The organism is Pseudoalteromonas luteoviolacea, from assembly GCF_000814765.1.
In the GTDB taxonomy this organism is placed as follows: Bacteria; Pseudomonadota; Gammaproteobacteria; order Enterobacterales; family Alteromonadaceae; genus Pseudoalteromonas; species Pseudoalteromonas luteoviolacea_H.
In genome coordinates this window covers 7,501-238,186 of the sequence record NZ_JWIC01000003.1, presented here as the reverse complement: position 1 = coordinate 238,186, position 230,686 = coordinate 7,501, and the positions used below count along the sequence as shown (strand labels likewise).

Sequence of the window (230,686 nt, the reverse complement as noted above, 5' to 3'; positions counted from 1 at the left end):
TATGTCGTCAAACATTATGGCAGTGACAACATGCAATCTTTGCAGCGTCAATACACCGAGAAAGATGTTGTCTGGCTATCTATTATCTCTTCCGCAGAGGGTAAACAGGGTCATGTGAATGCTCAAAAAGCCAATGAACTGACCCAAAGCCGCAGCGCAGCCCCGTCACACGTATTGTTTGATGAGGATGGACAAGTCGGGCGACTATATAAAGCAAAAACCACCCCACATATGTACATCATAAACCCTCAAGGCAAATTAAGTTACGCAGGTGCTATAGACAGTATAAAATCAGCCAACCCTGCTGATATTGCAAAAGCAACCAATTATGTCACAGCAGGCTTGAACAACTTGCTGGCTGGCAAGCCTGTTACACAAAAACTAACAAAACCTTATGGCTGCTCGATAAAATACAAAAGCTAACTCAATGTAGAATGTCGAGTTGAGTGCCCAACGTATGCGCTAGCTCATTCGAAGCAATCACTCGACTTCTATCTCACCCAAGTTACAAATATACTCATCGCCCCACTCCATAACTTGATGCTCATCTGACTCCAATACGCCTTGGTTTTGCAACGCAATGACTTTAGAGGCAACCAGTTCAAGTTCGTTCACATCGCAGGGCGCAAACAATTCAGGGTGTGCCTCGGCTATTTTTTTCGCATTTTTTGGACAAACCGTATGTAATGGATGCTCAAATGGCACATAAGGGCCAAGCAACACTTCGACCACCATAGGCTCGTCTTCAGCACCCCAAAAGCAATGTGGCGTAGCATGGGGGAATAAAATCACATCTCCTGGCCCCACTTCTTTTTTCGCCATTTTTCCTTTCTGTGTTTTCACAATAGCGGTACCAAAACCTTCCAAAACAGATATCAGCCGACTACTTAAAGGATGTACATGCACATCCCCTTTTGCGGCAGATTTTGGCGGAAACATATCAAACCCGAATGACAAACCATCCGCTTTTTGTTTCACGATTTTTGTCAACATACAATCTATTTTTTCCCATGCGACTGACTCAAATTCCTTGTGGTCAGGCAAAACATGTGTGGGCACACGCAAAAAATGATTCCCCAGCTCCCACTGCGATAAAACAAACTGATCAAACACTGATCTCGTTAGGCTATCTCTTTCAGTGAGTAGGTTCATAACACTGGCTGACATACTCATTATTCCTTTTAGAAAAGTTGAACACTTCTGTGATCCACACACTGCATTAAGAACTGCAGCTCACACTCTATTCTTGGACTAGATCTAAACACGAATTTAAAACGCGGACCAAAATCAAAGGAGACATCTGACAGTAACAATGTACTTGCTGTGCACTGCTCGCCCCCAAATTATACCTACCGCCCAACAAAAAGTTAAATAAATGTAACCCACATGAGCTAAATGTTCAAAAAACGCCCATGAAATATTTTTTAACCTCCATAATCACAGTCATTTTATCAGGCAGGTATATCAATTTTCCTCTGACAAAATTTAAACTCAAAGCACTGATATTAATAAGTTAAAAGCAATAATTTATAACCAGTCAGTAGACTTAGGTTAAGATAAAGTGCGTCCTATTCAGACTTTGCAATGCCCTATAACTTGCATCGATACTTGCATGAAATACAACATAGGCACTATACTGTATATATAAACAGTATAGGTAAAGTATGAAAGTTATTCCCATTAAAGCCCAAGCTGGTATCACTGGATTTGAATCACCAGCGGCTGAATATAAAGAGCTAGGGCTGTCATTGGATCAGTTGTTAGTCAACCACCCCAATGCTACATTTATCGGACTCGCTTCTGGCGATTCAATGCAAGGGGTTGGTATTTTTGATGGCGATTTACTGCTGGTTGATCGCGCAGTTTCCCCCCAACAGAACGATGTGATTGTTGCAAATTTTAATAACGAGTTTGTCTGTAAGCTACTTGATTTGCATAATCGAGTATTGCGCTCTGCATCGACGCTTTATCCACCAGTTAAGATCAGTGAGTGTGATCAGTTTCAGCTTGAAGGAGTCGTCACGGGCTCTGTGCGTATGCATCGCGCCAATACAGGTTTAACTAGATGTATGCGCTAGTAGATGCCACTTCATTTTATGCATCAGCTGAAAAAGTCTTTGATCCGAGTATACGTAACAAACCTGTCGTGGTGCTTTCAAATAACGATGGCTGTATCGTAGCGGCATCGCCAGAAGCAAAACGCTTAAACATTCCTAAGTTTCAACCCTACTTTAAACTGAAGTCGATTTTGGCTGAGCATAATGTCATTATTCGCTCCTCCAACTATGAGCTATATGCAGATCTGTCGGATAAGATGATGAAAGTCATCAATCAGTTTAGTGATAATCACCATATCTACTCAATTGATGAGTCTTTCTTGAAGTTTGATGGCTTCTGCAATGTTGTTACTTCCTGGGAACAATACGGACATATGATTAGGCGCAGTGTTTGGCGTTCCACAAAACTGCCTGTTGGTGTTGGTTTTGGCCCAACGCCTACCTTAGCTAAAGCGGCGAACCACGCCGCAAAAAAATTTAGCGGTGCAACAGGGGTATCTGTTATAGATAGTGAATCAAGCCGTAAACATGTGCTCAGAAACTTAGACGTTAGCCATGTTTGGGGCGTGGGCAAACGCCTGACTAAAAAACTTAATCAAAGTGGAATTTATACGGCTTTAGATTTAGCCAATCAAAACCCAAGATTGATGCGCCAACAATTTAGCGTCGTATTGGAGCGCACAATATCAGAACTCAATGGAAAAACCTGTTTGTCTTGGCACGATATAACGCAAAGGAAAAAAGAGATCTATAGTACGCGCAGTTTTGGCGAACGTGTTACCGATGCCAGTTCATTAAAAGCAGCACTCGCAACCCACTGTGCAATTGTCAGTAAAAAGCTTAGAAAGCAAAACTCACTGGCCAAAAACATCGTGATATTTGCCCATAGCTCCCCCTTTGAAGCACACTACTACAAAAGATCCTTCATTCAAAAACTCGCGGTTCCCTCTAGTGATGTCAGAGTATTTAATAACGCAGTCTCTGATATTTTTCATCAACTATTCAAACCTGGTGTGAGATACTACAAAGCTGGTATCGGTGCCATTGAGCTAGAAGACGATACATTTTTGCAAGCTGATTTATTTAATCACTCTTTAGACAATCCTGCTTTAATGCAGTGCCTAGATGAAATCAATACCCGATATGGCCAGCACACAACCCGCACAGCAGCCGAGCTGAAATCTAGTGCATGGCGTATGCGTCGAGATTTTTTATCACCTTATTACACCACCCGCTGGTCTGATATTCCCTTGATAAAATGTCAATGATACCCAATTTCGTCTAATTACCTACTAAGGTCACCTTACCTTATGAAGCACACTCTGTTAAGAAAACACATCGCACCAATACAGCATTTTCTATCCACAGATTTTGTTAATAGGCTGTGGTTAACTTTTTTTAACTCTAAAATCTAAGCAAATAAGTATTGATAAATGACAAATGATAAAACGCTATATCATAAAGATGAACGCATCCACTCATACCACAACCATAAAAACCTAAGGCAATGAAATAATTAGTTTTATTATAAAAACCCTACATATTTTTCTGTGAGTTCACAGGACACATGCCACCTTATCAACACTAATACGCTTAAAACCCAACCACTACCATTGCATTAACAACCATATTTATGAACTAAAACTGCATAGATATTAACTGAGCATTTTTTAACCCAACACTAAGGTAAACCCTATCGTTCAATGTTATAAAACAATTAAGATGCTAATGTTAGCAACAGTATTAGGGCGTTAGTGCCGCTAAGATTAACAGCCTTAAATTGATGAGTGATGACTTATTTAGTTTGCCATCTGACTGACTGAGCAACTTAAAATAGGCTGTCTACCGTTTATTTATCTACTATAGAAACATAGGTTTAGATCATCGGCCAACGTGGTATGCCATCATAATGGACGCGTTTTATACCCAAAGACAACAAAGCACACTTTAAACCTTAATTTAGGGCTAAGATAACTTAAGGGAGTTGGCTACTCTATAGACAAGTCATGAATATAACTAATGATAATTTTTAAAGAAAAGTAAATAAATTAGACATTATTATAACCACAGCAAATACAACCAACCTCGAAATTGCAAAATATTTAAATTTAATTTTTATTATTTAACTTCAAGATAATAAATAATAAAAATATGCATAAGAAATAATGCTTTAATAAAACTTGTCTATCAACCAATAAGTCATATCTAAGGAAATATATGAAATTACTCGCTCTCACAATTAGCGCAGTTTTATTAAGTCAAAGTGCCATCGCACAACAAACTTTAGAGGGTACCTATGTACTCACGACAGATGAGTTTAACAATGGCCAAGTAGAGTCCGGTAAATCACAAGAAATTACGATTACAGGTGATAAAGCACACTTTATGGCACAAACAACTGCACAGTTTTTATCTGGTAGTACAGAGCAAAATGGCAATATAATTCACTTTAAACTCTCAGATAAATCTCCCTCAAATACGCAATACTTTTCTGGAAATGTAGACATCAATGGTACTTACAGCGGTACTTGGTTTGCCGCCAACGGGACTAAAGGTGACTGGGGTTTAACAGCGCTTCAGCCAAATACAGCAACCAGCTGTAAAGACATTTTAGATGCTGGACTCAGCCAAGGTGATGGTGTTTATGAAATTAGCGCCTTATCAGGTGAATCGATCAGTGTTTACTGTGATATGACCCGAGACGGCGGCGGCTGGACACTTGTTGGCAGTTATCCAAAATCACAGCCTGGTGGTATACATCGTATCGAAGAATACGGAGACATCCCAGAAACAGACCCCAATAACGTCACTAGGCTTTGGTTATACAAGGGTGACTTAAGTGTATTTACTGATGCAAAAGAGCAAGTTAGCTGCTCAACCGTCGGTTGCGGAGATGGCTATACGGTTTACGGCCAAAACTTTACTCCAAGAGAGCTTGAACTGGTTCGATATAATTGGGGTGCGTCAGATCGCTTAGAGCTGATGCCTAGGAACTCTGATAAACCAAGCTGCACCACCTCTTTAGCGCCCGATGCGTATGTTTATGAAGGATGCGTAGGCACTGCTTACTTGGGTGGTAATGTTTCCAACTCGACTGTTGGCTGGCAAGGCGACATAACTGCTCCATATTGCTGGGTAGCTAGAGGTACATACAAACCTTACTCATCTGGCTCTGCGGTCTGTAGCCAAGGAAATGAGCCAAATGGCTCTCAGTGGGCACTACTTTGGATGAGATAACACAACATTCATAGCGTGAAAGGCACAGCGAACACTTGCTGCGCCTTTCAAATTTCACATCGCAACTAACTCTACTTTTCGCCAATCTGTTTCACCTCATTGCTATCAAATTACCCGTTCATTAAAGCTAACAGTCCAACTGCCTCATAAAAAATAAATAAAGCAAAAACAAAACAAAATAGGAATAAAATATTCACAAGATGACGATTTGATGATAAGTTTCAATCTCAGCAAATTGGCTGACATTCATAAAGGAGTTATATGATGAAAAACATGAAATTGAAAAAAAAACCACTGAAATCACTATCACTTAAAGACAAAACACTTCCATACAAAAATACCCCAGCCGTGGGCGGTGGTGCATCGGGCACTATGTGCATTACGCTTTCAGTAGATGACTGCTGTACGATTCCCCCAACACAAGATTTTTGTTAATAAGTCAGTGAAAATAAAAGAAGTGACAGAGATGTCACTTCTATTGAACAACATTAAATATAAGTAATACACTTATTCGTTCAACAGCCGCTCCGTTGTAACTTACTTCTTACCTCATTGAGCTTCGCTTGAGTAAATTCATAAGCTTGTTGTGCTATTTGATAGGCATCTGGATATTGATTAGGCGTATCAACTTCAGGCACCCAAAACTTACGTCGGGTCAAACGAAGACCCTGATCAAATGCACCCACTGCATTAAAAATCTCTACTGCAATGGGACCATCAAATCGCGACAAAATAGGCGTAAATATGCCTTCCCACGGCAACCAGCAATGCACTAAATCACCTCTATCTGGTGGCGACGCCTGTGCATAATGTAATCGACCTTGATCAGCAAGATAATTAATTTGCTGTGCAAACACCTCTGGTCCATCACCATCTAACGTCTCTTGCGCACTGTCGAGTACCACTCCCACTGTTGGGTCTGCTATGCCGTCTAAAAAAGCGATCAATTGGGCCAGTTTATTCGGCCCTGGTGTCTCCCAATGGCTAATTGGCTCAATGGCTAATTTAACGCCTTTGGAAGAGGCGTAAGCACCAAGTTCAACAAAACTAGGCTGTGCCGTTTGATAACGTAGCGCAAGCTCATCTTGTAACTTATCACTCCATACGGCTTGACCATTTGGCGCATCAAATACAAAACCACCATAGGGGATCACCAAGGGTCCCATCATGATTTCACCACCTAAAGCAGCGGTAATATCAATACGAGATTTTAAATAAGCAATCCCTGCATCGCGAACAGATTTAATCGCAGAGCTTGGGTCACACGAAGTCGTTGCACCAACATTGGTCGCGACTTTGATATGTCCGAAACCCTCATCATCCATACGCTGACGAAATGCCTTATAGGCATTGAGTTCATCCTCGTAAGTGGCAAATGCATAGGCTGTGGTGTCCTCTCTACCCGGATGAAACTCAAAACCGGTGTAACCCATTTCAGCCAAACGTCGAATGTGAGTCATCGCTTGATCTAAAAATGTGTCATCTTCTATTGAGAAATTAGACCCAAACATAAAAAAGCTAAAATACATCTCCGTATTATGCTGCATTTGATAACTCCTTTATCACTTAAAGGCCAGTAACTTCTTGAAGATACTTGCGCGCCATTTGTGCATACAGTAGTGGGGTTGCATTGGCAGGATTTTGTTCAGCCTCTACAATCAACCACCCGGCAAAATTTTTATCTGCCAGCGCCTGTAATATCTCTTTGAAATCTAAGCAGCCAGCAGGATCTCCGGGCACAGTAAACACCCCTTTTAAAATAGCCTCTTTAAATGACAAGTCATTGGCCAAACTGTAATCCATAATGTCTTTACGGATATTTTTCAAATGAACATGTCTGATCCGTTCGCCATACAGCCGAATAAACTCTAAATTGTCGCCACCGGCAAAAAAGAGGTGCCCGGTATCCAAACAAAAGTGCACGCAATCAGGATCGGTTAACTCCGCAAATCGCGCAATTTCATCCATCGTCATCACCCCTGTGCCCATATGATGGTGATAACACATTTTCACCCCGTGGCAATTGGCTTTATGGCCAAGCTCATTTAAGCCATCAGCCAGTCTACGAAACTGTTCATCTGTAAACTTAGGGGCATTAGGCACTAAGGCAATGGGTTGCTGATGAGATGAACCGCCAAGTTCAGCCAGTACTAAGTCCCCACTTTGCATCTCTTTCAAAAACTGGATTTCTTGCTCAAAACTTTGAAATGTTTGCTCTTTCATGTCGTTAATGGTGAAGTAAGTGCTAACCCACGGCTCTGAAATCACGAGCCCTCGCATGTCTAATTCACGTTTTAATACCGCTGGATCAGATGGGTATTTATGGCCACGACTACACCCTTCAAAGCCAGCTAACGCCATCTCACTGACAATTTGCTCAAATGGGATCCCGATATCAATATCTAAAAAGTCATCATTGACCCACCCTGTTGGGGTAATACCAAATTTTACAGCGCCTTGTGGAAACATTGTTTGTCTGCTCATGATAAACGTCCTGTTGGTGACATAAATGAAAGTGATTACTTACATTTATTTTGATTGAACACTGTGCTGCTTTACAAACTGCCAGCTATTGTCGAAATGAATTCTGGGGGGCTCGCTCCAAGATCCATAACCTGGGCCTTTTGCACCTGATGGGTTAGCATCAATCGCTTGCCAAAGTAAGCCCTCTGTATATGAAGCAGAGCTTACAAAAAACGTTTTATCCTGCTCGCTCTTGCCATAAGCCTCTCGCCAAGTACGTGGTAATTGATACCAAGTGCCCGTGTACCAAAGCTTGATGATATTTCTGGCGACGGGCCCCAGCTTCACATCCCCCATGATCTGTTGCCGTATCCCAGTTAAAAACATTTGCTCGTCAGAGGCACATTCATACACGGTTTGAAACACGCAAAGTAACTGTTCAACCGTGTCACGGCCAACAATGTCACTGAGTGTTTTATAATAATGTTCAACTTGGCCTGTACCATGTAGTGCAAATGCGTTGAAATCCGTAAGTGCTCCTGATAGCTCAATAAATTGCTGCTGTTGATTTTGCTGAGTATTCATTACGCCCGCTCCTTATGTAAACAAGTCTGCCCTACTGTATCGTTCAATGAACCACTTCTACTGGCTTCAATCTCGAATGTGGGGCCTGCGTGCGTATTAGACTCAATCGAAATAGGGTTACGGATCAGTTGACTGGCGTACTCTTTCAGCCTGAACATGTCGCATACTGCACCCAACAGAAGGTTTTGATGACCACTGAACGCGGCATTGATGATGCCTAAAAACTCATAGTAACTATGGTTAAAATCTTTCGCGGCTTTTAATAAAGTTGGGTTTTCTGCAAAATCCGACAGCTTGGGGTTTGTCTTGATCGGATATACCTTACTAAAATCGACTTCGAACTTTGCGCCAGTAGGGTTACTTGGCCTATCACCTTTTTGATAATAACGGCCAAACTGTAACTGCTTGAATCGATAATAATGGGATAGCTCTCCCTCACTATCAAACTCTTGGTTCTCTGTCTCTTCGCCCAGTTCAGCCTTCCCTTCACCTTGCTCTTTGATCAAATTCAACGCGGCAATGGCCGACTTTTCATCCGTGACTTCTATGACTTCGCCACCGCCGGAGTAATAGTATTTATTGGAAACCTGATATTTAGAGTCGCCGATAAAAATAGTTTCTCCGCACTCTCTAGCCTGCGTCTCTAAAAATTTAATGCCCTCTATAATGGCATCGTAAAAATCACCAATGCTATAAAAGCTATAAGTTGGCGATTTTAGCGGTTTTATCGCATCCAGATGAAAGCGCGCATGATTTGCACGCGTGATACAGCCATTAGGACGAGTACTTGAAGTGTTTTTTTGAGGCTTTGAAGGCCGCTCAATGTTCAAAAAAGTCTCAAGGGTCTCTGGTGTAAAAGCGGCAATCGAGACTTGGAAATCGTGCTCACCATCCGGCAAGTAGGTTGGAAATGAAGGCATAAAGCCTTCACTCAATACATTGGGATGTCGACCCAATGCATTGAGCACATTCGCAGACAACGTCATATGGAGCATCTCTTCAACCAAAACCGCTCTAATAACCGCCGTGGCTTCTAAATTGGTTTCAGGGTGAATACTATATAATGCCGTTAAATACGGCGGAATTGTCGCATGCTCCAGCTGAATAGCGGCATCTAACATCTGGTATAGATCATCAATGGTATTGATAATACGTTCGTTCATGAGCGCGCTCCTTTAGCCAGTTTAAAGGCATCATCAGCTACAACATTCACGGGAAAACTGCTCAAATGTGCCAAAATATGTTCCGTGGTTTTAAAGCAAAGGGCTGCAAGTGTCAGGGTGGTATTAGATGTACCAATGCTTGGCATACTGCCAGAGCCAATCAGGTATAAGTTACTGTGATCCCATGATTGCTGATATTCATTCACCACAGAGTTTTGGGCAGTAGTGCCCATGACATGCGTACCAGAAAAGTGGTTGCCACCACGGAAGTAATAGCTTTCACCTTGGTAATTGAACGAGCCATAATCAAGTAATGAATAACTTGAAAAGTCCTGTGCACCAAGGCGCTGGAAGAATATCTTTGACGTTTCACGTGCGTAGGCAATGCCCGCTTTGGAGTAATCAGACAAGTTATAATTGACGATTGGGCGCATGTTACCAAGCGCATCAGTATACTCTGGGTCGACTGTAATGCGGTTGCTCTCATCTGCTGGCTGCTCGACCATATAAGCAAACAACAATTGATTTGATATCCTTTCAACGGTACTTTGGCGAAGTCCCTTACCAAATTTATTTTCAGTGTCGACTAACTCTTCGATATCAGAAAAAGGCGAGCCCGTTGCCCAGCCCCAACCATCATTATGAATGTCTACACCAAACGGCGCTTGCTTGGCTCTGCTTTGTCCATATCTAAAGTCCGCAATGCCAGAGGTGCATTTTGTCCCTCTCATTGTCCCCGCCGCTTCTGGCAATAAACCCCAAGCGAGCAAATAAGTATGGTCCATTAAATTTTTGCCCATTAACCCGCTCGAACTGGGTAAATCAGACGCGAGCATGAGTCGGGCGTTTTCTACCGCGTTGGTCGCCAAAATAAAGGTTTTTGCAGTGATATTACTTGTCGTATGCTCAGGCGAAGAGGTCTTGGTATAGTGCTTGAATTCAATATGACTGACTTGATCAGTACATCCATCGACAAAGACTTTGCTGGCAACCGCTTGTGGTAAAAAGTCAAGGTTACCTGTTTGCGCTGCGCTGTATAACGTTTTACGTGCATCATATTTGGCTTGCACAGGACATATCGGCACACAGTTGTTATTACCTTGGCAGCGCCCGCCTTGCTCGCTCTGCACTGCGCCCACAGCTCCGACAGGATTAAACCCCGCACCGTTTTGATAATCCGCATTAGGAATGCCATTTCGACCTTGTGGAAACGGGCGCACTTTTACCGTGTGTACTTCGCCTGCAAGTTCAAACTCTGCCCCGTCAATGCCTTTGCCCACCACTTGATCAAGATAAGAGGCCGGCAACCCATGCATTGGGTATACGTAACCAGGTTCGTACTTAAGCCCGTAAAACCCCTGCTCCTCAACATTAGCAGATACGCCAATTTCACGTTCAGCCATGCGGTAATAGGGCATCAAGTCATCATAGCTGATGGGCCAATCTAACCCAACGCCATAGTTGGTTTTTATTTTAAAATCATCTGGTAACATGCGCAGAATTTTGGCTTCCCAGTGCATGGTTGTGCCACCCGTAACCCGCGTGTAGGTGCTATCTAGTGCCAAAGGACCATTTTGCACCATGTACCCTTGGGTATCCATTTGACCCAAGCATAGCTTGCGAACATCAGTCGACCTAGGCATGGGTGCATTAGGGTTATCAGGATATGGCGCGTTATTATCTTTTGACGCGTTGACATAATAATTAGATACATACTCCTTGAAGCCGTCATAACTTAAGCTTTTTGCGGGTGCAGCTTCAAGCACAAGTACTTGATACCCTCTAGAAGTGAGTTCTTTCGCGGCAATCGCACCGCTAATCCCTGAGCCAACGATCACTGCATCATATTTACCGTCATTCGAATTTTGAATTGCTTGCTCAGGTGTTACTTGCTCTATTGTTGAATTTGATTCACTCATTCAAGTGTCCCCATCTTATTCCATTAACAACAGCATTAACATTCAAGCTAAAAATCAGTGTAGCAGATATTACAAAATGGCAATTATAAAATAAGTACCCGAAAAAATCCGGCATGGATATAACAGAAGTAGGTTCCTAAAATAGATGTTTATGTAGACAAAATAAGCAAATAAGTATAAAAACTCAAAACCAACCATCTTGAAACTCGTCTTTCATGGCTACGTTTTAGTTTCCCCAACCAAATTAATAACTTGTTAAATAAATCGAAATATTTAAGCGAGTGGCTGTTTTTTGTGTATATACTTTCTGATGCACTCAGTGCGACTACAACGGATTGCTAATGTGAGACAGTTAGTGAATGAACTTGGTTGTATGTTTGATTTCTCACACCGACATTCCGAGACAATTAACACCTTTACTCTTGGAACACTTATGACAACTCAAACGAACACGGTACTCAAATCAGAGCAAGAATACCCAGCGGCTATTGATGCACAACCACTTGAAAAGTGGGCAAAAGTGGCAAGACAACATGTGCTAGATAGAGTGATTGCAAATATTTCACCCGACGATGGAGAGCGTGGAGCAGTACTCGCCTCTCCCTCTCGCACCAACCCAAACTACTATTACCACTGGGTAAGAGATGCGGCACGAACAATGAGCGAAATCGCCAAGCTCAATGGCCTTGATCATAGAAATTTTAAAGATAACTACTACGACATGATGATTGACTATGTCGAGTTCACCAAAATAAACCAAACCACACCGACTGTCAGTAATAGCTTGGGCGAGCCCAAGTTTTACGTCACAGGGCAAGCGTTCAACGGACCCTGGGGCAGACCACAAAATGATGGCCCAGCGCAACGCGCGCTCACCATCACTCGCTGGGCAAATACCCTGTTAGCAAATGGTGAAAAAGATTATGTCACTGGCACTTTATACGACTCAAAAGAGCCTTCATTTAGTATTATCAAAGCGGATTTAGATTTTGTTGCGAACCACTGGCAGGACCCTTGTTTTGATCTGTGGGAAGAAGTCGATGGCACCCATTTTTATACTCGACTGCTACAACGCACAGCGCTGCGCGAAGGCGCTGATTTAGCAAATAAGCTTAATGACCCAGGTGCCGCTGATTACTATAACCAGCAGGCGGCTTTAATTGAAAGTTCAATAGATGATTTTTGGAGTGAGGAACAGGGCTATTTCCTGACCACGCTTAACCGTGTTGGCGGACTAGATTACAAGTCGTCAAACCTTGATGTTGCAACCACTTTAGGGATCTGCCAAGCACTGTCAGACACCCACCCTTTCCTAAACCCGCACGAAGATAAAGTGCTGGCAACCGCCTATGCACTCCACCAAGCTTTTGACCCACTTTATCTGATCAATGCCATAGAGCACACAACATCTGGTGACCCTGTTGCACCGGGAATTGGACGCTATCCAGAGGATAAATACGCAGGCAGTGCGCCACTTGGACAAGGTAACCCTTGGTTTTTGTGTACCGCCTCTTTGAGCAGTATTTGCTACAAAGCCGCAGCCCTATTTGCTGAGCAAAAAAATATTGAAATCAACAAATATAACCTCGGCCAATTGAATCTGGCTGTGAAACTGGTCGACCCCAAATGCCAGCTTGAGGTGGGCGAATGTTTCAGTAGCAGAACCAAAACATTTAAGTCCATCATCTCTGGTTTAAAAGCACTTGGAGACGCGTATCTTCGCCGTATCCAGATCCACGCAGGGGAGCATACGTCATTGTCGGAGCAATTTAGTCGATACGACGGCTACATGACCAGTGCTGAGCACCTAACTTGGAGCTATGTATCCGTCGCCATCGCCATTGATTTACGCAATGCGTTAAAAGTTTGAAATCACCGACGACCGCAAGCACTGAAACTGCGGTCGTTATTAGAGTTTATTAAACCGTACTTGGCCAAAAGCAAATAATCATGCTTTTAGGAAGTGGCACACAGTAACAGCGGATGTTGATATGGTAAAAGCACAACAACTTTACCCACACTATGCGCAGCGCAAGTTGCGCATCGTATCTGTGCTTACTGCCACATCACCTTGTAAACCGGCCACTTTTAATCGTCATACCCGCTACCTTTGGCCAGTCCTTCTACCGTCTCATTATCTATTTAGCTGTTACAAAGCACGCCGTGCATGTGCTTTGTCTCCTTTATCTATCACAGCGAGTAAATGCTATGAATATACCTATTACCAACCCAATCAAAATTGTTGTTAAACACACAGGCAATGTGAAAATTCACACCTTCATCTCTTCATACGAGGGCGATAATATTGCCAATGCAACACACATTATTGAAAGTGAAAATGTCCTAGTACTGATTGATGGCCAGTTTTTAAGTCCCTACGCGAAAAAGTTTCGTGAATACGCCGACAGTTTAAAAAAGCCCATCGAGCGTTTGTATTTATCACATCGCCATCCTGATCATTGGTTTGGCCTCGGAGATGCATTTGCAGATATTGAAATATATACCTTGCCTGAAACCATCGATTTTTTAAAAGCACATGGTGAAGAGTCTCGTGAAGATCATATGGGTAAATTAGGCGACCTCGCGCCAGAAAAAGTCGTTATCCCACAACATGCGGTCAGCCCCGGTATTGAGGTCATTGACGGAGTAAAGTACGTCATCGAGCGTATTGTCGATACTGAAATTGACTATGGGATCACCTTAAAACTTCCTGACCTTGGCATATTTATCGCCCAAGACTTGCTTTACAGCGGCACGCATCTTTATCTCACTAAATATCTCGATCATTGGATGGAGCAACATGAAGATATGCTGACATCCGACTATGACTTGTTTCTACCCGGGCACGGCGCGCCTGCAGATAAAAATGAGGTATTGGAAAACCTTAAGTATCTGATTGCCGCTAAGCAAGCCATTGCTGATGGCCTGAAAAATCAGGAATTTAAAGCGTTTATGCTCAACAAATTTCCAACTAGGCAATGTCCAGCCATTTTCGACATTTACCTACCCCGACTCTTTGACGGCGCTAGCGAATATTAATCAACACTAACCAAATTGATAGGTGGATCAGCATGGATACACAATATACAGTAGGACAGTACCTCACTCAAAGACTTGAAGAGCTTGGCCTAGGTCACTTATTTTCAATCGCAGGGGACTACACCATTGAATGGATCAACAAACATATTGAGCCAAGCAGTATTGAGCTTATTGAAGAGGTCAACGAACTTAACGCAGGTTATGCGGCCGATGGCTATGCCAGATTAAAAGGCATTGGCGCTATGTGCTTTACATATTCTGCCGGTACCCTCAGCGCGGTAAACGCGGTTGCGGCATCCTATGCAGAACGCATCCCTGTGGTTGTGGTCAACGGTGCACCGAGCATACAAAAGCGTCTCACCGCCCAGCAAACTGGTTTTACGTACCACCATATGATTGATGGCGAAACCGACTTAAATATCTATAAAAATATCACCGCTGCGGCGATAAAAATAGATAACCCTGAACTTGCGCCAAGATTGATAGACTATGCACTGACTGAGTGTATCTCACAAAAACGCCCCGCTTACATAGAACTACTGGAAGATATGGTAGAACAGCCTTGTGCAGCGCCACAAGGCAAGCTTACACCGCTTACGCCTATCCCGCTGCAAGACAATGTAGACCAAGCCATTGATAAAATTCAGCAAGCTTTAACACAAGCTGAGCGCCCTATTGTTTGGTTAGGTGCCGAAGTGGACCGCATGGGTCTTCATGAGGAAGCCAATGCTTTAATCAGAAAGCTGAACCTGCCTTATGTGACTGAACTCATCAGCAAAGCGGTATTTTCCGAAAACGACCCACTCTTTGCGGGTGTTTTTGATGGTCAAGCCTCCTCTGAGATCACACAAAAACTAGTCAATGAGTCTGACTTTATTTTAGGTCTAGGTGTTTGGTTGTCAGATATAAACTCACTGGGCCAGGCGGTTGATTATGATAAAACCGCGCTTATTTCATGGGATACCGTGAAACTGGGCACCTACTTTGTGCCACAGGTGCCACTGGCAAACTTTATCGATGAACTGAATCAAAAGCCACTCTCAAACTTGACTGCGTGTGCCATTCCAAGCGAAGCACCAGACAACAGCGGGCAATTTAGCGGAGATATCAGCTACCAAGGCTTTTATGACTTTATCCAGAGCAAAGAATACATTAACGACAACGTGCTTATTGGCAGTGACGCCAGCTTAAACTTTTTTGGCAGCCTACTGCTCAAAGTCGGCACGCCAAGAGGATTTGTCGCGCAGCCGACTTACTCGTCTATTGGCTATATTGGCCCAGCAGCAACAGGCATGAGCCTTGCTAAACAAGACCACCAGCGTGTATTTGTATTCTCGGGGGATGGTGGATTTCAAATGACACCCCAGTGTTTGTCCACACAAACCAGATTTAAGCTTAACCCAATTATTTTTGTCATGGACAATGGCGTATATGGTGTAGAGCAGTGGCTATATGATGCAGAAATATTCTCAAGCGATCAGCCCTTCTTTGAGTCATGTATTTTGCACCAGTGGGATTACTGTAAACTTGCCGATGTATTCGGCTGTAAAGGCTGGAAAGCCAATACGTACGAAGAGCTCAACGAAGCAATTTTAGACGCGCTTGAAAACTTGGATAGCCCTTCATTAATACAAGTTCGCGTGCCACCTAAATCACTTCCCGACAATGCTAAGTGGAAAAAGAAATAAATAACCTCGTTCAGAATGGCGTCGATTAAGGTATATGATCGCCACCTATAAAGAAAAAACCAGCTTAATGCGGGTTTTTTCTTTTAATGATCAATGAATAACGGATATATTATGACTTTGAATATACTGTAACAACTCTGAACTCAAAGTCGTATTCGTCAAATCAAAGGTTGAACCCACTGTCGATAAATACTCAACACCCGTTATATTATCTAACTGATTCTCAGTGAAATTTAAAGATTGCAATCTCGAACCATCAGGTATGTGTAGCACTCGAATACCCGTATTTGATAAGTCTAACTGGTACAAATTCACCATATGCTGCTCAAATATAAACTCTGTTAAAGGGTTTGCAGCTAAATTCACTGAGTATAACCTCGGTAGAGTACTCCAAATTACCTCCGAAAGCTGAGCATGACCTGCTTCAAGAAAAAATAACTGCTGGTTATTCGTTAAATCTAAACTTGTCAAGAAAGTGGACGTGAGCTCCAAAGTAGACAGCTGCTCAAAATACCTCAATTCTAGTTTCTTGAGATTAGTATTGTTCAGTGCCAAATAAGACAAAGTATACTGGCCGGGCTCTACATTTATGCGCGCTAATTGTGAGTCGGATGCTTTAAGTGTATGCAGCAGTGGATTTCCACCGAGCTCTAAGTGTGAAATTGCAGAGTTTGTTAAGTTAACCGAATGAACATCATCAAAACTGCGTAAATCCAACGCGACAAGGGCTGAGTTCGCCGCATATAACTCCTGAATTTTGTGCTCCGTAGTAACGCCCGAAATCCTTTCGACTTGGCTGCCTCTAATATTCAGAACCTCCAGTTCAACATTATTGGTTAAATCCAAATGAGTAAATGCGGATCCTTCAACCGATAAAGATCGTAACTTAACTTGATTAGATAAGTCTATTTCACTGACCGACGTATCTTCTATACGTAACCCATGCAATAAACTCTGAACTGGTAATGTAATTCCCGTAATACCCCGAGCCTGATAAATCGATAAACCTCTCAATTGACTTAACTTACTCAGGTTTAACACTGGGTAGTCAACATCATAAAAATAAAGGGATTCCAATTGCGTCATGTTCTCAAGGTCAGTTCGTGCTTGTGCAGATAGGTTTGTGCTGCTCAATGAAATAGACCTCAAGTTTTTAAAGTTCTCTATACCAGTAAAGTTATCAATTACATTCCCATAACAATAAAGATTAGCTGCAAACTGAGGATAACTTAGGTTTTCCATACAAGCTTTAAGACCGGGATCTGTAATACCTCGCGACTCGATTATTGATTGCCCAGAATCTTGCTCAAAAGATACTTTTAAGGTGCAATCAGAAGAGAGTGGAGGTATTCGGAGCCCTACCTTTGAAATTCCAGCTTCCCATTCAAATTGCGCATTACAGCCTTCAAAGTCGGAAATACGATAACCTTCATCTGCGACGAGGTCTACACCGATAAAAGTATCGAAAGATACCTGATCAATTGGTAAGTTAGCTGTTGCAACACCACCATTTCCCACTTCAAGTGTCACCTTAAAAGTTGGCGCTTGGTATAACCATGTTTGCTGAGTACCCTGCTCACAGCTTTGCCCATCTTCATATATACATACTTGCATTCCATTAGATAAATGCATAACAGGCGCAACCCAATAAGTACCTTGTGAAGTTTGATAATAGAACTTGCCATCAATCAACTTAACTATCTCTTCGGTACCAGAAAATGGTACAGAAGTAGCCCAAATATACTCATCAACTTCATAATTGTATCGAATAAACTGAGCAGTAGCGTAGTGCTCACCGGTTAAGAAATAGTATGAAAAATCGTCCATTAAACCTGCAATGAAATGGTCAACGCGTAAATCTTTGCTATGTTGCGCAACGTGAAATTCACCGCTAAGTGTCGCAAGTAATACCGTCCCATTTTTCTTTGATAGTACTTTAAAACTATTTGTATCACTCAAGTAACAGTTAATATTCTCATCGCTGCAAGCAGTGACATAAGTTTCCTTTTCAGCATCATAGAAATAATTGGCTGTGAATATGTTTTCCTCTACCGTCACAGTACCACGTGCAGCATATCTGTTGATCGATGCATCTTCGTTTATAACAAAACTATGATAACTATTTGCTCCCTCACTCCATTTAAAGTGCCACTGGCCAGCCAATTCCTCTGAAGTTAGTGAATTTTCTAATGCGCTGGCCATTAAGCCAATGCCTGTTTGGAAGTAACTTTTATCATCAAACCATACTGCATCTTGTGTCTCGATTTGTACAAATCCACCTTTCTGCTTGGTTGGCTTAAAAGTCACATATTGATTTTCATCAAATTGCGAAATCAGCTTCAATTGACCTGACGCATCAACTTCCCACTTGACCTCAACAAGTCCATCATCTCTATTTAACTGGGATACAGCTCGCAAAGTAGCATGACCGCCCGCATTGATGTTGACTTCATAATAGGTCTCTGAATTTTGATATACTAAGACCCATTTTCCTTCCCAATCAGCAATATAACTAATTTCAGTTGTTGCCATATCAGACAATGCAATTGGCCCTATAACCCCATTAGGATCTGGAGAGAATGATTTGTCCTCTAGCTGCCATGTTAAAGTCATTTCATCTGCATAATCAAACTCCATCGTATGGCTCAGAACGTCGTAATCATTAAAAGCGAATCTATCGTTATAATAGTTCTTTAAATACGTAGACACAGGATAGTCAAATTTCAACAGAGACTTATTTTCAGACACATGTTGCCAAGTAAATCTCCTCTGCGAAGCGCCAATATGCTTTAGAGTTTGTTTATAAAAACCTGTACCGTCAGCTGAAATCGTTACCTCATGGAGCGAAGGGATATATAAAGACTGGTCATACAGTTTATGTGTGCCATAAGCTGGTGACTTTTCCTCAAATGTCACTTTAATTTCGCAAGCCTCATAAACCGAAATTGACCAAAACAGCTCAGAAGGTGCCGCTTCAGACGGTAAAATATCTTCAATACCACATATGCTTAACGATGAAATATAATGTCCGTCATCGGCTAATATGCGCGCATCAACCGTGTAGCCGAATTTTACATTTTGTGCTCGCAAATCGACACGCCCATTACCTGTTATGATTGTAGATACAGGTATAGTAGGTGCTATCAGGCCATACTCTTGCGTATTTGACGCATTACATTGAGCCGATATATCAGACTTCATACAAATTGAATATCGCTTTTGACCAACTTCTTTGAATTCAAGAAACAATACACTGCCTGTAAATAACGAAGTGAGCCTTATATGGTCTCCTAGCTTATCAATTTTGTAATTATCGTGACCAGACTGACTCTCACTCACCAACGTATGAAAGCAAGGTGTTTGTTCGGGACAAACTAAGTAGGCTCTTATCGCATTGCCATCTTCACCGTAGAGGTTGACCGCATTTCTTATAACCTGATCATAAAAATTTACAGAGGTATCAAACTCCTCTACTACATCGTAAAAGTCCAAAACCTGAGATTGTCGGCCACTGTTTAAGTATGTGACAGTGTGTTCAACAGCTATTTTATCTTCAAAAGCAGCAAGTAATTTAAATGAAAACTTAACAAAGGGGTCACACAACTCACTATTATCACATGTTTCATACCTTCCCTGACCATTGAAACTATAGTGATAGGAAACCAGCTCACCCAGCTCTAACGAATACTGTTTGCCTGCTCTAAGTGCAGCTTGAAAAAATCCTTGCTCAGTGACCTCAAACACGTCACTGCGCAAGCTTTGCTGTCGTACCCAAGTTCGTTGATAGTCAAACCTATCAAAGTTCGCATCTTGCTGCTTAACCATATAAGCATTATAAGCTTCTGTGATCACCCCATTTTCTAGAGTATGGCCGATAAAATGTAAACCAAACTCAGTATGTGCGATAAGCTGCAACACTTGAGTGTGCTCGCCATCGTGAATGCGCATTTCATTTCCAGAAATCAACCAGTCGAGTTGCTTTTGGCTTTCCAATACTGTCAATTTATTTGTTTCATCGAAGTGATATTCTTGATATGTTTTTTCAACAAGCTCAGTAACAGTAAAAACAGACCAATTTCCGTCGAGCGTTTGTTTTGATAACTCTGCAAAACTGCTTTGCGTATACACTTGCGAATGGAATGATGCTGTACGAGAACTGTGCAGGCCAATATCTGTATCATATCCAATTAAAGTTACATTGGATGAGTGATATTGCTCACTTTGTGTATAAAAGTCTAAAGTCAGTGATTGCAATGAAAAACGGCTGTACCTGTCGATATGATTGACATTAGTTAATATCAAAGGTTCATCAAAATACACCGTAAGGCGACTATCATCATACTCCCAAGATACCTGATGCCTGCCATTTGCAATAAAGTAACCTGTGGAGTCTTCTTTGAGGTCTAAGCCGAAATAGAAGCCATCCATATAATCAGGCTCTGTGATCCACACTACTTCATCGAAAGAAATTGTAGAAGGTTGTAAAAGATCAGCGTCTGACTTCAACGCATCAACAGTGCTTTGAACAAGGCCTGGTTGTTCTTCTTTTAATTTAGAGAGATACTGATTTGATGCCTCTTTGTCTTTTGCCAAATCAAGTGTAGTGACGTGGCTCTCGGGCAAATCCACCGAATCGTTATCAACAATCGCCTTTAATACAGTTGCAATGTCTAACTTTTGTTTGGCACTGATACCAAGCCTGCGATTTTCAAGCTGTTCAGCGGAGTCGAATGCGTCATCAAACTCAGATAATAATGCGTATTCAGCAGTTGTTACATTAGTGACATTTACGTCAAATAATTCTTCTGCATTGAGCACTGTATCACTGCCTGCGGCCAAATTTAGTTGAGACAAGGCACCTAACTGCGAGACAAATTCGACAAAGTCTAGTTGGCCTTGCCCTGTTGCGGTTAGTTTAACCAATTCATTGATGTAGGCTTCTTCACTTTGCTCTAAATTAATCGCAAGTGCATATTCACCTAAACTATTCGCAATCGTCGTAAAGACCTTATCACCTATTTGCGCTCGAACATGAGCATGCCCAATAGGCTGGTCGGTTACCTTACCCATGATTGTCAGTTGGTGTGCAAATGACTTAATAAGCACAGATTTAGATACCGTTGTTTGGCCCCCAGTTTCATCGATGACTGTCAGGTCAAAAGTGAGCAGTACATCTTCTGTTAAGTCTCCCGTTTTAATAACGAGTGTGTCGGTGTCATCACCGCTCACATCGATGCCATCTGGGATATTACCAGACCATTGATATGATTTAATGGCCTTACTGCTGTTTGCAGAGGCATATAATGAAAAGGTCGATTGCTCAATCGTCTTATCTTTAACGTCAACTGATACCACAGGTGCGTCGATAACGGTGACAACATGCTTTGCAACGGCGGTCGCACCTTGCGCATCTGAGACAGTCACAGAAAGCAGGATCGGTGTATCCTGAGTTAAATCAGTACTGCGAATAGTAACATTGGCTTCATTTTCACCGTCAAGGGTGATCTGTCCGTTACCGTTGTGAGACCATGTATAGCTCAGTGATTGGCTTTCTTTGTCGTGTGCTTTGGCAACCAAATTCAGTGATTGCATTTCTTGCACCAGCACTTGACCCTCAATAGAGACTACTGGCGCACTATTTGTTATCACTGGAGGCTTTATTTCTTCATTGGTGTTTTCTGAAGCACCGCCTCCGCACCCCGCAACCAAGCCCATAACGCCTGCGAGACAAACTCGAATTACCGACCTATACAATTGTCTTAACCTCACTAATCTGAACAAAAAGCGCGCAGATTACACGTAAGTTCAATGATATTCAAGGTTGATTTTTAGACAGTTTAAGGCTTTTTTTTAAGCTTCTGATTTTGCGGCATAAAGCCATTGAATTTTTCACTAAGTCAAACAGGCAAGCCACATCATGGTGATTCTAAGTACTAGGCAACAGCGAGGCCTCGCTGTTGCCTATTTGGCACGTATTATTGATAGGTTAAAAACAGTTCATTATCGGCATTACATACTTCATGCTCAGAGTAATGGCATACTTTTACCCCATCATGGCTGGCGTCAACCACTTGCAAATAATAGTTATCCCCCTGATTGTCATACACAATTCTGCCCTGTTCATCGAGAATTGCTGAAAACTGACCATTTGGTGTAGTGATAGTTACCGCATTATTACTACTGTCCACTTCGGTGCGCCATGCTAATTGTGTATCCCCAACCTGCTGACTCAATTTTAAGTTTGCAAGCATATAATGCTCAAACTTTTCCAACCCAGTGGGGTTGTACTCTACCACTCTCAGCACCGATGATGGAAAAGCATTTGGCACAAACACGGATGTTTCTAAAACATACAATTTGTTGTCGCCTGTTGCGACCAGCTCAAATGTTAAGGATGAGTGCAATGAGCATTCAATTTTATCAATTGAGCAATTTGGGTCGATGAGATTTTGATTACTGTCCCAGAGGTTTTCCAGATATATAACATTACCGTCTACTGAAACATGATGATAATTAAAATCTGCACCCAGTCTGGTCACGCCATTATCGTAGACTTCCAACCCGCTCAGTACATCAAAATGGTCGCCTTCCTTAAAACGCCATATACCCACTTTACTTACAATATCAGGGGCTGAAACTTGATGTTTCACCATGGCACCTGTTCCTCTATTCAAAGGCGTCAGATAACTCCCAGTAACCAACTGGGTGTTAAATTGAAAACTGCCATCTAATGCATTCCACACAAAGATGCGAATAACATGATTTTGACCATTAAGTTGTTGAAGCTCAAGATAGTCATCGCCAAGCACCCAATTGATTGGGGTCCGACCTAGTGCATCTATGATTTCTCCATCACCATGCTCATTTAAGATAAGCTTATATGTCGACAAATAACGTAAAGAAGCTCTGTTCTTACTTTGAGAAAAATAATCAAACTCGTTGCTTCCATACCCTAGTGACCAAGTACCTACCATTTCGGCATGAGTTAATGTGATCTTTTCAAAATCACGTATGTCGTCTAACACCTCTCTCATGCTATCTGAACTTTGAACGATCCCATCTATACTCAATTGACGATGCCATGTTACTTCAACACCTTCAGGGTGGCGCACTAATTCAAAACCAGTAATTTCAATATCATATGAAATACTAGGATCTGAAGTGGAGAACTCTTGACCCGCAAATGTTGGTTGTTCTAATTGCGCGGTTAGTCCACCATTAGCCATAGTTTGCCAAGTAAAGGGGGAATAAAAGCCAGGCCGAAAGATAGTGCCATCGCCAGAAGCAAAGACATTAAAGTCAAAGGAAGAAGGCGCATAAAAGCCTTTTCTCACCAAGCGATTTTCACCAACAAACTCATTATACTTTATGAACTTAGCTGTGATATGGCATGACTTCGCTGGTGCGTGAACATTGAACGTCATACTCTGTTCTGTAAAGTAGCCATTACAACCCGATATTTTACTGACCATATAGCCCGCACTCGGAATGACAGTCAATGACAATGTCTCTCCAAGCCTTGGCTTATCAGTATGCGCGAGCATGCTTCCTTCACCTTCAATCGTAATATTGAAATCTAATTCAGGACCTAGGGTAGTGAATATTGAAGTATTTGACGTATCGCATTGACCATTAGTCGAGCGAATGCACACTTCTTGCTCCGTTGCTGATAACACTTTCACTGACAATACCAATTGCTCACCGGTTTCGTCATTAGACAGCAACATCACTGAACCTTGCTCTTCAATTCGATAAGTCTGCCCTTGATACTCAACCACGGAATAACATGGCCCACTAGGGCAATGCATGTCGAATGTCAGTGTTTCTTCAGCACCATACAGTACTTGTTCCGAACCGAAAGGCGACACTTTTTTCAACCGATGTCCATGATGTTGATCACGGGTAAAAAACCTCAACAATGACTGAGATTGATCCTCTACCACACCCGTTGTTTGAAGTTTATTGTGATTAACGACCACATCATTGCCATAAACCCCAACCAGTTCAAACTCATCGGTGACGTTATAAATGCAAGATGCTTGACTCACATCACATTGTTCTACGTGTGTGCCATTCCATAAATACTCACCCAGTTCAAGTTTACCTTGCTCCAGTGCCCATGCACTAGATCGCCCAAGCTCTGAAAAATAACGATTGTCGTCAAAAAAGAAATACTGCTGTTCATCATATTGTGAACGTGAAATAGACCAACTTCCGGTGACATTTAAAGCATCAAACTCTACATTTTGATGCTTTACAAATACAGCGCCATTACGTGTATTCAGGCTTTCTGAAACATGACCTTTCACTATGGTATGTAATTGCCCATTTGCGTACTCTAGAACCTGGTAAGTTAATGTCTTATCGGTACTTTCTAACGTTAACGTATTGCCATTAAGCTGCCACTGCCAAGCAGTATTAGTTGATATTTGATTAGCCGTTCCATCTTCTAATAGTTCTAATTTTACAGCCTCGCCTAAGCTATGCCCCAACAGGTGGTGTTGGAGATGCCAAATTCCAATAAGTTCATCGCGATTAATTGAAAGGTCAGGTACTGTTTTATAAAGGTGTGCAAAAGCCTCTGTAACATCGGTAATTGGTTCTGATAAAAACTCTAAAACCAACCCATGTTGATACGAAACACGTGCAGCAATGAGGCCGCTGCGTTCCTCTAAAACATCAAAAGTTAGTGTATTTAGCACTGTTTTGGCACTTGGACCATAATCAGATTTAATACCCGCAGGTAAGATGGTCACAGGTTCAGCAAAAGATAACGTAACCGTTTGACCTATTTTTTCCCAATCAAAGCTGCTCACTTCCTCAGCAACAATTTGACCAGTGCCATCGTCTTTAAATGACAAGTTGACGAGCAAACCATGCATTGTATTTGGGATTGCTAACGTATAGTCACCCAGCAACTCAGATGTTAAACCAGGCAATAGCGTCGTATCTTTGAGTAAAGCGTCCTCGGCTTTTTTGAGCAGTTCAGGATGTGCCACCTCTAGTTCTGAGTAGAGTTGCGCTGCCCCTGCGGTATCCTCAGCCAGTGCAAGTGTTGAGCTGAACTTTACTGGCATCAGGTCAATATTGTCATCAACTAAAGCTTTAATTAAGGTTGCTAATTTGATCTTATCCGCTATATCAACCAGCAGCATTGCATCTTGCAACTGAGCTAGCGAGTCAAAAGCCCCCTCATGCTCGGACAATTGTACATATTCAGCCGTTGTTACATTGGTCACATTGACACCGAATATCTCTGAAGCGTCCAAGACATTATCTTCACCAACCTTGCTGCGTATCAGACCGACACTTGGCAATTGTGAAATAAACGCTACACGAGACTGTGCGCCAACGCCCTGCGCATGCAATTGAACAAGCGTTGGCTGACTCGCTTCATCAGCAGCAATATCGAGTGTGTATTCTCCTGATACATTCGCTGTTGTGCTAAACGTCTCTTTGCCAACTGTCGCAGTCACTATTGCATTAGGGATTGGCTTATCAGTCACCAGACCTCTTAATTGGAACGTGATTTCATTTCGTGCGAAGTGCACTGTATGTGAAGCACTCTCTGATGCACCTTGGTTATCTGTTACTGTGACAGTGAAGGTCACTGTTACATCTTCTTGAATATCGGGCGTGCTAAGCGTTAACCGTTCAGTTGCGCTTCCAGAGAGGTTCAGCAATAAATCCGAGTCATGTTGCCATTGATAATTGACAATAGATCCGTCCGCATCTGAAGACTTGGCCTGTAAAACTATCGATTGTTGCTCTTGTCCTGTGGATGTGCCCTCTATACCCACAATTGGCGCTTCATTCTTTGGTTCTGGTTCAGGTGTCGGTTGAGGCTCTGGGTTAGGGTTAGGGTTAGGGTTAGGGTTAGGGTTAGGGTCAGGCTCTGGATTAGGCGTGATCACAGGTGTTTCCGTCAATGGAGTTTCAGGCTGCTGCTTGTCACCGCCACCGCCGCAACCGAGGATCAATAAAGTAAACACAAATAAACATGCTTTTGAGATTGTGGATGCCACTCGCTTGTTCCCAATTTATGATAAAAAATTGCGCGCAGAGTACATGCAACACCTTGCATGTTCAATAAAGATTGTTGTGTCGATGAGAATAAATTAAATTGTTAATAATTGTCCCAACACCACTTTACAGTGATCGTACACGTCATATTTTTAACCCAGCACCTGCAATAAAAAAGGGCTTACAAAAGCCCCCTTTTTTTCATTTACTTTTTTCTGCGCCTCGTGCGCTGGCCTAGAACGCGCTTTTTATCTCTTTGCTTTCTCGACTTCGCAGAGTTTTTACGATTGTCTTTGGGCTCTTTGGTTAAATCAGGCTCATATCCTGCCAACCACTGAGGTGTAAGTCGAGCATCAAGTAATACTTCTATTTCTTCCAATAACCACTGCTCATCAATGCTCACTAAAGAAATCGATTGGCCGCTGTTTCCAGCACGGCCTGTACGCCCAATACGGTGAATATAATCTTCTGCGACATAAGGCAGCTCTGCATTAATGACATAGTTCAATGCTTTAATATCAATACCCCGTGCTGCAACGTCCGTTGCCACAAGTACCCGTGTTTTACCGGATTTGAATTGCTCTAACGCGCGTTCTCGTGCACCTTGAGACTTATCACCATGGATAGAAAGCGTCGCCAATCCATCTTTATTCAGCTCACTTGCATACTCATCCGCACTCTTTTTAGTCCGTGTAAATACCAGCACCTGCTGCCAGTTATTTTTACCAATCAGGTGCGAGATCAGTTCACGTTTACGGTCTTCATCTACCGCATAAAAAGTTTGCTCTACCTTGTCCGCCGTGCTGTTTTGCTGCTCTACGCCAACGCGCTCTGGCGTATTCAGCCACATTTTTATCTGCGTAAGCACACTTTCATCCATTGTTGCCGAGAATAACATTGTTTGACGGTTTTCAGGCATTTTGCGCATTATGCGTTTAATTTCACCGATAAAGCCCATGTCCAACATGCGATCAGCTTCATCAAACACCAAATGAGAAATGGCATTGAGAGACAAAGTCCCTTTGATCATGTGATCTAATAAACGACCGGGCGTGGCAATGACGATGTCGACTCCTTCTTTTAAGATCTTTTCTTGAGGACCAATGTTGGCGCCGCCATACAAACAGGCAACCTTTAAGTGACTGAATTTGGCCAAGCGTTTAGTGTCTTTCGCAACTTGTTGCGCCAGCTCTCGAGTGGGCGCAAGTACCAAAGCACGTACTGCAGGTGTATCAAGTTCACTTTGCAACAGTGTATTTAAGATTGGCAGCATAAACGCCGCAGTTTTACCTGTGCCTGTCTGGGCTGTGGCCAGTAAGTCTTTGCCCTCCAGAATGAGTGGAATACTCAGCGCTTGAATTTGTGTTGGCTCAGTAAACTCTAACTGTGCTAGCGCTTGATTGAGTTCATCTGCAAGATTTAAAGATTGGAAAGACATAGGTGCCCATTAATACTGCCAAAGATTCGCCCAGTATAACAAACCCAGAACACACTTGTGTACAGTGCAATAAAGTTAACCCTCCATAATTGTGCTGCAATTTCCCAGTACACTTTATACTTACTTAGTAAAATGGAGCCCTTATGTCAGCGCATGAATTCGATTTAAAACCTGTACCCACAGTGGCAAGGCGAGCATCCATTGCCATGGCCATGTTAATGCTGGGCCTGACTTTTTTCTCAGCGAGTATGTGGACAGGTGGCAAACTCGGCGTTGGCTTATCACAAGCTGACTTCATAACAGCGGTTGTTGCTGGCAACCTAATTCTCGCTGTATACACTGCATTTTTAGCCTATATCGGTGCAAAAACAGGGCTTTCGACCCATTTACTTGCGCGCTTTTCTTTTGGCTTAAAAGGCTCGTGGCTGCCATCCGCACTCCTTGCTGGCACACAGGTTGGCTGGTTTGGCGTTGGTATCGCCATGTTTGCGCTGCCTGTGAGCAAAATTACCGGATTTGATATTAGCTGGCTCATTCTCATTGCGGGCACATTAATGACCGCAACGGCGTATATTGGGATCTCCGCCCTTATGGTCCTCTCAATGATAGCGGTACCAGCCATCGCCCTACTCGGCGGGTTTTCTGTGTGGTTAGCGATTGACGGAGCAGGCGGACTGTCAGGTTTGGCGGCTCAGCCAATCACTTCGCCACTGAGTCAAACTCAAGCGATCACCTTGGTAGTTGGCTCGTTCATCTCTGCGGGCACACTCACCGCGGATTTTATGCGCTTTGGCAAAAATGCTAAAAAAGCAGTGCTGATCACAGTTATCGCATTTTTAATCGGTAACAGCTTAATGTTCGTATTTGGTGGTGCAGGTGCCGCAGCAACGGGGAAGTCTGATATTTCTGAGGTATTGATGCTCCAAGGGTTATTGCTACCCGCAGTGATTGTGCTGGGTTTAAATATTTGGACCACCAATGATAATGCACTCTATGCGTCCGGACTTGGGTTTGCCAATATCACGGGGCTTTCAAGCAAATACCTTAGCGTCGTCAATGGTCTCATCGGCACTCTTTGCGCATTGTGGCTCTACAATCATTTTGTTAGCTGGTTAACCTTTCTATCCGCAGCAATTCCCCCTATTGGTGGTGTGCTGATCACGCACTACTTAACCCATAAAACGCACTATCAAAATATGCAAAATGCACAGTGCCAGACAATAAATTGGAATGCCATCATCAGCGTTTTTATCGGTATCGCTGCGGGCCATTGGCTACCAGGGATCACCCCTGTTAATGCCGTGATAGCCAGTGCTATCAGCTTTTTCTTGCTAAGTAAAACGGCATTTGGTCGCTTAAAGCATCAATAACTTAGCTCCTGGAGCGCGTGTTCCAATCGCGCTTCAACTTCACTTTTACATTATCAACACCACAACACCCTTGTTACTTATTTTTAATAAGTGATTGTAAAGCTTTTAGAAAATGCCTCTACTGCGACAATTTGTCACATCTCAAACGCGTACAACTTCATTATACTCGCCGCAGTTTTTTTAAGAGTTTTCATTATGTTTTCGTATTCAAAATTATCTCTTGCGCTGCTCGGCCTTGGCCTCTCTCATTTTGTTTCTGCGCAACAAACAACACACATTGAACGTGTTGAAGTAACGGGTTCTAAAATTCAAGATATCGATTTAGAGTCAGCTAGCCCAGTAACCACATTAACCGCTGAAGATCTTGCAATAACCGGTATGTCTAACTTAGAAGAGGTATTGCAAAGCTTAAGTGCATCAGCAGGTCCGGCAGGAAATGCCACTAATGCCTACTGGACTAGCAATGGCTACGCCACCGCGCAAGTCAATCTGCGCGGCATGGGCATTAAACGCACTCTGGTTTTACTTAATGGCAAGCGCCTCGTAGCAGGAGGCACAGGTGCTAATGACAGCCCAGATCTTAATATGATCCCAATGGGACTCGTTGAGCGCATTGATATTTTAAAAGATGGCGCTTCAGCGATATATGGTGCCGATGCTGTCGCGGGTGTGGTCAATATCATCACCAAGTCTAATTTTGAAGGCACAACACTTGTTGCAAAAGTAGGTCAAAGCAGCAAAAAAGATGCTGAAAATGCAGAGCTAAACCTATCTTACGGCAATTCATTTGATAAAGGCCATGTCACCGTTAATATCAACTATGTCGACAACGGTAACGCCTTACAATCAACCCGTAACCCCTGCCCATTAAGTGAAGTAGATGGCAAACTTGTGTGTATTTCATCTGGTTCAACCATTGGCGGGCGCGCACTGTTGGCAGATGGGCAAGAAGTACAATTTAACCAAGTCGCAGGTCAAAATGGTGACCACTTTGAAACCTATGACAATGACAAGCACGGCTACAATTGGTTTGAAGCACTCAATGCATACAACCCAATGCAGCGCCTCAATTTAGCGACTTTTGTCTCTTATGAGCTGTCTGACTCTATTGTGCTTGATACATCTGTGCTTTACGCTAATCGACAGTCAGACCAAGTCGTCACACCGAGAGGGTTTAACTCTGTCGACGTATCTAAATTGTTTGCTTACAACCCAACTGGACAAGACCTCACGTTAAAGCGTCGCCGAAATATTGAAGTACCCAACCCTGAGTTCTATCAAGAAACCAACACCACACAAACCACATTCGCGCTCTCTGGCACATTAGTAAATAACTGGTTATGGCAAGCAAGCTATAACTGGGGCAGAAATACCGGAACCGATGGCTGGAGCTATGATTTTGATGACACCAAAGTTGCGCACACACTCGATGCGAATGTATGTAGCACAGCAAGTAATGCCGCCATTCCCTGTGGAGATTATTTTGGTATCGGTGAATTGAGCCCTGAGGTCATCGACTATGTGACTTACCAACGCGAAGGAACGGGTGGCAACCAGCTTCAGTCTCTTAGTTTTGATTTGACAGGCGATATCACTGAACTTAAAGCAGGCAGCTTAGCCTTTGCAACGGGTGTCACCGTACGTAAAGAAAAAGGCTGGCGTGACCCAGATCCAATTGCGATGCAAAACGGCGAGGAAGATGCAATTTCTGGTGACTCAGAAGTCAAAGAAGCATTTTTGGAGCTGTCCATTCCACTTTTAAGTGACATACCATACGCACAATCCGTTAAAACAGATGTGGCGCTGCGCTACTCTGATTATCAGCATTTTGATGCCGAAACCACCTATAAACTTGGCTTAACTTGGCGTGTTAACGACCAATGGCTGTTACGAGGCGTCCGCTCTAGTGCATTTAGGACGCCAACCATTACCGAGCAATTTGGCGGCACCAACATCGAAAACCTCATCACTATGGACCCATGCGATGGCGCTACAGGCACAATTTTAAATAACTGTCTCGCAGCTGGCATACCAAATGGTTTTGTACAAGATGGCTCAACAATTCGAACAGGTGTGGGCGGCAACACCGCAGTCGGCCCAGAAACTGCGAATACCTTTACACTGGGCGTGGTATTCCAAAACGCATTATTTTCAGCCACGCTAGACTATTTTGATATTGACGTTGATAACGCCATCAATAGTGTGTCAGGCTCGAATATGCTACGCCTTTGCTACAGCGATCCACTCGCCTACAAAGCCTATTGCGATAGCATTACCAGAGACACTATTACACACCAAGTCACCTTGCTTGAAAAGCGCCCGATGAATGCCGCCAGTAAGCAAGTCTCAGGAATAGATTTAAACATCCAATTTGCGTCTAGTTATGAGCATGTCGACTACAAACTCACTTGGGATACAACGCGCTTACTCAAGCATCAAAATACCGCCTTTGACGGTGCAGAAACCGAAGTGTTACTTGGCAAAATCACCTCAGACAGAGGCAGCTTTGCGAAATGGAAGTCTAATCTAACGGCCAATGTCGCTGCTGCACAATGGCGAGGTAGCTATAGTATTCAGTATATCGGCAAAGCCCAAGACGAAAACGAAGGTGGACCAATTGGCAGCCAAGTACCCAGTATTCTTTATCATGATGTGCAATTGGGTTATGCGGTATCTGACTCACTTATTGTGTCCTTGGGCATAGACAACTTATTTGATAAGCGACCGCCATTTTTGACCTCTTGGAATGATGCCAATACAGATGTATTTACTTACGACACGGTTGGCAGACGCGGCTATCTCAAAGCCACTTATCAGTTCTAAACCCCGTGATGGCAAGCATGCGCTTGTCATCACCTCACTGCGTCATATAACCTTCACATCCTACCTGTTCATTTCGGTATGACGACATGTTAAATAACTTGTTAATATAAATATAATTTGGCCTAACAAGGATAACGACATGCCACCCGCTTTAATTGAAATAGGCTTACCCGTCGCGCTCATTTTTATCATGGCAGGCGTTGGGTTAAGCTTAAAACTTGCAGACTTTCAACGCGTATACTTGCAACCAAAAAGCTTTTTCATCGGTGCTTTTTGTCAGCTACTCTTACTACCTGTACTCGCTATTGCCGTGATTGCCTTAACAGGGCTTACAGGAGAGCTTGCCATTGGCTTATTTATCTTAGCTCTGTGCCCGGGCGGTACAACCTCAAACTTATACAGCTATTTAGCCAAAGGCGATGTCGGGCTCTCTGTGTCTTTGACTGCCGTTGTGGGCTTTATTACCCCATTTACCCTGCCCTTTTTAGCGGCATGGGCAATCGGTTATTACGGCCAAAGTGACACCTTGATTGAGTTTCCAATTTTAAAAGCTTGGTTACAGCTCATTGTTGTCGGTGTTGTGCCGGTCTTAATTGGTATGGCCATTAATGCCAAGTGGCCCGAATTTGCAAAAAAAGCGAGCCCGTATATTAGTTGGTTTTCTGTTGCAGTATTGCTTTTAGTGATCGTCAGTATTTGCTTTAAACTAGGTGATAAACTAATTAACTATCTTGTCATGGCAGGCCCCGCCGTCATCGCACTAAATTTACTCTCTATGGTGGCAGGTTTGTTAGTTGCCCACTTTTTACTGCATAACGCCACGCAAACACGCACCATTACTTTAGAAGTGGGATTACAAAACGGAACGTTAGCACTTCTGGTGACAACCGGCTTATTAAGTAGTGAAGTCATGTCAATCGCGCCAAGTATTTACGGCCTATTTATGTTCATCAGTGCGGGGCTTTATACCGCTTGGGCAATTAAAAAAGCATAAGACTCGCAGTGTAATCAGAGGAAATAGTGTCATTTGTTATCTGATACTATTCTCCTCCCGCATCAAGATAAAATGTTCCTCTTTACACTCTCTAAAATTTGCATTTTGCATTATTAAATTGCAAAAATCCCATTACTACACACAGCTTAAAAAACCATTTAAATCTAATAAACACCTGAAATATATAAAGTATCTTAAAACCTCCCATCGTGGCATGAGTTTCGCTCATCTCTATACACGCTAGATATATCGCCACAGACGCATCAGGGTGCATCACAATGAAATTAGATAAAAGAGAGTTGTCTTTACAAACAATGTATTTAAAGCATGGACTGCTCCCTTTTCAAAACATGTATCCACAGCAAATAATTGATAAATGGAACGGGTTATTAGATCCCATTTTTCATGACCGTCAATCGCCCGAAACTCGTTATGTGTACTCAAATGAGCTTGTTGAGCTCGGCATTCTCGATGAAGTGTTAAACAACAAACTGCTCAGCGCCATTACCGTGCTGGACCCTTGCCCGATACTTTTTCAATGCCACTGCTTTGAGATAGATTGGAGTCGAGCTGTTAACCAAACTCATTGTGACCTGTTAGAGGGATGGCACAAAGACCATCGTGACCCAAATATCAAATCTGTTTATGGCTGTCGACCATTCTCAATCTATATCTATCTGAATGATGTCAAACAAACCAATGAGGGTGCTTTTGAAATTATACCTGGATATGCAACTGGATCACTTGAAAGCAATCTAAACTACTGTAATTTGAAGGGACGAAAAGGCACCTGCTTTTTATGGAATCGAGATTTATACCACCGCCTCCATGAAAAGAACGGTTCAACAAAGCAACGTATTTTAAAACTATCTGTGCAGACCAATGGCTGGGCACACTCAAAAGCACGGCTAGATGAGTTTCACCAAACTCGCGCTTTATTAAACAATGCAAATCCGGCTCTCTCATATTTATTTGGCAGTCACTGCAATAACAATCTCGCAATTCAAACGATTCCTTTTGCGCGAAAAGGTCAGCTACCTCAAATAAGGCCTATAGATTACTCAAGAAAAACACACATGCCTTCCAGGGCGTCAGTGATGTTTCGTCGCTTCAAAAGCAAAGTTGACCAAGCATTAGGATTTTAGCCTCGAAAAAGGGGCTGATATTCAATATGTCATCAACATGATGAAATTATAAACCTCACAATCACACAGCTAAAAGTAAATTCAGGGTTGAGTGAGAAAATAGCGACTATCATTGCTAGTGATAGCAGGATGTAACCGATCGATATGAAAAGACAGTCGATGGATCATGAGAGTATTTAGCTAAGCCATTTTTACACATGCAGCTTTTTACTTGATCTTAGGCTAAGGAGACTCAATGACAGTGCATAAATCCCAGCAACGCCACACTCACGTCAAACAACTGCTTGGCAAGATGGACCCCGAAGTTGCCGCCAGCTTTACCTATAAACAGCGAAAAGCGCTGGATAAAGTCATCAATACGCGAGGTTGGAATAATCACCAGATTGACTTTAGGCCGACGCTCGCCTTTCCATTTTTACCATGGAGTTTTTATATCGTCTTTCTTGGCGGTGTGAATAAGCGCAGCTTAAACTCAACGGAGCGCTTTACTGCTGCCATGGTGTTTGTAACTGCATTAACCATTGTTGGAATGATGGTCCTCGGGCTTGTTTTCGTTATCTTATATTTACTTAAATCTTGGCTGGGCATTGATCTTTTCCCTAATGAATCTTTGGGCGTGTGGGACCAATTTAAAGATTTATTTAAATAGCACCGGCCAAGTTTTAATCTAAATACTTTATTCTCTCGTATAGCAGGTTGAGCTAATAATGGAGCCCTAGCCATGAATATTAAATTACTCTCTTTTGGTTGCTGTTGTTTAGTACTCTCTCCAATCTGCAGCGCAAAACATGATTGGTTTGTCAGGCCTTACATTGGACTGAGTCAGATGTCAGATATGACGCTCGTCGCACAAAATGTAGAAAGTCAGACGGGCAATAGCGATATACAACTTGATGGCGGGTTTGTATCAGGGCTTGGTGTCGGTTATGTGGTACATAACAATTTAGCGATAGAATTGGCATGGGAGTATCGAAGCAATGAATCAACAACCTCATTACCGTCAATTAATTCCCCCTATGAAGGCAACATCGCTTCAAATCTATTTTTTCTAAATACTTACTATGTATTCAATACACCTAGCTCATGGCAGCCTTATATTGGCGCTGGGGTAAGCTGGGCACAAGAAGTAGATATTGATTTAGAAGAGCAAGGGGCTGAGCGCTCCTATTCCAGTGATGGCGACACCGGATACCAAGTATTTGCTGGTATGTTGTTCAAAGTGGACGATACTTGGTCTTGGCAAGGCGAAGTGCGATATGGGCAAATGAAGGACATAACGCTCAATGCAGAAAGCGGCACAGGTGAATTCAATAACCTAGATTACGATACGCTAACGCTGCAACTGTCGGCTGTTTACCATTTTTGATTAGACGAAGCGCCTAAATAACTCAGTGAGCAACAATTTATTCGTCGCTCACTGACAATAAATACAACTAGTCTCGCTCAAATACCAAAGGCATTGCGTTGTCTTTTACTTCAATGACTGCGCCATCTTTGTAAACACATTGGCCGTTGACAAACGTATAGCGGATCTGATGAGAGAACTGATGCCCCACAAACGGTGACCACTGGCAATGATACAAAGTATTGTCATGACGTACCGTGTCTCCCGCTTTCGCACTCACCACCGCTAAGTCGGCAAAGTACCCTTCTCTGACAAAACCTCGCTGCTGCACTTTGTAACGTTTAGCCGGGTTATGCGCAGTTTTTTCAACGACTTGAGTCAAGCTCATGGTGCCACGTTTCACTTGGTCAAATAAAGTCAGCAACGCATGTTGTACTAAAGGAAGACCCGCAGGGGCTTGTGCGAAGGCTTGCTGTTTTTCATCCCAAGTATGTGGTGCATGATCTGTCGCGATGATATCTAAACGGCCATCGTTTAAAGCGTTTATCAAAGCAAGTCTGTCTGATTCCGCTTTAATCGCAGGATTACACTTGATTAAATTCCCCAACTTGCCGTAATCATCCTGATTAAACCACAAGTGATGCACACAGGCTTCTGCGGTAATTTGCTTGTTATCTATAGGCCCTGGGGCAAATAAATCCAGCTCTTTGGCAGTCGTCAAATGAAGTACATGCAGTTGAGTGCCATATTTTTTAGCAAGACTCACCGCATAAGAAGACGACTCGTAACATGCATTGGCATCACGAATAACAGGATGGTCTTCGATGGTCAACTCTCTGCCACCCAGCTTTGCCAGATTGTCGCTGATCACATCCCCCTTTTCACAGTGCGTCGCAATCAGTACTGGGCATTCTCTAAAAATCGCTTCAAGGGCACTTGGGTGCTCAACCAGCAGGTCACCTGTGGATGCCCCCATGAATACTTTTACACCACATATAAAACTGGGATCACAGGCTTTGATTTCATCTAAATTATCTGGTGTCGCACCCAGATAAAACGAATAATTTGCAGCTGATGTTTCTGCTGCAATATGATGCTTTTGAACCACAGCCAGTTTATCCGTCGTTGCCGGGCTCACATTGGGCATTTCCATAAAGCTTGTAATGCCACCAGCAACGGCAGCGCGAGATTCAGTGCCAATGGTGCCCTTCCAAGCAAGGCCGGGCTCCCTAAAGTGCACTTGATCATCAATCATGCCCGGAATTAAAAAGTCTCCTTGCAAGTCGATAACTTGGTCCATATCCGTGGGTGTAATACTGCTGGCAATTTTATCAATCCTTTGCCCGATAATTCGTACATCACAGTGCTCAACTTGACCTTCATTAATCAGCTGAGCATTTTTTAATAGAATATTCGACATTTCTATTTCACCTTAAGACACGCGTTAACAATAAAATTTTCTGTGGCACTTATAAAAAAACAATTTAGGCGTTAGATACCGCCTCTGCTTCCAGTGCCTGACAATCTGTGCAAATACCTTGAAACTCAAATTGAGGTGAGTTTAATTGATAGCCATGCGATTGAATTTGTGTAGATAACTGCGCCATTAGCTCAGCAGGCATATGCACTTCTTCTACTTTTTGGCACAGGGAGCAAATCAAAAACTGAGTGTGTGGGTGGGGTTTATGGCAATCGATATGTGTACAGCAGATGTATTTGTTTACGGTATCCAGCTTATGGACCAAATCAGCTGCAACTAACAAGTCTAAGATGCGATAAATGGAGACAGCTGGCAAGGTAAGTCCAAGGTTTTGCTTACAATACTGAACCAATTCATAGGGTGATAGCGCTTTACCCGCCATCTTTAAGCCCTTGAAAATAGCTATTCTTTTTTCAGTAGGCTTAATACCTGCGTAATTAAAAATTTCGACAAACTCACTTTCTTGGTTATTTTTATTATTTTTTTGACTCATAAGACCCTATTTACTTGCCACTTCACACTTAATGTTACAGTATAACATATCACAAAATACCTAAATGAATCACTTATTTTCGCGCAATCCACCGTTATGCCACGAAAAAAGCGTAAAACATGAGTAAGATAATTACGTAAACGACTTTGGGAGTAGTAAGCATGGTCACACGTAGACAATTCACTAAAGGGGCAGTTGCACTTGCATTTGTCGGGTTAAACAGCAGTACGTTGGGTTGCGCGCAAAAGCGCTCTATCACGCCCACAATCACAGGTTATGGTCCCCTCATCAAAGATCCCAAAGGTCTGTTGGACTTACCAGATGGGTTTAGTTACCAAATTATCTCTACATTGCATGACAAAATGGATGATGGGCTCAGTGTGCCAGACAATGCCGATGGCATGGGATGTATCGAACTCGATGAAAAACGCGTCGCGTTAATCAGAAACCACGAACTGAGCCCAAAACATTTAAAAAATGCGGCACCAGATATTGCCACGCATCGCACCGATAACGCTTATGACCGATTAAATAAAGACATTGCACTGCCCGGGGGCACCACAACCATGGTGTATAACCTTGAGACTCAGCGTATTGAACAGCAATATTATAGTCTTGTTGGCACTATTAGAAACTGTGCAGGCGGAACCACCCCTTGGGGAACTTGGTTAACCTGCGAAGAAACGGTACAACTGGCTGGAGATGCACTGGAAAAAGATCATGGTTACATATTTGAAGTGCCAGCAAATCAACAAGGATTAACTCAACCAGTCCCGCTTGTGGACATGGGCCGATTTAACCATGAAGCTGCCGCTGTAGACCCACGAACGGGGATTGTTTATTTAACCGAAGACCGAGGAAATGGCCTCTTCTATCGCTTTATTCCTAAACAAAAAGGCCAATTGGCGTTAGGCGGTACTTTGCAAGCACTCGTGGTTAAACACACACCGCAGTTTGACACCCGTAACTGGACACAAGCTGACATGCCTTTATCAACTTGGTTCGAGACCGAGTGGATCACCTTAGATAACCCGCAAAGTCCTGAAGATGACCTGCGGCTGCGCGGTTATGATATAGGTGCAGCTGTATTTGCACGGGGCGAAGGCATTCATTTTGGCGACAATGAGCTTTATTTTTGTTGTACCAATGGCGGAGAAAAACAACTAGGTCAAATCATGCGTTATCAGCCATCAGCTTATGAAGGCATGGCGCAAGAAGCCAAGCATCCGGGTCAAATTCAATTGTTTTTAGAAAGCAGCGATAAATCACTGTATGACTTTGGCGATAATCTTACGGTCACACCGCAAGGACACCTACTGGTGTGCGAGGACCAATATACTTTATTGCCAGACAATCACCTACGTGGTGTATCGCCCAAAGGAGAAGTATATCCATTTGCCAAGCTGCGCGCTAAAACTGAGCTTGCAGGCGCTTGCTTTTCCACTGATGGGTCAACCTTATTCGTCAATATCTATTCGCCCACCAAGACCTTGGCAATTCGAGGAGATTGGTCAAGTTACCTAGCATAATTGAAATGAGTCTGCAGCCAGATCACATTGCTGGAGTTACTGGCTGCAAGCACCGATTATACATTCAAACAGATTATTGAAGTAACAATCACGAGGCGTCGTGCTGTCGTTTTCGACGCTTTTTAAGATAAGGGAAAAAGAACAAAATCATACCTGTGATGGAAATCACTAGAGTCACAAAAGAAACAGGTAGCATCAGCCACAAATTGGCGTTTTTCTCAAAGAAGGTACCATCATGCAAGCTTTCTATCAGTTCAGAGTTACGTTTAGCAATGTGTAAAATTTCGCCCGTCTGATTGTCAATCTGAATCTCAATTTTATTATTACTACGAATTTTTGTGATCCCTTTTGCAGGGCGAACATCTAATCGATTCACATCATCCCAGCTATTAATTTGAGCAGACTCCACAGACTTTGCAATGTCTAAAATTTGCGTAAACGTCACTTCAGGCACCGTACCAACACCTTTTGCAGAAGGCGGCTGGATAAAGCTGAACTCTTTTCTCACTAGCAATAAAATACCAGTGACAATAATCACAAGTAGCGGGACAGAAATAATAATACTTGCCCACTTATGAATACTTCTATTATTTTTATTAAAACTCATTGCTTCCTTTAAAATTGTATACTTGTTGATAATCTAACGCTGCGCTCAGGCTGCAAGGTCGCGTCTTCGTCTAAACTGCCATAGTAGGTCTCGTCTGTGAGATTATTAATCGCAACGGTCACAGTTTGTCTATCCGTTAATTGATGCTCAACTGACACATCCCACACAGTAAAAGCGTCTCGCTCCAGCTCAGTTCCACCCACTTCATCAGCATCTAAAGTATGTCGGTAAGCGTTTGACAGCGACCAATTGTCGAAATGCACTAACATGGTCCAGCTCAGTTTACGAGGATGCAAATCATCTAGCCTTTGTTGATGATTATCCTCACCAGACTGCTGTTGGTAACTCAGTATGTGCTCAAAATGTTCACTGGCGTACCACCTGACCTCCGCTTCAAAGCCACTGATTTGAGCATGACTCAAGTTTTGATAAGTCAAATAACCTGACGCTGTCTCATAGCGATCAATGTAATTATCTAAGTCATAATGATAAACAGCACCATACACGCTCACCTCGTCAGATGCGTGCCAGTTCAAAGATAACTGACTGCCGACACTGGTTTCAGGGTCCAATGCTTGATTCCCCACAATCAGCCCTCTTGGCGTTTGACCATAAAACAAGCGCTCAGACAGCGTTGGGTATCGAAAACCAGTGCCAATATCGAGCCCAAGATCGACAGTATCAGAAAGTGGTAACATGGCTGCAAAAGAAGCATTTAAACGACCGTCAGTCGCATCTTCGGATTGCTCACTTTGCTGCTTAAGCCAGTCATATCTCAGCCCAAAGTCAAAATTGACCTTGCCCCATTGCCAATGCGTTTTACCATACACTGCAAAATTGTCTTCTTCAGCATTCATTTCATTACCCAACGGATTGAGTGCAGACTCATCCACTACTAAATAATCACTGGTAATTTTCACCCCTTTACGTGAAAGCCAGTCTACCCCCCAATGGCTTTCTAAACCTTGCAAATTAACTTGCTGTAACCATTGTCCGCCCAACGTATGGCCCTGATATTGACTCAAGCCATCGTAGCGCTCAAATCGTGTTGTCCTACTATCCCAGTTTTGGTAATGATGATAAAGTTTCGCTATCCAATTTTCTTCGCCGGTTAACTGAACCTGCGCAAGAGAATGTATCTCTTCAGGGTAATCGCTCACCTGCTCAATAGGATATTTTGTATTACTCTTACCGATATTCTTACCATAGCTAGGTAACCAAGAGTAAGTGACCGTATAGCCTTGATGTTGCGTTTTAAATCTCACAAGCCCTGACGCACGCTCAAACTGAGTGTTTAGCACATCACCATTAGGGGTATTGTCACTGTTGGCATGCTGGTAAGCAAAGGCAGAGGTAAAGTCATTCTTTTGATGTTTGAATGAAAAATTAACACCTTGATTATTGCTTTGCACTGAACCTGCAACTTGCGTCTTGTCTGACATCTCGGAGCTTAAGCTAACCACCCCCCCCATAGCCTGCGAGCCATAAAGTGATGAGCTAGGCCCTTTAATAACATGCCCCAAGTTGAGCAATGTCGGCGCAATAAATGACGCAGAATTTCCTGCTCGCCTATCTGTAATAATGGGAATGCCATCAATTTCAGTCCGTATTCTGCCACGGCTAAAACCCCGTATGGCATAACTTTGAAACTGCCCTCCTTGACCGTTTAAACTCACACCAGATAAGGCTATAAGTTGATCTGCAATGGTTCTATTGGGTGAAAAAGTAAAGCGCTCATCTAAATAGGCTGAGGTATGATTCGCAGAAGCAATTGTCAGTGATTCTTTTGGCGCTAAAACCTCAATCACTTCAAGTTGTTCCCCATATGCGCTGACCATAATCGGCGTACTAGCAAAAAGAAAAGAAAGTATCGTTTTCATCGTTAATAAACTGCTCAATTAACTTGTTATAAGGTGTGTTATCGTTATCTCATCAGGACATCTTCATAATTCATTTTTAAAAGCTAATCGTTTTCGTCCTGGAATTTCACGCCTAACCTGCACTAGACGTAAAGCTTAGCATTGGTATTAAAAAGGCGCCGCTAACCGCACGACGCCATCATTTCGAATGAACTTACTTTGTCACAACAGCTGCGCCGCTCGTCCAAGGTCCACCGGCATCAATCACTGACTGTTGAAGATTAGGAATTGTTTTTTCCTGCAGCGTTGAAACACGTCTCATCACATCCTCAAGGCCTTGTTGCGCAAAACCGAACTGCTGACGATGCTGCTTGGTAGGGCCATAAGAAGACCAAAGCGCAGACATCGCATAGCCAAGACGGCTAGAGATATTTGCAGGCTTTGCGCCTTTACGATCACGTGATTTCAGCCCTGTCAGTGCCAAGTTGATAGCATTGATTTCAGCCTGAACTTCAGCGTATGTTGACTCAAGGGTACTGATATTACCTGGCGTTTGGTCTATCGCTTTACGGACTGTCTGTAGTGTTTTTGTCGCTTCATTTAGCACAGCCGTTGTTGACGTGTAACGTCTTTGCACACTCTTTAGCTGCTCGCTAAATTCGGCGATAGACTCCGCAGTAGGACCTGATACAGCACCTTCAGTAATTGCTTGCAATTCAAACTCAACAGGTGTTGCCAACTGAGATACTTCACCTTTAACACGCTTGTAAAGTGTCGCTGTATAAGTGCCAGGCATAACCATACGGCCTATCGCAAACGGGTCCCACATAGACGCTTTTTCGCCGGTGATAGCCTGATTAGCCGCATACTCCATATCCCAAGTTACACGGTGTATGCCTTTGGTTGTTTTACCAGCAACACGGTCTACAAAGTTGCCTTCAGCATCACGAATTTCTAGATATACAGCTGGCTTTGGTTCTTGGTTTTCTTTCTCAATCGCTTCCCAAGTCGGGTATTTTGGATACTTCTCTTTCTTAACCAGTTCCTTTTCAGCTTGCTGACGCAGCGCTTTGGCTGTCAGTAGGCTATCTTTTAGGAAATATGTTAAGGTCGCACCATGTTCTGGGTTATCCGCAACAAAACGATCATCCCCGTCTGTACGACTGTGGTTTGTATCTTCTTGATACCACTTAACTGGGCGACCAGGGCCCATCAAGATAGCGTCTTGCTCCATGGCTTTTTCAGTCAATGTGCGCAATGGCGTATAGTCATCGAGAATATAAATACCGCGACCAAAAGTACCCGCAACTAAGTCATTCTCACGACGCTGTATTTTAACGTCACGTGTAGAAATCGTCGGAATACCACCGTTGAGCTCAATCCATTTTTTACCCCCATCAACGGTAAAGAAGATACCAAACTCAGTACCAATGAACATAAGGTCTTTGTTTACATGGTCTTGCACAATACGCCAAACTAAGTGATTCTCAGGTAAGTCTTTAGCAAGTGATTTCCAAGTTTTACCTAGATTTGTTGACTTGATCAGGTATGGCTTAAAGTCACCATATTTGTGATTATCTAGTGCGACATACACGGTATTCGGATCGAATAAGTCCGCGCGAATATCATTCACATACGCGGTAGCTGGCACGCCTTTAACACGCTTGAGGTCAATTTTTTTCCAATTCTTACCGCCATCGCTGGTGACTTGAATTAACCCATCGTCAGTACCTGCCCATAAAATATTCTCATTGACCGGACTTTCAGAGAAGTTCGCAATCGTATGGTACTCAGACATTGCGTAAAGATCCCAGCCTGCTTCGACAGACCAAGTGCGGCCCATCATCGGAGTATGCATACGGTTACCGTTTTTAGTCAAATCGCCTGAAATAGGTGTCCAACTATCACCACGGTCATCAGAACGCCACACACGCTGTGATGCAAAATAAACACGTTTTGGATCATGAGTAGATACATTTACCGGGGCATCCCAATTGAAGCGCTCAGCAGGATCGCCCGGCAAAGGTTGCGGTTTAATATATACATTCTCACGCGTTTTAAAGTCATGACGAGCTAAGTTACCCTGCTGCCATTGAGAGTACATAATATCTGGGTTACCCGGCTCAACTGCTGGCTGATGCCCGTCTCCACCTAACGTCAAGAACCAATCTTTATTTTTGATCCCCTCTGTACGCATAGTTCGAGATGGACCGCCTTGCGTCGAATTATCCTGTGTCCCGCCGTAAACTTTATAAAATGGTTTAGAATCATCAGGCGCGACTTTATAGAATTGAGTTAATGGTAGGTTCGCCATGAAGCGCCAGTTTGCCATACGGTCATGTGACATATAGATACCACCATCAGAACCAATCAATACAAAGTCAGGATCGGTTGGATGGAAGGCCATCGCATGGTCATCTACGTGCTTGCGCTTAGTATTGATTGGCGTCCAAGTTTTACCGCCATCGTCAGAGACTTTACTGTAGTTACTCGCAATATAAATACGGTCAAATTGATGCTTATCAGCAAAAATTTCTTGGTAATAGTGCGGACCGGTACCGCCACCTACTTCATCAGACATCTTAGTCCAGCTCTGACCTTGATTGGCTGAGCGATATAATCCACCTTTACGGTTATCAATTTCAACAGCAGCATATACAACGTCAGGATTAATAGGAGAAATGGCTAAACCTATTTTACCCATATTGCCTTTTGGCAACCCAGTTTTAAGCTCTGTCCAAGTCTCGCCGCCATCATCAGAGGTATGAATACCCGAACCAGGACCTGTGCCAACATAAGCCTCTATTTTTCTTTGTCGAGACCAAGTTGCTGCATATAATTTATTTGGATTTCTTGGGTCAATCAGCAGCGATGTTACACCTGTCCACTCATCTTCTGGCTTTAATACCAATTTCCAAGTTTCACCGCCATCAGTGGTTTTATATAGACCGCGCTCGCCGCCATCTGTCCAAAGCGGACCCTGTGCTGAAACCCACACAGTGTTTGAATCTGTTGGATGAATGATGATGTCAGAAATACGTTCAGACTTTTTCAAGCCCATGTTTTTCCATGTTTTACCGCCATCCATTGACTTATAAACACCGTCACCAAAGCTGATATGGCGCCCACCATTGTTTTCGCCAGTGCCCACCCAAATGATATTGGAATTGCTCGGATCAATGGTCACATCCCCAGTCGAATAAACAGCCTGTTTATCAAAAATAGGTGTCCAAGTTGTTCCCGCATTAACCGTTTTCCAGATACCACCGGAACCCACTGCGGTATACCATGTGGACGGATTGTTTTGATCCACTTCAATATCAGCGATACGCCCTGACATGTATGCTGGGCCAATATTTCGAAGTTTCATTGCCTCAAAAGTTTTACTGCTAAAGAGGGCTTTTTCTTCGTCTGATTTAGCAGCCAGCGTATTTGAACTGGCACAAGCTAAAGATACAGCAACTGCTGCTTTTAGTAGTACATTCATTTTCCCACCGATGTTGGTTTTTGTTTTTTTCAAATCAACATTAACTTAAAAAATGATATACGTATGTAAATATTCGCTGAGATTACAGAAAATAGAGTCTAAAGTTATATTGTAACATTTTGTGTAAAACCTAACCCTTTTTACACCGACATGCCAAGTTAAAAATATCACAACGTAAGGATAGGCAAAGCATAAAAACGTATATAAGTATAATTTTATGTCGATTTTTCAGAGTATAAGAGGCTTTTTACAACGCGTATAAGTGAAGGCTGTGTGAGAGGAATTGAAATAGGACTATATAGAAAAGAATAATATATATCGTCAGCCTGTTACTCAATTAAAATGTTTAACAGGCCGAAACCAAGCTTTACAAGACTACAACTTATTAGATTGAATACGAGAAAGCAGTTTAACACCTAGCTTTTCCGCAACGACACTCAACCCTAAACCAAAGCGCTCTGCCAACGCTTTCTTAGTTTTATATTTCACCTTATAAAGTTGGTGTGATTCATTTAAATCTAGTAGCAGATCATCACTGGTTTTTATCTCATCAACTAGATCAAACTCTTTTGCATGCGTTGCAAACCAATGCTCACCGGTTGCCACTTTATCGATGTCCATCTGCGGTCGATGTTCAGCAACAAACTGCTTAAATAAAGTATGTGTGTGCTCAACTTCACTCTTAAATTTGTCACGGCCCTGTTCGGTATTTTCACCAAACATGGTTAATGTGCGCTTATATTCACCCGCGGTGATCTGTTCAAACTCAACGTCATTTTTCTTCAAAATTTTATTGAAGTTAGGTATTTGAGCAAGTACACCAATAGAGCCGACGATGGCAAAAGGCGCAGCCACAATCTTATCAGCCACACACGCCATCATATAGCCGCCACTTGCCGCAACTTTATCAACACTAATTGTAAGCGGTAAGCCTGCTTGCTTGAGCCTGATCAGTTGAGACGCCGCTAAACCATAACCATGAACAACACCACCACCACTTTCAACATTGACCAATACCTGATCTTTCTCTTTATCAGCAATCGTCAGAATCGCCGTAATTTCCTCGCGCAAACTGGTCACTTCATTCGCATCAATGCTGCCCGAAAAGTCGATAACAAATGCCTTCTTCTGTGGCTTTTCATCTGATTTCTTTTTACTCTCTTTCAGATGTGCTTTTAACGCTTTTTTATCCAAAGTCTGATGTAGAAACTCTTCTTTTGCTTCCGCCAATTGAGACGATAAGTCTTTAACCTCTATCTCACCAGCTTTACTTTTTGGTTTTTGGCTTGCACCCACCACTAATATAATAATGGCACCCACAGCAATCACAATTGTTACTGCTTTAGCCAAAAATAACCCATATTCAAACAAAAAAGCCAACGCTATCTCCTAAACCCTTATTTATCAGTCTATGTAATCAAAAACGATCAGCATTAATCTTGTCCTAAATAACACTACATTGCAATAAAACCATGATAACAACTCTCATTTAGATCAAATGATAAGCATAAAAAAAGCCGCTCGTTAGCGGCTTTTTCTTAGCAACGGTGTTACTTGGCAATCACACTTTCATCAGTAATTGGTAACAACAAGCCTTTAGATGCAAGATAAGTAGCAACTTGCTTTTGCATTTCCGCTGTTGCCTGAGCATGGCCTTGTGCTGTACCGCCCGTGCGCTCATCAAATGATGGTGTTAACAACGAACTGTGATGTCCTTGAGAGAAGTTCACAACATAACGACCAGCAGTGCCATCAGTTGATTGCTTCGACTCAGTGGCTGTCTCTAGCCCCATCAGCGCAGCCAATGGCGTGCTACCACCCAATGGGTTACGTGGCAACGTAGTCGCAGGGATAACTTGGTCGCCCTTGTTTTCACCCTCACCACCAACAACAACACTCATGTACATTGGTGTATTGACCGCACGTACCAGCGGTGCATAATTCAGAGGATCTGCCGTATCTAACACGGTTTGTGACGCATAGGCAAACTGATCAACGGTACCATTAATGGCCGCAATTGACGCAAGGTCACCTTCAGCTTCTAGGTTTGCTACAAATGTATTGTATGCACATGCAGCAAACGCACTCGCGCTGCCAGCAAACGCACCACAATCAGCAACCGCACCTTCTTCAAGGTAACTAACAAACTTCTTCGAAACCGCTAAGTCAGAGGCGCCCTGAACCACAGCCGTTTTTACAACTGGCCCAAATGAGGCTGACTCCACTAAGAAGTTAGCAATGCCTGCACCACCGCTAGACAGCGCTGCAGGGCCCATTTTAAACAACGGCTCTGCTGCTTTAAGCGCTTCATTGTCAAACGGTAAGTTTGCATGTGCTATGAAACTTGGTGCCACAACTGAACCCAAAGACTGGCCGACAAAGCTCACGTCATTCGTATTAAAGTTAAGTGGTACTTGAGAAAATGCATTAATTGCATTTAAACCAAATCGTAATGCCAATAAGTCCGCAGTTGATTGGCGCAGGTTATCACGGGCAACAAGCAATGATTGCAAGTTCATGTAGTGTAAAACGCTCTTAGTGGTGGCATTAAACTCATCAACACCGTCACCATCTACGTCAATACCACGCTCACCGTGCATTGGGTGGTCTATCGCCACAGTTGCAAAGCCAGCCTGAGACAATGCTAACGTCAAGCTAAGCATGTCTTCTTTTTTACTGGTGATGCCATGTTGCATAATCACAACAGGGAAGCCAGTCTCAGGCGCTTCTGACAGTGGGAATGTGATTTGCACTGGTGCATTAGCAACCCATTGCTCTCTAGGAATAACATTGTATTTCGACACAAATTTTTGTGCATCAAGACCTAAGTCTCGCAATTGGCCACCAGAAAGCGCATCACACTGCGCATCGACTGTGCCAGCTTCCGGCTCAGGTAACTGACCACCAGCAGCTTCTGCAGCGCCTTTGGCAGCCGCAACAGCAACGCCGTTGTCACATAATGCTTGCCAATACGTATCAGCTAGCGCCGCATCTTCGCCATTTTTTGGCTTAGATAAATATTGAGGTAATTGAATGTTACCTTTTAGGTAGCGGATCCCACCAGCTGCTTGCAGCAACTCAGGCGGCAGTGCCGCAGCCAAACCTAGCTCAGTAAATTTATCAGCAACTGACATAAAGTCTTGATCAGGGACGGCTACAACTGGCTGTTTAGCTGTCCCAAATGTTGATGCTAGCAACTGCTTGATAGTGCCAACAACAGGGCCTGTTGCTTGTGTTGTCATTGCCGCTGTGTAAACGATCTCATCCGCACCAATAGATTCGCTAGAAACCAGCGCTTGCTCGTAGCTGCGAATAACCGCTTGCAAAGATTTCTGTGAATCAGTTACTAACGGCGCTTCTTGACGAAGCAATGTATACGTCGACGAAGGCGTTAGGCTTCTGCCCCCATCTACCGTGTCTTTAATGTTGGTAGTCAACACCGTGATATAAGTCGTATTAGACTTAAACGGTTTAACAGGAATAACATTGATGTTTTGGCCATCTTCACTTAGTTGAGAGACAAAGTCACCAGTTGGACCAAATGTTAATTCACTCACTACTCGACAAGCGAAAGCTGGACTAAAGTTTTGACACGCTTCTGTTTGCGTATCATCGCCCATCACCACTTCAAATATACGCACAGCACCTGGTGCTGCAACGGTTGCGGCATCGATTGTCACACCTGTCGGTGTATTCAAGCCAATTTGATATGGCATTTGTGTAGACCAACCGTCTAAACCACCCAGTGCTAGAGACGGATCAGCATACCCTGCGCGGGATAGCAGAGGCTTAGAATCGCCATCTAGCTCACCTGGGATATTGAGTGTACCATCTTGTGTACCACTAAAGAGAATATCATTCGGTACGGAAATAACACCATTGGAGGGATCAAATTTAACCGATGCAACTGGCGTTACAGGTTTGGTGTCTTGCTTTACATCTTCTAGCGTTTCACCGCCACCACAGCCTGCTAATGCAGCTGAAACAGCGAGTGGTAGTAACAGTTTCTTCATTGTATTGGCTCCGACATAATTTTATTATTCTTGTTCCCTCGGCCAGCGCCTACCCTTGCCTCTAAGATGTAAGCATAAATAAGCCGCCGAGAATAATTCGTTAAAACTATGTAATTTTGCTTTTAATAAGACATTAGACCAGTTTAACTTAACGCAAAGTGTAGCCTTTCGCCACTCATATTTGCAATAAATTCGATAACTTGCGTCGTGACTATGATAAAATATAGCAAATGTATTTGTTCGAGGTCCAATATGCAAACATATAATGCAGCTAGTAATGCACTAGAAAATAAAGTGATTTTGGTCACAGGTGCGGGTGACGGTATCGGTCGTATTGCCGCAATCCACTATGCCAAGCATGGTGCCACCGTGATTTTGTTAGGGAAAACCACCAGCAAACTAGAAGCGGTTTATGATGAAATCATCAATGCAGGTTATCCTCAACCAGCCATCGTGCCATTGGACCTTAAAGGCGCAACCAAACAACATTATCGAGATCTAGCTTCAACCATTGAGCAACAATTTGGTAAATTAGACGGCCTACTGAATAATGCCGCTATTTTGGGCACTATGGGCCCGTTAGAACATTTCTGTGTATCTACATTTGAAAATGTCATGAAAGTAAATGTTACCGCACAGGCGATGATCACACGTTTTTTATTCCCAATAATGCGCAAAGCACCGAGCGCTTCGGTCATTTTCACATCATCAGGTGTTGGGCGACAAGGCCGTGAATTTTGGGGGGCCTATGCCATCTCTAAATTTGCCACTGAAGGCATGATGCAAACATGGGCATGTGAAGTGGGTAAAACCAATATTCGAGTAAACTGCATCAACCCTGGCGCAACCCGTACTAGCATGCGAGAAGCAGCCTTCCCTGGTGAAGACAGAGACAAGCTAAAAACAGCGGAAGATTTGATGCCAACTTATTTATATTTGATGTCAGATGACTCATTAGAAGTGAACGGCCAATCAATTGATGCACAGCCTAAATAAGTATTTATATTTGCGCTAAAACTAAAAAAGGGCCAATCGGCCCTTTTTTACTGCACTCGCGATTATCGACGCTTAGTTTGCTTCAAACGTTGATTGTGTTTGTGTACAGCTTTTCGAATACGATTTACTTTAGCGCGCTTATCTTTGCGCTTTTCAGGCATCACAGATAACTTAGTCTGTGTCTCAGGTCTCAGGCTCACTGATTTTCTAAGGTAGTTCACGTCTTCTAGCGCCAATTCTTCCCAGCCGCCTTGTGGTAGACGTTTATTCAGCTCAAGCTTACCGTAACGCACACGGATCAAGCGTGACACTTCAACCTCTTGTGACTGCCATAAACGACGCACTTCGCGGTTACGACCTTCTGTTAGCGTTACATTAAACCACTTGTTGATGCCTTCGCCACCACGCGGTTTAATTGATAAAAACTTAGCAGGACCGTCTTCTAATTCAACACCTTGTGAAAGTGTTTTCAAGGTTTGATTCGTGACCTCACCAAATACGCGTACAGAGTATTCACGCTCTACTTCGTATTTAGGGTGCATTAGACGGTTAGCCAACTCACCATCGTTGGTAAAGAGTAATAAACCGGATGTATTGATATCTAATCGGCCAATGGCAATCCAACGATCGCCTTCTAAACGCGGTAATCTATCAAATACTGTACGGCGGCCTTCAGGATCTTTACGCGTACACAGCTCACCTTCAGGCTTGTGGTACATTAAAACTCGGCAAATGCGCTCTTCTTTTTGCTCAATCTTAACCACATGGCCATCAACACGGATCACCGCATTTTCTTCGACTCGGTCGCCTAACTTAGCAACTTTACCATCAACACTGACACGATTTGAATCAATGTACTTTTCCATTTCACGACGCGAGCCAACGCCCGCACGCGCTAATACTTTTTGTAGCTTTTCACTCATTCTGATGGTTCTCTCACAGAAGGATCATTTAACATCTGATCTAGCTTCTCGGTTTGCAGCTCTGGCAGTTTTGGTAGCCCATCCAGCCCTGATAACGAGAAGTAATCTAAAAATAATTTGGTCGTCGCATATAGTGCCGGTTTACCCGGCACTTCTTTATGACCAACCACCTTTATCCATTGTCGCTCTAGTAAACTTTTCATAATATTAGAGCTGACGGTTACACCACGAACTTGTTCAATTTCACCACGCGTAATTGGTTGACGGTAGGCAATCAATGCCAGCGTTTCCAATGTTGCCCGCGAATATTTAGGTGCTTTTTCTTGCCAAAGCATATTGAGCCACGGACTCAAACTTGGGCATGCTTGAAAGCGGTACCCTGTTCCTACTTCAACAAGTCGTACACCGCGTGTTTGGTAGTGTTCGAAAATTGTCTCTATCGCCTGCCCTATTCGTTGATCAGATACATGAATATCTTGCAGCACTGTCTCTTTCATGTGCTTTTTCGATAAAGGCTTATCTGCCACAAAAATTGCGGCCTCAACCAATTCGACAAGTTGTTCATCACTGACTCGGCGTTTCATGTCTCATTTACTTCATAAGGCTAGTAGAAGGCGCGGTATTATGACAGAGCTGAGACTACTCTTGTAGCTTTAATGACAAATAAATTGCACTGTCTAAAGAGATTTGAACGATCGAAATTAACTGCTCTTTTAGCAACTCTAGCATCGCAATGAATGTGACTACCACACCGCTGCGGCCTTCTTGCACACTAAATAACCGAGCAAACTCTACCGACTCTGATTGCGCGCTTAAATATTGCAGTATCATCGACATCCGCTCACGCGTAGACAAAGCCTCTGCGCTGACTTGGTGATGCTCGAATTGCTTAGCTCTGGCCATCACTTCACTCATCGCCAGCAGCAACTCTTTTAAGTCCACATCGGGTAATGACGTCTCATTGTGCTCTGTATCTTCAATCAATGCACGAGCAACAAAAATGTCTCGCTCTTCACGGGGAATGTTGTCGAGATTTTCAGCGGCAACTTTAAACTGTTCGTACTCTTGCAAACGCCGAACAAGCTCCGCACGCGGATCTTCCTCTTCCTCAAGTTCTTCATGGGTAGGTAGTAATAGTCGGGACTTAATTTGCGCCAATAAAGCTGCCATTACCAAGTACTCACCGGCCAATTCCAGTTGTAGCTCTTGCATCATCTCAACATATTGCACGTACTGCTGGGTAATGCTAAGGATCGGTAACTCTAATATATCCAGTTTATGACGCTTTATAAGATACAATAACAAATCTAATGGACCCTCAAAGCTTTCGAGGATCACCTGTAAGGCGTCTGGTGGAATATAAAGATCTTCTGGCTTTTCTAATACGGCTTCCCCGTTCAAAAAAGCCAGAGGGGATGTTTTACTAGAAACTTCTGTCATGAATTATTCAAATGGCGTGGTATCACCACATCCATGACGTAAAATTTCGACATTGTCTTCAGACATATCAACCACTGTCGTTGCTTGCTCGATTAAGTAGCCGCCATGCACAATCAAATCAACGTGCTTTTCAAGTTGCATGCGGATATCGTCAGGGTCAGACTCAGTAAAGTGCTCGCCAGGTAAAATAAGTGAGCAAGACATCAAAGGCTCGTTAAGCTCTTCTAAAATCGCGCAGGTTATTGGATGCTCAGTGACGCGAATACCTATGGTTTTTTTCTTGTCGTTTATCAATCTTTTAGGGACCTCTTTGGTGCCCTTTAAAATGAAGGTATACGGTCCCGGCGTATTATTTTTTATCAAACGAAACATTTGATTATCAACACGCGCATAAGTCGACAATTCAGATAGATCGCGACACATTAGTGTGAAGTTGTGATGTTTTTCGATCCCACGGATACGCTCAATGCGTTCTTTTGCCTGCTTGTTTCCCAAACTACACCCGATCGCATACCCCGAGTCAGTTGGATACACAACCACTCCGCCTTTTTGGATGATTTCGACCGCTTGACGGATCAATCTGGCTTGCGGATTATCTGGGTGAATATGAAAAAATTGACTCATGCTAACATTCCTCTGTGGCTCCCCAAAACTGCCATACACCTTGGCAATCTTTTGGTAAGTATAGATTTCTTCCTAAATCTAACCAGCTCATAGGGTAATGAAAATCAGAACCTTGGCTGGCTAATAAATTATATTCTTGCGATAGCTGACCAAGAAACTGTCTTTCACTTGGCGCTTGTTGCGGCTGTGCCACCTCCATCGCTTTACCACCCGCACCGGTGAATTCATCCAGTAATTTTCGCAGCCATTTATTGGACATCTGATAACGCCCAGGGTGAGCCAATACCGCAACGCCGCCCGCCCCTTGTATGGCTTCTATGGCTTCTTGCATAGAGCACCAAACACTGGGCACATAGCCGGTCTTATTGCGCGCTAAAAACTTTTTAAATACACCCTGAATATTTTTTGCCACACCACGCTCCACCAGCGCCTTCGCAAAATGAGCACGGGTTATCTCTGCACCTTGTGCCAACTCTAAGGCTTGCGCATAAATACCTTCGTAGCCGCGCTTTTCGAGCCGAGCTCCAATCTCTTTAGCGCGTTCACGGCGTTTTTGCTGCTGCTGTGTCAATAATACCTGCAGATTCGCATCATTGATGTCAATATTTAAACCAACGATATGAATTTCAAAACTTTCCCACTTGGTAGAAATCTCAACGCCTGAAATCAATTTTAATGCTAAGTTTTTCTCTGCAATATAGTCACGTGCAACAGGTACGCCTGCCACCGTATCGTGGTCAGTCAACGCCAGTACATCAACGCCTTTTTCTGTTGCCCGCTCAATAAGCTCAGGTACTGCTAAACGCCCATCAGAAAAAGTGCTATGACTGTGTAAGTCATATTTAATCAAAATTTTCCCCTTAAAAACCAATCGAGCGCAGTATACCATGCCAATAAAGCCGAGTGCGCTTTTATTTAATTAGACCCAAAAGCAAGTAACTGTACAGGCTAGTTTACTAGGTCAAAAATCGTATTATTTTGGTAGATAACAGACGATTGTTTATTTTTTGATTTTAGTGCTTGACAGTTTGCACCCGAGTAGGGTTTACTGTAGGTACTTAAATTGACATAACGAAAACTTTACAAATGAATCTAACACAAAAAACAAAAATCGTTTGGTGGTGGCGCTCGTAACTGCGGGTGTGATTCGTTGTGTCTAACAACTTTTAAACCCGCGCTGAGTACGCGGGTTTTTTTATGGAATTTTTTTAGTGATTAACAATTTTTGCAACAATTCATCTACAAAATCTTGGTGGTGGTGCCTGAAATAGCGGGAAGGCATTGTTGTAACTAAATACACACCCCCCGCAAGTGAAAATACTTCGGGGGGTTTTTTGTACTAAAGAGGAATGAGGTTTGATTTTTAGTCATATAACTACAACACCGGGTGAGGTGACGAGTATAAGGCAGCGGCGCGATTATATCGAAAGCCCTCTGTCATTATATGCCGCCCTCAACAAGCCCAATACACTGTTGCTAGAGTCCGCAGAAATAGACTCTAAAGACAATGTAAAGAGTATTATCTTGGCAGACGCAGCGCTTCGTATTGAGTGCAACGGACTTGAAGTGAAAGTACGTGCATTATCAAATAATGGTGAGCAATTGCTAAATTATTTGGCAGATCAAGTAAGCAACTGCACTGTTGTAAAAGAGTATGCAGTACTTACTCTGACATATAATGCTCAAGATTTAACATTAGATGAGTACAGTAAGCTAAAAGCAGACAACGCATTTAGCGCATTACGTACTTGTATCAACTCGATTAAACGTAACTCAGATACGCCATTCTCTGTCTTCTTAGGCGGAGTATTTGCCTATGATATGGTGGCCAACTTTGAAACCTTGCCAGCGGTGCCTGATGGCAAGAATGACTGCCCAGATTATGTATTTTATCTGGCAGAAACAATCGTCATGATTGACCATCAAGCTAAAACCACTGAGCTAATAGGCAATGTGTTTAACGGCCCAGATGTTCATGCGAACTGTTTTGAAGTAGGCAAACAACTAGAAGAACTCAATCGCCAATGTGATGAATACGAGACCTATAAAGAAGCACCTGAAAACACTTCAAATGAGGTCAATGTTGATATCAGTGATGAGTTATTCAAAGATCAGGTGATCCAATTAAAGAAAAATATTGTCGATGGTGATATTTTTCAAGTGGTTCCCTCTCGTACCTTCTCACTGCCTTGTGCCAAACCACTCGCAGCTTATAAGCATTTGAAGAAGCAAAACCCAAGTCCATATATGTTTTATATGCGAGATGAAAAGTTTGTGCTATTCGGAGCCTCTCCTGAGTCGGCTTTGAAATACTGCCAAGACAGTAATCAAGTCGAAGTTTACCCAATTGCTGGCACACGCCCTCGCGGCAAATTTGCAGATGGCTCCATTAACCCTGACTTGGACAGCCGTATTGAACTAGAACTGCGTGACGACAAAAAAGAGCGTGCAGAGCACTTAATGCTGGTTGATTTGGCGCGAAATGACGTTGCTCGAATTAGTGTGCCAGGTACCCGCCATGCTAAAGAGTTGCTCAAAGTAGACCGCTATTCACAGGTCATGCACTTAGTGTCTCGTGTTGTTGGCCAATTAAAACCCGACCTTGATGCACTGCACGCCTATCAAGCCTGCATGAACATGGGAACCCTAGTCGGCGCGCCCAAAGTAAAAGCAGCACAACTGGTTCGCGATACAGAGAAACAACGACGCGGTAGTTATGGTGGTGCCGTTGGCTATTTAACTGGTGATGGTGCGATGGATACGTGTATCGTCATTCGATCTGCATTTGTAAAAAATAACATCGCCCATGTGCAAGCTGGTGCTGGGGTTGTTTATGACTCAGACCCACAAGCCGAAGCCGATGAAACCAAAGCCAAAGCGCGCGCAGTGATCAAAGCGATTCAGTCAAGTTATCAAGGAGTGGGTCATGACGCCTAAAGTATACTTTTTAGATAATTTCGACTCATTCAGTTATAACCTTGTTGATGAGTTATCCCAACTTGGTAGCGAGTTAGTTGTATATCGTAATCATATCGACGCACGAACCATCTACGACAAAATGTGTAATGAAACCGTGCCTGTTGTATTGGTACTATCACCAGGTCCAGGGAAACCGAGTGAAGCGGGCTGTTTACTTGAACTGATTGAATTGTGCAAAGGTAAGTTCCCAATGCTAGGTATTTGTCTTGGCCAACAAGCACTCACACAAAGTTATGGCGGTACTATTGGCCATGCGGGTGAAACGGTGCATGGGAAATCATCACAAATTGATGTCGAAGAACACCCTGTTTTTGCAGGTCTGGGTAGGAAGTTTCCTGTCGCGAGATATCACTCCCTGATGGCGACAAGTGTACCTGAGTCTTTAAAGATTATTGCTCGATACCAAGATATTCCGATGGCGGTATACCATTCAACTGACAAAGTAATTGGTTACCAATTCCATCCTGAATCAATTTTAACGCCAGATGGTGCGAAGCTGCTTAAGCAAAGCATCGATTACTTGACCTGTTAGGAGGCAACATGGACAGTTTAAATCAGCTGATTGATCAGCAATCACTTAGCTTTGAACAAGCAACAGAGTTATTTGGGCAAGTTATGCAAGGCGCGCTATCCGAAGTTGAATTAACCGCCGCCCTCATCGCACTAAAAATAAAAGGTGAGACAGCCGCAGAAATAGCTGGCGCTGCTAAAGCAATGCGAGATCACGCTGTGGCTTTTGATAATCGCGGTCTATATTGCGCAGATAGCTGTGGTACAGGTGGCGACGGTACCAATACCATCAACGTCAGCACAACCGCAGCCATTGTTGCTGCTGCTTGCGGTATCCCCATGGTCAAACACGGTAATCGCAGTGTTTCAAGTAAATCAGGATCCGCTGATTTACTACGTACGCTGGGTATTAACCTAGAAATGACCCCTGAGCAAGGGGCAAACTGCCTAGAGAAAACCAATTTTGCATTTTTATTTGCGCCGCTTTATCACAGTGGGGTTAAGCACGCGATGCCTGTACGTACCAAACTCAAAACACGTACATTGTTTAACATTTTAGGTCCGCTCGCAAATCCTGCAAAGCCACAACTTCAATTACTTGGCGTGTATGATCCTGCCCTATGCCGTCCAATGGCTGAAACGCTTAAAATGCTCGGAACAGAACGGGCGATGGTGGTACATGGTGCTGGATGTGATGAAATCGCACTGCACGGAACAACGCAAGTCACTGAGCTTAAAGACGGTGAAATCACTGAATACACGCTAACACCCGCTGATTTCGGATTAGATAACTACTCACTTGAAGAGATTGCCGGCGATACTCCTGAATATAACGCACAAGCGACACGCGATATTTTAGCAGGCAACGGAAAGGCAGCCCACAATGCAGCGATTGCCGCCAATGTCAGCGCGTTATTGGTAATGTCTGGCAAAGCCAACAACCTTAAAGAAGGCACGAAGCAAGTTTTAGACGTATTAGCATCAGGTCATTGTGTTCAAACACTGCAAACAATTGCGGAGGTCAGTCATGGCTAACGTCTTAGAAAAGATCGTAGAAGACAAAAAAGTGGAGCTCATTGAGCGTAAAAAGACACTGCCATTAAGTGAGTTTCAATCATTGGTTAAACCAAGTGAACGTGACTTTTATGGCGAAATGGCAAAATCTGGCATTCAGTTCATTTTAGAGTGTAAAAAAGCATCTCCTTCAAAGGGGTTGATCAGAGAGAACTTTGACTTAGATGAAATTACGTCAGTTTATGCCAAATATGCAACCTGTATCAGTGTGTTGACTGATGAAAAATACTTCCAAGGTAGTTTCGATTACTTAAGTTATGTCCGCAGTAAAGTTGAGCAGCCACTTATCTGCAAAGACTTCTTCATCGACGAATACCAAGTATATCTCGCTCGCCTGAAAGGCGGCGATGCCATCTTATTAATGCTGTCTGTATTAGATGATGAAACGTATGAAAAACTGGCCGCACTTGCCCACTCTCTGAACATGGCTGTACTCACAGAAGTGAGCAACGAAGAAGAAGTGCACAGAGCACTGAATCTGGATGCGCAGCTTATCGGTATAAATAACCGTAATTTGAGAGATCTAAGTACTGACTTGGCAACTACTGAGCAGCTGAGAAAGCTTATCCCAAGTGACAAGACCGTTATCTCTGAATCAGGTATTTACACACATAATGATGTTAAGCGACTCACAACACACTGCAATGGCTTCTTAGTCGGTAGCTCTTTAATGGCTGAAACCGATCTGGAAGGTGCCTGTCGCAAACTGATTTTGGGTGAAAATAAAGTCTGTGGTTTAACCCGAGTTGATGATGCCCTTGCGGCATATCAAGCTGGCGCAGTGTACGGTGGTTTGATTTTTTATCCAAAGTCTCCACGCTTTGTCGACTATGACTGCGCGCGCGCCGTAGTGGATAGTGCCCCACTCAAATATGTTGGCGTGTTTGTTGATGCGCCGCTTGAGCAGGTTGTGGAATATGCGCAAAGTCTTAGGTTGAGTGTGGTGCAACTACATGGTCATGAAACGCAAGAGTTCATCAGTGCACTACGTAAGCAATTGCCAGTCAATTGCCAAATTTGGAAGGCTCAGGGCATTGTTGACGAATTTCCTGTGCCTTTTGATGAAGTAGACAAACACCTATATGACACAAAAACGGCATCGGCTTTTGGCGGAACTGGAAAAGTTTTCAACTGGCAACTACTTAAAAGTGCAAAAAAACCATTTATGCTTGCAGGCGGTCTTAATGCAGACAATGTTAAAGACGCTTCCTATTTAGGTGCAGCAGGCTTTGATCTTAATTCAGGGGTGGAGACGAGCCCCGGTAAAAAGTGTCCTGCAAAATTACGCGACGCTTTTAACAATATTCGAAAATACTGAGGTGGATAGAATGAATACAGGATATTTTGGTGATTTTGGCGGCATGTATGTCCCAGAGTTACTCGTACCAGCACTAAAACAGCTTGAACAGGAATTTGAAAAAGCACAGCAGGATGAAAGCTTCAAATCTGAGTTCTATGCACTACTAAACGAATACGCGGGCCGTCCAACACCGTTGACGCTTTCTCGCAACCTAGTTAAAAACCCAAAAGTTAAACTGTACTTAAAGCGCGAAGACTTACTGCACGGCGGTGCACATAAAACCAACCAAGTATTAGGTCAAGCACTACTTACTAAACGCATGGGTAAAAAAGAAGTCATCGCTGAAACAGGTGCGGGACAACATGGCGTCGCAACCGCGCTAGCCTGTGCACTACTGGGCTTAAAATGTCGAGTTTATATGGGTGCAAAAGATGTTGAACGTCAGCAGCCTAATGTGTTCAGAATGCGCTTAATGGGTGCTGAAGTCATCCCTGTCACAGCAGGCTCTGGCACGTTAAAAGACGCGGTAAATGAAGCTATGCGTGATTGGTCTGCAAACTACAAAACAGCACACTACTTATTAGGCACGGCTGCTGGCCCTCACCCATTCCCAACAATCGTACGTGATTTCCAACGTATGATCGGCGAGGAAGCAAAACAACAAGTCATTGAAGCCGAAGGTCGCTTACCTGATGTCGTAATGGCGTGTGTTGGCGGTGGCTCCAATGCAATCGGTATGTTTGCAGATTTTATTGATGAAAAAGACGTTAAGCTTGTAGGCATCGAGCCTGCTGGTAAAGGCCTAGATACAGACGAGCACGGTGCAGCCCTGTGTAAAGGCAGTACAGGTATCTTACACGGCGCGTATACTTATATTATGCAAGACAGTGATGGACAAATTGAAGAGTCCTACTCAGTGTCTGCCGGCCTGGACTACCCAGCTGTGGGTCCTCAGCACGCCTACTTACACAAAACAGGCCGTGCACAATATGTAGGGATCACAGATACAGAGGCACTTGATGCTTTCCAAGCGCTAGCAAAACATGAAGGAATTATCCCTGCCCTTGAATCAAGCCATGCAATTGCGTATGCATTAAAGTACGCAGAGCAGCAAACTGAAGAAACCGTGATTGTCGTAAACCTAAGTGGCCGTGGTGACAAAGATCTTGCCCATGTACACAATGTATTGAATGAGCGAGGTGCACTATGAGCCGTTACAGCAACTTATTTACACGCCTAAACGACGCCCGAGAAGGTGCATTTGTGCCATTTGTAACACTCGGCGATCCAACTAAAGAAATCAGTATTGATATCGTAAAAAGTTTGATCGATGGCGGCGCTGATGCACTTGAACTTGGGATCCCATTCTCAGATCCAATTGCAGATGGCCCAGTTATCCAAGCGGCAAATATCCGCGCACTTGAAAGTAAAATTAACACACAAGATTGCTTTGATATCATTCGTCAGATCAGAGAGTACAATGCAGACATTCCAATTGGTTTACTGCTGTATTCCAACTTAATCTTTGCACAAGGTTTGGAAAACTTTTATCAGCAGGCAAAAGATGCTGGGGTTGATTCTATCTTAGTGGCTGACGTGCCTCTGCATGAATCAAAAATGTTCAGACAAGCTGCGCAGCAAGCTGAAATTGAACCAATCTTCATCGCAACACCAAACGCCAGCGATGATACGCTTCGTCAATGTGCAAGCTATGGCCGCGGATATACTTACCTGCTATCACGTTCAGGTGTGACTGGCACAGAAACTAAAGCAGAAATGCCAGCAGATACCATGATCAATAAACTGCATGAATATAATGCAGCGCCTACACTATTAGGCTTTGGGATCTCTGCACCGGAGCACGTACAAGCAGCCATTAAATCAGGGGCAGCGGGTGCAATCTCAGGATCAGCGGTCGTGAAAATTATTGAAGATAATTTGAATGAGCCGGCACTGATGTGCGAGCGTTTACGTGAGTTTGTTGCAACCATGAAGGCTGCAACAGCGAAGTAAGCTTACTTAATCAGCTAGGGCATCTTTAAATGCCTTAGCTGGTTTAAATAGCACTTTATTTTGACCTTCTATGATAATTTCTTCCCCAGTTTTTGGGTTTCTTCCCGGCTTTGCTGGATGATAACTTAGCGTCAACGAGCCAAAACCAGATAAAGCAACAGGATCGCCTTCTGACAATCGTTTTGTAATGGCGTTTAAAATGCTGTCTAACGCGGCTTTTGAATCCTTTTTAGTCAGTTCGTTGCGCTCAGACATCGCTGAAACTAATTCACTCTTATTCATTGAGTTCTCAAATTATTTTTAAGGTGTGCGGAGGCTAGAAGTTTAGCAGCTAAAAGTCAATCTTGAACTTATAGTCATAACTTGATACAACGCAATAGAGGTATGGTAGCGCGAGGTTTTAAATGGCATTTATTGTTGAGTATTTACCCCTAATCCTATTTTTTCTCGTCTATAAATTTATGGATATATTTTGGGCTACGGGGGTTTTAATTGTCGCATCTTTAATACAAATGGCATGGCAATATTTTAAAGACGGCGCAATCTCACAAAGGCATTGGATCTTCTTTGCCATCGCTTTATTACTCGGCGGACTAACCATACTATTCCAAGACGAACAATTCATTATGTGGAAAGCCACTATCATATACGCTGCGCTAGGTATCACACTACTGGTGTCACACCATGTTTTGGGTAACAACCTCACAAAAAAAGCCTTGCTTGGTATCCTTAACAGCGCAATGAAGCAAATGCATCAAACTGATAAAGACGACAAAAAACATTCCAACCAGCAAAAAGCCGAAGACCTCCCGATCCCTGACTCTCTCTTTGTGCAGCTTAACGTCGCTTGGTCAGTGCTCTTTTTCATCATTGCAATATTAAATTTAATCGTAGCTTATACTTTCTCGCTCGACTTTTGGGTCAACTTTAAGGTCTTTGGCTTAATGGCAATCACCTTTATCGCCGTCATGTTAACCATCGCCAAGGTATCTAAATATCTTCCAGAAGATGAATAAGGAAAACGCTGTAATTCACCCTATGTCTATACAGTTACACGCTATATGAAAGTGAAAATAACTCGGGAAAAGATCCAGCCAAAATGACACCCCTTGCTATATTTTAAGCAAGGCATATTTTCATTAAGGTGGCCCTTTGAACGCACATCAATATCGATGGTTTGAATTATTCTCTGTTTTTATTTTTCTTCCTTGTATCGCTTATTTCTTTCGCGCAGAGCTTGCCAACTGGCTCTTCCCTGCGCTGATAACCTTAATGGTGGTATGTACCTACCTGCTGCTCACCGATCCGCACTTTAAACGGTTCAGGCTCACTAGCCTCGGGCAATTTTCCGCCATTAAAAAACGACTGTTTTCAATGTTTTTTATCGGAGCGCTCTTCTCTGGCATGCTGTATGGGTTAATCAGCCAAGAAAGCTGGTTTTCATTACCCATCAATTCAACATTAGACTGGTTAGTGCTATTAATCGCCTACCCTGTTTTGTCTGTTTTGCCGCAAGAGCTCATTTTTAGAAGCTACTTTTTTCATCGCTACAAGCACATATTACCCAGTAAAACTGTGAGAGTCATTCTCAGTGCCAGTGTGTTTGCATTGGCTCACTGCGTTTATGATAACTGGATGGCCATCATTCTGTCGTTTTTAGGCGGGCTGCTGTTTTCATATACCTATGCACACAGTCGGTCGTTAGCTGTATGCGTTTTAGAGCATAGTTTATGGGGGCTTTGGATATTTACAATTGGAGCTGGAAAATATTTAGATGCTGGCGTCACGTTTACATAAAACGTGGGGCAAAGGCCCCACGTTTTTAAATGTTAAAAACCAAATAAACTGACGGCGAAGTACTTAGTGGCCACTGTGTTTACAAATATGACCAGTAAGATGACTGGAATAAAAGTCGACAGTGAGAAATTGACATACTTCTCCATAAAGCTGCCTTTGTAACTTTCACAGCCCTGTGACAGTTCATCTGAAAGATTTGCTTTTCTCCAGCGGTATGTCACGAACAAACAAAGTAGTAAGCCATTAAATGGTAAAATTGTGTCGTAGAATACATCGGAAACAATATCAAAGAAGCTCTTATCTACGCCACCGTACTGAGTAAACTTCGTTAACCACTCGACCATACCAAATGACATTGTACACATCACGGTTAACACACCTGTCGAAACAGCCAACACTGTCAATGACTTCTTACGACTGTAACCTTTAGCTTCCATTAAGCTCGCTGTCGGAACTTCAACAATCGACACCAATGAGGTAATCGCAGCAAAAAACACCAATAAGAAGAAGATGCCTGCAACAATCGATGCACCGGTATACCCAATATCTGCCTGCATCGTTAAGAATAACTGCGGTAAATAAACAAAAATCATAGATACAGACGAGTCTGATAATTCGTCAAGTTTAACGTCAGGGTTAAAACTGAAAATAGCTGGAAGTACCATCAAACCTGCGATGAATGCCACCAAAGAATCTGTGACTGCCACCATTTTAGAACTACCTACAATGTCCTCTTTCTTTGAGATGTAAGATGCGTAGGTGATCAAAATACCCATGCCAAGAGACAATGAGAAAAACGCTTGTGACAATGCACCATTGAGGACACTGGCATCCATTTTCGAAAAGTCAGGGACAATGTAATAACGTACACCCGCCATGGCATTATCGAGCGTCAATACATAAGCCACTAAGCCGATTAACAGGACAAATAAAGCAGGCATCATCAGCTTTGCGGCCTTTTCAATCCCTTCTTTTACGCCACCGACTAAAATAAGATTCACTAAGATAGCGACGCCAGCCATGTAGCCGAAAACACTATACTCGTTAATGAATACGCCAAAGTTATTCGGGTTTGCCAGCTGGTCCAGGTTCCCCATGAAAGTTTGTACCAGATAACCAAAAATCCACACAGTGATAACCATGTAAAAGACCGCAATCATAAACGGGGTTAATACGGCTAATGCCCCCGCAAACGACCACTTTTTATCACCCCCAGTTAAAGAGTGATAAGCACCATACGGATCTTTTTGTGCTTTGCGGCCAAGGGCCATTTCAGCAATCATAACGGGTAGACAAATAAATATAACAAACAGCGCATAAACAATTAAAAATGCACCGCCGCCATTTTTTGCAGCAGAAACTGGGAATCCAACTAGATTTCCGATCCCCACAGCGGACCCTGCCGCTGCCAAAATGAAACCCAGTCGAGAGCTAAATTGCTCGCGATTTGCACTCATTAAAACAACCTTATTATTATTTTTTCATGATAGTCGAAGGACTGTAACAGCCATGCCCTGAGGATTTCAAGTATAAATAGGGATTCTCCTCAGATAACGTCATTTCATTTACATTTAGGGACAATCCGGTCTATGATACGAAACACAAAATTAATTACGCATTATTTCTGATTATTATGCTTTACATGATTTACTCAACGGATGTGGAAAACTCTCTAGAAAAACGTATGAAAGCAAGACCAGCTCATTTAGCGCGCCTAAACGCGTTAAAAGAGGAAGGTAGGCTGTTTGCAGCAGGTCCTCTGCCCGCGATTGATGATGAAAACCCAGGAGATGCTGGATTTACCGGGTCATTGGTCATTGCCGAGTTTGCTTCTTTACAAGACGCCGAAACATGGGTTGCTGCCGACCCTTATATCGAAGCTGGCGTATACGCAAATAGCGTAGTCAAACCATATAAAAGAGTACTACCTTAACAAAGTTCAGCACGGGTTAAGACAAGTGAGCTTAACCTGCTTTACAAGATGTTAAGCAACCCAAACGTGGAGCTTAGAATGCAGTTGCCTTTCTGTTTTGCTATTTTAGCGCTTGTTTCTGTCCTGACTATAAATCAGGCACATGCGACTGGGCAAAACACCATAAGTAAAAAAGAAGCCGTACAATTAGCAACCACCAAACAACCAGGGAAAACACTCAAAATCTCCCTTGAAGGTGATTACTTTGTTGTGCGTATTTTACAAAGCGACGGCAGGATAGTTGATGTAAAAGTCCACAAAATAACGGGTGAAGTGAAGAAGGACTGACAATGCGAATTTTAGTAATTGAAGATGACGTACAACTGGCTGAAAACCTAAGAAATGTGCTAGAAAAAGAAAAGTACAGCGTTGACCTGTGTCATGATGGTGAAAACGGCCTTTTTCATTTGACAGAGTACCCGCTTGATTTAGCGGTTGTCGACTTAGGCCTTCCTAAGCTAGATGGTGTAGAATTAATTAAACGTGCCCGTGCGCAAGATATCAAGATCCCAATTTTGATACTCACAGCCCGTGATCGCTGGCAAGAAAAAGTAGAAGGCTTAGATGCGGGTGCCGATGACTATCTCACTAAACCTTTCCATGTTGAAGAGTTAATCGCACGTTGTAATGCGCTGATCAGAAGAAGTGCAGGACAAGCTAACCCTGAGATTAGTATTGGCCCTATCACATTACATACCCGCTCTCAGCAAGTGTTCGTGAATGAAAGAGAGCTGTCATTGACCGCTTATGAATATAAAGTGCTCGAATACTTAATGGTCAACCCTCATAAAGTGATTTCTAAATCTGAGCTAACAGAGCATATCTATGATCAAGACTTTGATTTAGACTCCAATGTCATTGAAGTATTTGTTTTGCGATTACGTAAAAAGCTCGATCCCGATGGTTCATTAAACCCAGTGGAAACCTTACGCGGTAGAGGTTATAGGTTCAAAACTCAGTGGTAAGTAGCGCACAGATCTCTCTAAAAATAAGGCAAGGTTTCATCCTTGTCTTTGTTTTAATCGTTGCGCTACCTGCTTTGTTTTTCTCTATCGGTCGCGCTTATTATGCCACCTTAGTCGATGCCACTGAAAAAACCCTTGAAGCGCATCTTTATTCATTAATCTCAGAGGTTGAGTTTTTATCTGATGGTATATCAATGCCAAGGACAATCCTCGCCCCAGAACTAAACCGCTTAAATTCAGATACTTATGCTTTAGTGTATCAAGAAAACACCCTCGTCTGGTATTCAGAATCTGCGGTCAACCTCACCGTCACACCGGATGTATCTCAGACACAAGCTGGCGCATCTGAATTCAAAAAAGTCCGTTATAACGGAGAGGACTATCGACAGCTGAGCTTGACCGTTATTTTAGGTAATGCAGAGCAATCTCAGCAGGCAAAATTCATCCTATTAAAGAAAAACTCAGCGCTGCTAGCACTGATGTCAGAATTTAGAAATACCTTGGTCAACTGGATGCTGATAATGGGCGTTGTTATTGCCGCATTGATGGCCATCGGATTTGTATGGAATGCACGCCCTCTGCAACGCTTAGACAAAGAGATAACAGAGGTCGAAGCAGGCGAGAGAGATAAGATATCAGGTTTATATCCTGTAGAGCTGACCACGATAAAAGCCGATCTTAACTTATTGCTAGATTCACAAAGGCGACAAAAAGAGCGCTACCGTGCCTCTTTAAGTGACTTGGCACATGCTTTGAAAACACCATTGGCAGTGCTTAAATCTAGCCCACTTGCAGCCGATTCGGAAGCACAAGAGCAATTAGATCGTATTAATGCAATGATTGAACACCAGCTCAAACGGGCAGCGACAGGTGGTTCTGATACCTGGAAAAAGCAAACCACTGTCAAACCTGTTTTAGACTCTATCCTCAATGCCATGGGAAAAGTCTACCTGGATAAGGGAATAGACTTCACAGCTGACTGTGATCAGAGCGCTGCATTTCTTGGTGATAAAACTGATTTAATGGAAATTTTAGGTAATATCATCGATAATGCATGTAAAGCATGTGTGCATAAAGTTGATATCACTGTTAAAACGGACACCGAAAAAGGGATTGTATTCATAATTAGTGATGATGGCCCAGGTATTCCTGAAAACAAACGAGAGGAACTTTTACAACGTGGCTCTAGGCTAGACACCTATGAAGCGGGACACGGTGTGGGGATGGCAATTGTTTCTGATCTGGTTGCTTCCTATCATGGCAAAATCATTATTGACTATAGTGAGCTTGGCGGTGCCCAATTTACAATAGAGTTTAGCGATGACCAAAACCATTAAATTTGTTCTATTTCTTGTTATTACATTCAGTTTTGAGGCGCTGGCTCGCACTGAGACACTCAAAGACTGTAGCCATCTAGAGTCAGATCATCCTCAAAAAGCCAAAAAATATTTGATGTGCTTAGATAGCAACATTGAGCTGCTTGAACGTAATCGTCAGACTTGGATCACGAAATTAATCATGGACACCGAAGAACTTGAGAAAAATACCGGTAATACACAATTAATGCCCATAATACAACGCGGCATTCTCAATCAAAGTCGATATATGGATGATGCCTGTAAGTGGAGGTATTTGAAAGAGTTGCCAAATTCGACGCGAGCAGCCAAAGTGTTCAAGCGCTGTAAAATTTCCTTTTTACAGCTGCATATCAAAGAATTACAAACTAACTTTTAGACTCTTCATAGCTACCTAGCATGGTCGCCAACCAGCGGCCATCTTCACTATTCTCTAGGCCGATTTTGACCACCATCGTCAATGGTACCGATAACAACATGCCTACGGTGCCCAATAGCCAACCCCAAAATATTAATGATACAAAAACCACTAACGTCGACAGTCCAACACCTTTACCCATATACTTTGGCTCAATAATATTACCCATGATGGTGTTGATAGATAAATAACCCGCGGCGACCAAACCACTGACAACTGGGCCATGTGTGACTAAAGCTAACAAAACAGGTGGCACAGCCGCGATAATAGAGCCGATATTTGGGATATAATTAAGTAAAAAAGCCAATACGCCCCACAGTACAAAGTAATCAACATCAAGCAGCCATAATAAAAAACTCGCTAAAACGCCTGTGGCTAACGACACCAATGTTTTAATCGCCAAATAACTATTGATTGAATTTAAAAAACGGTCAATCTGCTGCATTTTCATCTGTGGATCATCTAGTGCAATATGTACTTTTTTACTGAGCATAGGTGCTTCAAACAACATAAAAACTACCGTGAGTAAAATTAAGAAGATATTTGCCATTACACCACCAAAGCCCGCAAGCATATTGGTAGCGACATCAATCATTTTACCTGGATCAAACAAGGCAATAAGCTGCTGCTTATCAATCAATATATTATAATTTGCTGCGGTATCAACCAGCCAAATAAATTTGCCTTGAAGCGCTTCTCTATAACTTGGTAACTGCTGGGAAAAGTCATTTAGAGACTGCCCTACCAAGCCAGCTAAACTCATCCCTAATAGCCCTACTAACGCGATAATAATGACAATTGCAGCCCCTTTTGGAATACGATAACTGGCGAAAAACTTAAGTAAGGGATTACAAATAATCGCAATAAATGCAGCTAAAATAAACGGCACTAAAATGTCATTTGCAAGTTTTACACCTGCCAATACAATGAATAATGATGCCAATACAACTAAGCTCTTGTTTATGCCGGTCAATGATGACACTGTTGATCCTTATGCGAGGTCGCAACGTTGAAGGTAAAGTTAACACTTAACTTTTATATGTATCTGCTACTATTGTAATTGAATTTAAATTCAAAGCACTAGGGCTAATTAAAAAACATACATAAACCAAATCATAATTGAGCGTGGAATGAATATATTGATCACGGGTGGAACCGGACTAATTGGGCAGGAACTTTGTAAGTTTTTAATCAACAAATACAACTTGGTCGTGTTGACTAGGAATGAGTTAAAGGCAAGACAGCTGATAGGACAAAACTCACGCTTTGTCACTTGTCTTTCAGAAGTGGACTTTAATGACATTGACATCATCATTAACCTTGCAGGAGAACCCATAGCTGACAAAAGATGGAGCGACAAACAAAAACAAGCGATCATCGAAAGTCGAGTGGGTATTACGCAACAAATCACTGACTATGTAAATGCAGCTGAGACGCCACCCCATACATTCATCTCCGGCAGCGCCATTGGATTTTATGGCAGACAAAACGCAGATATCGCAGTCGATGAAACATTCGACAAACCTTATGACGAATTTAGCCACCAGCTGTGTCGTGACTGGGAACAAGCAGCATTAAAGAGTCAAAGTGAGCAAACAAGAGTCTGCTTGCTGCGTACCGGTGTCGTGTTGTCTCGTCGCGGCGGAGCTCTCAAAAAAATGTTGCCTGCATTTTCTTGGGGCATGGGTGGACCGATGGGTTCAGGGAAGCAAATGATGTCTTGGATACATATCGATGACATGATCCAGCTTATTTTGTTCCTTATTCGCCATACTGAGCTTCATGGGGCATTCAATGCGACCGCGCCTCAACCTGTTTCAAATAAAGAATTCTCAGACTGTCTTGCCACTGTCCTAAACCGCCCTGCTTTTTTCTGGCTACCTGAAAGCTTCTTAAAATGGGCATTTGGAGAAATGTCAGATATTCTAATTTATGGCCAAAAAGTAATCCCCAAAAAAGCACTCGATGCTAACTACAGATTCCGCTATCAATCATTAGAAGAGGCATTGAAACAAATAATGCACTAATTCATAAGTACCCACAGAAAGGGCCAACAATCTGAGCGCCCTTTTTATCTCCTTTTATAAAGTAATCGTTTACATTCACTCACATGAATATGCAGATTTCTAGAGTATGATTATACTTAAACATACCATCTATAAAGAGCCGTATGATTGCCTTACTCTCGATTCAATAAATCCATTCAAACCATATTACACAGCAAGTACTTACTTTCGCTGCGCGAAGCATTTATTGCTCTTTTGCCTTATTTTGTCAGTAGCGCGCTTGCACTGCTTATCATTAACAGCGCACTGTTCTTCAATTTAATTAATAAAAATAATGGATTATATGCGGTATTATTTAATGGTGCGGCACTAATTTTAAGTCTATTTCCGCTCATCGTTGCCACTTCAATCGGCTTCTTTATTTGTAAAAATTATGGGCAGAGCGGGATCATTGGCGCTATGCTTGCCTTACTCAGCTTTTCACTGCATGGACAATATATCATTTTCGTGCAAACTAGCTTTGAGCTTAATCCCACAGGTGCAACGCCGTTTGCCATTATTATCCCCAGTATCAGCAGTTTGTTGTTAGTCCTATGTATGCGGCTTCAGCCAAGCTTTGATAGCTATTTATATCGCGTCAGTCACTTCTTGAGTGAAAAGCTACGCACAATTCTCCCCTTCTCTTTGGTCTTCTTCAGTTTCTACCTGTTTATGCCGCTCCTCTTTGCCATCGGTGACATCATTGCCTTGTGGATCACCCCAGATACCACCAACACCTCTGTTGCTTGGTTAACCTATCAAAGGATGATCATTACACATGGTTTATGGTTTCTGGGAATCCATGGCGACAATACATTTGATATGTTACTTAGCCCTCAGTTTTTATCTGAGCCAATCATACCAGGGATCACAGCAAAAACATTTTACGACACCTTTGTGCTTATCAGTGGGACAGGCTGTTTCGCGGGTCTAATTTTAGCAGCGTTATGTCTTCAGCGTAGCGGCCATGAACGCAACATCGCCAAGCTTTCTATTCCTTTCACCGTATTTAACTTTTGCGAGATCATTGTGTTCGCCCTACCTATATTCTTAAACCCAATCATGCTCGTCCCATTTATCTTAGTTCCGAGCATTAATTTTATATTGGCCTACTTTGTATTAAGTCATGGCTGGGTTGAAGTCTCAAATATTGAGCTCAGCTGGATGACTCCTGCGCTGATCAGCGGCTATAAAGTATCAGGCGGCCTATCTGGTGCCATTTTGCAAGGCGCTTTAATTCTCATCAGTGCTGTCATCTATTACCCTTTCCTCTACTGGCACAACCGCCAAGTTAACTTTGAAAAGGCGATTAACAAACTGACCGATAAATTAAAAATTTCTGAGCAGTTAAGAAGTACCGGGGAATCTGTTTTTATCGCCCACCAGCGAGATATTGACTATGCCAGTAAAGAGCTTAATCAAGTGCTTAATGATATAAGTGAAGGCAAGCTCAAGTTATACTACCAACCACAAATTTGTCAGATCTCAGCAACCGTCAATGGGTTTGAAGCACTCTTAAGACTGCAAAAGCCAAATGGCAATCTAGTTGGCCCTTACTTTCTTGATACATTAATCAAGCATGACCAAACAGATATCATTGACAAGTGGGTTATAGAGCAAGCCCAACGCGACCTTGCATATTTTAGAAAAAAAGACTTTTTCCCGATCATTAGTATCAATGTAAACCCTAAAGTGATGACCAACCATGTGCTCATTAATTACCTATGCGAAACATTCCATCAGTTTCCAAATCAGCTCAAAATAGAAGTTGTCGAGTCCGGTTACTTAAGCGATAAGAACAAAGTCATCAAAAATATCCTTAAACTACGTTCCTCAAAAATAGAAACCGTCATTGACGATTTTGGCACTGGGTACTCCAGCTTATCGATGCTAGCAGATCTGCCTATCGACATTGTTAAGTTAGACAAATCATTATTAGACAATGCCAAAGAGGAATCAGGTGCAGACTTTTACACCTATGTGGTTGAGTTACTTCATAAAATGGATAAACATTTAGTCGCCGAAGGGGTCGAGTCTCAACATCAACTAGAATTTGTACGCGGTCTGCAAATTGAAACCGTGCAGGGATGGTATTACCAAAAAGCTTTACCCAAGCAAGAAATTAGATCTTATCTAACAAATTTCTCCTCCCATAACAGCTAAGAATGTACTTAGAGCGCACCAACGCGCAGTACTGACTGCGACAGTTTATAGCCTAGCACATAGGGCGCTTTATAGAGCCTTACTGGTACACATCAAGCCTTGCACAGTGATCGTAAAAATGAATTGCGCTATGCTGACACACATTCCATTTTACAGCTTTGGCCACTTTTAGGAGAAATATGGTACTCGCTTTATTCGATTTTGATGGCACCATCACAACACAAGACTGTTATACCCAATTTTTATTCTTTGCTACACCCAAGACTCGACTGTATTTGGGTTACTGTATTGTGCTCCCAATCATCCTTTTATATAAACTGGGTATGTTACCTGCAAGTAGAACCCGTCCAATTCTTTCTAAAGTTGCATTTTGGCGTCGCTCTGAAAGCGATGTGATGGACAAAGCATACTCTTATGTCGAGCAGGTTTTGCCACCGTTAATAAGACAGAATATGCTTGAAAAAATACAATGGCACCAATCTGAGGGGCATGAAGTGTTTGTCGTCTCTGCATCACTTAATCCTTATTTGTCGTTGTGGTGTAAACAACATAGCATTCACTTGATATGCAGTGAGCTTGAATGTGTCGATGGGAAGTATACCGGTAACTACACTCATGGAGATTGTAGTGAAGCGAGAAAAGTTGACCTGCTCAAAAAGCAAATCAACCTGTCAGATTATGAACATATCTATGCGTATGGTGATACCAAAGAGGACAATGCCATGTTAAGTATTGCCGACACCCGCTTTTATCAGGGTAAGCAAATCAATTAAATCGTTTACAGGCATAGTCCAATTCAAGTAGAAAAAACCACCACAAACAATATAGGGTTGTTTTAATGCGATACACTCAATCCTATTTAATTTTCATCAAAAAAATAGCCACACAGCATAAACCGAATACGGTCATCTCCGGTATCTTGATAGTAGAAACCTGTCGTATAGGTATCTTTACCATGCACTTTTCCGCAAACAACAGGACCATTTATGTCTGCATTTTGGAAGTCAAACAATGGATAAGTGGTTTTACCCAATACCTTAGTACACTCAAAACGTTCAACACTTCTATCGCCCTGATCATAAAAATACATGCCTGTGACAACAAAGCCTCTAGCACATTCGTACCAACCGTTACCATTGCCATTCATAAACACAGTATATCTTTGCGTTGAGGAAAGTGGCATTCCATCTATGTCTTTGGCCTGAAATCCATACAAACTGCGGTCTTCTCGGGCATTTAAAGCACTGAGTATGTGCACAGCCAAGCGTCTATTCGCATAGTGAGCGATATGCCAATTATTACCTTTACCTAGCATGGTATAAAACTTAAATGCTTGTGTATCAACTTTGCTAGATACCTCCGCTTCTTGACTGTGCTTTAGCTCATACGCATCTAACTCACAAAACCAAAACCCAATCACTAAAAATAAAACAGATTTTAAATACATGACTTTCCCTAATTTCATATTGTTCAGTAAATTGAAGACTAGCCTCTCGCGAAAGAATAACTATTACACTTAATAACAGCACCCAGATATGTGTACAAAAACCCCCGTATGATTCGCCACCTGCTTCCCCTGACAAAACAACAAAAAACTAAACATACACCCTCATACAGTCAGCGACAGTTTGATACAGACGCAGAAAGCTATGCTCATATATTTTATAAATACAACATTAATAAACCTGAGGTTAGACTCAATGATTCAATCACATACGAATAAATATGTGCGCTTAGCGCTTCTCACATTCACCTTAACCAATTTGGCCGCATGTGGCTCAAATAATGAAAACACCGCGCCCAATATTCAAATAAGCACACCTAAGTTCTCTGTCATTCAAAATAGTCAGGGCATTTTGTCTGCTACAGTGAGCGACAATGAAAACAACCTCGATATGCTACAGTGGCAACAAATTGGTGGGCAGGCACAAGCCGTCATTGAAAACCCCAATAAAGCCTCTACTCGGTTTTTAGCGCCGAAGCTACCAGGACATTATCAATTTCGTCTAACAGCTGTGGATAAACAAGGCAGCCAATCTCAGGCAACCATCAATATCGAAGTTAAACCTGTCCACGAATTCGCCGAACCAGCACTCACCAAATTAATGGACAGCCTATATAAAATGCACCAGCCACTGATTGCCAATATGGCACTATCTGTGACTTTTAATGACTTAGACTATACATGGCAAGGCGCCACCGGTTTTGCCAATGTGAAAGAACAACTAAAAATGACGCCCTCACACCCATTTAGAGTTGCGAGTATTACAAAAACAGTAACGGCTGCTGTCACGCTGAAAATGATAGAGATGGGCAAGTTTGACTTAGATACTCAACTGTCAGAGTTACTGACGGACTCAGATATGCCAACAGGCTACCAAGTGGCCGATCTACACGAGCACAATGGTGTGAAACGAGGTGGAGAAATTACCATTCGCCAATTACTCGATCAAAGTACCGGCATTAAAGATTATATATCTTATCTCAATGATCCTATGTCACCGGACTATTTGGCGTTAGACAGTGCACTGAAAGGCACGCATCAAGATACGCAAATGTGGAACCCAAAAGACATACTAAAAGACATGCTCGATCGAAAACTAACTCATAATCTACAATCCACTCTAGGAGAACATCACGTATATTCTGACAGTAACGCTGTGTTGCTGGGTATTGTATTAGAAAAAATAGGTAAAGCTCCCTTACACAAATTAATGGATCAACTGGTTTTTGCCCCATTGGCAATGGACAATACTTTTATGGACTTTTATGAGGACCATAAAGGCCTCGCACCTGTCGACCATTACTATATTCTTAGCAAAGAAAACCATGACAGAGACTATCCAGAGTACTTTTATGGTAATCATAATATACCTGCAATTCAGATGAATACCTCCTTTGCTTGGGCAGGTGGCGGCGTTGTCTCAACGTTGGGGGATTTAAATAAATTCTACCGCGCGATACATGATGGCACTCTTATTCAAGACCCACAATTACACGCACAGTGGCTGTCTTGGAAAATACCGACTAATGAACAAGGGTCTGAGTTTTATGGCCTAGGATTACAGTCCGCTCTTGGCGAGCTTGATGGCTATGACACGCAAATTAAAATGATTGGTCACGCAGGCTCTTGGGGCGCCTTAGCCTTCGATTTTCAGCCCTATAACATCAGAATTATCGCTTGGGATAGTCAGTTTGGCACTGAGGCACATTGGATGTTTGTTGAAGCGGTTTTAGTGGCACTTGAAGAGATGGGTTATAATAAGCACTTTTAAGATGAGGGTGGTCGAACACAACCTGTTCGATCACCTAAAATCATCATTTTATTTCAGGTCTCACTCATCCCCCGCTCGCACACTGCTAAAATAGCAGCTATGCATTTTGCTCAGCACGTGTGAACCAAGCGATGACCTGCTTTAAGTAGGCATCTCCATACTTAGCCGAAAACTCTTGCGTATGAAGGTCTGTTGGATCGCTCAAAGCATTAATACGAGTCCTTGCATATTCAGCGGTCAAATGAATTTTGCATCGCACAGTGATTGCATGGCGCCACTGCTCATAACTTTGAAAATAAAAACTGCTGTGATCATTCATAATACCCAGACTCCTTTATATTAGCGCGTAATGAAAAGTACTGAACTGCACCTTTGGAACAGTAGAACATACAACTTATGTTACTATATAACGATTGTGCAGAAGTAAAGTTTAGACTTACAACGTAAAAATACCCATCATATTCGACTTTAGATTAATGTATCGCCCTTTTCTTTTCATGATGAACCGAGACGAGCAACAGCTGTATTTCTTAAAAAAACAACAAACATATAAAGCTATAAATGCTGAATGACGTTACATACGTGATGGGCAGTAATAGGAGTCGCATCCTGATACCAAACAAATGAGGATGAATTGAAGCTTGTGCTGGCATCCTTAAAATTCAGCCATAAAAAAAGCGCGTTTGAAACGCGCTTTTTATAAGTCAATCTGTATAGATTAAACGACTTTAACTGGTACTGCTTGCTCAGAACCAAACTTAGTTGTTAGTTCTTCTTCAAGCGGAGTAAATGCTGTTAGGTCGATACCTTCAACCGCAGCTTTGTACTCGTCCATCGTTGGGAAACGACCTAATACAGTTGAAAGTACTACTAATGGTGTTGAACCAAGTAGTGACTCACCTTTCTTCTCTGATGTATCAGCTACAACACGGCCTTGGAATAGACGTGTAGACGTTGCGATTACTGTATCACCAGGTTCAGCTTTTTCTTGGTTACCCATACAAAGGTTACACCCAGGGCGCTCTAGGTAAAGGATGTTTTCATACTTAGTACGTGCTGCTGTTTTTGGCTTTTCATCATCAAATTCAAAACCAGCGTACTTAGCAAGCACTTCCCAGTCACCTTCCGCTTTAAGCTCGTCAACAATGTTATATGTTGGCGGCGCAACAACTAGAGGCGCTTTAAACTCAATCGAACCATTTTGCTTCTCAAGGTTACGTAGCATCTGTGCGATGATTTGCATGTCGCCTTTGTGAACCATACAAGAACCAACGAAACCAAGATCGACTGGCTTATCGTTGTAGAATGAAACTGGACGAATTACATCGTGCGTATAACGCTTAGATACGTCTTCGTTGTTTACATCAGGGTCAGCAATCATTGGCTCAACGATTTCGTCAAGATCAACCACAACTTCTGCGTAGTACTTCGCGTTGTCATCTGGTGCAAGCGCTGGTTGCTCACCAGACTTGATACCTGCAATGCGCTCGTCAGCAAGATCGATAAGACCTTGTAGTGTCTTCGCTTCGTTTTCCATACCCTTGTTGATCATGATCTGGATACGGCTCTTAGCCAATTCAATTGACTTGATAAGCGTTTCGTCGTTTGAAATACAGATTGACGCTTTCGCCTTCATTTCTGCAGTCCAGTCAGTGAAGGTGAACGCTTGGTCAGCCATGAGTGTGCCAATGTGTACTTCGATGATACGACCTTGGAACACGTTCTCGCCGCCAAATTGCTTAAGCATTTGCGCTTGAGTTGCGTGTACAACGTCACGGAAGTCCATGTGCTCTGCCATTTTACCTTTGAAGGTAACTTTTACAGAATCAGGAATTGGCATTGCAGACTCACCCGTTGCCAATGCAAGTGCAACAGTACCAGAGTCAGCACCGAAGGCTACACCCTTAGACATACGCGTATGCGAGTCACCACCAATGATAATAGCACGGTCGTCCACTGTAATGTCATTCAGTACTTTGTGGATAACGTCAGTCATTGAGTGGTAGATACCTTTCGGATCACGCGCTGTGATAAGACCGAACTTGTTCATGAATGCCATTAGCTTTGGAATGTTCGCTTGCGCTTTTTTATCCCATACAGACGCTGTATGACAACCAGACTGGTATGCACCGTCAACAAGTGGAGAAATCGTTGAAGCAGCCATTGCTTCAAGCTCCTGTGACGTCATAGGGCCCGTTGTATCCTGTGAACCTACGATGTTCACTTTAACACGAACGTTAGAACCAGCGTGTAGTGGTGCATCTGAAGCAACGCCTACCGCATTACGGTTAAAGATTTTCTCAACAGCTGTTAGGCCTTGACCTTCGTGTGAAATTTCTTTTGAAGGTGCATACACAGTCGGCGCATCAACACCTAGCGTTTCTGCCGCTAGTGTTTGAAGCTTCTTACCAAATACCACTGCGTAAGAACCACCCGCTTTCATGAATTCAACTTTTTGTGGTGTGAACGCAGATGAGATATCTGCTAGTTCTTCTTCACCGTTGAAAAGCTTTTTAGCTTTAGTATCGATAGTAAGCACAGTCCCAGTTGCTACTGAGTACGCTTCTTCTAATACTGGGTCGCCATTTTCGTCAGTCACTGTGTTGCCATCAGCATCTACTTTCTTAACCCAGTTTTTAAGGTCAAGACCAATACCGCCGGTTACATCAACCGTAGTTAGGAAGATAGGTGCAATGCCGTTAGTACCAGCAACCACTGGCGCGATGTTGATGAATGGAACATATGGACTTGCTTGAGTACCTGCCCAAAGTGCTACGTTGTTCACACCAGACATACGTGAAGAACCAACACCCATTGTGCCTTTTTCTGCGATAAGCATCACTTTCGCGTTAGGGTGCTTTTCTTTAAGCGCAACGATTTCTTGTTGTGCTTCAGGTGTGATCATACATTGGCCGTGAAGTTCACGGTCTGCACGTGAGTGCGCTTGGTGACCTGGAGAAAGTAAGTCAGTAGAAATATCACCTTCACCCGCGATGAAAGTAACAACTTCAATTTTTTCAGCAACATCAGGAAGCTTAGTGAAGAACTCCGCTTTCGCGTAGCTTTCTAAAATATCTTTAGCAACGGCATTACCTGCTTTGAAAGCCTCTTGTAGGCGAGCAGTATCCGCATCGTATAGGAATACTTGTGTTTTAAGTACATCAGCAGCTTGCTTTGCAACTGCTTCATCATTGCCAAGCGCAAGGTCAAGAAGCACAGCAATTGAAGGACCACCTTTCATATGTGAAAGTAGTTCAAAAGCAAACTCAGCTGAGATTTCAGCGACAGTTTCTTCACCTAGAATGATTTCTTTTAGGAATTGTGCTTTTACACCAGCTGCGCTAGTTGTGCCAGGAAGTGTGTTGTAGATGAAGAATTTAAGAGAATCTTCGCGATGCTCGTTCTCTGTATCTTTAATTTGGGCGATAATTTCTGATAGCAGATCAGCGCTATCAATTGGTTTTGGGTTAAGTCCAAGTTCCGTTTTACGGGTTTGGATTTCTTCCAAGTACTCAGTATACAAACTCATATGAACCTCGTCAGGCAGTAATACGCATATATAAATCAGGGTTATTTTACCCTAAATTTAAAGCGCTAGTAATCATTTAACTAAAAAGCACTTTTTAGTATTAGTTTGCGCCGCAAAATACACTAAATTCACTAGGTTACGCTAATTTATAAAGTTAATGGGCGGTATAAATACCAATTATGTGATAATGATTATTATTTCCGAGATAAATATTTGTCACGTTCCTCGCTAAAAGTAGATGACAGAGCGCCCAATTTCAAACCCATTAATGACAATAACTGCACAATTGAATACATAAGCTTCATCACAAACAACTTTACATATACTCTAGAAATATAAATAGATGAAATTGAATCAATAAATTCAAAAGGGTAAGGTGAACTTGCTGTTCAAAACAATACCAAAAATTAAAACCACTGCAATTGATTAAAAAGGCGAGAAACTTTTAATTGATAAAAATAAAACAAAGTAAAGCTGTGAGCAATGCATGAAGAAAAAATGTGATTTTATACTCGACGTCAACGACACGAGATAGAAAAGAAAAAGGCCCTAAACAGGGCCCTTTAACATTATGCGTTTAATACACTTAAGATTCTGCTTGAGTCAAACTCAATACCTTCAATCTTAGCTTGCGCAAAATAGCTGACCAAGTAAAAATCAAGTTTGTGAGACTCACCTTGAAGCTTCTCATCTAATAATGCAACCTGCTCAGCCATTCTCGCCTGCTGGTCATCTGCTGGAGACTCTATATTTGTGAGGATCTCTAACCTTAATAGCAACTGCGCAGCACTTATCCCAGATACATTTTTACCTTGCCAGCATGCTGGAATTTCTTGATTGTTTTCAACAGCACTGACTAACTCAGAGAACTTTTCACGATTCAATGTCGAAAACAGTTCGTTCAGCTTAACGTCAACTTGCTCAAGTAAAGACTTCTTAATTTTATTTAGACCACCCAGCACATCCAGACCGCTGATCTGCTCTTGTAGCTGAGTAAGCTCTGACTGCGTTTTAGCTTCAATCACTAAATTATCAAAATTCGCTAACTCTTGGCGCTGCTGTGTTTCTAACGCGGCATTTTCACGCTTTTGCTGCGCAGCCATTTCTTCACGTTTCGCAAAAACGGCATCGTTATGCTTTCTAAATGACTGCCATAAAACATGCTCGCTCTTACTGCCCGCAAAGCCAATACCTTGCCACTGTTTTTGCAGTGTTTTAAGCACTTCACACGCTTCAGCTACATTCTCGTTTTCAACTTGAGCCAAAGCTTCATCAACAAGCGCTTGTTTTTGTTCAGCATTGTTTTGATGATGCGCTTTAAGTCGTCCATTCACCTGTGCATATGCATCACGATATTGTCCGTTCAAAGCTTGGTAAGTCTGTGAATCTAGACTACCCGCACCGCGCCACAGCTTGTTTATACGATTAAATTGGCTTTCCAGCTTACGCCAGCCGCCCTCTTCTTCCACTGAGAACTGCTCTAGCTCTTTCATTTGATTGATCAGCTTTTCACGCTCAACAATCACTTGTTTACGCGCTTCTTCTTGTTCAGCAAAATACGCTCGACATGGTGCAAACAGCAATTCAATTTTTTCATCGAATACTTGAGCTTGCTGCTTCTCTTCTTCACTTTCTATGCGTCCAAGTTCATTCCATCGAATACGTAACATCTTAACATCAGCAGCACGCACTTTAGGATCAATGTCAGTTTCTGCCAACTTTTCTTCTAGGTGCGCCAATAGTTCTGTGCGCTTCGGCGCTGAAGCATATTTTTGCCAATCTTTAAATTCAGCCAATTGTGCTTGCAAGCTTTCGTACTGTTTACTTACTTGCTCTTTGTGTGATTCAGTTAACAACTCATAGTTTTCAGACAAACCATTAAAGACACCAAAGGCGATGTTGAAACGACCTTGCTCAATTAGCCTTTGCACATCACGCGCTTTCTTGCGTGCTTCTTTTAGTAACTTTTGTTGCTGATCAACCAAAGGTTTCATTGCATCTAAAAATACTTTGGACGCTTCAGCAAGCTCGCTTTTCGCATTTTGCTTTAACTCGCTAGGCAAAGACTTTAATACGGCATTACATGCCTGATATGCAGACTTTTGCGTCGCTAGTAATGCGTCTAATTGTGCTAAATCATCACTCGCTTCGATTTGTTTCAGTTGCTCAAGCGTAACTTGAAACTCTTTCGTCGCTGCGATCATCTCAGGCAGTGTATTTAGTAATGTTTCTAACTTGGTCAAGCGCTGTAATAAACTTGTGACCTCTGTTTTGTATTCAGACTCACTTAGCATACTTTGAAGTTGTTCAAATTGACTCTGAAGAGCCGCCTGTGATTCAACATCTAGCTTACTGACAGCCTCATTTAAAACGGCTTCAAACGCATCTACCTTTTTCGTGTAGTCAGCGAGTGCTTGCTGCTTTTCTTCTTGTGCTTTTTTCGCAGCCAAATCTGCATCAAATTGCGCTTTGAGCTTTTCAATGTGAGCCGTCAACTTTTCGGTTAATACTTGATACTTACTTGACTGCACATTGAGTGTTTCTTCATCAAGCCACTTTAATTCAAGACTCTGCCACTGCTGTCCCAATTCATTAAATTGAGTATTAACCACTTGGTAGTCTAGCTTCTCTCTCAGAGCATTAAATTTCGCAAGTATCAATTTAACCTGCTCAGCAACTTGTTTTGGCATAACTTTCGCCAATCGCGCCTGCTCCAGATGTGAGTCTAACTGGCCTTTCGCATCACCTTTCGCGCTTTTCAGCACGGCTTTGGTTAAGTCATATTGATACACGAGCTCCAGCAGTGCAACTTGCAGTGCTTCTTCACCCTCTTTAAACGCTTTTTCAATTAGGCGTGCGTTTGCAATACGCTTCAACAATTTTACGCGCTGTGGCTGTGCAATATCAGAAAATGCTAACTTTTCTAGCGTTTTTTGCGGTGCATACCTATCGATGTACTCTTCACGAATATCATTACTCAGCATATTCGAGCCTGATAAGACTGCTTGGCTAATATGTTGTTCGGCAATGTCTTTAAGCTCTTGATCTTGCTTGTAGACTTTCCACCACAAGCCTAAATCATCAATCTTATTAAGGACTTTTTTTCTTATTTGAATTGAGTCGTCCTCTAGGGCTAGCGTTGTTAGTGCTTCGACATCCTTGGTTGTGTCTAATTTATCCACCGCCGCTAAGCGCACTTGCGCCTTAGGGTGCTTCCATTTAGGTGTAAATAAGTGTTTAAAGATCATTTTCAGTGAACCTAGCTATTTCGTTTTCTGCTTTAAATTCTTTTTGCAATTCGCGTTTAGACTTTTGAACCATCTCGCCATTTTCATTAATCGTAAATTGCTCGTTCGATTTAGCGACTTTTGCCTGGTACAACATGACGAGTTGAACAGTTTGCTCTTTTTGTGCTTCTGTCAGTTCAGTACCGTCAGGCCAACGACCTGTAGAGGCACCATACTGTAAGCGTTCGAATACTTCTGGGGTAATGTTACTTACCAAATTATCTACATTCATCGTCACTTTTTCTTTTTCAAAATAACCAATATCACACGATTGATAAGGTACCAAACCATACCAACGCCAATCGCGGATTTTGCAGCATACATTTCAATACTGCCTTCAACTGGGTGCTGCCAATATAGGTATAAAAAACCACCCAAAAATAAAATCAAAGCCAGAAACGAGTAATTCATAATACTCTGCTGTTTCTTTATACGGTTTTTGACCGCAATTCGACGAAGTTCGTCATCACTTATTTTTCCAATCTCAACGTCACAATGCGGACAAACCGTGTGCTTTGATGAAATAGGTTTATTACAACTCGGGCATTGGGCTATTGCCATACTTTCGTTACTCCGAATAAAAAATAAGGCGCCATATGGCGCCCTATTCTACTTGTTTTGAGCTACTTTGTCTTACTGGAAATCGCGAGATTTCTCTATTTTATCGTCATCTGACGCTTGACCTTTTCCATTTTCAAACTTTTCCCAGTAGTCATCAACGGTTTCTTTCATCTCTTTTCTTAAAACCATAATACCGAATAGGTTTGGTAACGTCATTACTACGATCCCCACCGCTGCTAACTTCCATACTAAGGTTGTGTCTGCAAACGATGCCCAAAAGAAACCTGCAACATAAAATACACGATATGGCATCACCGAACGCGGGCCTAAAAGGTAAGTCATCGCTCTGTCACCATAATATGACCAGGCGATGGCTGTAGAGAATGCAAATAACAATAGGCCAATAGATACGATATATTTACCACTGTCGCCAAAGTACCCTCGAGTAAATGCTTTGGTCGTCAGCTCGGCCGAATGAACGAGTGATTTACCCTGAACAGATATACTCGGATCCGCTGGGAGCCCCCCTTCAATTTCGACTGTGCCGGTGTACTGGTGTTTATCCGTTATCCCAAAACGAATATCTTCACCGATAGAGCGAGAATGGATAACTGTGAAATCCTTATTGACTGCGATACCTTGCACAACCTGAATAGCACCATTGTACTCCTCAACCTTATGGTCTGCGTATCCGTTTAGGTATTTATACAGCTCTGCTCTATCCGCTTCATTGGCCTCATCATAATTTCCTTTAATGAAAGTCATCGAAGAGCGTTCAAATTCGGTTTCAAACTTCTCAGTCCAAACCCCAGAAGACAAAATAACCAAACCAGTTAAAGTACAAATGATAATGGTGTCAATGAAAGGCTCCAAAATAGAGACCATCCCTTCAGATACCGGCTCATCTGCTTTTGCTGATGCGTGCGCTATTGGCGCAGAACCTTGACCTGCCTCATTAGAGAATAAGCCACGGTTTACACCACGGTTAAAAGCGTATGCAAACGATGCGCCTAAGAAGCCACCGGCAGCCGCTGAACCAGAAAATGCATTAGTAAAAACAGACGCGAAAGATGGGCCAATATTTTCAATATTGTAAAAAATAACGGCAAAAGCACCTAAAATATAGACAGCCGCCATAATAGGTACTACTTTTGACGTGATCGCTGCAATGCGCTTGATACCCCCTAAAATAACCAGGGCGAGTAAAATAGATAACACCGCACCTGTAGCCATCCTTTCAAACCCAAAAGTGGCTTCCATACCCTGAGCGATATTATTTATCTGTGGCAAACTGCCTGTACCGAAAGAGCTAATAACCGTTGCAATCGCGAATAGCACGGCCAGCCATTTCATGTTTAATCGTCTATCCATGTAATACATTGGACCACCAGCCATGGTGCCATCCTCTGTTTTAACACGGTATTTATGTGACAAGGTCACTTCCACAAACTTGGTTGTCATGCCGAAGAATGCAGTCATCCACATCCAAAATAAAGCAGCAGGACCACCGATAGATATCGCCAGTGCCACTCCACCAATATTACCCGTACCGACCGTACCGGATAATGCAGTTGATAATGCCTGGAAGTGTGTCGTATCACCTTCATGAGACTGTTTATCATACTTACCAGAGACCACTCGGCAAGCGTGTTTAAAATAGCGAATTTGCGGGAACTTTAAATATACTGTGAAAAAGAACCCCACCCCCAGTAATACATAGGGAAACCACCACGAGCCCCCTAGCATGGCATCTAAGCTATCAAGAAAACTTCCTAATACGTCCACAACTTATCCTCTTTTAATTGTTGTTATATTAAAAAAGGCAACCTTACAGGCTGCCTTAATTTTTGATTATCTTAGGTTATCAACTACTTTCACTATTGCTGATAACGTATCTTGTCCAAATTGGTAAGAGCGTCTATCAGACCAACCATAATGAGGATCTGGTAAGTCTGCATTGTCTTTAAATGGCATTTCAATTGTATAAGACAGTGCTTTAAACTCTTCGCCTACTGCGCAAGAAGCAACGGTTAAATTCGCTTGACCTGGTTCATCTTTCGGATAGCCATACACATCTTGGAAATCTGGGGTAATCGCCAGTAACGCGTCTTTAAACTGGTTTTCAAGGCTCTCAAGACGGGTATCATAGCTTGGGATCCCTTCGCTACCAGCCACAAAGTTGTATGGCAATGCTTCATCACCGTGAATGTCTAAATACATATCTAGACCAACCGCGCGCATCTTCTCAAGTACGTAATAAACCTCTGGCGAGTTTTCAACACTCGGCGTCTCCCACTCACGATTTAGGTTAACACCATTTGCGTTTGTTCTTAAATGACCGCGAACACTGCCATCTGGGTTCATATTTGGAACAATATAAAATACCGACTTTGACAACAATGCTGCTGCATGTGGGTCTTCATCGTCTAATAGCTTGTGCAGTAAGCCCTCAACAAACCATTCAGCCATCGTTTCACCTGGATGTTGCCTTGCCGTGATCCATATCTTTTTCTTAGTTTCACTTGGCTCACCCACGACGAGTAAACTGATATCTCTGCCATCAATTGTTTCACCAAGTGTTTCAATCTGACATGCATCGTGGCTTTGAGCCCAATACAATAAGTCCAGATGACGCTCATAGCTGTATGGAGCAAAATAAGCGAAAAACGTATGACTGTACTCTGGTTCAAAATCAATAACGAGCTGGCCATCTTGATACGAAGTAGGCACTCTGAACCAGTTTTGTCTGTCATATGACGCAACCGCTTGGTAGTCATCCCACCCTTCAGGGTATGCTGATGCTTTTAAATTGTTGATATGTAATTTATGTTCTACAAAAGGGGTTGACTCAAGACGGAAGTGGAACCACTGAAAGAAGTCTGAGTTGTTGTCTTTGTTGATTTCAAGTTGAATATCGTGAGGCTGCTGTGCCGAAATTACCTTGATATTACCACTGTCAAAATTACTAGAAATTCTCATATATACCCTAAAATTTATGGCAAGATTCTTGCCGTAACATTGCGCTTTCTTCGCTAAACAATGAGTTGTTATTCATGTTAGCCAAATGTAGCTAAAAACATTGAAAAGCCTATCATACATAACGCAGATCAAAAACTAAAAAAGCCAGCAAATGCTGGCTTTTTTCATCGTCAAAGCGAAATTATGGCAGGCTTGGGAAAGCAACTTCCGCCATGTCACGCATTACACGAACTACCTGGCAGCTGTAACCAAACTCGTTATCATACCAAACATATAGTACAACACGATCGCCATCTACGATTGTTGCTTGAGAGTCAACAACACCTGCATAGCGGCTACCCACTAAATCTGTTGATACGATTTCAGTAGATGCAGTGTAGTCAATCTGATCGCGAAGATCTGAATATAATGACGTTTCACGTAAGAACTCATTTAACTCTTCTGCAGTCGTTTCTGCATTTAAGTTTAAGTTCAAAATTGCCATTGAAACATTTGGAGTTGGAACACGAATTGCGTTACCAGTTAATTTACCAGCAAGCTCTGGAAGTGCTTTAGCAACCGCTTTTGCAGCACCCGTTGACGTGATAACCATGTTCAATGCAGCACTACGACCACGACGCTCAGCCTTGTGGTAGTTATCAATTAAATTCTGGTCATTTGTGTACGAATGAACAGTTTCAACGTGACCATTCTTTATACCAAACTTATCATTTAATGCTTTAAGCACTGGCGTGATAGCATTTGTAGTACAGCTTGCTGCTGATACAATTTTATCTTCGTTAAGAATATCAAGGTTGTTTACGCCGTAAACGATGTTCTTGATGTCGCCCTTAGCAGGTGCAGTAAGTAGCACTTTTGACGCGCCTTTAGATGCTAAGTGCTTGCCTAGACCATCTTCGTCTTTCCATACACCCGTATTATCAACAACCAGTGCGTTTTCGATACCATACTTTGTGTAATCAACTTCTTCTGGTGAGTTTGCGTAAATCACCTGAATGTAATTACCATTTGCTTTAATTGCGCCTTTCTCATGGTCAACGGTAATTGAACCGTCAAAAGGACCATGAATAGAATCACGGCGCAATAAACTTGCACGCTTTTCAAGGTCGCCATCACGGCCACCACGTACAACAATTGCACGTAAACGTAAATCAGCGTGAGAGCCGCCGCGCTCGATAAGCAGGCGCGCTAATAAACGTCCAATACGACCAAAACCATACAATACAACATCGCGAGGTTCTGGACCTGTGCCTTTATTTAATAAGTCAGCAAGCTCGCCATTTAAATACTCTTCGATAGAGCGGCCTTCACCTGCATTTTTGTAGATATATGCATAAGCTAACTTACCTAAATCGATACGACCAGGTGCAAGCTCCATTTTGCTGATAGCTTCTAGGAAAGGGAAGCTTTCACGAAGACGCAATTTAGTCTCTTCAAAACGTGCTACTGTTTTATGCGCTTTAATTACGTCAATTGTGCTTGTGTTAACAAGTGGACGGCCATAAACCGCAATTTCAACACCCAAGTTACGGTATAAGCGACCAATGATAGGTTGCATATTTTCAGCGTAGTCTTGGCGTTCTTGCCAGCTATTTTGATATTCTTGCTCGTGAGATAAGGTCATTTTTTCTGCCTAATAAACAATTTTTTGAACGGATAGCCCTATTGGGCACCGCCATTCTAATTTAATCTGCAATTATTCTCCACTCTTAGCCGTACATTTCCTTTTGTTTTCGTAAAGGGAACACTTAAAAGCAAGAAAAATGTCTTATTTTTTCCGAACATTGGAGAAAATATACTTATATCTTATTCGTGATATCGGACTAAACTAGGTAATTAGTAGTAAAGTAGCCAGCCCACACACCAAAGTTAGTGATGTTCAACGCGTTTGGGCTGTTTCGAAAGGAGCAAAAGTGGTATGTTGTGCGCGATTAAATATTACGTAGGATAAACAATGGCTAATAAGTGGATGCTAGCCATCATTGGCGCTTCTTTATTGACACAGCTGAGTGGGTGTGAAGAACCGTTGACATTGGCAAAGGTGTGTGAGGAAACCCCCGGTTTTTGCAATGATTTAAATAAAGACAGTCATTGTAAAGAGGAAAGAGCATCTGTGATCATCGGTCGTTATGTTGAGTACAAAGACCCAACTGACGATAATAAATACCAGCTCCTAAAACAGTTCGAAGCATATAATGAATGTGTGTCACTGGCGGCAAAAATTGAGCACATTAAGTTAAAAGAGAAGACCACTTCTCGCGTTGAAGGCCACCTCACCAGTTTGAAAGAAATGAATCGAATCTACCAAGATACGAAACAAACTTCACACCCGGGTTTGCTTTACTATCATTGGTCACGCAATAACAGTCAATTTGCAATGAACAAATTGCTGCGCCAAGAAGATGAGCCTTATGTACGTCAAAGCCAAGAAATACAAATGTTTTTGGCGACCTACTATGCGAAGTTTGACGATGACAAAACCATCGACTTCCTGTATCGCGTGCTAGAGCTTAATCAAGCGGGTCAAACGCCTGATTTAGAGGTATATAAAGCTCTGGTAAGTATTTTTTACAAACAGAAAAAATATAAACATGCGTATACCTTTGCAAGAATTGCTCAACTTTCAGGTTTTAAAGAAATTGACATCATCGATATAGAGCATGAACTGACCTCACGCGGCAGAAGTATCGGTGTATTAAATCAGCTAGCACTTAAGACCCGCGAGGAGATAGAAACGGGTAAGTTTTTATCTCCTCGTGGTTAAAAGTAGATTAGGCTTTTTTATTAAGCTCTTCAGTAACCTGCGCAAGGCCTACTTGAGAAATGCGCGAAACAATCTCTTTTTGTTTCGCGCTAAGTAAGGATATCCCCTCAGCGACAAGGTCATAGACTTTCCAACTACCGTCTTTTCCTTTGCGAAACTTAAAATGCAGGTCAATATCAGGGCCTGAAGTTTCTTTAATCACAGCCTTGACCGTAGCGTATTTACTGTCTACCGGCGCTGGCGCTTTCTCAAACACCACTTCTTGCCCTTTATACTGCATTAATGCACTTGCATAAGTTACTTCTAGATAGTGAGTTACTGCATCAATAAACTTAATCGCTTCTTGGCGTTTGAGTCCTTTAATGTGTTTTCCAAGTAACTTTCTTGATACAAAACGCGTATCAATATGTGGCATTAATCGCGCTTTAACAATACTTCGCATTTCCTTTGATGTTGCTTTGCCTCCTGCATTGACTTTTTTTATGTCCGCAAAGAGTCCTTCACCCACCTGGTTGATGAGTTGATATGGAGTCTCATTGGCCATAGCCATCGTTGAGCAAACAAGTAAAAATAAAAAGCTGATGACTTTTTTCAATTTTAATTCCTCAAAAAATATTTACGCCTCGCACGGCTCAAATGCAAAGGCGGATTTAACGATAACAAAACAGTTTTATAGACCTGAGTAAACTAAGCCATATATTACGGTTTAATGATCGCAAAAGTTGTCAAAAATTGTATGGGATTTTACAGAATGATACATTCTCCCAAACAGAATGGACCGCACCACTGGTAAATCACATTCATAGCTGTGGTAATAAATACCAAAAACTCAATGTTGTTACGCAGTAGTGAATTGATTTAGTTCACAAAATAAATTTAAACCGCGATTAATAAAACACATAAATAGCTTGTCTTTTAGCGGCAACTCAAAGTGAAAAAGCCGAGCAGTATAGAAGGTGAAACCTTAATACTTCCTTAACGCGGTGTGCACTAAGCCATTACTTGATATCCAGCGCTTTATTTCACCAAGTGCCAGCGGTTCACTGATATTATAACCCTGAATATATTTACAGCCCTGCTGTGCTAAGTAGTGTGTGGTCTCGTCATTTTCAACCCCTTCAGCAACGACCGAACAGCCAAGTCGTTTGGCAAGAAACAAGGTCGTTTCTATAATTGCACGGTCTTTGTCTTCCAAAAGGCATTGAGTGACAAAAGATTTGTCTATTTTAATTTGTGATATAGGGAGTTCTTTAAGTATAGAAAAAGACGAAAAGCCAGTACCAAAATCATCTATGCTAACAGAAAAGCCCATTTCGATTAGTTGCTCTATTAACGTTTTTGTTTGTTCGACGTCCGTCATAACCATACTCTCAGTGAGCTCAAATATGATACGACTTGGATCCACTTTTTTGCTGCTAATTTGGCTATTTAATACGTTAATAAGGTTTTTACCTAACAAATCTTGGCAAGATAAGTTGATGTGCACCGTCAAGTTGCTATTGAGTTTCAATAGCATATCTAAATCACTGAAAACAGTATTGATAACGTACGCACTTAAGTACTTTATCATGTTGTTTTTTTCTGCAATGGGAATGAAGCGTTCAGGCATGATATAACTACCATCGTCTGACGGCCATCTAACCAGCGCCTCTACCCCGTGGATCATAGAACTCTGCGCATCCACTATCGGCTGATAAAACACCATTAAATCGCCCCGAGCCAAAGCGCCTTTAAAGTCATTCAGCATGTGAAACTCAGATACAACACCTTGATGCAAGGTTTTATCAAAAAGCACTAAACTCTGTTTACTTCTTTTGGCTGCATACATTGCAATATCGGCACGCTTAAGCAACTCAGATGCAGAAATATCTTCACTGGGTTTGCTGAGGATAGCGCCGGAGCTGTATATGACATCAACCGCAGTTTGCTCTACCACCAAGCCATTGTGTAGCGCACTCAAAATGGCATTATTTTGCGCAAATAATGCCGATTCATTACGGGCTTCACTGACCACAGCAAACTCATCTCCTCCAATCCGAAACAGTTCACTGCCTGGCAGCAAACTATTGGATATCGCCCCCGAAAAAGCAACCAAAAGCTGATCACCAAAAAAATGCCCCATGGCATCGTTGATTTGTTTTAAGTTATTGAGGTCAAATATAACAACAGCAAAGTCTGCTTTCTGCTGTTTTCTCTGCTCAATGGAAGCAAAACACTGTGGACGATTTTGTAATTTAGTTAGATGATCATGCTGCGCATTATATTTCTCCAGATCCAAAGCTGCCTGCAATCTAACCAAGCTGGTTTTCCCCAAGTCCACAACAACGATGACAAATAAACCGCCCAAAGCTAGGATAAGAGAAAAAGCCATAACGACTTGTGAGCTATCAACACTTAAATAAACATATGCAGCAAAACTTGCGTATCCAAAGGTAAATATGCATATCAACGACAGGAGCAACCACCACCCTTTCGATTGCGCTATGCCACATATCTCTACAGCAGGCTTAATTGATAGCAGTAAAAAAATTAGCCCCATCAAAATTAAGCAAAGACTCAAAGTTTCCAAAAGCGCTGCCTGTTAACGAAACTTGCCTTTATTATAGTTTATTATTTTCACTCTGCTTGGCTGGCCAAGCCAATTTAAATACATATTCATGTCCCATGCTTCAAACGCATATACAGTCGATCTTTGAGCGTAAAACATCGGCTCTTTAGCTCTTTTAATTTCGCTTCACACATTGGCCCGTTGCTTTTTTTGCATGCCACTATCTGTTGCTCAAGTGCGTGATAATCCTCTGACAGCCTAGCAAACTCCTCATCTGTCAATATCAACTCATCTATTTTGGACTTAAACTCGGGTAGCTCTTTCACTAAACTACAACGCTCTATACACATAATCGACCCTTTTGCCTAAACGTAAAAGAGAAAGCTACTGGCAACCCCTCTCCATTGAATTTGGAATCACGCGCCATTTTGGCCTAACCACACCTTAGCCAGATGAACCATTCGCTGATTATCACCCTATGCCACATCACAAATACTAAGCTCAAATGCGGCTTCAGCCTTGATCTACCGCAAGTTAAATATCACTTAATGCCTTGAAACATAATCGCTAAGTATTATTTTTTGTTTTCCCTAAACCTCAGTTTCAAACAAGGTTGCCCTGAGCGTTTATTTCAACTAGCCGCTTGGGCGCAATTGTTGTAAAATACGCGCGTTTCTAAGCAAATCTATACTGTTATTTTGAGGAAAACCTGTGAGCGAACAAAAACAGTCTCTGAGCTACAAAGACGCAGGCGTTGATATTGATGCGGGTAACGCATTAGTAGAGCGCATTAAAGGCGTAGTGAAAAAAACACGTCGTCCAGAAGTAATGGGCGGTATCGGTGGTTTTGGCGCACTATGTGAACTTCCAACAGGTTACAAAGAGCCTGTCTTGGTTGCTGGTACTGACGGTGTGGGCACTAAACTTCGTTTAGCCATTGACCTGAAAAAACACGACACGGTAGGTATCGATCTTGTCGCTATGTGTGTAAACGACCTAATCGTACAAGGCGCAGAGCCGCTTTTCTTCCTAGACTATTATGCAACAGGCAAACTAGACGTTGATACAGCAGCTGATGTAGTAAGCGGTATTGGTAAAGGCTGTGAACTTTCTGGCTGTGCACTCATCGGCGGTGAGACAGCTGAAATGCCAGGCATGTACGAAGGTGATGACTACGACATGGCAGGCTTTTGTACTGGTGTTGTTGAAAAGTCAAAAATTATCGACGGTACTAAGGTAAAAGCAGGCGATCAGCTAATCGCGCTTGCTTCAAGTGGACCTCATTCAAACGGCTACTCATTAATTCGCAAAGTGTTAGAAGTCTCTGGCGCGGATACTAATGAAGAATATGCGGGTAAACCCCTAGGCGAACATTTACTTGAGCCTACTCGCATTTACGTTAAGCCTATTCTTGAATTACTAAAAGATGTTGATGTACATGCACTATCACATATCACTGGTGGTGGTTTCTGGGAAAACATTCCTCGCGTACTGCCTGAATCAGCAAAAGCGGTTGTCAAAGGCGATAGCTGGGAGTGGCCTGCAATTTTCAACTGGCTTCAAGAAAACGGCAACATCAGCACGCATGAAATGTACCGTACATTCAACTGTGGTGTAGGTATGATCTTAGTTGTTCCTGCTGATAAGCTAACACAGAGCTTAGAAATTCTAACCGCTCAAGGCGAAAACGCTTGGCATATTGGTGAAATCCAAGATGCAGTGGAAGGTGAAGAGCAGGTTGAAATCGTAGGCGGTGCCCAGTAATGGCACCCTCTCGGATCGTTGTTTTGATCTCTGGCAGTGGCTCTAATTTACAAGCGATTATTGATCATTGCCAATCTGGCAATATCAATGGCGAAATCGTCACTGTCATCAGCAATAAAGCGGACGCTTATGGCCTTACTCGGGCAGAGCAAGCAGGGATCAAAACAAACGTTTTAAGTCACAAAGACTATGACAGTCGTGAGGCTTATGACGAACAACTGGCAAAATTAATTGACTCTTGTAAACCAGATTTAGTTGTATTGGCTGGATTTATGCGTATTCTAACCCCTAACTTAGTGCAAAAATTTAAAGGGAAAATGTTGAACATTCACCCATCTTTGTTGCCTAAGTACCAAGGGCTGAACACCCACCAAAGAGCAATTGACGCAAATGATGCGTACCACGGCGCTAGTGTTCACTTCGTAACAGAAGAATTAGACGGCGGTCCTGTAATTGTCCAAGCAAAAGTAGCCATTTTGCCAGAAGACAGTGCAGAGACTTTAGCGAAGCGGGTACATGAACAAGAACATGTCATTTATCCTTTGGTGGTCAAGTGGTTCAGTGAACACAGACTAACAATGGAAGCAGACTATGCAGTTTTTGATAAACACCCCCTTCCAGCGCAAGGCGTCGATTACAGCTAAAATCAAAATTCACAGCGCTTTGCTATTTGGCTTAAGCGCTGTTTTCTCTTCTTCCCTTCATGCCTCTACGCTCACTGAATACACAGCCGAGTATAATGTACTAAGAAAAGGAAAAATTCATGGCACTGCAACAAGAGAGTTTCTTCAAGTTGCCGATAATACTTACGCGCTGAGCTATGAGACTGACGTGAAGTGGATGATCTTCACAGAAAAACGTACTGAGCAAAGCCTATTCAAATTCGAAGATGGGCAAACAAAACCTCTGCACTACAGTTTAAACCGTGAAGGCACACGGCCGGATAAAAGCTTTAAAATTAAGTTCGACCGCGATAACAAACAGTTATTCTCTAAAGAAAAGAGCTATCCTTTAAAAGTAGAGTGGGATGAGTCTCGACAAGATGTACTTTCTTACCAAAACCAACTTAGAACAGAGCTTAAACAAGGTAAAACCCAGTTTAGTTATCCGATCATCGACAAAAATGGAAATGTACGCATGTACAATTTTAAAGTCGTTGGTGAAGAGACCATAACATTGCCAATTGGCAATGTAAAAACCGTCAAGGTTAAGCGGCTCTACGATAATAACAAGCGCCATGCACTGGCTTGGTTTGCACCAGAATATGACTATATGCTGGTGCAAATGCTGAAAGGCAAAGATGGTGTCGAGCAATTTCAAATTCAGATGACCGCTCAAACAATGAAACAATAAAAATAACAGGTGCTTAAGCACCTGTTATTACATCTTTTCCCCGAGCTTAAATAGCACCGATTCACCAGGTTCCATCTTAGTCCATTGTTCATCATTGGTCAGTGGACGAGTTGCTATCACAGAAACAATGTCATTGGGGGTCGTTTCTTTTTGAAAATCGACCACCATATCTGCATCAATCAAAGTCGCTTTACCGAAAGGCGCTCTACGCGTTATCCAATGCAAATTATTACTACAATACGCCAGCACATACACGCCATCGGTCAACAGCATGTTAAACACACCTTTGCCTCTAAGCTGATCGGCTAATTTTGCCGCATAGCGAAACACCGTTGCCATATTTGATGGCTTTTTAGGGTACTTTTCTCGGATCTTATCTAGGATCCAACAAAAAGCCAGTTCACTGTCTGTATTGCCCACCGGTTTGTAGTATTCAGGCTTTAAATCTTTATAATTCGACAACTGCCCATTATGCGCATAAGAGATTTCTCTGCCCCATAATTCCCGCGTAAAAGGGTGTGTATTTTCCAAACATGTTCTACCCCGGTTGCCCTGCCTTATATGACTTATCACTGACACACTTTTAATGGGGTAGGCTTTAACGAGTTTGGCAATTTCTGACTGGCAACTCGGCTCTGGATCTTTAAATGTCCTGCACCCTTTACCTTCATAGAAGGTGATCCCCCAACCATCTTTATGAGGGCCTGTATTCCCCCCGCGCTCTAATAGCCCAGAAAAACTAAAACAAATATCAGTCGGCACGTTCGCAGACATGCCTAAAAGTTCACACATGTTATATATATTCCATAAATTTCAGCAACTTGAATATCGACCCAGTTTAAATAAATGCACACTGGTCGCACATTGGGTCACTGTTTTAATTTTTATTATGTAAGCAACAGCTTATCTGAAAAAACTTGATACAAACTTACGATTGGCTCTAAAAATGATACGAGGTCATAACACGTACCCTAGCGGCAAAATCAACGATAAGATTGCTCACAAATATAAAATCAAATTGAGGTGATTATGGCTAATTTTTTACTTTGAAACAATCTGAAGTAGCGCTTAATTAACAACACTGTAGTTAGAGAAGAGCTGGCCTCCTGCACTAAATTAGAATAGTACGGCCAATGCTGAAATACCGCCTATTAGCATCAGCAAAGAAAGAAGGACACTAAATAATACTATTGTTTAGGCATCTAGCTCAGCTATATGCCTAAATTAAATGGTTCAAAGCATGTGGATGCGTAATGCGATAAACTATATTACCCACCACACTTATTAAATTCTTCAGACGCTTTGTCATACACAGTACAAAAGTCTTCACTGCCATTACTCGCTTTAATTTGCTGTCCATCAAATAACGCTGTAATAACTTTTGACTCGGTAATGGTTAAGCGTTTATTGCGGCACGACTTGACTGCCATTTCTCCACATTCTGCTGCTGTTGCAGCTTCTTTAAACTTAGAGCAGCGCTGCTTACCCTTACACTTTTTATAACTGATCTTCTCTTTACCAGGACATGCGGTTCTGAGGTACTTGATTTCACATGTTCCGGCCTTAACCTCTACTGGCATAGCACTTAAAACCAGTGATACGGCCCCTATTGCTAAAAGTAATTTCATTTTCATCTCCTAAGTTTTAAATTGGCTCATCATCAGCCTGAGTGTTTCTGCCATTTGTGCCAGTTGCTGACTCGCCTGCTTATTTTCTTGTGCATGATTTGAGCTGAGATTAGTGATGTCATGCATATGCTGAACATTTTCGAATTGGCTCACCGCAGCTAAGCTCTGCTGTTCAGACGCTGCGGCTATCTGTTGGCTCATATCTTTGATTGTCTCAACACTGGTGACTATCGAGCCCAACGTGCCTTGTACAGCCTCAATCCCGCTTACGCATGTATGCGTTTCACGTTGTGAGTTGGACATGGTATCCACGGCCCCCTTAGCGCCATCTTGCAAACCAGCAATGGCTTTCTCAATTTCTTCAGTCGCATCCTGTGAGCGGCTCGCCAATGTTCTTACTTCATCTGCTACAACGGCAAAACCACGTCCCTGCTCTCCCGCCCTCGCAGCTTCTATGGCTGCATTCAGTGCCAATAAATTAGTCTGTTCAGCAATACTTCGGATCACGGCAAGGACAGTATTAATGTTTTCAAGCTCATTACTGAGTTGATTAATAGCATTAGCTGAAGTCTCAATGGATGACTCAAGTCCTTTAATGTTCTGTACATTGGTCACTAACAAACTTTCTCCAGAAGCTGCTTCAGAGCTTGCTTGCTGCACTTGCTCCAAAGTGCGATGTATACTGTCGGTGACTGAGCTCACTGTCTCTTTCATTTCAGAGATAGAGCTGCTCATTGCGCTCATTTGCTCACTCTGTTGCGTTGCACTACTGCAACTTTGCTCTGCAATGATGTTGGTTTGTTCAGCAGTCGACGCCAGCAACTGGGTGTTGCTGGTGACATCTCTGAGGGTTGATGCTAGTGTGGTGATCAGCTTTTGTATATTAGCAGCCAGTTGACCAAACTCGTCTTCTTTAAAGCCTGTCAGTTGCACTGTTAAATCGCCTTGTGCAGCTGTGTTAATAGTCTCAATAATCGAGTGCAGAGGCTTACGCACACTGTTAATCACAAAGTACGCGATTGTCACAGACAATAAAATCATAACCACTGTCAGTACTGTGGTGACTTGTTGGCTTTCTGCAATCGCATTTTCAGCCGCTTGTTGCGCCTCCTCTGTTGACCTAACAATACGTGCATTGAGCTCCTTCAGCTGCGTTTGTAACTTATTCGCCGTGATTGAAGCTTCTTCTATTAAGATTTTTAAGCGCTTTTTCTCATTTAATGTCTCTATCCTTAATTTAAGTGCATTATCTGACCCCACGATTGCTTCTCTGAACTGGGTAAAGTTGCTCTCCATATCAGTCAATGACTGGCTATTGGCCACATCAGGCGATTGCTTCAGCTTGTCTAACTGCCCTTCCATTTCCGCGATCGACTCTTTAGCGACGCTGGTCACATTCATGATTTCAAACGTGATACTCGAGGCCAACCCGGCGTTCACTTCGTCAACAAGCACTTCAACATTCTCAATGAGCGCATTTACCGTGTCTGATACGCTTTGATCATCAGATATGCCATCCAGGTCGTAAGCTAGGCTGAGCGTTTCATCACCCATATCTGCAAACTCACTTGCCAATTCAGATGTTTTCTCTTTCAACTTAATTGCACTAATCGCGTTATCAAATGCTTGATCTGCTCGTTGAAAAAAAATCGAATTCAATTTTCTAGAATTATCAAAAGGCGTACTCAGCTCAAGTTCAGACTGGGTCAATTCGGACAACCGACTCAACGCACTTTCATTGATCGTTCTTTGCTCATCGTACTCAGTCCGAATTGCATTTATCGCACCAATCGACGCTGCTTGGTCGAGTTGTGTAAGCGACAATCTGGACAGTAAAACCGATTGCAACATATTATTGCCAGAGATCAGCGTGGGTACGCTTTGCTTGGAAACCTTCTGAACAGATCCACCGATAGTTATGTTCCCTGTCAGCGCTACTAAATAAATAATGCAAGCTAAAACTACAACTGCCGTAAACCCACTCATTACACGAGCCGAAACGGTTAATTGCATATTGTGATGATCATTTTATGTCTACGTAATTAAACTTATAGTCAACAATCTGCATATTGGCGAGTTTGACACTAAAATTGAACGAATCTGAACAATGCCATAGTTTTCACCGCATCGAATTGCCTAAATCACACATTTATATGGTTCAGCACTTGCAGTTGTAGCCTTCAGCGGGTAACGTGGCGCCGATTTAAACTTTTTAAGGTATGAGATTTTGATTTCTACAGCGAATATCACACAACAATTTGGCTCTAAGCCGCTTTTTGAAAATATCTCCGTCAAATTTGGCGAAGGTAATCGCTACGGCCTGATCGGTGCAAATGGCTGTGGTAAATCAACCTTCATGAAAATTCTTAGCGGCGAGTTAGAGCCAACTGGCGGTAATGTCAGTTATGATCCACAAGAGCGTGTAGCCAAGCTTAATCAGGACCAATTTGCTTATGAAGAATATACAGTGATCGACACTGTTATCATGGGTTATAAAGAGCTTTGGGAAGTAAAACAAGAGCGTGACAGAATTTACTCTCTCCCTGAAATGAGTGAAGAAGAAGGGATGATTGTTGCCGATCTTGAAGTGAAATTCGCTGAAATGGACGGCTATATGGCAGAGTCTAAAGCTGGCGAACTTCTCCTAGCTGTGGGTATTCCAACTGAACAGCACTTTGGTTTAATGAGCGAAGTCGCTCCAGGTTGGAAACTGCGAGTGCTTCTTGCACAAGTCCTATTTGCTGACCCGCATATTATGTTGCTAGACGAACCAACCAACAACTTGGACATCGACACGATCCGCTGGCTTGAGCATACCTTAAACGAGCGTAACTGCACCATGATCATCATCTCGCACGACAGACACTTCTTAAACAGTGTCTGTACACATATGGCTGACCTAGACTACGGTGAACTGCGTCTTTACCCAGGTAATTACGACGAATATATGACCGCAGCCTCACAAGCCAGAGAGCGCTTATTGGCAGATAACGCGAAGAAGAAAGCACAAATTGCTGAATTACAAACTTTCGTTGCACGATTCTCTGCAAATGCCTCAAAAGCAAAACAAGCAACATCTCGTGCTAAGCAAATTGATAAGATCCAGCTAGAGCAAGTAAAAGCATCAAGCCGTCAAAACCCATTTATTCGTTTTGAACAATCTAAAGAACTATTTAGAAATGCACTTGAGATTGAAAACCTTTCTCAAGGCTTTGAAGAAGATTTATTCAATGGCTTTAGTGGTATTTTTGAAGTGGGTGAAAGAATCGCCATCATTGGTGAAAACGGCGTTGGTAAAACAACATTACTAAATACATTGGCAGGTCAATTGCAGCCTCGCGATGGTGCCTTTAAGTGGTCTGAAAATAGCAATATTGGTTATTATGCGCAAGATCATGCTGAAGACTTTGAAAAAGACATGGATCTGATGGAGTGGATGGGCCAATGGCGTCAAGAAGGCGATGATGAGCAAGTACTACGCAGTTTCTTAGGCCGAATGTTGTTCTCTCAAGACAGCATCAAGAAATCTGTCAAAGTTTTATCAGGTGGTGAGCAAGGCCGAATGTTGCTTGGTAAGCTTATGATGCATAAACCAAATATTCTTTTGATGGATGAGCCAACTAACCACATGGACATGGAATCAATTGAATCATTGAACACCGCACTAGAGCAGTATAAAGGTACGCTGTTCTTCGTCTCTCATGACCGTGTATTCGTTGACTCTTTGGCAACACGTATCCTTGAAATCAAAGACAACAAGGTCACTGACTTTAAGGGCACATATACTGAGTTCTTAAAATTCCGAGGTATCGAAGACTGATCCTTTTTGCGCGGCATTTTTGTCGCGCTGACCTCACCGCATTACTCTACAACAGTAATCGTTTATTTTATAAACGAGCTGTACAGACAAAAAAAGAGGCTAGCGCCTCTTTTTTCACTACTTAATAGCTACATGGCTTGGCGCTTTTCCACCCACCGAACAATGTCTTGCTCAACCAAAGCTAAAGGACGTGCACCTTTGAGCAAAATTTCATCATGAAAAGAGGTCATATCAAATTTATCACCTAACGCTTGCTGTGCCTCTTTTCTCAAAGCTTCAAATTTCAACATACCAAGCTTATACCCTAAAGCCTGACCTGGCCACGCAATATAGCGATCAATGGCAGGCACCACATCACTCATTGCAGAACCTGTTGCCTCGGCAAAGTACTCTATGGCCTGTTGGCGCGGCCACTTCTTAAAATGCAAACCCGTATCAACAACAAGCCGCGCTGCACGATACGCTTCCGCCTGTAACCTGCCTAAATCACCGAATGGGTCTTCATCATACATGCCCATTTCATAAGCAAGTAGCTCAGAGTAAAGAGCCCACCCCTCTATATAACCGTTAAATGAGGCGTTTTGCCTCATTAAACCAATATCTGTTTGCAGCATATTTAATGCGATTTGAAAATGATGGCCCGGTACAGCCTCATGATACGTCAGTGTCTTCAAGCCAAAACTTGGTACCGCTTTCATATCTTTCAAATTAATCGCAAACACGCCAGGGCGGCTTCCATCAAGCGAAGGTGCATAATAGTACCCTCCTGGTGCACCAGCTTCCACTTCAACAGGGATACGTTTCACTTCTACTTTCTGTGGTGGTAAAGTCGAAAAGTATTGAGGCGCCTTATCATTGATGGTTTTTATTTCACCTTCAAGAAAGTCTAATAAAGCTTGTCGTCCTTCATCACTGTCTGCAAATAAAAACCTCGGTTCTTCATTGAGCTGTTTCATTCTGTCACTCACAGATCCTTTTGTATAGCCATTTGCTTTGAGGATCTCGTCCATTCTCTTGGTGATACGTGTCACCTCTGCTTGGCCGATATCATGTATCTGCTGTGCTGTCATATCCGAATCAGCTAAGTAGGTAATAGCATGTTGATAAAAGCCTTCGCCATTCGGCTGTGACCAAATACCGACATTATCGGATGCTTGCTGTTCTAACCCCCGCATCGTCACCGTAACACGCTCAAATGCGGGGTATACTTGCTGCTCAATGACCTTTGCTGCAGCTCGAACCAACTCTTTACGAGTAGCAACATCAATGCTCCGTACATCATTCAGCTTTTGTATAAATGAAGTAACCAATACATGCTCATCTGCTGCCGGTTTTGTGTATCCCGTTAAATAAGATAATGTATTTGGAAATAGCGGTTTCGGTAAAATAACACCTTGCTTTGCATCACTGAGTACTTTTTCATTAACTTGGTCCACCATAGTTGCAAACGCGGCCAAACGCGATATGTACGCTTTTGCCTGTGATTCATTGCTCACCTCATGTTGGTTTTGTAGTATGCCCGGCACATCCATCAAAGGGCCGGAGATCTGGTTCACAATATAGGGTAAATGCCCACCCCAAGTATCGATATAGCCAGCAGAAAAAACACTATCTCCAGCATAATAGCGCGCAACCACCTCATTAACTTGAACATGCAAAAGGTCTTTATTATTCAACCCTGCCCCCTGCAATTGTTTAAGTTGCTCAGCAGCATGGGCCATATCTATCTGCATTGCCTGCATACCGTCAACGGAGTAATCAGGTAAGCGAGTTGAATACTCACCATATTCTGTGCTATCAAGTTTCAAAGAGGTTGCCATCGCTGGTTGGTGATTAATAAATGCTTTTGTGTACTGCTCTACAACAACGTCAACATCTGCTCGGCTCACAGCCTCTTGAGTTTCAGCAACAGAATGACTCTTCTTATATTGCGCACTGTCTTTTGCACATCCCGTGATCGCTAACAGCACACACGCAGCCAGCATACTTACCTTTCTCATTTTAACTCCCCAGAGTGTTGTCATTTTATTCTTTAACGCAAAAGAAAACTTTCTCAAAATATTCTGCAGCGTAATCTACATAAGTTGAAGCTACGTGTCACCCACTCAAATCATCACGAACGTTAATCAACGTACCTATCAGTTCATCCACATTAAACGAGTAGCTTTTTAGTTGTCCTGAATCAATAAAATTACACATATTCAAAGCACAGATAAATCATTGCGCATTCCTCATTTTGAGCTGTAAACCCGCATTTTCGAATATTTAAAAATAATGAACAATTAGATGATAATGAAAAGCTTATTCAGCATAAAAACTAAAACGCAATATAAATCTAAATCAATGTTTTAAATGCTTTTTTAAATTTAAAAAGGCCTTTTGAGATAGCGCAAGGTCATGTGCATTGAGGAGACAACACCCACTGTTATTAGCGCCATTTTATGTACAATGAGTGCATCCCAATATGCAAACTTTAAGTAAGGAACTACCATGAAGTTTAAAATGTCAGCGCTATCAATCGGCGTATTTATCAGCTTGTCAGCAGTCGCTCAAACTCATACTTCCGAAACAAGCTTGACACCTACCAGTCAGTACGACTATTCAGATAATCAACCATGGAGCCAAATGCCACCGGCTGATTTGAGACCAGTACAAGTCCCCCTATTTGTTTCAATTGGATTTGACGATAATGGCTCAAAAGAAGGGATGGACTGGATCAATAACTATACTCGTCACCTTCACAATGATTTGGGTGCTAATAACCCCGCTACATTTGATGGTGCCCCTGTAAGATTTACGTTCTTTCATACTCCATCATACATAGTCAAAGAGGCAGGCGATGAAGTTGGGATTAAGCATGCTTGGCGTGATGCTTATGTAGACGGTCATGAAGTAGGTAATCATACTTTTAGCCACAGAGATGGAGGACCGGATACAGGTAACTTTAGCGAACAAGAGTGGACACAAGAACTCAGTATCACCCAAACATGGCTTAGCAAACCTTATGATCCAACTGAAGTGACCAATGGCGCCAATAACGCAGCTGGTCCTGGTGTGCCATCCAGTGAAATCATTGGCTTTAGAACGCCTTACCTGAATCATAACAACGCATTATTTTCAGCTCTGGTCAAAGGCAACTTTGTTTACGACACCAGTATTGAAGAAGGTTGGGACAGCCAATTTAACGGTACCAATAATGCGTGGCCTTATACTTTAAATAATGGGACGCCAACCAAGCGCGTTGGTAAACCTGATGTAGGCAGCTACCCTGGACTGTGGCAACTTCCTTCTAATGTATTTGAAAAGCCAGAAGGCGGCAAAATGGTTGGCTTTGATACCAATATGTGGGTAAGCACTAATATGAGCAAAAATGCTGTACTTGAGATGCTTAAACACAACTTACATTTAAGGCTTGAAGGAAACCGTTCACCACTGCTGTATGGCGCGCATGCACACATCTATGCACCAGCGTACGATCAAGGTGGCCGTGCAACAACTTATTTGGAACGCCAACAAGCCATTGAAGAGTTTATCCAATATGCGCTAAGCATTAAAGTGAATGGCCAGCCTGTTGTCCGTATTGTGCCATTTAAAGACATCATTGAGTGGATGCGTAACCCTACTCCGCTTACTGATGGCAAAGTTGTTACGGTAAGAAGCATTGGTGCAAGCCCTATTTATATTCAAGGAAATATCTATCAAAGAGGCGATCAAGTTTACCACGACGGTAAATATTACGAGGCCAAGTGGTACGCGGATTCCATGCCTGGTTCACAGAGCCCTGATTATGACCCGTGGAAATTAATCACCAGAGATCAAGCAACAAAAGTAAGCCACCTAGGCTCTGTAACGCCGGTCGGTGACATTTATGGAGACACCTTGATCGCAGCAGATAAAGCACAAACGTTCTTCTTCAATGCGGCTCCCGGTGCACAAGTCAAAAGTGTAACGCTCAATGGTGTCAATTTAGGCTCAGTCGAGCAGTATACATTTAGTAACTTAACAGCCAACCAAACATTGACTGTCGAGTTTAGCGCAAAATAAATATTTAAATGTAAGAGACTGATTTTTACAGTCTTTTACATTAAAGCAAAAAAAGCTGCTCTCATTATTTACACACTAGAAAACTTAAAGTAACCTTTGTGTTTTCACAAATTAGGGACAAACTTTCATGAAGACACTTTTTTCTATTGTTGCGCTATTTGCGGCTTTTTCTTCTCAAGCATCGGGCACTTGGATTCAAAATACCAAAGTAACAGATGTAAGATGGTATGACCATAATGGAGGCCATGGATATATTACCACTGAAAACAACTCAAACCCTGAATGTCCAAATGCTAAAACAGGCACACACAGATATTTTTCAAACACAGGTAACAACACCCAGTCTATTATATCGCTTGGTTTATCAGCAATGCTGTCAGATAAAACAGTAAATATACTCGTAGAAGGTTGCCATGATAGCCTTCATTCAAAAGTTAAAGGTATAGTCATCAATCGCTAAACTGATACGCCGTATGTGAGCACTAAATTGTTAGTGCTCACGTGTTGATTAGCGCTTTAAAATATACTTTCTAACCGCGCGATTGTGTTCCTTCAATGATTTGGAAAAATGATGCTCTCCATTTCCTCTCGAGACAAAATAAAAATAATCCGTTTGCGCTGGTTGTACTGCTGCTATTAGCGCATCATATGATGGCATGGCTATAGGTGTGGGAGGGAACCTATCAATTCGATAAGTATTATAAGGTGTATACTCCCTCAAATGTGCACGAGTAATATCTCCTTTAAAACGCTCACCTAGTCCATAAATAACGGTTGGATCAGTTTGCAATCGCATGCCCTTCTTTAAGCGATTATGAAATACCGACGAGATGATATCTCGCTCAGCCGCTTCACCTGACTCCTTTTCAATGATCGACGCTAATATAAGCGCTTCATATTCGTTTTTCAAAGCCACATTGTCGCCACGCTTGGCCCATGTTTCTGCGAGGACTTGCTTCATTTTTTGATGTGATCGAGCAACCAGTGCTGATGCCCGCGTGCCGCCTTCATAATGATACGTATCAGGATACAACCACCCTTCTGGATGATTATTATCATACAGTGTAAAGTTGGAGCCATCTCCATCGGTAATATCAAATACTAAAAAAGCGCTGCTTCTGAGGTTTTCAAGCACTGTGTTATATGTATCACCTTCAATGATCGTAAAAGTAAAATCCGCTATATCGCCGTTATTTAACTTTTCAATAGCGGATAGCACAGATAGCCCTTTCACGTTATACACACCCGCTTTTAACGTAAACTTTTGGGGGTATAATTTACTGTATAATTTGTAAGGCAAACAACTTGTCAATGCCTGCTGTGACTGCCATTTTGCGCATAAACGCGTAAACGTTTCCCCCTGTGGGATCTCTATATATTCTTGGGGTAACTGAAGCGTTTCGTTTCGTACAGGCTCAAAAAAGAGATACGCACCATAGCATGTAGCCACAAAAATAATGACAACGCCCCATAATAACACTCTAATCATAAAGAATTTTCTATTCTAGCCTTTAACTCAAGTGCAGTTTGCAGGTTAAATGTTTTTTTGTCTATTGATTTAACTGGTACTAGTCCCATCAAACTATTACACATAAATACCGCATCCGCGTCCTGCAAATCTGCCAAAGAGAGCACCTGCTCTTTAATATTATGATGATCTGACAACAGGCTCAAGTACACACCTTTAACCCCACAAAGCACTAAACTTGGCGTCACTAGCTGCTGGTCTTTAACGGCGATAATATTACTGGCTGAGCACTCTATGACATTGTCATTCAAATCAAGTACCAGAACATCATCACCACTGCGGCGACTAGCGTCCTCTTTAATTAACACTTGTTCCAAGCGATTAAGTGTTTTTAAACCGGCAAACAAAGGTTGATGGCCCAATTTCACGCCACTGACAGACAAAGAGACACCCTGCGATTGCCAATGCTGATAATGCAGGGGGAACTCACTCATAGTAATGATGATAGAAGGCTCTGGCTGATCAGGTAAACCATAACCTCTGCCACCTTCACCTCTGGTAATCACAAGCTTCAACACTCCTAACTGACAGCCTTGTGCAGCTTTTTGACACGCGTCAAATAATCCAGCCTCTTCAAGTGGCGGAAAACGCAATGCCTGCTGACATTGTCTCAACCGTTCAAGATGATACTGCCACAGTTGCAGCTGGGCATGTTTAACTTGGATAGTGGTAAAAAAACCATCTCCATAATTTAAACCGCGATCGCGATGACTGATTTCCATATAACCCCTCAAACAAAAAAAGCCTGGCTATGCCAGGCTTAATCAATCTTTAAATAGACTTAAATCTTTTTAAATAGCAGTGAGCCGTTGGTCCCACCAAAGCCGAATGAATTACACAATGCATAGTCTAACTTCGCATCTCTAGCAGTGTGTGGCACATAATCTAAATCACAGCCTTCATCAGGGTTATCTAAGTTAATCGTTGGTGACACTTTCTGGTCTACCAATGACAAAATACTAATAATTGATTCAACTGACCCTGCCGCACCCAGTAAGTGACCCATCATTGACTTAGATGAGCTTACCATAACGTCTTTTGCTGCATTGCCGAAAATAGACTTAACAGCAGACGTTTCGGCAATATCACCAGCCGGTGTCGACGTACCATGCGCATTGATATAGCCAATTTGCTCAGCATTCACACCAGCGTCGTTCAGTGCGTTTTCCATAGCAAGTGCAGCACCTGAACCATCCTCTGGTGGCGAGGTCATGTGATAAGCATCGCCGCTCATACCAAAACCAACGAGTTCAGCATAGATTTTAGCGCCACGGGCTTTTGCATGTTCATACTCTTCAAGCACGATCACACCAGCACCATCTGCTAATACGAAACCATCACGATCTTTATCCCAAGGGCGAGATGCAGCCGCTGGGTCGTCGTTACGCGTTGATAAAGCACGCGCTGCACTGAAACCGCCCATACCAATCGGTGTAGATGCTTTTTCTGCACCACCAGCTACCATCGCATCCGCATCACCATACGCGATCATACGAGCAGCATGGCCAATGTTATGAAGACCTGTCGTACATGCTGTTACGATTGAAATGTTTGGACCTCTCAAGCCATGCATAATAGACAAATGCCCTGAAATCATATTGATGATTGTAGAAGGCACATAGAAAGGCGATAGCTTACGAGGACCGCTGGCGATCAATTTGTGGTGATTCTCTTCAATAAGAGTTAATCCACCAATCCCTGAACCGACCGCAACACCAACTCGTGCAGCGTTCTGATCAGTGATTTCTAAACCTGAATCCTTTAATGCTTGGACACCAGCTGCGATGCCATACTGAATAAACAAGTCCATTTTTTTTGTGTCTTTTTTGGACATGTATTCTGTCGCATCAAAGTCGTTAACTAAGCCAGCAAACTTAGTTCCAAAACTCGATGTATCAAAATGCGTAATGTTTGAAATGCCACTACGACCTTCTAACAGGCCTTGCCAGGTTGACTGAACATCATTACCTAGCGGCGTCAACATACCTAAGCCAGTTACTACGACTCGACGTTTAGCCACGGTTTCCTCCAAAAAGGGATTTGAAATTTTGCGGGGGTAGAATGAATGAGGGCAGCGAGTGCTGCCCTTCAGATCCGTTAATTACTCAGCGTGAGCAGTAACGTAGTCGATCGCTGCCTGAACAGTAGTGATTTTCTCAGCTTCTTCATCAGGGATCTCAGTGTCGAACTCTTCTTCAAGAGCCATTACAAGCTCTACAGTGTCAAGAGAGTCTGCACCTAGGTCGTCTACGAAAGAAGCTTCAGATTTTACTTCTTCCTCTTTAACACCTAGTTGCTCAACGATGATTTTTTTTACGCGTTCTTGGATGTCGCTCATTCTTCTTTCCTTTATTAAAACGCTTTTGCGTTAATTTCAGATTGCGGCGTAGTTTACGGCGCATCATGTATTGATTCAAGGATTGACTATGACTTTTTTGTCTGGTCAAACCTGTTACTAAATTTTTTCACTCTTTATCGCCTATTTTCAGGGCAATTTCAAGCTAGTTTGCGGCAAGATCACAAAAATTTAAATTATTTTGTAATCTTTATACCATATACATCGCACCGTTTACGTGTAATGTCTCACCAGAAATATATGCCGCAGCATCAGAAGCAAGGTAAGCAACTGCAGCTGCAATTTCTTCAGGCTGACCTAAACGACCTGCTGGTACGTTTGCTAATGTTGCCGCTTTTTGATCTTCTGTTAACTCGTCCGTCATATCTGTTTTAATAAAACCTGGTGCAATGACGTTTACCGTAATACCACGAGAAGCCACTTCACGGGCAAGTGACTTAGAAAAACCAATAACGCCCGCTTTCGCAGCAGCATAGTTTGCTTGACCAGCATTACCCATAGTACCAACCACAGAGCCGATATTAATAATACGACCTGATTTTTTCTTCATCATAGGACGAAGCACTGCTTTAGATAAACGATAAATGGCACTTAAGTTTGTGTCAATAATATCAGTCCACTCGTCATCTTTCATACGCATAAGAAGATTGTCACGTGTAATACCAGCGTTATTGACCAATACATCAATATCACCAAAATCTGCTTTAATCTGCTTTAGTACAGCGTCGATAGACTCCACATCAGTGACATTTAGCTTGTAACCTTTGCCATTTTCGCCTAAGTACTCACTGATTCTTTCAGCACCTGACTCACTTGTTGCTGTACCAAGTACAGTTGCACCCTGTGCTACCAAAGTCTGCGCTACAGACTTACCAATACCACGGCTTGCACCGGTTACTAATACAATTTTATCTTTAAGATCAAATATATTTGACATTTTTCTTCTCTATTATTCTGCACTTTCAACTGATGCTAAATCGTTAGCAGCAGCACATTTAACTGATTTGTCTATTCTCTTTGCTAGACCTGTCAACACTTTGCCTGGACCAAATTCATAGGCTTGAGTGATTTCTTGCGCTGCTAATTTTTGAACTGTCTCTGTCCAGCGTACAGGGCTGAATAGCTGTCTCACTAACGCATCTTTTATTTCAGCAGCACTATTTGCTACCTCAACATCGACGTTATTAATAACTTGATATTTAGGCTCTGCAAAAGTTAATGCTTCAAGATCAGCGGCTAGACGCTCTGCTGCTGGCTTCATTAATTCACAGTGAGAAGGCACACTCACCGATAACGGTAGCGCACGCTTGGCACCGGCTTCTTTGCATGCTTCACTTGCACGCTCAACAGCCTCTTTGTGACCTGCGATAACAACTTGACCAGGCGAGTTATAGTTAACTGGAGAAACAACTTGCCCTTGTGCAGCGTCTTCACACACCTTAGCAATGACATCATCACCTAATCCGATAATTGCTGCCATTGAACCTGTGCCTGCTGGCACTGCTTCTTGCATGTATAAACCGCGCTTTTCAACTAGCGTGACTGCCGCTGCTAATTCCAATACGCCAGCACAAACTAATGCTGAGTATTCACCTAAACTGTGACCGGCTAGAACGAGTTCAGCATCAACATTTTTTGCTTGCCAATGGCGGAAAATGGCAACGCTTGCAGTCAACAATGCAGGTTGCGTTTTATGCGTTTTATTTAACTCTTCTTCTGGGCCATTTAGCACCAAAGCTTGAAGATCATAGCCAAGTGCTTCTGATGCCTCAGCAAAGGTATTTTTAACAATATCAGAAGACTCTAATAGCTCTGATAACATACCAACACTCTGCGAGCCTTGGCCTGGGAAAAGTAAAGCAATTTTTTGTGACATAAGATGCTCTTTTACTCGTCTTTAAATTTGATCACTCACAACCAGCGTGACAGACTGATCTAGAACGCCAATTGTCGAAGTATGACTAAATTTGGTTATTTAAAAACAACTTTATTAAAACAACCGCTAATTTCGCTGAAAATGTGGCTTTCGTGCTAACTAATAGACGTTTCTTCCACATCAGTCATTTTTTCAAAAGCTGTTTGTATTTTTTCGGGAATGCGTCGATTAACCTCTCTAACAGCTTCATCGATCGCTGCTAAAAATGCCTTATTCGAAGCATTTCCATGACTTTTTACGACAATACCACGCAATCCTACCAGACTTGCACCGTTATACTGGTCGGGGTTCACCTTTTTATAGAGTTTTTTTATCACTGGGCGTAGTAAAAATGCAAGAGCCTTATAAAAAAAGTGTTTTTTCAGGGCTTTCGTGAATTTTAGCATGATCAACTTCGCAATTCCCTCGCAAGTTTTTAATGCTATGTTCCCCACAAATCCCTCGCAAACAATCACATCTGACTTACCTGAAAAGATATCACTGCCTTCGCAGTAACCTTGGTAATTCAAATGCTCACACTCCGACATTAACTTGGCAGCTTGTTTAATGCCTTCATGCCCTTTAATGTCTTCTGCACCAATATTAAGCAAGCTCACTTTTGGATGTTCTTTATCTAAAGACTCGCCAGCAACGATTGACCCCATAATGGCAAACTGAAATAACGTTTCAGGGTCGCATAAAACATTCGCCCCTAAATCGAGCAGATATACGGGTTGCTTTTGTTCTGTGGGCATAGAGGTAATGAGCGCAGGTCTCTTTATACCTGGTAGCATTTTTAACACGTAATGTGCCATAGATAACAAGGCGCCGGTGTTACCGGAGCTCACGCATGCCTGAGCCTGTCCTGACTTCACAAGGTCAAGCGCAATGCGCATGGAAGAATTGCGTTTATTTCTGAGCGCGTGTGCAGGTTCACAATTATTTGTAACGACTTGCTCGCAGTGCTTTATTACCAGTCTTGGGTGATTTAATTGATTTTCTTTACTAAGCGCCTGTCGTAATACAGCTTCATTACCGCATAACAACAAAGTTAGATTTGGGTATTTATCAACTGCAAGAATAGCAGCTGGAATAGATGAACGGGGGCCGTAATCGCCCCCCATCATATCTAACGCAATGGTTAGATTAGTCAGCATAAAGCAATCTCTTACTTAGAAATTACTTTAACGCCTTTGTAGTAACCATCTGCAGTTACGTGGTGACGACGATGAGTCTCACCTGAAACTTGGTCTACAGTTAAAGCTGGTCCGCTGATAGCATCGTGTGAACGACGCATGCCACGACGTGAACGAGTCACTTTGCTTTTTTGTACCGCCATTAGCCTTCTCCTAAGAATCTTTCTTAAGTTGTTTTAAAATTTCAAATGGATTTGGTTTACTTTCTTCTGTTTCGATTTCGCCAAAGCTCACTGGCTTATTTGAAAACGAACATGAAGCTTCATCATGCATAGGAACTATCGGAATCGCTAAAATCAATTCATCTTCGATTAGTTCTCGAAGATTGATTTCACCTTCTTCATTTAATTCCACAACATCGTAGCTTTCTGGAAGATCATCCGACTCTGCACCTAATCCGACTGGCGAATACGCAAAGTCTTGAGCCAAATCCAACCCTAATTCATCATTACAACGTTGACACACCAAAGTCACTTGCGTTCGAGCTGAGCCTCGAATTACAACCAAACCTTGCTGATCAATATCGCAATGAATAGTTACCGCTATTTCACCTACCTGATCCTGCACAACTTGCTGCAGACGAGAAAGTTCTTCAAGCGACACAATGCCGTCATATGTAGCTCGACGTTGCGCTGCCCTGCCGGGATCAAGAGTGATGGGAATTTTCACCTTTTGCATAGGGGCTGCATCATATAGATTGTTAGTGGTTTAGTCAAAGTAAAAATAAACTTTCCTATTGTTTTTCGCCGACTAACGCTTATCCTTGTCTCAATTACTCAGTTCAGATAAAAATAGATACATGAAAACTCCTATTATATTAGCCTCTAGCTCACCATTTAGGCAGCAAATTTTAAAAAAAATTGGCCTTGCTTTTTCTACATTTTCTCCCGACATTGATGAATCAGCTTTAGCGCATGAGTCACCACAATCCTTGGTAAGGCGCTTAAGTGAACACAAAGCAAAAGTAGCACAGCAGCACTTCGCCCAAGGACTGTCTATTGGTTCAGATCAAGTCGCTGTATTTAATGATGAAATTTTAGGAAAACCACATAATAAAGAAAATGCCATCAAGCAACTTACTCTGTTTAGTGGGCAATGTGTCACCTTTTATACTGGGTTGAGTGTGTACAATATTGAAACACAAAGATGTATTTCTAAAGTTGTGCCATTTAACGTTTACTTTAGAGACCTAACTCAAGCTCAGATTTCTAACTATCTAGACATCGAGCAGCCATATAATTGTGCCGGTAGTTTTAAAAGTGAAGGCTTAGGTATTTGTTTGTTTGAGAAATTAGAAGGGGAAGACCCAAACACATTAATTGGCCTTCCTCTGATTGAGTTGACTAAATCACTCGCAGAATTTGATGTCGATGTGTTAGAGCAAGCAAGTCAATAACTGCTCGAACTCATCAATGATATGAACTGGTGAAAAAGCCTGTAGCTCAGTGGCATTTGCAACACCAAATGTCACACCAATAGCAGCCACACCAGCTTGCGACGCCATATCCATATCAATTGTCGTGTCTCCTATCATCACAGTCTCTTGTGGCGCGACATCAAGTTCTGCCAAAATCTGCTGTATCATATCAGGGTTTGGCTTCGACTGGGCTTCATCGGCAGTCCGCGAGCAAACAAAGTACTGTGCAAGGCCCGACTCATTAAGTAATCTATCTAGTCCTTGACGACTTTTCCCCGTTGCGATGGCCAGTTTAATATTATTCTCAGATAACTGTTTTATAACCTGTTCAACGCCATTAAAGAGCTCAGTAGGCGTACGATCTACATCTCTATAAATCGTTTTATAGGCAGTAGCCAATTCTGTACTTCTATTTGCTTGAGCGGGAAACAGAGTTGCTAAAGCATGCTCAAGTGACAGTCCAATAATACTTTTGGTTTTTTCTTCGCTTTCTCTTGAAAAGCCATACTGATCTGCGACCAGATTAATGGTATTCACAATTTTAGGCACGGTGTCCATAACCGTGCCATCCCAATCGAATATAACTAACTTATAATCCATTCTCAGCTCTTAACGTTTTTATACAATCCGACAGTGCATCATCTAAAGGGGCTTCAACGTGAACGGTTGTTTCTGTTTTAGGATGTAAGAAACGAAGTTCTCGTGCATGTAAAAATAGACGCCCTAGACCTTTCCCACGCATTTGCGCATCAAATGCTTGATCTCCATACTTATCATCACATGCAATAGGGTGGCCTTTACACTGAGTGTGTACACGAATTTGGTGCGTACGACCAGTTACAGGAGATGCCTGAACTAGCGTCGCACCATTAAACCTTTCTAATACACGAAAACGCGTATGTGATGCTTTGCCTTCTTCATGATCAACACGTACAACTCGCTCGCCTGACTTTAACGTGTTTTTCCTCAAAGGCTCTGTCACATTTTTATGTTTAGAAGACCATTCTCCAGCCACGAGTGCCCAATAGTTCTTTTCCATGGTTTTCTCTCGTAGCTGCTCATGCAACCCTTTCAATACGGCTCGTCGTTTCGAAATCAAAAGGCAACCTGATGTATCTCGGTCTAGGCGATGAACCAGTTCTAGCGACTTTTCTTGCGGCCTTAATGCACGGATTGCCTCAATTAAACCGTAGCTAAGACCGCTCCCGCCGTGTACCGCCATTCCTGAAGGCTTATTTATAACAATCAGATATTTATCTTCATATATTATGCAATCCTCAAGACCTGCAACCCTATCTAAATTTTTGGGAACAAACTCTGTTTTCTCGGCGGTTTTTACCGGAGGGATCCGAACTACGTCATCAATTTGCAGTTTATATACCGGCTTGACACGCTTTTTGTTAACGCGTACTTCGCCCTTTCTCAAAATTTTATAGACAGCACTCTTTGGCACACCTTTTAAGTGGGTAACTAAAAAGTTATCAATACGCTGACCTAACTGATCTTCGGTGATAGTTACAAAGGTAACTTGTAAACCATTCTTTTCTGACATTGCCTAATCACTGATTTGAGTAATAATTTAGTTGCTATCACACAGTTATTAGTGGGATAATCGACTCGCAAATTTTGCGAGCATTGCTTTTTATCGCAAATAAACTGTCGTGATGCACATCTTGGGTGGAGGATCATACAGATCAGAGCTAAGATTTCCAAAGCTTTTATCTCCGACCCAAGACAATTATTACGTGTAATTGGCATAAGGTGAAGCGTGTAACAGTTCATCCTTGTATCGCCAGACGCGACGTACGAGTAAATAAAAGCAAAACTATCGTGTCTTGTGTAAATTTGTGGGTGTGTTTAACCCGAGCGAGTTCTGTAGCAAAAGTAAAAGCTATTTTTTAACCCGTCGACAATATGATTCAGGCATAAGTGTTAAAACAGACTAAGTTCCCTTCTCCCCAGTCGTGAGACTGCATCAGTAACAGGAACATTTAAACTGCCTGCAATGGCGCACAAGAATAGTATAAGTAGAATTTTATCGCCCCGACGCAATGTAAGTATGGGAAGATAAATAAAGTAAATAGAGTATAAGAAAATATGAAACGCATGCTAATCAATGCAACGCAGCAAGAAGAAATGCGTGTTGCACTGGTTGATGGCCAGCGTCTATACGATTTAGATATAGAGAGCCCAGGTCACGAACAAAAGAAAGCCAATATTTATAAAGGCAAAATAACCCGTATTGAACCCTCACTTGAAGCTGCTTTTGTCGATTATGGCGCAGAGCGTCACGGCTTCCTTCCCCTCAAAGAAATCGCTAAAACTTACTTCCCTGATGGCTACACGTTTAATGGTCGCCCAAATATCAAAGATGTGATCAAAGAAGGTCAGGAAGTTATTGTTCAAGTCGACAAAGAAGAGCGCGGACAAAAAGGCGCAGCATTAACGACCTTTATCAGCGTTGCTGGTAGTTATTTGGTGCTCATGCCAAACAACCCGAGAGCCGGTGGTATTTCTCGCCGTATTGAAGGCGATGAACGCATCGAGCTTAAAGAAGCGTTAAGCCGCCTCAAGCTTCCTAAAGGCATGGGGCTTATCGTTCGCACCGCGGGGGTTGGCAAGTCATTTGAGGAACTTGAATACGATTTAAAAGCACTCCTAGTACATTGGCAAGCCATTCAAGAAGCTGCTGACAGCCGTAAAGCACCTTTTTTAATCCACCAAGAAAGTAATGTTATTTTCAGAGCTATTCGCGATTACCTACGTCGTGACATTGGTGAGATCTTAATTGATAAGCAAAAAGTGTTCGATGAAGCCAGAGCGCACATCGAACGTTTCAGACCAGACTTTATAAACCGTGTGAAACTGTACAAAAACGATGTGCCATTATTCACACACTATCAAATTGAAAGCCAAATTGAGTCTGCATTCCAACGCGAAGTACGCTTACCTTCTGGTGGCTCGATTGTCATCGACCCTACAGAAGCACTTACTTCTATCGATATCAACTCGTCTAAAGCAACAAAAGGCGGAGATATCGAAGAAACAGCGCTTAATACAAACTTAGAAGCTGCAGATGAAATAGCCAGACAATTAAGACTCCGAGATCTTGGTGGTCTTATTGTCATCGATTTCATAGATATGACACCGCCACGTCACCAGCGCGAAGTTGAAAATCGTTTAAAAGAAGCAGTTAGAGCTGACAGAGCTCGTGTCCAAATCGGTAAGATTTCACGATTCGGTCTTCTAGAGATGTCACGCCAACGCTTGCGTCCATCTCTTGGCGAAGCGAGCCAACATACATGTCCACGTTGTAGTGGCCAAGGCACAATCCGCTCCAACGAGTCTATCGCATTGTCAATTCTGAGATTGATCGAAGAAGAGGCAATTAAAGAAAATACTGCTCAGGTCAATGCGCAAGTGCCTGTCAAAGTCGGTTCGTTCTTACTCAACGAAAAGCGTCGTGCAGTGCAGCGTATTGAGAAACGACACAACTGTCACGTTGTCATTATTCCAAATCAACATTTGGAAACGCCACACTATGAGGTTATTCGCCTTCGTAAGGATGATGTGCCTGAACTTGCTAGTTATGAGCAAGTCGCAGAGCCAGAAGCTGATATTGTAGAAGTGCAAATGACGCAGGCAACTCCTAAAGAGGAGCCTGTATTAAAAGGCGTGGTAATGCCTTCATCGCCAGCCCCGGCTTCTCAGCCAGAGGTGAAGAAAGCACCTCAGACATTAACGTCTAAAAAGTCTGAGCAAACTCCTAGTTTTTTTACGCGCGTAACGAATTGGTTAAAAGGCCTACTCTCTTCTGAAGAGGAGCAACCTAAAGAAGAAGAGAAGAAGCAGCAACCAAAGCGCCGTGGAAAGCAAGACAACCGTCGTCGCAATCAAAGACGTAAAGGTCGTGGACGTGGTGATGCACAGAAAGAGACAACAACAAACGAGAATCTAGGCAAAGGCGAAGATAAAGATCGTTCAGAGAACCAAGAACGCTCTGAAAATCGTAACAAGCGACGCCGTCAAAACAACCGTAAACGTGTAGATTCTGATAAGCCAAAGACTGTTAGCAATGAGAATCAAAAACAAGATACTCAGCAGGAGCAAAAAGAGAAGCCTGTTAAGCAACGTCGTCAACGTCGCAATTTACGTAAGAAAGTACGTGTTGAAAACCCAGTTGAAACGACTCAAGAAACCGTTGCAACGGAGGCACCTCAAACATCTATAGAGACCGTACGCGCTGAGCAACCGGTTAAACCTGTTGAAGAAGCACCAGTAGTTGCAGAGGTGAAGCACACTGATTCGGAAACGTTGGAAAAAGCTGAAGCTGCTGTTCAATCAAATAGCATTGAAGAACATGAGCAAGCAGAGACTGTCGCAGCCGTGGCTGAACATACTGAAGAAGCAGACACGGATAAGCGTGAAGCAAAAACTCGCTCGAGACGTTCTCCTCGTCATCTAAGAGCAGCAGGACAAAGACGTAAACGTGGTGAATCAGCAAATCGTCAGTCTGCACCTGCTTTTGTGCCTGTTGCTGATCAGGCTGCGGCTGAATTTGAAGCACAACAACGCTCTGGTGAGACTCAAACGATTGAGCAAGCCCCCCTAGCTGGACAAGTACCTGTGATTGAGTCAACTCCTTTGACTGAACAGGCACCTATTGCAGAAACTGCACCTGTAGCAGAAACTACGCCTGTAGCAGAAACTACGCCTGTAGCAGAAGCTGCGCCTGTAGCAGAACCTGTAGCAGAAACTGCGCCTGTAGCAGAAACTGCGCCTGTAGCAGAAGCTGCACCTGCAGCAGAAACTGCACCTGTAGCAGAAACTGCACCTGTAGCAGAAGCTGCACCTGCAGCAGAAACTGCACCTGGAGCAGAACCTGCACCTGTAACAGACCCTGCGCCTGTAGCAGAACCTGCACCTGTAGCAGAACCTGCACCTGAAGCAGAAGCGGCACCTGTAGCAGAAGCGGCACCTGTAGCAGAAGCGGCACCTGTAGCAGAACCTGCACCTGTAGCAGAACCTGCACCTGTAGCAGAACCTGCACCTGTAGCAGAGCCTGCACCTGTAGCAGACCCTGCGCCTGTAGCAGACCCTGCGCCTGTAGCAGAAACGGCACCTGTAGCAGAAGCTGCGCCTGTAGCAGAAACGGCACCTGTAGCAGAAGCTGCGCCTGTAGCAGAAGCTGCGCCTGTAGCAGAAGCTGCGCCTGTAGCAGAAGCTGCGCTTGCAACATGCAGTCGTACACGTTACAGCTGCACATCAGCATCGCCTATGACGAAAGCAAGCTCTGTAGACACGTTAGTAGACATTACAGTGCCTAAGGCTATGCCAAACGAACTAAGAGCGGCTATTAAGCCTAGTGGCTTAGGAGTAGGCTCTAAATCACCTACTGCCCGAGCAAGTGCTCAAATGGCATCTCCGCAAGCGGTCGAATAAACGCCCGAGACATGTTCGTAAATAAAAAAACCAGTCATTATTGACTGGTTTTTTTTTACGCACTTCTAAGCTAATCATTAAAAATTACGTTGGTTTAAGGTCAAACCAAATCAGGTCAGGTCAGGTCAGGTCAGGTCAGGTCAGGTCAGGTCAGGTCAGGTCAGGTCAGGTCAGGTCAGGTCAGGTCAGGTCAGGTCAGGTCAGGTCAGGTCAGGTCAGGTCAGGTCAGGTCAGGTCAGGTCAGGATGGCAACATGCCAATCAAAGTAGCAAGTAAACTTGCTACTCATGCTTGCTTAAATATAAAGTTTTTCAGCAGTTAATACTTTTTTGAGGTAATGCTTGGTCTCATCGTAAGGCAACCCTGCTTGCAATGCCTCTAAAACACGCTCTGGTGGCATTGAATTAATAATCTTCGCCGCAGCGCGAATATTGCGAGAATCATTGGTATTGAATACTCTCGCCACGTTACCAGCACCTGTATTATAAGCGGCAATCATGCAGTATTTTCTGCTTAAAGGGTCCTTTATGTGACTCAGATACCTGTCATTGAGCAAATGCAAGTACGCCGTCCCCGCTTCAATATTATTGTTTACCACATATAAGTAAGGCGCACTCATAGGTGCATCAATTTTAAATAAGAAACGATTCACGTCGACACCCGCGCTAGTAGGTACGACCTGCATTAAGCCGTATGCTGGTATGTGAGACTTAGCAAGGGGATTAAAGTGGCTCTCTGTATGCATTACCGCCAATACTAAACTTGGCTCAATTTCAAATCGCTCACTATGTTTGGCAATATTCTCAGTGTAATTTGAAGCACGCTTTTTAGCTAAGCTCCCCTGCGGCAACTTAATCGTCACTTTTGTGACTTTTTCATCATTTTGTCCCGCTATTTGCCTTACCGATTGCGCAAGATTTTGTATGCGCTTTACTTCCAATTGGTCAAGTTTAGCCTTATCTTTGACCAGTTTGCTCACTACTTCCGCTTCACTCGTTTCAGGTGAAACCAACAGTTCGTCCGCTTTTTTCTCCAACAACTGCTTTTGTTCTACGGTTTGCTGCTTTATCTTTGCCTTGGCATCGATGATGGCATTAACTTTTAAGTTTCTGTCAATTTCATAGTCTTGGATGGCCGCTTTATCCAGTGAGGCTGGATCACCATTAAAAAAACTTTGTATTAAGGCGCTTTCAGCCTGCCTAAAACGTTCAAACTCTCTGTGTATCTCTGACTTTGATGGCGCGCCTTCATCTTCGTGACGAATACTCAAGACAACTTCATTGCGTTCAAAATCAACTTCAAGTCGAGCGCGGTTATCTTCAGAGTATGTGACATACTCACTTTGTGATGCGATCTTTGCTTCGCCCCACTCTTTAATTAATTCATCTCTAAACGCGTCGTACTCTGCCAAATGCTGTTCAACAAACTGCTCATATTCACCTAAGTGCTGAGCTTTGAATTTTTCAAATTCAGTTTGTTCTGAACTGGAATTAGGGCTAGATTGCTTCTTGCTATCATACCCTTGCATCTCTTGTGACAACTCATCAAAAAGTGTTGCAGTACTGGCATACACAGTACTTGCCATAAATTGATAAGCGATTGTTAGTGCTAGTACTTTCTTCACTTTAAAATCCTTACAAGCAAAAAACGCGCCTGAGAGCGCGCTTTATTAATTCGTTAATCTAGCAATTTCTTTTTCTAAATCTTTTTCAGCTTTATACGCTTTGAATTCTTGGTATAAGAACTTTTCATCTTGAGGGTTGATTTCTTTTTTGCTCTCTTTGATCACATCTTTAAAGAGCGATTGCGTTAGCTGAGGAGATAATACAACGAGCGAACAATAATAGTCTTTACCGCCTATCTCAACTACATCAGCTCTATTTACACGAGAGCCGTTAAGTGTTTGCTTAGTAAGCTGCTTTGATACCGAACTGAACGTAGAACCAACCGTCGTGTCATCATTGGCATCTGTACGATTTGCAAATGTTTTGTCCAAGCCTTCAATACGCGTCTCAATTTGCTGTGCCAATGCTAAACGAGCGTTAGCCACTGAGCTTTTTTGGTCAATTGAGATATTACCAGAGAATTTAACACAATCTGCAGCAGCGATACCGTTCTCAATTGTTGGATTTAAAACCCAATCTGGAATATTTACTTTCGATTGAGAAGCAGACTTATCTTGTGTAGAGCTACAACCTGCCAAGATCCCTGTAACAAGCACAGTTGTAAGTAGCGATTTAAGTTTCATGGTATTTTCCTTCGTAAGATTGATTGCCTAAAGCGATGATTTAAATTTAACAAAAGGTCAGGCTAATTACAGTAATAAATTGTAAGAACGATTTTTTACAACTTTATTCTTTAAAAAGATTAAAAAAATCTTAAACTTGCTGACAATATAACTGAATTAATTGGTATAGTCACTGTCATGTTTTTTACAAGTCATGGATGTCAATGTGCTAAATAACATAGTATACAAATCGCACTTTGCTTTCTTAACAATAGTTTATGCATTTTTGTTAATTGGGTGTCAAAGTACACCTGCTAATAAAAGTGCCATTTTATTAGCGCAGCAGGGGCAGTTTGAAACAGCTAAACAAACGATTCGCTCGGACTACTCCGCCACGGGTAAAAGTAAACTGCTGCATTATTTAGAGCTGGGCATGCTCAATCACCTGCAAGGTAATTATCAACTCAGCAATCAACTTTTAGACCAAGCACAACAAATCATAGAAGAACAATATACAATTAGTATTTCTGAAAGTGCACTTGCCCTGCTCAGTGGACCCTCTTATACCACTTACGCAGGTAAAATATACCATCGTCCTCTGATAAACTTTTATAAAGCGCTCAACTACAATGCCTTGGCCAATCAGGCTAGTACAGGACGTCAAGCTCTACTTGACTCTGCATTGGTAGAAATGCGTCAATTGGATACTTATTTGATCGGTATTAAAGACAAGTCTGGTGGTTACGATAACGAGCAAGAACCATCTGGTCTGGATAACTTAACTCGACAAATCAATAATTTGACTAGACCTTTATTTGCCCCTAATGATTTGCTCAAAGATATAGAGTACAAAGATGATGCATTTGCCCACTATATCAGCGGCATTCTGTTTGAGCGAAGTGGAGAGTTAGACGCTGCAAGGCTTCAATATCAAAGGTCATTACAAGCCTTCGAAAACGGATTTGCTAAACAATACAATATTAATGGCTCCATCATTACTCAAGTAAAAACTGACTTACTGCGTGTCATGCAAGCCGCTGGCGGTTACGCTAATGAAGTTGCGAAACTAAAGAAAGCGCTAAAGAGTGACAGTACGAAGTCCGCTCAGCCCATTCTCAATATTTTGCAAAACATTGGGATTGGCCCGCAAAGAAAACAATTTAATCTACTGTTAAATATCGACGAAGAAGCAAAAGCACTGGTTATGACACCTATCCTTTGGGGCACGCGACAAGAGCAGCAGGCCCAAATGCGCTGGTTTCAAATGCTCTATGCCGATACCAGTCTCTTTGACCTGATCCAAAACTATGCTTCGGGCGATATTGGCGATGTTGCCATGGGTGCCCTTACTAAACGCATTCCTTTGGGCCCTCTTTGGGAAGATGCCGTGGATCTAGGTCTTGTCAGTGCCCTTGAATATGGTAGTCGTATTTCAGTCACCTACCTTGAGCCAGTACAAAAGCAAATAAATCATTCCGAAGTGTGGGTAGGGAACCAAAAAGTCGCTACTTTAAACAAGATATATTCTGTCAGCTTACTCACACTCCAAGATGCTCTAAATAACGCGAATTCTGAAATTCAAATTGCATTGGCGAGGGAAATAGTAAAAGCGATGACGGCACAAAAAGCGATTTCTGCAACTGGATTAGACGCCTCATTTTCTGGATTTGCAAAACTAGCCACTTCGGTTGTCAATGCCGTGACTGCCTCTGCTGATTTAAGGCAATGGCAATCTTTACCTGCACAAATTAACTATGTTCAACTCCCAATAACCAAGGGAAAACACGTAATCACTCTTAAAACACATTTATCATCAGGACAAGTGATCGAACAAACTGAAACGATACAAATAGTCGATGATATTACGCTTTGGCATACACGTACTTTCTTAAATAAAGTACGTGCCCAAACCACAGATTCAACTTTTTTTAATGGAAAATTGTTATGAAATGTAATAAGACCTTACTAAAACTTACTCCGCTATTTGTAGCTTGTACGCTTGCTCTTTCTGGCTGTTCATCAACCAAAGTGCAACGAGTTGATGCAAATCAAGAGGTTGCATTATCTGACAAATGGAATGCAAAGGACTCTCAACTCGTTGCAGAAGCCATGATCAACGACATGTTAAGCTTTCCATGGGTGAACGATCACTTACAAAGAGAAGGGTCTAAACCTGCTATCATCATCCAATCGGTACGTAACAAATCACATCAACATATCGCTGTAGATACATTTTTGAATGACTTAAAACGTTCAATTTTACGTAGCGGCCAAGCGGATTTCGTCGCCAATAAAGATGTACGTCGCGAAATACGTGAAGAGAGAAAAGATCAAGAGTTAAACTCTAGTCTAGAAACTCAAAATGAAATGGGGCAAGAATACGGCGCTGATTACGCACTGTCAGGCACTATCAACTCTTTCGTTGATGAGCAAGGTGGTGATCGCGCCACTTTTTATCAAGTTGACTTGCGTTTAATAGACATGACTACAAACCGTGAGGTATGGAATGGACAGAAGAAAATACAAAAACTGCAGGAGCGTTCACGTTTTGGCTTCTAAACCGCTTTTAGCGATAATAATAGCCGCCACTTTACTAACAGGCTGCCAGAGTAACTCAGCGAGCCAGGTAAAACAAAGTGCTACGCCACAATGGGTTTCTGTCACCCCCGCTTCTAGCTATATGGTGTATGGTGTTGGGAGCGCTCAAAATACAGGCGACTTACAGCAAGCTAAACTCGCGGCGCAAGAGTCCGCTCGCTTAGCATTAGCAAAACAGCTAAATGTCACGATCTCTGCTAATACGACAATCAGTCAACAAGCGGATAACAAATCAATGACGTTTCATATTGACGAGTATATTCAATCACAAGTGCCCAATATCCAATTGCAAGGGGTAAAGATAGAAGATGAATATATCAGTGCTGACAATAAGACTCTGTACGCATTGGCCGCATTTAATCGTACTGAAGCTGTGATGCAAACTGAGTTATCAATTAATGCCATCGATGACGAAATCAGTCACTTTCAGTTATCACCAACTCAAAGTAAAAGTTTGGCAATGAAAAGTGCGGTTGCATTAAAAGAATTGGGTGTGAAGCGAGACAAGTACAACAACTATTTGCAAATGCTTCAAGCTGCGCATGTCAGTATGCCAAACCCAGTTCGTACCAAACTGGAGTTAGCAGATGCACTACTAAATGATATTAGCTTTAGTATTAATGCAGACAGTAACAAACACTTAAAAGTCAGGGATATGCTTGCGAAAGCGCTCACTACCCAAGGTATCAAGGTCACACATCACAACGCTGATTTCGACTTGAGTTTCCGTGTTGATTGGCAAGACATGGAAAAATCAGGTACGTACTATAGCCTTGCTGAAAGCTACCTTGTAGTTAAAGAACAAGGTGAAGAAAAAGCCCATTTCAATGCGAAGGTGAAAGCGGCTTCAAGCTTTAAAGACACAGCAAAAAGCAATGCCATGGGCAAACTTGCCGATAAGTTAGGTCAGCAATTAGCGCAGTTTGTTGTGACAGGAAAATCTTAGTTAGCACTTGAGTGCTTTTATAATGAAAGGCCTGAGTCAGATGCAATATCTAAATCAGGCCTTTTTGACCGCTTAGAAATGACGCCAAACAAAATAGAGTCACTTCATTCTGGCCTTATTAATTTTCTTGAGAGTACTTCTCTAGCTGATCTTTTAAATTAGGTGGAACACCTTTGATTGTTAAAGTGTCGCTAACTGGATCATAAATCACTCGCTCGCCTAAGTGCTTTCGCTCAAAACCAACACTGACACCCCCTCCCATACCTGAAAACTTGACCATCGCAGTCACTGTCTTCTTATCAAGTGGAAATGACTCTTCAAGCTCGTAGCCCTGCTCTTTATAAAAGTCTTCAAATTGGACGTCTGACGATTTTGATAATGTGTCAGATAAGCCTTCGATGTCAGCATCTTCACCACTGTTAATACAGTCGTTGCAATAATCAAACACTTCTTTTCTGATCACATCTTTTTCAGCTTTTTCAAACTGTTGTTCAGCCAAGTAGTCCTCTACCGCATGCAGCATAGTCTGAGACTGCTGCTTGGGATCAACGCCTTCAGCACATCCCAAAAAATCTAAGAAAAAGTCGGCAACTTTTCGACCCGCTCGCCCTTTAATAAAAGAGATATAACGATTTTCGTCAGCCTGAGTATCCCATGCGGTTAGATCAATGCGTGCGGCTAACTGCATTCGAGAAATATCCAAATGTCTTGAACTGGCTAAATCTAACTCCGATGTAATGGAATAGTGCTCTTTAATGCTAATTTGGGCAATTAACATATAATCACAGCCGACATATTGATAATGGCAAAAAACTAAATAACCAGTTTCATGAAACGCATATTTATTGAGCTCTTCTTTTAACACTTCAGTAGCCTGTTGTGTTAAGTGCCAAAAACCGAGCTCATTATTACGGTAACTTTGCATTGCTGATGCTACCGTACTGTTTTTATCACCATCAAACGCACAAAACCCTTTTCCCGGTTTTCCATTATACGCATGGTGCAATTGCTCAATAAAAACATTGACCCGATCATTAATGATCATTTCATCTTCACGTAAATGGATTTGCGTTTCTTCGTCTTGCTTGTCTACATAATGTACAACAAGCTTTTTCACCTCAATGCTCATCTTTGTTTTTAACGCCTCTGGTGTTAGAATATGAAGAATTGTAACTATATTAATTTGAACCAACCGATGCCAATTCAGTCTAAATATTCCAATGAACAAGTAGAACAAATTGTTGATAGTTTAATCAATGTACTTCAAGAGCACAAAGCACCTGTCGACTTAAGTTTAATGTGTTTAGGAAATTCTATCACGCACATCTTAAAAGAACATGTGCCAGAGAGTAAAAGACAAGAAGTCACAGATAATTTTGCGAAGGCGCTTACTCAATCGGTAAAGTAACGGAATGAATTTAACACCACACAGTCCTTTTTCTTCTAAAGCAAGTCAACTGCTAAGTTGGGGACACTGGTTTACCTTTGCTAACATAGGGCTAGTGCTTATTATTGCACTAGCTTACTTAGCGGCAGATGCAGCACCGAGTAGTGTGCTTGGCTGGGTATACATGCTTGTCACCTGGATAAGCCATACTAGCTTTATCACGTTTTGTGCGTTTGTGTTAACCGTGTTTCCACTGAGTTTGGTCTTCCCATATCCACGGCATATTCGTGGTATGGCTGCGCTCATTGCGACATTTGGCATTTCAATTCTCTGCCTAGATGCGTTTGTGTACTATCAGCATGGTTACCATTTAAGTTTTCAAACATTACCCGAAATAATTACCTTGTTACTCGGCATGCTTAATGGCATGTCAGTTTTTACTGGTATACTGATAATTCTTGGATTTTCAGCTATTTTTTGTTTTGAGTTAATTGTTGGCAATCACGCGTGGCACCATTTAGAAAAACTAAAGTCGTATCGATTTCCGAAATATGCTACCGCCTTTTTAGTGACATGTTTTGCAACGAGTCACTTAATGCATGTGTGGGCAGATGCCAACAATTATTTTGACGTAACAAAACAAGATAATGTATTGCCATTATCTTACCCTACAACAGCTAAAACCTTACTTGCTAGACATGAGTTACTTGATTTAAATGAGTATGAGCAAGCAAGGACCGTTCGGTTAGAAAATGCGACCTCTCATTTTCAACCGCCAAAAAATGTTCAGTCTTGTGAATTTAATGCGCCTGCAATAGATATTTTTGTACTTGATACCGCGTTGAAAAACACCCCAGCACTTCAGAGCAAAGCGGTGTTCATTCATCCACAAGTATTGGTGCCTACTGACAAAAAAGATCATGCTTTTAATTTAGTTTATGGCTTGCCGGCCTATTATCGAGACACCATTACTGAACAAGGTTTACCTCCAGTATGGAACATCAATAATGTATTATCCGTTGCAGGTAAAGGTGAATTTGATTATCTCAAACGCCAATCTGACGATAGCAAAATTAGATTTCATTTTACCCCTGAGTTTCCAGAATTAAAAAACGATACTTTATTTATTGTGATTGAGCCTGCATTGGGCAGTGACATTGTTTCACAAACTACATTACACACGAACTTGCCCTACTTTTCAGAGCATAACGGGCTTATGCAGGGAACAGATATAATGGTGACCTTGCTAGACAAACATTTTGAGTGTGGAGCCCTCGCCTCCCAAACAATGATAGGTAACGTCGTAGGTGCAAGCGAATTGAACCAAGGCGTAAATTACTCACAAGGGGTCTTAATCACTTACAAAAAAGACCGTATTATCTTGGTCAATCATGATGGTAGACATAAGCAAATATCTGCCAAAGAAGGATTTCCGATTGAGCAAAAAATGGATATTCCTTTCCTTGTTCAAAGTATAAAATCTCTCAAAAAGTTTACCGTAAAAGCACCTAACCCTTAATTAGGTGCTTTTTTCTTTATACTGTTCTTTTTTATCCCTATATATTGTTTATTTTCGTCTATAGTTATGTAATGCGCGACTACAGGGAAACGTCTGCTATGAGATTTGCTTTATATTTAATGTTATTAGTGTTTGCAGGTATGTGTGATGCCGAAACCACCGTGTCATACTATAAATGCGTAACCGATAAGAGCACTATTTTTAGCCAACACCCTTGTTCTAATAGCGCACAACAGTACACATTAACTCACTCAGATCCGCAAGCACACATCCCCTCTGAACAGCACTTTAAAACACTCAATGAGTTAGAACGAAAACAAATTATACACAATCTTAAACATGCTTTACGCGCAAAAAAACAGCATGCCGCCATTCTTGGCAGAAAACGAGATGAAGCAGCCAGAAAACAACAAAGGCGAGTCACGCGTTTAATGAATGATGACAAACGCAAAGCCACTGTCAAAGACGTTAAGAAACAGCTCAAGTCCATTAATAAAGATTATTTACAAAGAGTTAAGGTACTCAACAAAGAGATTGCTAAAATTGAAAAGAAGCTCAAAAGACTTCAATAAAGACCCATATATTTATCATGTCATCAGCGTCATGGTCATCTTCGTGGCAACTTTTCTCAAAACATCGTGAAGTTGTCATGACACAGGCCAACAACATTTGCTAATCCCGTACAGTTCAAGCTAGAGTATGACTATCACAAAAAACACACATTAAGCATTAAATTCAAAAACCTTAGATATAAAAATTAAAAAATAAACTAAAAATAGGTTTTTTAATGCGACAATAGGAATCTTTATGGATCATCAAGAGATTGCTTTTTTCATTATTTCAGGATTTAAGAAACACTACTCGCTGTTTCAGGAGATGACCGCAAAAGTCCCTAGCGCCTTTTTAACACAGCAGTGGGCAACCATAGAGCGGATCAATAAATTACGCATTAGTCATTATGACCAGCGCGTACAAGACACTGTTAATATTTTACAGCTTCATTTTCCTTCCAATCAAATCAATGACCATTTATGGTGTGAAGTGAAGCAGGTTTACATTGAATTACTTGTATTTCACCCACAGGCAGAGCTTGCTGAAACATTTTATAACTCTGTTTTTTGCCGCCTTTTCCATCATAGTTATTTTAAGAACGACTATATATTTGTAAATAGTTCACAATCCTCCAAATCACAGTTGCCGGTAGAAGCCGAATATCGAAGCTATTTTCCTGTTGTAGAAGGCCTGCAAAAAACAATTGAAAAGATTATTTCCGATACAGGGCTATTGAATGAGTTCTACGACGTTAAACAAGATATCCGGCTCCTGCAAAAAGCATTTTTAAAACAAGCACCAGACACCCACCACCAGCACTTCAAAATGCGTTTTGACATACTTAAATCACCGTTTTACCGAAATAAAAGTGCCTATTTAGTGGGACGAGTTGTATCTTGCTCTGGTGTACAGCCTTTTATTATCGCACTGCTACATCACAACAAAGAGAAACTCAAAATAGACGCTTTGATCACGAATGCTTCACAGATGAGTTTAATCTTTGGCTTTGCTCGAGCCTATTTCTTAGTTGAAACTCATGCACCGTCTGCATTGGTTGGCTTTTTAAATCAACTTATGCCGAGCAAAACAACCGCCGAATTATATAACTCTATTGGGTTTCACAAACATGGTAAAACAGAGTTTTATCGCGCATTCTTACAGCACCAACACACCAATAATGAGCGTTTTTCAGTCGCACCTGGAACGCCTGGGATGGTGATGTTGGTGTTTACATTGCCCTCGTTTCCTTATGTATTTAAAGTCATCAAAGATCAATTTGCCCCAAGTAAACCATTTGGCAGAGAAACTGTTTTGGCCAGATATCAATTGGTCAAAAACCATGACCGAGTTGGACGGATGGCTGACACCCTTGAGTACTCTAATGTTGTGATCCCAAAAAACCGTATTGACCCAAAGCTTTTGCAATTGATTAAAGAAAAAATAGCGCAAAGTATCATTGAAGATGACCAGTTCATTACCATCAAACATCTGTACATTGAAAGGCGGATCACACCGTTAAACCTCTACATACAAGACGCAACAGATGAGCAAATTGAGGATGTGATAAAAGATTATGGGCATGCCATCAAAGAAATGCTGCACGTCAATATTTTCCCAGGTGATATGCTACTAAAAAACTTTGGTGTCAGCCGCCATAATCGTGTGATCTTTTACGATTATGATGAAGTGCAATATCTCACTGAGATGTGCTTTAAAGCGTTGCCTCAAACATCTCTTGATGACTTGTATTCTGGACAGAGCACACTGTCTTGTGCACCCAACGATGTATTTCCCGAGCAGATGTGTACATTTGTACTGACAAACCCTAAACTCAAGGCAGCTTTTAAACGTTTCCATCCTGAACTTTTGACACCTACATACTGGCAAAATGTTCAACAGGATATAAGACAACATATCACGAAACACGTTTATCCATACCCTCAGCAACAGCGGTTTGGAAATCACAATAACAAGAAAGGAACATTGTGAATATTAGTAAAATCGACCTTAACTTGCTTGTATACTTAGATACGCTTCTTCGAGAGTGTAATGTAACACGTGCAGCTAACCAGCTAAGTATTACACAGCCAGCAATGAGTAACGGCCTAAAACGACTGCGTAATTTATTTAATGACCCCATTTTAGTTCGCACCAGCGAGGGCATGGTGCCGACCGAGCGAGCACTAGAGTTGCAACCTGTGATACGCGGTATTCTGATGACATTAGAAGAAACGTTAGCGCCAAATAGGGAGTTTGAAGCAAGTCAAAGTAAACGTGTATTTAGAATTATGGCCAGTGATTATGCTGCCAGTACACTCGCACCGAAATTACTGGCCAAATTACACAACGAAGCACCGGATACAACGCTCGATATCCTCACCCCCAGTGATGTTACCTTTCACGATGTTGAGAATGGTAAAGTTGATATGGCAATCAACCGTTTTGAAAATCTGCCACAATCTTTCCACTACAAACAAATATGGAAAGATAGCTTTAGCTGCCTCGTAAAATCCGACAACCCAATCAAAGAAGACTTCACGCTAGATGCATATTTGAACGCACGTCATATATGGGTCAGCAAAACTGGATTTGGTGTCGGTGTAGGTATGAATCCCGAAGATGTACAAAAACTCGGTTGGGTAGATGAAGCACTTGCGAACTTCGGGAAACACCGTAATATCGCCACTTTTACTCGAAATTACCATGTTGCTATTCACCTAGCCAAAGAGCAAAACTTAATTGCCACACTGCCCTCTAAAGCTGCGAACATATATAGAGACGATGCTTCACTGGCCATTTTAGAACCGCCTTTTCCTATCCCGCCATTTGAACTTGATATGATTTGGAGTCCGTTACTGCATAGAGATGCAAGCCACGTTTGGCTGAGACAAAAAATTGCCGAAGTTGCGGAGGAAATCAAGTAATGGCAAGTACAAGTTATCAGAAGCTAGTCGAGCATTATCAATCAATTAATAACTTTGAACACCTCCATGCTATTTGTGGATGGGATCAGGCAACCATGATGCCCTCTGGAGGCTCTGATAGCCGAGCGGAAGCGATGGCTGAACTAGCCGTTCACCTTCATGCACTTCATACCGCCCCTCACTTAGCAGAACTTTTCGATAATGTGAAACAAGAAGAGTTGATACCATCACAACAAGTCTGCATACGTGAAATGTTCAGAGTATGGCAGATGAAAACAGTGTTACCTTCTGAGCTGGTTAAAGCAAAAAGTCTAGCCGGTGCAAAATGTGAACATCAATGGCGTACTCAAAGAAATGAAAATGACTGGCACGGTTTTATCAAAAACTTTGCTCCCGTTGTGGCACTGAGCCAAGAAGAAGCCCAAATACGTGCAACTGCTTCAGAACTAACACCTTACGATGCAATGTTAGATATTTATGAGCCGGGGATGAGAAGTGCTCAAGTAGACCAGTTATTTGATGATATGACTTCTTGGCTGCCACAGTTTATTCAAGAAGCCAGTCAAAACAATAACCCACAAATAGAAGCTACATACTCAATACCAAAGCAAGCGCAGCTTGCTCATGAGCTAATGACATTACTCGGGTTTAATTTCGACCATGGCCGCTTAGATACAAGCGTGCACCCATTTTGTGGTGGGACCAGCCAAGATACCCGTATAACAACACGTTATGATGAAGCAGATTTTGTCAATGCCATGATGGGCGTGATCCATGAAACAGGACATGCTTGTTACGAACAAAATCTACCAAAGGCAATCAATAAACTGCCTGTTGGCAAAGCCCGTTCTATGGGTATTCATGAATCCCAATCGCTATTTTATGAAATGCAAATTGCGAGAAGCGCTGAATTTATCGCCCTACTGAGTCAACGTGCTGCGCACTATTTTCCCGAGTATACATCTGTGAATACGACCGAAAACCTGCAAACTCAACTTCAACGCGTGCAGCCTAGCTTGATCCGTGTTGATGCAGACGAAGTGACTTACCCTGCACACATCATCTTACGGTACGACATTGAAAGAGACATCATTAACGGCAAGATAAACGCAACTGACATTCCAGAGCTATGGGATCTAAAAATGTCTCAGCTACTGGGCATTTCCACAAAAGGCAACTACAAAGATGGCTGCATGCAAGATATTCACTGGACAGATGGCAGTTTTGGCTATTTTCCAAGCTATACACTAGGCGCAATGTATGCCGCTCAGTTCAAACATGCAATGGCCAAAGTTATTGATATTTCAGCACATATCAGTAGCGGTAATTTCACACCTATTTATGATTGGTTGAATATACATATCTGGCAAAAAGCAAGCACCTTGACCACAGAAGAATTACTTATCCAAGCAACAGGTAGTGCGCTTGACCCACATATATTTCAGTCTCATTTGCGACAGCGCTATAGATAAATATCAGCAAGCTAATATAAACGCATAGCTATATGTTAGCTTCAGCTTTCTGCTTGCTTACAGTATTTATTTTATTTATCAAAAATTGGGCTGTATCTTTGAGCGGTGCGTCTTCGATTTGTTGCATCCGGTGATCTATAAAACTTTGCATCCTGTTGCTTTTTAACGCGACTAAACACTTAGTGAGAGACTCTTCAACGTACTCATTCAACGAAATCGATGCGCTCCACTGCAATGAATTAGCCCATTGTAAAATATGGCTTAACTCGCTGGGTTTAATTTCACCACAGACACACTGAGACATGAGCGCAATATCAAGTAGCGACTCTTTTTGCAACTGCTCAACACACACGCCGCTGTCTAGATGTGATAATAGTTGTTCAAACTTCATTATTGACTCCTTCAATTGACGGTATGCCTTGTATGGCACTTTATTGAACATATAAAACTACAACGATATTGTCACTTAAAAAATATACAAGTTGTCATCCATACACTAGCCTTAAAGTTGGGCAATTAAAATGGTCAAAAATGTCCAAGAAACTCGTTATACTCTCATTGTTACTCTACACCTCTTGCAGCTTCGCTCTGACAAGTTACGTCCTGTCTGTTCCAGTGAACAGAGATATTTATGGTTATGCACAAACGATTCTCAACAATCGTGACGTTAAAGACATATCTCCAGATATATTCGATCATCCCTTATGTCAAAGGGACGTTGTCGATTTAATTATTATTCAGCGGGCACTGATTGAAGGAAAGGCAAACGTATCATTACAATTTTTTATGATTGACCATGAAGAGCGAGAAGAGATCCTACTTCAATCAGGTATGTCCATCATCAGTGTCGATACATTGTGGCTTTCACAAGCACAGGCGTTGAACGATAGTGTCTTTATCTCAGCACCTATCATCAGAAAAGGGGAATACTATGCTGGTGTTTACACTGCAGAAGAGCGTTCTGAAACATTAGGTCAGATGATCCAGCAGGACTTTTCGCAAGTTACTGTTATTAGTAACAAAGCATGGACGGTTGATTGGTCAACAATCATGCAATTAAAACCGAAACAACTGTATAATGAATCAGACTGGACAATTATGGCCCGCTTAGTAAGCAATAAGTGGGTTGACATTATGCTTATACCATTCAACAATCAAACCCCTTTCAGGTACACTGGAAAAGGCTATAAAGTGAAAGCTATTCAAGGTATTAAAGTTGCACTTCAGGATAGTCGTCACTTTGTTGTAAGCAAAAAGTACCAACACAGTCAAGCGATTTTCGATGCTCTAGAATTGGGCATAAAACAGCTTAGAAATACAAAGTTCATTGAAGAATCTTATAGAAAATGTGGTTTTCTAAACGTTTTGGTTGATAAATGGCGTAAAATCCCATAGAAAAATCGTGTTTTTAACAAATCGTGCTCAGATTCATATTTACTCCATTTTGTTCCAATATCTTTCCCAAACTTAAAAAAAACACAGATAGACAATAGGAATTAAAAATGAAAGAGCTAAGGCTTCAGGTTAATATATTATTCTACATAATCATTTTACTAGTCTCGTTAGTACTACTGAGCGCTGCAAAATTATTTCTTGAAATGCAATTATCTCAACTAGCTGCTTTACAATTTATTATCGCGATTTCAGCACTGTTTATAGCGCTTGTGCATTTTATGTTGACCGTCTCAGGACAAAAAAAGGTGACAATCTGTAATCAAGGGTTTTCCTACTTAAACCTGTTTGCAAAAAGACAATTTATTCCATCAGAAGAGATCCAAAAACTCACCACGAGAAATGTACTTGGGCTCAAAGTAATTCAAATTCATACTTATGAAAAAACAATCACATTACTGGCATTTAAAATCTCTAAAGCACAAAAAAGATCACTCGCTCAGCTTGGTTACCTAGCTTAAAAGTTTGCCATTAGTGAGCAATCAACTTAGGATCGCAAAAAAATCCAATGAGAGTTAAATCATGTCGCAGCAATATCAAATAGGCACACCAGGAATACCTTGGGGAGAAGCAGAGAAAAATCTTTGGTTAAGTTCCCAATTAAAAAAGCGCTGTTATAAAGCACTGGTTATCAGTGAGATTGAAGCACTCAATGCCCTATGTGATATAGAAGAGTACGGTTCATTAAATTATCAAGATGATAATTATCCGTTGTTCGCGCTAAAAAATAAAAACATCAATACCGAGCAACCGACTATTCTGATCACAGGTGGTGTGCACGGATACGAAACCAGTGGTGTCATGGGCGCTTTAGCATTTGCAAAGCACCATATGTCTCGCTATACAGATAGATTTAACTTTATAATTTTGCCGTGCATTAGCCCCTGGGGTTTCGAAACCATCAATAGGTGGAACCCTAATGCGATTGACCCTAACCGATCTTTTTATAGTAATAGCCCGGCTCTAGAGTCATATTATGCAATGCAATATGTAAATCGTGACTCAGCGAACATCATCGCACATATTGATTTGCATGAAACAACGGACACAGACAATAGTGAATTTCGCCCTGCGCTAGCCGCCCGAGACGGAAAAATAAATCACAATTGGAATATACCAGATGGGTTTTACTTGGTTGGTCATACGCAAAAGCCAGAACCCACATTTCAAAAGTGCATTATTGAGCAAGTCCAAAAAGTGACACATATTGCCGATGCCGATGAAAACGCACAACTGATTGGCGTCGATATTGAGCAATTTGGTGTGATCAACTACGATGCAACTGCCCTAGGGCTTTGTATGGGCTTCACGCAAGCTCGTTTTGTAACAACAACCGAAGTATATCCTGATAGTAAAAATACTTCTGAGCAAGAGTGTACAGATGGACAGGTCGCAGCAATCGTTGGTGTGATCAAACACCTCAATACCCTCTAAACTGATGCTTGTATGTAACGGCTGGTGTCAAGCCGTTACTTCTGCATGTTCGTAGATAATTTCAAAAATCTCTTTAAATGAATGCGCCTTTTGCAAAATATTGACTGGAATATGGAGCGCTCGCGCGATGTCAGAAGCTGAAATCATACCGCGTAACCCTTGATTGCCATCCATTAGTAACACATGCTGATGGCCAAGTTCTTTCAACGTCTCTAAAATATCACCGATCCGCGCATCTTTAACGCAGTCATAATACATCGCGTGCAATTCACTTTTCTTTGTCATCACATCTTCAACCGTGAGATCGGAACGAACTACATTACGCTTCTGCGCTGTCGTCAAAACTTTTCTGCCGGTTAGATCCTTAGAATTGACAACCCCCACAAACGTATCGTCATGATCAATGACCAACTTACATCTAACATGACCATTTACCATCATAAATAATGCATGATCAATATCCACATCCTTCAAAATCATTTGTGGTTGTCGCCGAGTAAAGTCTGTAACCACTTGTTCAGCTGAACTAAAAACAGATAACGGATTCCCTTCATAATGCTCACAAAACTGATAAATCCCTTCCAGCTTAGTTGTATTTAACAATTTAAACTCACTCATATACCACCTCTTGTGGACTCTAAATCCGGTTTTATATCAAAAAGCATGGTTCATTGTTCGAGGGATCGCAAGGCTGATTAAAGGTACGATGACATCATAGCAAAGTGCTGTAATCTGCTGTAATAGATTAAATAAGTTATTCTCAGTACAATAGTTTTTATAGGTTAAAGAACTAACACGAAGACAAACAAAGGCTATACATAACAGCCACACTTGCAGATTTCCCTTTAATGGTGCTCACTCAGGTGAGCCCACTTTTTATGATGCTACTTTGGGGTAACTTGACGAAAAAGCGCGCTTTACCACTACAAGTACAGTATACGTTCTTGCTCTACTTGAATTAATCAAGGCTCGTAGTACATTTTTCTAGCTAGGTGCGCCTCATATCAGGTAAAATTTCTGCAAATAATACGTGCTGCTAGCCTCTAGCAACTATACGGAAATCTAGGAAAATTTATGGCTTACTTGATCGATGAGCTTAAGCTCGAAAAAATTTATCTAAAAAGTTACCACACTTTTGGACGTTACAAATTTAATGTTGATACATTTTTAGATAAACCGGGTATATCGAGACATCACGCTATCATCGAATACACGAATGACAATTGGCTCATTCGTGACGTAAGTACCAATGGCATCTGGATAAACGACAGGAAAATAGACAAAAACTTACCCTATCAGTTATCTGAGAATGATAAAATTGATTTTGCAGCTCCTGGTCAAAATTCGTTTGTTGTCGGCAGCCTCAATGCCAACTGCCAGTATTTTGTTTCACAAAATAATCGTAAAAATGTCATTGAAATCGAAAACCAAATGCTCCTTCCCAACGAAGAAGAGCCCAGCCACATTGTCTATTATGATGCGTTGCTCAACTACTGGTTTTTAGAAGATTTGAACACGTCAGATCGTCAAGCACTCATCGACGGAGGGATCACAAGTCTGTTTGGTGAGCAGTGGCTGTTTTTTTGTGCAGGGATCTCTACCATGACAAAACATTTAGAGCAACAGCCAGCTGTAAAGCCCTTAGCGCTCAGTTTTGCAGTGAGCCTTGACGAAGAAAAAACAGAACTTTCTTTACATGTTGAAGGGCTTGAATTTAATTTGGGTAGCCGTAGCCATCACTATTTACTACTGCTGCTCGCAAGAACGAGAATCGAAGATAAACAAGCTGGACTTGACCCTGAGTCTCAAGGTTGGGTTTACAGAGAAGATCTGGCAAAACAACTTGGTGTCCAAATGAATCATATGAATATCATGGTTCACCGTGCACGCAAACAGCTTAGCGAAGCATGCCCAGATAAAGCACCAGAAGCTGGATATATCATAGAAACAAATAACGGCCAATTACGATTAAACTGCCAAGACGTAACCATTCTAAAAGGTGCTCAGCTTGAAACCCGCATGAGCCTTTAATTACGCTTTCAGGGCGCCTATCGATTAATTTCGGTAGGGCCCAGCTTGTGCAACAATGCTTTGCTCCAACCCCTTCATAAATCCAAATTTAAACAATACCTCTACTAGCACAAATAAAGGGCCAATCAATAGGCCAATTAGATCATCTACAAAAGCTGGCTTTTTACCCTCATAGTAATGACCAATGAACTGAATAACCCAGCCTAATAGAAACACACCAAGACCGCTAAAGTAAAATATACTCATCGGGGTATTTGTGTGAATAAATTGCATATAAAGCTGCATAGCGAGTAAATTGCCTAGGACCAGCATACATAGCATGACCACACCTAATCTAGGAGACAAGTAAACATAATACAGAGAGGCTGCGGTAATTAATAAATCAGACAGCATTACTTGAATGCCACTTAATACGAAAAGCGGTATAAATGTCAGGAAAATCACTGACAATACAATAAGAGGAACACCTATTAGATGTGTACGGATATTGCGATTATCCCGATGGTATAGGGCGTATTGAACCAAATGACTTTCTAAACTTTTCATTACAACACTCATAAGAGTAAATACTTTAACTTTATCTAGCGCTATAAATAAGCAAAAGTCAACAAGGTAAGGGGATTCTATTGGCGAATAACGGTCATAAGTGCACCGCAATAAAAAAGGCCGCCTACGACTTTGGCGGCACATTCACTGGGCAATAAAAAGCAGGCTTTTCATCTCTTTCTGCTTTAGTCATAACCATAGACCAAAATCATAACGAAACAAATAAAAAACAAAAAATTAATCTTTTAGCAACCTAAACCGTAACCCTGAGCTCCTACCGACCGTTTTGTTCATCGCTAATCTAAGTACCTGAGGTTGGCAGATCAACTCAAAATGATTTTTAGCTCGTGTGATCCCGGTATATACCAGTTGCCGATTAATCCCCTGCCTTGCTCTTTGTATTGGAGGCAAAATCATCGCCGTATAATTAAACTCAGAACCTTGAGACTTGTGAATTGTCATCACATACACCAAATCATGACTCGGCAAACGGGCTGGGTTAATTGAGCGTAAATTTCCTTGTTCATCCATGAAAGTTGCAAACAACTGTCCACTGCTATCTGGCAAAATGATACCTATATCACCATTAAACAGCTTTAGTTGATAGTCATTCTGCGTGATCATTAATGGCATGCCAGAATAATAGCGACTATATGGCCTAATGAGCTTATGCTGTGCGAGCTTATGTTCGATCCGCTTATTCAACTCATTTACACCATACGGCCCCTCACGTACAGCAGCCAATAGCTGATAATTAGCAAACAACTTGTGAATTTGTTCCGCGCTGCCACCAGCATGAATGGCTTTAAGATAATGACTATAAGCGTTAGCCGCACGCTCTATCATCTGCAAATACGTTTCGTTTGAAAGGCCGTATAGACTTAACTCAGAAAAACCTTGGCGAATAACCCAATCCAAATGATTGTGATCATTATTGTTTACAGCTCCGGCCAACTGGCCAATACCACTATCGCTTTTAAAACGATGGCTCTGTTGCAAAAATGCCATCACATCTTGCAACTGGAACTTACCGCTGCTACCAGATAACTTCTGTTCGCCACCAAAGCACACTTGATTAAGAAAAGCAGCTCTACTGGGTGAATATGTCGGATTGTGACCAAGCTTTAAATCTGCACATAAATCGTTAAGAATACAACCCGTATCAACAGAGGCCAATTGATCTTTATCGCCCAATAAATACAATCTAGCCCCCTCAGGAAGCGCCGCAACTAACTTACACATGAGTGATAAATCAACCATGGACGCTTCATCCACTATCAGCAAATCTAAATGCAATGGGTTCTTGTCATGGTGCTTATATTTATTGCTATTGGGGATCACCCCCAACAAACGATGGATTGTCTGTGCGTGTTCAGGTATTAAGTTTGCTAACTCAGGGGCCAAGTTTAAACGCCCTTTCGCGCCAATAATGGACTCGCTGAGCCTTGCCGCTGCTTTTCCTGTTGGTGCCACCAATTTAATGTTAAGTGGCGCTTTGGCATACAGTGACTGCAATACTGCCAACAACTTTGTGACAGTGGTTGTTTTCCCCGTACCAGGACCTCCCGTAATGACGCAAAATGCACTCGAAGCAGCAATGGCACACGCTACTTTTTGCCAATCTATCGCATCGTCAGCATGTGCTGGAAAGTACATATCAAGTAATTTTGTTAACTGAGTAAAGTCGAGATCAATGTCACGATGAGCTAAAGCAGTAAAACGCTCAGCTAAAAATGCCTCATAACCAGCTAAACGCGCTAAATATAATTGCTCATTAAAGACCGTTATCGGCTTATTTTCTCCAACTGCGGGGTGAGAAGTCAGTGAATCTAATGCCTTTGCTTTGTCTTTAAACGGTGTTAATTCAATATGTTGTTCAATTTGCTCGACATTTAACTCAAACGGATTAAACCAGTCTATTTGCCCTAATATCAAACAACTATTTTGACTTTGCTCGGCTTTCAATAGCAATAGGATCAGGTAAAAAACATCATTAAATTGTCCGTCACATAACAGCTTTGCCAGAGCAATATCGACACTTCTCACCTTGCGCTGCTCAAGCAACACCTCTAAAAAGGCAGTGTCATCAAAGTTGTGTGGCATAAAATCGAGTGAGATTTGAGACATTACCTTGCCTCCGGCTCAAAAAGTGCATCAAGGGTTAGTAGTTCTTTTTCAGTCAGAGACTTGAAAAAAACGCCACCGCCTTGTGGCAGTGCTCTCAAAAACAAGTAATAAACACCGCCCATATGCGCCTCAATAGAATAATTCGCAATGCGATATTTAAGTAAACGATGCAAAGCAACACTGTAAATTAAGTACTGCAAATGATATTGGTGAGATGACATAGCCGACATTAAGTTATCATCATTGTAATCACTCAGGTCATCTCCCAAATAATTCGACTTGTAATCCAACACGTAGTATTTGCCTTTCCAGCGAAAAATAAGATCAATAAAGCCTTTTAACATGCCCTGTACTTCATCAAATTGTAAATAACTCGGCTGACCTGTGATGTCCGTTAAAACTTTATTTAATTGATTCGCTTTGAGTGCTGTGAGTGGCAAATGGAACTCCATTTCAACCAAGCAATCGGCGGGGGACAAGCGGCTTAATGAGAGCCCGCCTTCTTGAGTCAACGGACAATCAAGGCTTGCTTGCACCCATAAAGCGACGCATTCTTGCCACTGCGTATCAATTTGATACTTTTCTAAACACGCCTCAACAACATCATTCAGCGGTAATTTTTCAGGTGCTATCGGATTGTGTGGCGACGTAAAATCAATTTGCTCATAAATTTCATGAAGGCAACTACCCGCTTTAGCACCTTTCACGAAGCTGTATGGTGTCTTAATCGGTGTTTGTGCGAGTCTAGGCAAATCGAGTTCATGGTGTTCATCGAGTGCGCCTGCGGGTCTATCATCGTGGTGAGCATGATAACTTAACTGACTAAAGCTGGTTGTGCGCCAATTTGTCTCTATTGCCGCATTCTGTATTTTAATAGCAAGGTTTTCAGGTAATATGGCTTGTTTCTCACCAAAATAGGCCGTTTGCGGCTCCGTAAAAACTTCCATAGACATTCCAACGTGCTGTTGGCATGTTTGCTCTAACGCTTGATGCCATTGCTGCGCGTCTTTAAAGTCAGCGTCGCCAAATAAAGCATAACCAAGCGCCGTTTGTCCAATGCCGAGCTTTTTGCTGCGACCCAAGGGAATATTAAACAGTCCCAACTCGCAATAATGTACAGCACGTGTCAGAGCTACATAGAGTAATCGAATATCTTCAGCGAGACGCTCTTTAGATGCTGCTTGTATCGCGCCATCATCAGCATCTAAGTCAATGACTAATTTATTATCCTTATGGTAGATAATTTCGCTTGGGTCACGGTACCCAAGTGCAAATGGCATGAATACGATGGGATACTCAAGGCCTTTCGATGCATGCATAGTGACAATTTTCACCAAGTTGGCGTCACTTTCCAAACGCAATTGAGCACCATCTAAGGTAGCTTCAGCGCACTGAATACTCAGCCACCTTAGAACACGTTGCGTGCCTTCCAATTCAATTTGTTTATGTTGTAGCAACTCAGCGAGATGTCGGTAATCTGTCAACCAACGCTCTACCTCATAACCATTGCTGCGCCAGATATTTGCCAGTTGGTTACGTACCATAAGCCTTTCTAACATGGCCATCGCGCCACTTTGGTACCAAATTCGTTTTAGCTCTGCGAAAAAATCTAAATAGCTTTGCCACTGTGCCTCATTCTGTGAAAGTGCATATACCTGTTCATAATTCAATGAAAACAAAGGGCTTACTAATACACCTCGCAAAGCTGCTTCATCGTAAGCACCATGTAGTACGTGTAAAAGCTGATTGAGTGCACCAGCAACCGGCTGTGAGAATACACTGTCCCTTGCCAAATAAACGGCGCTTACGCCACATGCTTGTAACGCCTGCTTCATGACTGAAGCTTCATTCCTGTCTCGCACTAGCACACAGATATCCGCCGCTTTGACGGAGTTATCACCTATTTTCACTCCTCCTTGCTCAGAGCGAGAAAGCAAAGTGGCAACTTTTGCCGCAAAGGTTTGTGCAAGCACTTGATGCGCATGTGCTTTACTCGTCACCTCCCCAGCACTATCAAAAACACAAAAATTTAAAACATGATCGGAATAGCCTTGGAAAGCGTGTTCTTTTGACTTACCTTGGGCATCAACGGCATAAAATGGAATATCATCATTGAATATGAAGCTTTGCTCGTGCTGAGAAAAAATAGCATTAATGCTATCCACCACAGATTTCGCCGAACGATAATTTTTAGCTAACGTAAAGTGTCGACTCTCATCCACAGCTTGCTTCGCCGTTATATAGGTAAATATATCCGCACCACGAAATCCATAAATCGCCTGCTTAGGATCGCCTATCATAGTCAACCCAGCACCGTCAGTCTCCTCGTATATGGTGCTAAAAATGCCGTATTGGATAGGATCGGTGTCTTGAAACTCATCGATCAGTGCGACGGGAAATTGCTGAGCAATTTTTGTGGCTAAAACCTGCCCAGACTCCCCCTGCAAAGCACGATATAAATTACTTAATAAATCATCTGGTGATATCGTACTCTGTGTTTGTTTATGTTGCACTAAAAGCTGTTTGACCTGAGCCAATGCATCTTGCAATAACGCTATCGGTAAGAGGTTTTTCACTTGATGGTGCAAGCCCGCCATCTCATCAAATAGCGCAATCATGTCATGAGAGATGAGCTCCGCATTTTTTTTATAATTTTTCGCATCACCTAACTGCGCACTCCCCCACAAATTAAATGAATGCTTACTCGTGCCAAATTCGAAATACCACGCATCCGAGGCAATATAATCACCTAGTGCGTTGATGTTTGCTGCTCGCCCTGGCGCTTTATTTTTGGCAAGACCTGAACCCGTTAAACACGCGATAAACTCACTTTCACGTATTGCGCGTTTAAACTCCGCCGCTTTCAGTTGATATTGCGATCTTGCAGCCAAAATATCTTCAAGATTGACTCTGGGTGAAAGTGTTGCACCGGCTTTACTCAGCAGCGGTAGTAACTTTTTCATCAAACTTTGTGGATGCGAGAAATGGTCTAAAACAAGCGCAGTCTGCTCTTTATCCAAAGTATATAAAAATTTTCGCCAGTGATCTTCCACAGCAGTTTTTAACAGCTCAGTTTCATCAAGAATAAACTCTAAATTAAAACTTAAATTTGACTCAAAGGCATGCTGCTTTAACATCCTCTGACAAAATCCATGGATTGTAAAAATAGCGGCTTCGTCCATCGATTTTGCTGCCGCATCTAACAGTTTAAATGCGGCCTTTTTATCTTCGACTTGCTCCAACAGCACCGGGATCAGTGGATCTTTGCACTCATCACCTAAAAGCGTGTCACGGGCATCAATGATCCTCGCACGCACTCGGTCTTTAATTTCCTGAGTTGCTGCATCAGTAAACGTCACAACCAGTATTTGTTCGACGCTTAAGCAAGTAGCATGCTGCGCGTCTACAAGGCCAAGTAAATACCTTAGATACAGCGCGGTGATGGTATAAGTTTTGCCCGTTCCTGCGCTGGCTTCTATCAGGTTATGACCATAAAGAGGCATAGTTACCGGGTTAAGCATCTCCATGTTGCAGCTCCTTTTCTAGCGCAATAATTGGCCCTAATAAAGACTTACTGAGTGACATGAATTCTTCCATACACGCTTCTAATTCTCTGAAATTCAACGCAACATAGGGATCTTCCGATTCTCCTATACCAATATATTGACCACCAGCAAATTTTAATTGCGCTTTACCAATATCATCAGTACTTGCAAATGCATAACTAGAGGCAGGAAAAAATGGCACTGGCTGAACAGTCAGTTGTTGATAAAAATCAATCCACATTTCTAATAACTGCATTGCACTCGATTTATCTAACGGTTCAAAAGTGACTTGCTCATCTAGGCCAATCACGGTCGTACTCATGGTCGACACCGTGACATTAGCGAGCAGATGATAGATAAAAGCTCTTATTTTATCTTTCGCTTTAATACTCGCGGGTCGGTAAAAAACCTGCTCATTTGCAAATATTTTGTCGAGCCAACCTACTATTTTGATGCCTTGGATCTCTATGCTCACCTCTTTAGGCACTTGTGGGTCAGACAATTTGGACTTCAGCACCCCCACCATGGGTATAACACGCTGTGCGAGTAACTCTAATTGTATCTCACCCACATAAGCTTGAGGTAAATGGCCTCTCTGTAGCAGTTGCTCTGAGCTAAGCGATACATTGTTTATCTGAGCATCTACAATCTCTTGTAAGTATTGATAGCGTGTAAGAGGATCTAAAGAAAATGGTTCAGTGTCATCGTGATACTCACGTGCTGGATTAATTTTTACGCCTAAGCAATTTTGATAAAAATAGCTTTGTGGTGCGGTACATGCTCGCAAAAACTGAGTTAGCTCTAATTCACTCGGCAGCGCAATAGTCAAAGGTGATGCTTTTTCCACTGCTTGTTCAGCAGATTCAAACAGCCAGCTTGGATTAAAACTTTGTAATGAACCCGGTAGATAATGCAGTGAATTAAAGGGTTGAAGTGGTGCTTGATGTTTCAGCTGTTTACTGAGCGACATATCGCTGTCGATAAATTGAAAGCTACGATCGATGTACTCAAATAGCTCACTCACGAGTACTGAAGGAACTTGCACTTCATTATTGAAACAAGAGCGACCAATATAACTGACGTAAAAATGCTGCCTCGCGCTCAGCAAAGCCTCTAAAAAGAGATATCTGTCATCTAATTTACGTGAACGGTCACCTTTTCGACGAGAGGATGCTGGCACCAAGTCAAAACCAATAGGCTGAACTTGGCGAGGATAATCCGCATCATTCATCCCAAGTAAGCAAACTACTTTAAATGGTACCGCACGCATCGGCATTAGCGTACAAAAATTAACTGCACCAGATAGAAAGCGCTGCCCCACCCCTTTCTCTTGGATCCCTTGTTTAACTAAATAAGCCAGTACCCTAGGCTCCACAGGCAAGCGCATATCGCCACTTTCATAGTGTTTTTCGATTCCCTCAATCACCTTATTTAGCTGCATTAAATCCCAGCTTTGCTCCGCTTCTTGGTGATAGAAAGTTGTCAAGAGCGTCCTTAACATCTCAGCCTGTTGTGCTAAGGTTCCTGATTTATTAAGCTGTCGCTTAACACGATTCAATGCATCGAGAAATGCCACCAGCTTACTCAAGATATTAATGGCCATGCCTTCAACTAAATCAGCAGGATAAACACCGCCAAAATCCGTTTCTTCTTGACCTGTTGCCACACCTAGCAGCAATCTATTTAAGCCGTGAAGCCACGTGTTTAGCGGTATTTCTGGTAACCCATGTTCAGCTTTATTTTCACCATCTAACCCCCACTTAATCACTACTTGTTCTAACCAATATTTGATCTGTTCGAATTCGGCAGTTTCAAGTTCAAACCGACTCGAAATCGCCTCTACCGCCAACAAATCTAAAATATCTGAGACACCAAAACGACTAAACGGTAAATTGACCAATGTCACAAATGACGACAATACGGGCTTTTCTTGTTCGATAGCCATATCAGCTAAAGCATATGGAATATATCGGCTCCCCTGAGCACTGCCAAATACCGCTTCAATATACGGACTATAAGCGCCAACATCTGGCATCATGATAATCACGTCTTTCGGTGTCAGACCCTCATATTGATTGAATAAGTTCAACAAATGGTCATGTAGACACTCTACTTCTCTCAGCGGTGTATGGCAGTCTTGTAAATAAATGCTGTTATCACTTTGGTGTATGTCTAGTTTACCTTCGTCACTGACAAACCAATTAGGGTCCGCTTGCAAAGACTCACCCTTAAAGGCCAATTGATAGATCTCATTTTGGATCTGAGACAATAATGAGTCGTTAAAATCTTCCACAAACCCATCTAGCCAACGCGCATCTAGCTGCAATAACTGTTCAAGATAATCTCTACCCAGCTTGCCCCAGGACGACAACAATGGATTACCTACGTTATAGTAATCTTGCTCCTCATCTAAATTGGCATCAATTTCTGGTCGTTTGACATATTTCGCATGGATTTTTGCCTGTGTTTTCTCATCCACCAAATCACCCCAGTAATGCTCACTGGGGTTAAAGAAAAATAGTAGCACTTCAGTTTTACTGGCTAGAGCCTGAAAAACCTCAAGTTGACTGGTCGGCATTGCCGATAAACCAAAAATTGAAATACGCTCAGGTAATTGAGCACTATCAGCATTCGACAGCGCTGTGAGCAACTGTTGGTGCATATTGGCTCGATTATACGGGCTTTGACCTAATTGATGCGTATACTCAACTAAACTCCGCCACAAATCCGGCTGCCAAGGTGCAATTGTGACATCGACATCTAATAATTCATCAGTACCAGACTCCCAAGAAGCCAACCAATCGGGGCGATACATTAAATATTGGTCATAAACATCGGCAATTTTTTCACATAACGTAAATAGCTTTAAGCCATCTAAAGTTTCTTGATCAACGGCGGTCGCAGGTTTCTCAACGGCTAAATAGTTTGCCAACGGTACGTACAATGGTTGTTCCAGCTTCGTTGGCAGTAAATTGTATAACTTCCACGCCATATTGCTTTTATTGTATGGAGACTCTGCAGGTACATCAGGTAAAAACTGCTGATATAGACGCCAAATAAAGCTCAATGGCAGGGGAAAGTCCACTTGTGCTGCTACACCGATATGATCACTCAATCCATTTTTTAACCACTGTGACATACCAGGAGATTGAACCAACACAGTTTCACAGACAAATGGATCGCGCAAAGGCGCAGTTTGCATCACAGTATTAAACTGAGTTTGCAACGCTTCCATACGATTAGATTGAATTATATGCAACATATTAGATTTAGCTGAAAATCAATTAGAATGAACAGTTTAAGAGAAATACACAGGGTATAACAGAAAAAAGTGTACAGCGTAGTAACACTCAGGTCACTATATAGACAAAGTGACCTGAGTCTAGTTAGAATAAATCAATATCGCTGCTTTCAATATGGTCTTTTATTTGCTTGCGAGATATCAAGTCTTCATAAAATCCTACCTGATCACGTCCATGTTCTTTTGCAAAATACAATGCTTTGTCCGCGTTTTCTAAAACATTGATCGGGAAATCATAAGGGCTGATCCGCGCAAGGCCAGCACTGATAGTTAACTTTTTAATAAATGGAAATGAAGTCTGTCGTACAAGCTCTAAAAAATCATTCATTTTTTGCTTTATTGACGCATAGTCTGCAGGTTCAAATACAATGACAAATTCTTCCCCACCAAATCGAAACAACAAATCTGTGCTTCGGAAAAAATCCTGCATACGCTGCGCTAATATCAGTAAAACCTCATCGCCACAGACATGACCATAGGTGTCGTTAACACTTTTAAAGTGATCAATATCCAACATGGCCAGCCACGATGTTGCGCCTTGATGCAGAGTCCGCAAATCAGACCCATCTCTAATGGCACGGTTTTGTTCTAACATTTGCTTTTCAAGAAGCTGCTTAAGCTTTTTATCAAAGGTTTGACGATTTAAAAGCCCTGTTAGCTTATCTCGCTCATTCTCACGCAATATTGTGAGATAATTTTCGTATATACGGATGAATGCATTCAACATCACCTGTTGTGCACTGTCTAACCCCTGACACTGCACTTCTATTGCACCAACAGGCTTATCATGAATGACGATGGGTAACCAACGCCGCTCAGCACCCGCAGCGTCTTGCATGGTAATACTACACGCCGACTGCAAGCAAGAGCTGAGTTCTGCATGGGGGTTATCCAAAATCACTCTGTCCAGCCACTCATACTCGCCGACATCATGTACCATGAGCGCAAGGCTACGCTCCACGGTACATGGCCCATGCCCTTGAATAGTTTTGAACACTGAAATACGCTGACAATTTATAAACTCTTGTATTGTCGACAATAAGCTATATTCCAATGAATCAATGTCACGTGTTTTCGTTATTTTTATAACCGAATTTAATAGTTCTTCTTGCATCGCTTGCCTGTTCTATCTGTTCAGTTATATACCTTCATAGTTTTTAAAGTGAAGGTGTGTTAAACCATCAAGACTAAGTATTGGTCAGAAAGTAAGGAACAGCAATGTCACCAAGCAAATTACTCGATATTACTCATCGAAGAAATATCAGCTACACCTTGTCATCCAAATACAGAGTGATTTGAAGGGGCAATTCAAATAAATGACTTGTATGATAACTAAGACAATCGCCTCGCTGTAATGGCATGTAATAGAGTATTCTTCTATGCTCGTATTTGCCCTAGGGGCAAGTGAATACTTGCATATGGCTCTACGTAAATAAATATAAAGGACATTACAAATGAACGATGTGATAAACGAACTCAACATAGAGTTGCAAAATAGCGATGAAATTCAGCATTCAGGCTCTATCTTTGACTTCAACGCGCAATTCAATCCACAGAAAAGCTCAGATCAAGCAGTGATCACGTTCGACCCTTCAACATCACAAAAAGAAGACATTAACTACGCCAATACCCCGTTTAAAGTAGAACTAAGTGAAGATCAGTATCAATATGGAATTGCCGTCAACTTTTTATATAAATTAGATGATGATACAGCAAAAAATTATCTCATTAGTGCAGCCAATATTAAACAGCTAGATAACGTAGAAAGCTTCAGTACAAGTATTCTCAACAACAGCACAAGTGGATACAGCAAAAGTGTACTTAAGCTCGCCGTGATAGTACCAACAGACCTCCCATTTGATATCAAAACAGAGCTAAAATTTGATATTGTGTTAGCTGATAGAGTATCAAAAACACCGCTTGATTCTAATTTAGACACAGACACCGCTAACTTAATTATTGACCCGATACTGATCATTGGCCGCCCAATTCCGCCCAGGTAAGCACAGTGCCTTATGGGATGATTTAAATTGCGGGTACTTACATAGTGGCTTAAACCAAGGTAAGTTAAACCAATTAGATGAATAGCCGCCTTTAATTGTCTCGTTATAGTGGAGCAGCGCGGAGTGATGATCACCGGTGAGAGTAAAAATCACAGTTGCTCCATAAGCATATTCTATTTTGTCTGTGGTTAATTTTATTACTTTATATAAATAGTGCAGTGCATCGCTGTAGCGCTCTAGATGCGCCATAGCCTGTCCCGCAGCAATTAATTCATTGACAGACATATCTTCGCGCGCACGATTAACGACCTGATTGTATTGTTCAATAGCCAGTTCTTTATACTCTCCCAGTAATAACAAATCGGCATAGTTAAGCCTCATCGCAAGATTTTCAGGACTTAGAAGAGTCGCTTTCTTTGCAGCAGACAATGCCAATTCAATTTCCTGAGAATACAAATAGGCAAGAGAGAGGTTATTATAATCTTCAGAGCTTTTACTATTTTCTAAAACAGCAAGGTAACCTGCGGCAGCTGCCTGCCAGTGCCCATCAAACATATTAATATTTGCAATCAGCCGATGCGCCCTCGTAAAGTCAGGGAATGTCTGAACAACATCATGTAGCAATGCTTTTGACTCTATAATTTGTCCATTATTGAGATACATCACAGCCAAATTGTATTTATTATTTAAATCTGGTTTGAGTAACACAGACTTTAGATACATCTCTATTGCTTTATCTATTTGATACTGCTTGTAAAAATAATAGCCTTTAAGCTGATAACTCGATGCCGTCTCACCATAAATAGACAAACGACGAAACAAATCGTCAGCAAGCTCTTGCTGCTGACCTTCAATTGCCAGCACAATCCTATCAACCAAATAAGGCTTAGATGATTTGTAACGCTCTGGTGCAGTGTCGAGTAACACCGTTAATCTATCGATGAACTGTTGCTCTCTATCAATATGATAGCGCTCCAACAACAAATCCCTTGCCAAATTATATAGCGGCAAATAATTAGGGTCCTGTTCAATCAACGCCAATGCGCGAGACAAATTTGAATGAGACAGATCACCTTTAATATTGACGTCATGATAAACACTTAGGTATTCCTCAAAAAAAGCAGTCTCTGTTGACATGGCACCATATGTTTCATCCAACGAAGGCTGACCTAATAATTTAGTAGTAAACCGCTCATAGATTGAGTGAATAACAAAATAATTATCTTTACTCGTTTGCGTATTCAGTTCTCCCAAAACTATTTGGCTATCTCCACTGAGCAATGAAAGGCGAACATTACACTGCGTATATTCACATTTAACTTCAGGAAGAAAAACCGCTGTCGCACCGGTTGCTTTTGCTAAATTGGCGACATCTTTAATATCACTATACTCTCTATGATTGATCAGCTCCGCATTAGTCGCAGTTATAATGACTTGTCGGATTGCGCTATCAATTGTGGCGTGCAACAAATTAGCGCTAGCCCTTTCACTATGGTCGCTTATCGTGATTTGTGGCTCAAGCACCAGGGCATAATGAAGGTCGTCTTTTGGCTTTAAAAAATACCAGCCAATATAAACAATTAAGCACAACACACTCAACACAAAGCCACTATAGACATAGTGTGTTCGTATTGGCGTTTTAGGCTCATGTCTGGGCTCTTGTGTAACTGGCAATAACGCTGTGTCGTCCGTGCCTGTTGCCTCAAGTAACGCCAACATTCTACAAAGCACCGAGCGCACTTCTCTCGATGATGGGCGTGATTCAGGCGATTTAGACAACATATTGCGTAGTAATTGAATAAACTCAACGGGGATATCTGGCGATAAACTGCTAGGCTCAATAAAAGCGTCGTGTTTTATGCGTTCAACCAAGTCAGAACCTGTTGCTGTGCCAAAAGGGTGGCACCCAAAGAGCAGCTCAAAACAAAGCACACCAAAAGAAAATACATCCGTCGACTGCTCAACTGGATTTCCCTCAAATTGCTCCGGTGACATTGTACTTATACTGCCGTAACTCGCACCTAAGGGCTGCTCTGACTTATTGCTCTGTATCGAGTTTGCAATGCCAAAATCAGATAGTTTCACCTCAGAGGTATTGGAAATGAGGATATTGCTCGCTTTAATATCACAGTGAATAAGCCCTTGCTGATGAATATAGCAAAGGCCATGTGCTACCTTTTCCAGCAGTGCGAACTTGTCAGCTACAGTGAGTAGCTTTTGCTTCATATACTTAGTTAATGTTTGACCAGGTACATATTCCAGCACTAGCAATAAATCTGAGCCAACCTCAATAATATCGTATAGTTGAACAACATTTGGGTGATTAGCTTTGGCCATTAAGCGCGCTTCGTAAAGCGCTCGCTCTCTAATTTTGAGGTCGTCTGATTGCTGACTTAACTTAATTCTTTTTACTGCAACCTGTCTATTTAGGCGAGTGTCATTAGCAAGAAATACATCACCCATCCCACCCGATGCAATATGTTTTATTGGCGCTAAGTATGTATCAGAAAAGCATTCTTCACTGCGCATATTCTACCTACCCTGGCTCAAAACTATATAAGAACGGCTGATATTCTATCCTAACAATGAATTTAATAGTAACCATTGTAGACAAAAGGTCAGTTTTTCGACCTAGATGTACAGTTGCATGAAATCACAAAACAAACAATGCATACTTGTAAAGTCTATTTATAAAAAAGTTTAAACGATACATATCAAAACGATTTTTTAACTTTGAAAAATGTATAAAAATCAGTTCTATAAAAATATATTGAATGTCAAAAAAGAGATGATTTTGTAGATTAGCGCTATGAAAAATACAGGAAAAGAATTTTATTTTTTACTTTGAAGAGAAAGAAATGGCGGAGAGGGAGGGATTCGAACCCTCGATAGGGGTTAACCTATACACGAGTTCCAGTCGTGCGCCTTCAGCCACTCAGCCACCTCTCCGCACTGAAAGCGGGCGTAATACTATGAAAACCCCCGCCTTTTAGCAAGTATTTTTTTTGTAATCTGTGTTAACTGCACAGATTACAAACAAACTTGTTATTAACGCTTTAAACTCGCTGAGAAATCGAGCATACGATTCAGTGAGCGTAATGCACCTTCACGCAACTCCATATCAACAAATACCTCTTTGCCTTCAGGGTTGATAAGTGCTTCTTCAATGGCCTGTAAGCCATTCATAGCCATCCATGGGCAATGTGCACAACTACGACACGTTGCGCCTTCACCGGCTGTTGGCGCTTCGAAGAACTCTTTCTCAGGGCAAAGCTGCTGCATCTTGTAAAAGATACCGCGATCGGTCGCCACGATAAACTTCTGGTTATCCATATCCTGCGCAGCTTTGATAAGCTGACTAGTCGAACCCACAGCATCTGCTAAGTCAACGATTTCAGCTGGCGACTCAGGGTGAACAAGTACTGCCGCATCTGGGTGGAGCGCTTTCATGTCTTTCAAAGCTTGCGTCTTGAATTCATCATGAACGATACAAGCACCATTCCACATGATCATATCCGCACCCGTTTTCTTCTGAATATAAGAACCCAAGTGCTTATCAGGGCCCCAAATAATGGTTTCCCCTTCAGAATCCAAATGCTCAACAATTTCAAGAGCACATGAAGAGGTGACAATCCAATCTGCACGCGCTTTTACCGCGGTAGACGTGTTCGCATATACAACAACCTTTCTTTCAGGGTGCTGATCACAGAACTTAGAAAACTCATCTATTGGACAACCCACATCCAATGAGCAAGTTGCTGCCAATGTTGGCATCACAACCGTTTTTTCAGGTGTTAAGATTTTCGCCGTTTCACCCATGAAACGAACACCGGCGACGATAATTATATCTGCATCTTCTTGTTTAGCACCAAAACGTGCCATTTCTAATGAATCTGCAACACAGCCACCCGTTTCCTCAGCAAGTGCTTGGATCACAGGATCTGTGTAGTAATGGGCAACCAATACCGCATTTTTCTCTTTTAACAATGACTTGATACGCGCTTTATACTGCGCTTTCTCTTCGTCATTTAACGGTGCTGGCTTTGGAGGAAATATATAATCCTCAGGCATGATTTGTTCTGCTAGACTCATTCTCTCGACCACATAGTCCACATTGCATAATTGCCGCGAATTATACGAAAAATACGGAGATAATCCTAGTAATAGACGAGATTCACAAAGAATATTTAAGAATAAAAGGATCGAAAAGATAATGGTGGGTCATGATGGACTCGAACCATCGACCAATGGATTAAAAGTCCACTGCTCTACCAACTGAGCTAATGACCCGCTCGAGGAGATTTTAAACTTGAATGGTGGGTCATGATGGACTCGAACCATCGACCAATGGATTAAAAGTCCACTGCTCTACCAACTGAGCTAATGACCCGCTCGGGAAGTTTTAGACTTGAATGGTGGGTCATGATGGACTCGAACCATCGACCAATGGATTAAAAGTCCACTGCTCTACCAACTGAGCTAATGACCCGCTCAAGAATTTTTTAGCTTAATAATGGTGGGTCATGATGGACTCGAACCATCGACCAATGGATTAAAAGTCCACTGCTCTACCAACTGAGCTAATGACCCGCTCGGGAAATTGTTTAAGCTTAAATGGTGGGTCATGATGGACTCGAACCATCGACCAATGGATTAAAAGTCCACTGCTCTACCAACTGAGCTAATGACCCGCTCGGGAAATTTTAAGCTTAATGGTGGGTCATGATGGACTCGAACCATCGACCAATGGATTAAAAGTCCACTGCTCTACCAACTGAGCTAATGACCCGCTCTGATATCCAGGGTTAAGCTAATGGTGGGTCATGATGGACTCGAACCATCGACCAATGGATTAAAAGTCCACTGCTCTACCAACTGAGCTAATGACCCGCTCTGGATATGGATGTGCTTAAATGGTGGGTCATGATGGACTCGAACCATCGACCAATGGATTAAAAGTCCACTGCTCTACCAACTGAGCTAATGACCCGCTCGGGGATATGAATAACACTTAAAATGGTGGGTCATGATGGACTCGAACCATCGACCAATGGATTAAAAGTCCACTGCTCTACCAACTGAGCTAATGACCCGCTCTGGATATTTTAAGCTTAATGGTGGGTCATGATGGACTCGAACCATCGACCAATGGATTAAAAGTCCACTGCTCTACCAACTGAGCTAATGACCCGCTCATATCAAAATTAAGCAAAAGTGGTGGGTCATGATGGACTCGAACCATCGACCAATGGATTAAAAGTCCACTGCTCTACCAACTGAGCTAATGACCCACTCATTGCAGCAAGATGTTTATAACGTATCGCCTGCTGCGGGCGCTTATAATACTTATTTAAAATTCTAGTGCAACTGAATTACGCTGTTTTTTTTAAATTTTATGCCTAAGCGCCTATTTTTACACCACAGTGTTCACAAAGCAGCTTATTACAGCTTAGATAAACGCTCTGTTGCTAATTTTGCAGCAGTGGTGCTTGGGTATTCTTTTATCAACGCATTGAACAATTCTGTCGCTTTTGCCTTGTCTCCGGCATTTGCAGCCAATGTGCCAAGCTTCAACATCGCATCAGGACGCTTGTTTGAGTCAGGGAACTGCTCGACAACAATGGTAAAGTGCTTAATCGCTTCAGCAGGCTTGCTTTTTATAGATTGTAGCTGGCCTAACCAATAATGCGCATTAGGAATATATACTGACTCTGGGAATTGTTGCAAAAAGCTTTGAAACTCTGGGATCGCCGCATCATAGCGCTTATCCTTCATGATCAGAGCAACAGCACGGTCATAAGCTTCATTTTCAGATAAGTTAGAACTCACCGCTTGCTCACCGACTGTAGGAATGGCCGTCGCAGCAATATCAGACTTGGTTTGCTCATAAACCTGACTAACACGGTTTTCAATTTCTTGATACAGCTCACGTTGGCGCTGCAACACTTTTTCCAGTTTGTAGCTTTGCTCATCAGTAAAGCCACGAACTTGGCTAACTTCATCTTGCAATTGCTGCAACTGTAACTGAAGATCGGCTTGTACTCGATTTCGATTTGTCATCATATTTTCGAGTTCGGCAACGCGCTGTTCAAGCGACTTTTGAGTATTTGCAGCATCATAAACAGTAGCGGGAGCTGCCCAAACCTGGGAGCTCCCGCTAAGAAAGATGATGGCTGCCAAAATAGTTTTCGGCTTCATAACATCTCTTGTCTAAATTAGTATACCAATACCGCGCGACGGTTCTTAGCAAAAGCTTCTTCTGTGCGCGACTTAACCATTGGTTTTTCTTCACCATAGCTCACTACAGAGATTTGGCTTTCAGAAACACCTAGGCTCTCAAGGTATTTAGCAACTGACTTACCACGGCTTTCACCTAGTGCGATGTTGTACTCAGGTGTACCACGCTCATCTGCGTGACCTTCAACAAGTACTTTTACACTTGGGTTTTTCACTAGGAAGTCTGCGTGTGCTTGTAGTAACTCAACATATTCGCTACGTACTGTAGAGCGGTCAAAGTCGAAGTATACGATTTGCTCTTGACGCAACGTTTCGTACTTCTCTTGTTGGATCTCTGCAGCTGTTTTTGGACGGTCGATTGTGTTTACATCAACCTTGTCATTGCTGTTAGAAGAAGCATTTGTCTGCTGGCTATCACCACCGTCAACATCACCAGATGATGAGCTACATGCAGCTAAAGTCATTACAGGCAACGCTACCAATAAAGCCTTTAAAGTTTTGTTAAGTTGCATCGAGTATATTCCTATATCTTTATAAGTCTAACCAGTAAATATTACTGTAAAAACGGCGACCAGGCCGGTGCCTTCACTTGCCCGTCAAGTACTGGCAATCTCGCTTTAAAGCGACCGTCCATCGACACCAGGGCCAAAACCTGCTTATTATTATGCAGGGTACTGTAAATAATCATAGAGCCGTTCGGCGCAATACTCGGTGATTCATCGAGTCTCGTACGAGTTAACACCTGAAACAGCCCTGAATCAAATTCTTTCTTTGCTATATGGTACTGACCTAGCGTGCGATTTACCATTACTAATTGTTTACCATCTGGCGTAATTGAACCCGCTAAGTTCATGTCGCCGTCAAAGGTCACACGTCTAGATCTACCAGTATCTAAATTTAACTTATAAATCTGGGCATTACCACCCCTTTCAGACGTATACACAATTTCTCGACCATTTGGGTGCCAACTTGGCTCAGTATCTATACTTCTATGCTTAGTTAGGCGCTTTTCGACACGCGTTTCTAAATCAATCAAGTACACCTCTGTTGCACCGCCTTTATCTTTAGACAAAACAACCAGCATTTGTGTGCCATCTGGCGAAAACTGTGGTGCACCATTGATACCAGGGTAACTGGTCAGTTTTTCACGCTTGCCAGTGTATATATCTTGAACATAGACCTGAGATTGACGATTTTCAAAGGTCACATACGCTAATTTATTACCATCTGGAGACCATGCAGGTGACATGAGCGGCTCTTTTGAACGCAGTAACACTTGCTCATTAAAGCCGTCATAATCTGCAACCACGAGCTGGTAAGGCTTATCTTGCTCTTCTCGCACAATCACATAAGCAATTTTCGTTCTAAACGCGCCGCGCTCGCCAGTTAAAGCCTCATAGACCACATCACTTATCTGGTGTGAATAGTATCTGAATGAATCACTGTCAATCACACTTTGACGGCTTTCCAAAATATGGTCTTGGCTTTTCATTAATTTGCCGTTGCTCATCATGCGCGTTTCACCACCTGTGATCTGCGCCCGTAAAACATCGATCAACTCATACTTTACCAAAAAGCGATTCGCTGGCTGTTGAGTAATGGTGCCCACAATAATCGCTTCAACACCTAAATTAACCCAAGCGTCATAATCGACCTCTTCATCTGTGGTCGGTAACTGCGGCATCTGATCTTCCGATACCGCTTTAAATTTACCACTGCGCATCAAATCTGCCGCAACAACTGAACTAATCTCTGAAGGAGCTTCACCGTTACCGATGTATTTAAATGGCACAACACCTAAAGGTCGTGCACTGTCGACGCCTTCAGTGATGACAATTTCTAACGCCGCATGGGCGAGTGTTGTCATACTAAAAGCAAAAACCAGAACTATGTTTTTTAAATGCTTTAACATGGTTTTCCTTTAAAGATTGGGTTTAATCGTTAAATTAATATTCTTAAGTTGTTCAAACACATCTTTGTCTTTCGAAACAGGCAATGTATCTGCCATACGAACCGCACGAAGTGCCGCTTCACACACTAATTTGTCTCCACCTAACGAATTAGCTTGAGTAACCAAGCCGTTAAAGCCCAAGCGAATGTTCAAACGACATTGCTTACCCTTCATTTTTTCGTCAATTAACAAGTTAGACTGAATACGCTGCATGATCAGCGCTTTGTATTTATCTACTTCGCCAAGGACTTGTTGTTGCCGTACTTTAGCGCGCGCCGCTTGCTCTTGTGCTAATTGCTCCTGCAATAGTTGCTCTTGCAAGGCTTTTTGACGCGCTTGTTCTGCCGCCTCGGCTTTGCGTTTCGCCTCTTCTTCTTGGCGTTTTCGCTGAGCTTCAGCTTGTCTTAAACGCTCCTCTTCGGATTTACGTTTTGCAGCCGCCGCTTTTGCTGCTTGCTCTGCTTGTAATTTTTCTTTTCTCGCTTTTTCTGCATCTGCACGCTGCTTTTGCTCAACCTCACGGGCCTTTTTCGCTTGCGCTTCAGCTTTGCGCTTTTCAGCTAACTTTGCTTGACGTTGCTGTTCAAGCTTTTTGATGCGCCTTGCTTCCGCTTCACGATCTTTACGTGCTTGTACCGCGCGACGTTCTAGGTCTCGAATACGCTTTTCTTCAGCGCGTTTTTTGGCATCTTCAGCTTGCTTAAGCTCTGCAATTTTCCGCTTCACAGCACGTTGATCGACAGAAATAGCTGAAACCGCTTTTTCTTGCTCTTCTTGCATAACTGGATTTAATTGCACGTGCATTACCGTGGGTTTAGACATTTGCAAATTAGCTGAGGCAAACAGCATACCCGCTAACGCGATGTGAAGCAGAAACGACTTAATAATTCCGCTTGTTAACGCATCCATTAATTATCCTCAAACGATTTGGTCATCAGGCCGACAGAAGGCACTCCCGCATTTTTCAAAAAGTCCATAAGTAATAAAACTTCTTGATATGAAACACGACCAGAGCCTTTAATCATCACAGGTGTATCAGGGTTTTGCTGCAGTTTTAATTTGATAACCGCTGCAACTTCAACTGCATCCATCGGCGCTTCCGGATCGGTACCGACAGATACGTAATAACGGCCCTCTGCATCAATACTGGCAATAATCGGCGGTGCATCTTTAGTTTCAACTAAATCTGACTCCTGCATTTGTGGTAAATCCACTTTTACACCATGGGTGATTAGCGGTGCCGTTGCCATAAAGATAATCAACAGCACCAACATGACATCAATGTAGGGCACTACATTGATCTCAGCCACAGGTCTTCTTTTCTTAGGCTGATACATTGGCTTTTGTCTCCACTAAAGTGGCTGCTTGACGATGCAATATATTAGCAAACTCTTCCATAAAGTTGGCGTAGTTTACTTCAAGCTTTTCAACGTGTTTTGCGAATCGGTTATAAGCCATTACCGCAGGGATAGCTGCAAATAGACCCATCGCGGTTGCAATCAGAGCCTCGGCAATACCCGGCGCAACCATTTGTAGTGTTGCTTGCTGCACATTACCCAAAGCAATAAATGCAGTCATAATACCCCAAACCGTACCGAATAGACCGATGTAAGGACTGATAGAGCCAACAGTCGCTAAAAACGACAAACTGGTTTCTAGTTTTTCTACTTCGCGAGAGAGTGCAACACGCATGGAGCGATGTGTACCATCTAAAATCATATTCGCTGAGCCCGTATTGTTCTTTTTGTGTCTCGCAAATTCTTTGAACCCCGCCACAAATAGCGCCTCTAACCCTTTAGAGCTGCCTGAACGTGCCGTAATTTCATTGTATAACTTGCCTAAGTCCATGCCTGACCAAAACTGTTGTTCAAACTTTCGAGCTTCGCTTTGTGCTTCTGCTATGACCGAACGGCGTTGGAATATAATCGCCCACGACGCGATGGACATGCCAACTAGTGTCAACATAACAAGTTGAACCAGCACACTGGCTTCTAAGATTAGATCGATGAAATTTAAACCCGATTCCACGTTTTAACACTCCTAATAATAATGTGTACCTGGCATGGCGCCTTTAAACAGATAGACTTCAAGCACGACAAAAGGTTCAGGTAGTTTAACCACACAAATAAGGCCTTACAACGACAAAGCTATAAAATTAGCTTAAATGTCGATAAATAGCACAATGTCTAAGTTAGCAAGACTTTTATAGCCCCATATGTTTGTTTCGGTATTTAAATCATTTTATTTTCCGATTTCACTGATTAATTAACATTTTTATTCCTCCCCATCAGAACAAGCGTAATTATTTACTCAGAATGCATAAAGTAAGGGATTTATTCACTTTGCACGAATAAATGCTCAAAACATCATTGGTAATACCAATTAACAACAAATTATCTAATATTTACAATTTGAGCATAAATAGTACAAAACCAATTAAATCATACAGATACAGCCATTCATATCAGCATATTTTAGCAATGTAAAAAATGGTAAATAGCATTCGCATTAGTTATTTTTATCTGAAAGATATAATTTTTCTAGTTTGATAATAACCCATAAGATCTCTAATATACACCCTGTACTGAGCGCACTGCTTAACGCAATGCAAAGCCAGTTACCGAGTGATAGAGTTCTGATTTACTCTGTTGCTTTTGATGAGAACCTTTTGGATAAAACCTTAACAGACTCATCAGTTCCCTGGATTACTTCCTTCAACTTGTTGTTTTCGCCCGCACATATGTGCGGGCTTTTTTTTGTCTGAAATTTGAGTTCAGATTGAAAGGTTGGCAAATTCAAATGAATACCATTAAAAAAGCCATCATAAATACGATGGCTTAATTGCGGTTATTCTTTGGCAAGGTCAAAGTGCAGATATGCCCTATCAGATACGATTCGCCCTCTTGGCGTACGCTGGATAAAGCCTTGTTGAATAAGGTAAGGCTCTATCACGTCTTCTATTGTCTCTTTCTCCTCACCAATTGCCGCAGCGAGGTTATCAAGACCCACAGGTCCGCCAGTAAACTTCTCTATAATGGCCAGCAAATACTTTCTGTCCATATAGTCAAAACCACATTTATCCACATCAACCATATCTAATGCTTGGTTAGCAATGGTTTTATCAACGCTTCCATCTCCTTTCACATCAGCAAAGTCACGAACACGACGTAGCAGACGGTTTGCGATCCTCGGCGTTCCGCGTGCTCTTTTAGCAACTTCGCGAGCGCCTTCTTCGGTTGTTTCCAAATTTAAGAAGTGTGCTGAACGGCTGACAATTTGTGACAAGTCATCCACCGAGTAAAACTCAAGCCTTTGCACAATACCAAATCGGTCTCTGAGCGGTGAAGTCAACGAGCCCGCTCTAGTCGTCGCACCGACCAATGTAAATGGCGGTAAGTCCAACTTGATAGAGCGTGCAGCAGGCCCTTCACCTATCATAATATCCAGTTGATAGTCTTCCATTGCCGGATATAAGATTTCTTCCACTTGCGGACTAAGACGATGGATCTCATCAATGAATAACACATCACCTTCTTCAAGGTTGGTCAACATAGCAGCCAAATCACCCGCTTTCTCAAGTACAGGGCCTGATGTCGTTTTAATATTCACACCCAACTCATTGGCAACGATATTTGCAAGGGTTGTTTTACCTAACCCTGGCGGGCCAAATATCAATAAATGATCCAGCGCTTCTTCACGTGAACGTGCAGCTTCAATGAAAATTTCCATTTGCTGTTTCACATGGGGCTGACCGGTATAGTCACTCAGTAGCTTTGGTCGAATAGCTCTATCTATTTGCTCTTCATTGCCCTGAACTTCGGGTTCAATTAGTCTGTCTGCTTCTATCATAATTACATCATAGACCTAAGCGCTTCTTTAATGATGGTTTCGGTATCTAAACCATCGCCTTTTACTGCTTTCACCGCTTTTTGTGCCTGCGCAGCTTTATAGCCCAATGCGACCAACGCAGCAATGGCGTCATCAGCCGGTAAATTACCCACCGTAGGATCGTCCTGTGGCGGGATAACGGCATTGTCACTAAATGGCGTAAACAAGTCGTGACCAAAGTCTTTTAACTTGTCTTTCATTTCTAAGACTAGACGCTCTGCGGTCTTTTTACCTACACCTGGAATTTTAACTAGGGTAGATGCATCACCATGATTTACACACTGCACAAACTGCTCAGCTGACATCCCTGACAAAATAGCAAGCGCGAGCTTGGGGCCAACACCATTTGCTTTAATCAGCTCTCTAAATAGAGCACGCTCTGTTTTATTATTAAAGCCAAACAGCAATTGTGCATCCTCTCGAACCACAAAGTGTGTGAAAATCGCTGCTGGCTGACCCGTACTTGGCAGCTCGTAGAAACAAGTCATCGGCATTTGTACTTCATAGCCTACCCCATTTACATCAATGAGAATTTCTGGCGGCTGCTTTTCTAATAAAGTACCACTGAGTTTACCTATCATAATTATCTTAACCTTCCACGAACTGTTTTTTTAGCATTGCCTGCTAAGCGAATTAAGTTTTGTTCAGAGTGTGCATGACAAATTGCAATTGCCAATGCATCCGCAGCATCTGCTTGTGGGGTGCCCGGTAACTTTAAAATACGTTTTACCATTTCTTGCACCTGAGACTTATTGGCTCCACCGGTACCCACCACAGCCTGCTTGATCTGCCTTGCCGAATATTCATGTACAACCACATCTTGCATGGTTGCTGCAACAATGGCGGCACCTCTAGCCTGTCCAAGCTTTAGTGCTGAGTCTGGGTTATGTGCCATAAATACTTGCTCTATCGCAAAACTGTCTGGAGAAAACTGCTCTATCAACTGGCTAATGCCTTGAAATATCATTTTTAATCGAGTCGGAAAATCATGCTCTCCAACTTTGATACAGCCGCTACCTAAGTATTTAAACTTTGCACCGTGGTGCTCAATAACACCATAACCTGTAAATCTCGAACCAGGGTCTATGCCCAAAATAACTGCCAAGGCACTGCCCTCTTTGCTTTTTTCAACATCATGCCAAAATACTGTATGGATTTCCAGTTGTTAAACAAAAAAGGCGGCTATTAAAGCCGCCTTTTCAAAGTAAGTCAGTGATTACTGCTCTTCACTTTGTTCTTGCTGTGCTTGTACTGCAATTGCTAGCTCAGTCAGTGCATCAGGGTTTGCAACACTTGGCGCATTAGTCATTAAACAAGACGCTTGTGTTGTTTTAGGGAATGCAATGACGTCACGAATGTTATCAGTACCACATAAAAGCATTACTAGACGGTCAAGACCAAATGCTAGGCCAGCATGTGGTGGTGTACCGTACTTCAGTGCATCAAGTAAGAAACCAAACTTGTCTTGCTGCTCTTGCTCTTCAATACCTAAAATTCTGAACGCTGCTTGCTGCATTTCGTTATTGTGGATACGTACTGAACCGCCACCAACTTCATAGCCGTTAAGCACCATATCGTACGCATCAGAAATCGCAACCGCTGGGTTTGCTTCTAGCTCTTGTGCACTGATGTCCTTCGGTGCTGTGAACGGATGGTGTACCGCGTGTAAGTTACCTTCGTCATCTTCTTCAAACATAGGGAAGTCAACAACCCAAAGCGGCGCCCACTTGTTCAGATCAGTGATCTCTCTGTCCAAACCCACTTTTAAACGCAGTGCACCCATCGCTTCATTAACCACGTTGCGCTTGTCTGCACCAAATAGAATGATGTCGCCAGTTTGCGCGTTAGTGCGCTCTAGTAATGCACTGATCACATCTTCGTTTAGGAATTTAGCAATCGGTGATTGCACACCTTCCATACCTGCTTCACGGTCATTAACCTTCATCCAAGCAAGGCCTTTCGCGCCGTAAATACCAACAAACTTCGTATATTCGTCGATTTGCTTACGAGATAGTTCGGCACCACCTGGTACTGTTAGTACGGCAACACGACCTTTCTCATCGTTAGCAGGACCAGCTAGAACTTTGAACTCGACATCTTTAACAATATCTGCAACGTCGATAAGCTCTAATGGGTTACGTAAATCGGGCTTGTCTGAACCGAAACGGCGCATCGCTTCAGCGTATGGCATAGTTGGAAACTCACCAAGGTCAACGTTTAGTAGCTCTTGCCACATTTCACGGATCATACGCTCAGTGACTTCACGCACTTGGTCAGAACTCATGAATGACGTTTCTAAATCGATTTGGGTGAATTCTGGCTGTCTATCGGCACGTAAGTCTTCATCACGGAAACATTTTACGATTTGATAATAACGGTCGAATCCAGACATCATTAACAACTGCTTGAACAGCTGTGGTGATTGAGGCAATGCATAGAAGCTGCCTTTGTGAACACGACTTGGGACTAGGTAATCACGCGCACCTTCAGGTGTCGCTTTCGTCAGTACTGGCGTCTCAATGTCTAGGAAATCATTAGTATCTAGGAAACGACGCACGAAGCTTGATGCTTTTGCACGTAGCTTAATACGATCGCTCATCTCTAAACGGCGAAGGTCTAAATAACGGTATTTAAGACGACGCTCTTCTGAGTTTTGCTGATTAAAGTCTAACGGCAAAGGCTCAGAGCGGTTAATGATCTCAAGGCCTGTGCCTAAGATTTCAACTTCACCCGTTGCCATGTCTTTGTTAACTTGGCTGTCAGGTCTTGCACGCACACTACCTGTCACTTTCACACAAAACTCTTGGCGCAGCGTATTAGCAACGTCCATCAAGCCTTCAACTTCTGGGTCAAAAACAACTTGAACCAAGCCTTCACGGTCTCTTAAGTCGACGAAAATTAATCCACCTAAGTCACGGCGCTTATTGATCCAACCACATAATTCGACTTCTTGACCTACGTGGTCCTTATTTAAATTTCCGCAGTATATAGAGCGCATATCGTTCCTATTTGCTTAGGCTTGCATGAAAAGTGCTATCCAGCCTATAGCTATCGTAATTAACAAAAATAATCGCCAATTATATAAAACTGGGGGGCTTTGTCATCCTTATAAAGCAAGGAATCTTCGCAAAGTTGATTTTTTTAGGTACTCTCAATTTGTTAAACTCAAAAAAAACACCGATGAAGAGAATTATGTTGTATTTAGGTTGCCCACAATGGAGCTCATCTCACTGGAAGGGAAGATTTTTTAGCCAGCACTGTAGTAATGCAAATATGCTCCGTGAATATGCCACCATGTTTAATAGTGTTGAGGGCAATACAACGTTTTACGCTAATCCAAAACCTGACACCGTTTTACAATGGAGAAATGCCGTCACAGACGATTTTAAGTTTACGTTTAAGCTCCCTAAACAAATATCTCATGAATTAGCCCTGCAAAACTGTCAAAGAGAACTCGACACATGGTTAAGCCTGTTTGCACCGCTATTCGAGCACATTGGTATGGTCATGCTGCAGTTACCAGCAAGTTGTGGACCCGAGCATCTCCCAAGGATACAAAATTTTGCCGCTCAATTGCCCAGCGAGCTTTGTTTAGGTATAGAAGTACGCAACTTAGCATTTTTTCGAAAAGACGATAATGAAAAGCGCTTAAACCAATTTTTGATGAGTAAAGGTATTAACCGCATCATGATGGATACGCGTCCTTTATTCAGCGAAGTGCCAAGCACACCTGCAATTGTAGACGCACAGCGCAAAAAACCCCGAGTCCCAGTTAACGTCATTGCGACCGGGGAGCGGCCTATGTTGCGTTTTGTAGGTTGCTCTGCACTTGAGAATAATCGCCCTTTTTATCAGCCTTGGCTCAAAAAAATCCATACTTGGCTCGCGGAAGGTAAAGAGCCCATCGTGTTTTTCCACACGGCGGACAATTACGACGCCCCTTTATTAGCACGGCAATTTATCCAAGATTTAGGCATTGAGCATAAGGTGTTACTGCCTTTCCCCGCCGAGCAACAACCACAGCAACAAACATTATTATGAAAACGCACAGCATACTGATAAGCGTCAAAATGAACTCGGTGTTAATAAAAGCAATGCTGGATTAAATTTCTAACTTACAACGTCAACTTCCAAAAGTACATGGGGGTGGAGAAGAACGATTTCACAGTCGGCATATCTTATTGCCCGGCCCTACAAGGGAACGGCCCACCAGCGTCGCCCGCTGGAAGTTAAGTACAGAATGAAAATAACAGCTGGGTGCCTAGAAATTAAAAGTGTCACACTTCTCTCCTACTTTATCTCAGTGATAAACACTCACTTGGTGTCAGAGCCGATAACATCTAAGCTGAGCAGCCACTTTTCAGGCACATCTTCGGTGGTGCTATGTAAAGAAAAAACATTTTTATACAATGTCTTAGCTTTTCTGATTCAATCGCGTAAAAATATCAATACTTGACCAGCAACGACTTCAGATATAAAGAAAAATGACAATATTATCAATAGACTCGTTAACCACTAACTGCCTTTACATAGACAACTTGCTTTATACATTTGCATTACCCTTACGCTATAATAGCTCGCCCAAATATCCGCTTATAGACAAAAATTACCAATGCAGCAATTAAAGTATTTCCAGCACTACCCTGAAAATTTACAAGCCCAAATTGCATCTTTGATTAAAAATAATCAATTACAGACCTATTTCAAAACTAAATACCCTTGCGGCCACCAGCTGCAAAATCAGCAAGCGTTATACCAATATTGTACTGATATCAAACAGCGTTTTTTAAAAAATACGCCACGATTGAATAGTGTCAGCTTCACTAAACATACGGACATGATGAAAGGGACACTCGGTACACACACTCAAAAGCAACATCGCCATGGCCAAAAAATCAAAGCGCGATACGACATAGCTTTAAACAACCAACTAAAATACGCGCCCGAAGCAATATTACGCGCTTTAATTGTGCACGAGTTAGCACACTTTAAACATGCCGACCACGACAAAGCTTTTTATAAACTGTGCTGTAATATGGAAGCTGATTATCATCAGTTAGAGTTGGATTTACGACTTTTCATCGTATTAGATGAGTTAGCCCTCAATTTTTACAAGTAATTTGAGGCAAAGCGAGTTTGCTCGACCTCAGTCATACCTACATTCAAATCCGACACTGTGGACGCAACCCTTTTTGTTGAGCTGCTTTATAAACGCTATTCGCCTTTGCTATTTTACTATTGAGTTTTTCAATTCGATTGTCAGGTGACGGGTGTGTCGATAAAAACTCCATAGGCCTATCTCCACCTAACTTTTCCATATTTTGCCACAGTTCAACAGCACCAATCGGTTTGAATCCAGCCTTGGCCATCAGATCGAGCCCTATCACATCAGCTTCACTTTCATGTGAACGACCAAATGGCAGTGTTAAGCCCACTTGCGCGCCCAGACCCAACCCTTGCATAATAGTATTACGAGACTGAACATTATTCATTTCCATCACAGTATTACTCAGTTGCAATCCAGCCTGTAATAGTCCATTTTGTGTCATTCGCTCATTCGCATGTTGTGCTATAACATGACCAACTTCATGCCCCATAACTGCAGCCAGCTGATGTTGGTCTTTTGCCACTTTGAGTAAACCGGTATGCACACCAATCTTGCCACCTGGTAGTGCAAATGCATTCGCACTGTCGTCCTTAAATACCACGACTTCCCAATTTTGCTTCGAATATTGATTCGGCAGCTGATCGACCAGTGCATTGGCTATACACTTAACATATTGGTTTGTCTTAACATCCGCTTCAATTTGTTGTTCATTTTTGATTTGTTCAAATCCCGCAACCCCAAGCTCATTCATTTTCTGCTCGGAGTACATCATATATTGCGTTCTTCCTGTGGGTGATGTTTTACATCCAGCGATGAGCAACGTAGCAACCATGCAAGCAACAACTCGTTTCATAATACTTCCTACTTACTGTTTTTCGACCAATTTAAGATGTAACTGCTTACCCTTCAAAGCAGTCACTAGCCTATTGTTACCTCACTAAGCATAAATCACTTTGAATCATTGTTGGAGCGGAAAAAATAAAAAAACCCGCACAAAGCGGGCTTTTATAATCATAACTGAACAGGTTATTCTGCAGCTTTAGAAACCATAACCATTGCCGGACGAAGTAAACGGCCGTTCAGAGTGTACCCTTTTTGCATAACAGCAAGTACTGTATTTGGGGCCACATCCGCACTTGGTTGCATTGACATTGCTTGATGGAACTCAGGAGAGAAAATTTCACCTTGCGGGTTAACCGCTTCAACACCAAACTTACCAAGGGCATCTTCGAAGCTTTTTAACGTCATCTCAATCCCTTCTAGGATAGATTTAGTTGCTTCATTTTCTTTATCTGCAAATTCAATTGCACGCTCTAAGTTATCAATCACAGGTAACAATTCGTTTGAGAATTTCTCAAGTGCAAACTTGTGTGCTTTCTCAACATCTTGTGCTGCGCGACGACGCATATTTTCTACTTCTGCCGCAGCACGCACAACACCGTCTTTTTGGCCTTCAATTGTTTGCTTTGCAGCTTCAAGCTCAGCGTATAAACCAGCAATTTCCTCTTCAGGGCTTATTTCGCCTTGTTCAGACTGTGGCGCTTCTTCCTGTGCTTGCGCTTCAGCAGCTTGTTCTACTACTTCTTCTTGTGCAGTTTCGTGTTCCTGCTCTGGTGCTTTTGTCTGCTCAGACATGAAAGTTAATCTCCGATTCTTTACAACTGCCGTAATTATGGGGATGGATTTTTTAGTTTCAAGAGTCTTTTTGCTCTATCCGGCTAAATTCATCAATTATTGCTTCAATTGGCGCCTCAGCAGGGCACACAACACAAAAACGGCTTTGATATTCTTGATCCATAAAATAAGGCACACTTAGCACAACATACCTTGATAAGTTGTCAGTATCAATTTCGCTTCCTAACAACACAGAAATGCCATTACGAAACGCTAATTTATCTTCAACTTGATGTAAAAATGGCACGCCCAAGCTGACATCAGAGCCCTGCTCTAAGCGATTGTAAATATGCCGCTCCCCAACCACGATGCTATTATCAGTACCTAGTTGTAAACTCAACTCTCGCGTCCATTGAGTTAGTAACTCTCGGCAATCAGGCATCGCTGTATTCGCCATCGCACGCATACGATGCAAGCCTTCTTTCAAGGTTTGCTGGCTAAATACTGTATTCATCCACAATGCAAACTGGTAGCGCATTTCATCGGAGTTTACGGCCGGCTTATTAATACAAATATTTTGGGATTGCCCAGCTTTATCAATCAATAAAACTAGCCAGTGCTTTCGGTCAAAGTCTAACACCTCAACACGAAAGACCTTTTGACTACTCACTTGTGGCAAGCCAACCACACAACAAACCTGATAGTGTTGGCTCAACGAATGCGCTAACGTCACCAATTGCTCTTGTGCAGGCTGCCAGTAAGTCGCGATATTATCTAATTCAAAATATTCTTGAAGCCAATATTTAATCCCAACATCAGACGGCACACGCCCAGCTGATGTATGAGGGGAAAAGAGTAATCCATGGTTTTCTAACCGTGCCATCGCATTGCGCACAGTGGCCGAACATATCGCCATGCCTTTCATTTTTGCTATCTTACTAGAGGCAACTGGCATCCCTTCACCGTTACAGTAAAGTGTCATTACAGCCGAGAAAACTTGTTTATCACGAGCACTTAATTTCATAAATCTTTATGTTGGGGTGAATTTCAAAGTTTCAAGCACTTCAATTTTAAGATAATCTTGGGGAAGATGATACACCAAGGATTTGCATAAAAAATGAGCACTCCATTTAACACCATCGGCCTTATTGGCAAACCGAATCATGACGGCGCGGCTCAGACCTTACATCGCCTTTATACATTTTTGCAAGCACTGGGTTATGATGTTTTTGTCGAGCGCCGTGCTGGCAAACAATTAGAAGCACTTCAAGAAGCGCATTTGCTCGATCTCGTACAGCTGGGAGAAAAATGTGACCTTGCTATTGTGGTTGGCGGTGACGGTAATATGTTGGGTGCAGCACGTGTACTCGCCCGTTTTGATGTCGCTGTTATCGGTGTAAACCGCGGGAACCTTGGCTTTTTGACCGATTTGAACCCCCATGATTTTGAACCTGCCTTAGAACAAGTCCTCAGTGGCAAGTTTGTTGAAGAGCACCGCTTTTTATTGGAAGTAGAAGTTTATCGTCATGCTCAGCTTAAAAGCGCCAACTTAGCAGTTAACGAAGCCGTGCTTCATGCAGATAAAGTGGCGCATATGATTGAGTTTGAGGCGTTCATTGATGATCAGTTTGTTTTTTCTCAGCGCTCCGATGGGTTAATCGTGACAACACCAACCGGCTCCACCGCATACTCTCTTTCAGGTGGCGGGCCAATTCTAACACCAGAACTCAATGCAGTAGCACTTGTGCCGATGTTTCCTCATACCCTTTCTAGTCGACCTTTAGTTGTGGATGCTAACAAAGAAATAAAGCTAAAACTCAGCCCTGAAAATACCGCAAGCTTACAAGTAAGCTGCGATAGTCATGTTGTGCTCGCTTTATTGCCGGGGGACGAAGTGCTCATAAAAAAAGCAGCTCAAAAGCTCCGTTTGATCCACCCAACCAGTTATTCCTACTACCATGTTCTTAGAGAGAAACTTAATTGGGGCAGTAGGCTTTACTAAAGTGAATTTGTTAAGCAGAATAGGACAGATTTATTTTCTAATTTAGGGAAAAGTAAGACAACATGACTTACATAGTGTTTGTATCGATAGTGCTGCTCATCACTATCCTTGGCGTTTACATGGTCATTGAAAACAATCGACAAAAAGCCCGTGATGCTGAGAAAAAAATTTTTAACGAGCGTGTAAAAGACATCACATCACTTTATAAAAGAAAAATAGCTGAGTATGTTGATTGCAAACTCATTAGGCCAAAGCATGCGCCTAAGTTCAATGCAATCGTCGGTAACTTTTTTGTCGTGCAAGCCCATAATGAGGAAAACTTGGCTCGCCTCGAAAGAGTCAGTGAACATTTACTCAGTCAAGTGGGCTCTGAGCTGAACAAGTGTCGTAGCAATGACACGGTGGACTTATTAACAGAGCAACTCTTTTTATTTGCCGCAGAACTACCTTCTGCGGGTATCGCTTATAATAAAAACTTTTACACAGAGATATTGCCAGCGCTCATTTCTCGCATACAAACGCCAGACTCATTTGAGCAAATTGAGCCAGAGCCTGAGATAAGCTCTGATTCTGAAGAAGCGTCTCATGATGGTAATGATCAAGCCGCTCCTCATTCAAGACAGGCTGCTGACATCATCAATTAAAAGTTGCTTTTTGAAAGAATGCTGTATAAATTAACAGTAAAATACTGTTTGGATATACAGCATGCTTACTAGTTTGCAAATTAAAAACTTTGCCATAGTCAGTGAACTTAACATCGACTGGCGATCTGGCATGACCGCCATTACCGGTGAGACAGGCGCTGGTAAATCAATCGCAATCGACGCCCTATCTCTGTGCCTTGGAGAGCGTGCAGATGCTAACGCTATCCGCCCTGAAAGCAGTAAAGCCGAGATCTCCGCGCAATTTGACATTCGCAACTTACCGCAAGCACAAAAGTTTCTCTCAGAATTACTGCTCGATGACGATGAACAAAACTGTATTTTACGCCGCGTGATCACCCGAAATGGCCGTAGCAAAAGCTTTATAAACGGCTCATCAGTCACTGCTGCGCAACTTAAAGAGCTTGGTCAGATGCTCATTGCAATCCATGGCCAACATGCCCATCAATTACTTTTGAAACCTGAGCATCAACTCGGCTTGTTGGATGCTTACGCAGGTCATCACAACATGCTGAGTGCTGTTAAAGCGCAATACCACCATTATTATAAGCTACAAAAAGAACATGCTAACCTGCTTAAGCAGCAACATGCTCAAGCAGCTAAAAAGCAACTACTAGAATACCAAGTTGAAGAGCTAGACGAATTTGCCCTGCAAGAAGGTGAATTTGAGCAAATAGAGGCTGAGCATAATAGGTTAAGCCATGCACAAACCTTAGTTGAAAGCTCTCAACGAGAATTAATGAGCCTCTATGAACAAGAAGATCAAACTGTTCTGGGTCAACTACAACATAGCGTACAAACTTTCAGCGAATTAAGCTCCCTAGATAAATCTCTTGAAGGGATCAGTCAGATGCTCAGCGAAGCTGCTGTACAACTTGAAGAAGCCTGCCGTGAAATTCGAAGTTATGGTGAGAGCGTAGAGCAAGATCCAATCAGGCTACAGGAAATCGAAGAGCGCATGACACAGGCTATGGCACTTTCTAGAAAGCACCAGACCCCCCCTGAACAACTCGCAGCGCATCACCTAGCACTGCAGCACGAACTAGACAGTATTTGCTCGGATAATGCGCGTATTGACGACTTAGAGCATGAAATTGCCGAAGCACTGCATGCTTATCACATCTCTGCCAATCAACTCAGTGAAAGTCGAGCTGCAGCTGCAGGCACGCTCAATACATTGATCACTGATAGTATGCATGAACTATCGATGGAAAACGGTCGTTTCGCCATTGAGCTGAATAAAGATAACGATAGGCGACCAAATGAGTTAGGCCTAGATAACATCGAGTTTTTGGTCTCTACCAACCCGGGTCAGCCGATGCAAGCACTCGCTAAAGTTGCCTCTGGTGGTGAATTGTCACGGATTAGTTTAGCAATACAGGTTATTATCGCAAATAAAGTCACCACACCGACTTTGATTTTCGATGAGGTAGATGTGGGTATTTCTGGCCCTACAGCGTCTCAGGTAGGAAAGCAATTGCGTTTATTAGGTAAATCGACACAAGTCATTTGTGTAACACACTTGCCGCAAGTTGCCTGTAGTGGCCATCAGCAGTTTTTTGTGCAAAAAGCCGTTGAAAATGCACAGACATATACTTCAATGGTGCCACTAGATGAACAAGATCGGATCAATGAAATTGCACGCTTATTGGGAGGTGACAGTGTAAGCAACACCACACGAGCCAGTGCCAAAGAGCTACTCAGTGTGCAGGGCTGTTAAGCCATTATTGATACGCAAAGAGGTATCAAGATTGATACCTCTCATGAATTACCTAGGGCGCATTTGAAGTCATTTTTTTAAGAGTACGATCTTTTTTCACAAAATGGTGGAACAATGCAGCACCAGCATGCCCGACAATCAATATCCATATAAGCCACGCGCCTAAAATTTCTTTATGAATAAAATCAATCGGCTTTTCAAACTCTTTGAAAGTCAATCCCCAACTTTCCACTACAAAGTATTGAAACAGCGCTGTGTCTGAAAACTTTGGTATCTCGAATAAAAAGAAAAACTCAGTATTCACCCCCGTTCCAATGTACCCAGTGATCGGTGCAATAATCATAATTGCATAGAGGGCGTAATGACCTACATGCGCAGCTAAATGCTCCATGTTAGTACCCGGCTCCGGCGAAGGGGGTTTATTCATGACTCGCCACAATAATCTTAATACCACAATGACCATTATGGATACACCAAAAGATAAGTGTAATTGCAATGCCGTCCAGTTTTCAGGTGTTTTGGCCTCTGTAAACCACTGGCGATAATATACACTGACATAGGCTGCTAAAAATAACATAGCCATGAACCAATGGATCCACTTGGCAATACTGCCGTAGTCTGTATCGCTATTTTTAAACGCCATAGATACCTCACTCATTTTGCTACTTAAGTTTAACTTTAAGGCTTATGGTAATACTAAAAACAACTTCTGTATTGCGGTTAATTATGGACAAGGTATCCAAAAAAACAGAACGTTTTTCCGATGGTCAGATTTTAGCGATTCTAAAACAAAAAAGCCCCGTCATAATGAAAGGGCTTTAAGCAAAGTACTAGGTTATCTTTTTACTGTGGGTTATACCTCAAGGAAATCCAAAATACCTTCCGCAGCATTTCTTCCCTCGAAGATTGCTGTTACGACCAAATCTGAGCCTCTAACCGCATCGCCACCAGCAAAGATTTTTGGATTACTAGTCTGGTGCGTATACGCACCTTGCTCAGGAGCCACAATACCACCCCAGTGGTTAATTTCGACATCATACTGAGCAAGCCAATCTAGGTTGTGTGGTTTGAAACCAAACGCAAGGATGACAGCATCAGCATCTATAATGTGTTCAGAGCCCGCCACTTCTTGTGCTCTGCGACGGCCATTACTGTCTGCTTCACCAAGCTCTGTTTTTACCATTCTAACGCCTGTCACATTCCCTTGTTCATTTAGCACAATGCCCTTTGGCTGAACATTAAACTCAAAGTGCACGCCTTCTTCTTTTGCGTTTTTCACCTCTCGTTTAGAACCCGGCATATTCTCTTCGTCACGTCGGTATGCACATACTACTGACTTGGCTTTTTGTCGTACTGAAGTGCGTACACAATCCATTGCGGTATCTCCGCCACCAAGCACAACTACACGCTTATCAGCCATGCTAATATAGGCTTGTTGTGACTCATCATATCCCATAACACGGTTCGTGTTACCAATTAAAAAAGGCAACGCGTCATGGACCTGTTTAGCATCCTCATTCTCCAGACCGCCGCGCATATACTGATAAGTACCCACCCCAACAAATACGGCATCATACTCGGCTATTAATTCGTCCATCGTCACATCTGTGCCAACTTCCGTATTCAACTTAAACTCAACACCCATCTCAGTAAAAATCTCACGGCGCTTTTCCATGACCGTTTTTTCAAGCTTGAATGATGGAATGCCAAAAGTGAGTAAACCGCCAATCTCTGGGTTTCTATCGAACACAACTGCTTTAACACCATTTCTGACTAAAATATCAGCACAACCAAGCCCAGCAGGTCCAGCGCCAATAATAGCCACTTTTTTATCAGTCCAAGTGACATAAGAAAGATCAGGTTTCCAGCCTTGTGCAAACGCCGTATCAGTGATGTATTTTTCTATATTACCTATCGTTACAGCGCCAAACTCGTCATTAAGCGTACAAGCACCTTCGCATAACCTATCTTGTGGACATACGCGACCACATACTTCAGGTAAACTATTTGTGCGGTGTGATAACTCAGCAGCTTCGAAAATACGCCCTGTACGGATCAACTTTAGCCATTGTGGTATGTAGTTGTGCACCGGGCACTTCCACTCACAATATGGATTTCCGCAATCTAGGCAACGATCGGCTTGGGAGTCAACTTGTTGACCTGAGAAAGGCTCATAGATTTCTACAAAAGAGCTCTTGCGCGTTGAGATAGGTTTTTTTCTAGGATCAACACGCTGAACATCGATAAATTGGTAAACATTTTCGCTCATAACTCCTCCTTTACTGCGCCTGTACTCTAAGTTCCGCACTACTTCGCGCTCGATGTCCAAGTAAACTCTTTACATCACTTGACTTAGGCTTGACTAGCTTAAACATAGGTACATACAACTCAAAGTTAGCAAGTACTTGCTCAGCTCTATCTGATCCAGTGCACTCCAGATGCTCAGCTATCATGCCTCTTAAGTGTTCTTGATGAGAAGGCAGATTATCCAAAGTTAGTACTTCGACAAGCTCAGGATTAAAGCGTTTGCCCATGTCATTGTCTTCATCTAAAACATAGGCAAAGCCACCTGTCATTCCTGCGCCAAAATTGACGCCGATTTGGCCCAGCACACATACAACACCGCCGGTCATATACTCACAGCCATTGTCACCTAAGCCTTCTACCACAGCCTGTACACCTGAGTTACGTACAGCAAATCGCTCACCCACGCGTCCTGCTGCAAATAGCTTCCCGCCTGTTGCCCCATACAAACAAGTGTTACCCGCAATCGTTGCTTGGTGAGACTTGAAACTAGAACCCAGAGGTGGCCTGATCACTAACTTACCTCCAGCCATGCCTTTACCAACATAGTCATTGGCGTCACCCACCAGCGTAAGCTCAAGACCACCGGCGTTCCATACACCAAATGATTGTCCAGCAGTGCCGTGTAACTCAATGGCGACGGGGTCCGCAGCCATCCCTTGGTTACCGTATAAACTAGCGATATAGCCTGATAACATAGCTCCAACTGAACGGTCAGTATTTTTAATTCTACTTACCAACGAAGTACCGCTTTTTTCATTAATGGCTTGTTCGGCCTTACTCAATAAGGACTCGTTTAACTCTCCGCGATAGTGCGACGTGTTTTCAGCGCTACAGTATAAAGTTTGATTGCTTGGGTTATTTGGCTTTGCCAAAATTGGCGACAAATCAAGTTTTTGCTGCTTCGTCGTTTTACCCTCAAGCACTTCAAGTAAATCTGTACGGCCAATTAACTCCGTGAGTTTAGTGACACCTAAAGCCGCCATGATCTCTCGTGCTTCTTGCGCAATAAACTTGAAATAATTCATCGCCATTTCTGGCAGACCGTGATAATGGCGTTGACGTAACGTATCATCCTGAGTCGCAACACCAGTCGCGCAGTTATTCAGATGGCAAATACGTAAGTACTTACAACCCAGCGCAACCATAGGGCCGGTACCAAAACCAAAACTCTCCGCACCTAAAATCGCTGCTTTGATGATGTCTAAGCCTGTTTTTAATCCCCCGTCTGTTTGCAAACGGATCCTGTGTCGTAGTCCATTTTCAACCAGCGCTTGCTGTGTCTCTGCTAGACCTAACTCCCACGGACAACCCGCATATTTAACCGATGTAAGCGGGCTTGCACCTGTACCACCGTCATAACCTGCGATAGTGATCAGATCCGCATAAGCTTTAGCTACACCTGTTGCGATGGTGCCAACGCCCGGCTCTGATACTAACTTCACTGAGATCATTGCTTTTGGGTTAACCTGCTTCAAATCAAAAATCAGCTGTGCCAAATCTTCAATAGAGTAAATGTCATGATGAGGAGGCGGTGAAATCAAGGTAACACCCGGTACTGAATACCTCAGCTTTGCAATGTAAGGGGTGACTTTTTCACCCGGTAATTGTCCACCTTCACCCGGCTTTGCACCCTGCGCAACTTTAATCTGGATCACGTCCGCATTTTGCAAATAGTGTGGCGTAACACCAAATCTCCCAGAAGCAACTTGCTTTATACGGGAATTTTTCTCGTTACCAAACCGAAGTTTATCTTCGCCACCTTCTCCAGAATTTGAAAACCCGCCTAAACGGTTCATAGCAATGGCTAAAGCTTCATGTGCTTCAGGAGACAGTGCACCAATACTCATCGCTGCGGAGTCAAAGCGCTTATACAAAGCCTCTGCAGGTTCAACATCGTCAATTGACACAGGGGCAAGTGCTGGTTTTAACTTAAGTAAGTCTCTTAAGTTGGTGACGGGGCGATTGTTTACGATGTCCGCATACTTTAAATAATCTTCGTATTTACCAGATTTAACAGCCACTTGTAATGATTGCACCACATCAGGGTTGTACGCATGGTACTCACCACCGTGCACAAATTTAAGTAATCCACCATGGCTCAATAGCTTACGTTTACTGAACGCCAATTGATTTAATAGCTTGCTCTCGGCCTCAAAATCACTAAAGTCTGCACCTTTTATACGGCTCACCACGCCCTTAAAGCACAGTTCTACAACCTCATCGGCAAGGCCAACCGCTTCAAATAACATTGAGCAACGATAAGACGCAATGGTACTGATCCCCATTTTCGACATGATTTTGTAGAGGCCTTTATTAATTGCATTACGATACGCCAGTGTCACATCACGATATGATTTTTTAATCACACCTTTATCACACAATGAAACAAGCGTTTCGTAGGCCAAATAAGGGTAAATGGCAGTCGCACCGAATCCAAGTAATACGGCAAATTGATGCGGATCACGCGCACTGCCCGTCTCCACAATAATATTTGAGTCGCAGCGTAGATTTTCGTTTATTAAGCGTTGTTGAATGGCACCGACTGCCATCGCAGCCGGAATGGGTAAATGACCTTTAGCAATCTCTCTGTCGCTCACCACAATCATCACACATCCGCTTGCGGCTTTGTCTTGTGCTTCATCGCAAACACGAGTAATGGCATTTTGTAGACCTTCCTCCGGCGCGTAATTCAGGTTTACTTTACCAACTTGATAATGTGCATCGTCAGCCTCAGTAAGTTGCTTGATATCAGAATACGTTAAAATCGGTGAATCAAACTGTAAGCGTTTAGCATGCCCAGTAGTCTCGTTAAACACATTTTGCTCGCGGCCTATACACGTAGCGAGTGACATCACATGGTTTTCACGCAACGGATCAATGGGAGGATTCGTTACCTGTGCAAACTTCTGTCTAAAGTAGTCATATAAAGAGCGTGCTCCATGGGACAATACTGCAAATGGCGTGTCATCCCCCATTGAGCCTGTTGCTTCTTGGCCATTGGCCCCCATTACGCTAATCACCTGCTCAACTTCTTCATTGCTGTAGCCGAACTGCTTTTGATAAGTCAATAATGTTTCTTCTGAGAAATCTCGTTGGCCAGCATCTTTCTCATCTAGTTGTTCAAATGGTATTAAGCGCTGGACGTTTTGCTCTAACCAAGCTCTATATGGGTGTCTTGCTTTCAGATCTTGATCAATCTCAGATGATTGCCAAATTTTGCCATGGAGCGTATCAACAACTAACAGCTCACCAGGCCCCACTCGGCCTTTCTCAACCACTTCATCTGCTTCATAATCCCAGATCCCTATCTCAGACGCTACTGTGATAAAACCATCTTGCGTTACCACATAACGAGCTGGCCGCAATCCATTCCTATCAAGGTTACATGCCGCAAAGCGACCGTCTGACATCACGATACCCGCAGGACCATCCCATGGTTCCATGTGCATTGAGTTAAAATCATAAAACGCACGCAAATCATCATCCATGGCTCGATTTTTTTGCCAAGCGGGCGGCACTAACATGCGCATCGCACGGAAGATATCCATCCCCCCAGCTAGAAATAACTCCAAAATATTATCTAGACTCGATGAATCAGAGCCAGCTTCATTGACAAATGGTGCTGCCATTTGTAAATCAGGTAATAGAGGAGACGAAAATTTATAAGCGCGCGCTCTTGCCCATTGTCTGTTACCCATGATGGTGTTGATTTCACCATTGTGTGCCAGATAGCGAAATGGTTGTGCCAAAGGCCACTTTGGCTGGGTATTGGTGGAAAAGCGCTGATGAAAGACACAAATTGCACTGGTCATGCGAAGATCCGCCAAATCTAAATAAAAGTTTGGTAAATCTGCAGGCATCATCAAGCCTTTATAAACTGTTACAAGCCCAGACAAGCTAGCAATATAAAACTGCTCATCTGACGTAATACGCTTTTCAATTCGGCGTCTTGCGACATATAACCGACGTTCTAAGTCTTTTGGTCTCCATCCTTCTGGCGCACTGACAAAAACTTGTTCAAACTGCGGTAACTGAGACTTTGCGATCGGCCCTAACATATCAGGTTGTGTAGGCACGACTCTCCAGCCAACAATACTAAGCGTTTCTTTTTCTAATTCTTCATTGATAATACGTTTAGCCGATTGTGCCAAAGTATCATCTGCATTTAAGAACACCATGCCAACAGCATAGTTTTTTCCTAAACGCCAATCATTTTCTGCGGCAATCGCACGAAAAAAGCTATCAGGCTTTTGCAGCAACAAGCCGCAGCCATCACCCGTTTTACCATCTGCGGCGATCCCGCCTCGGTGCTGCATGCGATCAAGACCCGTGATCGCTGTACGTATTAATTTATGGCTTGCTTGGCCTTGAGTATGTGCAATCAGACCAAACCCGCAATTATCTTTTTCTAATGCCGAGTCGTATAACATAGACCCCTCCCCTTGCTACACCTGCCAGCTTGAATGACTTCGACGATTTACTGGCAGATATTCAAAATTAGCGCTGAAATGAAAGCGAGTCAACAATATAAAGAATAAATATTCACTATATTGAATATTTTTCAACGACCCCATAAAGTAACCAAAATTTAATATAACGCACTAAACGGACTTATTCAGTTCCTAAAAAACATTTGACACCGGTATCAAATGTTAAACTTTTGATTAAAACCATAAAAAAGAAGCAGTTTACGTAAACGTAAAGGATGGCTAAAATGAATAAATATTCACTAAGTCAATGTTTGGTATTTACTCAGTATATAGTTGATTTAGTCGCGTCAAGCACAAAGCTGTAGCGTTCAGGGGAAGGGGTGAAAATGTAACAAATACAAAAAAGCCCGAAATAAATTCGGGCTCCTAAGGGATTAGAGCGGGATTATTCAGCTGCTTCTTCTTTATATTTAGCAGCAGTTTCAGTGATCAGAGGCTGAAGTTCGCCTTTTTGGAACATTTCAATGATGATGTCACAACCGCCAATTAATTCACCTTCTACCCAAAGTTGTGGGAAAGTTGGCCAGTTTGCATAATGTGGCAACTCTGCACGGATATCTGGGTTTAAAAGAATATCTACGTAAGCAAACTGCTCTCCACATGCCATCAACGCCTGTGAAGCTTGAGAAGAAAAACCACAGTTAGGTAACTTTGGAGATCCCTTCATATATAGAAGAATTGGGTTTTCTGCAATTTGCTGTTTAATCTTATCAATGGTTTCCATATATACCTCAAATGACGATATTAACTGTTTGCATACTGAATTTTGCTCAATTTTAACGCATACAAAACATTCACACTACAAGTCTTGGTCGCGGGCATTGCTGTTTACCAAAACTTGAGTAAAATACTCAGGAATTATAGTATCACTATATAGCACTAAAACGTACTTAAAAGTGCCCTAGCAATGGCATCTTTTTAACTGTTTAGAGTATCCAACATAAAAATGGAGATTAAAATGGCTTTTGAACTACCGTCACTTCCTTATGCTATCGATGCATTAGAGCCACACATTTCTAAAGAAACTTTAGAATTCCACCATGGTAAGCACCACAACACATACGTTGTTAAGCTGAATGGTCTAGTAGAAGGTACTGACTTTGCAAACAAAACTTTAGAAGAAGTTATTGTTAGCTCTGAAGGCGGCATCTTTAACAATGCAGCTCAAATTTGGAACCACACTTTCTACTGGCACAGCCTTGCTCCAAATGGTGGTGGCGAAGCTAAAGGTAAAGTAGCAGAACTAATTGACGCAAAATGGGGCTCATTTGCGGCATTCCAAGACGCTTTCAACGACAAAGCAGTGAACAACTTCGGTTCAAGCTGGACTTGGTTAGTGCAACTAGCTGACGGTTCTCTGGACATCGTTAACACGTCAAACGCAGAAACTCCGCTAACACAAGATGGTGTAACACCACTTCTAACAGTTGACCTGTGGGAACACGCTTACTATATCGATTACCGCAATGTTCGCCCAGAGTACCTAAAAGGTTTCTGGTCGCTTGTAAACTGGGATTTTGCTAACCAAAATCTAGCTTAATTACAACGGTATAACTGTACCAATTTAAGCAATAAACAAGGCGCATAAGCGCCTTTTTTGATCGTCACCAAATATCCCTATCACATTAAATTCTCATATTTTTTAAGCAAATATCCAAGAACCTGACTAAGCTTTAAGTACGCCTAGCATTTTAGCCCACGCATTTTATTTAACAGGTTATTGGAGTTTGATATGACAATATTTGAGCATTACCAATCCCGATACGAAGCAGCAAAAGAAGAAGAATTCACAATTGCTGAATTTCTTGAAATCTGTAAAGAGGATAAGGCTGCTTACGCCAGTGCGCCTGAACGGTTGCTCATGGCAATTGGTGAGCCTGAAATGATCGACACATCAACAGACGCAAGACTGAGTCGACTCTTTTCAAATCGTGTGATCGCACGTTATCCTGCTTTTAACGAATTTTATGGCATGGAGGATGCCATCGAGCAAATTGTTTCATACCTAAAACACGCCGCTCAAGGCTTGGAAGAGTGCAAACAGGTATTGTATCTCTTGGGCCCAGTTGGTGGTGGTAAGTCCTCTATTGCCGAAAAACTGAAGTACCTGATGCAGCAAGTTCCAATTTATGCAATCAAAGACTCACCAGTAAATGACCACCCACTTAGCCTATTTAATCCTCAAGAGGATGGTGAGCTATTAGAGAAAGAGTACGGCATTTCAAAACGCTACCTAAAAACAGTGATGTCTCCTTGGGCAACAAAGCGCCTACATGAATTCAATGGGGATATAAGTAAGTTTAAAGTAGTTAAACGCTACCCCTCTATTTTAGACCAAGTTGCGATAGCAAAAACTGAGCCCGGTGATGAGAATAATCAAGATATCTCAGCGTTGGTTGGTAAAGTCGATATCAGAAAGCTTGAGCATTTTGCTCAAAATGATCCAGATGCGTACGCATATTCTGGTGCACTTTGCCTCGCAAACCAAGGTTTGATGGAATTTGTAGAGATGTTCAAAGCGCCTATCAAAGTGTTACACCCACTACTGACGGCGACGCAAGAAGGCAACTACAATGGCACAGAGGGGATTTCTGCCCTGCCATTTAACGGTATTATCCTTGCCCACTCAAATGAGTCCGAATGGCAAACATTCAAAAATAATAAAAATAATGAAGCATTTCTAGATCGGGTATTCATCGTAAAAGTACCTTACTGTCTACGGGTGTCTGAAGAAGTAAAAATTTATAAAAAACTGCTGGAGAACAGTGAGCTCAAAGAAGCTCAGTGTGCACCAGGCACATTAGAAACTTTGGCCAAGTTCTCCTCATTGTCTCGTATTAAAGAGCCTGAAAACTCAAGTATCTACTCTAAAATGCGCGTCTATGATGGTGAAAGCTTAAAAGACACAGACCCCAAAGCGAAGTCTTACCAAGAATATCGGGATTATGCGGGTGTTGATGAGGGTATGAATGGTTTATCTACCCGCTTTGCATTTAAGATATTGTCTCGAGTGTTCAACTTTGATCACGCTGAGGTAGCGGCAAACCCTGTCCATCTGTTTTACGTATTAGAACAGCAAATTGAGCGGGAACAATTTAGTGCTGAAGTACAAGAGCGTTATTTAAGCCATCTGAAGGGTTACCTGATCCCTCAATATGTCGAGTTTATTGGCAAAGAGCTACAAACAGCCTATCTAGAATCCTACTCAGAATATGGGCAAAACATTTTTGACCGTTACGTCACCTATGCGGACTTCTGGATCCAAGACCAAGAGTATCGCGACCCGGATACCGGTCAGCTATTCGATAGAGCTGCACTCAATGCAGAGCTTGAAAAAATCGAAAAACCAGCTGGGATTTCAAATCCAAAAGACTTCAGAAACGAAATTGTAAACTTTGTCTTACGAGCTAGGGCACACCACAACGGTGAAAACCCAGTTTGGACAAGTTACGAGAAACTCAGAACAGTGATAGAGAAGAAAATGTTCTCTAACACCGAAGACTTGCTCCCAGTTATCTCTTTCAATGCTAAAACTTCTGCTGAAGATCAGAAAAAGCATGAGGACTTTGTTAACCGCATGATGGAAAAAGGATACACCCAGAAACAGGTCCGTTTGCTTTCTGAATGGTATTTGAGAGTTCGGAAGTCACAGTAATCTAACGATTGGAGGGTGGTCAATGGCACATTTCATCGATCGAAGATTGAACGGTAAAAATAAAAGTACGCCGAATAGGCAGCGCTTTATCAGACGTTACAAAAAGCAGATAAAAGAAGCGGTGTCAGATGCTATTAATAAACGTAGTGTAACGGATATTAGTAGTGGTGAAAGTATATCTATACCACAACGTGATATCAGCGAACCTGTATTTCATCAAGGCAAGGGGGGTAACCGAGAACATATACACCCTGGTAATGATCAATTCAGTACTGGTGACAAAATACAGCGCCCTCCCTCCGGTCAAGGAGGAGGGGCTGGTGAAGGTAACGCCAGCGATCAAGGAGAGGGACAAGACGATTTTGTCTTCTCCATCTCCAAAGATGAGTATTTGGATTTGTTGTTTGAAGATTTGGAATTACCAAACTTACAAAAAAGCCAGCTCGATAAATTGGTACAAATGAAAACACATAGAGCAGGCTTTTGTAATGATGGTATGCCAAGTAATCTAGATATTGTACGTTCTTTAAAAGGTTCGATTGCGAGAAGAATTGCGATGACTGCAGGTAAACGCAGTCGTTTAAAAGAACTCGAGGTAGAACTTGAAGCACTGCTAGCTGAGCCTGTACCACCTCAGCACCAGATAGAGACACTTGAAGCTGAAATTGAAGCTTTAAGAAGGCGTATCGCATCTGTACCTTTTATTGATAATTACGATCTCAGATTCAGAAATTACGAAAAAAGGCCTCACCCCACAAGCAAAGCAGTTATGTTTTGTTTGATGGACGTATCGGGGTCCATGGATCAAGCAACCAAAGACATGGCTAAACGCTTTTATATCTTGCTGTATCAATTTTTAACTCGTACGTACAAAGATATAGAGGTGGTGTATATAAGACACCATACACAAGCAAAAGAAGTCGATGAACAAGAATTCTTTTACTCACAAGAAACAGGTGGCACGATAGTGTCTAGTGCACTAAAACTCATGGATGAAATCGTGGCAGAGAGATACTCGCAAGGGGACTGGAACATATATGCTGCGCAAGCGTCAGATGGCGATAATTGGGCTGATGACTCTCCCCATTGCACTGATATTCTCGCAAATAAGTTGCTTAAAGTGGTTAGGTATTACGCCTATATAGAGATCACAACAAGAGCACACCAAAGCCTTTGGAGAGAATACCAAGGATTATCTGCAGCCTATAACAACTTTGCCATGCAGCACATACGATCTGTGGAAGACATTTATCCAATCTTCAGAGAGTTATTTAAAAAGAACCGTCAAAAGCAGCAAGGTGCAGCATAAACAAGAGGGGGAGCGCTAATGACCTACAACCCTTTGAATGATGGTCCAGACTGGACTTTTGAAAGGTTAGAAATGTATCAAGCCGAGATTGCGCGCGTTGCTGAGCACTATCGACTTGATACGTATCCAAATCAAATCGAAGTGATCACAGCAGAACAAATGATGGATGCCTATTCTAGTGTAGGCATGCCCATTGGTTATGCGCATTGGTCCTATGGCAAAAAATTCATTCAAACAGAACAAAATTATAAACGTGGCCAAATGGGGCTGGCGTATGAAATAGTCATAAACTCAGATCCGTGTATTGCCTATCTCATGGAGGAAAATACACTGCCAATGCAAGCACTCGTTATGGCACATGCTTGTTACGGGCATAATTCGTTCTTCAAAGGCAATTACCTATTTAAAACATGGACTGACGCATCATCAATTATCGACTATTTGGTATTTGCTAAGAACTACGTTGCTGAATGTGAGCAAAAGTACGGCATTGAAGAAGTTGAAAACTTATTAGACTCCTGTCACGCCTTGATGAACTACGGAGTGGATAGATATAAACGTCCGCAACAAATTTCCTTGTTTGAAGAGCAAAAACGTCAAAAAGAACGTGAAGACTACCTGCAATCACAAGTAAATGAACTTTGGAAAACAATTCCTCAAAGCAAGCAAGAAGACACTGAAAACTTACCTCAGTTCCCTTCTGAGCCTCAGGAAAATATACTCTATTTTATTGAAAAAAATGCCCCACTACTCGAGCCCTGGCAACGAGAAATCATTCGTATTGTACGTAAAATATCACAGTATTTTTACCCGCAACGACAGACACAAGTCATGAATGAAGGGTGGGCAACATTTTGGCATTACACCATTCTCAATCATTTATATGATGAGGGTAAATTGAGTGACGCCTTCATGCTTGAATTTTTACAAAGCCATACTAACGTCGTTTATCAACCACCTTATAATAGTAAGTTTTATTCTGGCATAAACCCTTATGCCCTTGGGTTTAACATGATGGTAGATATTCGACGTATTTGCGAAAACCCAACAGCGGAAGACAAAGAATGGTTTCCTGAATTTGCAGGCAAAGACTGGCTCGATACTTTACATTTTGCAATGGAGAACTTTAAAGATGAAAGCTTTGTGAGCCAATTTTTATCTCCTAAAATTATCAGAGATTTCAAGTTATTTACGATATTGGACAAAGAGTCATCCCCTCACTTAGAAGTCAAAGCCATCCATGATGAAGTTGGCTACCAAAAAGTCAGAAGCAGCTTATCAGCGCACTATAACCTCAGTAACAATGAACCCAATATTCAAGTGTACAAAGTCGATGTACGCGGAGATAGGTCACTTACTTTACGTTATGTGCCTCAAGATAAGATACCTTTAGCGGAATCAAAGATTGAAGTGCTAAAACATTTGTACCGACTTTGGGGTTTTGAGGTGAGATTAGAACAAGTAGAAGATGATGGTAACATTACTTTGCTAGGCCAATGCCCACCAGTTAATGATGACAAAGAGTAACCCGGCGACACACGAGCGCTTAGTCGTGTGTTGTCTTTTTTCTATATATTTAGCTGTTATATAAAAACCCCGCTCAAGATAGCTATCTGAGCGACTATGCAAGCAATATAAACACTGACGTCATTCGTTTTTAAGGTAAAATGGGAATACCTATATCTTTGCTATTAGCCTCCTCTTATATATAGCAACCTGTATTTTAGTCCTTTAAGCAGGCCCATTCGTATAAAAGTAACGGAAAATCCACGCCTAGATACTCTATTTTTAATGAGCTTTTTGTATGAAGAAAGTGAATAGTATTTCACACCTATGGCTTAACTAGCGTCGTTTCCTGATCAAAAGCAAATAAACTCGTCTTCAGGAAAGGCAAGGTTCACCCAAGAGCGTTATAAACACACGCGTAAAATAAGATTTATCATTTTGAATAAACAGTAAGGCATGAAACCATACGAAAACGCATTGGTCATTGTGCTTATAATCCACATAAAGCACAATGACGCAACCAAAGACCAATTAGTCTTGTAATATGGTAAAAGAGACCAGTTCTCTACTGAGACATAGAAGGATCGTAAACAGTAACTTTATTTCGACCCGTTTCTTTTGAGTGGTATAACGCGGAATCCGTTGCCTCAATCCACTGCTCATGTTTTTCAAAAGCATCGTCATAACACGCAATGCCCAAACTCACGGTTAACTTTATCTCTTTATTATCATAATAAATTACTGAGTTTTCGATCATACTGCGTAAACGTTCTGCGAAAATCAACGCGCCATCTGCATCGGTATCTACCAAAGTCACAGCGAACTCTTCTCCACCATAACGGCCTGCTACATCTGTCTCACGCAAGGTTTTTTTCAATAAATCTGATAAATGACGAATGGCTTCATCACCGCCACTGTGACCATATGCATCATTAATCTTTTTAAAGAAATCAATATCAAACATAAGCAAACAACTCGAGCCTTTGTTACGTTTAAGACGCTTGAACTCAGTTCTTGAGCACTCTTCCCAGTAGCCCCGATTAGACAATTTAGTCAGCGCGTCAGTACGGCTCATTTCTTCTAATGTCTTATTCGCTTTTTCCAACTCAAGCTTATTCATCGCTTCGTCAGTGACATCATATAAAATAACGCAAATATGACCGACTTCCCCTGTTAATGTGGTCAATGGAATAAACGTCGCATTTTGGTACATGTATTCCGCTTTACCCGTTATCGGTCGATAATTTTTGAATTTGAATATGTAAGGCTGCTGTTCCCATATAGTAAATGATCGATTTTTTAGCACAAATACAGGCTCAGCCTTGCCTCTAAACCAAGATTCATCAATGCTAGGAAATAAATCAAATACATCTTTATCTTTAACAGCACTGGGCAGTAAGCCAGAATGGTTTTCCATAAAACCGTTCCAAACACACACTCGATAGTCTCTGTCTAAAACGACCAAGCCAACATCTACCGTGTTAAACATATCCATTAACCAATGGATTTCATTCATATCAAAATCGGATGCAGGCATAATTCTAATCTTCTAATAAGTATGCGACTTTGTATCTCAGCGTCTTCAGAGAGTCTTCTGTGAACAATAACATCAAATCGCAGTTAATATTATGGTGTTCAATTCCGTAGCTAATTTCAATTGCTAATGTCCTTTGCCACCTTGATTTGTTGGCTTTAACCAACTCAGAGACTTCACAATGCTGGCCAAGCACAACAGGGTGACCTTGGCTAAATGGCATATCAAGCTGTTTTGAAAGGCCTGTTAATATTGCCCCAATCAAAATATTGCTTATATCCATCAACAATTCGAGCTCAACCTTTTGACTTAGCTCACCGTCGTACTTCATTAATGAAGCAATTTCTTTAAAGCTGGAGTCATTCAATAACAGCAAAGCCTCGCCTGAAACCCCTCCACCAATAAAGCCTTGGCAAACACCCGAGGTCGACGCGTTAGCATCTATGGCTTGCAAAGCCATGTGCAATTCATTCACTTCAAGAACGTTCACATTAGGAATAGGTAGCTCGACAAAAACATTAAGCAATCTAGCCAATAAATCACCAGCTTGACCCATGGCAACATTTGCTATTTCTTGATAAATATCACGAAGTTCTGGCTCTACTTGTTCGCCAAGTTTATGCACTAAGCTTTCGCGAATAGCCTTGTCTTTAATGCCATGCTGGGTAATGATTTCGTCAAGCTTATTCGCATCACATGGCTTGCGAATAAAATCAATCGCGCCTAGCTCCATTACTCGTTGGTGTGCATTTGGTTGAATATCACCAGATACCACAACAGTTAGTACATTGAGATCTTGCTCTTGTATCGCTTGCAGCACCTCATAACCATCCATATGAGGCATGTTTAAATCTAAAAAAAGTATTTCCGGCGAGATCTGTTTAATTTTTTCAATACAATCCAATCCATGTTCTGCAAATTCAACTTTAATATCCCAGTCATCCGGCAAAGAGCGCGCGAGCTGCCTTCTTGCAAGTTTTGAGTCATCACAGATTAGGACGGGTGTAGACATAAAGGCTCTCTATTTATCGGGTGCACTACCCAAAATTCTAATTATAGTTATCAAACAGCAGTGTTTAGATTAAATATGTTAATCAATGCATGATTAATTTACAATCCAAAATACTACCAAAGCTTGGTTATATAAAATCAGTATAATACACTGTCGTGAATTGCGAAAAATTTAAAAAGGAATACGTTATGCGTAGAGTCCCCTTTATTACAACAGCTCTATTCGCTTTTAGCTGTTTTTCAGTAAGTGCCACGCTTGATGAGAATCAACTAGACAAGGGTAAGGTCACTGCGGGTGGCAAGCCTGTTACTTTACTTGGCTCTGGCGTTGCAATTGGTGATCAAGCGCCAAACTTTAAAGTTGTCAATGGAGACTTCACACCTGTCTCTTTGTCAGAGTTTGAAGGAAAAGCGGTATTGATCAGCGTAGTACCTAGCTTAGACACGGGCATTTGCAGCCTACAAACAAAGTACTTTAATGAAAAAGTTGCAAGTGAGTATCCAAATATTGCAATGCTAACAATAAGTACTGACTTACCATTTGCTCAAAAGCGATTTTGCAAGCAAGAAGGGGTAGACAAAGTTCAAACTCTGTCAGACGCGGTTTGGCGTAATTTTGGCGAGCAATACGGCCTATTGATAAAAGATATGGGCTTATTGAGCAGAGCGGTGTTTATCTTAGATAAAAATCACAAAGTAAAGTACAAGCAGCTGATTAGCAATTTGGCGTCCGAGCCCAACTACGATGAAGTGATAAGTACATTAAAAACACTTTGATCCAATGACGTCTCATATACATACAAAAAAGCACTCGATAGAGTGCTTTTTTCGTGGCGCTTAGTCAGCTAGATTATTTGCTTAAGTCTAGCATCAACTTATTTAAACGTGTTACAAAGCCAACCGGGTCTTTTAAGCTACCGCGTTCAGCTAATAGCGCTTGATCAAGGAGTACTTCAGACCACTGTGCAAACTTATCCTCATCTTGTTCATTATTGAGGTGTTTAACTAGCTGATGCTCAGGGTTAAGTTCAAATATTGGCTTACTCTCTGGAGCAGATTGACCAATAGATTCCATCAGCTTTTGCATTTGTGAGCTCATATCATGATCATCAACAACGACACACGCCGGAGAGTCTGTTAAGCGGTGTGTAAAACGCACCTCTTTAACCTTATCACCTAATGATTCAGTAATACGCTCAACAAGGCCTGCAACTTCTTTTTCGCTCTCTTCCTGTGCTTTTTTAGACTCTTCATCTTCTAAATTACCTAAGTCTAAATCGCCACGTGTAATTGATTGGAATTGCTTACCATCGAACTCGGTAAGATGGCCCATCATCCACTCATCTACACGATCTGACATAAGCAGTACTTCAATGCCTTTCTTGCGGAAAATTTCTAGGTGAGGAGAGCTCTTAGCTGTTGCAAAGCTATCTGCAACTACATAATAAATCTTATCTTGACCCTCTTGCATACGCTCAACATATTGAGCCAGAGACACATTCTGTGTACTTTCATCCGTATGTGTAGAACTAAAGCGAAGCAACTTAGCAATGGCTTCTTTGTTTGCAGCATCTTCAGCTGGACCTTCTTTGATCACTTGACCAAACTCATTCCAGAAAGTTTGATATTCGTCTGCTTTGTTCTTGCCCATTCTATCAAGCATTTTCAATACACGAGACGTACAGCCTTTACGGATAGCTTGTGTGATCTTATTGTCTTGCAGAATTTCACGAGACACGTTAAGTGGAAGATCGTTAGAGTCAAGTAAACCTTTAACGAATCTAAGGTAACTTGGCATGAATTGCTCAGCATCATCCATTATAAATACACGCTGAACGTATAATTTTAAACCTGTTTGACGGTCGCGATTCCAAAGATCAAATGGCGCTTTCTTAGGTATATAGAGTAAACTCGTGTACTCTGTTTTACCTTCTACTTTGTTGTGTGCCCAAGTCAGTGGCTCTTCCCAGTCGTGACCGACATGCTTATAAAACTCTTTATATTCGTCTTCTGATACTTCTGACTTGTCGCGAGTCCACAGCGCTGTCGCACGGTTGATTGCTTCCCACTCACCAGGCTGTGCTTCTATTTTTTCTCCATCAGGACCTTCTGATTCAGGCACAGGCGCCTTAAACATCTCCACTGGAATAGAAATATGGTCTGAGTATTTAGTGATGATTGAGCGCAAGCGGAAATCATCTAAGAACTCATTTTCATCTTCACGTAAGTGAAGCACGATCTCGGTGCCACGATCTGCTTTTTCAATTTCAGCAAGGCTGTACTCGCCTTCCCCTTTTGATTGCCACTCTACCGCAGATTGCTCACCCGCTTTTCGCGTACGAACAGTTACTTCATCAGCAACAATAAAAGCAGAATAAAAACCAACACCAAATTGACCAATCAACTGGGAGTCTTTAGCCTGATCACCTGTTAAGTTTTGGAAAAACTCAGCGGTACCCGATTTTGCAATGGTGCCCAAAGAATTAATCACTTCTTCGCGGGTCATCCCGATACCGTTATCCGAGATAGTAACTGTATTTGCGTCTTTATCAGCACTCACTCTCACTTTTAATTCAGCATCACCCTCATAAAGGTCACCGTTTTGAAGTGCTAAATAGCGCAACTTATCTGCTGCATCAGAAGCATTCGACACTAACTCACGTAAGAAAATCTCTTTATTTGAGTATAAAGAGTGGATCATAAGACTTAATAGCTTACCTACATCTGTTCCAAACTGATGGTTTTCTTTGTTTTTAATATCAGACATCGACTATATCCTAATCTAATTGGCTCACAGGCTTTAACCTGCTAATCGTTTTATGAAGAGATATATTGTGATGAGACGTGGTATTTCAAGAGGGCGATTTAAATTTTTTTTACGAAGCTTTGTTCAACTTTCTAATATGGACGTTTAAGATGCTTTTGTACCGCACTCGCACACATGCGAGCGCCGTACACAGCTATATACGAGTCAGGGATATTATGCGCTCTTGTGATTTTCAAAAGCATCAGGCTGCACGTCACACTGCTCCAATAACATTAAAAAGTTTGGTTTACCAAATAACATCATAACATCAAGCAGTTGTGAAGCAGAGAGTTCGGTCTTACCCGATTCCCAATTAGAAATAGTCGCTTGATCAACCGGAGTAACAAGGCTCTTGCCCAGCTGTGCTTGAGTCAAGTTCATATCTTGGCGCAATCTACGTATCGTCATTTGAATATAACGTTTTGCGTCTTGTGTCTGGGCTCTGCGAGAGCGCTCATTTCTAGAGATTATACTCATAACATATCCATATTGTTTACATCAAAATCCCGATATAAAACTCACTTATGGCTTGTAGCACTTTTATATCAGAAAAAATGATTAAATTAACCCCGACCCAATTAGACAACTTGTAACATTTGATGTAGGCTATCTGGGTCAACTGAGTAAATAATTGATCGGATTGGGTTATATGTCAACATCTTTTGCAACAAGACTGAAACAACTTCGTGTTTCCTTAGAGGAATCTCAAATAAGTTTTTCTGAAATATTAGATATACCTACAGCCTCTTATCGCAAGTATGAGAAAGGTGAGCGTGAGCCTACGCTATCTGTAATCGAAAAGTTTTTTACCCATCCATTAACACAAAACCATGCTTGCTGGTTAATAACGGGTGAAGAGCGACCCAATGCGGACACTTCAAATACCCAAATGACCCCATCAGATGTAACCCAATCGTACAACAAAGACTTTGAATCAAAATTCATTCAGACAGCAAAAGAGAGCCTCTTATTTATCTGCCACTTAGGTTGGTTCAAAAGAGGGAAAGAAGTTAACTTTGAGAGTTGTGGAAAAATCTTACTAAGAGATTTAGAACCTTTTTTAGATAAAAATGCAGGTTCACAGCAAAAAAAAGTAAGCTAGCTTACTCACTCAACAAATAACTTGATATATCGAAGTGATCATTTAACGACTTTGAGTTTACCTTTTTCAGGTTCATCGTCTTTGGGCTTTATTTGATAGTCCTTTGAGTCATCCCTAAACCCTTCAACACGCTTCAATGCCAATTGAACAGCATCATGCTTAGTGGTGTCATTATCTAGTTCAAGTGCTTTACCAAGGTCCATTACAATCTCATATGCCTCATCATAAAGCGCATTAGGCACCTCTTCATCAACTTTTGGCTTGATAAAAATACCTCTTATTTTCTCTTCAAACTGAGTTAAATTATGGCCATTTATAATAGCAGCCAGAATAAAACAAATAACGAGGCAATGTATCAAAAGAATAACGATAAGAAATGGCATACTAGTATTCCTTTGCGTACTTTCTTTGCATGTATATGTTAAAAGGATATTGCGCAACCAATAGTATTTGCGTGGTAAGCAATAAATATATAGCTATGTTGTAATATACATTGAACATACTGATGTCTAGATAACCATGAAGTGCAAGTTGCAGCGTTTTTATAATCATTGAAGTCAAAGATAAATAACAAGCATATCTCGCAACAGGTGAAAACGTACATTCTCTAATTGCGTGCAACAGTGTTAATGCAATGATGAACGATGCGTTACCACATGCCGAGATAAAGTAATAGATCTGTCTTCTGATCATTTTATCCATTTGTAATTCAAACAAATAATCAAGGAGATGCTGAAACAAAAGAAAACTAGCGACCGTAGTCAATGCAGTTAAAAAGCAAGAATGTAATTCGTGATCAGATTTATTTTTTAAACTTTTATGTCTTGCAAAAACAAGCTCCAACCAACGCTCTTTAAAAAGATAAAGAAAACTTATAACGACTACAGAACCAACCCCCATTAGGGCCAGAACCAATATCTCTAAAAAATCATTCATAAAACCAAATTATCGTTTTTTAGTGCTAGGGTAATTACAAGCAAAGTACTACGAAAGATTAGGTGTAGCATTGTGGTTATTCGTTGCTATTAAAACCAGCACTTTCAGCTAATCCCATGAAAAGCTTTCTTTAAATAGTAGGATTTAATCTCGATATTGCGCGATACACGTATTACTTTACTACCCATAAGTTAGCTTTCTTATCACTTGGTATTTTATGTTCTATGTCATGCAATGATTCAAGCTCATGCTTCGTATCCTGTTTTTGATCTCTGAATGCTTCCACACGCTTAAACACACTCTTTACTCCATTGTATTTGACCATATCATTGGTGCATTCCAATACAACAGCAAGATCATCAATTATTTCATAGGCTTGATGGTAATCCTTTTCTGATATTTCTTCTTCTTTAGGTGCCTTGTCTCGTACAATCACATTTTTTATTTTTCTTTCTAGAAAATTCAAACTGTGCCCTTTAATTATCACAGTTATACAAATAGCGATAACAAGAATATAAAGCAATGTAGCAGCGATGAGCATTATCACGATGAAAACCTTATTATATCTAGCTAGCTAAGGTAAAAGACTAAATTTGCTCGCTTTTTAAACTTTTAAGTAACCGGTAAAAGTTAAAGCAAAAAAGTGAGGTTAAATAACAACGATTTAGACAAATCTAGTCAGTTAAAAACTATCAGTCATTCGATAATAAATTTCTCCATACCTAATTGCAACTTTTAATTTTACAACTTGTAAACAAACTTGTATGAGAGACTGTATTTAATACAACATAGGGTAAAAGCGGGTCTACTTACATAGTAAAGCAGCTTCAATAAGAATAATTACAATATCTTTCGACCAGAAAATGCATGCATCAGGGTCATACCATCTACCAAATCGAGTTCTCCGCCAACTGGCATACCATGAGCGATACGAGAGGCCTTCACATTGGAGTTGTTGCACAGTTCAGCAATATAGTGCGCCGTCGCCTCACCTTCGACAGTTGGATTAGTTGCAAGAATCACTTCCTGAATTTGACCATTTTGAAGGGTTTTTTGTAGTTTATCTAATCCTATTTCTTGCGGACCTATCCCATCTAACGGAGATAAATGGCCCATTAGCACGAAGTATAAGCCAGTATATTGCCCAGTTTGCTCAATCGCCAAGACGTCTGTTGGTGATTCCACTACACATAATAAACCAGTATCCTGACGTTTAACACTCTGACAAATATCGCATACAGGTGTTTCAGAGAAGGTGCGACAAGACTCACAATGCCCAATGTCTTGCATAGCTTGCGTGAGGCAGCTACCTAATTGAGCTCCCCCTTCTCGGTCTCTTTCTAATAAATGAAAAGCGATACGCTGAGCAGACTTAGGACCAATACCAGGTAAGCATCTTAAAGCTTCAACTAAAGCGGCTAGTTTAGGTGATAACTGCATATTTCCTCTAATAGGTGGTAAACACACCAATTACGTTTGTCTAAAACGCGATGATAAGGCATCGCGCGCTTGATTGAAAGGTATCGAGGTAGTGCTAACATCCAATGCACAAAAATCGTCTGATGGCGTCTATTATTTCCCCTTATTTAGCTTTGAGAGACGACTTTTTGATGAGTTAGACCTCAATATAAATGAAACCAATACACCACTGACAAAACCAAATATGTGACTTTCACTGCTTACATTGTCTGAAAAATCAAATAATGTCCCAATAAAATTGATGTTTGCATAGTACGTTGCCAAGGCCAGCGCAAGTAAGCTCAGTACACTCAACAGGTTTCGTTGAAAGAGTGCCACTCCCGCTAAATAACCATAATATCCCATTACAACACCCGAAGCGCCTATATGATTACCGCCAGCCGCAAACAGCCAAACAAATAAACCCGTTAATAAAATAATACCTAAACTTGCAGTCTTAAAGTTTGGTAACCGACTAGCCAAATAGCCACAAATCAATAATCCAATTAGGTTCCCACCTAGGTGGGACCAAGAGTCATGAACAAAAGGTGCCGTAACGATACCAATAAGGTGATGTTGACTATGCGGAATAATGCCTAACCTATCAACTGATAGCCCAATTGTATCTATAAGCATTAGAGCAATCATAATCAAAGATGCATATACAACATATCTAAAATTAGGTGGGAACAGAAAATTGGAAAGGCGCATTACAAGTTATCTTACTATCTGATAGGTATGAAATAATAAAACAGCCCGCGGAATAAGTCTTCAAAATTAATAACAAACACAGATTCCATCGAAAATTTAGAGACAATCAGTCTTAAACTGAACTAGGTCCCAGATGATGTATTCGAGCCTTCACAGATGTAAAAGGTCAAGATAAGTAAGCGCAGGTTATAAGCATCAAATTAGAGCATGGAGGTTGACCCAAGCTAGGTCATTATGATTTCAAGAGATTGCACTCGCAATCAAAACACAGAAATGAAATTGCGGCTCGACTAGATCTAGGGAAGTCCCAAAATGACCACAGCCATACGGCCGCAATTTTAAAAAGGGTTTTAACCCTTAAAATGGCATCTTGAAGCCTGGCGGCATCTGCATTCCACCAGTTACATCAGACATGCGTTTTTGTGTCTCTTCGCCTACACGACGAACAGCATCATTTACCGCAGCTGCAAGTAGATCTTCAATCATGTCTTTGTCGTCTTCCATTAGGCTTTCATCAATTTCTACACGACGAACATTGTGGCTACCAAGCATAGTTACTTTCACAAGACCAGCACCAGCTTCACCAGTTACTTCTAAGCTTTTGATTTCTTCTTGGGCTTTTTCCATGCGCTCTTGCATTTGCTGAGCTTGCTTCATGATATTGCCCATTCCACCTTTAAACATAGTGTACTCTCTTACTTCAATAATTTAATTGGCTAAAAGATAAAGTCTATTGTACTCAATTACAATGCCTTTACCGATTTTTCGTTTACCACTGCATCAAATTCAGCCACCATTGTCTGGATAATAGGATCTGAATTGACGGCATCAACAGCTTCTAAATATCGCTGTTGATCAATATCTTGCTGTATTAAGAATGGCGTTGATTGCACCTGCTCAACAAACTCCATTTGCAGTTCTACCGGCTCACTTAATGTCAATGTAAATGACTGCTGCAATTTATCTCTGAGCATAGGCGAGTCTAAATGCTGCTGGCTTTGCTCTGCCTTTAATACACACACATTGCCCTTTTTCTCGTACATCGCGTGCAAAGCAAATTGCCTAACGCGACCACTTAGGGCCATTTTCTCGATTAAATTTGCCCAGTCGTCTTTTTCATGAGCAAATTTCAAACTACTAATAGGGCTAGTAAAGTTCTCAGGCACAGGCATCTCAATTACATGCTCTTGCTCATCAACTTTTGCAGGAGCCGGTGATAGCTGTTCTAGTAACTCTGGCGCTAGCTTACTTTCGTCTTTTTTAAAGCGTTCTGATATTTCAGGCTTTTTAGTGCGCGCCGTTACAGGTGCATGAGGCCTCGCAGAGATTGGAGCTTGATCCGGTACTCTGGAGTCCGCAGCTGGCAAGCTGTTTGATTTCTGTTGTTCAGGTCGCTGAACATGAGCAGGGACAGGGATAGCTTGAGTATCACTATTCTCCCTACTCGGCTTTTTTGGCGCTTCACTGCCCCCTAATAACTTCCCAGCACCGGATATCTGTCTATTTTGTAGAATTTTTGCAATCGCCGATTGCGCTTGGCCTTGTTTTTGGGCATAGAGTTGGCCTGATGTTGCATTAGCAGATGCTTGAGCGGTGTTTTCAGACAAGCTATCACTCGCCGGCATGGACTCGTTAAAACCCTGTGCTGTCGCTTGCGCCATAATGTCATTATATTGTTGCTCATATTCAGGCGGAGCAGAGTCTGTATTCATTGACACTCTTTGAGAAGCCGCCTCTGTGGGCCTTTGCACTGGTGCACTTTGTTGCGGTGCGTTGTGCACCGGCTCTGCCTGCGGCGCTTGTGCTGATATAGTTTGCGGTGCGTTATGAATCGGCTCTACCTGCGGCGCTGGCATAACTTGCGGTGCGTTATGCATCGGCTCTACCTGCGGCGCTTGCGCTGGCACAGTGTGCGACGTGTTGTGTGTCGGTTCTGCTTGCGGCGCTTGTTCTGGTGCGCTATTTAATGTTTTTTTTTGGTTATTATTTAATATGTCACGCAATGCACCAGCTTTAGACTTTTTTTCTTGCCCTTGATGTAGCGACGCTGCAGGGGCCGGCCCCACTTGAGAAAAGTCAGTGCCTTCAAAAGCGAGCAATCTAAGCATCACCATTTCAAAACCTAATTTAGCATCAGGTGCCCAGCTTAAATCTTTTTTCCCGCTCAATAACAATTGATATAACAACTGCGCTGTTTGTGGCGAAATTTGCTCAGCTAGCGTCTTTACTTGTTGCTGATCAAATTGACCAACATGCGCAGCTTGTGGCACAAGTTGTGTCAATTGAACGATATGCAACAACGCGATGAGGTCATCGATGACACTTACAAAGTTACCATTTTTCAATGCAATATTTTCGATTTCAGCCATCAAAGCACTACCGTCTTGGCAAAGTATTGCACTCATTAACAACATCGCGTGCGCGCTGTCCATCAAACCCAGCATCTGCTGCACTGCTGCTACTGTCAAATGACCATTAGTTTGTGCAATGGCTTGATCTGTCAAACTTAAAGCGTCACGCATACTGCCATCAGCAGCCTTTGCCAAGACACTTAACGCATCATCCTCAAACTGGAAGTTTTCTTTTGGTAAGATCTTGGCCAATTGCTCAACAATTTGACCTTTCGCCATTGCATTTAAATTAAATTGTAAACAACGAGATAAAATCGTTATTGGTAACTTTTGTGGATCCGTTGTGGCCAGTAAAAACTTAACATGCTCTGGAGGTTCTTCTAACGTCTTGAGTAAAGCATTAAAGCTATGCTTAGACAGCATGTGTACTTCGTCGATCAGGTAGACTTTGTAACGCCCTCGCGTTGGCGCATATTGGACGTTATCCAATATCTCTCTCGTGTCTTCAACTTTGGTTCTAGATGCCGCATCAATCTCAATCAGATCAATGAATTTACCCGCCTCTATTTCTTCACACGTACTACATTGTCCGCATGGAGTAGACGATATACCTTCCTCACAATTCAAACTTTTAGCAAAGATCCTAGCAATAGTCGTTTTGCCCACACCACGGGTGCCAGTAAACAAATAAGCATGATGTAATCTCTGCTCATTTAAGGCATTTATCAATGCCTGCTTTACATGTTCCTGCCCCATCATTTCGTGAAATGATTGAGGTCGCCACTTTCTTGCTAAGACCTGATAGCTCATTAATACTACTCGCCGTCGAATTCTACTAATTTTAGAATATTAATACCTAATGCAGCTACTCGCTCTTCACCACCCAATTCTGGCAATGAAATGACAAAAGCAGCATCAGTTGCTTTGCCACCTAGTCGAGAGACTAACTTAGCTGTTGCTTCAATCGTACCACCCGTTGCCAATAAGTCATCTACGAGTAATACTTTATCACCTTCAACCACAGCATCAGTGTGAAGTTCCAGAGTATCCTCTCCATATTCTAATTGGTAAGACTGGCTGATCACTTCTCTTGGCAATTTGCCAGGTTTACGCACAGGAATAAAAGGGATCCCAAGCGCTAACGCAAGCGGTGCACCAAAAATAAACCCGCGAGACTCAGTACCAATGATTTTATCAAATCCTTGGTCTTTATATGCTGCTACAAACGCGTCCATCGTCGCTTGAAATGCTTCAGGGTTTGCAAGTAATGTAGTTACATCTCTAAACATGATGCCAGCTTTCGGGTAATCAGGCACGGTTGCAATGCTATCTTTGATCAAAGACAAGTTTTGTTGTGTCATAATCGTTCGGTTATAAGGTTTATTTTAGAAAGGAGATGATTATAACAAGAAAGGATCGACTTTAAACTGGATTGGACAAAAATCGACGAAAAAACGGCTAAAGGTTCAATAAATGGGCCAAACTCGATGAATAAGTGACCCGTCCATTATGGTCACTACCCAATGGCAATATTATTTAGAAGTTTAGCCACCTAAAGTAGCCCAACCTAGGATCGCATTTAAACACCCAACAACGACAAAAAGCACCACAAAAGCTAAAAAGTACTTTATATTAAATGGATCTTTACGTTCAGAATTAGACATGAGGCTTACCTTTTTAGAAGCCTTGAACCGATATAAGGAAAACAAGGCATTAGCACAAACACTCGCTATTTTAGTGTAAGTCACGCCCTCAATAAAGCTGAATTGTTCTTTTTATCAACAACAATCCCTAGCGCAGTAAATTGCTGAAGTGTTTGCAATGCGCCAGCTGATAATTGCTCAGCACTAAACCCCGGTATCTGCTGAGCTATTTGTGCACTTAGCTGTAAAATACTGACTCCAGGATTTTGTTCGACACTCGCCAATAACAAACTCGTCATCGGGTTAAGTGCTATAAATTTCGTTTCTTCTTCATGGTCTCGGTACACAACAAAACCATAAGGTCCGCCTTCAGGCTCGGTCGGCTGGAAATCCGCTTGGATTTGATGAACAGGAAAATTGTATTGTACACATTGCGTAACACTTGAAAGATACAAGGGATCACTTTCCTCAATACCTTCATCACGAACACAGTCATTTGGATTGCGCTCTAAAATAGATACATTGAGCTCTACCCACTCATAATGTGCCAATTCATACATAAAAGCGGGATCACTCTCTGATGGCTGATACGTGTACTCTAAATAACGGAGAAACTCCTGACTGATCTCCAAAAAGTATGGACTTTTGCAGGTGTGTTGAGCGAAAAACTGCCTCACAAGACTGTGCCATTCACAATGACTGTATAGACTTTTCAATACAGGAAAAGCGGAAGCAATAAACCCCTCTATATTATTAAAAAATAACTCTCTATAAACCTTCATCCTCCGCTCTTCAACATCCGATGGTTTTGCTGCATTATCAGGATCTTTGATGTGTGCCACAAATGAAGCCTGAACTTCTTGAAATGACATTAAGCTATCCCCTTTTGTGCACGTTGAAAGGACGTTTGAGCGTGATGTATTTGGCGTATCTCTTCGAGTAATACCTCATAAGGCGGAATGTTGAAATCACGTTCTAATAGTGTTGGGAAAAGGCCGTGAACTTCATAGGCTTTATGTAATAACTGCCAGACAGGATCACACACATCAGCTCCATGTGTGTCAACGAGCAGATCTTTATCCTCCTCGTAGTGGCCTGCAATATGGCCATATGCAATGCGTTTTGTAGGTAATGCAGATAAAAAAGCGTGTGCATCGTATCCATGATTAATCGAATTTACATAGATATTATTAACATCCAAGAGTAAATCACAATCAGCCTCTTGTAATACTGCCAAAGTAAATTCAAGCTCAGTCATTTCTTGGCCTGGCGCCGCATAATAAGACACATTCTCCACTGCAATGCGCCGTTCCAGTCGCTCTTGAACCTCGGCAATCCGTTTGGCGGTATGCAAAACAGCCTCTTCAGTAAACGGAATGGGCATCAAATCATACATATGCCCATTGCCCGAACAATAGCTGAGGTGCTCGCTGTAACACTTAATTTTATGCTGTTCAAAAAACACTTTTAAGTTAGTAATGAACTCCGTATCAAGTGCATCAGTAGAGCCTAGTGATAATGACAAACCATGACAAACAAAATTATGTTGTTCGGTCAGTTGCGCAAATTGCGCGCCAAACTTCCCTCCCAATGTCATCCAATTCTCTGGTGCAACTTCGTAAAAGTCGACCAAATTAGAGGGGTGTTGCAGTGCATCGTCTAACATCTCTCTGCGCAGACCCAAACCCACGTTGCCAAAAGTTTTATTCATTACCACTACCTTAGTTCTCTTTTCCTATACGATGCTAAACTTAGAGTTAGTGGCTGCCACCACATTTACCTTCGCCGCACTTGCCTTCTTTACTTTTAGCGCCGCCACACTTGCCTTCACCGCACTTACCTTCTTTGCTTTTAGCGCCGCCACACTTGCCTTCGCCACATTTACCTTCTTTGCTTTTAGCGCCGCCACACTTGCCTTCGCCACATTTACCTTCTTTGCTTTTAGCGCCGCCACACTTGCCTTCGCCACATTTACCTTCTTTGCTTTTAGCGCCGCCACACTTGCCTTCGCCACATTTACCTTCTTTATTTTTGGCATCACCGCCACATTTACCTTCACCACATTTACCTTCGCTCGCATCCAACTGATAGCCAGCTGTTAAAACTTCATAAGAAAACGGGTTTGCAGACGCCTCGCCAGAAGCCAATGCCGCAGTGCTCGCAACTGCTGCACTCAAAGTTAGCGCTAGGGAATTTTTCTTTACTGTATTCATAATTATTTCTCTCAATCATTAATTCGGGTTCATTTAATAGACCCTATTACCTAAAAACAAATTTCAAAGTTTTTCTTTTTTGAGTGTAGAGCCACACTTCGTGGGTACTTAGAGTATGAGGAACAGATAAGATTTATATTAATAATTCGCTCCATCTCATATAGAATAGCCCGAATTTTACTTTGGTGCAGTACTGATGAAACTTATATTGGCCCCGATGGAGGGCGTTGTCGACTTTAAAATGCGTGAATTACTTACCGACCTTGGCGGATTTGATCTTTGCGTCACGGAATTTGTGCGTGTTGTTGACCTAACCCTACCAAGAAGAGTTTTCATTCGATATTGCCCAGAGCTTCTTAATGGGGGGCTAACCCGATCAGGCACCCCTGTAAGAATACAGTTATTAGGCCAAGTGCCCCATGTGCTTGCTGCCAATGCTAGAAAGGCCGTTAAGCTCGGTTCACATGGTATTGATTTGAATTTCGGCTGCCCTGCTAAAACCGTCAATAAAAGTAAAGGCGGTGCTGTACTACTTAAAGAGCCAGAACAAATTTATCAAATTATTAAAGCTGTTCGCGAGGCCGTTCCTGAAGACCATGTAGTCAGTGCCAAAATCCGTTTAGGATTTGATGATGATGCCAACAGCAGTGAAATCGTCGATGCAGTTCAGAGTGCGGGGGCATCAAGCTTAGCCATTCACGCAAGAACGAAGCGAGATGGTTATCGACCTCCAGCCTACTGGGAAAAAATCCCTCCCTTATTAGAAAGGTTGAGCATACCTGTTGTTGCTAATGGCGAGATTTGGCAAGTAGATGATGCTATCCGATGTCAGCAACAAAGCCAGTGTCAAGATCTGATGCTGGGCCGCGGCGCCCTGGCTACACCTGATCTTGCAACAAAAATAAAAGCACATGTGAAGGGTCAAACATATAAGCCATTAGACTGGCAAGAAGTGGTTTATCATATTGTTAACTCCTCCATGCACCAAGATGACAATGTCAGCGAAAAGTATTTTTCTGCCAGAACAAAGCAATGGCTTGGCTACTTGAAATTACAATATCCTCAAGCCCACGATTTATTCGAGGAAATTAAACGTCTAAAAGCAAAGTCAGATGTCGTGAATGTATTACAGAAATATGCAAAATCTCCGTCACTTGATTCAAATCATAACATCTAATTGACTCTGCAATAGATAATGGGCATTCAGAGGAGAACCTGCCCATGAATGAAAATCTACTAAAGCAATGCCAAGTAAAATTGAGAGAAGAGCTTGTTCAAACGCGAGCAAGCTTTGTCCAAGATTTAAGAACAAATACGAACCCAGTCATTTTAGAGCTTGCGAAGGAATTAGAAAGTACCTCTCCTTCAGACTGGATTGATAGCATTAATGAAAAAATATGCCCAAGCCAATTTCCCAGTTATCAAAGGCTGGTGCAGATTGAAGCAGCATTATGCCAAATTGATATCGGCCAATTTGGATTTTGCTGCGACTGTGAAAGGGAAATTGAAGATGAACTGTTAGAGCAAGACCCTGCGACACAAAGGTGCGCTCAATGTTATCCAAACAAAGTACCTATAAATGCTTAAGTTGATCTAAAAACGCAAGAATTGTAGCGGGATAAAATACGATACTTTTCAGTAACGCATAGGCTTGCGCTTCATTCAGGTTTAATCTTGTTTGTAACCTATGCATTGCTTGCTGCTGAGACCAAGAAAATGCATGTACACCTAAATCAACCTCTGCTATCAAAGCAACAACATGCAATACATTTCTATCAGTCTGCCCCTTACACTGTCCGATTGTTGTTCGAATATCGATAAAATGATCACGCCAATTAAGCCCCTTAGCGTGCTCACAACCAACATCTAGTAACGCAAGTGCAGTAGGCAGCACAGTCGAAGCAAGAAGCTGTTTATTGGCTGTGATGTCTTTCGGCGCATCTTCTATCACAGTGCTTAGTACACTAGCCAATTCATAAGGTGAATTTACATCACCCGTATAATAATTTAATTTACTTTGATACCACTCGGACCCGTTGGGAAGTTGAGATAAACCGATCCCTGAACGGGTTTTATATTGCTGCAGAAACACCGTAAGTGCTTCTTTCTCATTGCTTTGGTGTTTAGTCGTACTGAGATAGGTGAGCAACTGCGCCCTTTCAATTCTGGAAAGAAGTATGTTGCTTTCTCTTGCACTTACCAACCTAGTTTGAGTTCGCTTAAGCCACGCATCAACTTGTTGAGGGGTAAAATGCTCTAAAGCCTTCTCTACGATGTTAGACTGCATCGGCCAGCCTAAATATCGCTCTGGATAACGCTGTTGGATTGTCAAATAAGTCAGGGTATTTTGATCATTGAGTGTGAGCTGTGCCTTGTCAAGTGAGTTCAATAACGTATTTCGTTGGGCTAAATATAACTCATCATAAGGTAAGACCTGCTCAATACTGGCGTTAGTACTGTCCAACATAAACCAATTGAGTGAGTGGGTTCGCTCCACAAATTGTTTCAAATTAATCTGTTTGTCCGGCTCACCACAAGCGCCTAATAATAGTGCACTTGATAGTACAGCTATCATGCCACTAAGCCTCAACATAATATCTCCATACATATCATTTTTTCTAAATTAATTGGTAATCCGTTGTTCATCTGGATCACAACAACCATCAATGCCTTGTTTAAGATAAAGAAACGAGTCAGCGCCTTGACGTATCGCTCATCAACTTAGAATACGTGTAAATCTAGCCTGCAAGTGTACGCAAATCTATCAAAATAAACATGTTTTGAATCAAACTTTGGAGGGAGCAATAAAAAAGCCCCTTTCGGGGCTTTTAAATTAAAGACTGATGCCTTTACGCTGTGCTTTTTCTTTGATGAAAGACGCCCAGCTGCGAGCAAATCTACGAGTCTTAGGATCTTCTTGAGCCTTAATAATCGCACGATATGCTTGCTTGTACTTTTCTTGATACAGATAAGCTTCTGCTAAGTCAGAGTAGATTGTACCCTTTTTCTTAGAGCCCAGCTCAAGCGCTTTGTTTAAGCGAACAACCGCAGCTGCGTATTGAAGGTCTTGTAGCAATAAGCTACCCGCCTTTCTATACAACTCTGGATCGTTTTCAAACTTAGCTGCTTCTTCATAGTACTTCGCTGCTTTATCAATGTTCTTCGCTTGGTGGAAGTAACTTGCTACCGCAGTCACATTTTGCCTAGTGCGCTCAATGTGTTTGTTTTTGATCGCCTTTTCAAAGGTAATAGCTGCTTTGTAAGGGATCTCATTCAAAGAATAGTAACTACCAAGAATCTTGTAGTGGTTCTCTTTTTCGAAATAGCCTTTTTCATATGCAATTTCCATCACAGTTTGACCTTTACGGTACTGCTCTGTTTGCATATAGAATGAACCTAGCTGAGTCCAAACTTGCTTATCTTCAGGGAAGATTTTAACAAGTGTTTCAGCAACACTAACTGCATTCTTATACTGTTTTAGTTCAAAATATGAACCAATTTTCAGCATGTAGTATGACTTGTTAGGTTCTTCAGTATTTAGGGCAATCGCTTGATCAGCTGGCTCAATTACATCTGCAAACTTTTTAAGCTCATAGTTTGCTTGTGCAATACGACCGTAAACTTTAGCGTCTTGTTCGCCGGTAAAGTCCATCCAGTCATAATAAGCTTTTTTAGCACCTTCATATTGCTCAGTACCTATTAATAGGTCACCAAGTAACTTCAATAGATCTGCGTGATCTTTAAAGTTAAGCACATCAGGCGCTACTGCTTGACGAATATACTTGATAGCCGTCTTATACTCTTCTTTTTGAGCATAAAGGTTACCTAAGTAACGATTAACCGTGGCTTTATCAAAATCATCAGATGCATCGATTTCAAGAAGTAAAGTGATGGCTTCATCCACTTTATCTTCGTTGTAAAGGTCAAATGCTTTAATAACCTTTTTACCAACACGCTCACCCATGACTTTTGTCTTCGCATTTTTGCGCTCTTCGATCTTTGCTGGATCTGGTGCTGCAAATGCTGCGGTGCTTAAAGCACCGCCAGCTAGCGACATCATCAGAGCAAGAGCTGTTGCTTTTGACATCTGCTTCATATCTTACTCCTTAGTCCTGGTTAAGGTTGAAATCAAGTTGAACCTGGATGCCATATTGCTTTTCTGGTTTACCATCAACAATCTTTGGTCTGTACTTCCACTTACGAAGTGCACGTTGCGCTTCACGGTTGAAAATACGCTTTGGTTCAGCTGCGATAACTTTAATATCTTCTACACCACCTAGCTCATTGATTGTAAATTCAAGCTGTACCCAGCCTTCTTTACCATCACGCGCTGCTTGCGGTGGGTATTTAGGTTCAATACGAACGATAGGTGTTGCATCACCATCACGACCGAAATCACCCGGGCCACTTAGACCACCTGCCGTACCACCAATACTGATGCTAGGCATGTTAAAACCGATTGCACCAGCAGCAGGGTTTGATGTCTCTGGCTGTGGCGGCTGCGGCTTAGGCGGCTGCTTTGGCGGTGGAGGAGGTGGAGGCGGTACACGCTTCCTCTCCTGCACGTCTGATTCAGGCGGATTCGACATAATCTCGACTATGATCTCTTCTTTCTGATTGTCTGCCCTTTCAGCTCCACCGGAGATAAGGTAAGACATGAAGAAGAATAAGCCGAAAGTTACTGCCCCACCTGCTAGAAGTGAAAACAGAAATCGAATCATTACTTAGCTCCAGCTATTGAAATCTTCAGTCCGTCATCAGTTGCCTTGATTTGGTCCATTACCTTCACAACAACACCGTGTTTAGCGCCTTTATCCGCTTGGATAATGACAGTTTCAGTTTGTTGTTCAGCTAAAAGATTCTCAAGGTTAGCGCTTACACGCTCAACATCAACTTGACGCTTGTCCATCCAAATCTCACCGTTTTCACGGATAGCGATAAAGATGTTTGCATTTTTCTTAGTTTGAGCCTGTGCAGCTTTTGGCTTTTTAACTTCAATGCCTGCCTCTTTAACAAAAGAGGTAGTTACGATGAAGAAGATCAACATGATGAATACGATGTCAAGCATCGGCGTCATATCTACTGCTGCTTCTTCTTCTTCACGAAAACGCTGTTTACGTGCCATATTTATATCTCTCTCTAGTGATGTGGCAAACTATCGATAAGTTTTTCTTTAGCCATTTTTGCTCTCGCTTCAAGACGAGTGCTAAAGAATACACCTGATAGTGCCGCAACCATTCCAGCCATTGTTGGTATCGTTGCCATTGAAATACCTGACGCCATCAAACGCGGGTTACCGGTACCTTGAGTAGCCATGGTTTCAAATACTGAAATCATACCTGTTACTGTACCTAGTAGACCGATTAATGGACACATTGCAACCAATGTCTTGATAATCAACATACGCTCATCTAATTTTTCAGACGCTTCAGAAACCCATGCTTCACGGATTCTGTGTGCGTACCAAGATGTAGTATCTTGGCGGGCATCCCATCTAGCTACAATCCCCTTATGCATTCTAGGGAACTCAACTAATAGGAACCAATAGCGCTCAATCATTAATACCCACATAAGAAAGAGTGCCATTGCGACAACGAAAAGTACGTCGCCGCCTGTAGCAACAAAATCCCTGATAGATTCCCACGTCTCCACCAGGACTAGCATTATGCTTTCTCCTTCTCCGCGTGCGCAGCAACGATACCCGCGCTTTGCTCGTCAAGAATGTGTAGGATTGATTTACTACGACCAGCCACAATAGCGTGAAGTAGGATTAATGGTAGCGCAGCAATTAGACCAAGTGCTGTAGTAACAAGTGCTAGAGAGATGTTACCTGCCATGATCTTCGGATCACCAGTACCGAATAGAGTGATTGATTCGAACGTCAAGATCATACCAACAACCGTACCTAGTAGACCAAGTAGTGGTGCGATAGCTGCAAGGATCTTGATGATGTTGATACCAGCTTCAATGCGAGGCGTTTCACGTAGAATTGCTTCGTCAAGTTTAAGCTCAAGGTTCTCAACGTCTTGGTTCTTATTATCGTGGTACACTTTCAAGATACGACCAAGTGGGTTGTTGTCACTTGGGTTGTTAGCGTTCTTGATTTGAGATTTGATCTTCGCACCAACAAGCATTAGGTCAACAAAACGAACCAATGCAATAAGCGCACCTAGTGCTAGTAATGCAGTGATGATGTAACCTACTGTGTCACCTTGGTGCCAACGCTCTTCAACACTCGCTTTTTGCGTGTTTAGGCGAAGGATAGCACCACGAGTTGGATCAACTACGAAAGGTACGTAACCAGTTGCTGGTGTATTAAGAAGATCGCCGATAGTCGCAACAACGTTAGAAGCAGGCTGCTTACCTAGAGGAACAATCGCTTTGTTCTCTGCGTCGTATACAACATAACCATCTTGAGTAATTAGGTTGAAGTTACCGATACGAGTAACTGGCTTAACATTGATGTCACCGCTTAGCTCAGCTACTTCAGCTTCGAAAGTAGATGTCTTTGCAGATTCAGTCATTTCAGTTTGGAATGCAATCCAAAGCTCTTCTAGTTCACGTGTAGTTGGTAGTTCTTTAGCTGCTGCTAGAGAACGAAGTACTTCAGCACGTCCTGGCTTTTCAGCACTTACGATTGACGCTTCGATTGAACCGATAGCATCTGCTGCTGAACGACGTACAACACCGAACATCTCACCAAGAGTACCCTGTGCGTTTACTAGCTCAGTTTCTTTCTCAGCAAGTGTAACTTCGTTTTGCTTGAATTGTTTGTTAAGACGCTCGCCACGTGCTTTTTCAGCAGCTAGGTCACGCTTAGCTTTGTTAAGAAGAGCTTGCTTGTCAGCGCGCTCAGACAAGAACTCTTGCTCACGAGCTTTGTTAATTTTACCTTCAGAAATACGGTTCTGTTTAACTTGCTCAAGGATCTTATCTAGTGCTTCCGTGTTTGCATGTGCATTCAACGCGGCACCAGCAGAAACTGTTAATGCTGCAGCAACTGCAAAACCTTTAAATAGTTTCTTCATGTTTTATTACTCCGCGCCAAAAATAGGAAGTTTAACTAGTTCAGGGGCAGCCTGACCACGTGCGATACGGATCATGTCTTTAACAGGCTTTAGGTACTCTTCACCTAGCGCTTGCCACTGCTTTGCAGTGTTGTCCCAAACCCATGCATTCTTTTGATCGAATGATTGAGCAACGTATGCAATACGACCTAAACGTGCGAAGTCAACGTTGATATTTTTACCGTTGATTTCCAGTGAACCTTGAGATGCAGTCATTGCAGTACCATACGCAGTTTCAACTGTGTATGCTTCAAGCACCTGACGGTATTTCTCTGAAGTGGTTACTTTTGCGTTAGAAAGTGTTTCGCGAAGTCTTTCAACACGCTCTAAACGCTTTTCTGTATCAAACGGGACGTCCGCTTTGATGAATTGCTCGAGTGTATCAATCATGCGATACATCAAAGGCACAACGTCTTGCTTAGTTTTATCAACTGTTGCGATCTGACGCTCTAGAGACTCAATATTTGCATTTTGGTCCGCTACCAAACGTGCAACGTGGTCGTTGTATACTTTTAGAAGCTCTGTTTCATCTACAGTCGTGCGATAATCGGCAATCATTTCGATTGACTGACCGTAAATTTTATCAACTTTTTCTTGAGACTTTTGAGCAGCCTTTTGAGTTTGCTGACCTACTTTCTGTATGTCATTCAAAGGATCTGCCATCACATTGCTGCTTGCAAATGCTGCTGCGCCAAATAACGCTGAAGCTACAAGACTCTTTCTGATTTTAACAGACATAGTTCCCAACCAATTAAGTAATGTTACTTTTATAATTTTTGCACTCTATTAGAGAAGAGTACCCCGGATACCTTTTTAGAAGTATCAACCGTGCAATAATGCTAAATGCATTTGCCCATGTCAACTTCATGTTCAAAACTAATTTTGCGACGGTGCTACTAATAAATTGAAATAAAACATTGCATTAACAACAAAACAAAGAAAAAAAACTTAAATCACTTACTTTTCATACACAAAGCAACTTAATTAACAATTTATTACAGTTAAAAATTAACCAACTATCGCTTCTTAATGTATCTAAATATACAAGATTGGCTTTAAATTTCATTGCTTTAGAGTATTTATGACGCAAAAAAGAATTGCATATAACACAATATTATCAACTAATAAAACTTTTTTTACGCTGTAAATGCGCACATAATGCAATGATCTGAACAGAAAACTCATTCAAAAACAGTGATAAATGATAACCATCAAGCAGTCCATGGTGTACCTCTATAGATACAGATAATCTATTTTCTTCTTTATTAAATTTACCAAAAATCACTTTAGGTATGCCTAAATTATCCCCAGAGTGCCGAGCATGCTTAAAACCATATACCTCAAACCAAGGTAAAATGGATACATATACTTGATCGACAGCACCACTTTGTGACAAAAAATCTTCGTTCAACAATGACTGCGTTAAACCTTTTTGCTTTTTAGTATTGTTTTTTGTAACAAATTCATCAATTGATTCTGCGTTATCTAATAAAATAAATCTGAAAGTTTTATCACTGGCTAAAAATGTACTACTGATTGCAACTTCATTCAATTCTACTGGCTTACCCTCAACGATGCGATAACGCATAAAGTCACACACTTGAAGTGTTCTACTCAAACAATAAAGATAACAATCAGAAAATGGCAAACCCACCGCCGCAGAGTCCGCATATAAAGAATGGGTATCAATTGATGTGACGACATTAAAATTTGGGTCTTCAAAATGCTGATAAAATTTAAAGTGCTCAGCACGTTCCCAAGTGGAGAGATTTATTTCTTTCATAGAACAACAACAAAAAAAGGGCGATATACGCCCTTCATTATAGCCTTAATATGATTCTATCAAAGACCGTTTTCAATGATTTCTTGTGCAAGCTCATCAGCAATGATGTGCGTTGACTTTTGTTCTTCGTCAGAGCGCTTAAAAATTTCAGCTAACGTATCGTAAATACCTTCAACGTGCTTAGTAGATTGCGCTTCGTCATACCCTTCAGGTTTTGTTTCATAATATACGTTGATGATACCACCAGCATTAATCACGTAATCCGGAGCGTATAACACGCCTTTTTCACGAAGTACGTCGCCATGCCTAGGTTCAGCTAGCTGATTGTTTGCACAACCTGCGATGATTGAAGCTTTGATACGTGGGATCGTTTCATCATTCACTGTCGCACCCAGTGCACAAGGTGCATACACATCAACATCTAGGTCATAGATTTCATCGATTGCGACCGCTGTTGCACCAAAGTCATTGACAACACGTGCCACTGATTCTTCATTGATATCAGTCACAAATAACTCTGCACCCGCTTCATGTAAATACTTACATAAAGTGTATGCAACCGCACCTAAACCCTGAACAGATACTTTTATACCAGATAAATCTTGGTGACCAAACTTATGTTGATAGGCTGCTTTAATACCTAGAAATGTACCTAATGCAGTAAATGGCGACGGGTTACCACTTTTTCCCTCAAGACCTAATACATAGTTGGTCTCTTTGTGCATGACCATTACATCACCGGTTGTGATATTAACATCTTCAGCAGAGTAATAGCTTCCACCTAATCTTTCTAAGTGCTTACCAAAGGCTCTAAAAAGTGCTTCAGACTTAACCGTTTTTGCATCACCAATGATTACTGATTTACCGCCACCAAATGGTAAACGTGCAACGGCATTTTTATAAGTCATACCTTTTGATAAACGTAATACGTCATAAACTGCATCTTGGTCTTCTGCATAGTCCCACAGACGACAACCACCTACAGCTGGACCTAGTTTGGTACTATGGACTGCGATAATCGCTTTTAAGCCCGACTCTTTATCTGAGCAAAACACAACTTGCTCATGGTTATCAAATTCAACTTGGTTAAATACAGCCACTTTGATTATTCTCCGATTTTTGTCTGACCTGGTCAGATAGCGCTGAAATTGCGCCTGACTCTATCATTAACTATTTAGGCAATCCAGCAAATGAGATGATCTAAGCTAACATACGCAGCAACACACATAAACAATCCAAACAATATAAAAATAAAGACTAAAAGATTTATTTAATGGCAAAATAAAAACATGATTAATTAAAAATATCTTTATTTTTTATAGTATCTGTTTACGTAAACGTAAAGCAAAGTACGCCTGTAAGTATAAATTTACATTTTGGACATTACAAAGATATTACCCATAAAAGTTACAGCTCAAAAAGCACCCGAATTTCAATTTCAATGATGCTTTAACTGCCTTCTGTACAAAATAAAGACAAAAAAAACGGACTCTAAAGAGTCCGCATTTTAATTCTTTATGTCAGTTAGCTTAGCTTTGCATCAAGCTCTTCTATCTTTGCTTTCCAAATAGCAGGACCTTGTGTATGCGCATTGGCACCTTCACTATCGACTGCAACCGTTACTGGCATATCTTCTACTTCAAACTCGTAAATCGCTTCCATACCTAAATCTTCAAAAGCAACAACACGGGACTTCTTAATCGCCTTTGCAACTAAGTATGCCGCACCACCTACTGCCATTAGATAAACAGCTTTGTTCTGCTTAATTGATTCAACGGTTGCAGGACCACGCTCCGCCTTACCAATCATACCGACAAGACCTGTTTTTTCTAACATCAAGTCGGTAAACTTATCCATACGAGTTGACGTCGTTGGGCCTGCAGGACCTACTACTTCATCACCCACGGCATCAACAGGACCAACGTAGTAAATAAATTTATTAGTAAAGTCGACACCTTCCGGCAGACCTTCTCCAGAATTAATCATTTCTTGCAGACGCTTATGAGCGGCATCACGACCAGTTAAAATTTTACCGGATAGCAACACAGTTTCACCCATCTTCCAATCTTGAATGTCAGCTTTAGTCAACGTGTCTAAATTTACACGACGCGTGTCTTCACCCACTTCCCACGTTACTTCTGGCCAATCTTCTAGTTTTGGAGCTTTAAGATCTGCAGGACCAGACCCATCCAGTGTGAAATGTACGTGACGAGTAGCCGCACAGTTCGGGATCATTACAACTGGCTTTGATGCCGCATGTGTTGGTGCAGTTTTGATTTTCACATCAACAACAGTCGTCAGACCACCGAGACCTTGTGCACCAATACCTAACTTGTTTGCTCTTTCAAAAATTTCTAAGCGTAGCTTTTCTTCAGCAGTCTCAGCGCCACGCTCTTGAAGATCGTGAATATCAACAGGATCCATTAATGATTCTTTAGCCAATACTGCTGCTTTTTCAGCAGTACCACCAATACCAATCCCTATCATGCCCGGTGGACACCAACCAGCACCCATTGTCGGTAGCGTCTTCTCAACCCACGCAGCAACATCATCAGATGGGTTTAGCATTGCCATCTTAGTTTTATTTTCAGAGCCGCCACCTTTAGCTGCTATCATTACTTCGACTTCAGCACCCGGCACTAAGTCTACATGTACAACCGATGGTGTATTGTCCTTGGTGTTTTTACGACTACCAGCTGGATCAGCTACAATTGATGCACGAAGTGGGTTATCTGGGTTTGTGTATGCGCGGCGAGTACCTTCGTCAACCATCTGCTGCACTGTTAAATCGGTTTTATCCCACTTAACGTCCATACCTACTTTAACGAAACATGTAACAATGCCTGTATCCTGACAAAGTGGGCGCTTACCTTCTGCTGACATACGTGAGTTTATAAGGATCTGTGCAATGGCGTCTTTAGCCGCCTTGCTTTGCTCATTGTTGTACGCTTTCTCTAGCGCTTGTACAAAATCAAGTGGATGGTAGAAAGAAATATATTGTAACGCATCTTCAATGCTATCAATAAAGTCTTGTTGACGGATAATACTCATGACGGTTCCTTTAGTAACCATTATCTTTATACAAATGGTGTGTTCTTAGTAAGTCGAAAAATGTTCACTCCACCACACAATTCAGTTAAGCGCAAAATGATTTTATGCCCCCATTTTGCCAAAACTCAGGACATTGTCATTGTGGTTATGAGTTATCACTTCTCGACTCTATAGATTCATTTCTAATTATGATAACCTCCTCGCCCGTTTCGGGCTAGTTTTCAGGGTCAAGTAAATGATAAATGCACAGAATAAATGCATTGCCGTTGACATTTCACTCTCTACGGTTGAAGTTTTCGAGAAAATTTCAGCGCAACAATACGCTATTCTTCTAGATTCCAGTGACGCCACACATGTAAATAGTCGTTTCGATATTATTAGTTATGCACCGGCGCGTGTACTAGAAGCCAAAAACGGACATGTTTTTTTAGATGGTCTCGTTCAAAAACACAGTGTTTTTAAAATTTTACATCAAGAATTGGAAAAACTGTGCCCTTCACGAAATGAGGATGTGCCTTTCTGTGGTGGTTGGCTTGGTTATTTTGGGTATGACTTAGGACGCTACATTGAGTCAATACCGCAAAATGCCGCAGCAGACATTCCATTGCCAGATACGGTTGTTGGTTTATACCTTGATGCTTTAATTTTCGATAACAAACAGGACCAGTGGTATTACGTATCTCAGCCACATGTTGATCGCCTTGGTGACTACCTTAAGCTCATCGAGACACCGAGTGCAGTGTCACACCAGTTTAAATTGCAAAGCGATTGGCAATCGAATATGAGTGAACAGCAATACCATACCAAGTTTCAGCGTATCCAAGATTATTTGCGTTCAGGAGATTGTTACCAAATTAATCTTGCGCAGCGTTTTAGTGCCATCTACCAAGGCTCCCCTTGGGCTGCTTACAAAAAGCTGAGACAACAAAACAGAGCCCCCTTTTCAGCTTATTATAATTTAGGTGAAAATGCGGCGATTGTTTCTGTTTCGCCTGAACGTTTTATCTCCGTCCGCCAAAGGCTAGTTGAAACAAAACCAATCAAAGGCACACTACCCCGCCTATCAGATATCGCAGCAGACCAACTTCAGGCTGAAACGTTACAAAATAGCAATAAAGACCGTGCCGAAAATGTCATGATTGTAGATTTGCTGCGTAACGATTTGGGTAAAGTTGCTAAGCCTGGATCTGTCACCGTTCCTAAGCTATTTGCAATAGAGAGCTTCCCAGCAGTACATCATTTAGTCAGTACTGTCACGAGTGAGTTAGCAGCGGGATGCAGCGCTGTAGACCAGTTGGAAGCTGCGTTTCCTGGCGGCTCTATCACCGGCGCACCAAAAATCAGAGCGATGGAAATCATAGAAGAACTTGAACCACATCGTAGAAGTGCGTACTGTGGTTCTATGGGTTATCTCAGTGCTTGCGGCGATATGGATACTTCTATCACTATCCGTACATTGGTGTGCGAAAACAACCGTATTCATTGTTGGGCTGGCGGTGGCATTGTCGCGGACTCGCAAGTAGACGCTGAGTATCAAGAAACGTATCACAAGGTCAATAAGATTTTACCTGTATTGCAATGAAGCTTGAACACGTAATCAGTCGCTTTAGACTCTCTCCACTTTCTGCTTCCCGCTGTGTAACACAGGGAGTAGAAAGTGCAGTATTGGTCCCACTCATTGATATAGACAATGGCGCGCACATATTGCTGTGTAAACGACACGCCAAATTAAGGTCGCATCCAAGTCAAATATGTTTTCCCGGTGGAAAAGTGGAGCATGGTGATCACTCCGCCGTTGACACAGCCTTAAGAGAAACTTTTGAGGAAATCAATTTAAGTCGCTCCCATATTAGTGCACTGGGGCAACTTCCAATCCATAGCACCTTGAGTGGATTTCATATTACTCCCATTGTTGCAAGAGTTCAGAAATATGCAACTTGGGAACATCAAAGTAATGAAGTAGACAGCGTATTTACCATACCTTTAAGTGCCCTTATGGACCCTTATCAATGGCAAAGTTACCCCTGTCGATATCGTGGCAAGCCCATAAATATCAACGGATTCATGACTTCTCATGGTCTTTTATGGGGCGCGACAGCAAGCATTATAAAAAAATTAACTAGCACACTCTCTTAATCTCATTACAATTGTCAATTTTCCATCCTATAACGGGTTACTTCTGCAATAATTAACGTTATTATGTGCGCCCGTTCAGAGGCAATGATGAGTAAATTTTATGATTAGTGCATTCGATATGTTTAGCATCGGTATTGGGCCATCGTCTTCCCATACTGTTGGTCCAATGCGCGCTTCGCGTCTTTTTGTCAAAGATTTACAAGATAGTAAATTAATTGATGACGTCACTTCTGTAAAAGTTGAACTGTTTGGTTCCCTTGGACAAACAGGTATTGGCCATGGCTCAGGTAAAGCTGTGATATTAGGTCTTGCTGGTCACGATCCTGAAACGATCGATGCTGACCTTGTTCCCGAAATACTCGAAAAAATTGAACAAGACCAAGTGATATACCTAGACCAACAGCACAAAGCTGATTTTCCAAAACAAGGCGCAGTTGTTTTTCATCGCCGTAAAACACTACCTAAGCACTCTAATGCCATGGAAATCCAAGCTTACAAGGGTGATGAGCTCATACACAGTCAAATTTACTATTCAATTGGTGGTGGCTTTATTGTGACCGACCAAGATTTTGAAGCTGAAAAACAAGCAGCGATTGATGTACGCGAACAAAACCCAGCGCCTTATTTATTCGATACTGCAGAACAGCTACTTCAAATTTGTAAAGAAACAGGATTAAGTGTCTCTGCATTGATGATGGCGAATGAAAAAACACTACGCAGTGAAACTGAGATCAAAGATGAGCTCTTTAATATCTGGCAGGTAATGAAAGCGTGTATCGAGCGCGGTATGCGTACCGAGGGGATCCTGCCAGGTGGTTTAAAGGTAAAGCGTCGAGCACCTAGCTTATATTTAAAGCTGAATGTAGAGAATAGTAACGACCCGCTTCGTGCTATGGACTGGGTCGACCTATTCGCATTGGCTGTCAATGAAGAGAATGCAGCCGGCGGTCGCGTTGTAACAGCGCCGACTAATGGTGCCGCAGGTATTTTGCCTTCCGTACTTATGTATTATCACACATTCATCAAAGAGGTCGATGTGGAGATTGCAACTAAGTACTTACTCACAGCAGCAGCCATCGGTATTCTTTATAAAAAGAATGCCTCTATTTCAGGTGCCGAAGTAGGATGTCAGGGCGAAGTTGGTGTTGCATGCTCTATGGCTGCAGGCGCATTAACTGAAATTATGGGTGGTAACGTCGTCCATGTTGAAAATGCTGCCGAAATTGGCATGGAACATAATTTAGGGCTTACCTGCGATCCAGTCGGTGGACTTGTGCAAGTGCCATGTATAGAACGAAATGCCATGGGCGCTGTAAAAGCGATTAATGCATCAAGGCTTGCATTAAGAGGAACCGGAGAGCAAAAAGTATCGCTCGATAAAGTAATTAAAACCATGCTCGACACTGGTAATGACATGAAAACCAAATACAAAGAGACGGCCCGTGGCGGTCTCGCTGTAAATATTATCGAGTGTTAAAACAAAAAACCCAACACATGTTGGGTTTTCTACTTCAACCGCGTAAAACGGTTTTTACTTCACTGGCAGTGTCACATTTGAAAAGAGCGCGTCTACATCATCTTGATTTCTCATCAAGCTCGCTTTTTCAACCACATCTTTTGTTAAATGCGGAGCAAATCGCTCTATGAAATCATACATGTAGCCACGTAAGAAGCTGCCTTTTCTAAAGCCAATTTTAGTTGTACTTGCCTCAAACAAATGACTTGCATCAATACATACTAAGTCTTTATCAGCAATGTCATCAACTGCCATTGTCGCCAGCACACCTACACCCAAGCCCAATCTGACATAGGTTTTAATGACATCAGCATCTGTCGCAGTAAACACAATATGCGGCTCGAGGCCATGTGCATTGAACGCTTTGTCCAGCTCTGAACGACCAGTAAAGCCAAACACATAAGTGATCAATGGATATTTCGCAACATCTTGTACAGTGATGTTCTTACCCAGCTGTGCTAACGGATGATCCTTAGTAACGACAATACTTCTATTCCAGTGATAGCATGGCAACATAATTAGATCGCCATATAAGTGCAATGCTTCAGTTGCAATCGCAAAATCTGCATCCCCTCTGGCCGCGGCATCAGAAATTTGCTGAGGTGTGCCTTGATGCATATGCAATGATACAGCAGGGTATTTTTGCATAAATCCTTGAATGACTGGCGGCAAAGCATAACGCGCTTGCGTGTGCGTGGTCGCTATGTTCAACTTACCTTGATCAGGTAAAGTATGTTCATTTGCAACCGCTTTTATCCCCTCTACTTTTGAAAGGATCTCTCTGGCAATATTGATTATTTCATTGCCGGCACTGGTGACATGAGTTAGGTGCTTACCACTACGACCAAATATCTGCACACCCAATTCATCTTCTAGCATACGTACTTGTTTTGAAATACCTGGCTGGGAAGTATACAAACTCTCAGCAGTGGCAGATACATTCAAATTATGATTAAGTACTTCAACTATGTATTTCAATTGTTGTAGTTTCATAACATTGTTTATTTTTTTAGTTGTTATCCAATAAAAGACTTGGTTTACGCTGAACGCCGAGTCGGATCTTTTGTAAGACTAGCATAGTTATTGACAGCCTGATAGTTATTGTAACATTTACGCAATCATATAAGAAAAACGAATTAGAAACGTCTATACTGAAAAATGGTGTATTCAAATTCATTTACATACACCTTGTTATTAAAACTATCCAATATACAATTGTTTGATGTAATATAAAAAATTATCGCCTTGGGTAGTTTTCGTAGAGAATCGGGTATGTTTGTTTACATAATAGTATTGTTGATTGTTGCTTTGGTTATAATTGCAGTTTGGGTTAGTGCAATTCAACAACACAAAGAAAAACAAGAAGCAGAAAGACGCAAAGAGCTAGCAAAACAAAAACGCATCATTGAAGAGTCAGAAGATGTTCTGGTCAATAGTGCGAATATACCTATGTCTGGAGCAATGCTTCAGGTCATACAAAAAAGAGTACATAATGCACTGGCGACGATGGTTGAACTCTCACCTACTTCTCGAGAGTTAAAAAACCGTCTTCATGAGTCAAGCGAACGAATGAATTCTGAACCAGCTAACCTGAGCGACAGTGACAATATCGCCCTGCCTGACAACGATAAACAGCTGATTGCCCTAGTACAAGGCATTAAAAAACTTCGTCAGCTTCTTCGCTCGGAACACAGTAAAGGAAAAGTTGATACACAAGTTTTCGTCAAAGAAGATCGCCGATTGGAAAAAATTCAGTTGAGGATCAATGTAGAAAGTCAAATCAAACGCGGCCTATCTGCAAAAACAGCCAATATGGTTGGCTCAGCAAGACAGTATTTCGAAAAAGCCTACGCAACTATTATGGCTGTCACTTACAGTGATGAATACGTTACAGAGAAGAAAAATCAGCTGGAAAGCTACCTGAACGAAATCAGTACCGAGCTTAAGGCCTCTAACGCATCGGCAGTTAAGAAAAAAGCAGAGAAAGAAAAGGACGATTTAGATGTCCTTTTCGCACCGAAAAAGAAATGGTGATCAGCTGATTGCAAATTTAACAATGAATAATATCGTCAGTACCCAAACACTGATGGATATCTCTTCTTTTTTATTACATGCCAATTTGACCGCGGTGTAAGCGATAAACCCTAACGCAATACCATGCGCTATTGAAAACGTGAGTGGTGTCATTAATAGGACAACACTCACAGGAATCGCGTCTGTCATATCATCCCAATTTACCAACTTCAAATTTTGTAACATGAGCACGGATACATAGAGGATTGCACCAGCAGTTGCGTATGCTGGTACCATTTTGGCCAAGGGCGCGAAGAACATCATAAGCAAAAAGCAACAACCAACTACAACTGCGGTTAGGCCAGTACGCCCACCAACTGAAACACCTGATACCGATTCAATGTAGGAAGTCGTAGTAGAGGTCCCTAGAAATGACCCAGCCACTGTAGCTGAGCTATCAGCTGACAGTGCTCGCCCCAGCCTTGGCATATTACCTTTATCGTCAGCAATGCCCGCTTTTTGTGTCACGGCCACAAGCGTGCCACTGGTATCGAACAAATCAACAAATAAAAATGCAAATACCACACTCAACATCGATATTTCTAAAGCACCAGCGATGTCTAGCTGACCAAATGTGGGCTCAATACTGGGCGGTGCAGAAACAATCCCCTGGTAATCCACTAACCCCAATGCCCAAGCAATGACCGTGACCAATAATATGCTTATCAATACCCCGCTTTTCCATTCTCTGTACATCAATGCAGTAATAACAAACAAGCTAAAAATTGCCAATAAAGGGCCTGGGCTGGTGATGTCGCCTAACTGTACAAGCGTTGCAGGACTCGCCACAATTATGCCTGCATTTTTAAGGGCTATCAGCGCCAAAAATGCACCTATACCTGTAGCGATAGCACGCTTTAACACCACAGGAATAGCTTGTATGACCCACTCTCTCACTTTAAAGAGACTTAACAATAAAAATAAACACCCAGATAAGAACACAGCACCAAGCGCAGTTTGCCAACTATGGCCCATACCTAAAACAACTCCATAGGTAAAAAATGCGTTTAAGCCCATACCTGGTGCCAATGCCAGCGGATAATTAGCAATAAAGCCCATGATAAAACAACCAATTGCGGCAGCCAGGCAAGTAGCAACAAATGCCGCCCCGTGATCTATTCCTGCTTCAGCAAGCATCGCTGGGTTAACAAATACAATATAAACCATGGTGATAAATGTTGTGAGTCCCGCTACAACTTCGGTTTTTACATCCGTGTGTAGCGACTTGAGCGAAAATAATTTTTCTAGCATGTCTTTGTATTTTAAATGGAAACGAGGGCCGCGATTTTACCATAAATCATGCCCTTTAACGGACAAATAAAGTAAAAATCAGCTACAATGAAGACTAAGTTGTAATAAGTGAAGTGAGTATGAAAAGCAATCTATCAACAAAAGCACACAGTGGTGACCTAGAGCAACAACTACTCAATGTGCTCGAGTTTGTGACTCAAGAGCCTGACCCCAAACACAGCTGGCCAAATGAACAAGAACCCGAGCAAGCTTATAAAAAAGGCCTTTATTACATCAAAGAAAAACAATATCCCTTGGCTGCCAAGTGGATGAGACTCGCAGCGATGTCAGGAGATAATAAAGCCCAATTCTATTTAGGTTTGCTATTTATCAAAGGGCAAGGGGTGCCTAAAAGTGTTTTTCACGGTGTCGCATGGCTAAGCCTTGCCCAAAGCCAAGGTAATAATGCCGCGCAAAGTACGCTAAATGAAGTCCGCCCACACTTAACAACGAAGCGTTATATAGATGCTCAGTGTTATGCCGCAACATTATTCGAACAAATCCATCAGCAAACGCATTTCGGCGCACATAGATAGCTTGCTATGATCTCTTGAGTGAAAAAAGAACAAAAAATCATCAAATAAAACTTGATTAAAACCACTGTATGAAATACTGTATATATACTGTATAAAGAATCAGTGGTTTAATCATGTTGCACATTTCAACGAACGTTAACTCTCAGCTCAAGAGCATTAATCAATATGATAGTTTTAATGTTTTGGACGCAGACGACGTACAAAGCACAAATGATATGCTATTAAAAGTTTTATACCGATGTAATGCTATCGCTGGCTGGACATTATTAATTGCCCCCGACCATGCGGTCAATAAAACCATGTTAGACAGCTATGGCATCAATATAAATAAGCTACTAGTGCTCAAACAGCGAGATCTGATAAACTTAGAGCATACTTTGGACCGCGCGTTGTCTAATGGTAATTTTGCAGCCGTAATTACATGGCCAGGGGTTTTGTCTCAAAAGCAAATAGAGCACAGGAGCCTTTCCTGCTCAAAAACCGCATTGTATTGCTTTAAAGGTGCTACACATTTACCAATGTCAAAACTTGCGCACTAATCATATAGGTCATTTATGTGTTTTTGTGGTAACACACAAACCTTTGAACAATGCTGTAAGCCTTTTATTTCAGGTCAGTCAACACCCATAAACTCTGAACAATTAATGCGCTCTCGTTTTAGTGCATATTGCACTCAAGAGGGCCAATATATTTTAGACACCTATGCATCACAAACCCGAAGTGAGCACACTGTTAAAGATATATTGGCATTTGCCAAGCAAGTATCATTTGTCAAATTAGACGTAATTACGACAGATGAAGACGCACAATATCAATATGTAGAATTTAAAGCATATTATATCGAAGGCACACAACTTAGTACCTTGCACGAACGTTCAAGGTTTATTAAAGAAGGTAATCAGTGGCTATACCTCGATGGTGAACTTTTCCCTACTGAGTGCAAAAAAGTAAGCCGTAACGATCCTTGTCCGTGCTTAAGTGGGAAAAAGTTTAAAAAGTGTCACGGGTAGCAAACAAATCTAGGTGGTTTAATTTAATCTTGATCGAGCTGCCTAAGTATTTTTATTCCCTAAACAGCAATATTAAGCTGAGACTGCATGTCACCACTTGCTAGCTGGTCGTAAAATGCAGCTGCATCCATCTCTTTATCTTTCACATCAACTTCAGGATGTTTTTGGCGATACAATTTCGCTCTCACTGCGGGTTCAAGGTTCTCTACGACATGTAAAGGGATGTGAGACTTATCATCACGAATATGAAACGGCTCCGGATCTAAGCACTCATTGAGCTTTATATCTTCCAACCCGCCATCTTTTACAAAATACCGATTGTATTGCCCTATAGAGAAATCAAATTCTTCTGGCGCAAGAGGCTGTTTAGGACCCACTTGAAGCGCTTTGCGTAATGCTTCTTCAGACTTATCTACTTCATCAATAGCACTGCGAGGTAAATCAAACTGGCTAAAATCCAATACATCTTGAGAAAGTGCAGATAACAGTAGCGCAAAGTCATCTCTTCTCGATTCATGAACACTTATACTCAACGCATTACCGAGTTGAGACTCCTTGAGTAACAATTGTTCTATCTGCATGGATTTTCGCCAAAAAATTCTAAATCTGAAAATTTATCGGCATTTTTTGAAAAAACTTTAGGACATTTCTTTACTTCGTCAAAAACTTTGTTATTATCAGCGCCGTTGTTGAGGAGGGGTTCCCGAGCGGCCAAAGGGATCAGACTGTAAATCTGACGGCTCAGCCTTCGCTGGTTCGAATCCAGCTCCCTCCACCATCAACGACAAAGTACAATTGGAGGGGTTCCCGAGCGGCCAAAGGGATCAGACTGTAAATCTGACGGCTCAGCCTTCGCTGGTTCGAATCCAGCTCCCTCCACCACTTTGTACTTGTAAAATCTGTTATGGAGGGGTTCCCGAGCGGCCAAAGGGATCAGACTGTAAATCTGACGGCTCAGCCTTCGCTGGTTCGAATCCAGCTCCCTCCACCACTTCCTTTTTATTCTCAAACATCTATTAATTCATAACCTACTGAATAATTTCGATTTTTTCTTTTAGATAAGTTTTCGCCTTTTTAAACTCCGGGTAGTAACGACGTACAATATCCCAAAAAGCTTGATTATGAGCCATGACGTAATAATGTGCTAACTCATGCACAATCACATAGTCAATCACCCATTTCGGCGCACAGGTTAACGCACAGTTGAATGCTAATACCCCTTTACTAGACAAACTTCCCCATCGCCTTTTATAAAACCGCACTTTTAATATTTTATATTTTGAGCCCATGAGCGCTTCAAAGTAAGGCAATCGCTCTTCTAAATAACCGATTAACTCACTCGTCAATAACTCATTAATTTCACTTACCTGCTTATTTCTCTGTGCCGTTAAAAGCGATTTTAGGTGTATGCAGTTATTTTGATGGTCGATAAAACTCATTGTTGCACCAAAATTGAGTGCGTACGGTTTTCCATAGATGTTGACCCATTCTAGCTGCTGCTCTCCCGTGTGTGCTTGCTTCTCAGCCACAAGCTGTTGCTTTTGTTCAACCCACGCTTGCTTGCTCAACAACCAGCCGTTTAGCCATTTCTCGCAAATACCATAAGGAGCATGGACAACGATCCCTTGTGGTTTAACACTGATCGCAACCGTTTTTCTACGGCGACTCAATTTGAGTTGGTAATTGAAATTCATAGTAAATTTATTGCTTTTTCATCTATCAATCTAAATTGCTGCTAATCTTTATACTTATTACGGAAAAAATAGGCTGCCATGACTAGTAAACCTAAGTGTCAGTACATATCTCCCGATGGACACAAATGCCAAGAAATCGACATGGGCTCTGGATATTGCTTTTGGCACGATGCTAAGTTCGACAAAAGTGGATTAGAGCTATCACATAAACTCGAACGTTATGCCAAAAAAGGAGGGTTACTGCAAGGACTCGAACTCAAAAGAGCAAACCTAGAAGGTCTTAACCTTGTAAAGTTTAACGATCACAATGGCTACGATTTATCCTATGGTAACTTCTATAGGGCAAACTTGCATGGCGCTCACCTTTTTAACAGTACAATTCGCAATGCCTCGCTAATGAAAGCAGATTTAAGAGACGCGAATTTGCACTGCTGTAAAATTGAAAATACCAATATTTTAGGTGTAAAGCTCAATGCCACCAGAATAGATAATCTTGTATTGGGAGATAAACTACTTCAAGAGAGTCAAGCGATTGAAGCAACAAAACAAAAAAATATCGAAGAAGCGCAGGACCTATACTTACAGAGCGAAGAGATCTATCGACTTCTCAGAAAAGGCGCTGAACAGCAAGGGCTTTTCGAGATGGCTGGTAAGTACACTTACAGCGAGTTACGAATGCGACATGCGCAGTATCCCAAATACTCGAAAAAAAGACTCGTCTCAAGCTTTATTGATATGTTGTGTGGTTATGGAGAGAAGCCGGAAAACGTCATCCGCTTTAGTCTGGGCATGATTTTATTATGCGCACTATGTTATTTCATGCTCGGCATAAATTACAACGGTGATGTGATCCAGTTTGTTGCGGATGCACCTATAAAACAGAACTTGCAGTCCATGCTCAATTGCTTCTATTTTAGTGTAGTGACTTTTACTACCCTGGGCTATGGCGACATTACCCCCGTAGGCATAACGCGCCTCATAGCGACCATAGAGGCCTTTATCGGCAGCTTCTCTCTGGCTCTATTTGTCGTGGTCTTTGTGAAAAGGATGACTAGGTAACCGACTTAGTCAAGCGAGATTTCACGGCCTAACTCTTTAAGGAACAAACGCATAAACTCTGTGCGTCGCTTTGCTTCTTGCTTAGCGGACATCGTGTGCATTTGAGATTCGATGTGCAACAGCTTCACAAAGAAGTGATCTATCGTATAATTTTTGTCATCCGGCTCTCTTGATGAACAAAAAGGGTCATCCGTGTGATACAGATGTCTCGCGATTGCCCCCCCCACTTTCATACAGCGGCTCACACCAATCGCCCCCAACGCATCCATTCGGTCAGCATCTTGCACAATTTTAGCTTCTAATGTCGTTGGCGGCACATTTGCACTAAAGCTATGTGCAACAATCGCGTGATGGATCCCCTCTAATTTTTCATGAGGATAACCAATTTCAATCAAAAACCTTTCCGCTTTATCGGCAGCCATTTTTGAAGCCTGTGCACGATCAGGATGATTTTTGGCAACTGCGACACAATCATGTAACCAAGCTGCTGGAATAACAATGTCTAAATCTGCATGTTCTGCCACGGCCAATTGCTTAGCCGTTTTTACCACCCTTTGTATGTGGGAAAGGTCGTGTGCAGTATCGGCAAAAGGTGTATCTAGCATAAACTCCTTAAATGCTTCTTCAAACTGTTTCATATTTTCCATCATTTTTACTTAAACCTTATGCTTTACATTGTATGTTGGAACCCCCTTCACTAAAATGACAGGATTCTACTTAGTAAGGAATTTATATGTCTTGCGCGCTGTATTTACAACCCGGCCGAGAAAAATCTCTTAAAAGAAAACACCCTTGGATATTCTCTAAAGCAATTAAAAAAATCAAAGGTAAACCCGGACTCGGAGATATTGTCAAAATCTACAGTCATGATGGCCAATACTTGGCAACAGCAGCATACAGCCCAAGCTCTCAGATAAGAGCAAGGATCTGGAGCTTTGATGAGGCTGAGCAAATTAATCAAGCTTTTTTCAAACGTCGTTTGGCCCGTGCATTTGCCGTACGTGAGTACGCAATTTCTGAAGGCGGGTTAACCGGTTTTAGGCTTTCTGCTGCCGAGTCTGATGGCTTGCCGGGTATTACTATTGATAAATTCGATAATTATTTAGTATGTCAGTTACTCAGTGCGGGTGCAGAGCGACACAAAGGCGAGATCGTTGCGGCATTACGCGAACTATTTCCTGATTGTCATGTATACGAACGCTCAGACGTAGACGTACGTAAAAAAGAAGGCCTAGAGAAAATCACCGGGGTTTTACATGGTGAAGCCCCCACGGAACCCGTTCTCATTGAAGAAAACGGTCTAAAGCTGGAAGTCGATATTATCGGCGGCCATAAAACAGGATTCTATTTAGATCAGCGAGATAGTCGCGCAGCACTTGAACGCTTTTCTCAGGGAAAAAGTGTACTAAATTGCTTTTGTTACACAGGGACATTCAGCTTATACGCACTTAGAGGCGGATGTGATGAAGTCATCAATGTCGATGTCTCTCAGCCAGCTCTAGATACTGCTAAACGGAATGTTGAGCACAATAATCTCGATTTAAGTAAAGTTGATTTTGTCAAAAAAGATGTATTCAAATTACTTCGTGAATACAGAGATGAAGGCCGTCAATTTGATACGATAGTGATGGACCCTCCCAAATTTGCTGAAAGCAAGGCACAATTAACAGGCGCATGTAGAGGCTACAAAGACATTAACATGCTAGCCATGCAACTATTAAAGCCAGGTGGTACATTGTTAACATTTTCCTGTTCAGGGTTAATGGACCAAAACTTGTTCCAAAAGGTCGTGGCTGATGCAGCCCTAGATGCAGGCAAAGACTTGATGATTATGGAAAGGTTGAACCAAGCTGCAGATCACCCTATTGCAGGCTTTTACCCAGAAGGGTTTTACCTTAAAGGGCTAATTTGTAAAGTCTACTAATACAAAAAAGGGAGCGTAAGCTCCCTTTTGATTATTCCTTAATAGCTACCTTTTAGCGTCAAGCCAGAGTAGTTATTATAACCACGTAACATGATGTGATAAGTCGCTGCACCACCGCTATTAGTTAGCGTGCAAGTCTCAGCGTTACCGTTACGGTATGGTCTACAGTCATATGTCGAAGTTGTTGGCGCTTGACCTTTTCTTACATACAGGTCTGCATCACCAGTACCACCTGAGATCTCTACGCTAAGTGTTGAGTTTGCAGGTACGTCAATTGTGTACGCAACTTCACTACCTGAAGCGCCAGATAGCCCAGTTACAGGCACTCCATTTTCAAGACAATTCGCACCACATCCGCCATTGCCCGTTGAAGTCGCAGCGACTAGACTTGCACCTGAGTATGCTGAATAACCGTGCAGCATGACGTACCAATCGCCAGCAGCTGGATTGTTGATAGTACAGACTTCATCGTTACCATTTTTATAAGGGCGACATGTATAACTGCTCTGAGTTGCTTTCTGCCCCTGTTGAACATACAAATCCGCGTCACCTGTTCCACCTGATAGTGTTACAGTTAATGTATCTTTACCTGCAGGGACCTTGAATAAATAGTGTGTCTCACTGCCAGATGCACCGCTTGCACCAACCGCAACGCCATCATCTAATTCAGGGATCGTTGGTGGTGGAGGTGGAGGCGTGCTATCAGCAAGTGAGAACAATAACTCATTCGGAGAGCCAGATTTTGCATCACTCACTTTATCTTTTGAACTGCGTGAACTTAATAGTGTATCAATTTGATTCGGCGTTAGACTGGGATTCTCATCAAGATACAAAGCAACTACACCTGCTACATGAGGTGCAGCCATTGACGTACCACTGATGGTGTTTGTTGCCGAGTCTGAGTTATACCAAGCTGATTTAATGCTCGATCCTGGTGCGTAAATATCCAGACAATTTCCATAGTTTGAAAAGCTAGAACGAGCATCTGAACTTGTTGTTGAACCAACAGTAACAGCATCAGCTGCTCGTGCAGGAGAGTAATTACATGCACTGCTGTTGTCGTTACCCGCAGCAACTACAAATGTAACGCCTGAAGCAACAGCTGCATTTACCGCGTCATCAACTGCTTGAGATACACCCCCACCCAAACTCATATTCGCCACAGAGGGACCAGAGGCATTATTCTTAACCCAGTTAATACCTGAGATCACACCTGAGTATGAGCCTGAACCATTACAACCTAGTACACGTACCCCTACTACATTTACATTCTTGGCAACACCATATGCACCACCACCAATGGTACCTGCTACGTGCGTACCATGACCATTACAGTCACTAGAGTCAGCATCATTATCTACAAAGTCATAACCATGGCTTGCACGACCACCAAACTCAGCATGGGTAATCCGCACACCCGTATCGATAACATATGCGGTTACACCACTACCATCAAAATCATAGTGATAGTTACTATTTAGCGGTAAGTCTCTCTGATCGACTCTATCCAAGCCCCAAATTGCGTTGCCTTGGTCGGCACTCGCATCAACCATAGGTGTAACCGTCACCATTTGGTCTTGCTCAATGTAGTCAATACTCGGGTTATTTAGTAATTCTTGTACTTGCTGCTTCGAAGCACTCACAACAACACCATTTAAAACACCTTCGAAATGCTTCGAAACTTGCACATTATGCTTGGAGGTCAAAGCTCGCGCCTGACTTTTTGCATAACTAGAAATAGCATCACTGCTCGAAGCATTCATTACGGTTGGCGTTTTGAAGACAACAATATATTGATCTTCAATTGCATTACTTTGATCCACAGTCATCAGCTGTGCTTGTGCTAAACAGCTTCCTGATAGACCTACCAAGACCGCAAATGTTAGTGTGTTTAATTTACGCATACTTGTTCCTTTATTATGTCATTTGGTTAATTTCCATACAAAATGTAGCTCAAATGTAGAAATAATAAACAATTTATTTAACTAAAAGTTAACCAAAAACCAAGTTATCCGTAAGGTTTTATTTACAATAGAAAGTTTTATTCATTAATATCAATTCCTAAACAAACTTAATTCAACTTGAGTCGTTGTAATGAATTATTCACTGAGCGTGAGGTGTAAACATATTTAGTTTAAGCATAGTTTTCATATGCTTAAGTAATTAATTTACAACCTCAAAATGAAAGTTTTTACCTTTACACATGTAGCAATAGTGCGAAAGTCAACCACCAAGTTTAATTAATAAATTTTTCAATCAAATTCTCTATGATTTTATTTCACAATGGAAAATGACTTAGTTGGTAAATCGCTCTAATTACTGCCTATGAAGGTATGCTAGGTGATTGACGTGCAGAATGTAACGACAGCGAACAAAGAGAATAGGTTTTCTTTGCGCAAGAAAAGTGTAAATGGTTAACGACAACGAACGCAGTGAGTACGCCCTTTTTGTGCAAGGTGATTAACGTGCAAAATGTAACGACAACGAGCGAAGTGAGTACGTTCAATTTGCGCAAGGTGAAATAAGCTAGTTTAACCGTTGCCGAGGGACTTAAACGCAAAAAAGCCCGACTCTTTCGAATCGGGCTTTCTTTTATTTGGCACTTGGCAATGTCCTACTTTCACATGGACGAAATGAGACCGAAGCGAAGCTTCGCAGTTCATTGAGATGAGCGCATGGATGCGCGATGGGACCCAGCTTCAGGGATGAATAGACAACGCAGCACTATCTACAAAGAAATAACGTAATGAAATAAAACATATAACGGTGAAATAAGCCATTTTAACTGAATTAGTCTCGATTTGATCTGACATTTCGATTTGAAAAATTGAGAGTTACCCGTTTTGATAAAGGTGTCGAATCTTTTAATCAAAACAACTTAAAGGTGGTAACTCTCATGTTACATACTAACAACCCAATCATTAAACACAAAACTGGTTTGCTTAATCTTGCTGAAGAATTAGGTAATGTTTCTAAAGCCTGTAAAGTTATGGGCGTTTCAAGAGATACATTTTATCGATATCAAGAGCTGGTCGAAGATGGCGGGCTCGATGCGTTAGTTGATAAAAGTCGTAAGTCTCCAAACATTAAAAACAGAGTCGATGAGGCAACTGAACAAGCTGTTATAAAATATGCTGTTGATTACCCTGCTCACGGCCAACACAGAACGAGCAATGAATTAAGAAAGTAAGGTATATTTGTATCAGGCAGTGGTGTTCGGTCGATATGGCTACGTCATAATTTAGAGAACTTTAAGAAGCGCCTGAAAGCATTGGAAGACAAAGTTGCTAACGAAGGTATTATCTTAACAGACAGCCAAATCGCTGCGCTTGAAAAGAAGAAAAATGACGATGAGGCTTGTGGCGAAATCGAAACAGCTCACCCTGGTTATCTAGGTTCACAAGATACGTTTTACGTTGGCAACCTAAAAGGTGTTGGACGTATCTATCAGCAAACATTCGTAGATACGTACAGCAAAGTGGCTTTCGCTAAGCTCTATACCACCAAAACACCAATTACAGCGGCCGACATACTCAATGATAAGGTTCTACCTTACTTCGAACAGCATGAGTTGCCAATTCTGCGCATACTCACTGACAGAGGCACGGAGTATTGCGGTAAAGTCGAGCATCATGATTACCAGTTATATTTGGCGATTAACGATATCGACCATACAAAAACCAAGGCCATGTCGCCACAGACAAACGGTATCTGTGAGCGGTTCCATAAAACAATACTAAATGAGTTTTATCAGGTTACATTCCGTAAAAAGCTATATAGCTCCCTAGAAGAATTACAAAAGGATCTGGACGAATGGATGGTTTATTACAATAATGACCGAACTCATCAAGGAAAAATGTGCTGTGGCAGAACGCCACTTGAAACATTGGAAGATGGAAAACGCATTTGGGCAGAAAAGAATTTAGCTCAAATCTAAGCTGACAGTCACCGATTGAAAAACGGGTAACTGTCAGATCAAGTCTGAGCTATTACAGCTGAGGGACTTAAACGCAAAAAAGCCCGATTCTTTCGAATCGGGCTTTCTTTAATTGGGCCCTGGCAATGTCCTACTTTCACATGGGAAACCCCACACTATCATCGGCGCTATTTCGTTTCACTACTGAGTTCGGCATGGGATCAGGTGGTTCCAAAATGCTATGTTCACCAGGAAATTCTGTCATGCAAGATGTTTATCAACACCTTACTAAAATCTGGAAGCGTAATTAAATTCTTATCGTCTACTTTATATTCTTAACTTCTAACAAGCTTAAAACCACTTTGGCGTTGTATGGTTAAGCCTCACGGGTAATTAGTACGAGTTAGCTCAATGCCTCACAGCACTTCCACATCTCGCCTATCAACGTTGTAGTCTTCAACGGCCCTTCAGTTAACTCTAAGTTAAAGTGAGAACTCATCTCGAGGCTCGCTTCCCGCTTAGATGCTTTCAGCGGTTATCGATTCCGAACGTAGCTACCGGGCAATGCTATTGGCATAACAACCCGAACACCAGCGGTTCGTCCACTCCGGTCCTCTCGTACTAGGAGCAGCCCCTCTCAATTCTCAAACGCCCACGGCAGATAGGGACCGAACTGTCTCACGACGTTCTAAACCCAGCTCGCGTACCACTTTAAATGGCGAACAGCCATACCCTTGGGACCGACTTCAGCCCCAGGATGTGATGAGCCGACATCGAGGTGCCAAACACCGCCGTCGATATGAACTCTTGGGCGGTATCAGCCTGTTATCCCCGGAGTACCTTTTATCCGTTGAGCGATGGCCCTTCCATTCAGAACCACCGGATCACTATGACCTACTTTCGTACCTGCTCGACGTGTCTGTCTCGCAGTTAAGCTGGCTTCTACCATTACACTAACCGTACGATGTCCGACCGTACTTAGCCAACCTTCGTGCTCCTCCGTTACTCTTTGGGAGGAGACCGCCCCAGTCAAACTACCCACCAGGCACTGTCCTCAACCCCGATTAGGGGCCTAAGTTAGAACATCAACACTACAAGGGTGGTATTTCAAGGACGGCTCCACACAATCTAGCGACTGTGCTTCAAAGCCTCCCACCTATCCTACACATGTAGGGTCAATGTTCAGTGCCAAGCTGTAGTAAAGGTTCACGGGGTCTTTCCGTCTAGCCGCGGGTACACAGCATCTTCACTGCGATTTCAATTTCACTGAGTCTCGGGTGGAGACAGCGTGGCCATGGTTACACCATTCGTGCAGGTCGGAACTTACCCGACAAGGAATTTCGCTACCTTAGGACCGTTATAGTTACGGCCGCCGTTTACCGGGGCTTCGATCAAGAGCTTCGACAAATGTCTAACCCCATCAATTAACCTTCCGGCACCGGGCAGGTGTCACACCGTATACGTCATCTTACGATTTTGCACAGTGCTGTGTTTTTAATAAACAGTCCCAGCCACCTGGTCACTGCGGCTCTCGTTTGCTTACGGAGCAAGTCCTTCACAAACAAGAGCGTACCTTCTCCCGAAGTTACGGTACAATTTTGCCTAGTTCCTTCACCCGAGTTCTCTCAAGCGCCTTAGTATTCTCTACCTGACCACCTGTGTCGGTTTAGGGTACGATTCGATATAAACTGAAGCTTAGAGGCTTTTCCTGGAAGTAGGGCATCAACAACTTCACTACCGTAGTAGCTCGTCTCGACTCTCAGCCTTAGCGACCCGGATTTTCCTAAGTCACCAGCCTACAGCCTTTCACATGGACAACCAACGCCATGCTTGCCTAGCCTGCTCCGTCCCCCCATCGCATTTATACCAAGTACGGGAATATTAACCCGTTTCCCATCGACTACGCTCTTCAGCCTCGCCTTAGGGGTCGACTCACCCTACCCTGATTAACATGGGATAGGAACCCTTGGTCTTCCGGCGTGCGGGTTTTTCACCCGCATTATCGTTACTCATGTCAGCATTCGCACTTCTGATACGTCCAGCAAACCTTACAGTTCACCTTCAGCCGCTTACAGAACGCTCCCCTACCCCGCGAACAAAGTTCGCAGCCGTAGCTTCGGTGGTATGTTTAGCCCCGTTACATCTTCCGCGCAGGCCGACTCGACTAGTGAGCTATTACGCTTTCTTTAAAGGATGGCTGCTTCTAAGCCAACCTCCTAGCTGTTTTAGCCTTCCCACATCGTTTCCCACTTAACATACACTTTGGGACCTTAGCTGACGGTCTGGGTTGTTTCCCTCTCCACGATGGACGTTAGCACCCACCGTGTGTCTCCCGGATAGTACTTTACGGTATTCGGAGTTTGCAAAGGGTTGGTAAGTCGGGATGACCCCCTAGCCTTAACAGTGCTCTACCCCCGTAAGTATTCGTCCGAGGCTCTACCTAAATAGATTTCGGGGAGAACCAGCTATCTCCCGGTTTGATTAGCCTTTCACTCCTAGCCACAGGTCATCCCCTAACTTTTCAACGTTAGTGGGTTCGGTCCTCCAGTCAGTGTTACCTGACCTTCAACCTGCCCATGGCTAGATCACCGGGTTTCGGGTCTATACCCTGCAACTT

The 230,686-nt window shown here is 42.1% G+C and carries 189 protein-coding genes, 15 tRNA genes, 2 rRNA genes and 1 pseudogene (2 of these 207 running past the window's edge); 82 read left to right on the top strand and 125 right to left on the bottom strand.

All coding sequences use genetic code 11. The features are described from left to right. Window positions 1-423: the 3' portion of a thioredoxin family protein gene (locus tag JF50_RS02425; protein WP_039607912.1), read on the top strand. The gene continues 186 nt to the left of window position 1, outside the view; 423 of the gene's 609 nt are visible here — the last part of the coding sequence; its start codon lies beyond the left edge, outside the window; its stop codon occupies window positions 421-423. 57 nt (window positions 424-480) lie between these two features. Here the strand turns inward: JF50_RS02425 and JF50_RS02420 are convergent, their stop codons facing one another. Then, window positions 481-1,167 (bottom strand): cupin domain-containing protein, encoded by a 687-nt coding sequence (locus JF50_RS02420; protein ID WP_039607911.1) that lies wholly within the window; start codon window positions 1,165-1,167, stop codon window positions 481-483. Window positions 1,168-1,664: 497 nt separating this feature from the next. Between JF50_RS02420 and JF50_RS02415 the strand changes: the two genes are divergently transcribed. The 4 genes from JF50_RS02415 to JF50_RS27095 all read left to right on the top strand — a co-directional run bounded on the left by JF50_RS02415 (window position 1,665) and on the right by JF50_RS27095 (window position 5,729). Then, window positions 1,665-2,078, top strand: a complete 414-nt coding sequence (locus JF50_RS02415) for a LexA family protein (protein ID WP_039607910.1) — start codon at window positions 1,665-1,667, stop codon at window positions 2,076-2,078. Continuing rightward, window positions 2,066-3,325: a Y-family DNA polymerase gene (locus JF50_RS02410; protein ID WP_039607909.1), complete on the top strand. Its 1,260-nt coding sequence runs from the start codon at window positions 2,066-2,068 to the stop codon at window positions 3,323-3,325. Before JF50_RS02415 ends, JF50_RS02410 begins: the two co-directional genes overlap by 13 nt. A 949-nt stretch (window positions 3,326-4,274) precedes the next feature. After that, window positions 4,275-5,294 (top strand): fibrinogen-like YCDxxxxGGGW domain-containing protein, encoded by a 1,020-nt coding sequence (locus JF50_RS02405; RefSeq protein ID WP_039607908.1) that lies wholly within the window; start codon window positions 4,275-4,277, stop codon window positions 5,292-5,294. Window positions 5,295-5,555: 261 nt separating this feature from the next. Beyond that, entirely contained in the window at window positions 5,556-5,729 is a 174-nt protein-coding gene (locus JF50_RS27095) for a hypothetical protein (RefSeq protein WP_160290446.1), read from the top strand. Between the two features lie 80 nt (window positions 5,730-5,809). On the opposite strand, the gene JF50_RS02400 is transcribed toward JF50_RS27095, so the two are convergent. From JF50_RS02400 to JF50_RS02380, 5 genes are read right to left on the bottom strand one after another with little or no spacing between them, the layout of a single operon-like run. After that, window positions 5,810-6,841 carry a sugar phosphate isomerase/epimerase family protein gene (locus JF50_RS02400; RefSeq protein ID WP_039607907.1) on the bottom strand — a complete coding sequence of 344 codons (1,032 nt, stop codon included), beginning with the start codon at window positions 6,839-6,841 and terminating at the stop codon, window positions 5,810-5,812. A 19-nt stretch (window positions 6,842-6,860) separates the two neighbouring features. Beyond that, complete coding sequence (gene iolE, locus JF50_RS02395) at window positions 6,861-7,778, bottom strand: myo-inosose-2 dehydratase (protein WP_039607906.1); 918 nt, start codon at window positions 7,776-7,778, stop codon at window positions 6,861-6,863. Between the two features lie 45 nt (window positions 7,779-7,823). Further along, on the bottom strand, window positions 7,824-8,342 hold the full coding sequence (locus JF50_RS02390; RefSeq protein ID WP_039607905.1) for a hypothetical protein: 519 nt from the start codon (window positions 8,340-8,342) through the stop codon (window positions 7,824-7,826). Then, window positions 8,342-9,505, bottom strand: a complete 1,164-nt coding sequence (locus JF50_RS02385) for a ferritin-like domain-containing protein (protein WP_052262092.1) — start codon at window positions 9,503-9,505, stop codon at window positions 8,342-8,344. Before JF50_RS02385 ends, JF50_RS02390 begins: the two co-directional genes overlap by 1 nt. Continuing rightward, complete coding sequence (locus tag JF50_RS02380) at window positions 9,502-11,424, bottom strand: GMC family oxidoreductase (RefSeq protein WP_080760073.1); 1,923 nt, start codon at window positions 11,422-11,424, stop codon at window positions 9,502-9,504. The genes JF50_RS02385 and JF50_RS02380 overlap by 4 nt, the downstream gene beginning before the upstream one ends. A 433-nt stretch (window positions 11,425-11,857) precedes the next feature. Between JF50_RS02380 and JF50_RS02375 the strand changes: the two genes are divergently transcribed. The 3 genes from JF50_RS02375 to JF50_RS02365 all read left to right on the top strand — a co-directional run bounded on the left by JF50_RS02375 (window position 11,858) and on the right by JF50_RS02365 (window position 16,151). After that, a complete protein-coding gene (locus tag JF50_RS02375) occupies window positions 11,858-13,294 on the top strand; it encodes a glycoside hydrolase family 15 protein (protein ID WP_039607904.1) in 1,437 nt (478 codons plus the stop codon). Window positions 13,295-13,632: 338 nt separating this feature from the next. Beyond that, window positions 13,633-14,463 carry an MBL fold metallo-hydrolase gene (locus tag JF50_RS02370; RefSeq protein ID WP_039607903.1) on the top strand — a complete coding sequence of 277 codons (831 nt, stop codon included), beginning with the start codon at window positions 13,633-13,635 and terminating at the stop codon, window positions 14,461-14,463. A 32-nt stretch (window positions 14,464-14,495) separates the two neighbouring features. Further along, entirely contained in the window at window positions 14,496-16,151 is a 1,656-nt protein-coding gene (locus JF50_RS02365; protein WP_039607902.1) for an alpha-keto acid decarboxylase family protein, read from the top strand. Window positions 16,152-16,241: 90 nt separating this feature from the next. Here JF50_RS02365 and JF50_RS02360 read toward each other — a convergent pair whose 3' ends face one another. From JF50_RS02360 to JF50_RS02350, 3 genes are all read right to left on the bottom strand, one after another. Continuing rightward, window positions 16,242-21,905, bottom strand: a complete 5,664-nt coding sequence (locus tag JF50_RS02360; RefSeq protein ID WP_152614440.1) for a leucine-rich repeat domain-containing protein — start codon at window positions 21,903-21,905, stop codon at window positions 16,242-16,244. A gap of 221 nt (window positions 21,906-22,126) precedes the next feature. Beyond that, a complete protein-coding gene (locus JF50_RS02355) occupies window positions 22,127-26,176 on the bottom strand; it encodes a PKD domain-containing protein (protein WP_039607900.1) in 4,050 nt (1,349 codons plus the stop codon). Window positions 26,177-26,379: 203 nt separating this feature from the next. Then, window positions 26,380-27,612, bottom strand: a complete 1,233-nt coding sequence (locus JF50_RS02350) for a DEAD/DEAH box helicase (RefSeq protein ID WP_039607899.1) — start codon at window positions 27,610-27,612, stop codon at window positions 26,380-26,382. Window positions 27,613-27,755: 143 nt separating this feature from the next. Between JF50_RS02350 and codB the strand changes: the two genes are divergently transcribed. From codB to JF50_RS02315, 6 genes are all read left to right on the top strand, one after another. After that, window positions 27,756-28,982 carry a cytosine permease gene (gene codB, locus JF50_RS02345; protein WP_039607898.1) on the top strand — a complete coding sequence of 409 codons (1,227 nt, stop codon included), beginning with the start codon at window positions 27,756-27,758 and terminating at the stop codon, window positions 28,980-28,982. A 195-nt stretch (window positions 28,983-29,177) separates the two neighbouring features. Beyond that, window positions 29,178-31,805 (top strand): TonB-dependent receptor domain-containing protein, encoded by a 2,628-nt coding sequence (locus tag JF50_RS02340; RefSeq protein ID WP_039607897.1) that lies wholly within the window; start codon window positions 29,178-29,180, stop codon window positions 31,803-31,805. A gap of 139 nt (window positions 31,806-31,944) precedes the next feature. Beyond that, window positions 31,945-32,799, top strand: coding sequence for a bile acid:sodium symporter family protein (locus tag JF50_RS02335; RefSeq protein WP_039607896.1), 855 nt, complete (start codon window positions 31,945-31,947; stop codon window positions 32,797-32,799). 278 nt (window positions 32,800-33,077) lie between these two features. Continuing rightward, window positions 33,078-33,944, top strand: coding sequence for a hypothetical protein (locus JF50_RS02325; protein ID WP_039607894.1), 867 nt, complete (start codon window positions 33,078-33,080; stop codon window positions 33,942-33,944). A 235-nt stretch (window positions 33,945-34,179) separates the two neighbouring features. Next, window positions 34,180-34,593: a hypothetical protein gene (locus JF50_RS02320; protein ID WP_039607893.1), complete on the top strand. Its 414-nt coding sequence runs from the start codon at window positions 34,180-34,182 to the stop codon at window positions 34,591-34,593. A gap of 72 nt (window positions 34,594-34,665) precedes the next feature. Beyond that, on the top strand, window positions 34,666-35,310 hold the full coding sequence (locus JF50_RS02315) for an outer membrane protein (protein WP_039607892.1): 645 nt from the start codon (window positions 34,666-34,668) through the stop codon (window positions 35,308-35,310). A gap of 67 nt (window positions 35,311-35,377) precedes the next feature. On the opposite strand, the gene JF50_RS02310 is transcribed toward JF50_RS02315, so the two are convergent. Continuing rightward, window positions 35,378-36,709, bottom strand: a complete 1,332-nt coding sequence (locus JF50_RS02310) for a dihydroorotase (RefSeq protein WP_039607891.1) — start codon at window positions 36,707-36,709, stop codon at window positions 35,378-35,380. 64 nt (window positions 36,710-36,773) lie between these two features. Continuing rightward, on the bottom strand, window positions 36,774-37,262 hold the full coding sequence (locus tag JF50_RS02305) for a Fur family transcriptional regulator (RefSeq protein WP_039607890.1): 489 nt from the start codon (window positions 37,260-37,262) through the stop codon (window positions 36,774-36,776). 161 nt (window positions 37,263-37,423) lie between these two features. Here JF50_RS02305 and JF50_RS02300 point away from each other — a divergent pair, with 161 nt between their 5' ends. Then, window positions 37,424-38,791 (top strand): alkaline phosphatase PhoX, encoded by a 1,368-nt coding sequence (locus tag JF50_RS02300; RefSeq protein ID WP_039607889.1) that lies wholly within the window; start codon window positions 37,424-37,426, stop codon window positions 38,789-38,791. 88 nt (window positions 38,792-38,879) lie between these two features. Here the strand turns inward: JF50_RS02300 and JF50_RS02295 are convergent, their stop codons facing one another. The 5 genes from JF50_RS02295 to JF50_RS02275 form a co-directional block, all read right to left on the bottom strand. Continuing rightward, entirely contained in the window at window positions 38,880-39,398 is a 519-nt protein-coding gene (locus tag JF50_RS02295) for a PepSY-associated TM helix domain-containing protein (RefSeq protein ID WP_039607888.1), read from the bottom strand. Window positions 39,399-39,406: 8 nt separating this feature from the next. Next, window positions 39,407-41,278: a TonB-dependent receptor plug domain-containing protein gene (locus JF50_RS02290; protein WP_039607887.1), complete on the bottom strand. Its 1,872-nt coding sequence runs from the start codon at window positions 41,276-41,278 to the stop codon at window positions 39,407-39,409. 193 nt (window positions 41,279-41,471) lie between these two features. Then, window positions 41,472-44,744: a VPS10 domain-containing protein gene (locus JF50_RS02285; protein WP_039607886.1), complete on the bottom strand. Its 3,273-nt coding sequence runs from the start codon at window positions 44,742-44,744 to the stop codon at window positions 41,472-41,474. A gap of 375 nt (window positions 44,745-45,119) precedes the next feature. Beyond that, window positions 45,120-46,124: a protease SohB gene (sohB, locus tag JF50_RS02280; RefSeq protein ID WP_039607885.1), complete on the bottom strand. Its 1,005-nt coding sequence runs from the start codon at window positions 46,122-46,124 to the stop codon at window positions 45,120-45,122. Window positions 46,125-46,294: 170 nt separating this feature from the next. Beyond that, on the bottom strand, window positions 46,295-48,757 hold the full coding sequence (locus JF50_RS02275) for a VolA/Pla-1 family phospholipase (protein ID WP_039607884.1): 2,463 nt from the start codon (window positions 48,755-48,757) through the stop codon (window positions 46,295-46,297). Between the two features lie 252 nt (window positions 48,758-49,009). Between JF50_RS02275 and JF50_RS02270 the strand changes: the two genes are divergently transcribed. Then, window positions 49,010-49,753, top strand: coding sequence for a YciK family oxidoreductase (locus JF50_RS02270; RefSeq protein WP_039607883.1), 744 nt, complete (start codon window positions 49,010-49,012; stop codon window positions 49,751-49,753). A gap of 62 nt (window positions 49,754-49,815) precedes the next feature. Here the strand turns inward: JF50_RS02270 and rluB are convergent, their stop codons facing one another. Genes rluB through rnm form a run of 5 tightly spaced genes read right to left on the bottom strand, consistent with a single transcriptional unit; the run spans window position 49,816 to window position 53,590 of the window. After that, a complete protein-coding gene (rluB, locus tag JF50_RS02265; protein ID WP_039607882.1) occupies window positions 49,816-50,676 on the bottom strand; it encodes a 23S rRNA pseudouridine(2605) synthase RluB in 861 nt (286 codons plus the stop codon). Continuing rightward, window positions 50,673-51,260: an SMC-Scp complex subunit ScpB gene (scpB, locus tag JF50_RS02260; RefSeq protein ID WP_039607881.1), complete on the bottom strand. Its 588-nt coding sequence runs from the start codon at window positions 51,258-51,260 to the stop codon at window positions 50,673-50,675. The genes rluB and scpB overlap by 4 nt, the downstream gene beginning before the upstream one ends. 55 nt (window positions 51,261-51,315) lie before the next feature. Next, window positions 51,316-52,116: a segregation and condensation protein A gene (locus JF50_RS02255; protein ID WP_039607880.1), complete on the bottom strand. Its 801-nt coding sequence runs from the start codon at window positions 52,114-52,116 to the stop codon at window positions 51,316-51,318. A 3-nt stretch (window positions 52,117-52,119) separates the two neighbouring features. Further along, on the bottom strand, window positions 52,120-52,740 hold the full coding sequence (locus JF50_RS02250) for an L-threonylcarbamoyladenylate synthase (RefSeq protein WP_039607879.1): 621 nt from the start codon (window positions 52,738-52,740) through the stop codon (window positions 52,120-52,122). Window position 52,741: 1 nt separating this feature from the next. After that, the gene (gene rnm / locus JF50_RS02245) at window positions 52,742-53,590 is read right to left on the bottom strand and encodes an RNase RNM (RefSeq protein ID WP_039607878.1); all 849 of its coding nucleotides are present in this window, start codon (window positions 53,588-53,590) and stop codon (window positions 52,742-52,744) included. A gap of 506 nt (window positions 53,591-54,096) precedes the next feature. Between rnm and JF50_RS02240 the strand changes: the two genes are divergently transcribed. The 6 genes from JF50_RS02240 to trpA are packed head-to-tail and all read left to right on the top strand — an operon-like array spanning window position 54,097 to window position 60,616. Further along, on the top strand, window positions 54,097-55,677 hold the full coding sequence (locus tag JF50_RS02240; protein ID WP_039607877.1) for an anthranilate synthase component 1: 1,581 nt from the start codon (window positions 54,097-54,099) through the stop codon (window positions 55,675-55,677). Beyond that, window positions 55,667-56,251 carry an aminodeoxychorismate/anthranilate synthase component II gene (locus JF50_RS02235; RefSeq protein WP_039607876.1) on the top strand — a complete coding sequence of 195 codons (585 nt, stop codon included), beginning with the start codon at window positions 55,667-55,669 and terminating at the stop codon, window positions 56,249-56,251. Before JF50_RS02240 ends, JF50_RS02235 begins: the two co-directional genes overlap by 11 nt. A gap of 8 nt (window positions 56,252-56,259) precedes the next feature. Continuing rightward, on the top strand, window positions 56,260-57,264 hold the full coding sequence (gene trpD / locus JF50_RS02230; protein WP_039607875.1) for an anthranilate phosphoribosyltransferase: 1,005 nt from the start codon (window positions 56,260-56,262) through the stop codon (window positions 57,262-57,264). Next, complete coding sequence (gene trpCF / locus JF50_RS02225) at window positions 57,257-58,621, top strand: bifunctional indole-3-glycerol-phosphate synthase TrpC/phosphoribosylanthranilate isomerase TrpF (RefSeq protein WP_039607874.1); 1,365 nt, start codon at window positions 57,257-57,259, stop codon at window positions 58,619-58,621. Before trpD ends, trpCF begins: the two co-directional genes overlap by 8 nt. Before the next feature lie 10 nt (window positions 58,622-58,631). After that, window positions 58,632-59,813, top strand: a complete 1,182-nt coding sequence (trpB, locus tag JF50_RS02220; protein WP_039607873.1) for a tryptophan synthase subunit beta — start codon at window positions 58,632-58,634, stop codon at window positions 59,811-59,813. Beyond that, entirely contained in the window at window positions 59,810-60,616 is an 807-nt protein-coding gene (trpA, locus tag JF50_RS02215) for a tryptophan synthase subunit alpha (protein ID WP_039607872.1), read from the top strand. The genes trpB and trpA overlap by 4 nt, the downstream gene beginning before the upstream one ends. 6 nt (window positions 60,617-60,622) lie before the next feature. Here trpA and JF50_RS02210 read toward each other — a convergent pair whose 3' ends face one another. Beyond that, entirely contained in the window at window positions 60,623-60,898 is a 276-nt protein-coding gene (locus JF50_RS02210) for an HU family DNA-binding protein (RefSeq protein ID WP_039607871.1), read from the bottom strand. A 122-nt stretch (window positions 60,899-61,020) separates the two neighbouring features. Between JF50_RS02210 and JF50_RS02205 the strand changes: the two genes are divergently transcribed. Further along, complete coding sequence (locus JF50_RS02205; RefSeq protein ID WP_039607870.1) at window positions 61,021-61,632, top strand: inner membrane-spanning protein YciB; 612 nt, start codon at window positions 61,021-61,023, stop codon at window positions 61,630-61,632. A gap of 136 nt (window positions 61,633-61,768) precedes the next feature. Further along, window positions 61,769-62,413, top strand: a complete 645-nt coding sequence (locus JF50_RS02200) for a CPBP family intramembrane glutamic endopeptidase (protein ID WP_039607869.1) — start codon at window positions 61,769-61,771, stop codon at window positions 62,411-62,413. Window positions 62,414-62,445: 32 nt separating this feature from the next. Here the strand turns inward: JF50_RS02200 and JF50_RS02195 are convergent, their stop codons facing one another. Further along, on the bottom strand, window positions 62,446-63,870 hold the full coding sequence (locus JF50_RS02195) for a sodium-dependent transporter (protein ID WP_039607868.1): 1,425 nt from the start codon (window positions 63,868-63,870) through the stop codon (window positions 62,446-62,448). Window positions 63,871-64,046: 176 nt separating this feature from the next. On the opposite strand from JF50_RS02195, the gene JF50_RS02190 reads away from it, so the two are divergent. The 5 genes from JF50_RS02190 (at window position 64,047) to JF50_RS02170 (ending at window position 67,084) form a co-directional block, all read left to right on the top strand. After that, the gene (locus JF50_RS02190) at window positions 64,047-64,346 is read left to right on the top strand and encodes a YciI family protein (protein WP_039607867.1); all 300 of its coding nucleotides are present in this window, start codon (window positions 64,047-64,049) and stop codon (window positions 64,344-64,346) included. 78 nt (window positions 64,347-64,424) lie between these two features. Then, a complete protein-coding gene (locus JF50_RS26875; protein WP_039607866.1) occupies window positions 64,425-64,673 on the top strand; it encodes a PepSY domain-containing protein in 249 nt (82 codons plus the stop codon). 2 nt (window positions 64,674-64,675) lie between these two features. Further along, window positions 64,676-65,350, top strand: a complete 675-nt coding sequence (locus tag JF50_RS02180) for a response regulator transcription factor (protein WP_039607865.1) — start codon at window positions 64,676-64,678, stop codon at window positions 65,348-65,350. Next, window positions 65,344-66,687, top strand: a complete 1,344-nt coding sequence (locus tag JF50_RS02175) for an ATP-binding protein (RefSeq protein ID WP_039607864.1) — start codon at window positions 65,344-65,346, stop codon at window positions 66,685-66,687. The genes JF50_RS02180 and JF50_RS02175 overlap by 7 nt, the downstream gene beginning before the upstream one ends. After that, complete coding sequence (locus JF50_RS02170; protein ID WP_039607863.1) at window positions 66,671-67,084, top strand: hypothetical protein; 414 nt, start codon at window positions 66,671-66,673, stop codon at window positions 67,082-67,084. Before JF50_RS02175 ends, JF50_RS02170 begins: the two co-directional genes overlap by 17 nt. Here JF50_RS02170 and JF50_RS02165 read toward each other — a convergent pair. Then, the gene (locus JF50_RS02165; protein WP_039607862.1) at window positions 67,074-68,105 is read right to left on the bottom strand and encodes an AI-2E family transporter; all 1,032 of its coding nucleotides are present in this window, start codon (window positions 68,103-68,105) and stop codon (window positions 67,074-67,076) included. The genes JF50_RS02170 and JF50_RS02165 overlap by 11 nt on opposite strands. Window positions 68,106-68,253: 148 nt before the next feature. Between JF50_RS02165 and JF50_RS02160 the strand changes: the two genes are divergently transcribed. From JF50_RS02160 to JF50_RS02150, 3 genes are all read left to right on the top strand, one after another. After that, the gene (locus tag JF50_RS02160) at window positions 68,254-69,150 is read left to right on the top strand and encodes a TIGR01777 family oxidoreductase (protein WP_039607861.1); all 897 of its coding nucleotides are present in this window, start codon (window positions 68,254-68,256) and stop codon (window positions 69,148-69,150) included. 147 nt (window positions 69,151-69,297) lie between these two features. Next, window positions 69,298-71,331: an EAL domain-containing protein gene (locus JF50_RS02155; protein WP_052262090.1), complete on the top strand. Its 2,034-nt coding sequence runs from the start codon at window positions 69,298-69,300 to the stop codon at window positions 71,329-71,331. Between the two features lie 179 nt (window positions 71,332-71,510). Beyond that, window positions 71,511-72,104 carry an HAD-IB family hydrolase gene (locus tag JF50_RS02150; protein ID WP_039607860.1) on the top strand — a complete coding sequence of 198 codons (594 nt, stop codon included), beginning with the start codon at window positions 71,511-71,513 and terminating at the stop codon, window positions 72,102-72,104. Window positions 72,105-72,190: 86 nt separating this feature from the next. On the opposite strand, the gene JF50_RS02145 is transcribed toward JF50_RS02150, so the two are convergent. Then, window positions 72,191-72,778 carry a hypothetical protein gene (locus tag JF50_RS02145; RefSeq protein WP_039607859.1) on the bottom strand — a complete coding sequence of 196 codons (588 nt, stop codon included), beginning with the start codon at window positions 72,776-72,778 and terminating at the stop codon, window positions 72,191-72,193. 253 nt (window positions 72,779-73,031) lie between these two features. Here JF50_RS02145 and JF50_RS02140 point away from each other — a divergent pair, with 253 nt between their 5' ends. Further along, window positions 73,032-74,606, top strand: a complete 1,575-nt coding sequence (locus JF50_RS02140) for a serine hydrolase domain-containing protein (RefSeq protein ID WP_039607858.1) — start codon at window positions 73,032-73,034, stop codon at window positions 74,604-74,606. A 97-nt stretch (window positions 74,607-74,703) separates the two neighbouring features. Here the strand turns inward: JF50_RS02140 and JF50_RS02135 are convergent, their stop codons facing one another. The 8 genes from JF50_RS02135 to JF50_RS02100 all read right to left on the bottom strand — a co-directional run bounded on the left by JF50_RS02135 (window position 74,704) and on the right by JF50_RS02100 (window position 86,586). After that, window positions 74,704-74,925, bottom strand: coding sequence for a hypothetical protein (locus tag JF50_RS02135; protein WP_039607857.1), 222 nt, complete (start codon window positions 74,923-74,925; stop codon window positions 74,704-74,706). 399 nt (window positions 74,926-75,324) lie between these two features. Next, a complete protein-coding gene (locus JF50_RS02130) occupies window positions 75,325-78,135 on the bottom strand; it encodes a bifunctional aconitate hydratase 2/2-methylisocitrate dehydratase (protein WP_080760070.1) in 2,811 nt (936 codons plus the stop codon). Between the two features lie 569 nt (window positions 78,136-78,704). Then, window positions 78,705-81,383: a DUF349 domain-containing protein gene (locus JF50_RS02125; RefSeq protein WP_039607856.1), complete on the bottom strand. Its 2,679-nt coding sequence runs from the start codon at window positions 81,381-81,383 to the stop codon at window positions 78,705-78,707. Beyond that, the gene (locus JF50_RS02120; RefSeq protein WP_039607855.1) at window positions 81,373-81,654 is read right to left on the bottom strand and encodes a YeaC family protein; all 282 of its coding nucleotides are present in this window, start codon (window positions 81,652-81,654) and stop codon (window positions 81,373-81,375) included. The genes JF50_RS02125 and JF50_RS02120 overlap by 11 nt, the downstream gene beginning before the upstream one ends. Before the next feature lie 2 nt (window positions 81,655-81,656). After that, entirely contained in the window at window positions 81,657-81,983 is a 327-nt protein-coding gene (locus tag JF50_RS02115) for a hypothetical protein (protein ID WP_039607854.1), read from the bottom strand. Between the two features lie 72 nt (window positions 81,984-82,055). Further along, window positions 82,056-83,768 (bottom strand): alanine/glycine:cation symporter family protein, encoded by a 1,713-nt coding sequence (locus tag JF50_RS02110; protein WP_052262089.1) that lies wholly within the window; start codon window positions 83,766-83,768, stop codon window positions 82,056-82,058. A gap of 66 nt (window positions 83,769-83,834) precedes the next feature. Beyond that, window positions 83,835-84,962 carry a M14 family metallopeptidase gene (locus JF50_RS02105; protein ID WP_039607853.1) on the bottom strand — a complete coding sequence of 376 codons (1,128 nt, stop codon included), beginning with the start codon at window positions 84,960-84,962 and terminating at the stop codon, window positions 83,835-83,837. A 181-nt stretch (window positions 84,963-85,143) separates the two neighbouring features. Continuing rightward, a complete protein-coding gene (locus JF50_RS02100; protein WP_039607852.1) occupies window positions 85,144-86,586 on the bottom strand; it encodes a glyceraldehyde-3-phosphate dehydrogenase in 1,443 nt (480 codons plus the stop codon). A gap of 330 nt (window positions 86,587-86,916) precedes the next feature. On the opposite strand from JF50_RS02100, the gene JF50_RS02095 reads away from it, so the two are divergent. After that, window positions 86,917-87,726 (top strand): DUF2989 domain-containing protein, encoded by an 810-nt coding sequence (locus tag JF50_RS02095; protein ID WP_039607851.1) that lies wholly within the window; start codon window positions 86,917-86,919, stop codon window positions 87,724-87,726. Between the two features lie 7 nt (window positions 87,727-87,733). On the opposite strand, the gene JF50_RS02090 is transcribed toward JF50_RS02095, so the two are convergent. From JF50_RS02090 to JF50_RS02080, 3 genes are all read right to left on the bottom strand, one after another. Further along, window positions 87,734-88,276, bottom strand: a complete 543-nt coding sequence (locus JF50_RS02090) for an ABC transporter substrate-binding protein (RefSeq protein ID WP_200890373.1) — start codon at window positions 88,274-88,276, stop codon at window positions 87,734-87,736. A gap of 414 nt (window positions 88,277-88,690) precedes the next feature. Continuing rightward, entirely contained in the window at window positions 88,691-90,295 is a 1,605-nt protein-coding gene (locus JF50_RS02085) for a putative bifunctional diguanylate cyclase/phosphodiesterase (RefSeq protein WP_235423388.1), read from the bottom strand. Between the two features lie 86 nt (window positions 90,296-90,381). Then, window positions 90,382-90,624 carry a YdcH family protein gene (locus JF50_RS02080; RefSeq protein WP_039607849.1) on the bottom strand — a complete coding sequence of 81 codons (243 nt, stop codon included), beginning with the start codon at window positions 90,622-90,624 and terminating at the stop codon, window positions 90,382-90,384. A gap of 361 nt (window positions 90,625-90,985) precedes the next feature. Between JF50_RS02080 and purM the strand changes: the two genes are divergently transcribed. Genes purM through JF50_RS02065 form a run of 3 tightly spaced genes read left to right on the top strand, consistent with a single transcriptional unit; the run spans window position 90,986 to window position 93,391 of the window. Next, the gene (gene purM / locus JF50_RS02075) at window positions 90,986-92,038 is read left to right on the top strand and encodes a phosphoribosylformylglycinamidine cyclo-ligase (RefSeq protein WP_039607848.1); all 1,053 of its coding nucleotides are present in this window, start codon (window positions 90,986-90,988) and stop codon (window positions 92,036-92,038) included. Further along, a complete protein-coding gene (gene purN, locus JF50_RS02070; RefSeq protein ID WP_039607847.1) occupies window positions 92,038-92,682 on the top strand; it encodes a phosphoribosylglycinamide formyltransferase in 645 nt (214 codons plus the stop codon). The genes purM and purN overlap by 1 nt, the downstream gene beginning before the upstream one ends. After that, entirely contained in the window at window positions 92,630-93,391 is a 762-nt protein-coding gene (locus JF50_RS02065; RefSeq protein WP_200890371.1) for a DUF3108 domain-containing protein, read from the top strand. The genes purN and JF50_RS02065 overlap by 53 nt, the downstream gene beginning before the upstream one ends. A 27-nt stretch (window positions 93,392-93,418) precedes the next feature. Here the strand turns inward: JF50_RS02065 and JF50_RS02060 are convergent, their stop codons facing one another. From JF50_RS02060 to JF50_RS02050, 3 genes are all read right to left on the bottom strand, one after another. Continuing rightward, entirely contained in the window at window positions 93,419-94,183 is a 765-nt protein-coding gene (locus JF50_RS02060) for a class II glutamine amidotransferase (protein WP_039607846.1), read from the bottom strand. A 476-nt stretch (window positions 94,184-94,659) separates the two neighbouring features. After that, window positions 94,660-95,019 (bottom strand): hypothetical protein, encoded by a 360-nt coding sequence (locus tag JF50_RS02055; RefSeq protein WP_039607845.1) that lies wholly within the window; start codon window positions 95,017-95,019, stop codon window positions 94,660-94,662. 9 nt (window positions 95,020-95,028) lie between these two features. After that, window positions 95,029-97,032 carry a methyl-accepting chemotaxis protein gene (locus tag JF50_RS02050; protein ID WP_039607844.1) on the bottom strand — a complete coding sequence of 668 codons (2,004 nt, stop codon included), beginning with the start codon at window positions 97,030-97,032 and terminating at the stop codon, window positions 95,029-95,031. 214 nt (window positions 97,033-97,246) lie between these two features. Between JF50_RS02050 and JF50_RS02045 the strand changes: the two genes are divergently transcribed. Beyond that, window positions 97,247-98,839, top strand: coding sequence for an ABC-F family ATPase (locus JF50_RS02045; protein WP_039607843.1), 1,593 nt, complete (start codon window positions 97,247-97,249; stop codon window positions 98,837-98,839). Between the two features lie 128 nt (window positions 98,840-98,967). Here the strand turns inward: JF50_RS02045 and JF50_RS02040 are convergent, their stop codons facing one another. Further along, window positions 98,968-100,839 carry a DUF885 domain-containing protein gene (locus JF50_RS02040; RefSeq protein ID WP_039608048.1) on the bottom strand — a complete coding sequence of 624 codons (1,872 nt, stop codon included), beginning with the start codon at window positions 100,837-100,839 and terminating at the stop codon, window positions 98,968-98,970. A 490-nt stretch (window positions 100,840-101,329) separates the two neighbouring features. On the opposite strand from JF50_RS02040, the gene JF50_RS02035 reads away from it, so the two are divergent. Continuing rightward, complete coding sequence (locus tag JF50_RS02035) at window positions 101,330-102,883, top strand: polysaccharide deacetylase family protein (protein ID WP_039607842.1); 1,554 nt, start codon at window positions 101,330-101,332, stop codon at window positions 102,881-102,883. A gap of 127 nt (window positions 102,884-103,010) precedes the next feature. Further along, window positions 103,011-103,343, top strand: coding sequence for a hypothetical protein (locus JF50_RS02030; RefSeq protein ID WP_039607841.1), 333 nt, complete (start codon window positions 103,011-103,013; stop codon window positions 103,341-103,343). Window positions 103,344-103,391: 48 nt separating this feature from the next. Here JF50_RS02030 and mltG read toward each other — a convergent pair whose 3' ends face one another. From mltG to yceD, 9 genes are all read right to left on the bottom strand, one after another. Continuing rightward, window positions 103,392-104,372, bottom strand: coding sequence for an endolytic transglycosylase MltG (gene mltG / locus JF50_RS02025; protein WP_039607840.1), 981 nt, complete (start codon window positions 104,370-104,372; stop codon window positions 103,392-103,394). Beyond that, window positions 104,369-105,133, bottom strand: coding sequence for an aminodeoxychorismate lyase (gene pabC, locus JF50_RS02020; protein WP_039607839.1), 765 nt, complete (start codon window positions 105,131-105,133; stop codon window positions 104,369-104,371). Before pabC ends, mltG begins: the two co-directional genes overlap by 4 nt. A gap of 59 nt (window positions 105,134-105,192) precedes the next feature. Further along, window positions 105,193-106,431, bottom strand: a complete 1,239-nt coding sequence (gene fabF / locus JF50_RS02015; RefSeq protein WP_039607838.1) for a beta-ketoacyl-ACP synthase II — start codon at window positions 106,429-106,431, stop codon at window positions 105,193-105,195. 81 nt (window positions 106,432-106,512) lie between these two features. Then, window positions 106,513-106,749, bottom strand: coding sequence for an acyl carrier protein (gene acpP / locus JF50_RS02010; protein WP_010374019.1), 237 nt, complete (start codon window positions 106,747-106,749; stop codon window positions 106,513-106,515). A gap of 208 nt (window positions 106,750-106,957) precedes the next feature. Further along, window positions 106,958-107,704: a 3-oxoacyl-ACP reductase FabG gene (gene fabG, locus JF50_RS02005; protein ID WP_039607837.1), complete on the bottom strand. Its 747-nt coding sequence runs from the start codon at window positions 107,702-107,704 to the stop codon at window positions 106,958-106,960. Window positions 107,705-107,716: 12 nt separating this feature from the next. Further along, entirely contained in the window at window positions 107,717-108,643 is a 927-nt protein-coding gene (gene fabD / locus JF50_RS02000; protein ID WP_039607836.1) for an ACP S-malonyltransferase, read from the bottom strand. 155 nt (window positions 108,644-108,798) lie between these two features. After that, entirely contained in the window at window positions 108,799-109,839 is a 1,041-nt protein-coding gene (plsX, locus tag JF50_RS01995) for a phosphate acyltransferase PlsX (RefSeq protein WP_039607835.1), read from the bottom strand. Between the two features lie 11 nt (window positions 109,840-109,850). After that, entirely contained in the window at window positions 109,851-110,021 is a 171-nt protein-coding gene (rpmF, locus tag JF50_RS01990) for a 50S ribosomal protein L32 (RefSeq protein WP_023400289.1), read from the bottom strand. 10 nt (window positions 110,022-110,031) lie between these two features. Next, window positions 110,032-110,556: a 23S rRNA accumulation protein YceD gene (gene yceD, locus JF50_RS01985; RefSeq protein ID WP_039607834.1), complete on the bottom strand. Its 525-nt coding sequence runs from the start codon at window positions 110,554-110,556 to the stop codon at window positions 110,032-110,034. Between the two features lie 121 nt (window positions 110,557-110,677). Here yceD and JF50_RS01980 point away from each other — a divergent pair, with 121 nt between their 5' ends. After that, window positions 110,678-111,274: a Maf family protein gene (locus JF50_RS01980; protein WP_039607833.1), complete on the top strand. Its 597-nt coding sequence runs from the start codon at window positions 110,678-110,680 to the stop codon at window positions 111,272-111,274. Here the strand turns inward: JF50_RS01980 and JF50_RS01975 are convergent. Further along, complete coding sequence (locus JF50_RS01975) at window positions 111,254-111,895, bottom strand: HAD family hydrolase (RefSeq protein WP_039607832.1); 642 nt, start codon at window positions 111,893-111,895, stop codon at window positions 111,254-111,256. The two genes, JF50_RS01980 and JF50_RS01975, sit on opposite strands and share 21 nt — an antisense overlap. After that, entirely contained in the window at window positions 111,885-112,847 is a 963-nt protein-coding gene (gene rluC / locus JF50_RS01970; RefSeq protein ID WP_039607831.1) for a 23S rRNA pseudouridine(955/2504/2580) synthase RluC, read from the bottom strand. Before rluC ends, JF50_RS01975 begins: the two co-directional genes overlap by 11 nt. A 545-nt stretch (window positions 112,848-113,392) precedes the next feature. Here rluC and rne point away from each other — a divergent pair. Next, window positions 113,393-116,737 carry a ribonuclease E gene (gene rne / locus JF50_RS01965; RefSeq protein WP_039607830.1) on the top strand — a complete coding sequence of 1,115 codons (3,345 nt, stop codon included), beginning with the start codon at window positions 113,393-113,395 and terminating at the stop codon, window positions 116,735-116,737. A gap of 295 nt (window positions 116,738-117,032) precedes the next feature. Here the strand turns inward: rne and JF50_RS01960 are convergent, their stop codons facing one another. Both JF50_RS01960 and JF50_RS01955 read right to left on the bottom strand, forming a co-directional pair. Then, window positions 117,033-118,361, bottom strand: a complete 1,329-nt coding sequence (locus JF50_RS01960) for a murein transglycosylase domain-containing protein (protein WP_080760069.1) — start codon at window positions 118,359-118,361, stop codon at window positions 117,033-117,035. 45 nt (window positions 118,362-118,406) lie between these two features. Further along, window positions 118,407-118,985: an LPP20 family lipoprotein gene (locus JF50_RS01955; RefSeq protein WP_039607829.1), complete on the bottom strand. Its 579-nt coding sequence runs from the start codon at window positions 118,983-118,985 to the stop codon at window positions 118,407-118,409. Between the two features lie 205 nt (window positions 118,986-119,190). On the opposite strand from JF50_RS01955, the gene JF50_RS01950 reads away from it, so the two are divergent. From JF50_RS01950 to JF50_RS01940, 3 genes are read left to right on the top strand one after another with little or no spacing between them, the layout of a single operon-like run. Then, a complete protein-coding gene (locus JF50_RS01950) occupies window positions 119,191-120,912 on the top strand; it encodes a hypothetical protein (RefSeq protein ID WP_235423387.1) in 1,722 nt (573 codons plus the stop codon). Beyond that, window positions 120,909-121,523 carry a penicillin-binding protein activator LpoB gene (locus JF50_RS01945; protein ID WP_039607828.1) on the top strand — a complete coding sequence of 205 codons (615 nt, stop codon included), beginning with the start codon at window positions 120,909-120,911 and terminating at the stop codon, window positions 121,521-121,523. Before JF50_RS01950 ends, JF50_RS01945 begins: the two co-directional genes overlap by 4 nt. Continuing rightward, window positions 121,513-122,508 (top strand): LPP20 family lipoprotein, encoded by a 996-nt coding sequence (locus tag JF50_RS01940; RefSeq protein ID WP_039607827.1) that lies wholly within the window; start codon window positions 121,513-121,515, stop codon window positions 122,506-122,508. The genes JF50_RS01945 and JF50_RS01940 overlap by 11 nt, the downstream gene beginning before the upstream one ends. Before the next feature lie 118 nt (window positions 122,509-122,626). On the opposite strand, the gene yejK is transcribed toward JF50_RS01940, so the two are convergent. After that, a complete protein-coding gene (gene yejK, locus JF50_RS01935; protein ID WP_039607826.1) occupies window positions 122,627-123,637 on the bottom strand; it encodes a nucleoid-associated protein YejK in 1,011 nt (336 codons plus the stop codon). A gap of 66 nt (window positions 123,638-123,703) precedes the next feature. Between yejK and JF50_RS01930 the strand changes: the two genes are divergently transcribed. The 6 genes from JF50_RS01930 (at window position 123,704) to JF50_RS01905 (ending at window position 130,362) form a co-directional block, all read left to right on the top strand. Further along, on the top strand, window positions 123,704-123,916 hold the full coding sequence (locus JF50_RS01930) for a DUF1414 domain-containing protein (RefSeq protein ID WP_039607825.1): 213 nt from the start codon (window positions 123,704-123,706) through the stop codon (window positions 123,914-123,916). Between the two features lie 4 nt (window positions 123,917-123,920). Then, on the top strand, window positions 123,921-125,414 hold the full coding sequence (locus JF50_RS01925; protein ID WP_039607824.1) for a DUF3413 domain-containing protein: 1,494 nt from the start codon (window positions 123,921-123,923) through the stop codon (window positions 125,412-125,414). Between the two features lie 98 nt (window positions 125,415-125,512). Further along, entirely contained in the window at window positions 125,513-125,986 is a 474-nt protein-coding gene (locus JF50_RS01920; protein WP_039607823.1) for a hypothetical protein, read from the top strand. A gap of 235 nt (window positions 125,987-126,221) precedes the next feature. Then, window positions 126,222-127,955, top strand: coding sequence for a bifunctional isocitrate dehydrogenase kinase/phosphatase (gene aceK / locus JF50_RS01915; RefSeq protein ID WP_039607822.1), 1,734 nt, complete (start codon window positions 126,222-126,224; stop codon window positions 127,953-127,955). Then, window positions 127,952-128,890, top strand: coding sequence for a LysR family transcriptional regulator (locus tag JF50_RS01910; RefSeq protein ID WP_039607821.1), 939 nt, complete (start codon window positions 127,952-127,954; stop codon window positions 128,888-128,890). The genes aceK and JF50_RS01910 overlap by 4 nt, the downstream gene beginning before the upstream one ends. Then, window positions 128,890-130,362, top strand: coding sequence for a carboxypeptidase M32 (locus tag JF50_RS01905; RefSeq protein ID WP_039607820.1), 1,473 nt, complete (start codon window positions 128,890-128,892; stop codon window positions 130,360-130,362). Before JF50_RS01910 ends, JF50_RS01905 begins: the two co-directional genes overlap by 1 nt. A 28-nt stretch (window positions 130,363-130,390) precedes the next feature. Here the strand turns inward: JF50_RS01905 and JF50_RS01900 are convergent, their stop codons facing one another. Then, window positions 130,391-130,753 (bottom strand): hypothetical protein, encoded by a 363-nt coding sequence (locus tag JF50_RS01900; protein WP_039607819.1) that lies wholly within the window; start codon window positions 130,751-130,753, stop codon window positions 130,391-130,393. A gap of 224 nt (window positions 130,754-130,977) precedes the next feature. On the opposite strand from JF50_RS01900, the gene JF50_RS01895 reads away from it, so the two are divergent. From JF50_RS01895 to JF50_RS01885, 3 genes are all read left to right on the top strand, one after another. Next, complete coding sequence (locus JF50_RS01895; protein WP_152614438.1) at window positions 130,978-131,757, top strand: hypothetical protein; 780 nt, start codon at window positions 130,978-130,980, stop codon at window positions 131,755-131,757. Between the two features lie 107 nt (window positions 131,758-131,864). Next, window positions 131,865-132,275 (top strand): hypothetical protein, encoded by a 411-nt coding sequence (locus JF50_RS01890; RefSeq protein WP_039607817.1) that lies wholly within the window; start codon window positions 131,865-131,867, stop codon window positions 132,273-132,275. Window positions 132,276-132,336: 61 nt separating this feature from the next. Continuing rightward, window positions 132,337-133,248: a M14 family metallopeptidase gene (locus tag JF50_RS01885; RefSeq protein WP_039607816.1), complete on the top strand. Its 912-nt coding sequence runs from the start codon at window positions 132,337-132,339 to the stop codon at window positions 133,246-133,248. Window positions 133,249-133,275: 27 nt separating this feature from the next. Here JF50_RS01885 and JF50_RS01880 read toward each other — a convergent pair whose 3' ends face one another. Next, window positions 133,276-133,866 carry a CBS domain-containing protein gene (locus tag JF50_RS01880; protein ID WP_039607815.1) on the bottom strand — a complete coding sequence of 197 codons (591 nt, stop codon included), beginning with the start codon at window positions 133,864-133,866 and terminating at the stop codon, window positions 133,276-133,278. Window positions 133,867-134,322: 456 nt separating this feature from the next. Between JF50_RS01880 and JF50_RS01875 the strand changes: the two genes are divergently transcribed. Beyond that, a complete protein-coding gene (locus JF50_RS01875; protein WP_039607814.1) occupies window positions 134,323-135,279 on the top strand; it encodes an FHA domain-containing protein in 957 nt (318 codons plus the stop codon). Between the two features lie 24 nt (window positions 135,280-135,303). Here JF50_RS01875 and JF50_RS01870 read toward each other — a convergent pair whose 3' ends face one another. The 5 genes from JF50_RS01870 to JF50_RS01850 form a co-directional block, all read right to left on the bottom strand. Then, on the bottom strand, window positions 135,304-135,825 hold the full coding sequence (locus tag JF50_RS01870) for a DUF962 domain-containing protein (RefSeq protein ID WP_039607813.1): 522 nt from the start codon (window positions 135,823-135,825) through the stop codon (window positions 135,304-135,306). A 237-nt stretch (window positions 135,826-136,062) separates the two neighbouring features. Continuing rightward, window positions 136,063-137,952: an exodeoxyribonuclease V subunit alpha gene (gene recD / locus JF50_RS01865; protein WP_039607812.1), complete on the bottom strand. Its 1,890-nt coding sequence runs from the start codon at window positions 137,950-137,952 to the stop codon at window positions 136,063-136,065. Further along, complete coding sequence (gene recB, locus JF50_RS01860) at window positions 137,952-141,479, bottom strand: exodeoxyribonuclease V subunit beta (protein ID WP_039607811.1); 3,528 nt, start codon at window positions 141,477-141,479, stop codon at window positions 137,952-137,954. Before recB ends, recD begins: the two co-directional genes overlap by 1 nt. Further along, window positions 141,466-144,759: an exodeoxyribonuclease V subunit gamma gene (gene recC / locus JF50_RS01855; protein ID WP_039607810.1), complete on the bottom strand. Its 3,294-nt coding sequence runs from the start codon at window positions 144,757-144,759 to the stop codon at window positions 141,466-141,468. The genes recB and recC overlap by 14 nt, the downstream gene beginning before the upstream one ends. A gap of 124 nt (window positions 144,760-144,883) precedes the next feature. After that, window positions 144,884-145,912 (bottom strand): GGDEF domain-containing protein, encoded by a 1,029-nt coding sequence (locus JF50_RS01850; protein ID WP_039607809.1) that lies wholly within the window; start codon window positions 145,910-145,912, stop codon window positions 144,884-144,886. A gap of 340 nt (window positions 145,913-146,252) precedes the next feature. Between JF50_RS01850 and JF50_RS01845 the strand changes: the two genes are divergently transcribed. Beyond that, window positions 146,253-146,801, top strand: a complete 549-nt coding sequence (locus JF50_RS01845; protein ID WP_039607808.1) for a hypothetical protein — start codon at window positions 146,253-146,255, stop codon at window positions 146,799-146,801. On the opposite strand, the gene JF50_RS01840 is transcribed toward JF50_RS01845, so the two are convergent. From JF50_RS01840 to aspS, 24 genes are all read right to left on the bottom strand, one after another. Then, window positions 146,751-149,330: a serine/threonine-protein kinase gene (locus JF50_RS01840; protein WP_039607807.1), complete on the bottom strand. Its 2,580-nt coding sequence runs from the start codon at window positions 149,328-149,330 to the stop codon at window positions 146,751-146,753. The genes JF50_RS01845 and JF50_RS01840 overlap by 51 nt on opposite strands. A gap of 330 nt (window positions 149,331-149,660) precedes the next feature. Further along, a tRNA-Ser gene (locus JF50_RS01835) sits at window positions 149,661-149,750 on the bottom strand. A gap of 99 nt (window positions 149,751-149,849) precedes the next feature. Further along, the gene (nadA, locus tag JF50_RS01830; protein ID WP_039607806.1) at window positions 149,850-150,893 is read right to left on the bottom strand and encodes a quinolinate synthase NadA; all 1,044 of its coding nucleotides are present in this window, start codon (window positions 150,891-150,893) and stop codon (window positions 149,850-149,852) included. A 122-nt stretch (window positions 150,894-151,015) separates the two neighbouring features. Further along, window positions 151,016-151,091, bottom strand: a tRNA-Lys gene (locus tag JF50_RS01825). A gap of 24 nt (window positions 151,092-151,115) precedes the next feature. Then, window positions 151,116-151,191: transfer RNA gene (locus tag JF50_RS01820), tRNA-Lys, on the bottom strand. A 23-nt stretch (window positions 151,192-151,214) separates the two neighbouring features. Next, window positions 151,215-151,290 (bottom strand) — tRNA-Lys (locus JF50_RS01815). Window positions 151,291-151,315: 25 nt separating this feature from the next. Further along, a tRNA-Lys gene (locus JF50_RS01810) sits at window positions 151,316-151,391 on the bottom strand. Between the two features lie 25 nt (window positions 151,392-151,416). Next, window positions 151,417-151,492: transfer RNA gene (locus tag JF50_RS01805), tRNA-Lys, on the bottom strand. A 22-nt stretch (window positions 151,493-151,514) separates the two neighbouring features. Further along, window positions 151,515-151,590, bottom strand: a tRNA-Lys gene (locus JF50_RS01800). 25 nt (window positions 151,591-151,615) lie between these two features. Then, a tRNA-Lys gene (locus tag JF50_RS01795) sits at window positions 151,616-151,691 on the bottom strand. 24 nt (window positions 151,692-151,715) lie between these two features. Next, a tRNA-Lys gene (locus JF50_RS01790) sits at window positions 151,716-151,791 on the bottom strand. 27 nt (window positions 151,792-151,818) lie between these two features. Continuing rightward, window positions 151,819-151,894: transfer RNA gene (locus JF50_RS01785), tRNA-Lys, on the bottom strand. Window positions 151,895-151,916: 22 nt separating this feature from the next. Further along, a tRNA-Lys gene (locus JF50_RS01780) sits at window positions 151,917-151,992 on the bottom strand. A 24-nt stretch (window positions 151,993-152,016) separates the two neighbouring features. Further along, window positions 152,017-152,092: transfer RNA gene (locus JF50_RS01775), tRNA-Lys, on the bottom strand. A gap of 151 nt (window positions 152,093-152,243) precedes the next feature. Beyond that, the gene (gene ybgF / locus JF50_RS01770) at window positions 152,244-152,999 is read right to left on the bottom strand and encodes a tol-pal system protein YbgF (protein WP_039607805.1); all 756 of its coding nucleotides are present in this window, start codon (window positions 152,997-152,999) and stop codon (window positions 152,244-152,246) included. Between the two features lie 17 nt (window positions 153,000-153,016). Next, complete coding sequence (gene pal / locus JF50_RS01765; RefSeq protein ID WP_039607804.1) at window positions 153,017-153,550, bottom strand: peptidoglycan-associated lipoprotein Pal; 534 nt, start codon at window positions 153,548-153,550, stop codon at window positions 153,017-153,019. A gap of 41 nt (window positions 153,551-153,591) precedes the next feature. After that, window positions 153,592-154,950 (bottom strand): Tol-Pal system beta propeller repeat protein TolB, encoded by a 1,359-nt coding sequence (gene tolB / locus JF50_RS01760; RefSeq protein ID WP_052262087.1) that lies wholly within the window; start codon window positions 154,948-154,950, stop codon window positions 153,592-153,594. A gap of 9 nt (window positions 154,951-154,959) precedes the next feature. Continuing rightward, the gene (gene tolA / locus JF50_RS01755) at window positions 154,960-155,898 is read right to left on the bottom strand and encodes a cell envelope integrity protein TolA (protein WP_039607803.1); all 939 of its coding nucleotides are present in this window, start codon (window positions 155,896-155,898) and stop codon (window positions 154,960-154,962) included. Then, the gene (tolR, locus tag JF50_RS01750) at window positions 155,898-156,326 is read right to left on the bottom strand and encodes a protein TolR (RefSeq protein ID WP_039607802.1); all 429 of its coding nucleotides are present in this window, start codon (window positions 156,324-156,326) and stop codon (window positions 155,898-155,900) included. The genes tolA and tolR overlap by 1 nt, the downstream gene beginning before the upstream one ends. Then, window positions 156,313-157,017, bottom strand: a complete 705-nt coding sequence (tolQ, locus tag JF50_RS01745) for a protein TolQ (protein WP_039607801.1) — start codon at window positions 157,015-157,017, stop codon at window positions 156,313-156,315. The genes tolR and tolQ overlap by 14 nt, the downstream gene beginning before the upstream one ends. An 819-nt stretch (window positions 157,018-157,836) precedes the next feature. Further along, window positions 157,837-158,838, bottom strand: a complete 1,002-nt coding sequence (gene ruvB / locus JF50_RS01740) for a Holliday junction branch migration DNA helicase RuvB (RefSeq protein WP_039607800.1) — start codon at window positions 158,836-158,838, stop codon at window positions 157,837-157,839. Between the two features lie 2 nt (window positions 158,839-158,840). Continuing rightward, on the bottom strand, window positions 158,841-159,458 hold the full coding sequence (ruvA, locus tag JF50_RS01735; protein WP_039607799.1) for a Holliday junction branch migration protein RuvA: 618 nt from the start codon (window positions 159,456-159,458) through the stop codon (window positions 158,841-158,843). Between the two features lie 2 nt (window positions 159,459-159,460). After that, a complete protein-coding gene (gene ruvC, locus JF50_RS01730; RefSeq protein ID WP_039607798.1) occupies window positions 159,461-159,982 on the bottom strand; it encodes a crossover junction endodeoxyribonuclease RuvC in 522 nt (173 codons plus the stop codon). A gap of 111 nt (window positions 159,983-160,093) precedes the next feature. Then, on the bottom strand, window positions 160,094-161,875 hold the full coding sequence (gene aspS, locus JF50_RS01725; RefSeq protein ID WP_039607797.1) for an aspartate--tRNA ligase: 1,782 nt from the start codon (window positions 161,873-161,875) through the stop codon (window positions 160,094-160,096). Between the two features lie 194 nt (window positions 161,876-162,069). On the opposite strand from aspS, the gene JF50_RS01720 reads away from it, so the two are divergent. Together JF50_RS01720 and JF50_RS01715 are read left to right on the top strand one after the other, a co-directional pair. Then, entirely contained in the window at window positions 162,070-162,918 is an 849-nt protein-coding gene (locus JF50_RS01720) for a DUF72 domain-containing protein (RefSeq protein ID WP_039607796.1), read from the top strand. 571 nt (window positions 162,919-163,489) lie between these two features. Beyond that, a complete protein-coding gene (locus JF50_RS01715) occupies window positions 163,490-163,996 on the top strand; it encodes a M48 family metallopeptidase (protein ID WP_039607795.1) in 507 nt (168 codons plus the stop codon). Between the two features lie 43 nt (window positions 163,997-164,039). On the opposite strand, the gene JF50_RS01710 is transcribed toward JF50_RS01715, so the two are convergent. From JF50_RS01710 to JF50_RS01700, 3 genes are all read right to left on the bottom strand, one after another. Then, entirely contained in the window at window positions 164,040-164,837 is a 798-nt protein-coding gene (locus tag JF50_RS01710) for a M48 family metallopeptidase (protein ID WP_039607794.1), read from the bottom strand. Between the two features lie 173 nt (window positions 164,838-165,010). Next, entirely contained in the window at window positions 165,011-165,619 is a 609-nt protein-coding gene (gene grpE / locus JF50_RS01705; protein WP_039607793.1) for a nucleotide exchange factor GrpE, read from the bottom strand. 58 nt (window positions 165,620-165,677) lie between these two features. Then, entirely contained in the window at window positions 165,678-166,622 is a 945-nt protein-coding gene (locus JF50_RS01700) for an HrcA family transcriptional regulator (protein ID WP_039607792.1), read from the bottom strand. A gap of 93 nt (window positions 166,623-166,715) precedes the next feature. On the opposite strand from JF50_RS01700, the gene nadK reads away from it, so the two are divergent. The 3 genes from nadK to recN all read left to right on the top strand — a co-directional run bounded on the left by nadK (window position 166,716) and on the right by recN (window position 169,982). Then, the gene (gene nadK / locus JF50_RS01695; RefSeq protein ID WP_039607791.1) at window positions 166,716-167,600 is read left to right on the top strand and encodes an NAD(+) kinase; all 885 of its coding nucleotides are present in this window, start codon (window positions 166,716-166,718) and stop codon (window positions 167,598-167,600) included. Window positions 167,601-167,662: 62 nt separating this feature from the next. Continuing rightward, window positions 167,663-168,244 carry a hypothetical protein gene (locus tag JF50_RS01690; protein ID WP_039607790.1) on the top strand — a complete coding sequence of 194 codons (582 nt, stop codon included), beginning with the start codon at window positions 167,663-167,665 and terminating at the stop codon, window positions 168,242-168,244. 61 nt (window positions 168,245-168,305) lie between these two features. Continuing rightward, complete coding sequence (gene recN / locus JF50_RS01685) at window positions 168,306-169,982, top strand: DNA repair protein RecN (protein WP_039607789.1); 1,677 nt, start codon at window positions 168,306-168,308, stop codon at window positions 169,980-169,982. 52 nt (window positions 169,983-170,034) lie between these two features. Here recN and JF50_RS01680 read toward each other — a convergent pair whose 3' ends face one another. The 4 genes from JF50_RS01680 to JF50_RS01665 all read right to left on the bottom strand — a co-directional run bounded on the left by JF50_RS01680 (window position 170,035) and on the right by JF50_RS01665 (window position 177,503). Beyond that, on the bottom strand, window positions 170,035-170,640 hold the full coding sequence (locus JF50_RS01680; RefSeq protein WP_235423386.1) for a cytochrome b: 606 nt from the start codon (window positions 170,638-170,640) through the stop codon (window positions 170,035-170,037). Between the two features lie 195 nt (window positions 170,641-170,835). Further along, the gene (locus JF50_RS01675) at window positions 170,836-172,251 is read right to left on the bottom strand and encodes an FAD-dependent oxidoreductase (protein WP_039607787.1); all 1,416 of its coding nucleotides are present in this window, start codon (window positions 172,249-172,251) and stop codon (window positions 170,836-170,838) included. Window positions 172,252-172,261: 10 nt separating this feature from the next. Next, window positions 172,262-176,719, bottom strand: a complete 4,458-nt coding sequence (gene gltB / locus JF50_RS01670; protein ID WP_039607786.1) for a glutamate synthase large subunit — start codon at window positions 176,717-176,719, stop codon at window positions 172,262-172,264. A 445-nt stretch (window positions 176,720-177,164) separates the two neighbouring features. Further along, entirely contained in the window at window positions 177,165-177,503 is a 339-nt protein-coding gene (locus tag JF50_RS01665) for a Grx4 family monothiol glutaredoxin (RefSeq protein WP_023402222.1), read from the bottom strand. A 234-nt stretch (window positions 177,504-177,737) separates the two neighbouring features. Here JF50_RS01665 and JF50_RS01660 point away from each other — a divergent pair, with 234 nt between their 5' ends. The 4 genes from JF50_RS01660 (at window position 177,738) to JF50_RS01645 (ending at window position 183,270) form a co-directional block, all read left to right on the top strand. Beyond that, a complete protein-coding gene (locus tag JF50_RS01660) occupies window positions 177,738-178,319 on the top strand; it encodes a superoxide dismutase (RefSeq protein WP_039607785.1) in 582 nt (193 codons plus the stop codon). A gap of 192 nt (window positions 178,320-178,511) precedes the next feature. Next, window positions 178,512-180,434: a PrkA family serine protein kinase gene (locus JF50_RS01655; protein WP_039607784.1), complete on the top strand. Its 1,923-nt coding sequence runs from the start codon at window positions 178,512-178,514 to the stop codon at window positions 180,432-180,434. A gap of 22 nt (window positions 180,435-180,456) precedes the next feature. Then, window positions 180,457-181,743: a YeaH/YhbH family protein gene (locus JF50_RS01650; protein WP_039607783.1), complete on the top strand. Its 1,287-nt coding sequence runs from the start codon at window positions 180,457-180,459 to the stop codon at window positions 181,741-181,743. Between the two features lie 18 nt (window positions 181,744-181,761). Next, window positions 181,762-183,270, top strand: coding sequence for a SpoVR family protein (locus JF50_RS01645; protein WP_039607782.1), 1,509 nt, complete (start codon window positions 181,762-181,764; stop codon window positions 183,268-183,270). Window positions 183,271-183,814: 544 nt separating this feature from the next. Here the strand turns inward: JF50_RS01645 and JF50_RS01640 are convergent. Together JF50_RS01640 and JF50_RS01635 are read right to left on the bottom strand one after the other, a co-directional pair. Further along, on the bottom strand, window positions 183,815-184,786 hold the full coding sequence (locus JF50_RS01640) for a sensor domain-containing diguanylate cyclase (RefSeq protein ID WP_039607781.1): 972 nt from the start codon (window positions 184,784-184,786) through the stop codon (window positions 183,815-183,817). Window positions 184,787-184,790: 4 nt separating this feature from the next. Next, a complete protein-coding gene (locus JF50_RS01635) occupies window positions 184,791-185,795 on the bottom strand; it encodes a response regulator (protein ID WP_039607780.1) in 1,005 nt (334 codons plus the stop codon). 188 nt (window positions 185,796-185,983) lie between these two features. On the opposite strand from JF50_RS01635, the gene tpx reads away from it, so the two are divergent. Continuing rightward, the gene (gene tpx / locus JF50_RS01630; protein WP_039607779.1) at window positions 185,984-186,571 is read left to right on the top strand and encodes a thiol peroxidase; all 588 of its coding nucleotides are present in this window, start codon (window positions 185,984-185,986) and stop codon (window positions 186,569-186,571) included. Between the two features lie 73 nt (window positions 186,572-186,644). On the opposite strand, the gene htpG is transcribed toward tpx, so the two are convergent. Both htpG and JF50_RS01620 read right to left on the bottom strand, forming a co-directional pair. Continuing rightward, window positions 186,645-188,561 carry a molecular chaperone HtpG gene (htpG, locus tag JF50_RS01625; protein ID WP_039607778.1) on the bottom strand — a complete coding sequence of 639 codons (1,917 nt, stop codon included), beginning with the start codon at window positions 188,559-188,561 and terminating at the stop codon, window positions 186,645-186,647. A 213-nt stretch (window positions 188,562-188,774) separates the two neighbouring features. Further along, on the bottom strand, window positions 188,775-189,077 hold the full coding sequence (locus JF50_RS01620; RefSeq protein ID WP_039607777.1) for a helix-turn-helix transcriptional regulator: 303 nt from the start codon (window positions 189,075-189,077) through the stop codon (window positions 188,775-188,777). A 172-nt stretch (window positions 189,078-189,249) separates the two neighbouring features. Between JF50_RS01620 and JF50_RS01615 the strand changes: the two genes are divergently transcribed. Then, entirely contained in the window at window positions 189,250-189,702 is a 453-nt protein-coding gene (locus tag JF50_RS01615) for a helix-turn-helix domain-containing protein (protein ID WP_039607776.1), read from the top strand. 38 nt (window positions 189,703-189,740) lie between these two features. On the opposite strand, the gene JF50_RS01610 is transcribed toward JF50_RS01615, so the two are convergent. The 11 genes from JF50_RS01610 to JF50_RS01560 all read right to left on the bottom strand — a co-directional run bounded on the left by JF50_RS01610 (window position 189,741) and on the right by JF50_RS01560 (window position 199,014). Beyond that, the gene (locus JF50_RS01610; protein ID WP_039607775.1) at window positions 189,741-190,085 is read right to left on the bottom strand and encodes a hypothetical protein; all 345 of its coding nucleotides are present in this window, start codon (window positions 190,083-190,085) and stop codon (window positions 189,741-189,743) included. A 1-nt stretch (window position 190,086) separates the two neighbouring features. Further along, a complete protein-coding gene (locus tag JF50_RS27090; RefSeq protein ID WP_160290445.1) occupies window positions 190,087-190,638 on the bottom strand; it encodes a hypothetical protein in 552 nt (183 codons plus the stop codon). A 172-nt stretch (window positions 190,639-190,810) separates the two neighbouring features. Continuing rightward, window positions 190,811-191,185 carry a hypothetical protein gene (locus JF50_RS01600; RefSeq protein WP_039607773.1) on the bottom strand — a complete coding sequence of 125 codons (375 nt, stop codon included), beginning with the start codon at window positions 191,183-191,185 and terminating at the stop codon, window positions 190,811-190,813. 293 nt (window positions 191,186-191,478) lie between these two features. After that, the gene (gene recR / locus JF50_RS01595; protein WP_039607772.1) at window positions 191,479-192,078 is read right to left on the bottom strand and encodes a recombination mediator RecR; all 600 of its coding nucleotides are present in this window, start codon (window positions 192,076-192,078) and stop codon (window positions 191,479-191,481) included. A gap of 132 nt (window positions 192,079-192,210) precedes the next feature. Continuing rightward, window positions 192,211-192,732, bottom strand: a complete 522-nt coding sequence (locus JF50_RS01590) for a rhomboid family intramembrane serine protease (RefSeq protein ID WP_235423385.1) — start codon at window positions 192,730-192,732, stop codon at window positions 192,211-192,213. 432 nt (window positions 192,733-193,164) lie between these two features. After that, window positions 193,165-193,491, bottom strand: a complete 327-nt coding sequence (locus JF50_RS01585) for a YbaB/EbfC family nucleoid-associated protein (protein ID WP_039607771.1) — start codon at window positions 193,489-193,491, stop codon at window positions 193,165-193,167. A 59-nt stretch (window positions 193,492-193,550) separates the two neighbouring features. Continuing rightward, complete coding sequence (dnaX, locus tag JF50_RS01580; RefSeq protein WP_039607770.1) at window positions 193,551-195,968, bottom strand: DNA polymerase III subunit gamma/tau; 2,418 nt, start codon at window positions 195,966-195,968, stop codon at window positions 193,551-193,553. Window positions 195,969-195,973: 5 nt separating this feature from the next. Then, the gene (apt, locus tag JF50_RS01575; protein WP_039607769.1) at window positions 195,974-196,519 is read right to left on the bottom strand and encodes an adenine phosphoribosyltransferase; all 546 of its coding nucleotides are present in this window, start codon (window positions 196,517-196,519) and stop codon (window positions 195,974-195,976) included. A 383-nt stretch (window positions 196,520-196,902) separates the two neighbouring features. Beyond that, a complete protein-coding gene (locus JF50_RS01570) occupies window positions 196,903-197,673 on the bottom strand; it encodes a DNA-binding domain-containing protein (protein WP_039607768.1) in 771 nt (256 codons plus the stop codon). Next, on the bottom strand, window positions 197,673-198,512 hold the full coding sequence (locus tag JF50_RS01565) for a DUF692 domain-containing protein (protein ID WP_039607767.1): 840 nt from the start codon (window positions 198,510-198,512) through the stop codon (window positions 197,673-197,675). Before JF50_RS01565 ends, JF50_RS01570 begins: the two co-directional genes overlap by 1 nt. Before the next feature lie 46 nt (window positions 198,513-198,558). Then, window positions 198,559-199,014, bottom strand: coding sequence for a hypothetical protein (locus JF50_RS01560; RefSeq protein WP_039607766.1), 456 nt, complete (start codon window positions 199,012-199,014; stop codon window positions 198,559-198,561). Window positions 199,015-199,210: 196 nt separating this feature from the next. Here JF50_RS01560 and JF50_RS01555 point away from each other — a divergent pair, with 196 nt between their 5' ends. Beyond that, complete coding sequence (locus JF50_RS01555; RefSeq protein WP_039607765.1) at window positions 199,211-200,191, top strand: tRNA-dihydrouridine synthase; 981 nt, start codon at window positions 199,211-199,213, stop codon at window positions 200,189-200,191. A gap of 44 nt (window positions 200,192-200,235) precedes the next feature. Next, window positions 200,236-200,601, top strand: coding sequence for a TraR/DksA family transcriptional regulator (locus JF50_RS01550; RefSeq protein WP_039607764.1), 366 nt, complete (start codon window positions 200,236-200,238; stop codon window positions 200,599-200,601). On the opposite strand, the gene JF50_RS01545 is transcribed toward JF50_RS01550, so the two are convergent. The 10 genes from JF50_RS01545 to JF50_RS01500 all read right to left on the bottom strand — a co-directional run bounded on the left by JF50_RS01545 (window position 200,588) and on the right by JF50_RS01500 (window position 210,915). Beyond that, window positions 200,588-201,607, bottom strand: coding sequence for a hypothetical protein (locus JF50_RS01545; protein WP_052262085.1), 1,020 nt, complete (start codon window positions 201,605-201,607; stop codon window positions 200,588-200,590). The genes JF50_RS01550 and JF50_RS01545 overlap by 14 nt on opposite strands. 240 nt (window positions 201,608-201,847) lie before the next feature. Beyond that, window positions 201,848-203,110 (bottom strand): tetratricopeptide repeat protein, encoded by a 1,263-nt coding sequence (locus JF50_RS01540; protein ID WP_039607763.1) that lies wholly within the window; start codon window positions 203,108-203,110, stop codon window positions 201,848-201,850. 10 nt (window positions 203,111-203,120) lie between these two features. Continuing rightward, complete coding sequence (locus tag JF50_RS01535) at window positions 203,121-203,735, bottom strand: energy transducer TonB (protein ID WP_039607762.1); 615 nt, start codon at window positions 203,733-203,735, stop codon at window positions 203,121-203,123. After that, on the bottom strand, window positions 203,735-204,139 hold the full coding sequence (locus JF50_RS01530; RefSeq protein ID WP_023402250.1) for an ExbD/TolR family protein: 405 nt from the start codon (window positions 204,137-204,139) through the stop codon (window positions 203,735-203,737). Before JF50_RS01530 ends, JF50_RS01535 begins: the two co-directional genes overlap by 1 nt. Before the next feature lie 14 nt (window positions 204,140-204,153). Next, a complete protein-coding gene (locus JF50_RS01525; protein ID WP_039607761.1) occupies window positions 204,154-204,678 on the bottom strand; it encodes a MotA/TolQ/ExbB proton channel family protein in 525 nt (174 codons plus the stop codon). Further along, window positions 204,678-206,042, bottom strand: a complete 1,365-nt coding sequence (locus JF50_RS01520) for a MotA/TolQ/ExbB proton channel family protein (protein ID WP_039607760.1) — start codon at window positions 206,040-206,042, stop codon at window positions 204,678-204,680. The genes JF50_RS01525 and JF50_RS01520 overlap by 1 nt, the downstream gene beginning before the upstream one ends. 6 nt (window positions 206,043-206,048) lie before the next feature. Beyond that, a complete protein-coding gene (locus JF50_RS01515) occupies window positions 206,049-206,819 on the bottom strand; it encodes a DUF3450 domain-containing protein (protein WP_039607759.1) in 771 nt (256 codons plus the stop codon). A gap of 379 nt (window positions 206,820-207,198) precedes the next feature. Continuing rightward, complete coding sequence (locus JF50_RS01510; protein ID WP_052262084.1) at window positions 207,199-207,864, bottom strand: CatA-like O-acetyltransferase; 666 nt, start codon at window positions 207,862-207,864, stop codon at window positions 207,199-207,201. 59 nt (window positions 207,865-207,923) lie between these two features. Then, entirely contained in the window at window positions 207,924-208,964 is a 1,041-nt protein-coding gene (locus tag JF50_RS01505) for a Leu/Phe/Val dehydrogenase (RefSeq protein WP_039607758.1), read from the bottom strand. Between the two features lie 424 nt (window positions 208,965-209,388). Then, a complete protein-coding gene (locus tag JF50_RS01500) occupies window positions 209,389-210,915 on the bottom strand; it encodes a fumarate hydratase (protein WP_039607757.1) in 1,527 nt (508 codons plus the stop codon). 235 nt (window positions 210,916-211,150) lie between these two features. Here JF50_RS01500 and pabB point away from each other — a divergent pair, with 235 nt between their 5' ends. From pabB to JF50_RS01485, 3 genes are all read left to right on the top strand, one after another. Beyond that, window positions 211,151-212,497, top strand: coding sequence for an aminodeoxychorismate synthase component I (pabB, locus tag JF50_RS01495; protein ID WP_039607756.1), 1,347 nt, complete (start codon window positions 211,151-211,153; stop codon window positions 212,495-212,497). Further along, window positions 212,494-213,051, top strand: coding sequence for an NUDIX hydrolase (locus JF50_RS01490; protein WP_039607755.1), 558 nt, complete (start codon window positions 212,494-212,496; stop codon window positions 213,049-213,051). The genes pabB and JF50_RS01490 overlap by 4 nt, the downstream gene beginning before the upstream one ends. 100 nt (window positions 213,052-213,151) lie before the next feature. Beyond that, window positions 213,152-214,528 (top strand): L-serine ammonia-lyase, encoded by a 1,377-nt coding sequence (locus tag JF50_RS01485; protein ID WP_039607754.1) that lies wholly within the window; start codon window positions 213,152-213,154, stop codon window positions 214,526-214,528. Window positions 214,529-214,582: 54 nt separating this feature from the next. Here JF50_RS01485 and cysB read toward each other — a convergent pair whose 3' ends face one another. Next, window positions 214,583-215,560 (bottom strand): HTH-type transcriptional regulator CysB, encoded by a 978-nt coding sequence (gene cysB / locus JF50_RS01480; protein WP_039607753.1) that lies wholly within the window; start codon window positions 215,558-215,560, stop codon window positions 214,583-214,585. 279 nt (window positions 215,561-215,839) lie between these two features. On the opposite strand from cysB, the gene JF50_RS01475 reads away from it, so the two are divergent. After that, on the top strand, window positions 215,840-216,601 hold the full coding sequence (locus JF50_RS01475; protein ID WP_039607752.1) for a hypothetical protein: 762 nt from the start codon (window positions 215,840-215,842) through the stop codon (window positions 216,599-216,601). Here JF50_RS01475 and JF50_RS01470 read toward each other — a convergent pair whose 3' ends face one another. Beyond that, window positions 216,602-217,891 carry an NCS2 family permease gene (locus JF50_RS01470; protein WP_039607751.1) on the bottom strand — a complete coding sequence of 430 codons (1,290 nt, stop codon included), beginning with the start codon at window positions 217,889-217,891 and terminating at the stop codon, window positions 216,602-216,604. 119 nt (window positions 217,892-218,010) lie between these two features. Here JF50_RS01470 and JF50_RS01465 point away from each other — a divergent pair, with 119 nt between their 5' ends. The 3 genes from JF50_RS01465 (at window position 218,011) to JF50_RS01455 (ending at window position 219,476) form a co-directional block, all read left to right on the top strand. Next, window positions 218,011-218,466 (top strand): tetratricopeptide repeat protein, encoded by a 456-nt coding sequence (locus JF50_RS01465; RefSeq protein ID WP_039607750.1) that lies wholly within the window; start codon window positions 218,011-218,013, stop codon window positions 218,464-218,466. Window positions 218,467-218,579: 113 nt separating this feature from the next. Then, window positions 218,580-219,005 (top strand): SulA-like leucine-rich domain-containing protein, encoded by a 426-nt coding sequence (locus JF50_RS01460; RefSeq protein ID WP_039607749.1) that lies wholly within the window; start codon window positions 218,580-218,582, stop codon window positions 219,003-219,005. Between the two features lie 15 nt (window positions 219,006-219,020). Continuing rightward, entirely contained in the window at window positions 219,021-219,476 is a 456-nt protein-coding gene (locus JF50_RS01455; protein ID WP_039607748.1) for a YchJ family protein, read from the top strand. 59 nt (window positions 219,477-219,535) lie between these two features. Here JF50_RS01455 and JF50_RS01450 read toward each other — a convergent pair whose 3' ends face one another. Further along, on the bottom strand, window positions 219,536-220,057 hold the full coding sequence (locus tag JF50_RS01450; RefSeq protein ID WP_039607747.1) for a VC2046/SO_2500 family protein: 522 nt from the start codon (window positions 220,055-220,057) through the stop codon (window positions 219,536-219,538). A 112-nt stretch (window positions 220,058-220,169) separates the two neighbouring features. On the opposite strand from JF50_RS01450, the gene JF50_RS01445 reads away from it, so the two are divergent. The 3 genes from JF50_RS01445 to JF50_RS01435 all read left to right on the top strand — a co-directional run bounded on the left by JF50_RS01445 (window position 220,170) and on the right by JF50_RS01435 (window position 220,467). Further along, window positions 220,170-220,254 (top strand) — tRNA-Tyr (locus JF50_RS01445). Between the two features lie 19 nt (window positions 220,255-220,273). Next, window positions 220,274-220,358: transfer RNA gene (locus tag JF50_RS01440), tRNA-Tyr, on the top strand. A gap of 24 nt (window positions 220,359-220,382) precedes the next feature. After that, a tRNA-Tyr gene (locus tag JF50_RS01435) sits at window positions 220,383-220,467 on the top strand. 37 nt (window positions 220,468-220,504) lie between these two features. Here JF50_RS01435 and JF50_RS01430 read toward each other — a convergent pair. Beyond that, window positions 220,505-221,170, bottom strand: coding sequence for a M48 family metallopeptidase (locus JF50_RS01430; RefSeq protein WP_039607746.1), 666 nt, complete (start codon window positions 221,168-221,170; stop codon window positions 220,505-220,507). A gap of 78 nt (window positions 221,171-221,248) precedes the next feature. Between JF50_RS01430 and JF50_RS01425 the strand changes: the two genes are divergently transcribed. Further along, window positions 221,249-222,229 carry an ion channel gene (locus JF50_RS01425; protein ID WP_039607745.1) on the top strand — a complete coding sequence of 327 codons (981 nt, stop codon included), beginning with the start codon at window positions 221,249-221,251 and terminating at the stop codon, window positions 222,227-222,229. Window positions 222,230-222,234: 5 nt separating this feature from the next. On the opposite strand, the gene JF50_RS01420 is transcribed toward JF50_RS01425, so the two are convergent. Then, complete coding sequence (locus JF50_RS01420) at window positions 222,235-222,867, bottom strand: HD domain-containing protein (RefSeq protein ID WP_235423384.1); 633 nt, start codon at window positions 222,865-222,867, stop codon at window positions 222,235-222,237. Between the two features lie 95 nt (window positions 222,868-222,962). Here JF50_RS01420 and JF50_RS01415 point away from each other — a divergent pair, with 95 nt between their 5' ends. After that, entirely contained in the window at window positions 222,963-224,153 is a 1,191-nt protein-coding gene (locus tag JF50_RS01415) for a class I SAM-dependent methyltransferase (protein WP_039607743.1), read from the top strand. Between the two features lie 38 nt (window positions 224,154-224,191). Here JF50_RS01415 and JF50_RS01410 read toward each other — a convergent pair whose 3' ends face one another. Then, entirely contained in the window at window positions 224,192-226,057 is a 1,866-nt protein-coding gene (locus tag JF50_RS01410; protein WP_039607742.1) for a S8 family peptidase, read from the bottom strand. 992 nt (window positions 226,058-227,049) lie between these two features. Between JF50_RS01410 and JF50_RS26565 the strand changes: the two are divergent. Continuing rightward, window positions 227,050-228,090: pseudogene (locus JF50_RS26565) on the top strand (IS481 family transposase). A 117-nt stretch (window positions 228,091-228,207) separates the two neighbouring features. Here JF50_RS26565 and rrf read toward each other — a convergent pair. Next, window positions 228,208-228,322: ribosomal RNA gene (rrf, locus tag JF50_RS01400) — 5S ribosomal RNA — on the bottom strand. A gap of 119 nt (window positions 228,323-228,441) precedes the next feature. Further along, window positions 228,442-230,686 (bottom strand): 23S ribosomal RNA (locus tag JF50_RS01395) (it continues 637 nt past the right edge of the window).

Bases quoted from the DNA above. Each gene is read 5' to 3' on its own strand.
- JF50_RS02420 (WP_039607911.1), bottom strand. From the start codon at position 1,167: ATGTCAGCCAGTGTTATGAACCTACTCACTGAAAGAGATAGCCTAACG.
- JF50_RS02415 (WP_039607910.1), top strand. From the start codon at position 1,665: ATGAAAGTTATTCCCATTAAAGCCCAAGCTGGTATCACTGGATTTGAA.
- JF50_RS02410 (WP_039607909.1), top strand. From the start codon at position 2,066: ATGTATGCGCTAGTAGATGCCACTTCATTTTATGCATCAGCTGAAAAA.
- JF50_RS02405 (WP_039607908.1), top strand. From the start codon at position 4,275: ATGAAATTACTCGCTCTCACAATTAGCGCAGTTTTATTAAGTCAAAGT.
- JF50_RS27095 (WP_160290446.1), top strand. From the start codon at position 5,556: ATGATGAAAAACATGAAATTGAAAAAAAAACCACTGAAATCACTATCA.
- JF50_RS02400 (WP_039607907.1), bottom strand. From the start codon at position 6,841: ATGCAGCATAATACGGAGATGTATTTTAGCTTTTTTATGTTTGGGTCT.
- iolE (WP_039607906.1), bottom strand. From the start codon at position 7,778: ATGAGCAGACAAACAATGTTTCCACAAGGCGCTGTAAAATTTGGTATT.
- JF50_RS02390 (WP_039607905.1), bottom strand. From the start codon at position 8,342: ATGAATACTCAGCAAAATCAACAGCAGCAATTTATTGAGCTATCAGGA.
- JF50_RS02385 (WP_052262092.1), bottom strand. From the start codon at position 9,505: ATGAACGAACGTATTATCAATACCATTGATGATCTATACCAGATGTTA.
- JF50_RS02380 (WP_080760073.1), bottom strand. From the start codon at position 11,424: ATGAGTGAATCAAATTCAACAATAGAGCAAGTAACACCTGAGCAAGCA.
- JF50_RS02375 (WP_039607904.1), top strand. From the start codon at position 11,858: ATGACAACTCAAACGAACACGGTACTCAAATCAGAGCAAGAATACCCA.
- JF50_RS02370 (WP_039607903.1), top strand. From the start codon at position 13,633: ATGAATATACCTATTACCAACCCAATCAAAATTGTTGTTAAACACACA.
- JF50_RS02365 (WP_039607902.1), top strand. From the start codon at position 14,496: ATGGATACACAATATACAGTAGGACAGTACCTCACTCAAAGACTTGAA.
- JF50_RS02350 (WP_039607899.1), bottom strand. From the start codon at position 27,612: ATGTCTTTCCAATCTTTAAATCTTGCAGATGAACTCAATCAAGCGCTA.
- codB (WP_039607898.1), top strand. From the start codon at position 27,756: ATGTCAGCGCATGAATTCGATTTAAAACCTGTACCCACAGTGGCAAGG.
- JF50_RS02340 (WP_039607897.1), top strand. From the start codon at position 29,178: ATGTTTTCGTATTCAAAATTATCTCTTGCGCTGCTCGGCCTTGGCCTC.
- JF50_RS02335 (WP_039607896.1), top strand. From the start codon at position 31,945: ATGCCACCCGCTTTAATTGAAATAGGCTTACCCGTCGCGCTCATTTTT.
- JF50_RS02325 (WP_039607894.1), top strand. From the start codon at position 33,078: ATGAAATTAGATAAAAGAGAGTTGTCTTTACAAACAATGTATTTAAAG.
- JF50_RS02320 (WP_039607893.1), top strand. From the start codon at position 34,180: ATGACAGTGCATAAATCCCAGCAACGCCACACTCACGTCAAACAACTG.
- JF50_RS02315 (WP_039607892.1), top strand. From the start codon at position 34,666: ATGAATATTAAATTACTCTCTTTTGGTTGCTGTTGTTTAGTACTCTCT.
- JF50_RS02310 (WP_039607891.1), bottom strand. From the start codon at position 36,709: ATGTCGAATATTCTATTAAAAAATGCTCAGCTGATTAATGAAGGTCAA.
- JF50_RS02305 (WP_039607890.1), bottom strand. From the start codon at position 37,262: ATGAGTCAAAAAAATAATAAAAATAACCAAGAAAGTGAGTTTGTCGAA.
- JF50_RS02300 (WP_039607889.1), top strand. From the start codon at position 37,424: ATGGTCACACGTAGACAATTCACTAAAGGGGCAGTTGCACTTGCATTT.
- JF50_RS02295 (WP_039607888.1), bottom strand. From the start codon at position 39,398: ATGAGTTTTAATAAAAATAATAGAAGTATTCATAAGTGGGCAAGTATT.
- JF50_RS02290 (WP_039607887.1), bottom strand. From the start codon at position 41,278: ATGAAAACGATACTTTCTTTTCTTTTTGCTAGTACGCCGATTATGGTC.
- JF50_RS02285 (WP_039607886.1), bottom strand. From the start codon at position 44,744: ATGAATGTACTACTAAAAGCAGCAGTTGCTGTATCTTTAGCTTGTGCC.
- JF50_RS02275 (WP_039607884.1), bottom strand. From the start codon at position 48,757: ATGAAGAAACTGTTACTACCACTCGCTGTTTCAGCTGCATTAGCAGGC.
- JF50_RS02270 (WP_039607883.1), top strand. From the start codon at position 49,010: ATGCAAACATATAATGCAGCTAGTAATGCACTAGAAAATAAAGTGATT.
- rluB (WP_039607882.1), bottom strand. From the start codon at position 50,676: ATGAGTGAAAAGCTACAAAAAGTATTAGCGCGTGCGGGCGTTGGCTCG.
- scpB (WP_039607881.1), bottom strand. From the start codon at position 51,260: ATGAAACGCCGAGTCAGTGATGAACAACTTGTCGAATTGGTTGAGGCC.
- JF50_RS02255 (WP_039607880.1), bottom strand. From the start codon at position 52,116: ATGACAGAAGTTTCTAGTAAAACATCCCCTCTGGCTTTTTTGAACGGG.
- JF50_RS02250 (WP_039607879.1), bottom strand. From the start codon at position 52,740: ATGAGTCAATTTTTTCATATTCACCCAGATAATCCGCAAGCCAGATTG.
- JF50_RS02235 (WP_039607876.1), top strand. From the start codon at position 55,667: ATGACGCCTAAAGTATACTTTTTAGATAATTTCGACTCATTCAGTTAT.
- trpD (WP_039607875.1), top strand. From the start codon at position 56,260: ATGGACAGTTTAAATCAGCTGATTGATCAGCAATCACTTAGCTTTGAA.
- trpCF (WP_039607874.1), top strand. From the start codon at position 57,257: ATGGCTAACGTCTTAGAAAAGATCGTAGAAGACAAAAAAGTGGAGCTC.
- trpB (WP_039607873.1), top strand. From the start codon at position 58,632: ATGAATACAGGATATTTTGGTGATTTTGGCGGCATGTATGTCCCAGAG.
- trpA (WP_039607872.1), top strand. From the start codon at position 59,810: ATGAGCCGTTACAGCAACTTATTTACACGCCTAAACGACGCCCGAGAA.
- JF50_RS02210 (WP_039607871.1), bottom strand. From the start codon at position 60,898: ATGAATAAGAGTGAATTAGTTTCAGCGATGTCTGAGCGCAACGAACTG.
- JF50_RS02205 (WP_039607870.1), top strand. From the start codon at position 61,021: ATGGCATTTATTGTTGAGTATTTACCCCTAATCCTATTTTTTCTCGTC.
- JF50_RS02195 (WP_039607868.1), bottom strand. From the start codon at position 63,870: ATGAGTGCAAATCGCGAGCAATTTAGCTCTCGACTGGGTTTCATTTTG.
- JF50_RS02190 (WP_039607867.1), top strand. From the start codon at position 64,047: ATGCTTTACATGATTTACTCAACGGATGTGGAAAACTCTCTAGAAAAA.
- JF50_RS26875 (WP_039607866.1), top strand. From the start codon at position 64,425: ATGCAGTTGCCTTTCTGTTTTGCTATTTTAGCGCTTGTTTCTGTCCTG.
- JF50_RS02180 (WP_039607865.1), top strand. From the start codon at position 64,676: ATGCGAATTTTAGTAATTGAAGATGACGTACAACTGGCTGAAAACCTA.
- JF50_RS02170 (WP_039607863.1), top strand. From the start codon at position 66,671: ATGACCAAAACCATTAAATTTGTTCTATTTCTTGTTATTACATTCAGT.
- JF50_RS02160 (WP_039607861.1), top strand. From the start codon at position 68,254: ATGAATATATTGATCACGGGTGGAACCGGACTAATTGGGCAGGAACTT.
- JF50_RS02150 (WP_039607860.1), top strand. From the start codon at position 71,511: ATGGTACTCGCTTTATTCGATTTTGATGGCACCATCACAACACAAGAC.
- JF50_RS02145 (WP_039607859.1), bottom strand. From the start codon at position 72,778: ATGTATTTAAAATCTGTTTTATTTTTAGTGATTGGGTTTTGGTTTTGT.
- JF50_RS02140 (WP_039607858.1), top strand. From the start codon at position 73,032: ATGATTCAATCACATACGAATAAATATGTGCGCTTAGCGCTTCTCACA.
- JF50_RS02135 (WP_039607857.1), bottom strand. From the start codon at position 74,925: ATGAATGATCACAGCAGTTTTTATTTTCAAAGTTATGAGCAGTGGCGC.
- JF50_RS02130 (WP_080760070.1), bottom strand. From the start codon at position 78,135: ATGAGTTTGTATACTGAGTACTTGGAAGAAATCCAAACCCGTAAAACG.
- JF50_RS02125 (WP_039607856.1), bottom strand. From the start codon at position 81,383: ATGATCTTTAAACACTTATTTACACCTAAATGGAAGCACCCTAAGGCG.
- JF50_RS02120 (WP_039607855.1), bottom strand. From the start codon at position 81,654: ATGAATGTAGATAATTTGGTAAGTAACATTACCCCAGAAGTATTCGAA.
- JF50_RS02115 (WP_039607854.1), bottom strand. From the start codon at position 81,983: ATGGCAATAGCCCAATGCCCGAGTTGTAATAAACCTATTTCATCAAAG.
- JF50_RS02105 (WP_039607853.1), bottom strand. From the start codon at position 84,962: ATGAGAATTTCTAGTAATTTTGACAGTGGTAATATCAAGGTAATTTCG.
- JF50_RS02100 (WP_039607852.1), bottom strand. From the start codon at position 86,586: ATGACCTTATCTCACGAGCAAGAATATCAAAATAGCTGGCAAGAACGC.
- JF50_RS02095 (WP_039607851.1), top strand. From the start codon at position 86,917: ATGGCTAATAAGTGGATGCTAGCCATCATTGGCGCTTCTTTATTGACA.
- JF50_RS02090 (WP_200890373.1), bottom strand. From the start codon at position 88,276: ATGGCTATGGCCAATGAGACTCCATATCAACTCATCAACCAGGTGGGT.
- JF50_RS02080 (WP_039607849.1), bottom strand. From the start codon at position 90,624: ATGTGTATAGAGCGTTGTAGTTTAGTGAAAGAGCTACCCGAGTTTAAG.
- purN (WP_039607847.1), top strand. From the start codon at position 92,038: ATGGCACCCTCTCGGATCGTTGTTTTGATCTCTGGCAGTGGCTCTAAT.
- JF50_RS02065 (WP_200890371.1), top strand. From the start codon at position 92,630: ATGCAGTTTTTGATAAACACCCCCTTCCAGCGCAAGGCGTCGATTACA.
- JF50_RS02060 (WP_039607846.1), bottom strand. From the start codon at position 94,183: ATGTGTGAACTTTTAGGCATGTCTGCGAACGTGCCGACTGATATTTGT.
- JF50_RS02055 (WP_039607845.1), bottom strand. From the start codon at position 95,019: ATGAAATTACTTTTAGCAATAGGGGCCGTATCACTGGTTTTAAGTGCT.
- JF50_RS02050 (WP_039607844.1), bottom strand. From the start codon at position 97,032: ATGCAATTAACCGTTTCGGCTCGTGTAATGAGTGGGTTTACGGCAGTT.
- JF50_RS02040 (WP_039608048.1), bottom strand. From the start codon at position 100,839: ATGAGAAAGGTAAGTATGCTGGCTGCGTGTGTGCTGTTAGCGATCACG.
- JF50_RS02035 (WP_039607842.1), top strand. From the start codon at position 101,330: ATGAAGTTTAAAATGTCAGCGCTATCAATCGGCGTATTTATCAGCTTG.
- JF50_RS02030 (WP_039607841.1), top strand. From the start codon at position 103,011: ATGAAGACACTTTTTTCTATTGTTGCGCTATTTGCGGCTTTTTCTTCT.
- mltG (WP_039607840.1), bottom strand. From the start codon at position 104,372: ATGATTAGAGTGTTATTATGGGGCGTTGTCATTATTTTTGTGGCTACA.
- pabC (WP_039607839.1), bottom strand. From the start codon at position 105,133: ATGGAAATCAGTCATCGCGATCGCGGTTTAAATTATGGAGATGGTTTT.
- acpP (WP_010374019.1), bottom strand. From the start codon at position 106,749: ATGAGCGACATCCAAGAACGCGTAAAAAAAATCATCGTTGAGCAACTA.
- fabG (WP_039607837.1), bottom strand. From the start codon at position 107,704: ATGTCAAATATATTTGATCTTAAAGATAAAATTGTATTAGTAACCGGT.
- fabD (WP_039607836.1), bottom strand. From the start codon at position 108,643: ATGTCACAAAAAATTGCTTTACTTTTCCCAGGCCAAGGCTCGCAGAGT.
- plsX (WP_039607835.1), bottom strand. From the start codon at position 109,839: ATGCTGACTAATCTAACCATTGCGTTAGATATGATGGGGGGCGATTAC.
- rpmF (WP_023400289.1), bottom strand. From the start codon at position 110,021: ATGGCGGTACAAAAAAGCAAAGTGACTCGTTCACGTCGTGGCATGCGT.
- yceD (WP_039607834.1), bottom strand. From the start codon at position 110,556: ATGCAAAAGGTGAAAATTCCCATCACTCTTGATCCCGGCAGGGCAGCG.
- JF50_RS01980 (WP_039607833.1), top strand. From the start codon at position 110,678: ATGAAAACTCCTATTATATTAGCCTCTAGCTCACCATTTAGGCAGCAA.
- JF50_RS01975 (WP_039607832.1), bottom strand. From the start codon at position 111,895: ATGGATTATAAGTTAGTTATATTCGATTGGGATGGCACGGTTATGGAC.
- rluC (WP_039607831.1), bottom strand. From the start codon at position 112,847: ATGTCAGAAAAGAATGGTTTACAAGTTACCTTTGTAACTATCACCGAA.
- rne (WP_039607830.1), top strand. From the start codon at position 113,393: ATGAAACGCATGCTAATCAATGCAACGCAGCAAGAAGAAATGCGTGTT.
- JF50_RS01955 (WP_039607829.1), bottom strand. From the start codon at position 118,985: ATGAAACTTAAATCGCTACTTACAACTGTGCTTGTTACAGGGATCTTG.
- JF50_RS01945 (WP_039607828.1), top strand. From the start codon at position 120,909: ATGAAATGTAATAAGACCTTACTAAAACTTACTCCGCTATTTGTAGCT.
- yejK (WP_039607826.1), bottom strand. From the start codon at position 123,637: ATGAGCATTGAGGTGAAAAAGCTTGTTGTACATTATGTAGACAAGCAA.
- JF50_RS01930 (WP_039607825.1), top strand. From the start codon at position 123,704: ATGCCAATTCAGTCTAAATATTCCAATGAACAAGTAGAACAAATTGTT.
- JF50_RS01925 (WP_039607824.1), top strand. From the start codon at position 123,921: ATGAATTTAACACCACACAGTCCTTTTTCTTCTAAAGCAAGTCAACTG.
- JF50_RS01920 (WP_039607823.1), top strand. From the start codon at position 125,513: ATGAGATTTGCTTTATATTTAATGTTATTAGTGTTTGCAGGTATGTGT.
- aceK (WP_039607822.1), top strand. From the start codon at position 126,222: ATGGATCATCAAGAGATTGCTTTTTTCATTATTTCAGGATTTAAGAAA.
- JF50_RS01905 (WP_039607820.1), top strand. From the start codon at position 128,890: ATGGCAAGTACAAGTTATCAGAAGCTAGTCGAGCATTATCAATCAATT.
- JF50_RS01900 (WP_039607819.1), bottom strand. From the start codon at position 130,753: ATGAAGTTTGAACAACTATTATCACATCTAGACAGCGGCGTGTGTGTT.
- JF50_RS01890 (WP_039607817.1), top strand. From the start codon at position 131,865: ATGAAAGAGCTAAGGCTTCAGGTTAATATATTATTCTACATAATCATT.
- JF50_RS01885 (WP_039607816.1), top strand. From the start codon at position 132,337: ATGTCGCAGCAATATCAAATAGGCACACCAGGAATACCTTGGGGAGAA.
- JF50_RS01880 (WP_039607815.1), bottom strand. From the start codon at position 133,866: ATGAGTGAGTTTAAATTGTTAAATACAACTAAGCTGGAAGGGATTTAT.
- JF50_RS01875 (WP_039607814.1), top strand. From the start codon at position 134,323: ATGGCTTACTTGATCGATGAGCTTAAGCTCGAAAAAATTTATCTAAAA.
- JF50_RS01870 (WP_039607813.1), bottom strand. From the start codon at position 135,825: ATGAAAAGTTTAGAAAGTCATTTGGTTCAATACGCCCTATACCATCGG.
- recD (WP_039607812.1), bottom strand. From the start codon at position 137,952: ATGTCTCAAATCTCACTCGATTTTATGCCACACAACTTTGATGACACT.
- recB (WP_039607811.1), bottom strand. From the start codon at position 141,479: ATGGAGATGCTTAACCCGGTAACTATGCCTCTTTATGGTCATAACCTG.
- recC (WP_039607810.1), bottom strand. From the start codon at position 144,759: ATGTTGCATATAATTCAATCTAATCGTATGGAAGCGTTGCAAACTCAG.
- JF50_RS01850 (WP_039607809.1), bottom strand. From the start codon at position 145,912: ATGCAAGAAGAACTATTAAATTCGGTTATAAAAATAACGAAAACACGT.
- JF50_RS01845 (WP_039607808.1), top strand. From the start codon at position 146,253: ATGAACGATGTGATAAACGAACTCAACATAGAGTTGCAAAATAGCGAT.
- JF50_RS01840 (WP_039607807.1), bottom strand. From the start codon at position 149,330: ATGCGCAGTGAAGAATGCTTTTCTGATACATACTTAGCGCCAATAAAA.
- nadA (WP_039607806.1), bottom strand. From the start codon at position 150,893: ATGAGTCTAGCAGAACAAATCATGCCTGAGGATTATATATTTCCTCCA.
- ybgF (WP_039607805.1), bottom strand. From the start codon at position 152,999: ATGAAGCCGAAAACTATTTTGGCAGCCATCATCTTTCTTAGCGGGAGC.
- pal (WP_039607804.1), bottom strand. From the start codon at position 153,550: ATGCAACTTAACAAAACTTTAAAGGCTTTATTGGTAGCGTTGCCTGTA.
- tolB (WP_052262087.1), bottom strand. From the start codon at position 154,950: ATGTTAAAGCATTTAAAAAACATAGTTCTGGTTTTTGCTTTTAGTATG.
- tolA (WP_039607803.1), bottom strand. From the start codon at position 155,898: ATGGATGCGTTAACAAGCGGAATTATTAAGTCGTTTCTGCTTCACATC.
- tolR (WP_039607802.1), bottom strand. From the start codon at position 156,326: ATGTATCAGCCTAAGAAAAGAAGACCTGTGGCTGAGATCAATGTAGTG.
- ruvB (WP_039607800.1), bottom strand. From the start codon at position 158,838: ATGATAGAAGCAGACAGACTAATTGAACCCGAAGTTCAGGGCAATGAA.
- ruvA (WP_039607799.1), bottom strand. From the start codon at position 159,458: ATGATAGGTAAACTCAGTGGTACTTTATTAGAAAAGCAGCCGCCAGAA.
- aspS (WP_039607797.1), bottom strand. From the start codon at position 161,875: ATGCGCTCTATATACTGCGGAAATTTAAATAAGGACCACGTAGGTCAA.
- JF50_RS01720 (WP_039607796.1), top strand. From the start codon at position 162,070: ATGTTGTATTTAGGTTGCCCACAATGGAGCTCATCTCACTGGAAGGGA.
- JF50_RS01715 (WP_039607795.1), top strand. From the start codon at position 163,490: ATGCAGCAATTAAAGTATTTCCAGCACTACCCTGAAAATTTACAAGCC.
- JF50_RS01710 (WP_039607794.1), bottom strand. From the start codon at position 164,837: ATGAAACGAGTTGTTGCTTGCATGGTTGCTACGTTGCTCATCGCTGGA.
- grpE (WP_039607793.1), bottom strand. From the start codon at position 165,619: ATGTCTGAGCAGACAAAAGCACCAGAGCAGGAACACGAAACTGCACAA.
- JF50_RS01700 (WP_039607792.1), bottom strand. From the start codon at position 166,622: ATGAAATTAAGTGCTCGTGATAAACAAGTTTTCTCGGCTGTAATGACA.
- nadK (WP_039607791.1), top strand. From the start codon at position 166,716: ATGAGCACTCCATTTAACACCATCGGCCTTATTGGCAAACCGAATCAT.
- JF50_RS01690 (WP_039607790.1), top strand. From the start codon at position 167,663: ATGACTTACATAGTGTTTGTATCGATAGTGCTGCTCATCACTATCCTT.
- recN (WP_039607789.1), top strand. From the start codon at position 168,306: ATGCTTACTAGTTTGCAAATTAAAAACTTTGCCATAGTCAGTGAACTT.
- JF50_RS01680 (WP_235423386.1), bottom strand. From the start codon at position 170,640: ATGAGTGAGGTATCTATGGCGTTTAAAAATAGCGATACAGACTACGGC.
- JF50_RS01675 (WP_039607787.1), bottom strand. From the start codon at position 172,251: ATGAGCGAAAATGTTTACCAATTTATCGATGTTCAGCGTGTTGATCCT.
- gltB (WP_039607786.1), bottom strand. From the start codon at position 176,719: ATGTTATACGACTCGGCATTAGAAAAAGATAATTGCGGGTTTGGTCTG.
- JF50_RS01665 (WP_023402222.1), bottom strand. From the start codon at position 177,503: ATGGAAACCATTGATAAGATTAAACAGCAAATTGCAGAAAACCCAATT.
- JF50_RS01660 (WP_039607785.1), top strand. From the start codon at position 177,738: ATGGCTTTTGAACTACCGTCACTTCCTTATGCTATCGATGCATTAGAG.
- JF50_RS01655 (WP_039607784.1), top strand. From the start codon at position 178,512: ATGACAATATTTGAGCATTACCAATCCCGATACGAAGCAGCAAAAGAA.
- JF50_RS01650 (WP_039607783.1), top strand. From the start codon at position 180,457: ATGGCACATTTCATCGATCGAAGATTGAACGGTAAAAATAAAAGTACG.
- JF50_RS01645 (WP_039607782.1), top strand. From the start codon at position 181,762: ATGACCTACAACCCTTTGAATGATGGTCCAGACTGGACTTTTGAAAGG.
- JF50_RS01640 (WP_039607781.1), bottom strand. From the start codon at position 184,786: ATGCCTGCATCCGATTTTGATATGAATGAAATCCATTGGTTAATGGAT.
- JF50_RS01635 (WP_039607780.1), bottom strand. From the start codon at position 185,795: ATGTCTACACCCGTCCTAATCTGTGATGACTCAAAACTTGCAAGAAGG.
- tpx (WP_039607779.1), top strand. From the start codon at position 185,984: ATGCGTAGAGTCCCCTTTATTACAACAGCTCTATTCGCTTTTAGCTGT.
- htpG (WP_039607778.1), bottom strand. From the start codon at position 188,561: ATGTCTGATATTAAAAACAAAGAAAACCATCAGTTTGGAACAGATGTA.
- JF50_RS01620 (WP_039607777.1), bottom strand. From the start codon at position 189,077: ATGAGTATAATCTCTAGAAATGAGCGCTCTCGCAGAGCCCAGACACAA.
- JF50_RS01615 (WP_039607776.1), top strand. From the start codon at position 189,250: ATGTCAACATCTTTTGCAACAAGACTGAAACAACTTCGTGTTTCCTTA.
- JF50_RS01610 (WP_039607775.1), bottom strand. From the start codon at position 190,085: ATGCCATTTCTTATCGTTATTCTTTTGATACATTGCCTCGTTATTTGT.
- JF50_RS27090 (WP_160290445.1), bottom strand. From the start codon at position 190,638: ATGAATGATTTTTTAGAGATATTGGTTCTGGCCCTAATGGGGGTTGGT.
- recR (WP_039607772.1), bottom strand. From the start codon at position 192,078: ATGCAGTTATCACCTAAACTAGCCGCTTTAGTTGAAGCTTTAAGATGC.
- JF50_RS01590 (WP_235423385.1), bottom strand. From the start codon at position 192,732: ATGCTTATAGATACAATTGGGCTATCAGTTGATAGGTTAGGCATTATT.
- JF50_RS01585 (WP_039607771.1), bottom strand. From the start codon at position 193,491: ATGTTTAAAGGTGGAATGGGCAATATCATGAAGCAAGCTCAGCAAATG.
- dnaX (WP_039607770.1), bottom strand. From the start codon at position 195,968: ATGAGCTATCAGGTCTTAGCAAGAAAGTGGCGACCTCAATCATTTCAC.
- apt (WP_039607769.1), bottom strand. From the start codon at position 196,519: ATGACACAACAAAACTTGTCTTTGATCAAAGATAGCATTGCAACCGTG.
- JF50_RS01570 (WP_039607768.1), bottom strand. From the start codon at position 197,673: ATGTCATTTCAAGAAGTTCAGGCTTCATTTGTGGCACACATCAAAGAT.
- JF50_RS01565 (WP_039607767.1), bottom strand. From the start codon at position 198,512: ATGAATAAAACTTTTGGCAACGTGGGTTTGGGTCTGCGCAGAGAGATG.
- JF50_RS01560 (WP_039607766.1), bottom strand. From the start codon at position 199,014: ATGAATACAGTAAAGAAAAATTCCCTAGCGCTAACTTTGAGTGCAGCA.
- JF50_RS01555 (WP_039607765.1), top strand. From the start codon at position 199,211: ATGAAACTTATATTGGCCCCGATGGAGGGCGTTGTCGACTTTAAAATG.
- JF50_RS01550 (WP_039607764.1), top strand. From the start codon at position 200,236: ATGAATGAAAATCTACTAAAGCAATGCCAAGTAAAATTGAGAGAAGAG.
- JF50_RS01545 (WP_052262085.1), bottom strand. From the start codon at position 201,607: ATGTTGAGGCTTAGTGGCATGATAGCTGTACTATCAAGTGCACTATTA.
- JF50_RS01540 (WP_039607763.1), bottom strand. From the start codon at position 203,110: ATGAAGCAGATGTCAAAAGCAACAGCTCTTGCTCTGATGATGTCGCTA.
- JF50_RS01535 (WP_039607762.1), bottom strand. From the start codon at position 203,735: ATGATTCGATTTCTGTTTTCACTTCTAGCAGGTGGGGCAGTAACTTTC.
- JF50_RS01530 (WP_023402250.1), bottom strand. From the start codon at position 204,139: ATGGCACGTAAACAGCGTTTTCGTGAAGAAGAAGAAGCAGCAGTAGAT.
- JF50_RS01525 (WP_039607761.1), bottom strand. From the start codon at position 204,678: ATGCTAGTCCTGGTGGAGACGTGGGAATCTATCAGGGATTTTGTTGCT.
- JF50_RS01520 (WP_039607760.1), bottom strand. From the start codon at position 206,042: ATGAAGAAACTATTTAAAGGTTTTGCAGTTGCTGCAGCATTAACAGTT.
- JF50_RS01515 (WP_039607759.1), bottom strand. From the start codon at position 206,819: ATGTCTGTTAAAATCAGAAAGAGTCTTGTAGCTTCAGCGTTATTTGGC.
- JF50_RS01510 (WP_052262084.1), bottom strand. From the start codon at position 207,864: ATGAAAGAAATAAATCTCTCCACTTGGGAACGTGCTGAGCACTTTAAA.
- JF50_RS01500 (WP_039607757.1), bottom strand. From the start codon at position 210,915: ATGAGTATTATCCGTCAACAAGACTTTATTGATAGCATTGAAGATGCG.
- pabB (WP_039607756.1), top strand. From the start codon at position 211,151: ATGATAAATGCACAGAATAAATGCATTGCCGTTGACATTTCACTCTCT.
- JF50_RS01490 (WP_039607755.1), top strand. From the start codon at position 212,494: ATGAAGCTTGAACACGTAATCAGTCGCTTTAGACTCTCTCCACTTTCT.
- JF50_RS01485 (WP_039607754.1), top strand. From the start codon at position 213,152: ATGATTAGTGCATTCGATATGTTTAGCATCGGTATTGGGCCATCGTCT.
- cysB (WP_039607753.1), bottom strand. From the start codon at position 215,560: ATGAAACTACAACAATTGAAATACATAGTTGAAGTACTTAATCATAAT.
- JF50_RS01475 (WP_039607752.1), top strand. From the start codon at position 215,840: ATGTTTGTTTACATAATAGTATTGTTGATTGTTGCTTTGGTTATAATT.
- JF50_RS01470 (WP_039607751.1), bottom strand. From the start codon at position 217,891: ATGCTAGAAAAATTATTTTCGCTCAAGTCGCTACACACGGATGTAAAA.
- JF50_RS01465 (WP_039607750.1), top strand. From the start codon at position 218,011: ATGAAAAGCAATCTATCAACAAAAGCACACAGTGGTGACCTAGAGCAA.
- JF50_RS01460 (WP_039607749.1), top strand. From the start codon at position 218,580: ATGTTGCACATTTCAACGAACGTTAACTCTCAGCTCAAGAGCATTAAT.
- JF50_RS01455 (WP_039607748.1), top strand. From the start codon at position 219,021: ATGTGTTTTTGTGGTAACACACAAACCTTTGAACAATGCTGTAAGCCT.
- JF50_RS01450 (WP_039607747.1), bottom strand. From the start codon at position 220,057: ATGCAGATAGAACAATTGTTACTCAAGGAGTCTCAACTCGGTAATGCG.
- JF50_RS01430 (WP_039607746.1), bottom strand. From the start codon at position 221,170: ATGAATTTCAATTACCAACTCAAATTGAGTCGCCGTAGAAAAACGGTT.
- JF50_RS01425 (WP_039607745.1), top strand. From the start codon at position 221,249: ATGACTAGTAAACCTAAGTGTCAGTACATATCTCCCGATGGACACAAA.
- JF50_RS01420 (WP_235423384.1), bottom strand. From the start codon at position 222,867: ATGAAACAGTTTGAAGAAGCATTTAAGGAGTTTATGCTAGATACACCT.
- JF50_RS01415 (WP_039607743.1), top strand. From the start codon at position 222,963: ATGTCTTGCGCGCTGTATTTACAACCCGGCCGAGAAAAATCTCTTAAA.
- JF50_RS01410 (WP_039607742.1), bottom strand. From the start codon at position 226,057: ATGCGTAAATTAAACACACTAACATTTGCGGTCTTGGTAGGTCTATCA.